Source organism: Acinetobacter sp. CFCC 11171, from assembly GCF_003268405.1.
Lineage (GTDB): Bacteria > Pseudomonadota > Gammaproteobacteria > Pseudomonadales > Moraxellaceae > Acinetobacter > Acinetobacter amyesii.
The window spans coordinates 57,672-280,441 of the sequence record NZ_LQXP01000001.1 but is presented as its reverse complement, the minus strand read 5'-3'; the positions used below and the strand labels follow the sequence as shown (position 1 = coordinate 280,441).

216 protein-coding genes, 1 tRNA gene, 1 other RNA gene and 7 pseudogenes (1 of these 225 only partly in view) are annotated in these 222,770 nt (G+C 39.3%); 127 read left to right on the top strand and 98 right to left on the bottom strand.

The window, feature by feature from the left end; genetic code table 11:
• Positions 1-318: 318 nt before the first annotated feature.
• The gene (locus AVJ20_RS01420; protein ID WP_078188846.1) at positions 319-522 is read right to left on the bottom strand and encodes a hypothetical protein; all 204 of its coding nucleotides are present in this window, start codon (positions 520-522) and stop codon (positions 319-321) included.
• Between the two features lie 440 nt (positions 523-962).
• On the opposite strand from AVJ20_RS01420, the gene AVJ20_RS01415 reads away from it, so the two are divergent.
• The gene (locus tag AVJ20_RS01415) at positions 963-1,229 is read left to right on the top strand and encodes a hypothetical protein (protein WP_111883866.1); all 267 of its coding nucleotides are present in this window, start codon (positions 963-965) and stop codon (positions 1,227-1,229) included.
• 92 nt (positions 1,230-1,321) lie between these two features.
• Here the strand turns inward: AVJ20_RS01415 and gloB are convergent, their stop codons facing one another.
• Together gloB and AVJ20_RS01405 are read right to left on the bottom strand one after the other, a co-directional pair.
• On the bottom strand, positions 1,322-2,053 hold the full coding sequence (gloB, locus tag AVJ20_RS01410) for a hydroxyacylglutathione hydrolase (protein ID WP_111883885.1): 732 nt from the start codon (positions 2,051-2,053) through the stop codon (positions 1,322-1,324).
• Positions 2,054-2,149: 96 nt separating this feature from the next.
• The gene (locus AVJ20_RS01405) at positions 2,150-2,770 is read right to left on the bottom strand and encodes a flavin reductase family protein (RefSeq protein ID WP_111883865.1); all 621 of its coding nucleotides are present in this window, start codon (positions 2,768-2,770) and stop codon (positions 2,150-2,152) included.
• Positions 2,771-2,874: 104 nt separating this feature from the next.
• Here AVJ20_RS01405 and AVJ20_RS01400 point away from each other — a divergent pair, with 104 nt between their 5' ends.
• The gene (locus tag AVJ20_RS01400; protein WP_111883864.1) at positions 2,875-3,696 is read left to right on the top strand and encodes a PhzF family phenazine biosynthesis protein; all 822 of its coding nucleotides are present in this window, start codon (positions 2,875-2,877) and stop codon (positions 3,694-3,696) included.
• 149 nt (positions 3,697-3,845) lie between these two features.
• Complete coding sequence (locus AVJ20_RS01395) at positions 3,846-6,614, top strand: M16 family metallopeptidase (RefSeq protein WP_111883863.1); 2,769 nt, start codon at positions 3,846-3,848, stop codon at positions 6,612-6,614.
• An 80-nt stretch (positions 6,615-6,694) separates the two neighbouring features.
• Here the strand turns inward: AVJ20_RS01395 and AVJ20_RS01390 are convergent, their stop codons facing one another.
• On the bottom strand, positions 6,695-7,759 hold the full coding sequence (locus AVJ20_RS01390) for an amidohydrolase family protein (protein ID WP_111883862.1): 1,065 nt from the start codon (positions 7,757-7,759) through the stop codon (positions 6,695-6,697).
• A 172-nt stretch (positions 7,760-7,931) separates the two neighbouring features.
• The gene (locus AVJ20_RS01385) at positions 7,932-8,333 is read right to left on the bottom strand and encodes a DUF3144 domain-containing protein (RefSeq protein ID WP_078188837.1); all 402 of its coding nucleotides are present in this window, start codon (positions 8,331-8,333) and stop codon (positions 7,932-7,934) included.
• Between the two features lie 108 nt (positions 8,334-8,441).
• Between AVJ20_RS01385 and AVJ20_RS01380 the strand changes: the two genes are divergently transcribed.
• Entirely contained in the window at positions 8,442-9,074 is a 633-nt protein-coding gene (locus AVJ20_RS01380; RefSeq protein WP_111883861.1) for a hypothetical protein, read from the top strand.
• Positions 9,075-9,109: 35 nt separating this feature from the next.
• On the opposite strand, the pseudogene AVJ20_RS01375 reads toward AVJ20_RS01380, so the two are convergent.
• Positions 9,110-10,353 (bottom strand): annotated as a pseudogene (locus AVJ20_RS01375) (MFS transporter).
• 117 nt (positions 10,354-10,470) lie between these two features.
• Between AVJ20_RS01375 and AVJ20_RS01370 the strand changes: the two are divergent.
• Complete coding sequence (locus tag AVJ20_RS01370) at positions 10,471-11,142, top strand: TetR/AcrR family transcriptional regulator (RefSeq protein ID WP_265735964.1); 672 nt, start codon at positions 10,471-10,473, stop codon at positions 11,140-11,142.
• Positions 11,143-11,226: 84 nt separating this feature from the next.
• Here the strand turns inward: AVJ20_RS01370 and AVJ20_RS01365 are convergent, their stop codons facing one another.
• Both AVJ20_RS01365 and AVJ20_RS01360 read right to left on the bottom strand, forming a co-directional pair.
• Entirely contained in the window at positions 11,227-11,652 is a 426-nt protein-coding gene (locus AVJ20_RS01365) for a hypothetical protein (protein WP_111883860.1), read from the bottom strand.
• 225 nt (positions 11,653-11,877) lie between these two features.
• Positions 11,878-13,338, bottom strand: a complete 1,461-nt coding sequence (locus AVJ20_RS01360; RefSeq protein WP_111883883.1) for an inorganic triphosphatase — start codon at positions 13,336-13,338, stop codon at positions 11,878-11,880.
• A gap of 321 nt (positions 13,339-13,659) precedes the next feature.
• On the opposite strand from AVJ20_RS01360, the gene AVJ20_RS01355 reads away from it, so the two are divergent.
• The 8 genes from AVJ20_RS01355 to rapA all read left to right on the top strand — a co-directional run bounded on the left by AVJ20_RS01355 (position 13,660) and on the right by rapA (position 22,218).
• The gene (locus AVJ20_RS01355; RefSeq protein WP_111883859.1) at positions 13,660-14,043 is read left to right on the top strand and encodes a DUF962 domain-containing protein; all 384 of its coding nucleotides are present in this window, start codon (positions 13,660-13,662) and stop codon (positions 14,041-14,043) included.
• A 591-nt stretch (positions 14,044-14,634) separates the two neighbouring features.
• Positions 14,635-15,255 carry a thiamine phosphate synthase gene (thiE, locus tag AVJ20_RS01350; protein WP_078188828.1) on the top strand — a complete coding sequence of 207 codons (621 nt, stop codon included), beginning with the start codon at positions 14,635-14,637 and terminating at the stop codon, positions 15,253-15,255.
• 32 nt (positions 15,256-15,287) lie between these two features.
• Positions 15,288-16,586 carry a glutamate-1-semialdehyde 2,1-aminomutase gene (gene hemL, locus AVJ20_RS01345; protein ID WP_111883858.1) on the top strand — a complete coding sequence of 433 codons (1,299 nt, stop codon included), beginning with the start codon at positions 15,288-15,290 and terminating at the stop codon, positions 16,584-16,586.
• Between the two features lie 103 nt (positions 16,587-16,689).
• Positions 16,690-17,103: a GlcG/HbpS family heme-binding protein gene (locus AVJ20_RS01340; protein WP_111883857.1), complete on the top strand. Its 414-nt coding sequence runs from the start codon at positions 16,690-16,692 to the stop codon at positions 17,101-17,103.
• Positions 17,104-17,324: 221 nt separating this feature from the next.
• The gene (locus tag AVJ20_RS01335; protein ID WP_111883856.1) at positions 17,325-17,618 is read left to right on the top strand and encodes a hypothetical protein; all 294 of its coding nucleotides are present in this window, start codon (positions 17,325-17,327) and stop codon (positions 17,616-17,618) included.
• 138 nt (positions 17,619-17,756) lie between these two features.
• Positions 17,757-18,461 (top strand): phosphopantetheine-binding protein, encoded by a 705-nt coding sequence (locus tag AVJ20_RS01330; protein WP_111883855.1) that lies wholly within the window; start codon positions 17,757-17,759, stop codon positions 18,459-18,461.
• 133 nt (positions 18,462-18,594) lie between these two features.
• Positions 18,595-19,239, top strand: coding sequence for an RluA family pseudouridine synthase (locus tag AVJ20_RS01325; protein WP_111883854.1), 645 nt, complete (start codon positions 18,595-18,597; stop codon positions 19,237-19,239).
• Positions 19,240-19,380: 141 nt separating this feature from the next.
• Complete coding sequence (gene rapA / locus AVJ20_RS01320; protein WP_111883853.1) at positions 19,381-22,218, top strand: RNA polymerase-associated protein RapA; 2,838 nt, start codon at positions 19,381-19,383, stop codon at positions 22,216-22,218.
• A 165-nt stretch (positions 22,219-22,383) separates the two neighbouring features.
• Here the strand turns inward: rapA and AVJ20_RS01315 are convergent, their stop codons facing one another.
• Positions 22,384-22,767 carry a hypothetical protein gene (locus AVJ20_RS01315; protein ID WP_111883852.1) on the bottom strand — a complete coding sequence of 128 codons (384 nt, stop codon included), beginning with the start codon at positions 22,765-22,767 and terminating at the stop codon, positions 22,384-22,386.
• A 514-nt stretch (positions 22,768-23,281) separates the two neighbouring features.
• On the opposite strand from AVJ20_RS01315, the gene AVJ20_RS01310 reads away from it, so the two are divergent.
• Complete coding sequence (locus AVJ20_RS01310; protein ID WP_111883851.1) at positions 23,282-23,545, top strand: PAAR domain-containing protein; 264 nt, start codon at positions 23,282-23,284, stop codon at positions 23,543-23,545.
• A gap of 106 nt (positions 23,546-23,651) precedes the next feature.
• Positions 23,652-24,449: an alpha/beta fold hydrolase gene (locus tag AVJ20_RS01305; RefSeq protein WP_111883850.1), complete on the top strand. Its 798-nt coding sequence runs from the start codon at positions 23,652-23,654 to the stop codon at positions 24,447-24,449.
• 62 nt (positions 24,450-24,511) lie between these two features.
• On the opposite strand, the gene fabR is transcribed toward AVJ20_RS01305, so the two are convergent.
• A complete protein-coding gene (gene fabR, locus AVJ20_RS01300; RefSeq protein ID WP_372491111.1) occupies positions 24,512-25,186 on the bottom strand; it encodes an HTH-type transcriptional repressor FabR in 675 nt (224 codons plus the stop codon).
• 168 nt (positions 25,187-25,354) lie between these two features.
• Here fabR and AVJ20_RS01295 point away from each other — a divergent pair, with 168 nt between their 5' ends.
• Complete coding sequence (locus AVJ20_RS01295; RefSeq protein ID WP_111883849.1) at positions 25,355-26,422, top strand: flavin reductase family protein; 1,068 nt, start codon at positions 25,355-25,357, stop codon at positions 26,420-26,422.
• A 12-nt stretch (positions 26,423-26,434) separates the two neighbouring features.
• The gene (locus AVJ20_RS01290; protein ID WP_078193588.1) at positions 26,435-27,529 is read left to right on the top strand and encodes a fatty acid desaturase family protein; all 1,095 of its coding nucleotides are present in this window, start codon (positions 26,435-26,437) and stop codon (positions 27,527-27,529) included.
• Positions 27,530-27,613: 84 nt separating this feature from the next.
• Here AVJ20_RS01290 and AVJ20_RS01285 read toward each other — a convergent pair whose 3' ends face one another.
• The 3 genes from AVJ20_RS01285 to AVJ20_RS01275 all read right to left on the bottom strand — a co-directional run bounded on the left by AVJ20_RS01285 (position 27,614) and on the right by AVJ20_RS01275 (position 29,795).
• Positions 27,614-27,817 (bottom strand): hypothetical protein, encoded by a 204-nt coding sequence (locus AVJ20_RS01285; RefSeq protein ID WP_078188800.1) that lies wholly within the window; start codon positions 27,815-27,817, stop codon positions 27,614-27,616.
• Positions 27,818-27,993: 176 nt separating this feature from the next.
• The gene (locus AVJ20_RS01280; protein ID WP_111883848.1) at positions 27,994-28,623 is read right to left on the bottom strand and encodes an HAD-IB family hydrolase; all 630 of its coding nucleotides are present in this window, start codon (positions 28,621-28,623) and stop codon (positions 27,994-27,996) included.
• Entirely contained in the window at positions 28,590-29,795 is a 1,206-nt protein-coding gene (locus AVJ20_RS01275) for a DUF1615 domain-containing protein (RefSeq protein WP_078193585.1), read from the bottom strand. Before AVJ20_RS01275 ends, AVJ20_RS01280 begins: the two co-directional genes overlap by 34 nt.
• Before the next feature lie 276 nt (positions 29,796-30,071).
• On the opposite strand from AVJ20_RS01275, the gene AVJ20_RS01270 reads away from it, so the two are divergent.
• Positions 30,072-30,254 carry a hypothetical protein gene (locus AVJ20_RS01270; RefSeq protein ID WP_078193584.1) on the top strand — a complete coding sequence of 61 codons (183 nt, stop codon included), beginning with the start codon at positions 30,072-30,074 and terminating at the stop codon, positions 30,252-30,254.
• A gap of 115 nt (positions 30,255-30,369) precedes the next feature.
• On the top strand, positions 30,370-30,585 hold the full coding sequence (locus AVJ20_RS01265) for an acyl-CoA thioesterase (protein WP_306669978.1): 216 nt from the start codon (positions 30,370-30,372) through the stop codon (positions 30,583-30,585).
• A 91-nt stretch (positions 30,586-30,676) separates the two neighbouring features.
• On the opposite strand, the gene AVJ20_RS18290 is transcribed toward AVJ20_RS01265, so the two are convergent.
• The 16 genes from AVJ20_RS18290 to AVJ20_RS01190 form a co-directional block, all read right to left on the bottom strand.
• On the bottom strand, positions 30,677-30,847 hold the full coding sequence (locus tag AVJ20_RS18290) for a hypothetical protein (RefSeq protein ID WP_162689707.1): 171 nt from the start codon (positions 30,845-30,847) through the stop codon (positions 30,677-30,679).
• A 315-nt stretch (positions 30,848-31,162) separates the two neighbouring features.
• On the bottom strand, positions 31,163-31,537 hold the full coding sequence (locus AVJ20_RS01260) for a hypothetical protein (RefSeq protein WP_111883847.1): 375 nt from the start codon (positions 31,535-31,537) through the stop codon (positions 31,163-31,165).
• A gap of 606 nt (positions 31,538-32,143) precedes the next feature.
• Positions 32,144-32,425: a pyocin activator PrtN family protein gene (locus AVJ20_RS01255; RefSeq protein WP_009586842.1), complete on the bottom strand. Its 282-nt coding sequence runs from the start codon at positions 32,423-32,425 to the stop codon at positions 32,144-32,146.
• The gene (locus tag AVJ20_RS01250) at positions 32,425-32,841 is read right to left on the bottom strand and encodes a hypothetical protein (protein ID WP_111883846.1); all 417 of its coding nucleotides are present in this window, start codon (positions 32,839-32,841) and stop codon (positions 32,425-32,427) included. Before AVJ20_RS01250 ends, AVJ20_RS01255 begins: the two co-directional genes overlap by 1 nt.
• Positions 32,841-33,266, bottom strand: coding sequence for a hypothetical protein (locus AVJ20_RS01245; protein WP_162689709.1), 426 nt, complete (start codon positions 33,264-33,266; stop codon positions 32,841-32,843). Before AVJ20_RS01245 ends, AVJ20_RS01250 begins: the two co-directional genes overlap by 1 nt.
• 54 nt (positions 33,267-33,320) lie before the next feature.
• Positions 33,321-33,638, bottom strand: a complete 318-nt coding sequence (locus tag AVJ20_RS01240) for a hypothetical protein (protein WP_004761418.1) — start codon at positions 33,636-33,638, stop codon at positions 33,321-33,323.
• Positions 33,626-35,131, bottom strand: a complete 1,506-nt coding sequence (locus AVJ20_RS01235) for a UvrD-helicase domain-containing protein (protein WP_111883844.1) — start codon at positions 35,129-35,131, stop codon at positions 33,626-33,628. Before AVJ20_RS01235 ends, AVJ20_RS01240 begins: the two co-directional genes overlap by 13 nt.
• A gap of 52 nt (positions 35,132-35,183) precedes the next feature.
• Complete coding sequence (locus AVJ20_RS18920) at positions 35,184-36,194, bottom strand: RecT family recombinase (protein ID WP_111883843.1); 1,011 nt, start codon at positions 36,192-36,194, stop codon at positions 35,184-35,186.
• An 11-nt stretch (positions 36,195-36,205) separates the two neighbouring features.
• The gene (locus tag AVJ20_RS01225) at positions 36,206-37,195 is read right to left on the bottom strand and encodes a YqaJ viral recombinase family protein (protein WP_111883842.1); all 990 of its coding nucleotides are present in this window, start codon (positions 37,193-37,195) and stop codon (positions 36,206-36,208) included.
• The gene (locus tag AVJ20_RS01220; RefSeq protein ID WP_111883841.1) at positions 37,192-37,710 is read right to left on the bottom strand and encodes a hypothetical protein; all 519 of its coding nucleotides are present in this window, start codon (positions 37,708-37,710) and stop codon (positions 37,192-37,194) included. Before AVJ20_RS01220 ends, AVJ20_RS01225 begins: the two co-directional genes overlap by 4 nt.
• The gene (locus tag AVJ20_RS01215) at positions 37,707-38,093 is read right to left on the bottom strand and encodes a hypothetical protein (protein WP_111883840.1); all 387 of its coding nucleotides are present in this window, start codon (positions 38,091-38,093) and stop codon (positions 37,707-37,709) included. Before AVJ20_RS01215 ends, AVJ20_RS01220 begins: the two co-directional genes overlap by 4 nt.
• A gap of 1 nt (position 38,094) precedes the next feature.
• Complete coding sequence (locus AVJ20_RS01210; RefSeq protein ID WP_111883839.1) at positions 38,095-38,535, bottom strand: hypothetical protein; 441 nt, start codon at positions 38,533-38,535, stop codon at positions 38,095-38,097.
• A 93-nt stretch (positions 38,536-38,628) separates the two neighbouring features.
• Positions 38,629-39,453, bottom strand: coding sequence for a DUF2303 family protein (locus AVJ20_RS01205; RefSeq protein ID WP_111883838.1), 825 nt, complete (start codon positions 39,451-39,453; stop codon positions 38,629-38,631).
• Positions 39,454-39,505: 52 nt separating this feature from the next.
• On the bottom strand, positions 39,506-39,835 hold the full coding sequence (locus tag AVJ20_RS01200) for a hypothetical protein (RefSeq protein WP_010112842.1): 330 nt from the start codon (positions 39,833-39,835) through the stop codon (positions 39,506-39,508).
• A gap of 180 nt (positions 39,836-40,015) precedes the next feature.
• A complete protein-coding gene (locus AVJ20_RS01195) occupies positions 40,016-40,396 on the bottom strand; it encodes a hypothetical protein (RefSeq protein WP_111883837.1) in 381 nt (126 codons plus the stop codon).
• A 12-nt stretch (positions 40,397-40,408) separates the two neighbouring features.
• Positions 40,409-41,074 (bottom strand): LexA family protein, encoded by a 666-nt coding sequence (locus AVJ20_RS01190; RefSeq protein ID WP_111883836.1) that lies wholly within the window; start codon positions 41,072-41,074, stop codon positions 40,409-40,411.
• Positions 41,075-41,184: 110 nt separating this feature from the next.
• Between AVJ20_RS01190 and AVJ20_RS01185 the strand changes: the two genes are divergently transcribed.
• The 20 genes and pseudogenes from AVJ20_RS01185 (at position 41,185) to AVJ20_RS01090 (ending at position 54,302) form a co-directional block, all read left to right on the top strand.
• A complete protein-coding gene (locus tag AVJ20_RS01185) occupies positions 41,185-41,397 on the top strand; it encodes a helix-turn-helix domain-containing protein (protein ID WP_070152210.1) in 213 nt (70 codons plus the stop codon).
• 11 nt (positions 41,398-41,408) lie between these two features.
• Entirely contained in the window at positions 41,409-41,735 is a 327-nt protein-coding gene (locus AVJ20_RS01180; protein WP_049044693.1) for a hypothetical protein, read from the top strand.
• Positions 41,736-41,737: 2 nt separating this feature from the next.
• Positions 41,738-42,019, top strand: coding sequence for a hypothetical protein (locus tag AVJ20_RS01175; RefSeq protein WP_010112836.1), 282 nt, complete (start codon positions 41,738-41,740; stop codon positions 42,017-42,019).
• The gene (locus tag AVJ20_RS01170; protein WP_111883835.1) at positions 42,016-42,402 is read left to right on the top strand and encodes a zinc-finger-containing protein; all 387 of its coding nucleotides are present in this window, start codon (positions 42,016-42,018) and stop codon (positions 42,400-42,402) included. Before AVJ20_RS01175 ends, AVJ20_RS01170 begins: the two co-directional genes overlap by 4 nt.
• The gene (locus AVJ20_RS01165; RefSeq protein ID WP_111883834.1) at positions 42,399-42,914 is read left to right on the top strand and encodes a hypothetical protein; all 516 of its coding nucleotides are present in this window, start codon (positions 42,399-42,401) and stop codon (positions 42,912-42,914) included. The genes AVJ20_RS01170 and AVJ20_RS01165 overlap by 4 nt, the downstream gene beginning before the upstream one ends.
• A complete protein-coding gene (locus AVJ20_RS01160; protein ID WP_010112832.1) occupies positions 42,911-43,168 on the top strand; it encodes a hypothetical protein in 258 nt (85 codons plus the stop codon). Before AVJ20_RS01165 ends, AVJ20_RS01160 begins: the two co-directional genes overlap by 4 nt.
• Positions 43,165-43,443: a hypothetical protein gene (locus AVJ20_RS01155; RefSeq protein ID WP_111883833.1), complete on the top strand. Its 279-nt coding sequence runs from the start codon at positions 43,165-43,167 to the stop codon at positions 43,441-43,443. The genes AVJ20_RS01160 and AVJ20_RS01155 overlap by 4 nt, the downstream gene beginning before the upstream one ends.
• A gap of 73 nt (positions 43,444-43,516) precedes the next feature.
• Positions 43,517-43,822 (top strand): hypothetical protein, encoded by a 306-nt coding sequence (locus AVJ20_RS01150; RefSeq protein ID WP_111883832.1) that lies wholly within the window; start codon positions 43,517-43,519, stop codon positions 43,820-43,822.
• A 53-nt stretch (positions 43,823-43,875) separates the two neighbouring features.
• Positions 43,876-44,592, top strand: coding sequence for a DNA-methyltransferase (locus AVJ20_RS01145; protein ID WP_111883831.1), 717 nt, complete (start codon positions 43,876-43,878; stop codon positions 44,590-44,592).
• On the top strand, positions 44,589-45,077 hold the full coding sequence (locus AVJ20_RS01140; protein ID WP_228157137.1) for an HNH endonuclease: 489 nt from the start codon (positions 44,589-44,591) through the stop codon (positions 45,075-45,077). The genes AVJ20_RS01145 and AVJ20_RS01140 overlap by 4 nt, the downstream gene beginning before the upstream one ends.
• Complete coding sequence (locus AVJ20_RS01135) at positions 45,074-46,042, top strand: helix-turn-helix domain-containing protein (protein WP_111883830.1); 969 nt, start codon at positions 45,074-45,076, stop codon at positions 46,040-46,042. The genes AVJ20_RS01140 and AVJ20_RS01135 overlap by 4 nt, the downstream gene beginning before the upstream one ends.
• A complete protein-coding gene (locus AVJ20_RS01130; RefSeq protein WP_111883829.1) occupies positions 46,035-46,613 on the top strand; it encodes a hypothetical protein in 579 nt (192 codons plus the stop codon). The genes AVJ20_RS01135 and AVJ20_RS01130 overlap by 8 nt, the downstream gene beginning before the upstream one ends.
• Positions 46,610-47,005, top strand: coding sequence for a DUF1064 domain-containing protein (locus AVJ20_RS01125; RefSeq protein WP_111883828.1), 396 nt, complete (start codon positions 46,610-46,612; stop codon positions 47,003-47,005). Before AVJ20_RS01130 ends, AVJ20_RS01125 begins: the two co-directional genes overlap by 4 nt.
• A gap of 23 nt (positions 47,006-47,028) precedes the next feature.
• Complete coding sequence (locus AVJ20_RS01120; protein WP_010112825.1) at positions 47,029-47,487, top strand: hypothetical protein; 459 nt, start codon at positions 47,029-47,031, stop codon at positions 47,485-47,487.
• Between the two features lie 87 nt (positions 47,488-47,574).
• Complete coding sequence (locus AVJ20_RS01115; protein WP_111883827.1) at positions 47,575-48,117, top strand: hypothetical protein; 543 nt, start codon at positions 47,575-47,577, stop codon at positions 48,115-48,117.
• Positions 48,110-48,784, top strand: coding sequence for a hypothetical protein (locus tag AVJ20_RS01110; RefSeq protein WP_111883826.1), 675 nt, complete (start codon positions 48,110-48,112; stop codon positions 48,782-48,784). Before AVJ20_RS01115 ends, AVJ20_RS01110 begins: the two co-directional genes overlap by 8 nt.
• 101 nt (positions 48,785-48,885) lie before the next feature.
• Positions 48,886-50,550: a terminase gene (locus tag AVJ20_RS01105; RefSeq protein WP_111883825.1), complete on the top strand. Its 1,665-nt coding sequence runs from the start codon at positions 48,886-48,888 to the stop codon at positions 50,548-50,550.
• A gap of 9 nt (positions 50,551-50,559) precedes the next feature.
• Positions 50,560-52,863, top strand: a complete 2,304-nt coding sequence (locus AVJ20_RS01100) for a hypothetical protein (RefSeq protein WP_111883824.1) — start codon at positions 50,560-50,562, stop codon at positions 52,861-52,863.
• Between the two features lie 268 nt (positions 52,864-53,131).
• Positions 53,132-53,509, top strand: a pseudogene (locus AVJ20_RS18950) (Gp49 family protein); the annotation flags it as partial.
• Between the two features lie 466 nt (positions 53,510-53,975).
• The gene (locus tag AVJ20_RS01090) at positions 53,976-54,302 is read left to right on the top strand and encodes a hypothetical protein (protein ID WP_111883822.1); all 327 of its coding nucleotides are present in this window, start codon (positions 53,976-53,978) and stop codon (positions 54,300-54,302) included.
• A gap of 8 nt (positions 54,303-54,310) precedes the next feature.
• Here the strand turns inward: AVJ20_RS01090 and AVJ20_RS01085 are convergent, their stop codons facing one another.
• Positions 54,311-54,538 (bottom strand): hypothetical protein, encoded by a 228-nt coding sequence (locus AVJ20_RS01085; protein WP_228157136.1) that lies wholly within the window; start codon positions 54,536-54,538, stop codon positions 54,311-54,313.
• Between the two features lie 105 nt (positions 54,539-54,643).
• Between AVJ20_RS01085 and AVJ20_RS01080 the strand changes: the two genes are divergently transcribed.
• The 23 genes from AVJ20_RS01080 to AVJ20_RS00975 all read left to right on the top strand — a co-directional run bounded on the left by AVJ20_RS01080 (position 54,644) and on the right by AVJ20_RS00975 (position 88,130).
• Complete coding sequence (locus tag AVJ20_RS01080) at positions 54,644-55,705, top strand: hypothetical protein (protein WP_111883821.1); 1,062 nt, start codon at positions 54,644-54,646, stop codon at positions 55,703-55,705.
• Between the two features lie 26 nt (positions 55,706-55,731).
• Positions 55,732-57,021, top strand: coding sequence for a DUF4043 family protein (locus AVJ20_RS01075; RefSeq protein WP_111883820.1), 1,290 nt, complete (start codon positions 55,732-55,734; stop codon positions 57,019-57,021).
• 64 nt (positions 57,022-57,085) lie between these two features.
• Complete coding sequence (locus AVJ20_RS01070) at positions 57,086-57,559, top strand: hypothetical protein (RefSeq protein WP_111883819.1); 474 nt, start codon at positions 57,086-57,088, stop codon at positions 57,557-57,559.
• A gap of 71 nt (positions 57,560-57,630) precedes the next feature.
• Positions 57,631-58,524 carry a RyR domain-containing protein gene (locus tag AVJ20_RS01065; RefSeq protein WP_111883818.1) on the top strand — a complete coding sequence of 298 codons (894 nt, stop codon included), beginning with the start codon at positions 57,631-57,633 and terminating at the stop codon, positions 58,522-58,524.
• Complete coding sequence (locus AVJ20_RS01060; RefSeq protein WP_111883817.1) at positions 58,524-59,198, top strand: DUF6682 family protein; 675 nt, start codon at positions 58,524-58,526, stop codon at positions 59,196-59,198. Before AVJ20_RS01065 ends, AVJ20_RS01060 begins: the two co-directional genes overlap by 1 nt.
• A 93-nt stretch (positions 59,199-59,291) precedes the next feature.
• On the top strand, positions 59,292-59,489 hold the full coding sequence (locus tag AVJ20_RS01055) for a hypothetical protein (RefSeq protein ID WP_061517827.1): 198 nt from the start codon (positions 59,292-59,294) through the stop codon (positions 59,487-59,489).
• On the top strand, positions 59,470-59,877 hold the full coding sequence (locus AVJ20_RS01050) for a hypothetical protein (protein WP_111883816.1): 408 nt from the start codon (positions 59,470-59,472) through the stop codon (positions 59,875-59,877). Before AVJ20_RS01055 ends, AVJ20_RS01050 begins: the two co-directional genes overlap by 20 nt.
• A gap of 2 nt (positions 59,878-59,879) precedes the next feature.
• The gene (locus AVJ20_RS01045; protein ID WP_111883815.1) at positions 59,880-60,218 is read left to right on the top strand and encodes a hypothetical protein; all 339 of its coding nucleotides are present in this window, start codon (positions 59,880-59,882) and stop codon (positions 60,216-60,218) included.
• Positions 60,208-60,879 carry a discoidin domain-containing protein gene (locus tag AVJ20_RS01040; RefSeq protein WP_111883814.1) on the top strand — a complete coding sequence of 224 codons (672 nt, stop codon included), beginning with the start codon at positions 60,208-60,210 and terminating at the stop codon, positions 60,877-60,879. The genes AVJ20_RS01045 and AVJ20_RS01040 overlap by 11 nt, the downstream gene beginning before the upstream one ends.
• Positions 60,872-61,249, top strand: coding sequence for a hypothetical protein (locus AVJ20_RS01035; RefSeq protein WP_111883813.1), 378 nt, complete (start codon positions 60,872-60,874; stop codon positions 61,247-61,249). Before AVJ20_RS01040 ends, AVJ20_RS01035 begins: the two co-directional genes overlap by 8 nt.
• Before the next feature lie 8 nt (positions 61,250-61,257).
• Entirely contained in the window at positions 61,258-64,908 is a 3,651-nt protein-coding gene (locus tag AVJ20_RS01030; protein ID WP_111883812.1) for a hypothetical protein, read from the top strand.
• A 1-nt stretch (position 64,909) separates the two neighbouring features.
• Positions 64,910-66,133: a hypothetical protein gene (locus AVJ20_RS01025; protein ID WP_111883811.1), complete on the top strand. Its 1,224-nt coding sequence runs from the start codon at positions 64,910-64,912 to the stop codon at positions 66,131-66,133.
• A 27-nt stretch (positions 66,134-66,160) separates the two neighbouring features.
• The gene (locus AVJ20_RS01020; protein WP_416240529.1) at positions 66,161-66,739 is read left to right on the top strand and encodes a hypothetical protein; all 579 of its coding nucleotides are present in this window, start codon (positions 66,161-66,163) and stop codon (positions 66,737-66,739) included.
• A 3-nt stretch (positions 66,740-66,742) separates the two neighbouring features.
• Positions 66,743-69,322: a hypothetical protein gene (locus AVJ20_RS01015; RefSeq protein ID WP_111883809.1), complete on the top strand. Its 2,580-nt coding sequence runs from the start codon at positions 66,743-66,745 to the stop codon at positions 69,320-69,322.
• A complete protein-coding gene (locus tag AVJ20_RS01010) occupies positions 69,319-70,659 on the top strand; it encodes a hypothetical protein (protein ID WP_111883808.1) in 1,341 nt (446 codons plus the stop codon). Before AVJ20_RS01015 ends, AVJ20_RS01010 begins: the two co-directional genes overlap by 4 nt.
• A 2-nt stretch (positions 70,660-70,661) precedes the next feature.
• On the top strand, positions 70,662-73,172 hold the full coding sequence (locus AVJ20_RS01005; RefSeq protein ID WP_111883807.1) for a hypothetical protein: 2,511 nt from the start codon (positions 70,662-70,664) through the stop codon (positions 73,170-73,172).
• Positions 73,173-73,241: 69 nt separating this feature from the next.
• A complete protein-coding gene (locus AVJ20_RS01000; protein ID WP_111883806.1) occupies positions 73,242-75,185 on the top strand; it encodes a hypothetical protein in 1,944 nt (647 codons plus the stop codon).
• Between the two features lie 184 nt (positions 75,186-75,369).
• Complete coding sequence (locus tag AVJ20_RS00995) at positions 75,370-76,149, top strand: TIGR04255 family protein (RefSeq protein ID WP_111883805.1); 780 nt, start codon at positions 75,370-75,372, stop codon at positions 76,147-76,149.
• Positions 76,149-76,688, top strand: coding sequence for a hypothetical protein (locus AVJ20_RS00990; RefSeq protein WP_061517813.1), 540 nt, complete (start codon positions 76,149-76,151; stop codon positions 76,686-76,688). Before AVJ20_RS00995 ends, AVJ20_RS00990 begins: the two co-directional genes overlap by 1 nt.
• A gap of 22 nt (positions 76,689-76,710) precedes the next feature.
• The gene (locus tag AVJ20_RS00985) at positions 76,711-77,514 is read left to right on the top strand and encodes a hypothetical protein (protein ID WP_228157135.1); all 804 of its coding nucleotides are present in this window, start codon (positions 76,711-76,713) and stop codon (positions 77,512-77,514) included.
• Between the two features lie 116 nt (positions 77,515-77,630).
• The gene (locus tag AVJ20_RS18840) at positions 77,631-87,065 is read left to right on the top strand and encodes a PLxRFG domain-containing protein (RefSeq protein ID WP_265735963.1); all 9,435 of its coding nucleotides are present in this window, start codon (positions 77,631-77,633) and stop codon (positions 87,063-87,065) included.
• On the top strand, positions 87,037-87,813 hold the full coding sequence (locus AVJ20_RS18835; protein ID WP_162689706.1) for a PLxRFG domain-containing protein: 777 nt from the start codon (positions 87,037-87,039) through the stop codon (positions 87,811-87,813). Before AVJ20_RS18840 ends, AVJ20_RS18835 begins: the two co-directional genes overlap by 29 nt.
• A 107-nt stretch (positions 87,814-87,920) precedes the next feature.
• Entirely contained in the window at positions 87,921-88,130 is a 210-nt protein-coding gene (locus AVJ20_RS00975; RefSeq protein WP_010112791.1) for a hypothetical protein, read from the top strand.
• A gap of 58 nt (positions 88,131-88,188) precedes the next feature.
• On the opposite strand, the gene AVJ20_RS00970 is transcribed toward AVJ20_RS00975, so the two are convergent.
• From AVJ20_RS00970 to AVJ20_RS00960, 3 genes are all read right to left on the bottom strand, one after another.
• Entirely contained in the window at positions 88,189-88,911 is a 723-nt protein-coding gene (locus AVJ20_RS00970) for a phage antirepressor KilAC domain-containing protein (RefSeq protein ID WP_111883803.1), read from the bottom strand.
• Positions 88,908-89,198: a hypothetical protein gene (locus tag AVJ20_RS00965; RefSeq protein WP_111883802.1), complete on the bottom strand. Its 291-nt coding sequence runs from the start codon at positions 89,196-89,198 to the stop codon at positions 88,908-88,910. The genes AVJ20_RS00970 and AVJ20_RS00965 overlap by 4 nt, the downstream gene beginning before the upstream one ends.
• Positions 89,199-89,277: 79 nt before the next feature.
• On the bottom strand, positions 89,278-89,442 hold the full coding sequence (locus AVJ20_RS00960) for a toxin-antitoxin system HicB family antitoxin (protein WP_111883801.1): 165 nt from the start codon (positions 89,440-89,442) through the stop codon (positions 89,278-89,280).
• Positions 89,443-89,555: 113 nt separating this feature from the next.
• Between AVJ20_RS00960 and AVJ20_RS00955 the strand changes: the two genes are divergently transcribed.
• A complete protein-coding gene (locus AVJ20_RS00955; protein WP_004761336.1) occupies positions 89,556-89,870 on the top strand; it encodes an Arc family DNA-binding protein in 315 nt (104 codons plus the stop codon).
• 51 nt (positions 89,871-89,921) lie between these two features.
• On the opposite strand, the gene AVJ20_RS00950 is transcribed toward AVJ20_RS00955, so the two are convergent.
• Entirely contained in the window at positions 89,922-91,019 is a 1,098-nt protein-coding gene (locus AVJ20_RS00950) for a zinc ribbon domain-containing protein (protein WP_111883800.1), read from the bottom strand.
• A gap of 142 nt (positions 91,020-91,161) precedes the next feature.
• On the opposite strand from AVJ20_RS00950, the gene AVJ20_RS00945 reads away from it, so the two are divergent.
• From AVJ20_RS00945 to AVJ20_RS00935, 3 genes are read left to right on the top strand one after another with little or no spacing between them, the layout of a single operon-like run.
• On the top strand, positions 91,162-91,542 hold the full coding sequence (locus tag AVJ20_RS00945) for a hypothetical protein (protein ID WP_004761334.1): 381 nt from the start codon (positions 91,162-91,164) through the stop codon (positions 91,540-91,542).
• Positions 91,539-92,165, top strand: coding sequence for a lysozyme (locus AVJ20_RS00940; protein WP_111883799.1), 627 nt, complete (start codon positions 91,539-91,541; stop codon positions 92,163-92,165). The genes AVJ20_RS00945 and AVJ20_RS00940 overlap by 4 nt, the downstream gene beginning before the upstream one ends.
• Positions 92,166-92,675, top strand: a complete 510-nt coding sequence (locus AVJ20_RS00935; RefSeq protein WP_111883798.1) for a hypothetical protein — start codon at positions 92,166-92,168, stop codon at positions 92,673-92,675.
• Between the two features lie 65 nt (positions 92,676-92,740).
• On the opposite strand, the gene AVJ20_RS00930 is transcribed toward AVJ20_RS00935, so the two are convergent.
• Both AVJ20_RS00930 and AVJ20_RS00925 read right to left on the bottom strand, forming a co-directional pair.
• A complete protein-coding gene (locus AVJ20_RS00930; RefSeq protein ID WP_049044333.1) occupies positions 92,741-93,358 on the bottom strand; it encodes a hypothetical protein in 618 nt (205 codons plus the stop codon).
• A gap of 33 nt (positions 93,359-93,391) precedes the next feature.
• Positions 93,392-95,008 (bottom strand): tyrosine-type recombinase/integrase, encoded by a 1,617-nt coding sequence (locus AVJ20_RS00925; protein ID WP_111883797.1) that lies wholly within the window; start codon positions 95,006-95,008, stop codon positions 93,392-93,394.
• A gap of 147 nt (positions 95,009-95,155) precedes the next feature.
• Between AVJ20_RS00925 and dusB the strand changes: the two genes are divergently transcribed.
• The gene (gene dusB, locus AVJ20_RS00920) at positions 95,156-96,175 is read left to right on the top strand and encodes a tRNA dihydrouridine synthase DusB (protein ID WP_265735966.1); all 1,020 of its coding nucleotides are present in this window, start codon (positions 95,156-95,158) and stop codon (positions 96,173-96,175) included.
• Between the two features lie 219 nt (positions 96,176-96,394).
• Here dusB and AVJ20_RS00915 read toward each other — a convergent pair whose 3' ends face one another.
• Positions 96,395-97,438: an NAD(P)H-dependent flavin oxidoreductase gene (locus AVJ20_RS00915; protein ID WP_111883795.1), complete on the bottom strand. Its 1,044-nt coding sequence runs from the start codon at positions 97,436-97,438 to the stop codon at positions 96,395-96,397.
• A gap of 214 nt (positions 97,439-97,652) precedes the next feature.
• Here AVJ20_RS00915 and AVJ20_RS00910 point away from each other — a divergent pair, with 214 nt between their 5' ends.
• The 3 genes from AVJ20_RS00910 to AVJ20_RS00900 all read left to right on the top strand — a co-directional run bounded on the left by AVJ20_RS00910 (position 97,653) and on the right by AVJ20_RS00900 (position 100,288).
• Entirely contained in the window at positions 97,653-98,912 is a 1,260-nt protein-coding gene (locus AVJ20_RS00910) for a putative DNA modification/repair radical SAM protein (RefSeq protein WP_111883794.1), read from the top strand.
• A 9-nt stretch (positions 98,913-98,921) separates the two neighbouring features.
• Entirely contained in the window at positions 98,922-99,701 is a 780-nt protein-coding gene (locus tag AVJ20_RS00905) for a TIGR03915 family putative DNA repair protein (protein ID WP_111883793.1), read from the top strand.
• 65 nt (positions 99,702-99,766) lie between these two features.
• On the top strand, positions 99,767-100,288 hold the full coding sequence (locus AVJ20_RS00900; RefSeq protein WP_111883879.1) for a hypothetical protein: 522 nt from the start codon (positions 99,767-99,769) through the stop codon (positions 100,286-100,288).
• 37 nt (positions 100,289-100,325) lie between these two features.
• Here the strand turns inward: AVJ20_RS00900 and AVJ20_RS00895 are convergent, their stop codons facing one another.
• The 5 genes from AVJ20_RS00895 to metK form a co-directional block, all read right to left on the bottom strand.
• On the bottom strand, positions 100,326-101,537 hold the full coding sequence (locus tag AVJ20_RS00895; RefSeq protein ID WP_111883792.1) for a YeeE/YedE family protein: 1,212 nt from the start codon (positions 101,535-101,537) through the stop codon (positions 100,326-100,328).
• Positions 101,538-101,672: 135 nt separating this feature from the next.
• Positions 101,673-102,374, bottom strand: a complete 702-nt coding sequence (locus AVJ20_RS00890; protein ID WP_111883791.1) for a VIT1/CCC1 transporter family protein — start codon at positions 102,372-102,374, stop codon at positions 101,673-101,675.
• Between the two features lie 146 nt (positions 102,375-102,520).
• On the bottom strand, positions 102,521-102,865 hold the full coding sequence (locus AVJ20_RS00885) for a hypothetical protein (RefSeq protein ID WP_078193577.1): 345 nt from the start codon (positions 102,863-102,865) through the stop codon (positions 102,521-102,523).
• Positions 102,866-103,016: 151 nt separating this feature from the next.
• The gene (locus tag AVJ20_RS00880) at positions 103,017-103,457 is read right to left on the bottom strand and encodes an SMI1/KNR4 family protein (RefSeq protein WP_111883790.1); all 441 of its coding nucleotides are present in this window, start codon (positions 103,455-103,457) and stop codon (positions 103,017-103,019) included.
• Between the two features lie 169 nt (positions 103,458-103,626).
• On the bottom strand, positions 103,627-104,793 hold the full coding sequence (gene metK, locus AVJ20_RS00875) for a methionine adenosyltransferase (RefSeq protein WP_078188779.1): 1,167 nt from the start codon (positions 104,791-104,793) through the stop codon (positions 103,627-103,629).
• A gap of 443 nt (positions 104,794-105,236) precedes the next feature.
• Between metK and AVJ20_RS00870 the strand changes: the two genes are divergently transcribed.
• The 4 genes from AVJ20_RS00870 to AVJ20_RS00855 all read left to right on the top strand — a co-directional run bounded on the left by AVJ20_RS00870 (position 105,237) and on the right by AVJ20_RS00855 (position 109,145).
• On the top strand, positions 105,237-105,662 hold the full coding sequence (locus AVJ20_RS00870; protein WP_111883789.1) for a pilin: 426 nt from the start codon (positions 105,237-105,239) through the stop codon (positions 105,660-105,662).
• 463 nt (positions 105,663-106,125) lie between these two features.
• Positions 106,126-108,114: a transketolase gene (gene tkt / locus AVJ20_RS00865; RefSeq protein WP_111883788.1), complete on the top strand. Its 1,989-nt coding sequence runs from the start codon at positions 106,126-106,128 to the stop codon at positions 108,112-108,114.
• A 184-nt stretch (positions 108,115-108,298) separates the two neighbouring features.
• Positions 108,299-108,514, top strand: coding sequence for a hypothetical protein (locus AVJ20_RS00860; RefSeq protein ID WP_078188774.1), 216 nt, complete (start codon positions 108,299-108,301; stop codon positions 108,512-108,514).
• 187 nt (positions 108,515-108,701) lie between these two features.
• Positions 108,702-109,145: a GNAT family N-acetyltransferase gene (locus tag AVJ20_RS00855; RefSeq protein ID WP_227591806.1), complete on the top strand. Its 444-nt coding sequence runs from the start codon at positions 108,702-108,704 to the stop codon at positions 109,143-109,145.
• Between the two features lie 52 nt (positions 109,146-109,197).
• Here AVJ20_RS00855 and AVJ20_RS18550 read toward each other — a convergent pair whose 3' ends face one another.
• Positions 109,198-109,713: a nuclear transport factor 2 family protein gene (locus tag AVJ20_RS18550; protein WP_228157134.1), complete on the bottom strand. Its 516-nt coding sequence runs from the start codon at positions 109,711-109,713 to the stop codon at positions 109,198-109,200.
• Positions 109,714-110,006: 293 nt separating this feature from the next.
• Here AVJ20_RS18550 and AVJ20_RS00845 point away from each other — a divergent pair, with 293 nt between their 5' ends.
• A complete protein-coding gene (locus AVJ20_RS00845; RefSeq protein WP_078188771.1) occupies positions 110,007-110,603 on the top strand; it encodes a YceI family protein in 597 nt (198 codons plus the stop codon).
• A gap of 81 nt (positions 110,604-110,684) precedes the next feature.
• Here AVJ20_RS00845 and AVJ20_RS00840 read toward each other — a convergent pair whose 3' ends face one another.
• Complete coding sequence (locus AVJ20_RS00840) at positions 110,685-111,314, bottom strand: LysE family transporter (protein ID WP_111883787.1); 630 nt, start codon at positions 111,312-111,314, stop codon at positions 110,685-110,687.
• A gap of 66 nt (positions 111,315-111,380) precedes the next feature.
• Complete coding sequence (locus AVJ20_RS00835) at positions 111,381-112,088, bottom strand: glutamine amidotransferase (RefSeq protein ID WP_078193571.1); 708 nt, start codon at positions 112,086-112,088, stop codon at positions 111,381-111,383.
• A gap of 417 nt (positions 112,089-112,505) precedes the next feature.
• On the opposite strand from AVJ20_RS00835, the gene AVJ20_RS00830 reads away from it, so the two are divergent.
• A complete protein-coding gene (locus AVJ20_RS00830; RefSeq protein ID WP_078193570.1) occupies positions 112,506-112,781 on the top strand; it encodes a hypothetical protein in 276 nt (91 codons plus the stop codon).
• Between the two features lie 88 nt (positions 112,782-112,869).
• On the opposite strand, the pseudogene AVJ20_RS00825 reads toward AVJ20_RS00830, so the two are convergent.
• From AVJ20_RS00825 to cysS, 3 genes and pseudogenes are all read right to left on the bottom strand, one after another.
• A pseudogene (locus AVJ20_RS00825) lies at positions 112,870-114,966 on the bottom strand (TonB-dependent receptor plug domain-containing protein).
• Between the two features lie 588 nt (positions 114,967-115,554).
• Positions 115,555-115,630, bottom strand: a tRNA-Gly gene (locus AVJ20_RS00820).
• Between the two features lie 62 nt (positions 115,631-115,692).
• Positions 115,693-117,114 (bottom strand): cysteine--tRNA ligase, encoded by a 1,422-nt coding sequence (gene cysS, locus AVJ20_RS00815; protein ID WP_111883786.1) that lies wholly within the window; start codon positions 117,112-117,114, stop codon positions 115,693-115,695.
• A gap of 355 nt (positions 117,115-117,469) precedes the next feature.
• Between cysS and AVJ20_RS00810 the strand changes: the two genes are divergently transcribed.
• From AVJ20_RS00810 to AVJ20_RS00760, 11 genes are all read left to right on the top strand, one after another.
• On the top strand, positions 117,470-118,447 hold the full coding sequence (locus AVJ20_RS00810) for a KpsF/GutQ family sugar-phosphate isomerase (protein WP_111883785.1): 978 nt from the start codon (positions 117,470-117,472) through the stop codon (positions 118,445-118,447).
• A 4-nt stretch (positions 118,448-118,451) separates the two neighbouring features.
• Entirely contained in the window at positions 118,452-118,991 is a 540-nt protein-coding gene (locus AVJ20_RS00805; protein WP_078188762.1) for a KdsC family phosphatase, read from the top strand.
• Between the two features lie 35 nt (positions 118,992-119,026).
• Positions 119,027-119,569: an LPS export ABC transporter periplasmic protein LptC gene (lptC, locus tag AVJ20_RS00800; RefSeq protein ID WP_111883784.1), complete on the top strand. Its 543-nt coding sequence runs from the start codon at positions 119,027-119,029 to the stop codon at positions 119,567-119,569.
• Positions 119,559-120,125, top strand: coding sequence for a lipopolysaccharide transport periplasmic protein LptA (lptA, locus tag AVJ20_RS00795; RefSeq protein ID WP_111883783.1), 567 nt, complete (start codon positions 119,559-119,561; stop codon positions 120,123-120,125). Before lptC ends, lptA begins: the two co-directional genes overlap by 11 nt.
• Complete coding sequence (gene lptB / locus AVJ20_RS00790) at positions 120,125-120,868, top strand: LPS export ABC transporter ATP-binding protein (RefSeq protein WP_078188759.1); 744 nt, start codon at positions 120,125-120,127, stop codon at positions 120,866-120,868. Before lptA ends, lptB begins: the two co-directional genes overlap by 1 nt.
• Positions 120,869-121,034: 166 nt before the next feature.
• Positions 121,035-122,558, top strand: coding sequence for a TolC family protein (locus AVJ20_RS00785; RefSeq protein ID WP_171319168.1), 1,524 nt, complete (start codon positions 121,035-121,037; stop codon positions 122,556-122,558).
• Positions 122,555-124,681, top strand: coding sequence for a type I secretion system permease/ATPase (locus AVJ20_RS00780; RefSeq protein WP_111883781.1), 2,127 nt, complete (start codon positions 122,555-122,557; stop codon positions 124,679-124,681). Before AVJ20_RS00785 ends, AVJ20_RS00780 begins: the two co-directional genes overlap by 4 nt.
• A gap of 3 nt (positions 124,682-124,684) precedes the next feature.
• The gene (locus tag AVJ20_RS00775; RefSeq protein WP_078193562.1) at positions 124,685-125,875 is read left to right on the top strand and encodes an HlyD family type I secretion periplasmic adaptor subunit; all 1,191 of its coding nucleotides are present in this window, start codon (positions 124,685-124,687) and stop codon (positions 125,873-125,875) included.
• Positions 125,876-125,977: 102 nt separating this feature from the next.
• Positions 125,978-126,577 (top strand): IMPACT family protein, encoded by a 600-nt coding sequence (locus AVJ20_RS00770; protein ID WP_111883780.1) that lies wholly within the window; start codon positions 125,978-125,980, stop codon positions 126,575-126,577.
• The gene (locus tag AVJ20_RS00765; RefSeq protein WP_111883779.1) at positions 126,570-127,187 is read left to right on the top strand and encodes an acyltransferase; all 618 of its coding nucleotides are present in this window, start codon (positions 126,570-126,572) and stop codon (positions 127,185-127,187) included. The genes AVJ20_RS00770 and AVJ20_RS00765 overlap by 8 nt, the downstream gene beginning before the upstream one ends.
• 130 nt (positions 127,188-127,317) lie before the next feature.
• Entirely contained in the window at positions 127,318-128,160 is an 843-nt protein-coding gene (locus tag AVJ20_RS00760; RefSeq protein ID WP_078193559.1) for a universal stress protein, read from the top strand.
• Between the two features lie 209 nt (positions 128,161-128,369).
• Here the strand turns inward: AVJ20_RS00760 and AVJ20_RS00755 are convergent, their stop codons facing one another.
• From AVJ20_RS00755 to AVJ20_RS00685, 15 genes and pseudogenes are all read right to left on the bottom strand, one after another.
• Positions 128,370-129,035, bottom strand: a complete 666-nt coding sequence (locus tag AVJ20_RS00755) for an O-methyltransferase (protein ID WP_078193558.1) — start codon at positions 129,033-129,035, stop codon at positions 128,370-128,372.
• A 131-nt stretch (positions 129,036-129,166) separates the two neighbouring features.
• Positions 129,167-129,889 carry a D-Ala-D-Ala carboxypeptidase family metallohydrolase gene (locus AVJ20_RS00750; protein WP_111883778.1) on the bottom strand — a complete coding sequence of 241 codons (723 nt, stop codon included), beginning with the start codon at positions 129,887-129,889 and terminating at the stop codon, positions 129,167-129,169.
• Between the two features lie 138 nt (positions 129,890-130,027).
• Positions 130,028-130,351, bottom strand: coding sequence for a ferredoxin FdxA (gene fdxA / locus AVJ20_RS00745; RefSeq protein WP_111883777.1), 324 nt, complete (start codon positions 130,349-130,351; stop codon positions 130,028-130,030).
• Between the two features lie 386 nt (positions 130,352-130,737).
• Positions 130,738-133,368 carry a DNA mismatch repair protein MutS gene (gene mutS, locus AVJ20_RS00740; protein WP_111883776.1) on the bottom strand — a complete coding sequence of 877 codons (2,631 nt, stop codon included), beginning with the start codon at positions 133,366-133,368 and terminating at the stop codon, positions 130,738-130,740.
• Positions 133,369-133,694: 326 nt separating this feature from the next.
• Positions 133,695-133,820: pseudogene (locus AVJ20_RS18545) on the bottom strand (diguanylate cyclase domain-containing protein); the annotation flags it as partial.
• 91 nt (positions 133,821-133,911) lie between these two features.
• Positions 133,912-134,013: pseudogene (locus AVJ20_RS18915) on the bottom strand (hypothetical protein); the annotation flags it as partial.
• 863 nt (positions 134,014-134,876) lie between these two features.
• Complete coding sequence (locus AVJ20_RS00725) at positions 134,877-136,883, bottom strand: esterase/lipase family protein (RefSeq protein ID WP_111883775.1); 2,007 nt, start codon at positions 136,881-136,883, stop codon at positions 134,877-134,879.
• A 128-nt stretch (positions 136,884-137,011) separates the two neighbouring features.
• Positions 137,012-137,926: an ABUW_2363 family tetratricopeptide repeat lipoprotein gene (locus tag AVJ20_RS00720; RefSeq protein ID WP_078193555.1), complete on the bottom strand. Its 915-nt coding sequence runs from the start codon at positions 137,924-137,926 to the stop codon at positions 137,012-137,014.
• Positions 137,927-138,031: 105 nt separating this feature from the next.
• On the bottom strand, positions 138,032-138,841 hold the full coding sequence (gene cysE / locus AVJ20_RS00715; protein WP_111883774.1) for a serine O-acetyltransferase: 810 nt from the start codon (positions 138,839-138,841) through the stop codon (positions 138,032-138,034).
• Positions 138,834-139,676: an RNA methyltransferase gene (locus AVJ20_RS00710; RefSeq protein ID WP_111883773.1), complete on the bottom strand. Its 843-nt coding sequence runs from the start codon at positions 139,674-139,676 to the stop codon at positions 138,834-138,836. Before AVJ20_RS00710 ends, cysE begins: the two co-directional genes overlap by 8 nt.
• Positions 139,677-139,727: 51 nt before the next feature.
• Entirely contained in the window at positions 139,728-143,300 is a 3,573-nt protein-coding gene (gene dnaE, locus AVJ20_RS00705) for a DNA polymerase III subunit alpha (RefSeq protein ID WP_111883772.1), read from the bottom strand.
• Positions 143,301-143,429: 129 nt separating this feature from the next.
• Positions 143,430-143,894 carry a hypothetical protein gene (locus tag AVJ20_RS00700; RefSeq protein ID WP_228157133.1) on the bottom strand — a complete coding sequence of 155 codons (465 nt, stop codon included), beginning with the start codon at positions 143,892-143,894 and terminating at the stop codon, positions 143,430-143,432.
• A gap of 413 nt (positions 143,895-144,307) precedes the next feature.
• Positions 144,308-145,003 (bottom strand): methionine ABC transporter permease, encoded by a 696-nt coding sequence (locus AVJ20_RS00695; RefSeq protein ID WP_111883770.1) that lies wholly within the window; start codon positions 145,001-145,003, stop codon positions 144,308-144,310.
• Positions 145,000-146,025, bottom strand: a complete 1,026-nt coding sequence (locus AVJ20_RS00690) for a methionine ABC transporter ATP-binding protein (RefSeq protein WP_111883769.1) — start codon at positions 146,023-146,025, stop codon at positions 145,000-145,002. Before AVJ20_RS00690 ends, AVJ20_RS00695 begins: the two co-directional genes overlap by 4 nt.
• Before the next feature lie 74 nt (positions 146,026-146,099).
• Entirely contained in the window at positions 146,100-146,972 is an 873-nt protein-coding gene (locus tag AVJ20_RS00685; protein WP_111883768.1) for a MetQ/NlpA family ABC transporter substrate-binding protein, read from the bottom strand.
• 851 nt (positions 146,973-147,823) lie between these two features.
• Between AVJ20_RS00685 and AVJ20_RS18945 the strand changes: the two genes are divergently transcribed.
• Positions 147,824-147,949, top strand: coding sequence for a pyrimidine/purine nucleoside phosphorylase (locus tag AVJ20_RS18945; protein ID WP_416240528.1), 126 nt, complete (start codon positions 147,824-147,826; stop codon positions 147,947-147,949).
• Positions 147,950-148,189: 240 nt separating this feature from the next.
• On the opposite strand, the gene AVJ20_RS00675 is transcribed toward AVJ20_RS18945, so the two are convergent.
• From AVJ20_RS00675 to AVJ20_RS00630, 10 genes are all read right to left on the bottom strand, one after another.
• Entirely contained in the window at positions 148,190-148,747 is a 558-nt protein-coding gene (locus AVJ20_RS00675) for a GNAT family N-acetyltransferase (RefSeq protein ID WP_111883767.1), read from the bottom strand.
• Between the two features lie 12 nt (positions 148,748-148,759).
• Complete coding sequence (locus AVJ20_RS00670; RefSeq protein ID WP_111883766.1) at positions 148,760-149,602, bottom strand: TIGR02391 family protein; 843 nt, start codon at positions 149,600-149,602, stop codon at positions 148,760-148,762.
• Positions 149,603-149,685: 83 nt separating this feature from the next.
• The gene (gene purD / locus AVJ20_RS00665) at positions 149,686-150,969 is read right to left on the bottom strand and encodes a phosphoribosylamine--glycine ligase (RefSeq protein WP_111883875.1); all 1,284 of its coding nucleotides are present in this window, start codon (positions 150,967-150,969) and stop codon (positions 149,686-149,688) included.
• Between the two features lie 132 nt (positions 150,970-151,101).
• Positions 151,102-152,676, bottom strand: coding sequence for a bifunctional phosphoribosylaminoimidazolecarboxamide formyltransferase/IMP cyclohydrolase (purH, locus tag AVJ20_RS00660; protein ID WP_111883874.1), 1,575 nt, complete (start codon positions 152,674-152,676; stop codon positions 151,102-151,104).
• Between the two features lie 95 nt (positions 152,677-152,771).
• Complete coding sequence (gene fis, locus AVJ20_RS00655; protein ID WP_001086304.1) at positions 152,772-153,041, bottom strand: DNA-binding transcriptional regulator Fis; 270 nt, start codon at positions 153,039-153,041, stop codon at positions 152,772-152,774.
• A gap of 392 nt (positions 153,042-153,433) precedes the next feature.
• On the bottom strand, positions 153,434-154,318 hold the full coding sequence (locus AVJ20_RS00650; RefSeq protein WP_111883765.1) for a DUF3426 domain-containing protein: 885 nt from the start codon (positions 154,316-154,318) through the stop codon (positions 153,434-153,436).
• Positions 154,319-154,336: 18 nt separating this feature from the next.
• Positions 154,337-155,239: a 50S ribosomal protein L11 methyltransferase gene (gene prmA, locus AVJ20_RS00645; protein ID WP_078188734.1), complete on the bottom strand. Its 903-nt coding sequence runs from the start codon at positions 155,237-155,239 to the stop codon at positions 154,337-154,339.
• A gap of 126 nt (positions 155,240-155,365) precedes the next feature.
• The gene (locus tag AVJ20_RS00640) at positions 155,366-156,253 is read right to left on the bottom strand and encodes a bile acid:sodium symporter family protein (RefSeq protein WP_111883764.1); all 888 of its coding nucleotides are present in this window, start codon (positions 156,251-156,253) and stop codon (positions 155,366-155,368) included.
• A gap of 75 nt (positions 156,254-156,328) precedes the next feature.
• The gene (locus tag AVJ20_RS00635; protein WP_111883763.1) at positions 156,329-157,207 is read right to left on the bottom strand and encodes a bile acid:sodium symporter family protein; all 879 of its coding nucleotides are present in this window, start codon (positions 157,205-157,207) and stop codon (positions 156,329-156,331) included.
• Positions 157,208-157,354: 147 nt separating this feature from the next.
• Positions 157,355-157,705 carry a hypothetical protein gene (locus AVJ20_RS00630; protein WP_078188731.1) on the bottom strand — a complete coding sequence of 117 codons (351 nt, stop codon included), beginning with the start codon at positions 157,703-157,705 and terminating at the stop codon, positions 157,355-157,357.
• A 253-nt stretch (positions 157,706-157,958) separates the two neighbouring features.
• On the opposite strand from AVJ20_RS00630, the gene mnmG reads away from it, so the two are divergent.
• The 3 genes from mnmG (at position 157,959) to AVJ20_RS00615 (ending at position 161,830) form a co-directional block, all read left to right on the top strand.
• Positions 157,959-159,839 (top strand): tRNA uridine-5-carboxymethylaminomethyl(34) synthesis enzyme MnmG, encoded by a 1,881-nt coding sequence (gene mnmG / locus AVJ20_RS00625; protein WP_111883762.1) that lies wholly within the window; start codon positions 157,959-157,961, stop codon positions 159,837-159,839.
• A gap of 344 nt (positions 159,840-160,183) precedes the next feature.
• Positions 160,184-161,389 (top strand): 3-(3-hydroxy-phenyl)propionate transporter MhpT, encoded by a 1,206-nt coding sequence (gene mhpT, locus AVJ20_RS00620; protein WP_111883761.1) that lies wholly within the window; start codon positions 160,184-160,186, stop codon positions 161,387-161,389.
• A gap of 114 nt (positions 161,390-161,503) precedes the next feature.
• Positions 161,504-161,830 carry a hypothetical protein gene (locus AVJ20_RS00615; protein ID WP_078193710.1) on the top strand — a complete coding sequence of 109 codons (327 nt, stop codon included), beginning with the start codon at positions 161,504-161,506 and terminating at the stop codon, positions 161,828-161,830.
• A 70-nt stretch (positions 161,831-161,900) separates the two neighbouring features.
• Here AVJ20_RS00615 and glnG read toward each other — a convergent pair whose 3' ends face one another.
• Complete coding sequence (gene glnG / locus AVJ20_RS00610; RefSeq protein ID WP_111883760.1) at positions 161,901-163,376, bottom strand: nitrogen regulation protein NR(I); 1,476 nt, start codon at positions 163,374-163,376, stop codon at positions 161,901-161,903.
• Positions 163,366-164,472: a nitrogen regulation protein NR(II) gene (gene glnL, locus AVJ20_RS00605; protein ID WP_078188727.1), complete on the bottom strand. Its 1,107-nt coding sequence runs from the start codon at positions 164,470-164,472 to the stop codon at positions 163,366-163,368. The genes glnG and glnL overlap by 11 nt, the downstream gene beginning before the upstream one ends.
• A 352-nt stretch (positions 164,473-164,824) precedes the next feature.
• On the opposite strand from glnL, the gene rimO reads away from it, so the two are divergent.
• From rimO to lpxA, 12 genes are all read left to right on the top strand, one after another.
• Entirely contained in the window at positions 164,825-166,168 is a 1,344-nt protein-coding gene (gene rimO / locus AVJ20_RS00600) for a 30S ribosomal protein S12 methylthiotransferase RimO (protein WP_111883759.1), read from the top strand.
• 45 nt (positions 166,169-166,213) lie between these two features.
• A complete protein-coding gene (gene pyrH / locus AVJ20_RS00595) occupies positions 166,214-166,942 on the top strand; it encodes a UMP kinase (protein ID WP_078193535.1) in 729 nt (242 codons plus the stop codon).
• Positions 166,943-167,021: 79 nt separating this feature from the next.
• Positions 167,022-167,576 (top strand): ribosome recycling factor, encoded by a 555-nt coding sequence (gene frr / locus AVJ20_RS00590; protein ID WP_111883758.1) that lies wholly within the window; start codon positions 167,022-167,024, stop codon positions 167,574-167,576.
• 6 nt (positions 167,577-167,582) lie between these two features.
• The gene (gene uppS, locus AVJ20_RS00585) at positions 167,583-168,338 is read left to right on the top strand and encodes a polyprenyl diphosphate synthase (protein WP_111883757.1); all 756 of its coding nucleotides are present in this window, start codon (positions 167,583-167,585) and stop codon (positions 168,336-168,338) included.
• Positions 168,339-169,163 carry a phosphatidate cytidylyltransferase gene (locus tag AVJ20_RS00580; RefSeq protein ID WP_078193533.1) on the top strand — a complete coding sequence of 275 codons (825 nt, stop codon included), beginning with the start codon at positions 168,339-168,341 and terminating at the stop codon, positions 169,161-169,163. It begins immediately after the preceding gene.
• Positions 169,164-170,360, top strand: a complete 1,197-nt coding sequence (gene ispC / locus AVJ20_RS00575; RefSeq protein WP_078193532.1) for a 1-deoxy-D-xylulose-5-phosphate reductoisomerase — start codon at positions 169,164-169,166, stop codon at positions 170,358-170,360.
• A 3-nt stretch (positions 170,361-170,363) separates the two neighbouring features.
• A complete protein-coding gene (gene rseP, locus AVJ20_RS00570; protein WP_111883756.1) occupies positions 170,364-171,719 on the top strand; it encodes an RIP metalloprotease RseP in 1,356 nt (451 codons plus the stop codon).
• The gene (bamA, locus tag AVJ20_RS00565; protein ID WP_416240527.1) at positions 171,700-174,303 is read left to right on the top strand and encodes an outer membrane protein assembly factor BamA; all 2,604 of its coding nucleotides are present in this window, start codon (positions 171,700-171,702) and stop codon (positions 174,301-174,303) included. The genes rseP and bamA overlap by 20 nt, the downstream gene beginning before the upstream one ends.
• 41 nt (positions 174,304-174,344) lie before the next feature.
• On the top strand, positions 174,345-174,845 hold the full coding sequence (locus tag AVJ20_RS00560; RefSeq protein ID WP_111883754.1) for an OmpH family outer membrane protein: 501 nt from the start codon (positions 174,345-174,347) through the stop codon (positions 174,843-174,845).
• Between the two features lie 3 nt (positions 174,846-174,848).
• The gene (lpxD, locus tag AVJ20_RS00555; RefSeq protein ID WP_111883753.1) at positions 174,849-175,919 is read left to right on the top strand and encodes a UDP-3-O-(3-hydroxymyristoyl)glucosamine N-acyltransferase; all 1,071 of its coding nucleotides are present in this window, start codon (positions 174,849-174,851) and stop codon (positions 175,917-175,919) included.
• Between the two features lie 5 nt (positions 175,920-175,924).
• Positions 175,925-176,410, top strand: a complete 486-nt coding sequence (gene fabZ / locus AVJ20_RS00550) for a 3-hydroxyacyl-ACP dehydratase FabZ (protein ID WP_171263789.1) — start codon at positions 175,925-175,927, stop codon at positions 176,408-176,410.
• The gene (gene lpxA, locus AVJ20_RS00545) at positions 176,407-177,195 is read left to right on the top strand and encodes an acyl-ACP--UDP-N-acetylglucosamine O-acyltransferase (RefSeq protein ID WP_111883752.1); all 789 of its coding nucleotides are present in this window, start codon (positions 176,407-176,409) and stop codon (positions 177,193-177,195) included. The genes fabZ and lpxA overlap by 4 nt, the downstream gene beginning before the upstream one ends.
• Positions 177,196-177,255: 60 nt before the next feature.
• Here the strand turns inward: lpxA and AVJ20_RS00540 are convergent.
• Positions 177,256-178,117 (bottom strand): annotated as a pseudogene (locus AVJ20_RS00540) (YbgF trimerization domain-containing protein).
• 291 nt (positions 178,118-178,408) lie between these two features.
• Between AVJ20_RS00540 and ffs the strand changes: the two are divergent.
• An RNA gene (gene ffs, locus AVJ20_RS00535) (signal recognition particle sRNA small type) lies at positions 178,409-178,505 on the top strand.
• A 107-nt stretch (positions 178,506-178,612) separates the two neighbouring features.
• On the opposite strand, the gene AVJ20_RS00530 is transcribed toward ffs, so the two are convergent.
• The 4 genes from AVJ20_RS00530 to AVJ20_RS00515 form a co-directional block, all read right to left on the bottom strand.
• The gene (locus AVJ20_RS00530; RefSeq protein ID WP_111883751.1) at positions 178,613-179,257 is read right to left on the bottom strand and encodes a regulatory protein RecX; all 645 of its coding nucleotides are present in this window, start codon (positions 179,255-179,257) and stop codon (positions 178,613-178,615) included.
• A gap of 80 nt (positions 179,258-179,337) precedes the next feature.
• Positions 179,338-180,381, bottom strand: coding sequence for a recombinase RecA (gene recA / locus AVJ20_RS00525; protein ID WP_078193524.1), 1,044 nt, complete (start codon positions 180,379-180,381; stop codon positions 179,338-179,340).
• 145 nt (positions 180,382-180,526) lie between these two features.
• On the bottom strand, positions 180,527-180,967 hold the full coding sequence (locus tag AVJ20_RS00520) for an RNA-binding S4 domain-containing protein (RefSeq protein WP_078193523.1): 441 nt from the start codon (positions 180,965-180,967) through the stop codon (positions 180,527-180,529).
• Entirely contained in the window at positions 180,960-181,661 is a 702-nt protein-coding gene (locus AVJ20_RS00515; protein WP_111883750.1) for an HAD-IA family hydrolase, read from the bottom strand. Before AVJ20_RS00515 ends, AVJ20_RS00520 begins: the two co-directional genes overlap by 8 nt.
• 13 nt (positions 181,662-181,674) lie before the next feature.
• Between AVJ20_RS00515 and AVJ20_RS00510 the strand changes: the two genes are divergently transcribed.
• Both AVJ20_RS00510 and AVJ20_RS00505 read left to right on the top strand, forming a co-directional pair.
• On the top strand, positions 181,675-182,526 hold the full coding sequence (locus AVJ20_RS00510) for a 3'(2'),5'-bisphosphate nucleotidase CysQ family protein (RefSeq protein ID WP_111883749.1): 852 nt from the start codon (positions 181,675-181,677) through the stop codon (positions 182,524-182,526).
• Between the two features lie 69 nt (positions 182,527-182,595).
• Positions 182,596-183,339: a histidine phosphatase family protein gene (locus AVJ20_RS00505; RefSeq protein ID WP_078188709.1), complete on the top strand. Its 744-nt coding sequence runs from the start codon at positions 182,596-182,598 to the stop codon at positions 183,337-183,339.
• 86 nt (positions 183,340-183,425) lie between these two features.
• Here AVJ20_RS00505 and AVJ20_RS00500 read toward each other — a convergent pair whose 3' ends face one another.
• On the bottom strand, positions 183,426-183,869 hold the full coding sequence (locus AVJ20_RS00500; RefSeq protein WP_111883748.1) for a hypothetical protein: 444 nt from the start codon (positions 183,867-183,869) through the stop codon (positions 183,426-183,428).
• Between the two features lie 444 nt (positions 183,870-184,313).
• On the opposite strand from AVJ20_RS00500, the gene AVJ20_RS00495 reads away from it, so the two are divergent.
• Positions 184,314-186,908 (top strand): M66 family metalloprotease, encoded by a 2,595-nt coding sequence (locus tag AVJ20_RS00495; RefSeq protein WP_171319161.1) that lies wholly within the window; start codon positions 184,314-184,316, stop codon positions 186,906-186,908.
• 104 nt (positions 186,909-187,012) lie between these two features.
• Here AVJ20_RS00495 and rpsT read toward each other — a convergent pair whose 3' ends face one another.
• A complete protein-coding gene (gene rpsT / locus AVJ20_RS00490; RefSeq protein ID WP_078188707.1) occupies positions 187,013-187,279 on the bottom strand; it encodes a 30S ribosomal protein S20 in 267 nt (88 codons plus the stop codon).
• A 215-nt stretch (positions 187,280-187,494) separates the two neighbouring features.
• On the opposite strand from rpsT, the gene AVJ20_RS00485 reads away from it, so the two are divergent.
• The 6 genes from AVJ20_RS00485 (at position 187,495) to AVJ20_RS00460 (ending at position 193,128) form a co-directional block, all read left to right on the top strand.
• On the top strand, positions 187,495-188,160 hold the full coding sequence (locus tag AVJ20_RS00485) for an NAD(P)H-binding protein (protein WP_111883746.1): 666 nt from the start codon (positions 187,495-187,497) through the stop codon (positions 188,158-188,160).
• A 10-nt stretch (positions 188,161-188,170) separates the two neighbouring features.
• Positions 188,171-188,683 (top strand): ribonuclease E activity regulator RraA, encoded by a 513-nt coding sequence (rraA, locus tag AVJ20_RS00480; protein WP_111883745.1) that lies wholly within the window; start codon positions 188,171-188,173, stop codon positions 188,681-188,683.
• Positions 188,684-188,829: 146 nt separating this feature from the next.
• A complete protein-coding gene (locus AVJ20_RS00475; RefSeq protein WP_111883744.1) occupies positions 188,830-189,609 on the top strand; it encodes a glutathione S-transferase N-terminal domain-containing protein in 780 nt (259 codons plus the stop codon).
• A gap of 224 nt (positions 189,610-189,833) precedes the next feature.
• Positions 189,834-190,517, top strand: a complete 684-nt coding sequence (locus tag AVJ20_RS00470) for a response regulator transcription factor (RefSeq protein WP_078188703.1) — start codon at positions 189,834-189,836, stop codon at positions 190,515-190,517.
• Positions 190,517-192,409: an ATP-binding protein gene (locus AVJ20_RS00465; RefSeq protein WP_111883743.1), complete on the top strand. Its 1,893-nt coding sequence runs from the start codon at positions 190,517-190,519 to the stop codon at positions 192,407-192,409. Before AVJ20_RS00470 ends, AVJ20_RS00465 begins: the two co-directional genes overlap by 1 nt.
• Positions 192,410-192,432: 23 nt before the next feature.
• Positions 192,433-193,128 (top strand): hypothetical protein, encoded by a 696-nt coding sequence (locus AVJ20_RS00460; RefSeq protein WP_111883742.1) that lies wholly within the window; start codon positions 192,433-192,435, stop codon positions 193,126-193,128.
• A gap of 50 nt (positions 193,129-193,178) precedes the next feature.
• Here AVJ20_RS00460 and AVJ20_RS00455 read toward each other — a convergent pair whose 3' ends face one another.
• The 4 genes from AVJ20_RS00455 to AVJ20_RS00440 form a co-directional block, all read right to left on the bottom strand.
• Positions 193,179-194,345 (bottom strand): cupin domain-containing protein, encoded by a 1,167-nt coding sequence (locus AVJ20_RS00455; protein ID WP_111883873.1) that lies wholly within the window; start codon positions 194,343-194,345, stop codon positions 193,179-193,181.
• 96 nt (positions 194,346-194,441) lie between these two features.
• Positions 194,442-194,987: a hypothetical protein gene (locus AVJ20_RS00450; RefSeq protein WP_162689708.1), complete on the bottom strand. Its 546-nt coding sequence runs from the start codon at positions 194,985-194,987 to the stop codon at positions 194,442-194,444.
• A 106-nt stretch (positions 194,988-195,093) separates the two neighbouring features.
• Positions 195,094-195,687 (bottom strand): Maf family protein, encoded by a 594-nt coding sequence (locus AVJ20_RS00445; protein ID WP_111883740.1) that lies wholly within the window; start codon positions 195,685-195,687, stop codon positions 195,094-195,096.
• Entirely contained in the window at positions 195,687-196,070 is a 384-nt protein-coding gene (locus tag AVJ20_RS00440; protein ID WP_078188698.1) for a DUF2237 family protein, read from the bottom strand. The genes AVJ20_RS00445 and AVJ20_RS00440 overlap by 1 nt, the downstream gene beginning before the upstream one ends.
• A gap of 140 nt (positions 196,071-196,210) precedes the next feature.
• On the opposite strand from AVJ20_RS00440, the gene AVJ20_RS00435 reads away from it, so the two are divergent.
• From AVJ20_RS00435 to AVJ20_RS00420, 4 genes are all read left to right on the top strand, one after another.
• A complete protein-coding gene (locus AVJ20_RS00435; protein WP_111883739.1) occupies positions 196,211-197,398 on the top strand; it encodes a phosphoglycerate kinase in 1,188 nt (395 codons plus the stop codon).
• 151 nt (positions 197,399-197,549) lie between these two features.
• Positions 197,550-197,825, top strand: coding sequence for a hypothetical protein (locus tag AVJ20_RS00430; protein ID WP_078193510.1), 276 nt, complete (start codon positions 197,550-197,552; stop codon positions 197,823-197,825).
• Positions 197,826-197,947: 122 nt separating this feature from the next.
• The gene (gene fba / locus AVJ20_RS00425; protein WP_078193509.1) at positions 197,948-198,985 is read left to right on the top strand and encodes a class II fructose-bisphosphate aldolase; all 1,038 of its coding nucleotides are present in this window, start codon (positions 197,948-197,950) and stop codon (positions 198,983-198,985) included.
• A gap of 111 nt (positions 198,986-199,096) precedes the next feature.
• Entirely contained in the window at positions 199,097-199,951 is an 855-nt protein-coding gene (locus AVJ20_RS00420) for an EamA family transporter (RefSeq protein WP_111883738.1), read from the top strand.
• 338 nt (positions 199,952-200,289) lie between these two features.
• Here AVJ20_RS00420 and AVJ20_RS00410 read toward each other — a convergent pair whose 3' ends face one another.
• Together AVJ20_RS00410 and nfsB are read right to left on the bottom strand one after the other, a co-directional pair.
• On the bottom strand, positions 200,290-200,523 hold the full coding sequence (locus tag AVJ20_RS00410) for a hypothetical protein (protein WP_078188692.1): 234 nt from the start codon (positions 200,521-200,523) through the stop codon (positions 200,290-200,292).
• 115 nt (positions 200,524-200,638) lie between these two features.
• A complete protein-coding gene (gene nfsB / locus AVJ20_RS00405; protein ID WP_111883737.1) occupies positions 200,639-201,292 on the bottom strand; it encodes an oxygen-insensitive NAD(P)H nitroreductase in 654 nt (217 codons plus the stop codon).
• Positions 201,293-201,544: 252 nt separating this feature from the next.
• Between nfsB and hpaI the strand changes: the two genes are divergently transcribed.
• Positions 201,545-202,339, top strand: coding sequence for a 4-hydroxy-2-oxoheptanedioate aldolase (gene hpaI / locus AVJ20_RS00400; RefSeq protein WP_078193506.1), 795 nt, complete (start codon positions 201,545-201,547; stop codon positions 202,337-202,339).
• A gap of 327 nt (positions 202,340-202,666) precedes the next feature.
• The gene (locus AVJ20_RS00395; protein ID WP_111883736.1) at positions 202,667-202,885 is read left to right on the top strand and encodes a transposase; all 219 of its coding nucleotides are present in this window, start codon (positions 202,667-202,669) and stop codon (positions 202,883-202,885) included.
• Between the two features lie 51 nt (positions 202,886-202,936).
• On the opposite strand, the gene AVJ20_RS00390 is transcribed toward AVJ20_RS00395, so the two are convergent.
• The gene (locus AVJ20_RS00390) at positions 202,937-204,346 is read right to left on the bottom strand and encodes an LLM class flavin-dependent oxidoreductase (RefSeq protein WP_111883735.1); all 1,410 of its coding nucleotides are present in this window, start codon (positions 204,344-204,346) and stop codon (positions 202,937-202,939) included.
• A gap of 304 nt (positions 204,347-204,650) precedes the next feature.
• On the opposite strand from AVJ20_RS00390, the gene AVJ20_RS00385 reads away from it, so the two are divergent.
• A complete protein-coding gene (locus AVJ20_RS00385) occupies positions 204,651-205,898 on the top strand; it encodes an SfnB family sulfur acquisition oxidoreductase (RefSeq protein ID WP_111883734.1) in 1,248 nt (415 codons plus the stop codon).
• A 12-nt stretch (positions 205,899-205,910) separates the two neighbouring features.
• Positions 205,911-207,169, top strand: a pseudogene (locus AVJ20_RS00380) (monooxygenase).
• Between the two features lie 234 nt (positions 207,170-207,403).
• Here AVJ20_RS00380 and AVJ20_RS00375 read toward each other — a convergent pair.
• Positions 207,404-208,123, bottom strand: coding sequence for a UDP-2,3-diacylglucosamine diphosphatase (locus AVJ20_RS00375; RefSeq protein ID WP_111883733.1), 720 nt, complete (start codon positions 208,121-208,123; stop codon positions 207,404-207,406).
• 138 nt (positions 208,124-208,261) lie between these two features.
• Positions 208,262-208,771: a peptidylprolyl isomerase gene (locus tag AVJ20_RS00370; protein WP_111883732.1), complete on the bottom strand. Its 510-nt coding sequence runs from the start codon at positions 208,769-208,771 to the stop codon at positions 208,262-208,264.
• Between the two features lie 168 nt (positions 208,772-208,939).
• Between AVJ20_RS00370 and AVJ20_RS00365 the strand changes: the two genes are divergently transcribed.
• A complete protein-coding gene (locus AVJ20_RS00365; protein WP_078193499.1) occupies positions 208,940-210,667 on the top strand; it encodes a glutamine--tRNA ligase/YqeY domain fusion protein in 1,728 nt (575 codons plus the stop codon).
• A gap of 135 nt (positions 210,668-210,802) precedes the next feature.
• Positions 210,803-211,714, top strand: a complete 912-nt coding sequence (locus AVJ20_RS00360; RefSeq protein WP_111883731.1) for a bestrophin family protein — start codon at positions 210,803-210,805, stop codon at positions 211,712-211,714.
• A gap of 9 nt (positions 211,715-211,723) precedes the next feature.
• On the opposite strand, the gene AVJ20_RS00355 is transcribed toward AVJ20_RS00360, so the two are convergent.
• Positions 211,724-212,647, bottom strand: coding sequence for a LysR family transcriptional regulator (locus AVJ20_RS00355; RefSeq protein ID WP_111883730.1), 924 nt, complete (start codon positions 212,645-212,647; stop codon positions 211,724-211,726).
• A 96-nt stretch (positions 212,648-212,743) separates the two neighbouring features.
• Between AVJ20_RS00355 and AVJ20_RS00350 the strand changes: the two genes are divergently transcribed.
• Together AVJ20_RS00350 and AVJ20_RS00345 are read left to right on the top strand one after the other, a co-directional pair.
• Complete coding sequence (locus AVJ20_RS00350; protein WP_111883729.1) at positions 212,744-213,808, top strand: aldo/keto reductase; 1,065 nt, start codon at positions 212,744-212,746, stop codon at positions 213,806-213,808.
• 80 nt (positions 213,809-213,888) lie between these two features.
• Complete coding sequence (locus AVJ20_RS00345; protein ID WP_111883728.1) at positions 213,889-214,347, top strand: SRPBCC domain-containing protein; 459 nt, start codon at positions 213,889-213,891, stop codon at positions 214,345-214,347.
• A 139-nt stretch (positions 214,348-214,486) separates the two neighbouring features.
• Here the strand turns inward: AVJ20_RS00345 and AVJ20_RS00340 are convergent, their stop codons facing one another.
• A complete protein-coding gene (locus AVJ20_RS00340) occupies positions 214,487-215,023 on the bottom strand; it encodes a lecithin retinol acyltransferase family protein (RefSeq protein ID WP_111883727.1) in 537 nt (178 codons plus the stop codon).
• 135 nt (positions 215,024-215,158) lie between these two features.
• On the opposite strand from AVJ20_RS00340, the gene AVJ20_RS00335 reads away from it, so the two are divergent.
• Positions 215,159-215,935: a phosphodiester glycosidase family protein gene (locus AVJ20_RS00335; RefSeq protein ID WP_228157132.1), complete on the top strand. Its 777-nt coding sequence runs from the start codon at positions 215,159-215,161 to the stop codon at positions 215,933-215,935.
• Between the two features lie 56 nt (positions 215,936-215,991).
• Here AVJ20_RS00335 and AVJ20_RS00330 read toward each other — a convergent pair whose 3' ends face one another.
• The 4 genes from AVJ20_RS00330 to putA form a co-directional block, all read right to left on the bottom strand.
• On the bottom strand, positions 215,992-216,240 hold the full coding sequence (locus AVJ20_RS00330; protein ID WP_111883726.1) for a hypothetical protein: 249 nt from the start codon (positions 216,238-216,240) through the stop codon (positions 215,992-215,994).
• 261 nt (positions 216,241-216,501) lie between these two features.
• Entirely contained in the window at positions 216,502-216,726 is a 225-nt protein-coding gene (locus AVJ20_RS00325; protein ID WP_078188679.1) for a hypothetical protein, read from the bottom strand.
• A gap of 252 nt (positions 216,727-216,978) precedes the next feature.
• Positions 216,979-218,061 carry a tRNA (uridine(54)-C5)-methyltransferase TrmA gene (trmA, locus tag AVJ20_RS00320; RefSeq protein WP_111883725.1) on the bottom strand — a complete coding sequence of 361 codons (1,083 nt, stop codon included), beginning with the start codon at positions 218,059-218,061 and terminating at the stop codon, positions 216,979-216,981.
• Between the two features lie 229 nt (positions 218,062-218,290).
• Positions 218,291-222,022 (bottom strand): trifunctional transcriptional regulator/proline dehydrogenase/L-glutamate gamma-semialdehyde dehydrogenase, encoded by a 3,732-nt coding sequence (putA, locus tag AVJ20_RS00315; RefSeq protein ID WP_111883724.1) that lies wholly within the window; start codon positions 222,020-222,022, stop codon positions 218,291-218,293.
• A 133-nt stretch (positions 222,023-222,155) separates the two neighbouring features.
• Between putA and AVJ20_RS00310 the strand changes: the two genes are divergently transcribed.
• Positions 222,156-222,650, top strand: coding sequence for an Lrp/AsnC ligand binding domain-containing protein (locus AVJ20_RS00310; protein ID WP_111883723.1), 495 nt, complete (start codon positions 222,156-222,158; stop codon positions 222,648-222,650).
• Between the two features lie 62 nt (positions 222,651-222,712).
• On the opposite strand, the gene putP is transcribed toward AVJ20_RS00310, so the two are convergent.
• Positions 222,713-222,770 carry the final stretch of a sodium/proline symporter PutP gene (gene putP, locus AVJ20_RS00305; RefSeq protein WP_111883722.1) on the bottom strand. Its footprint extends 1,445 nt past the window's final position, so only the last 58 of its 1,503 coding nucleotides appear in the window; its start codon lies off the right edge, out of view — the gene reads right to left on this strand; its stop codon occupies positions 222,713-222,715.

Below are 222,770 nucleotides of genomic sequence, written 5' to 3'. Positions count from 1 at the left end.
TCCGTCCCCACCATTAGATTAAGCAAGGTTTTATACCTTGCTTTTTTGTTTTTGAAATTCGAAAAAATCAGTGTCTCAAACGTGGTTTTTTTGAAAACATAATCTAATGAAATAAATCTTAATAAAGATGATGAACCAAGAGATATAGCAAGATGTCTAATCTTGCTTTTTTATTGTCTGAAATTTCTCTCATTAAAATGAGTCAGTAAAACAAAGGTGAAAAAAAGCCCGAATATACGGGCAAGTTTTGAAATGCGGATTCGAATTAATCGAATTAAATCATTTATTTCTAATCGTTCGCATAAATTATAAAGAAGATTATGCCTTTAAATGATCTTCAAACTCTTCACCGAGCTGCATGGCCAAAGCATTACCAGACAAGTCTACAGTCACTAGACCATATTCTTTTTTAAAACTGAATGTAAATCCACGATTATCTGCCAGTGTACGAACAGAATATCCTAACTTTTCTAACCAAAGACGGAAGGCAACTAAATTTTTTGCTTTAACCACTTTTTTCACGAGCGAACTCCTTATCAATCATTAAAATATTAAATAGGGGTGTCAAAATATTTTTTAAAGGGGAAATGAAAAACTTTTATTTAAAATATGAAATTTTGATGGATAAATAAACAGATTATCGGCTTGTAAACGGTATAAACTCATTTAACTTGCTGTTTTATAAAAAGCTAAACTTAATGTAAGTAAATATAACGTATTTAAAAATTAGGTTTTTGGCAGTTGGATTAAAATCTATCCTATGCCTATAGAGAAGCTGTGCGCAAAATAAACGATTGTTTGGCTTAGAATGCACAGCTGTTTGGGCATGCAGTTGTGGATTGCAAATAACAGCTTGTTCAAAGCCTAATTCGCTGGATAGGTGAGCTTGCAATGCTATTTCTCATCAAGATTTATCGAAAAGCTTTTATACTATGTTCTATTGGTATAAGTAGATTGAACGCATGCAGAACATTGAGCACGCTGTAAAAGCAAAAATTGAACAGATGCAACAAGCGGGACAGACGCCTGTTGCGGTGATGCTTGGACATGAAGATTGGTTGGTCTTTTCGGAGCAATCTAAAGTGGCATATACACCATTTGGTAGTGCAAGACGTTATCAGCCTGCATTAGGTGGTTTATTGATGGTACGTATCGATGAAATGCAAGCCGTTCGAGTTGTGACTCAAGCTGAATTGGATGAATTTGCTGCAACCAATCAAATTTTATAAATATAGAATGATAAATCGTCCCGAAATATTCATCACAAATAAAAACAGTATATTTGTGATGAAATCTTAAATTCATTAAACTCTCAATCCAATTAAAAATTGTCTTTAAGTTCTCTTAAGCGCTGAAACGTTTCAACACTTTCTGCGCGTAAAAATGGATTGGTTTCTAATTCTAATTCAATACTGCTTGGTAAAGTACATTGTCCGAGCATGCGCCTTGATTCAACCTCATCAAAACGCTGTTGTATGGCAAGGTTGTCAGGTTCAACATGCCGCGCAAACTGAGCATTTGATAGGGTGTATTCATGAGTACAATACACTTGAGTTTCAGCAGGGAATGCGGCTATACGGTTCAAGGAATCGTACATTTGTTGAAAGGTGCCTTCAAATACACGTCCACAACCCATAGCAAATAATACATCGCCACAGAAAAGTGTATGAATGTCATCGATAAAATATACGATATGACCGAGGGTGTGGCCGGGAGTTGCTATAATTTCAATTTCAAGACCATGAAATTCAAAACGGTCATTATGATCGAGAGGATAATTCACCCATGGAATACGGCTCAATTCTGCACGGGGACCGTAAACGGCAATGTTTTTATCCTGAATAAGTTCTGGTACGCCACCAACGTGATCTTTATGCCAATGCGTTAGCCAAATTTGCGTAAGATTGAGCTGATGTTCCTGACAATAGCGCTCGACCAAGGCAGCTTCAGTAGGATCTACTGCAATGACATCATGACTTTCGGTGTGCTCAAGCAGCCAAATATAATTTTGCAGTGAATTTTTGACATCCAATGTATGTATTTTAAACGCCATATCCATTCATTCAATATTTTAAATTAAGTTAAAGTTAGCATGAAAATGCTCAAAAGGTATGATTATCCATTTTCAACCCTAAATAAACGACAGAGTTCATAGCGCTATTTTAGTCTGGTGTCTATCTACAGATACAGGATTACCAATGGTATAAAAGTGCCCGCCAGCAACATGATGTAGGCTTTTCCATTCATCTTCTACTTCATGATAATACCAATGTCCGTTACGGAAGACGCGGTCGTCTGCATAGGCAGCAATGACTTCGCCAATAAACAGATCGTGCGCTTGTTGATTGTGCGGCTCAGGAATAAGTTTGCACAGTAGCCAAGCAGCACAACCTTCAACCACAGGAATATCTGAGGCATTAAATTGAAATAATTCCACGCCACATTGGCGTAATTTTTCTGGCGCATCACGTTGGCTCATCATGCCAAGTGCATAGACGAGTTTGAGTTGTTTCAGTGTCGGTACTTGTAAGGCGAAATAGCCTGAATTCTCAATAATCTCACGTGTTTTAGTTGATTTATCCAGTACTACTGTCACTTTTGCAGGGTTGAACTCTAAGGCGCATGCCCATGCTGCAGTCATCACACCAGTATGGGTTTGATCTTTAGCAGAGACGAGCACAGTCGGCCCATGATTTAAAAGTCGGTATGATTTTTCTAAAGGAACAGGGTGAATATGCGTTTTCAAAATTGTACCTATATTTAAGTTCATCTATAACTTAGATGTTTTATTAAAAAGTGTTGCTACATAGCATATAACGCATGAAATATTTTCAAAAGCCTTTAATATAAATCACTAAATCAGGAGTTCAATCAATGAAAATGTATCAAGTTGACGCATTTACCCAAGCGTTATTTAAAGGCAACCCAGCGGCGGTTTTGGTGTTGGATGAATGGTTAGATGAACACTTGATGCAACAGATTGCTTTGGAAAATAATCTATCTGAAACTGCATTTGTGAAAAAAATTGACAGCAGCAATTATGCAATTCGTTGGTTTACACCGACCACTGAAGTGGACTTTTGTGGACATGCGACATTGGCCAGTAGTTATGTGCTTTTTGAGTTTTATACGGCTGAAAAAAATATCCAATTTCATGTCAAAAATCTCGGTATTTTTAGTGTAAATAAAGCTGAAGATGGAAAAATTCTGATGAATTTCCCTGTGCGTCGGGCACAGGTCGTGAGTGAATATCCTGAAGAGCTACGTCTAGGGTTGAGTCAACCTTTTAAGCAGGTTTATCAGAATGCGCAGGCGTATATCGTGGAATATGAAACGGCACAACAAGTCTTGGATGAACAACCGAATTTTGAAATTTTAAAACGTCTTGGCAAAATCCGCACCGCCATCACAGCGCCGGGTACGATCACTGATGTTGCAATCACTGCGGCAGCCCAGCAATATGACTGCATTTCACGCTATTTTGCACCGGGTAATGGCATCAATGAAGATCCTGTTACGGGTTCTATACATACCGGAATCGTGCCAATTTGGGCAAAACGTCTAGAAAAACGTCAAATCTTGGCGTATCAAGCATCAAGCCGTGGTGGTGAGTTACATTGTCAAATGCTCGAAAATGACCGTATAGAAATCTCAGGCTATGCGTGTTTATATATGCAGTCGGACATTTATATCTGAACATAAATCAAATACATGCTGTCTCATTCTGCAGCATGTATTTAATAAAAAGTAACTATTAATCCTGAAAAGCTCAGCATAAAATCAAAACCAATCTGATCGACAGCACTACGCTGATCGATGCTAAATATAAAGGACACTTGAATTACATGCGTATTAAACATTTAACGCTTTCACTTTTTTTTGCAGGTTTAAGTACAAGCCTCTTTGCTCAACCTGTATTGGTTAAAACTGAACAAACCATTGAAGAATATAAATTAGATAACGGTTTTCGTGTGGTTTTGGCGCAAAACGATAAAGAAAGCAAAGTGTTTATGAATACGGTGTATTTCACGGGTTCTTTAAATGACCCTGCGGGCAAAGGTGGTTTGGCACATTTGCTCGAACATTTGGCCTTTAAAGGCACTAAAAATGTCAAAGGTGATGAATTTCAGCGTCGTTTAGACCAATTCACGCTGATGACCAATGCCAGTACGGATTATTATTCAACGAAATACACCAATGTGATTCGTCCTGAACAAAGTTCAATCGATCAAGTTTTGCATTTGGAAGCAGAACGGATGGATAAATTGGTACTTCAGGAAAAATTTGTACCGACAGAAATTGATATCGTTAAGCGTGAACGTGAAATTCGTTTAGATCAGCCATTTTCAGTGTTAATCGACCAAGTTTTAAAAGAAGCCTATGGCAATCAATCTTTAGGCCGCTTACCGATTGGTGATTTGAAAGAACTTCAATCGATCAATATAAACGAATTAAACCAGTTCTATCGCCGTTGGTATGCGCCAAATAATGCAGTGATGGTGATTTCTGGTAAGTTTGATAAAGCGGCTGTATTAAAACAAATTGATCAACAATTTAGCCCAATTGCCGCACGTCAAATTCCTGAACAGGCCAAAGTCCCTAAATTAGATGGAACGAAATTAAAGCAACGCGAATTTACTGTTCATAAGGGTAGTGACTTTGGCAAATTTAATATTTATTTAAATGGTGCAGTCGAACCGATTAAAACTGCTTTGGCGGTATCTCCAACTTTGTATACCTTACAGCCAAGTGGACATTTGTATCAAAGCATGGTGGAAACAGGGACAGCAACCGCAGTTCAATCCACCACATGGTTAGATAAAGATTTTAATTTGGTGTTTATGGGGGCGATATATGGCCCAAGTCATGATGCAAACAAAGTGGCAACCAGTCTTGCACAAGGTGTGGAGCAGAACAAAGCCTTTAATGATGTTGAGCTAAACCGTGTTAAAAGCTTGACTCGAAATATGGCTGACAATGTTAAGAATAGCGCTACGGCTCTTGGCGAACGTCTCAGTTCTTATACTGTGGCTTATAACGGGGACTGGTCTCAATATTTCCGAGACTTAGATAAAGTACAAAAGCTGAATGTAAGCAACGTGAATCAGGTGTATAAGGACTTTCTAAAGCCCGAATACCGTGTCACAGGAAATATTCTGCCTACACCTGAAGATCAAAAGAAAGCACAGCAACAGGCTGCGTCAAAACCTGCTGAAACTTTAGATCAGCAAGTGCCTGCAGAAGAGCCGTTGAAAGACGCGAGTGTTTATCGTGCTGAAGTGAAGCAATATGTTGCAGAGTCTAAGCAATATTTAAATCAGAAAGAAAAGCAGATTCAGCGCGCTAAATTTAAAAACGGCATTCAGTATGCATTGTTTCCAACTAAAACCCGTGACGACAAGACCTATGCTACGATTGCATTGGATTTTGGTACAGCGCAAAGCTTAATGAATAAAGGTGAGTTGCTAGATTTGACAGCTTATCTCATGTTCCGTGCATCTAAAGATCAAAGTTTACAGCAAATTGCCGATAAAATTATTGATGTTGGTGGTGGTGCAACGGTCAGTGCAAATGATAATGGCCTCATAATTCAAGTGGTTGCACGTAAAGAAAAGTTTGCTGAATTTTTGCAATATGTCATTGATGTTATTAAAGCGCCAGCATTTGAACAATCACAATTTGATTTAATCAAAGCGCAAAGTTTGTCGAGTTTGGATCGACCTTATACAGAGCCGGATACCGTTGCTGCAATGACTCTGTCGCGTATTGTTGAGATCTATCAGCCGGGGGATATTCGTTATCACTTCGAACCTGAACTTGCGAAAAAACAAATTGAGTCGGCTACACGTGATCAAGTGCAGCAGTTACATCAAAAATTCTTTAAAACACAGCATGCACAAATTGCGGTAACAGGTGATTTTGATACCAAGCAAATAGAAAAAATTCTGAAAAAAGAATTTGCAGATTGGAAAACCAGCGAACCTTATCAACGCTTAGAGTCTACGTTTACGGCATATCCTGCACAGAAAGTGCATGTATTGTCTGAACAGCGTGAGTTTGGTAGTTACCAAGCCATTATGACTCTACCTGTAGGTGTAGAGCATACCGATTCTCCTGCGTTACAAGTATTACGCCACATACTCGGTGATTCACAGTTGTCTTCACGTCTAGCTCAAGAGTTACGTGAAAAGAATGCACTGGTTTATGGTTTTAGTGCAGACATTAATTTTGATGAATGGGTGAATTCAGGTGTACTGAGTATTGATGCAAACTACACTGCGGGTAAATCAGCACAAGTTTCTCAGTCTGTTCATAAAGTGTTGCAAAACTTATTGAAAAATGGCGTGACGGAACAGGAAGTAGAAGCAGCCAAAGCCAGTATTTTGAAAAAGCGTTTAACTGCACTTGAAGATGACCGTCGCATTCATAGCATGTTGATTCCACAGTTAGAAAAAGGTCGTGATTTAAACTATCGTGAAAAGCGTGATCAACGTATTGCTAGTTTGACCAAAGCGGATGTTAATGCTGTCATCAAAAAATATATTCAACCTGAGCGTTTGGTTGAGGTGATGGCTGACCAATATGGTCAAGCTGTAAAATCTACTCAAAAATAAAATTAATAAAAAAATCTCCATCTGGAGGATTTTTTTTGAGCTGCATTGTATGACTTGATTGTAAGATTATCTTAACGAACTTATAGGCGGTAGAACTGACGGGCATTTTGTTGGAAGACTAAAGTCAGTGCATCATGATCATAACTAGCGACCGCATCTGAAAAGGCGTCAATAATATTCACCAAGGATGCACTCACACTATCCATCGGGAAGTTAGAGCCAAACATCACACGGTATTTCCCAAAGCATTGTAGAGCATGCGAAATAAGCGGGAAGGCACAATCGAAAATCTCTTGTTTAGATGCAAGGCGTTGTTCTTTATGAAACTGATGACCCAGCACCGGCATGAATAATCCAGACATTTTGGTATAAACATTTGGGCAACTTGCCAGTTCAGCTAAATCATCTTTCCAACGAAACAAGATATTGTCACGTGAAGTTTGGGTTAAGCCTGTATGTGAGCCGACAGGTCCAAAGGCACCGACAGGTGTCCCAAAATGATCCAGAACGATAGATGTTTCAGGGAAAGCACGTGCTAAAGCGGTTAAATCACGAATTTGGTCTGAATAAACCCATGCATCAAAACTTAAGTTCATTTGAGCAAGAGCCTCAAAACCTTTCATAAATTTTTTATTGGTATAGAGATGCGGTTCATTGGTCCATGCATGAACTTTCGGGTCTTCATGTACAGCTGCCATTTTTCGTATGCCACGAAAATGTGGGGAGGATTGTTTATGCATTTTAAGAATTTTCTTAAAACTACTGTCACATGGGTCTGCAGTGCCGACTATGGCGCCAAGTTTAATTTTTTGAGCGTTAAAGTCTAAGGATTCAATGAACTTGGTTTCACCAACTACCCCTTTACCTTTATGGTCATGCCAGCTCGCTTCTACATGTACGATTTGATCGACCTGATAATGTCCTGCATCTTGCTTATAGTTTTCAGGCAAATACGGTGTCGTCACATGTTTGGTCAAACCAACTGTGTCAATTAACTCTTGCGGCTTAACTAAGCGCATCATTTTGTCGAGCAAGTAGGGATGTTTACCCAATAATTTCACGGCAAGTGAAGCGGCATGTGGGGTATTGTACGGATCCCATTGATGTATATGTGAATCCACGATGGCAAAATCGAGCGTCTGCATTGCTATCCTTGTCCTTAAAACCATGTCCATTTCTTGCGTATTTCATTGTATTTTCGAATACGCGAGGCACTGAAAATAGCATGAATGATGAAAATACAACGTTATGACTAAATATTAAATCAAAGCTTTGTGAAAGAGAAGTTGTATAAAAAAAGCCCCGAAGGGCTTTTGATTAATGCTGATGATCGTGGTCGTGATCATGCTTATTTGCATGGAATTCTTCGTTATGACGGAAGCGAAGATAGTTTTCAAACTGTTCGCAATATTCATCATAATTATCTTCAAGCATCATTTGAAATTGTTGAAGAATATAAGACATCACTTGATCTTTGGCATCACGCATTTCTTTGCCATCTTTGAAGCCATTTGCAGCAACCCAAGTATTAAAACGAGCGGTACCAAATAACATGGCAGCGCTCACTTGACCGCGCATTTCTGCCGGTTTGACTTGAGAACCTTTTTCAACACGACAAAATTCATTGGCTTGTTTAATAAATTCATCCGCACGTTCAAAGAAAGCTGCATTCAACGCTTCTTCTTCGGTTACATCAGTAGCTTCAATCTTTTGAACCATGAATGTGTCCTAGCATAAAAATCTAATGCAGTATTATAGGCAAAGCCTTGCAGAAACTAAACCTTTGACTTAATCTAAAAAAATAGCCTAAGTAAAGTGGAATACCCCATGCAAGATGCAATCGCAGTGCAAAGTCTGAAAAGTGATATTGCATTACTTCGACAAAATGTTTGGCCGCCCTCAACCTTAGCCAATGTAGAGGGGCTGCCCATTTATTATGGTACAGCGTCTGAAGTAGCCGAATATTATGCGCAGTGGACTGGCTTAATTGAACGTGCTCAGGACTTATTTCAGCCCTTTATGGAAGATGAAGTCCTCGATGCAGTCCATTTGCCGAGTCATTTGAATCTGCCGCTTTTTTATTTTCACGTGGATCGTATTCGAATCAACAAAACACGTGCGAAAGAATCTAAAACCTTTCGTGGTATTGCCAGCTTAGTTGAAAAATGTGGGCAATTTGAAGCAGATCAAATTCAAGCGATGCGACTATGGCTAGACGGCGATGATACGGCAGCTTTGGTCGCACACCGTGAATTTATTGACCTCAGAACCTATGTATTTCAACATGGACAAAGTGAATACACCCGTACCCGTTTTTATGTGAATGGCATTGTTCTCAGTGTCGAAAACGACTTTAAATTGGTGGATGCCCGTGATAAACCACGTAAAGCCCGTAGTGATAGCTATAGCGACCCTTTAGCCGATAACAATACGTGGAAAATCTTTGGGAAATATCGTTAATCAAATGTATTGACGATATCACTTAGAGCGTGGACTTAGTTCGCTGTACAAGGAAGCTTCGGGTTATTTAATCCACGTCCTAAAGTGAATATAGCCACTATGGCAAATGCGACAAAGATCATGACTGAATACAATAAGGTATTGGCATTAAAATGATCGACGATATAGCCGCCAAACAGAGAACCAAACGCAATCATGAGTTGGAAAATACCAATAAACAGCGGCATGCCTTTTTCAACAGCTTCAGGGGCATGTACAAACATCCAGATATTCGCCGTAGTAGGAAATGCCCCAAAGGCGAAACCCCATAATGCGGTTAAAAGATATGCACCGAATAAGTGAACTGCAAAGTGTGGGAAGCTAAAAAATACTACGATAAAACTGAAGGCGACAAAAACAAGGGTATAGCGGACATTGATGTTACTGCTATAACCCGCAAATAAATTACCAAAGAAACCTGCGATGCCGTAGATCAATAATAATGAACTGATGGTGGTCGCATCAAAGCCTGCATGATTCTTAAAAAATGGGGCGAGATAGCTATAAGAAGAAAAATGAGCAAAACCAATTAATAAAATAATAATCAGGCCTTTACGTGCTTTATAATGTTGAATCAGTGCAGGTAAATCACTAAATCGAATAGTCGAAGTGGGTGGAAGTTTTGGGAGAAATTTGATTTCTAAAACTAAAATGACGATGCCAATCGCTGCAATGATTTGAAACGCACTACGCCAACCTAATCAGTCACTCAGCCATGTACCTAATGGAACACCTAATACCGTCGCTAAAGTGACGCCCGCCATGACGATTGCAGTGGCTTTGGCTATGGCGAGATGATTGGGTGCAACACGTCCACTCAAAGCTATGGCTGTTGCCCAAAATCCACCGATAGCAATACCCAATAGAAAACGGCTAAACAACAACAGCGCAAAGCTTCTGCGAAGCCAGTTATAAAATTAGAAATGACCATAATCACGGTTAAGCCAATCAGTAAGATACGACGGTCAAGTTGCTTCACAGCAACAGAAAGCAGGGGCGCTGCGATCGCACCCATAATGCCAGGGAGGGTAATCACCCAACCTGCGGTACCTACACTAATATTTAAATCATGAGCAATGGCATTTAACACGCCAATGGGTAAAAACTCACTGGTGACAAGGGCGAAAGCTGTAATGGCAACCGTGAGGATTGCAAACCAATTCCCTTGATTAGGAGAAGACACTTCAGGCTGCTGCGCCAACGGTACATCTGGTTTTAAAGCTGTAGCATGCGTATTCATAGCATTACACCTTAATTATTTAATTTAATAGTGACTGTTATAAAAATAAATTATTTGATTAAATTACGAGCGTCAATTATTTTATTAGTGAACGTTATAAAATATAAATGTTAGCTTATGATGAATGATTCAAAGCAAGAAAATCAGCACGCTAATCCAACCGATACGGTCAAGAAGCGTGGACGACCTAAATGTTTTAATGAACAGCAAGCCTTGGAAAAGGCGATGATGTTGTTTTGGCAATTTGGCTATGAAGGAACGTCCATCAGTGATTTAACTCAAGCTTTGAATATCACAGCACCTAGCTTATATGGCACATTTGGCGATAAAGCCGCGCTCTTTGAAAAATGTATTGAATACTACAGTGAACACGAAGTTCAACCTGCCGAAAAAATTCTACAAGCAGGTCAAACTGCTAAAATTGCGATGGAGCTCTACCTGTACGACAGTATTCAGCATTTGGTGCAAACCAATAAACCTAAAGGTTGTATGGTGGTAGTGGCCACGATGAATTGTTCACAGCAAAATCAAACCATACAAGAACAGCTCAAACAACGACGTGCCTATACCAAAACAAAAATTATGGATCGGCTCGCTATAGGTGTGCACAATGCGGAAATTGAAAGTTTGGCTCATGCAGAGCAATTGACTGATTTTTATATGACCTTATTACAAGGAATGACCATACAAGCGCGTGATGGCATGGGCTTGATACAATTACAGCGCATGGTGAGTAATGCAATGAGATCATGGGAGTTATTAGCACAAGATCCTATCAGTACTGAGTAAAATTAAGCCCCCTATAGCAGCATAGTCTTAACGCAATTTTTTAGTTTTTTTTGAATGACTGATATGCAAATACTATGCTGAAGTTTATTTGCAGGGGTGAATTTTGATGTCGCCTAATTCCATTACACTGATATAACCATCAACCGCAATTAAATTATCGCTTTGACTCGATAGAGTTAGACATTCTCCGGACTTGACGCTAGATAGTAACTGACCTTGTTGCGGATTCAAGTTCATACTGTAAATACTCAGTGTGCCAGCATCGGTTTTGATTTGGTAAGACTCATCACCATAGTCCTCATTATTATTGCGCAGGACTTTAAAGGTTCGTCGTGTCTGATCAAAGTTTTGAGTTGGAGAAAGCGGCTTTTCTACTTGTAAGGATGCCGTGCGCCTTAATTCGGTGCTTTGCACAGGCTTATGTTGTTCACTACAAGCACTTAGTAATGGGAAAAGGATAAAAATAAGTGAAAATAGGGGATGAATTACAGGTATGTGACTATTCAACATAAAACCACCCTGAATCTAATTTTTCAGATAGCTTATTTTAAAAGTTTTTATCCAGAAAACAAAAATAATAGCTTCTCAAAATATTTCAATGTAACTGAGTCAAACTAAGGAAGTGATGAATTAAAAATAGCCGAATTTGAATCTGAATGTTCAACAAATGAATATCTATATAATAATGTGGGACGCAAATAAAAAGGGAGACTCATTGAATCTCCCTTTTTGATTTTACTTAATGAGTTTTCGACTCACAAGGAATTGTTCTGTCGCTTCTAATAGCTTATCAGCATAAACCTCTTGCTTTGCAGTCAACCAACCGAGAACAAACCAATCGCTAGCTTCCAGCTCTGTTTGCTGAATATACTGTGCAGAAGAGGAAAGGACTTGGTATTCCTGAGCTGCGACTTGTGCATCATTGAGCGCTTTACTGTATTTCTGCAAGTTTTTTACATCATAAATAGACGTCAAAATTGGGAAGCTAAATTTAAGCTCTTGTATGCGCTGAGAAAGCACATCTAAGCTTTCAAAATTGTTAATGTCGGCATCATTTAAAGCCTCTTGGAGGGCTTTATATTGGTTTTGCAGGGTTGTTTGAGCATGCCATTTAAAATCGTGTTGCTGCGGTGCAGCATCCACTTTCAAACTAAACATTAAAAGCTCAAGATAATGATGCACATTTTGAGGCGATTTAACTAAATTGCCTAACTTCTCTTTGGCATACAAAATATCTTTGGTTAAATTTTCTGAAGTCGTTGGGTTTTGTAAAAAGCCACCCAAGGTATTTTGCATGTGTTCAAAATGGTGTAATTGTTCAAATTGCTGCTTAAATGCGCCTAATTGCACAGCCCATTTTTCAACGATATCACTGTTCCAATCTTTAAACAGCGAAATGGTTAATTGTAAATGATGGAGTGCTTTCTGAGCTTGTATAATGTGCTCTGCCTGAGCAACGCCTGCAGAAATTGCGGCAATATTAGGCAGAAGATGCTGCATTTCCTGTGCAATTAAAAGTCGTAAGTTTTTTGCGGCAGTATCTTTTTTACTGAGTTGAAATTCTTTAGCCTCAACTGCTGGACTCACAGTTTGATTAAACGCCAGCAAATTCCCGATTTCCGCTTTACTGCGAACATCTAACCATAAATGATACTTTTTAACCCATTCAAAACTAAAGGCAAGGAGTGATTGAATAGAGCCACTTTTAAGCTCAAATTCTACTTCGTGAACCTCTGTTTCTGTGCTGTTGCTGCGGATACAGCCGACATCTAAGCAAACTTCGATCTTGGCATCTTCAAACTCTATGACGCGATAAGTTCTGAGAATATCTGTTTCAAACTGAAGTTGTAACGAATCCTGCTGATCGCCTAAAGTGGTTTTTAAAACTGACTGAACTTCAGCTTCATTGCTATAAACAGCTAAATCTAGGGCAGGAGCTTGTTCTTGCTCGCCCAAATCAAGATTATGTTCAAACCGTTCAATGTGGCTTTTACCTGCAGCTTTCAAAGTTTGAATCCAACGCGTTCCCTCTAGACGTTGACGCAAGGCTGCATGCTGCTGTGCCATTTTTCGATCTGGGGTATCAAAATATTTAGCTTTAAGTTGAATTTGTTCCGATTTTTTTGGATCGAGTGCCTTTAATAATGCAGTTCGACGTGCTTCTGGAATCTGGAACTTTAATTCAACTTCAACCATGGTTTTCTGTCCTGATGTTACAACTTCATGATCTGGCATAAAGCGATCTTTAAATTTTTATAAAAATGAAAAACTAAAATGTGCGTAAATTTTCTATCAGCTAAACGCGTATCGATTGTAGCGAAAAACAGTTGAGAAGTAAGACTTGACTGATTTGAAAGCGCTGATTTTGGCCAAAGAAAAGTTTTAAAAGATGGATATTCCATCAATTGTATAATTTACTATTGCTCGAGTTACATGGGAGCAAAATAAAATTTTACGCCTTTAAAATGGGCGAGTTTTGAGCTATGTTGGTTAAAATAAGTTCAGGATGAGTACAAAATGAATTCACAAGTACAACCCAAGTTTAATCGAGATTTAAAGCCCGAATTTCAGTTACCTATTCGTGACTACTCGCAATTTTATCGATTTTATTTGACTGAACATCGAAATATCATGAGCCGACGTTTACATGCCACAGGCAGCAGTATAGGACTCTATTTCTTTGCAAAAGCAATTTTAAAAAAACAACCGAAATATTTTGCTTATGGTCTGGTTTCAGGCTATGCCTGTGCATGGGTCGGACATTTTTTCTTTGAAAAAAATAAGCCAGCTAGTTTTAAGCAACCTTTGTACAGTTTTATTTCCGATTGGCGCATGCTGTCTGATATTGTGAAGGGAAACTTAAGCTTAAAACACCGCAATTTAGATAAGATTGATAGTTAATTGTTTATTAATCAAACGCTTAATTTTTATGGATATGGGTGTGATTATTTTGAGTAAATGACTTGCAAAATTAGAGTGATTAGTCTAATAATGTTCATATTGTTTATTTATTTCTTATCATAAAACATGAATAGTCGATAAACCCCAGTTTTCCGAGCCTAGAGTGACCTTCTCTAGGCTTTTTTTATGGCCTTAGAAAAGTCTATTGTTTGAAATATATAACAATAAAAACTTTTATAAAATAGGTTAGACTTTTGATGCTCTGAACGCTCCCCAAAACGCTTCTTACCAAGCACCAAAAGTCTAATAGGTTACACATTTTTATTTTTATAAAAGTGTTGTGTTTTTATGCGCTTCGTTTTGAGTTCTTCTGGTGCACTATTAAATAATTTGTATCAGTTTTGTTCTATACCTGAAAATAGGTATTTTTTGCCATTTTCTACAGAAAATTTAATTAAACATTTATATAAGTAGTCCTGTGAAAAGGAATATAACTTTCTCAGCAGCAAAGCATTAAAATTTTATGCCCCAAGCAACATTTCACAGACCTAATCGTTATAATATTCAAAAGTTTTAAGTTGTGATTGAACTATGCGTGGTTTATACCTCATTACCAATGATGATCCTATCGAATTGCTTTTAGCCAAGCTTGAAGGCGCGATGGCAACTTATGAAGTTGCTGTTTTGCAATATCGTCGTAAAAAAGTGGCAAAGGAAGATCAGGCTTATGAAATTGAATACATGAAAAATATGTGTAATCAGTACAAAGTGCCTTTTGTCATTAATGATGATCTCGAAACTGCAGTTCAATATGGTGTGGGTGTCCATTTAGGGCAAGATGACGGTTCAATTGCTGAAGCTGTAGCACGCTTACCTAAAAATGTTTTGATCGGTCGAAGCTGCAATAACTCTTTAGAACTGGCTGAGCAGGCAATTGCAGACGGTGCAAACTATGTGGCTTTTGGTGCCATTTTTGCAACTGAAACTAAGCCTGAAGCAGGCAATATTGGCTTAGAAACGCTAAAACAAGCCAAAGCGAAACTAAATGTACCTATTTGTGCAATTGGTGGTTTAACTGTAGAAAATTCAGCAGAAGTCATTGAAGCAGGTGCTGATCTTTGTGCTGTGATTAGTGATGTATTAGGTCGTTCAATGTCTGCTGTTAGCAGTCGTGTTTATGAATGGTCTGAGCTTTTTGCTGAACAAGCTTAATTTTTTTTAGATTGAATAAGTAGAGAATTTTTATGAGCTTATCTGCTAAGCAAGAACAATTATTTAAACAAGCCAGCAAGCATATTCCTGGCGGCGTAAACTCTCCTGTACGCGCATTTAATGGTGTAGGCGGTACACCGGTATTTATCGAAAAAGCGCAAGGCGCATATCTCTATGACGTAGACGGAAAACGCTATGTCGACTATGTCGGCTCTTGGGGGCCAATGATTTTAGGTCATGCGCAGCCAGATATTATTAAAGCGGTTCAAGAAGCGGCTGTTGATGGTTTGAGTTTTGGTGCGCCAACCGTTCATGAAACCACTTTGGCGGATATTATTTGCGAAATTATGCCGTCTATTGAATTGGTTCGTATGACCAACTCAGGGACTGAAGCGACTATGACCGCCATCCGTCTTGCTCGTGGCTACACCGGCCGTGACAAGATTGTAAAATTTGAAGGCTGCTACCATGGTCACTCAGACTCACTTTTAGTGAAAGCAGGTTCTGGTCTTTTAACTAAAGGTGAAGGCGAAGCAACTTCGGCCGGTGTACCTGCTGATTTTGCCAAACACACTTTAACCCTGCCATATAACGATATTCCCATGCTGAAAGAATGCTTTGCAAAGTTCGGTTCAGAAATTGCTGGTGTAATTGTCGAGCCAGTTGCAGGCAACATGAATTTGGTGAAACCAATTGACGGTTTCTTACAAGCCATTCGCGATGTATGTGATGAACATGGTTCTGTCTTCATCATTGACGAAGTAATGACAGGTTTCCGTGTCGGTCTTGGCGGTGCGCAAGCGCATTACGGTGTAACGCCTGACTTGACCACTTTAGGCAAGATTATTGGTGCTGGCCTGCCTGTGGGTGCATTTGGCGGCAAGCGTGAAGTGATGGAATGCATTGCACCTCTTGGCAAGGTTTATCAAGCAGGTACATTGTCTGGTAACCCATTGGCTATGCGTGCCGGTATTGAGATGTTTAAACATCTGCGTAAGCCGGGCTTCTATGAAACTTTGACTGAAAAATTGGCAAGCTTACTTGCTGGTTTACAAGCTGCTGCAGACGAAGCTGGCATCCCGTTCTTTACGCAGCAAGTGGGCGGTATGTTTGGTATTTACTTTACAGATCAAACTGAAATTACTGGTTTTGATTCAATTTTGAAATGTGATGTAGATGCGTTCCGTACGTTCTTCCACGGTATGCTGAAACGTGGTGTAAACCTTGCACCGTCTGCTTTTGAAGCCGGTTTCTTCTCAAGTGCGCATAGCGATGAAGATATTGCATTTACCATTGAAATGGCAAAAGAAGTTTTTGCCGAAATGAAGTAATTTTCATTTAAATCGGTAATTTCTCCTTTAGAATAAAGCCCGCAGCCTGCTGTGGGCTTTTTTTGTTGTTTTAAGTTCAGTTTTTTAAGAAAAGGATTTTTAAATGAAAACCAAGCATTATTTAACTTTGGCAGATGCAGAATTTTTACTAAATACAGCACATACTTATGCAGTAGAAAATGGTTTTAATGTCAGCATTGCGGTAATGGATGATACAGGCAATTTATTGGCGATGAAACGAATGGATGGTGCATCGCCAATGACAGCAAATCTATGCTTAGAAAAAGCCAAATGTTCAGCCATCAGTAAGCGCCCATCTAAATTGTTTGAAGACTTGATAAAAGGCGGGCAGATGGGTTTCTTAACCATGCAGACGTTTAATGGTATGTTGGAAGGCGGTGAGCCGATTTTGTACGAAGGGCAGTTGGTGGGTGCGATGGGCGTGTCTGGAGTAAAGTCTTTTCAGGATGCAGAAATTGCACAGCAGGCGATTGAGAAGTTTTTGACGCAAGTATAAAACTTCCTTAGAGATTTTAAGTTTAGCTATATTGAAAATTCATAGTTTCATAGCCAATTATGCGTCGAACATGAATAATCACAAAAAAAGCCGTTTCAGTGTGCTGTACACTGAAAGACTTTTACTAAGATATTGATGCTTATAGGGAAATTTTAAGAATTTCGTAAAAGGTTTATTATGTTAATTGTAAAAATAATTAAAAGTTTAGGAATACTAGTAGAATGCAGCTTATAGAAATAGAACCTCATTTTTGGGAACTATATGAGGATTGCGAAAATATATATCTGAATGTTCTTATAAATATGAGTGCAATTTCTTGGGAGAAAACTATCTGCCTAGATGAACAAGCGATTCAGCAGTATCAGACTCAAGGAAAAAGTTTTATTGATGGCTTAGCGAAAAGAATTGAAAGTAGCCAATTTGGAACAGATTATGAAAGATTTTACTCATATCTAGATGCCTCTAAAGAACAGAAAGAGGAAATGCTTCAAGCATTTAAAGAATATAAGGCTTAGCAAAATTAAATCCATTTAATATAATGAAGATTGTACGAAATGTTTATGTTTACATAGGTAAATAGCAAAGAACTTATTACTTTGTGTATCTACGCTAGCATAAGTTTAATTTATGTATAATTAGTTGACTCATCTCCCATGCTGTACCCCATGCCCAAAAAAATCCAATTTGCGCCATCTCAAGCGAAATGGCAGCTGTCATCCGCACAGTCGGTATTGGTGCTGGCCGGTTTGCAAAACCTGCGCATGCAGCAGGGTATACAAGATATGCAGCTGATAGAAAATTTGATCCAGCTGACCAATAAAGCCAAAGCCTTAGAGATTCCCATTGTCGATCTATATGGTGATGATTTACTTCAAGGCATGCAGCAGCTCGGTGAATATGCAACAACACACCCTCAGCTCATCTTTGCAGGGCAAATCACGCCTATGCTGAAACAGATCTTGCCGCATCTATATAGCGTAACAGAGCAAATCTGTATCGTTGATGATGCGATTGCGATGAATAATCAGGAGCAGCATATTCAGTGGGTGGACTCCATGTCAGGCCAAGGTATACATCATATGAGTAGTTATAATTTGATGCGACTTTGGAATCTGTCAGCACCAACTGAATTCGTTTTGTCAGCCAAAGGCATATTATTGGCTATTGCAGAGCAGCTAGATATGGACGCATTGGAAATAGATCCCTTAATCGATTTACGTAGTTATGGGCTCGATTCCATTGCCATGGTCAGCTTAATTGGGTTGTGGCGTGCCAATGGTGCAAACATCCGTTATGAAGACTTTTTAGATGATGCAAGTTTAAAAGCATTGCTAGAAAAATTGCTCAGTACAGACTAAACAAAGCCAATTGGAATTATTTTTGTTCTAAATCGGAAAATACGTCGGGAAATATGCCTTTGTGCATTGTAATTGTTGGCTAAGCTTTTTATTATTGCCGCCTTGTTTTTCGAGATCAGAACTGGATTGAACTTTGAGTAATTTTCTAACCGAACACCTGATACATCGTGACACTGACTTTATGGTGATCCATAAACCAGCAGGTTTACTCACAGTTCCGGGAAAAACAGCAGATTTACAAGACTGTGTTATCAATCGATTATTACAAATTGAGCCGAATACTTTGCTCATCCATCGTTTGGATCGTGATACCTCAGGTATTTTGGTTTTTGCATTAACCCGTCAAGGGCAAAATCGAATTTCACGCCAGTTCCAAGAACGTCAAACTTCAAAAACATATCAGGCATTGGTTGCGGGTACGCTCGAAGGTGAAGGTACTGTTGATATACCCGTCGTGTATGACCCAGACCATCCGCCACTGCATATTGCCGATCCTGCACACAATAAGCCTGCGCTTACGCATTGGAAAGCCACTGAACATTTTGAGATTCAGGGGCAAGCCGTAACACGTGTAGTTTTAACTCCTATTACCGGTCGATCACATCAGCTTCGTGTTCATATGCAATATTTAGGTCATCCTATTGTAGGTGATACTTTATATGCAACACTTGAACAACAACAGCTGATGCCGCGCTTATGCTTACATGCTGAGCGCTTGAGTTTTAACCATCCTGAAACAGAGCAAACAGTGGAATTTCACTGTCCTGTCCCATTTTAGGAAAATCATTTAAATCCCTAAGAATTCTGCTCACTATTTAGTGGGCTTTATGTCAAAATATATTGCTTTATGGTCTAGATTTTTGCTCAAATAACGTTCACAGTTTGAGCATAATATTTTTAGACCGAACTTGAGAAAAAGGTGGAAAAATTGCAGCAGTTTGCTATTGGTCAACGTTGGTTATCAGATACAGAAACGGAACTGGGTTTAGGTGTTCTTATTGATGTTGATGAGCGATCGGTCAGCATTTTATTCCCAAAAAGTGATGAAACTCGTGTCTATGCCCGTCACAATGCACCTTTATCTCGTATTGTTTTCAATGTAAATGACGAAGTCCAAGACCAAGAAGGTCAAATTTGGATTGTCGAATCTCTTGAAGACCGTGGTGGCGTGGTTCGTTATAACGCGGTACGTAAACTTGCCGATGGCACAGAAGAGCGTAAAGCACTGAATGAAACACGTATTGGTGCAAGTATTCAGTTAGCAAAACCATTAGATCGTTTACTTGCAAGCCAAGTGGACTATAAAGAATGGTATGACCTGCGTATCGAAGCACTGCTTCTTCAAGCCAATATGAAGTCTAGCCCTCTACGTGGCTTGGTAGGTTCACGTGTGGGTCTCATTCCACACCAACTGTATATTGCGCATGAAGTGGGTAAACGTTTTGCTCCACGTGTATTACTTGCTGATGAAGTGGGTCTAGGTAAAACCATCGAAGCAGGTCTGATTATTCATCAGCAACTCAAAACGGGTCGTTCAGAACGTATCTTGGTCTTAGTACCTGATTCATTGCAATATCAATGGATGATTGAAATGCGTCGTCGTTTCAATCTTGAGTTCTCATTATTTGATCTGACACGTACAGCATCAATTAAAGAACACGATCCAGATCTAAACCCATTCTTAACAGAACAATGCATCATTGCGAGTGTCGATTTGATGATCGACCATGATGACTTGCGTGAACAAGCCCTTGAAGCTGGTTTTGATTTGCTCGTAGTCGATGAAGCCCATCATTTAATGTGGTCAGAAGAAGAAGGCGGCAATGACCGTTATGACCTTGTTGAAGAACTTGCTGAAAAAACGCCGGGTGTCTTGTTATTAACCGCAACGCCTGAACAATTAGGTGTGGAAAGTCACTTTGCACGTTTACGTCTGCTCGATCCACAACGTTTTAGTTCGCTTGATCGTTTCTTGGATGAAGAAGAGCAGTATCACCAAACAGCTAAAATTGCTGAAGTGTTGATGTCTGATCTGCCACTCGAAGAAGGGCATTTGGCAGCGATTGAAAGCCTATTAGGTCATCGAATTACTGACGAGCCAGAACAACGCTTCCGTGCTATTCATGAGTTACTAGACCGTCATGGTACTGGTCGTATTTTATTCCGTAATACTCGTGAAGCGATTCAAGGCTTCCCGGGGCGTGACTGTCAGCCTGCGCCATTACCTGCACCAGAAAACTGGTCTAAAGATGGCAAGCTACGTGAACAAATGTGGCCTGAAGAAGCGCAGCTTGATGGCTCGTGGATGGAAACAGACCCACGTGTGATGTGGTTGATGGAACGTCTGCGTACAGACCTGAAACACAAAAAAGTGTTATTGATTGCACGTAGTGGTCCAGTGGTTGAGTCTTTAGAAAATGTACTTCGTTTGCATGCGGGTATTCGTACAGCGATGTTCCATGAAGGCATGAGCTTATTAGAGCGTGACCAAGCAGCAGCTTATTTTGCTGAAGAGTCATACGGTGCGCAAATTTTACTATGTTCAGAAATTGGTTCTGAAGGTCGTAACTTCCAGTTTGCATCGGACTTAGTTTTGTTTGACTTGCCTGCAAACCCAGATGTACTTGAACAACGTATTGGTCGTTTAGACCGTATTGGTCAACAAAATCGTATTCAAATTCATGTGCCTTATCTGGTTGGTACTGCTCAAGAGCGTATGTTCCGTTGGTATAACGAAGCATTAAATATTTTCTGTAATATCTCGCCGACTGCGCAAACCTTACAAGAAAACTTTATCGTCAATCTGAAAGATTGTTTGTTGGCAGATAAAGGCCAAGAGTTTGAAGATTTGCTCGAAGCGGTGAGTGTACAACGTGAAGCACTTGAAGCTGAACTTCAAGAAGGTCGTGACCGTTTACTTGAGTACAACTCTTGCCGTCCAATCGTGGCACAAGAAATTGTGACTGCACTTGAAGACTACGACGACAATACTACGTTGCCAATGTTTATGAAGCGCTTCATGGCGTCTACAAACATTGATTTTGATGAACAAAGTAACGGTACAGTGATCATCAAGCCAACAGATCAAATGCAAGTTCAGGGTCTGACTTTGGACGAAGAAGGCATGACGGCGACGTTCTATCGTGACCAAGCACAGATTCGTGAAGATGCTCAGTATTTAACACTTGAGCATCCATTCACTGAAAGTGTGATGGAAATGATTAATACGCAAGGCTTTGGTAGTACCAACGTTGCTGTATTGAAATCGGCCGCTTTACCGCAAGGTTCTGTGTTAATGGAAGTGTGGTTTAAAGTCGATGTTGTTGCACCGAAAGCATTGAATTTGCCGTCAAGTTTGCCACAACAGTTGGTTCGTGTATTACTGAGCGAAAAAGGTCAGGATTTATCGCAAAAAATTGCACCTGAAATTTTACGTCCTTATTTACATCATCTTGATGGTAACAGTTGCCGCCAAGTGGTTAAGGCGCGTCGTGATGTCATTGAACAGCGTTATACGCAAGCGCTTGAAATTGCGCGTGGTGCATTACCGGGCTTTAAACAACAAGCCAAAGAAATCTACGGTAGCAAATGGCAGTATGAAATTGACCGTTTGACTTATTTGAAGCAGTTCAACCCAAGTATTCGTGAAGATGAAATTGTACGTTTACAAAAACTGCAAAAAGAAGGTTTAACACTGCTTGATGGTTTGGCAGTTACACCAGAAGCGATTCAAATTATGGTAGTGGTTAAGCCATAAGCTAAGAATATTAAAAAAGCACCTTAGGGTGCTTTTTTTTATGGCTAAAATTATAACTGTAAAATTAATCACGACAGATTTACGCTAAATCTAAGTTTTGTATTGTTTATTTTTAATCTAAATTGTCGACATCGGCATAAAAAAAGTAACTATTCTTCAGCAATTCTACAGCTTGATCAAAATCTTCATTTTCATCCAACATATAAAATATGCCATCAAGCTTTGTATAGTCAGGATGATTTTTGCTAACTGAATTTGGATCGTACTTCGTTCTGCTTGGCTGCGTGTTACATAATGAACACTAAGTAAATCAAAGTCGATGTCATTACATAGCGGCTGTTTTAAGGCAATGGCACCACAATAATCATGTATTTCAGGTAATAAGCGTAGAACTAAATCAGCCTCTTTGCTTTCCGCCACGATGAGCTCTGGGTCTGCAGTCTTACACAAGGCGAGTATTTCTCTTAACAGCGTTGTGTCATCCAGTATATGGTCTAACACCATGACTTTTTGCGGTTGGGTTAAATTAAAGTCATTTATTAAAATCATAAAACCTCCTGAAAATAGAATGGTTATGCTTTATTTATCTGCGCTATTTATATGAAGTTGTGCTACGTATTGAGTCTAAATATTTACTAAAAATGGTTTTGAATAATGTTTTCAATCTTTGAACGATCTAAAGTTAATCATGGTGTAGAAACACACCTTGTTCTGATTCGAAGTTCAGTTAAATACTGAAATTGTAAAATGGGGCGCTTTGCTTCATGCTCATTGCTAGACCCAATATACATGCTTTGATTAGTAAAATAATCGGCATCGCGACATAAACTGTCGTTATTGATATCGATTGAATCCTGAAAGTGAAATGATTAAATGTATTCGGACATATAGCGATAGCATCATAATCAAATGATTGTTCACGAACTGTCTTAATGTCGTGTTTTGATGCTTTAGTTAAGTAAAGTTTTGGCTTGGTTAAATTTATACGTCGATGCTAGCGAGTTGAGGGCAGTTCCGTTAAAATGCTTCAAATTTCAGCAGTTCGTTAGAAGAAAATAAAAATATGAAATCCTTAATTACCTTAGGTAGTAAAACGTCACACGGTGGTGTGGTTTCAGAATGTGAAACTTCATTTGTGATTAATGGTATTGCAGTACATTTAAATGGCATGAAACATTATTGCCCGAAATGTAATTCGACTGTGGCTGCGATCGCGGCAGATCAAAGTACAACGGTAAAGGGGCGAGGTGTTGTGGTTGCTGGAGATAAAACTACTTGTGGCGCAACATTTTTACCGAATCAATCAATGGTCGGTTCACAAAAATAATCTGCAAACTGACTTTGAGGTCATCTAGATAAACTCATTGAGTCCTGTTTAAATCGTATTGATCTCTTTATGATGTGGCATCATCAGTTGATTGGATGAGTTCTAGATGAAAAGCGCGATCCATTTTACCCATGCCAATGGTATTCCTGCTGCAAGTTATCGAAAGTTTTTATCCTACTTTACACCGCAATTTGATGTGAAGGCGATTCCGCTTATTGGTATGGATGAGCGCTATCCGATCACCAAAGATTGGCGATATTTGGTCGATCAAGTCATAGCAGATATCGAGCACCAATTCCCAAAACAAAAAGTGATTGGGCTTGGGCATTCTTTTGGCTCTTTAGTCACCCTTATGGCGGCTTATAAACGTCCAGATTTGTTTTCACAACTGATTATTATGGATCCACCTTTCGTAATCGGTCCTAAGTCTGCCATTTTTGAAGGTATGCAAAAATTAAAGCTCAAAGCTGTCGATAAAATTACCCCTGCAGCAATTACGCTGAAGCGCAATGATCATTGGTCAAATTTGGATGAAGCCTATACGGCACTACGGAATAATCGTTTATTTAAAAGTTTTGATCCGCAATGTTTTGAGGATTATTTTGCACAAGGTGTTCGCACTGATGAAAAACGCGGTGGCGTGACCCTCAGCATTCCAAAAGCCGTGGAAGCGCAAATTTTCCGTACAGTACCTGCATGGTGGTGGCGTACTCCACGAAAAGCCCCTCAAATGCCTGTACACCTTATCACCGCAGATAACAGCCATTTTTATAAACAAGGTTTGCCTGACGGAATGAAGAAAACCTATGGTATAGATTATAGTGTAGTTGAAGGTGGGCACATGTTTCCACTTGAGCAGCCGAAACAGACAGCGCTACACGTCATGCAGTACTTACAGCATTAGAAAAATAAATTTTGCTCATAAAAAAGGAGACCTGAACGTCTCCTTTTTTTGACCGTTAACTTTTAGCGAATTTGTGCTTCGTCTAAATGGCGAGCGCCTTCCAGGATCATACGAATCATAATCATGGTTTGTTCGGCAACTTCTTTGCGTTGTTCTGTCGGTAGATCAATGACTTTTGCACCCATGTTAAACACCAATTGGGTAATACCACGTGCCACGATGTCAGGATGAGCCAATTTACTTTGATTTAAACGTTCAAGCACGATTAAATCTTCTCTTAATTCTTGTTGGAAATAGTTAAGTTGACGCTCAACTGCATTTTTATAGGAATGCGAACCAGTATAGCCTTCACGAAGTAAAAGGCTTAAGTTGCCTTCATCGGCATCTAGCTGCTGAATAAATACTTCAACTGAACTACGAATAATACTGCTTTGGCGTGATGCCTGAAGGCGTGCTTCATGCAAAATTTGACGTAACACACCACCAGCTCGATCAATCAACTCAATGGCTAATTCATCAATATCTTTGAAGTGACGATAAAAACTATTTGGAGCAATGCCAGCTTCACGTGCAACTTCACGCAAACTCAGTGATGAAATACTTTTTTGTGGACCAATTAAATTAAGCGCTGCCTGAAACAGTTCTTCCTTGGTAATTGTTGCTTTACGACCTACAGTGCGAACTGCAAGTGGAGTTTCAGCTTCAGAATGTAATTCTTCCTGGTACATGTTAACCATATTCGTCTGTGCAGACTGAGTCATAATTTTTAATAGATTAAAAACATTAACATATTATAGCGTCTGCTAATAGCTTTTGTGAAAATGTCGATTAAATGTACAAGCGTATATACAAATATATATACATGTGTATAATAATTAAAAACCTCCCATGAGTTGTATTTGATTATGCATGTACTCGAAAAAGCGAAAAAGCCTTTAAGCGCACTCAAAGACAGTGTTGTAGACGTCAATGCGGTAAATTTCTGGTTGCAGAAATTTAATCCGTTGTGGTCTAGTAATCAGGCTCTCGGCAAAATTGTACAAAAAGAAAATGCAGCAAATGAGATGGTCAGCCTAACTATACAGGTGAACCGTTTGTTTAAAATGGGTGAAGCTGGTCAGCATCATTCTGTTTTTGCTTGCGTAAATGGTATCCGTTACGAACGTACTTATAGTTTGACTCAGTTGGATGATCAACACGTATTACTTAGCGTAAAAAAAGTGAATACGGGTATTGTGAGTACATGGCTGGTAGAACAAGCGCAAGTGGGTGATATCTTAGAATTTGGTCAGCCTTTTGGTGATATGACTTTGGTGTCAAATTCTGCGCCGTTGCTACTATTGGCTGCGGGTAGTGGTATTACGCCAATGTTGAGTTTGTTGAAAGCGATGAGCAAAACCAAGCAAATTGCGGAGCAACCAATTCAGTTAATGTATTGGGTTAAGTATCACGATGATGCCGCATTCAAATTACGCTTCGAAGCTTTGGCAAATCAATATCCAAACTTTAAATTTCAAATTTTCTTTACCCAAGAAGAAGTTGCTGATCCACGATTAAATGCCTCTCACGCTGCTCAATTTGACAACATTGAGTACAGTACTGTGTTTGCATGTGGTCCATCGGGTTTCGTCACTCAGGCCGAAGCGTTATTTGATCATGCACAGTGCTTTATGAGTGAAGCATTTAGCATGAGTCCAATCGCAACGGATGACATTGGCTTTGTGAATGTCACGCTTACACAATCTAATAAAACCGTCAGTATTCCAAAAGGCCAATCAATTCTAGCGAGTCTTGAACAGCAAAATATCAAACCAAATCACGGTTGCCGTATGGGCATTTGTAATAAATGTGCCTGCAACAAAGTTGAAGGTTCGACTAAAAATATGGTCAATGGTAGCCAAAATACAGAACCGGGTAATTTACTCAAAATTTGTGTGAACTCAGCACAGTCAGATCTCGTTATTGATTTATAAGGTAGAAAAAATATGAACATGCCTGTAAAAATTGAATATTTTAAAAATCCTAAAAACCGTGAGTTAACCCAATCGCAATTAGATGAACTTGCGCGTGAGCTTGACGCGATTAAGCAAGAAGTTTTAGATGACTTAGGTGAAAAGGATGCGAAATACATTCGTCGTGTGTATTCGACTATTCGATATTCATCTATGGCTGGTCGTGCATTATTGTTTGCAGGTTGGTTTCCGCCAGCGTGGATTTTAGGCACAGGTCTTTTAGGTTTTGCCAAAATCATGGAAAACATGGAATTAGGTCATAATGTCATGCATGGTCAATATGACTGGATGAATGATCCTAAATTCAATGGTCAGACTTATGAATGGGATATCGTGGGTACTGCAGATAACTGGCGCCAAACTCACAATTTTAAACATCATACCTATACCAACATTAAAGGTATGGATGATGATATTGGTTATGGTCTCGTTCGTTTATTCCCAGAACAGCGTTGGAAGCCGGGCTATCTATTACAACCGATTTATAGCATTCCATTTTGCTTATTGTTCCAATGGGGGGTTGCCATTCAAAACCTTGAATTGGGTAAATACTTTAAAGGTCGCAAAACAAAACAGCAGACCAAAGAAGAATGGAAGCCAATGCAAGCCAAAATCGGCAAGCAATTATTTAAAGACTATGTGTTCTTCCCGCTTATTGCAGGGCCTGCAGCATTACCGGTGCTTACAGGGAACCTAGTGGCGAATGGTCTTCGTAATATTTGGACATTTAGTATTATTTTCTGTGGTCACTTTACCAAAGATGTTGAAGTTTTCCCGAAAAAAGTACTTGAAAATGAAAGTCGTGGACATTGGTACATGCGTCAAATTCGTGGTTCTTCAAATCTTACCGGTTCAGAAGCATTTCATATTTTGACAGGGCATTTAAGCCATCAGATCGAACACCATTTATACCCAGATGTTCCTGCGCGTCGTTATCGTAAAATGGCGCCAAAAGTACAGGCCGTATGTGAAAAATATGGTTTGAACTATAACAACGCAAGCTTAGTGAAACAGTACGGCAGTGTACTAAAACGTATTGTGAAATATGCGTTTCCATTTAAAAAGTAATAAAAGCTGCACTTGAGTGGCTGGATTAAAAAAGCCATGCATTTGCATGGCTTTTTTATATTAACTTTGGGGGAAATATTTACTTCACTTTTTGATATGTAATTTGAGGATCTTAATCAAATTCATATAATTTCCTTTTTTAGCCATACGAATGACCAATTCAATTTCTTCTTTCGTCCACATCTGGCGAGTGGCTGAGAAGGCAAATTGAGCAAGGAGAACAAATGGATTTTCGCCAAATTTAATATGGAGGCCTTTGACATATTTCGGTGGATTGAATTGATTCATATTCTTTTCCCGCTTTTAATATTTGACCGCATTATTTCTAATTAATGAGAAAAATAGCACACTATAAAGTCAAAATAAAAGCAGAATTTTCAAAATTTAGTCATATATTAGAGCGACTTAAATTTAAGATTGTGATTGTTAACTTTGATTAATAAAACAAACTAAATCACTCGACTTTAGTCGAGTTCCGGTAGGCGTTTATCCTTTCCATTCATGAAATGGTGGGTGGCCAATTCAAACATAGCGAGGTCTTCATCGCTATTTCCATAGGCATAAACATGCTCATAGTCTTGAAGGTTAAATTGCTCCAAAACGCGAATTTTCTTTTGCTCACCACTACAGTCTAAGGTTTCATATAAACCAGTCAGTTTTTGGTCATTGGCTGCTGTTTCGGTACAAATCAGTTTGACCCCAAGCTTTTTGGCCACAGGTTTAAGATATAAATCGACGGATGCAGAAACCAATACGACTTCATGACCGCGTTTTTGGTGTTGCTGTAATTGTTCATACAGTGAAGGATTGAGTTCTGCCATCAAATGTTCAGCATATTGCGCTGCTTGATTTAAAACCTGCTCATGATTGGCTTGGCTAAACATTGCGGCATATAGGCGAGGACGCATTGCATGTGCAGGATATAGCTTGAGATAATAGCCTTGAATCCAAGGGAGAATTTTAATCCCTTGGCGCACGATATGCCTTTTAGGCAGAGAATAGAAGATGAACCCTGTAAAACTGTCTTTATTACACAGGGTTCCGTCAAAATCAAATAAGGCTAGAGTTTTAGATTTTTGATGCGGCGCATGCATGTTTGATAACGTCCATCGACTCGTGTGGCAAACCAATTGGTATTGTAATCACGGCTTAATTTCGGCCCAGAAATTACGACTTCAGGCATCATGGCATAAAAAGGCTCTTTACCGGTCTTTTCTTGATACAACTTTTTGACTGCTTTATACGTCAAAGTATCTTCAAAGTCCTGATCTTTCTCTTTTTTAAGATCTGAACGAATTTGACGTGGCGTCGCGATCACATTGTTTTCTGCAAAAACGGCAATCAGCGCGGTTTCAGACTGGCTTTTTGCAGAACGTGGAGAACCATCTTTATTATAAAGTAAGAGGTCACCATCTAAGCCGAGCTCAGCAGGGGTCAAGTCATTCAACATGCTTTGGAATGCCGCATTACGACTCGAATAACGACCCGAGTTATAATCTGCAAAACGATAAATCGGTTTGTCATATTCAGCCGGATACATCATTAAACGGTGGATGCCATAATACAAACCGCCATATTGGCTATACATGTCTGTGCGTAGTGCCGCAATATTTCCACCTTGGCGTTTGTGGTCTTTGGCATAGCCTATATGGACTTGCATCGAACCCAAAGTAGTAATTGGGTTGAGCTTTTCACCAATATCTTGTCCAACCAATTTCGCCGCGCCTGTTAACGCACTCACGTGATAGTGTTTAGACATATAGTCAAAAATTTCACGATATAGCTCGTCTAGCTCACGTTCAGTTTGAACACGGCGCATTTGGCTCAAATAGTTATCTTCTGGACTCGGTTGATTTTTCAACACATCTTGGAAATAGCCAGCGACTGTACCACCGATGCCATCACCCAATTTATCTTTAAACTTTTCTTCAAGACGATCTTGAACTTCTTTAACGGCTTTTTCACCGAGTCCCGGCACATGTGGGTCAGCAACAAAATTGGACTCTTGATCGACCACAGCAACAATCGTACAGACATTTTCTTTCGTGGTCGGAATACCGAGTTGATCACTAATGTCGTAGATATCATTGGCCCATGACAGACGATCATTCACGCGAGGTGGAATGGCTTTTTTAATCTGTTCCGCTTCCATAGTGGGTTCATCTTTGCTCCACCATGAACCATTACCACAGGCAGCCAAGCCAATGGATAAAGCCAGTACAGAAAGGGATTTAAAGCATAATGTGGTCGAAAAAGTTTTGTTCATATTTTCCAATAAACTCAGCCATATGGGGGCGACAAAGCAGGAGCAGTATACTATGCAAAATACATAAGTAATGAATAAATATGTATATGCCTCATAGGGGACTGTCAATCTATTTATGGAGATCTACGCGTGTAAAAACAAGCAGTTCTGTCAGGATGATTGGAAAAAGAATGCTTTTTGAGCTAAATAGATGAATATTCCAATATCATTTTCAACAGATTATAAAAAATGAAGGTATATACTAGCTGAAATCCATAATTTTTTAAGGGGATTGTTATGCCTGCTAAATTTTTCAGTCGTTTCTTAGGTTTGATTGCGTTAGTTATGGTATTGGGGGCAATCGTTATAAACTTTGTTGTGGCTAAACCGATGGTGGAATATTGGATCTTACTCTTACTACCTTGTTTTGCTGTTCCAATTTTAACATCTGTGATGATCACGAAGGATGAAAATCTTTAAGATCATCGTTCAGTAAATTTATATTTCAATCCAATAGATGATGAATACTCAGTCTGTGCAAAAAAGCTCACATCGGGTGGGCTTTTTTGTGAATTAGCCAAAAGTCTTTTATACTATGCAAATGAGAAAGTTAAAACGTCAGCACAAATTAACGGTATCAACCGTGATTTGGTCAACGGAACAAGATGCAGAGTTGATTGAACATGCAGACTTAGCAATGCCTGAGTTAATCCAGCGCTTGGGATTTTGTGAAGAAGATATTTTGCAAAGAAAAGAAATATTAGGTTTAAACCGGCGGGCACGACAAATTCAACGTTTATATTTTAAATAACAGATGTCAAAGTGATTGTATACTGTGACAAACATAAAATGTCTGTGAATTTAATAACCCACAAACTGTGGGCTTTTAAATTTTTGCTCAATTATTTTGTAACAGCTTCAGAAGCAGGTACCGCTTCAGTTGCGTCTTGAGCAACTTCAGTCGTTTGAACTTCAGATGCAGCAGCTTCAACTTTTTGTTCTTCAGCAGCAAACGTAGTTGCAGCCGCCGTAGAGATAAGTGCAGCAAAAAGTGCTTTATTTAAAGTTTTCATGATTCAATCTTCAGTCTATTTTTGGAAAAAACAACTTAATGTATTAATCATGATAAAAGTGTAATTAAAATGGGTTGTTATGTGGCTAGATTGTGAACTTTAACGAAAAATTTATCACAATAAATCAATGGCTTGAAATCCATCACAAAATAATATGTGTCATTCAAATATCGTTTAATATTTTAAAGACTTTAAAAAAAGAAAAACCCGAATAAATCGGGAAGTGTATTTTACGTTGTTATTACAGCGAAACTTACACACTTTTCGCTTAATAACAATTTATCGCACAATTATGACGCCATGATGAAACGAAGGTTATTCAGCAGGGCATTCAATTTTGAGTTTTTCTTTGTAATAGTCCTGTGCAATCTTCAAATCATTCAACATTTTATCTTGAGTATAGTCTTGGGCTGCGAGTTTGAGCATGGCAGGCATGTAGTTAGTTTTATATTCATGAGGGTAGTCATGACATAAGACTTGTGTTTTTTCCTTGATAGATGTGCTTGGGGCATCTAAAACATCAAGGTATTGACTGATTTGCGCATCTGACTGCTCAAATTGTTGAGTCGCTTGTTCCGTTGTTAAATCAGCGTTTTGGCTTTCAGCTACAGCCACCTCGTCATTGGGTTGTTGGCAGGCAGTCAGAAAAGTAGCGAAAAATATAAAAGAGAGAATTTTCAATTTTTTCATAAAGTTCAACTCACTGATGTGAATTTATAGATTTAAGTTTTCAATGATTTTAGCAGTATCCCTCTATAGTAACACCTGTACAGGCAGATCTGCTGAAAGTCTGATGTTGAATCGATAGTGTGTTAGCTAGAAGGTATATTCATAACTTTCAACGACTCTTAAGCAAAAGCGTAGAAATTTTTGTTTGGAATTACTAAACTATCGCATTGCAAATTTGCCGTCCAATTCCGAAGCTTCAAATTCCTCAATTTAAGCGTTGAACGATGTTGATGTTCATTGTCATCATTCAATTGCATAATCATTGCCATAAAACGTTTTTTCGCTCAACAGATTTTGCGAATATACATTTGAATTTAGCATTGTTAAAAGTGGCTTGGAAGATTTCGAATGTGGTTCGCGCATCATTTGCTAAATATAGCTAGAGGTTAAAACATTGAGTCAACATCCTGTCATTCAAGAATTATTCGATCGTCCCATCGAGAGAAAACTGTGGGTGGCACCTATGGCAGGTGGGTTAGACTATTTATAATAATAATTTAAAATCAATATCTTAGTGTTTTTTGCGTGGCGTATGGCGTAGAATTGGCGTAAAAAAAGGAGGTGAAATCAATTCACCTCACTCCAATTTCTTTGAGACTCTTTTTGCAGTGAATCCAACCAAACTGCAACATCCGTTAAGTTTACAAAGTATTCAGATTTATTACCATCTACCTTAAATGCTGGGAAAGGTAGTTTACATTTAGCTGCTCGTTGTTTTGCAGCTGCCATATCTAAATGTGGCATGTAATCTTCAACAATATCTTTTAAGGCAACAACAGGTCTTTTATAACGCAAAATCAACATCATTGATGTGTCGATTTGGTCATTTCGATTGATCGCTACTCCCATTACGAATTCTCCTGTGCTTCGATCATGGCTTTTTCCTGCTCACGATCCGCTAACTGCATATCAATTGTTTTTTCTGCCAGACTGTCAACGTAAGGTGCATACCAAGGCTTATGCCATGGAGCGCCACCGGCGGCCTTTAATGCATCATCAAGTGTTGGAAACCAATGGAAATTATGTAGCTTTGCTCCGTAACCATGTGTGTACCAAAATTTCATGCAGTTACCGATATAACCACGGCAGTCCTGCAGGTAATAACCACCTTCATGTTTCGATTCTTCAGGCACAGCCTGCGCTTTGGCTGCTTCTAACAACTCCGCAGCATGCTCTAGTAGCTCTGGCGTTTTCACTTCACCGCGATCTCTGCAAAATTCAGCACGACCACGTAAACGCTGAATAAAATCCGCTTTAATATCCATCACGCCACCTCAACCTTCAATACATATTTTTGACCATTGCTGGTGAACTCGATCGACTCGTTTTTCGATAAAAGATAATGACCAATAGCTTCCAAATTTTTAAGGCTTAATCCTGTCTTAGCTCTTGCTCTGCGACGGTCACACTCAAGACAGATATTTGATTTCACAGATCGCTCAGAAGTACCACACGATCTGCATGGGGCAACTGGCTTATAGCTTTTTAAACCTTGCTTTTCAGCACGTGTACGCAAAATATGGTTTTGATGGCTGTTAGGTCGCTCAGCACTTTTAAAAGTTGTATCTGCATTGCAATAGTTAAACTCAGCTTTATTTGTGTTCACAGCTGGCTTAATCCGGCCGCCATTCGCTACAAATTTTGCAACTGCTTCCGAGTAGTCAGGTTTGATTTGAGTTCCAAGCATCATAGCCACCATAATTCAAAGTTAATAAATACAAATCCGTTCACTACCAACATAATTTCAAGCCACCAGATAACCCATTCCATGTGATTCACCTTTAACAATATGCAAAATTTCCTTTTCTGCTTTTGCTGTACAAGTCTGTTCAGGTGCACGAAGATGGTTTTCAAATTCAGCCCCAAGCTCATAAGCTGCTTGATTACCTGAAAGGTCTGAGCCAACACGCACATAATGATGTGACTTTTTATATGCTCGTTGTGCTTCTCGACTTTTTGCTCGTGCCACAAAACCACCATCTAACTGCTTCACCTCATACCCCAGTTTTTCTAACCAGATTTTGAAGCCTAAGAAGTTTTTCTGTTTTACTACTGGACGCATAAGGCATTTACCTCAGCTTGAGTGTTATATCCAATCTTTTTAAATAGTGGGTTCAATGCAGAAATATCTAACTGCTTTTTAGCTCGAGTAGCAGCAACATATAAAAGTCGAGCTTCATCTTCGGTTAGGATTTTTTCACCAGGTGCAGCAGCTTCTTTATAAAAGAAATCACCCCCAAGTTTGACCTTGTTAAACTCCAAGCCTTTAGACTTATGAGCTGTGGTTACAATGCAGTCATAATCACTAGAATTACTTTTTAGTAATGAGCTGATTAGAGCTTCTTCACCCACTTTATTGATTAGGCTAACAAGTGCTTTTAAGTCATTTCCTGAAACTTCTTCGGTATATTCAATGACTTCTTCCCAATTGCTAAAGCCTTCAAATACACTTCCATCGTGGACTTTTATTCCAGATTTAACTTTTTTGGCATCTTCAATGTTTTTTAATAAAGAACCTGTATCAACTTCCAAACGTGGTTCACGTCCAATTTTTACCAGCTCAACCATGTTGGAAAGGGCAGCAGCATTGGTACGATAGATAAATGCATCTGCAACCATATCGGTGACTTCACCAACATGGGAATCTATCTGTTCAAAACCACGTAATGGAATTTCTTCATCCAAAACATTGAACAAAATTTTATTCGCAAGATCAGCAATGTTTTCACCAAAACGAAATGATTGACTCAAACGTGTTTCAGCAATATCTAGGGATTGCATCGCATTGACAGCACCACGAAACGCATAGATTTGCTGGTGACGATCACCCACATAAATTACCTGAGCACGTTGCTTACTCAAGACATTTAACATGATTGGATCAGCATCTTGTGCTTCATCAAATAAAATAAAGTCAGCATTAATCACTGGATTGCTCAATGCCCAATATTTTAGGTAATGGTCATGTTCAAGACGGTTTATACCAGTAGGATTTAGAATGTCATTCCAGTAATCATGTGCCTTAGGTAAAAGGATATTTGCCAATTCAGCACGGTATGTATCATCCATCCAATCTGGCAGTGCAGCGTAAACTTGTGATAGTTGAATTTCGCTGTAATTAGAACGGCAGAAATAACCAACGGCATTCATCATAGATGTGGCCATACGTTTTGAGTTAAATAAACGCTTCTGGTCATCCTCACCACGTTGCTTAACCAATGCCACTGGTACTTGATAATTCTCAAGATCATGGCGAGATGCCAATTGGTTTGACATCAAGCGACGATTTTTAAGTTTATTGGTCAGCCAGCGTGGAACAGAGTTATACGCTAGGCTGTGAAAGGTTTTGCATTTAACATTATGGTTAAATTTAGACTGTGCTTCTGTTGCAATCGCCTTGTTAAATGCCAAGTACATGCCATGTTGGTGACTCTTTGCATTACCAATCAGTTTAAGGGTAGAGGTCTTACCAGCACCTGCGTATGCGGTCACTTTACAAGACTGTCCATGTAATGCCATATCAATGGCATGTTGTTGTTCAATAGTTGGATTCATATTGCTATCTCACTATTGGTACCCTCATGTGTGAGGGCACCACATGCCAAAGTTATGCTGTTAATTCAGCAGCTTTACGTTCGTAGATTGAATTAATATTGTCGATTTGAGCATCAGATAGGTTGGAACTGTTTGGCTCGAAACGTTCACCCATGACAATATTGATTGTTTCAACATCAGCAGCATCTTCAAGATCTACAATTAATTGCAGGTAATATTTCTGCCATCCATAGGCATTTTTGATATCTGTTTGTGCCGGTTCACCTAAATTGGTTGGAAATGTTGCAGCGAGTGCTTTTAATTCCTCCAATGTTTGAGTTTCAGTAATTTGAGCTAAAAGGGCTGATGTATTGAATTCAGGTACCATATCAATAACAGTTTCTTGAGACTGTTCACGTTCAGCCATTTGAGCTTTTAAACCCGATGCACCTTGATGTTTTTTAACTGTTGATTGAACAGGGGTAACATCAAGTTCTTCTCGTTCAATGACCTCATCAGGTGTATAAACACCCAGAATCACATCTGGACAATATAGACGTGCCCAGCGTTTCGTTGCTAAATATGCGATTTGTTGGCGTGGATCAGCAGCCCATAGTGGTGAATTGCGGACTGGACCTACTTGTGCCATAGAAATATCAATTACACGTGGTGCGTTCTCACCTCGTAATGTTGCAGATACCCGAACACCAAGAGTAGGGGATTTATCATCCTTACCATTTACTTTCGACCAATCACCGTACCACTCAAAGTGTAAACGTTCTTTTACTGGCGCACGTGAAGTAATAACTGCATTTACAAGCTGTGCTTCATAACCTAAAACGTTATTTACCATGTGGGTTTTTTGAGCGACTGCATAAGGATTCATTTGCCATTGAGCAGCTTGCATGATGATGGCCATGCAATCGCCAACATTACCTTGCAAATGTTTTGGCACAGTCATACGAGAACCTGCCATGATTTCAGCGGTACGCTCAAAACGAGCCATTACCGTTTCATCCATCATTAAATCAAATGCTGAGAAACCAACTTGATTTGTTTTATGGGTTGCTAGTGCTGTATTCATAATAAAATTCCTTAAATTGTTTCTTTAAACTTGTTTGAAATACGGAAAACACGTGTGCTTGATGTTTTGCTATATTTCGCAAATAAATCAGGTTCTTCTTTCTTCAACAGCGTACTGTCGATACGAGTAGAGGATTGTTCTTTGTAGGTGCAGATAGACTTGCCTTGGCTAATCATCATTTCCGCATCCTGCATCGTTGAGACAATCTTTAATTTGATTTCATCTTCACGAGCCTTATCTGCTTTTAGACGACCTTGAACAGTGATAAGTTCTTCAGCGAGTTTGATATGTTCAAAATCAGCTTCGACTTGTTTACCCACAACATGATTTGACCAGCGATGTAAAACATCATCAAAACAAGTAGGATCTGGTGGAACATCAGCAATGACATGGTTGAACCAAAATGCTTTAACCTGTTTAAAGATTGATTCAATTAAATCGTCATCACGTTCAATGCGATACATGCGGAACTTATTACCACCAATAAGAACGGCAAGGTGCCATACTTGGAAGCCTGTAAGTTTCATGTACCAAACGCACTGAGTGAGGTAATAATCTGGAATTTGGTCTGAACCTTCTTCACCGAATAATTTAGAAAGATATTCAGAAGCTGTTTTACATTCCAAACCTTGGTCTGTGGTCAATTTGCCTTCTTTATCGAAATAAACACGACCTGCTATTTCAGGATTTACAACAGCACGGTCAATGTTACCGATAGCCCAAGACTCTCCGATGTTTTCAAGAGATAATTGCTGAGTAACACGTTGAACTTTCATACCTGAGCGACGTGAAAACTCTTTTGCAACAACGTCTTCAAGTAAGTTGCCGAAATGGGCAGACTCATTTTGTGATTCTTTACGTTCACTGCGACCAGTTTTGTCTAACCACAATTGGTATGGTGATTTGTATGGGCTGAAACCAAGGATTGCAGCAACGTCTGAACCACCGATACCTTTTTTACGACCTGCAAGAAATTGGTCACGATTAACTTGAGTATTCATGCTTCAACACTCCCTTTGATGCTTTCATAAACACTTTGGCAAGTAGCCCAATTTAGAGAACCGTAATCCTCATTTTCTTCATCCCAATCACCGTGAAATGGGTTATCAGAAACAGAAGTCATATGAAATCCAATCGCAGGTACATCTGGATCACTATCTAAATAGTCTGCAATTGCTGGCCAATGATTAATGTGGTTTTCAGGCTGAGGAAAATCATTTAAAAATGCACGTATATCTTGTGCTGCCTGTTTGAAATCTTTTTTCTCAATGTACATTCGATCCATTGTCATTAAATGGAGAGTACGATGAACCAATGGAACAGATTCATCACGACACAGAGCCCAAAGTTTTTCACCACTATCTTCAAAAGTAGCAGCCATAAAATGTGGTTTATCCAGATACTTTTGAGCCATGGCATCCCAAATTACTGGTGCTGAACCCCAAGCATTACCAAGTTCAAATAGTTCCTCGACTTTTTCGCCAGGATGAACAGCTAAAACAGTTGTATAACTCATGCTCTAAATCCTCTACGTGAATTCATGATTTCCAAACGAATTGAACCAATTCCCACGTCAATAATTAATTCACGAAAATTTTCATTTGAAGTAATGCCAAATTTGAAAGCCCAACCACCACCAAATCGACCAGAACTTTTGACTTTGAACGGATTCCATCCCCAAAATTCACCGTTATGCTGATCAAATGGTTCATCTTTAGAAACCACATGCCAAGGAAAGCCATGCATTAGGCAAATAACAGTTTTATTTCCAACATCGATTTCAAATTCGTTGAATTTGACAGGTTCACCAAATAAAGCTCGATATACATCAGCTTGAAGGCTTTCAGACGGATTGTTTTTTCCGTTTGTAGCTGTTTTAATTTCAATTAAATCAAGCATATTAACCTCTCAATTTCTGTAATTTCACAGCGATAGAGTCTTCAAGGGCATCATTGATCTTGTCGATTTCATAACGATCAAGATATGCATTGATTTCGCCATCTTCATCACCGACCAATTCAGGTTCTAAGCGATCAATCTGAATGCCTACAGCACGATTAAAGCCGTTACCATCATCGAAACCTGAATAGTCAAAATTAACTTCGATGTAATATTGGTCATTTGCTGTTAATAAGGTTGCATGACAGTCATGTTGACAGTCGTTGTATGGGCCTAAATCAAGCTCATCCACCTTGTAGATGTCTGATGCCACTGTGATCTGCTGCTGTTCTTCAACAGGTAGCTTGGCTGGTTGATACATTTGCACAGACGCAAAAACTGCTGTCATTGCTACTGCACCACCAAAACCCAACAAAATTGATTTGAAATTTAATGAAACCATGTTCATAATCTCCTTATAGCGATTGCTATACCCCTTAAAGAAGCCCCGTCCTCGATCAAAATTTCGGGGCTTTTTATTGCTTAATTTTTAGTTTTAAGCGGAAAAGGTACCAATACGGACAGGGTTTTCTGGGAGCAAGGCAATCACTTTTTCTTTGAATTCTTGAATAATTTCATTACGCAAGAGTTCTTCTTTAACGATTTGCAATGCAAACGATGGCTCACCATCTGAGCTATTTACTACAAGACGCAAGCGAATAGTTTTGTCATCAAGACCGACATAAGCTGGATCAATGATTTCAAAATAACTTGGTAATTTCCCTGCTGTGCTTGAAGCTTCAACTTTGTCAAAGACTGAGCGAGTTTCTTGCATGTTTGATACTGATGAGTCAGTAGTTGAAGATGCGCCAACTTTCATGTTGCGAACTGCATTAATTGCTTCCGCAATATGGATCGTTTCACCAGTTTCACTTGTTGCAGCAAATACACTTGCCCAATCTTCAAGTAATGTTGCAAAACGCTTTTGATTAAGTTTGTTATCTTTAAGCTGATTGAGCTTTTCCCAAACTACAGTTGGTTCAAGCTGTAACACTGCTTTATGGTCACAATGACCTTGAGCCAATCCAACAACTTTGAAGTTTAAAATTGCCGTTGCTGATACATTTTTGTGGTCAACAAATACAGGGGCATAAACTTTTACTTCAGGAACAGAATTTTCAGACTGCGTATTACCTAAAACATAACTTTTGAAATCTTCAAAAGATGGGGTTTTTAAAACACCACGTGCACGGTTACGACCAGCTTGAAATTGTTCTAAATCATGAACATTGAAATTTTCATGAATGGCAACAAGTTGACCACGAGATAAATCATTTACAGGTAACGCAAGTTCAACGATTTCTTTAGCAGAGTTTTCCATTTTCAGTACCTTATGGATGGTTGGTAAAATTGTTGTAATGTGAAGGGGCTGTTTAAGCGTCTTCAGTGAATAATTGGCTTGTATGGTTAGCGAACAACGTGACATCACCACCAGCATTCAAATGCATTGGAGTTTTTGAGGTGGTGTCCTCTGCACGTTTACCTTTTGCTGTTGGTTCAACAAAAGCGAGTGTGTGTGCAATTTCGACCTGGCTTGAATCACCGATACGAGCAATATCAAGTGTGATTTTGATTTGACCTTTTTTGTTGTGCTGAACAGCACCTTGAGAAACCATGCTGATAGCTGCACCGAGTTGGTTAGCAAAGGTTCCTGCACCTAAGTCAGCAACAAATTGCTGTGCGTTGGTTGGTTTGGTAGACATAAAATTCACCAAGTTTGGTTGTTGTTGGTGATATAAATATCGCATTACCGATATTAAGAGTCAATAGGAAAACCGATATTTTTATAGAAATTCCGATTTTTAATTTTTTAATGACAAAAAAACCTGCTCATGGCAGGACTTAGCAAATTACGATTAGTTAGAAATAATTATTCATAAAGATCAATTCGTCCAGAATCGGTCAGTATTAAAGTCTCTCCTAAGTTGAACGCAAGCTTGTATGATTTGATTGTGTTTAATATATGGATTTTTTTCTTTTCTATCATATATAAGAGGACTTTCAGAAATAGACATATAACTCATGTATGTACTCATAAGTGGAGTGTTTGGATCATTATTTGTTCTGTCTGCTATTTCTCGATAACTTAAACTTACAGCTTGTCTGCTAAAAAAATTGGTTCTGAAATGGTCACATTGAGAAACAAGCATTTCAGCATCCACAAAAGATAATTCCTCACCATTCAATATAAAACATCCATTATCACATTTTGATGAGCAACCATTTAGAATCAATAAAGATAATAATCCATAAATTATTTTCATGATTTTTTCCTATCAGGATTTCCTAACTCTTTTAGGACGAGAACCGCCAAGAGGTCTGAATGCATCAATCACCAAGCCGACCAATTCCATACCTTCTTCGAATTCAATGATATTAGGTTGAAAGTTTGGGTTAAGTGCTTGTAAATATTTACGTTCGTCACTTTCAATGATTAGTTTCTTAAATGTTGCATCTGTATTATTTCTAACAACAATAAGGTCTTCAGATAAAAGATCACAAACTTGGAATGATGGATTTACAAGTATGTAATCACCATCTTGGTATGTTGGGAAATTACTAATACCAACTACTTTTAAGTAAAAACAGCCGTCAGGATCATCAGAACTTAACGGAGGAAGCCATTCTGTAATGTCTGATGGATTAATAGATTCTACTGATGTCATTGATCCTGCCTGTACCCAAGATAAAACAGGGATAAGCTTATTTGATGTGATAGAGACAACATTGTTATCAAAATCAGGAGTGATACCTTTTTTTAATTCTTCAGCTGTTACACCAAGTGCATTTGCTAATTCAAGTATAGAACCTGTTGATTTAGCATTACCTGTTTCAAGATCAGATATTACAGATTGCTTCACGCCTGATTTTTGAGCCAATTCCTTTTGAGTCATTTTTTTGGCTTTACGAAGCTTTTTTAAATTTTCACCTAAAGTCGCCATAAAAAAATCCTAAAAACTACTATCGGAATTCTGATACAAAATGCAATCGGTTTGGCTATTGTCTTAATATCGGAAAACCTATATATTTGTTAAAAATATCGGAGGTTCTTATGAATCAGTGGCAAACAATGATCTCTGATTTAAGAGAAAAAGGCTTAACACAAACTCAAATCGCTGCGGAAATTGAATGTTCTCAAAATTATGTAAGTGATTTAGAACGTGGCGTTTGCGGTAAACGCTTGTCTTATGAGCTTGGAAAGAAATTAGAAGCTCTTTGGGAAAAACACCAATCAGCAGACTTAACCGCACAATCTGCGAGTTAAAAGGAAATCTTATGGAAACAAAAATAATGTTTGTATTCAGCAAAAAACTGTTGGCACCCATGTCAACACGTGTACCGCTGGAAGTCCAAGAGATCATTGATACTTTGGCTGAAAGCCAAGGTAGTGATCGTGCGAAATGGTTAAGAGATGCCATAGATAAAAAGATCGAACTGGAGACAGGTCAATCATCATCTGAGCACATAGAAAAATCAAAGAATACAACGTCTACGAGTGTATTTATGAATGTATGCAGAAATTTGAAAAGTTTTTGGCAGGCATTAAAAAAGCCCGACGTTGCAGGTCGAGCTTCTAGTATTCATCAACATTCAGGTAAATGAACATGAGTAATTTAACAGAACATAAGTGCGCTGGCAAATGTCCAGAGTTTAAAGGGGAACAGTGCCATCACTGTTTAGTTCAGCAAATTGAAAAACGTGAATTTGAATTGGGTGTTGCACCAGATAGTGCATATTTCATTGGTGTTGATTTAGCTACTGATGGGGAAGATAAGTCGGTTGAAGTGGCTTATTGCGTAATCTCTAAAAAATACTGTACCTGCCCAAACGGTGTGCAGATTTGCTTACATGAGCATGGCGGTGCAGTGGTGGAGGTGCAGTCATGACAAATCCAATCTGTCCATACTGCAATAAAGAGTCTGAAGGAGTAGATGGCACAGCCATTTACCCTCATAGACCTGACCTGTCACATAAATGGTTCTACCAATGTGTGCCTTGTGATGCCTATGTTGGTTGTCACCCTGGTACTAAAAATTCACTTGGTCGATTGGCAAATGCTGAACTTAGAAAATGGAAGTCTATAGCACATCGAGTGTTTGATCCGTTATGGCGTGATGGACACATGAAGCGCAAGGAAGCCTATAAAGCTTTGGCTGAAGTAATGAATATTCATCCAAATGACTGCCATATTGGGATGTTTGATGTTGATCAGTGCAAAAAAGTTTATTCAATTTGCATGAATGAACAAATCAAGAAGGTGACATCATGATTGATAACACCTCAATTCTCGCCCTAACTGACATTATCCAATTGCCTGAAGCTGAACGCTTACAGGCAATCAAGGATAAGTTTTCAGCAAAATCACATGATGATTTACTTAATTTGCTAAGCAATGTTTTAAATGTTGCAGTGAATTATGCCCAATCATGTGATGAAACATTGTATTTACATCTTGTCACCACTGGCGATATGCACCCATACGCAATAGATAAGCTTATTTCACCTAGTTTTCATGGTGCTTTGAATGGGTTGATCTTGGCGCAAAAGGCTCCTAATCAAGATGTTCTATGCGAATCATGTGCTTATCGCTGCGGTACTTTAGCAAATCATTGTCTTTCTACTCAATCTGACTTGGCTCATGCCTTGGAGTCGGATGCAGTTTTTTATTGTCATAAAGATATTGAAAATTTGCATAGTCCGTCTGCTACAGATCGTAAGTGCATGAAACCATGCAAAGGCTGGGCACAGCATGTGAAGAAACATAAGGGAGTAGCAGCATGAAATCAAATGAAGCTAAAAAACCTATGTATATCTTTACTGAACTAGGCAAAGAAAAACTTTGTAAGCACTGTGATGAATACTGGCCTACAGATTCAGAGTTTTGGTTCATGGTGAAATCAAAGTTAAAGGATGGAACCATTACATTTCGACCAGAATCAGCATGTAAAGGCTGCTATGACCGTGTTTATAGACCACATCATGTAAAAGGTGTGAATAAAGTTCGTTCAAGTCATGAAAAGAAGGTGGCAGCATGAAAAAGGTTGGTTGGCTTGGTTTGGATCAGGAAATAATTAAAGAAATCGAATCTCAGAAAAATATTCCTGATGATTTTGGCATTGAACAAATTCAGGTCCTTATTGAAGCTGATATTAAATTTATCAATACCAAGTGCTATCAGGAATTTTTAGCAGTTGCTGAGTGGGTAAATGCTGGACATGAATTAGCTGAAGATCGTTTACGTAAATTATGGATTGCCGACCAGGTATTAGGTGGTAGCGGTAAAACCATTGGATATGAGGGAGCAGCGTGAAAGAGTTCCACAAAACTTTGCTGTTTATTTTCATGCTCTTTGGGGCTGTTTTAATTCGATTAGGGGGTGTGGCGTGATTATCGGAGTTGCTGTTAAAGCAGGTGAGCTTATGGTTGCTCTACCAAAACCTAATCGCCATGCAGATTGTATCAATATTATTTTGTCACTTGGTTTGGTACCAGATATTCAAAACCAATGGGGTAAATCATTACACCAAGGTTTTTATTGTGAGCAAGGAAAGTTCTATACACGCCCACAAGCAGCTTTACACGCTATCGAATGTGGCCAACAAGAATGGACAGAAAATGACTTAGAGCTAATAGCCTTGGGTGAAAAGAAATTTTCACGTATGGGGCTATGTAGTGAAGATTTGTGGTGAGGTGCACTGTGCAGAAACCATTTCACATATTTTTAGGTGATTGTCTCGAGCGCATGAAAGAAATCGAAAGCAGTACTGTTGATATGATTCTATGCGACTTGCCATATGGGACAACGTGCTGCAGTTGGGATGCCGTTATCCCATTTGAACCACTTTGGGCTGAGTATGAGCGTGTAATAAAGCCAAATGGAGCAATTGTATTATTCAGTGCGCAACCATTTACAGCAGTACTCGCTTGTTCAAATTTAAAATTATTTCGTTATGAGTGGATTTGGGAAAAGCCAAATGCAACAGGATTTTTAAATGCGAAGAAACAGCCTTTAAGGGCTCATGAAAGCATTTTGATTTTTTATAAATCACAACCAACATACAACCCTCAAAAAACATTTGGTCATGAACGTAAAACGGCAAAAAAGAAAGTTATAGGTTCTGAACACTATGGAAAACAACTTAGTGTGAAAGATTATGACTCAACTGAGCGATACCCACGCTCAGTACAAGTATTTAGTTCTGACAAGCAAAAACAAGCGCTTCATCCAACTCAAAAACCTGTTTCACTTTGTGAGTATTTAATTCGCACATATACCAATGAAGGTGAATTAGTGCTGGATAGCACAATGGGAAGTGGAACAACAGGAGTAGCTTGTATTAACACTGGGCGACGATTCATTGGTATTGAAAAAGATACAGGCTATTTTGCAACTGCCAAAATTCGCCTTGATGAAGCTGTGACATTCCATCAACCAGAACTATTCAGTGAGGTGGTATGAGCTACGCAATAACTGACCAGATTCGTAAATTAAAAGTGGGTAATCCCACAGCAAAGGCGGTACTTCTCCGCCTTGCTGATTATGCCAATGACTATGGTGAGTGTTTTCCATCGATTTCATTACTTTCTGATGAAACTGAATTTTCAGTACGTGCGATTAAAACGGCTATAGATTTACTTGAAGAAGTAAAAATTATTCAGGTTGATCGCTCAAATGGTCGCCATAATCGCTACAAAATTACGCCTGAAAGTTTTGATAGTGGAAAAGTTAAACCAGCCAGCAGTATTTTGATTAAGCAGAAAATTTCTAAAATATTACGCACTAAAGTATATGAGCGTGATTTATATCGCTGTGTTACATGCGGTACTCATTTGAACCTTACTTGCGACCATATTGTTCCTGAGTCAAAAGGTGGGGCTACCACAATTGAAAATCTGCAAACCATGTGCAAATCGTGTAATTCAACGAAAGGAGTGAGCATATGAGCAGTTTCAACTTTGTTAAAGCTGTACGTCAAATCTCGATGCCACCAACAACCAAGTTAGTGGCAATCACTTTGGCTACATACGCTGATTATGAAACTGGTGAATGTTATCCATCTATTCAAACACTCATGGACGATACTGGACTATCAAATCGAGCAGTGGGCTTACACATTAAACACATCGAAAATTTGGGAATATTGGTTGTAGATCGTTCAAATGGTCGTCGATCTTATTATCGTTTTGATGTGGAAATTCTTTCAAAAGCAGTGACGCAGGGTCATAGCTCGGATAATGAAAGCAGTGACTCTGATAACAATACCAGTGACTCTGACGACAGTGAACCAGTGACTCTCACGCAACAACCAGTGACTCTGGTGCAAAAAGCAGTGACGCAGGGTCATACTAACTACCAAGAACAACCAATAGAACAACCAATAGAACGTAGTAGTAATACGCACGAGGAAAAAATTTCACAACCGCCAGCTCAATTTGTTCAGTACCACAATTTTGATCTTGCAAAAATCTCAGTGATCGAACTTGGTCAGAAATATTCAACATTGAAATCTGATTTCATCGAATTGTCTAAACCTAGACACCCTGATCTTGATCAACACGATCTTGAAAACCTGTTTGATGAATTTGGAGATTGGTTTGCATCACCGAATGATTACGGTAAGCAATCTTTCAAGACAGCACAGAAGTGGGCTGTAGCGTTCCTGACATGGGTAAACAACAACAAGCATAAACTTATCAACCGAAAGGCGAAAAATAGCGTCACTGAGCAATCAGGACGAAATAAACCTATCCAAACACCATCTGCATACCAAGCTAAACAGGAAAATGTAAATCGTTGGTTGCGTTATGGTCAAAAAGTCCGTGAAGAACAACATCAGGAATCATCAATAATTGATGTAGTACCTGAACCCCCAAAGAACTTTCTGATTGAGGAGGTGGGTCATGCGTGAGTTCACCATTACTGAAGCACGTCGTTTAATTGACAAAATGCGTATTCGTTACGGTAAGAAATTTACAGATTTTTGGGCAGCAGTTGATGAAGCTGATCTTGAACAGGCCATGATCGAGGACTTTTCAGGATTGACAGTTCAGCAGCTGGAAAATGGGTATAACCGTATGCTCCATGAACCATGGCCACCATGTATTCAAGATTTTAAGATTTGGTGTTTACAAGGTTCACATTGGCTCACTGAAAATGAAGCATGGCAACAAGCATTGGCATACGAAAAGTCGAATCAGACAATCTCAATCAGTGTGCATGTGCTCAAAACCCTTAAAGAATTTAAGAAAGGTTTTGATGAATTAAATCCACGTGCTGAATCACAGTCAAAAGCATTCAAGGATATGTACGTCCGTATCGTTTCAAATGCGAAATTGATGGGAGATGTTCAATCATTCACTGATCCAGTTGGGGCATTAAAAGCACCTAAGGAAGATGAGAGAAGAATCACCACCTGTCCACCTGAATTGATGGCTCAGATGAAGGGTATTAATAAAAATTCTAATGCAGGTAGAGCATGACAAATTATTTATCACAATCTCAAATTAAGAGACTGGTCCATCAACGTGACAACAAGCCTAAACAGCCAAAGTATGGGAATCATAAAGTTGTCGTTGATGGTGAAAAAGTTGCTGATTCACAGCATGAATATCGTCGTTTAAATGATTTAAAGGTCTTACAACGTGCAGGTGAGATCAAGGATTTACAGACTCAGGTTCGATACAACCTGATACCGGCACAGAAAATTTGTGGTGAGAAAGTACGTGGCACAGATTACATAGCAGACTTTGTTTATTGGACCAAAGATGATCAGTTTATCTGTGAAGATGCCAAAGGTCATAAAACTGCGGATTACATCATCAAACGTAAATTGATGAAATTAATTCACAATATTGACGTAGTTGAAGTTTAAGAACGATTTAGGGGAGTATGACAATGAAGTCTAACGCTGAAACAATCCTTGAAGCCATTGAGGATTTACATAATCAAGAGCAAATCGTTACTAGAGAAACTTTGTCACAATTGACAGGCTTCAAATTATCTATCGTTGATGATCGTTTAAGTCATCTTGTCGATAGTGGCCAGATTATCCGTGTACAGCGTGGTGTATTCATTCCAGCCCCTAAACATCGTCCATCTCGTATTATGTCCAAGATGGTTTTACCTGATGGTACCGTTAAAATTGAAATTGGTGATGACCAGATTTTGACATTAACGCCACGTGAAGCACGTAACCTTGGCAATCTCATGGTTGCTGAAGCAATGCAATATGCAAATATTGAAATGGGTCATCATATGGCAATACTTCAGAGTGAAGTTTCAGGTCAAGTGCGTAAATTATCGAAGCAAGTAGGGGATCTATTAGATATAGGCAAGCAAGGAGAGCTGTTGTAATTTATCAAAACGGCTTCACCCCCCTCTAAGGTTAGACCTCCCCCACATATATACATGATCATTAAACCAATATGAGGTTTGGTGATCATGGCTGAAAAATCTAAAGAAAATATTAAATCTGTGGTTTTAGAGGAATTAACCAAAATCATAGATCAAAATGAAATTCCACATGGTGTTGAATACGATTTGATTCAACAGTTCAAGGAATCTACTGAGTGTGGGTATTTTGATGAAAGGATACCGCACACAGAAGCTTGTATTTGTTTATATGAGCAATCTTTTAAATATGGTCGTGCAGATATTGTTATTTACCACGTAGATGGCAGTGCCAGTGTAATTGAAGTTAAAGATGGAACTAAAGGTTACACACATACCGTATCTGGTATTGGACAAGCAACTTTATACGCAACTCAACTGGCTATGTCGAAGGGTGCTGTCAATAAAGTCCGTCGTTGCCTAATGTGGTCATCTACAGGTGATATTCAGTTGGATGTATTAATTGAGATTGCTTGCGAGAAAGCAGGTGTCATTGCATTACCTACTGCTTCAATGAAAAAAATCATGGCATGTAGAACAGCACATATCAATGCTGCCAAGCGTATTAAAAACGAGGTAGCAATCAATGACTGAAAAAAGACAAAAAATTGACTATGACCGTATTGAGCGTGGATGGAGAGCAGGGATTCTCAGTCCACGTCAATTAGCAGCTGCGTATGAAGAAGAAACTGGTCAGAAGGTTTCTCATGCTGCAATTATTAAACATTTCACAAAACTTGGAATACCACGGAACTTGGCAGAAAAGATTAAAGCCAAGTCTGATGCAATGGTTACGCAAGCAATGGTTACGGAACAGGTTACACCTGTAACCATTAAACGTGACCAAGAAATTATCGAAGATGCTGCAACTCAATTGACCTATGTTCGATTGAATCAACGTAAGGATATTCAACGTTCACGCAAGATTGCCATGAGTCTTTTTGATGAGCTTGAAATGATGGTTGGTCAAGAGAATGTCAAATTGCTGGAAATGCTGGGTGAGCTTATGTGGTCACCTGATGATAAAGGCAATGACAAAGTAAATGACCTTTACATGAAGATCATCTCAATGCCTGGTCGTGTGAAGTCTATGAAAGATTTAAGCGACACACTCAAAACATTGATTGCTTTAGAACGTCAAGCGTTTGGACTTGATGATGAGAACAATAAACCTGTCGATGCACTGACTGCATTACTTGAACGAGTGAGCACAGGTAATAGCTCTGCATTTAAACCAATTGCCGATGATCCTGAATATTAGTGCATGTACGTGAATGGAACGACTAATCACCCACACCAAAACAATTTCATTCACGTACACGCTTCAAAAATGCACCAATGTTGTGCAAAATGGAGTAAAAATTGATTTATAACACTAACTTACAGCCACTACCGACAAATGCCGAGGAGCTTGAACGCTGCTTGGCAGACCCTGTTTGGCGTATTTTTAGTGGCTGTTTATATAAGATCAAAATTAAAGGTGATGACTTTGTAAATGAGTTAGGGCAAGTAGAAGAAGCTCCAACATTTGAATTACCGTTCCAGCCTAATGATGCACAGAAGAAATTCTTAAATCGGTTGTGGTACCGCAATATTATTTTAAAAGCACGTCAGTTAGGTTTCACCACATTGATTTGTATTTTGTGGCTTGATCATGCCTTGTTTAATGCCAATCAGCATTGCGGTGTTATTGCACAGAACCTTGAAACTGTAGGTGATATTTTTAGCGATAAGATTAAATTTGCGTACGATAACTTACCACCTGAAATATTAGAACGTTTCCCACTCAAAACGAATAATGGAACTGAGATGGAATTCGCCCATAATGGTTCTAAAATTTCAGTGGCCACATCATTCCGTGGCGGTACCATGCACCGTTTACTTATTTCTGAATACGGTAAAATTTGCGCTCAATCACCTGGTAAAGCGAAAGAGGTTCGTACAGGTTCATTACCAGCAGTTCCAACAACAGGTATTTGTGTCATTGAATCTACTGCTGAAGGTCGTGGTGGTGACTTCTTTGATAAGGTTCAGATCGCACAGAAGAACTTTGCATCACGTAAAAAGCTCACGCCAAAAGACTTTAGATTGCATTTTTATGGTTGGTGGGAAGAACCTAAGTACCGTATTGACTCAACTGAAGTCATTATTTCTAAAAAAGATCATAATATTTTTGATCACATTGAAATTGTTGTATCCAGAAACTTAGGTAAGAAGATCAAAATTGATCCTGATCAACGTGCTTGGTATGTATCGACACGTGATAATGATCTATCTGGTGATCAAGCTTTGATGTGGCAAGAGTATCCCTCATTTCCTGATGAAGCATTTCAGGTCAGTACAGAAGGGAACTACTACGCAAAAGATATGCTTGAATTGCGTAAACGTAGTGGTATTGCTCAAATTGAAGTTTTAGATGTACCGACGTGTACGTTTTGGGATATTGGCAACCATGATGGTTGTGCAATTTGGTTCCATCAAATGATGAATCAGCAAGATCGCTTTATTGATTATGAAGAAGATCATTTTCAAGATTTACGTCATTACGTGAAACTGATTAAAGATAAACCTTATATCTATCATACTCATTATTTACCGCACGATGCAGCACATCAAAGGCTTGGCGATTACAACAAGTCAGTATTAGAAATGCTTGAGGAATTATTACCTGGTCATAATTTTGTGGTCATTCCACGTATTACATTACTCACAACTGGTATTCAACAGACTCGTAGGCATTTAAAGAATGCTTGGTTTGATGAAGAACGATGTAAATTGGGTATCGAACGTATTGAAGGCTATAAGAAAAAGTTTAACCAACAAGCCAATATGTTTATTGATCAGCCTGATAAATCCAATGGTTGCTCAGAAGGTGCAGATGCACTTAGACAGTGGGCACAGGCTAAAGATGCAGGGTTGCTTGGTGATTACGTCTATACGGCTAGTCTTACTGGCATGAATCAAGGTACAACACAACAAAATCCACATGGTTATGTCGAAGCACCTCCGACAGATTGGCGTTTATAAGGAAAAGCTATGTTTACTCAAGAAGATACAGCTACAAGTGAGCAGATTAGCGATGATGATACGCTCAGTCTGGAAGAATTGACGGAGATTATGCACGAAATTGAGGAACAACCTCATTGGCGTCACATCGCAGATAAAGAGATGGATTATGCAGATGGCAATCAATTAGATACAGATTTGCTTAACCGTATGCAACAGATCGGTATTCCACCTGCAGTAGAGGACAGAATTAGTCCAGCTTTATTGTCGATTATGGGTTATGAGCTACAGACTCGTACTGATTGGCGTGTAAAAGCCAATGGTGAAACTGGCGGTGATGATGTTGCTGATGCCTTGAACTACAAGTTAAATCAAGCTGAACGCTTATCTAAAGCAGATAAAGCGTGTAGTGATGCTTTTCGTCCTCAAATTTCATGTGGTTTAGGATGGGTTGAGGTAAAGCGTGAGCAAGACCCATTTAAATATCCTTATCGTTGTGTTGTAGTTCATCGTAATGAAATTCATTGGGATATGAAGTCTACAGAGCCAGACTTATCTGATGCACGTTGGTTACGTCGCACACGCTGGGTTCATCCTAAACGATTGATGAGTGCTTTCCCTGAACACAAGGATCTAATCCAAACAGTTGGTCGTTATGGTGGTTCATGGTGGCAGCAACCTGATGTGCTGGATGGTGGAGCAAGTACAGGCTTACAAAATGCTTGGCTTGATGCACGTTCATGGACGATAAGTGAAAACTACTGGTATAACCCGACATCTAAAGAGATAAACGTTACTGAGGTTTGGTACCGTCGTTGGGTGCATGTACCAGTTTTAAAGTTCAGTGATGGTCGTATCGTTGAGTATGATGCCAATAATATGGCTCATGACTTAGCAATTTATCAAGGTGTTGCACGTGTAGAGCAGGCTACCATATCAAAGTTGCGTCGTTCATATTGGCTTGGACCACACCTTTTACATGATAGTCCTTCGCCATATTCACACCATTATTTCCCTTATGTACCTTTTTTTGGGTTCCGTGAAGATAATACTGGCATACCGTATGGCTTTGTTCGTGGCATGAAGTACAGTCAGGATAGTATCAATTCAGGTATTTCTAAACTGCGTTGGGGCATGAGTGTTACACGTGTTGAACGTACCAAAGGTGCAGTGGCTATGACAGACGAACAATTACGTCGTCAAGTTGCACGTCCTGATGCTGATATTGTATTGGATGCAGCACACATGGCTAGACCAGGTGCAAGATTTGATGTTAAACGTGACTATGAATTATCACAGCAACATTTCCAACTGATTAGTGATAATCGTGCTGCTATTGAGCAAGTAAGTAATATTACTTCTGGGTTCCAAGGTAAAAAAGGTAATGCTACTTCTGGAAAACAAGAACAGTTACAGATCGAGCAGTCAAACCAGACCTTAATGAAGATGATGGATAATTTCCGTGAGGGACGTACCCTCATGGGAGAAATGCTACTATCAATGATCGTTGAGGATATGGGCACTCAGCAACAGACTATCATTATTGAAGGTGATGCGGTACGTGAGGATCGTACAGTTGTTATCAATAAACCTGAGGTTGATGAACATGGTTATCCTTATGTTAGTAATGATGTTCAACGTACACGCTTGAAAGTTGTACTGGATGATGTTCCAAGTACCAGCACTTTCCGAGAACAACAACTTAATGCCTTGTCTGAGATTGTTAAATCCTTACCTCAAGAGGTTCAAGTTGCAGTATTGCCTTATGTGATGGCCTTGACTGACATTCCATTCAAGAAAGATATTATTGAATCTATTCGCCAAGCTACACAGGCACCGACACCAGAACAAGTTGAACAACAGATCAAAGAGGCTGTAGATAGAGCACTTGCCGATGCTGGTATTGATATAAAACAACGTGAACTTGCAATCAAAGAGCGTGAATCACAAAGCAAGATCAAAGAAATTGAAGCTAAAGCAGTTCAAGTCGGTGTGCAAGCTGCTTATTCTGCTATGCAGGCAGGTGCTCAAGTTGCCCAAATGCCACAGATTGCAACAATTGCAGATGTTGTTATGCAAGGTGCAGGTTATCAGCGTCCCAACCCGATGGGTGATGATCCTAACTTCCCAACCGCAGAACAGACAGCAGCACGTGATGTACGTTCACCATATTTAGAAGGTGAAGGGGCGCAGTTAGGCAGTGAAGGACTGGCAGAGGTACAACAGAATACCAGTCCAATGAACCCACCAGTACCACAGCAAGGTTCAACAGGTATGCAGGGGATTGAGACTCCACGAACCAGTGATAATATGCCCCCTGTAAGGCAAGAGTAATTTTTATTGTTCACAGATACTAAGGCAGTCGAATCGGCTGTCTTTTTTATTGGAATTTATTATGACTGCTCAAATTACTTTACAACTTGATCCAACCACTGACACTACTGGTAATGCTGAACAGGTTGCACGAATGATTGGCGTTAGTGCGTGGCATATTTCAGGTGATTACTTGGTTGTCGAGAATCCATTACTAGATTATCGAGTGACAAATAATGAAACTTATAGTCATAAAACAGATCGTATTCCGAATGGTGCAGTGGTGATTTTGGTTCAGGAAGAACCCAAGACAGTAGAACAGCAAATTGAGCAAGAAATTCAATCTAAAAACTTAAATGCGCCACGTTTAACGCCTGCTGATATTGATGCCACTATTGTTGACGAATATTACTTTACAGCAGCGCAAGGCGTTGGGAATAATTGTAATGGTTATGATGCTATGGGGTTTCATAGTGTACTTGGTACGCTAACATTTTGCGTATTAGTTCTTAAAAATGGATTTACAGTCACAGGTGAATCAGCGTGTGCAAGTCCTGAAAACTTTGATGCAGAGATTGGCCGTAAAATTGCCTTTGAAAATGCTCGCAACAAAGTATGGATGCTTGAGGGTTATTTGCTGAAAGAAAAATTAAACCATCAAATTAAAATCCAAGAACATTTTGCAAGCAAAGGTCTGGATGCTGGGAAGTTGCAAGACAGTCCTATAGTTTCTGAATTGCCTGAATTAGAAATTAAATATAGTGATGCTGTTAAATCCACCGATCCTATAAATGATAACCAAGCATGTGTCAGTGGTAGTGTTGGTGAATGCATTCATCGAACTAAACTTTTAAATAATCGTGAAAATGCATACTTGCTTACTCAATTATTGAGTTTACCAAATATCAATAATGATTTACGCAAAAAAGCTGAAACTAAAATGACTTCATTATTAGATGAGTTGGTTTAATTATTTATAGAAAGCCAATATTTATGATGTTGGATTTTTGTTTAAAGTCAAAAGCTTAATTAATAAATTTGATATTATTTAACTGTTGGCTAGGCTGATCCCCGAAAGATGCGTTTACCTACCGCATTTGCCAACACCATAGTAGGTTTTGCAGAGGTGCAAAATGTATAAAACAGAAATTATAAGTAAGTTTGGTGGTATTAATAAGTTAAAAGATGCGATTAAAACAAAGTCACTTGATGATGTTTATTGTTGGGAGAATGGCAAGTGGTACACGCAAAGATACTGGATTGATATTGCTAGTAAAAATCTCACAGGTGAAACATTATTAGACTTAATGACGGGAATTCCATTGGATGCCACTCATTTTTCTGGTCCGCTTTTCCTTAAAAAGGATGAAAAAGGAAATGTTTATGAGTGGGTGCCAAAGCCAAAAAAATGGCTATATGTAGGATGGCATCCAAATGCAAGCATTAAACCACTCGATTGAGTGGTTTTTTATTTTTTGATTTGCCAATCCACAGCATGATTTCCATTGTCACAATCATGGCTCACACATTCACCTTTGTGATTCACCTGAATTACACCACAACCTTCACAAATAACATTTGCTAGATAGTTCGGCTTACATTCATTGATAAAACCATCACTCATTCCATATTGCTTGGCGCATTGAGCACAATATTCTGCCATTAATCCTACCCCCTGTAAGGCTAACGACATCATATATAAATCCTAGACACTTGTCTCATGTTGAGCAATCAACAGCTAAACGCTAGATAACTCTAGCCATTCGCCTTTGCGGTCACAGCGATAAGTGATAGGACAGACATGGATATTACAGAGCAACAAAATGAGTTGATTGAAGCTAACGGTGGTAAAGCATCACCTGAACTTGCAGCGCAGCTTTTAGAGCAAGCGTTAAATGGCGATACCGCAAATGCGGAAAATGGTAGTCAGCCAGCAACTACCCAAGTTACAGAAGAAAATACCCCAAAAGTTGAAGGTCAAGACGGTACGCATGAGGAGCATAGCTCCGCAAGAGCTGATACACAACAAGCACAACAGCAACAACAGGTCGATGAAAGCCAGTTAAATGCTGAAAATGCTGTGATCTTAGCTAAAGACGGAAAACACACCATTCCCTATGACAAGTTAGTGGAAGCACGTAACGGTGAAAAGGAATGGAAGCAAAAGTTTGATGAAGCTCAACAACAGTTGGCACAACTTCAAGCTGATGCGCAGGAACGTAAAGATAACGGACAGGTTCCAACTACACAGGACAACCAAGCAAATATCGCACAACAAGCGATTGATCAGGGTGTAGACCCTGCAATCTTTGGGGATTTTAGCGAGAAAGATTTGGCTGCTGGTATTCAGAAACTTGTTAATTCACAGGTTTCAACTTTGGTGCAACAGCAATTACAAACTGCTTTAGCTCCAATTCAGCAACAACAGCAGGTCAGTGTAGAGCAAGCCCATTTTAACGAAATCTTTACAGCACACCCAGATGCAGAATCTATTGTTGAATCGAAAGAATTTAATGATTGGAAGAATGCACAACCAAGTTTTCTGAAAGATGCGTATGAAACAGTTTTGGATAAAGGTTCAGCTGCTCAGGTGGTAGAACTTCTAGGATTGTATAAGTCGAATACCCAATCAGGTCAACAAGCTGCTCAACCTGCCAATGATGCAGTAAAGGCAGTAGCGCAAAAAGCTGTGAGTCAGGCTCAAACACCACCACCGAACAGTCTGAGTGATTTGCCTGCTGGTAGTCCTGCTGGTGTTTCTCGTGATGAGCGTTTGGCAGCAATGTCGCCAGCGCAACTTGCAGAGGAAATGCAAGGATGGACACCCGACCAAGTGGAGCAATTTCTCAATAGACGTGTTTAAACATACGTGATGAGAGTATTTGAAACATGACTACTAAAACTAACGCAAGTTATGGCGATAAGACCAATTTAGTTACCCAAGCGGTAGGTCTGTTCGCTACACACATGAATCGTAACAGCACCTTAAACCTATTGGCTGGGAAAATGCCTAAGGGCGAAGCAGGTGCGGAAGCGACTCTCCGTAAACAAACCACATCCCATATGCCTATTGTTCGTGTTCAGGACTTAGGAAAAGGGCGTGGTGATGAAGTGACATTCCACTTACTAAATCCAGTCGGTGCATATCCAATTATGGGTAGTGCGTATGCTGAAGGTCGTGGTGTGGGGATGTCTTTGAATGAAGATCGCCTACGTGTGAACCAAGCTCGTTTCCCTGTTGATTTGGGTAACGTGATGTCACAGATTCGTAGCCCAGCTGATTTACGCAAACTTGGTCGTCCAGTCGCTCAGAACTTGATGGATCGCTATTGTGATCAGTCATTACTGGTGCATATGGCTGGTGCACGTGGTTCTCATAACAACATTGAATGGGTTATTCCTAAAGATAATCATAAAAACTTCAATGAAATCATGGTGAACCGTGTTAAAGCACCAACTAAAAACCGTCACTATGTTGTTGATGGTTCTGGTGTACAGAGCGTTAAAAGCAATGCAGGTGAGTTTGATATTGCAACAACTGATCTATTTACAATGGATTCAGTTGATTCGATGAAAACTGTTCTGGATCAAATTGCTTTACCACCACCTATTTGTAAGTTTGAAGGTGATGTTGCTGCGGAAGATTCACCATTACGTGTATGGCTTGTATCGCCAGCACAGTACAACAAATTTGCTGCTCAACCAGGTTTCCGTTCTTTCCAATCATCTGCATTTGCACGAGCAAGTCAGGCAAAACAACATCCGCTTTTCTTAGGTGATGTAGGTTTATGGAACGGATTTATTATCCGAAAAATGCCACGTCCAATTCGTTTCTATGCAGGTGACACAATTAAATATTGTGCTTCGCATGACAGTGAAACTGAATCAGATTTAATCGTGCCATCAAGCTTTGGTACCACTTTCGCTGTTGACCGTTCAATTATTTTGGGTGGACAAGCAATTGCGGAAGCAATGGCTGCAAGTGATAAGTCTGGTGTGCCTTTCTTCTGGTCTGAAAAAGACCTTGATCATGGCGATAAATGGGAATTATTGATCGGTGCCATTCGTGGTACATCAAAAATCCGTTTCGCTGTTGATACTGGTGAGCGTACAGAATTCACCGACTATGGTGTAACTGTTGTCGATACCGCTGTGCCAATCATTGGTGCTAATCAGTAATTGTTTTGGGTATGTCCAGTTATGGGCATACCTCATCTTATTATAATCCTTGGAGATTTTTAAAATGGCGACAATCAAGAAGAAGCCTAGTGGTTATGGTCAGTTTGGTGGATTCTCACCATATGGCAATGTTACAGCGTTAGCATTTTTTCTTGCCACGAATGCTTCAGGTGCCGTAATTGATTCAGATACAACTGTTGCAGTAGCAAGTGGTGATGTTATTGATTTAGGTGAACTACCAGAAGGTATGCGCCTTGATGATGCTCAAATCCTGATTAAAACAGGTATGACAGCCACTGTTACAGGTTCACTTGGCTTTAAATATGTTGATGGTGATAGTGCAGAAGTACCACAAGATGCAGCATATTTTATCAATGCTGGTGATCTTGCAACAGCAGGTCGATTACGTGCTAATACAGGTAAATTGGTAACCTTGCCTAAGGCTGCACGATTGATTTTAACCACTGGTGGTGCAGCGAATGCCAAGGCAAGCGACATCAAGGTTATTGTCAGTGGTGAATTGACAGGTCCTCGTTAATGTTTTGATGGTGTAGGTTTTAGACAGACCTACACCATTCTTTTTATTTTTTAACTTATTACGGTGATAAGATGAAAACGATTGCAATAGCGATGATGTGTCATGCAATTAATGCTGCATATTTCCAATCAATGGGTGATGATAGTCAACCTACTTGGGATGACACACCAGAATCACATAAACAAAGTTTGATTGCTGGCGTTGAAATGCATTTGGCAAATCCTGATGCCACACCTGAACAGTCTCACGAGTCTTGGTATAAGGTCAAAGAAGCTGAGGGCTGGAAGTATGGTGAAGTAAAAGATATGGAGAAAAAAGAACATCCATGTTTTTTACCTTATGAAGAATTACCAGATGAACAAAAGGCAAAGGATTATTTATTCCGTACAACGGTGCATTTGGTTAAGCACTTGCCTGATCCTGAAGATTACTTGGCATTGAGTGCGGAAGTTGTGAATTTACGCCAAAAGGTTGAGCATCAAAAGAATGTCGCAATTAATACAGCGACAATAACCCCAACCAATGTTGTTCAAAAATCTGCTGGTGTATCAATTCAGTATATTGGGAATAAATCTATCTATACCGACCACTTATACGAATCAGCTTTAACATTCGAGCAAGGTCAAGTACGGTCAATCCCAAGTGATTTGGCAACCAAGTTTTTAAAGCACCCTGAATTTACTCGTTATGAGGGTGAGCCTGAATCCATTTCTGGTGAATCTACTGAGCAAGGCTTAGATGATGATACATCAAGTATTCTCAATCGCTCTAAAGAAAAACAGCAAGAAGAAATTGATAAAGAAAATAAAGTTCTTGATGAAATTGAAACGATTGGAAAAATGACAAAGGCTGGCTTGGTTCAATATGCTTTAGAAAAGTATGAGCAGAAACTTAGCCCACAAAAAAATCTTGATGAATTAAAAGAATCAGTTACTCAAATGATTCATCAATATGGGGTTGTGTAATGCAGCTAAATGACCTGATCAGCCGTTTTCGTACACTGGCCAACGACAAAGTAGAACCATATTTTATTGATGATGCCAGTGTCATTGATTGGCTCAATGATGCCGTAAGTGAAGCGTGTATCCGTGGTCGTTTATTGCATGAATCCCAAAACAATGATGTTTGTAAGATTAATGTATTAATTGGTTCGTCTCATTATCAGTTGCATGAATCGTTATACGAATTGACTCGAGTGTGGTTCCAGCCGAATGATGGAACAAAAGGGCAATACTTGACTTTAATGTCAGCTGAATTACTCGATCATTATTATGATGGTGAGAATTGGCGAGTGAAACAGGGTAAACCTGAACACATTGTTCAGGATGATACAGGTATTCGCCTTGTTCCAATTCCTGATGTAGATGGTGAATTACAATTAGAAGGCTATCGTGTGCCATTGTTACCAATGGAAAAGGATACCGATGTTCCAGAAATTAACCAAATTCACCATGTTCAATTGATTCAGTGGGTACTACACCAAGCATTTAAGGTACCAGATGCAGAATTCTTTGATCCAAATCGGTCAGCATTAGCAGAGCAAGAATTTACAGATTATTTCGGTATTCGTCCTGATAGTGATTTGCGACGCATTACTCGTGAGGATATACCGCATAACGTTATTCCATTCATGCCATGACTTGCTTGTGACATAAGCACCCCTGTAAGGCTAAAGCTTTTCAGGGGTTTTTTACATAATGATCTTACTTATTTTATTTAATCATGCACAAAGATGGGCAAACGTACAATTGATTTAAAGACCGAAGATACGCTTTACATTGGCGGTGCCAAAGTTCAATTGATCAAAAAATCAGGACAATTGGCTCGAATTTGTGTTGAAGCAGATAATCACATTGAAATTAAACATGAGCGCATGAGTGCTTCCGATTCAGCTACGGAGACTCAAGCACATGGCAAACACACTCTATGACTTTGCACGTCAGCGTTTTTTAGAAGCACAGATTAACTGGATGACTGACACAATTAAAGTCATCTTGGTTGATACAGGTGCGTACACACCGCAAACATCGGTTCACCAATATTTGTCTGATATTCCAACATCGGCACGTATTGCAGGTCCGGTCACGCTCACATCAAAAGCAACCACTGGTGGCGCAGCCGATGCGGCTGATGTGACTTTTACTTCGGTAACAGGTGCATCCATTGAAGCCATCATTATCTATGCCGATACTGGTGTAGAAGCAACATCACCACTAATTGCCTTCATTGATACAGCCACCGGCTTACCGATCACGCCTAATGGCGGTGACATCATTGTGACTTGGGACAACGGAACAAATAAAATTTTCAAGGTGTGAATATGGAAAATAACCCTAAACCACCTACGCAAGCCGTAGGTGTTGAAGGTTTTAAAGCTGATTTATATGCCAATGATATTGAAGAAAAAAGTGAAGAACTTACCAAGATTGAGTGGCATATATTGATTCATTTACCAAAGTTCCAGATGTATGCAGTAGAAGTCGCTGGCATCAAATATGGTCATGTCGGCAATGTTATGGAATGGATTGTTGGTTGGATGCAGGATTGTATTCAATCCAATGGTGAACAGTGGCTCTTTGATGCTTATTCAATTTGGCATGATGAAAAGGGTTATTGGAAGAACGAAGATGTTTATGGGGTAATCTCTAATGAAAGCTAGCAAGTATGTATCTTTTAGATTAGTTTTCTCAAAAAGAATTGATGGTTTAGTTGGATTAATTGCAATTACTGCATTGAAAATACTGGATAATACAGGTGAATCAATACTTCGAGATGGAGTTGCTTCAGCATCTACAGAATTTAGTGCTGATTATAATGCTAGTAATGCATTTGATGGTGATGATTCTACACGATGGGCTTCAGCATCCAGTGACCCTAACATTTGGATTCGTTATGATCTTACAACACCAAAATACGCATGTGAAATATTCATTTCTCTCAACAATAATCCAGTAAATGGACCAAAGGATTTTGTTTTAGAGGGATTAAGTGAAGACAATAATTGGGAAGTAATACATCGCTTTATTGATTTTGCAACAGCTTTAACCATAGTTAGTGGGGTTAAAGAGTTATTGCCAAATAAAGCGCTATTCGGAGTATCAAAACTACAAGATGGTTCTGCTTCTCGTAAAGTTGTAGTTTTAAGTGCTGATACATTTGATAAGGTTGCAGTGGTTGTACCAAATATAAATGGTGCTTGGAGTTATACTCTTGTAGATAAAACAAATGATAAATTTTATTTTGTTGCACAAATTGGGAGTCTTGGATATCGCCCGATTCTTGATGGACCTATAATGGCTGAGAATCTTACTTATGATTAAGACTTATAATACTAGCCAATATAACCATAGAGTATTGTTTGAAAATTACACTATTCCTAGCTTGCCATTAATTGGTTTTTTAGATAGTCACCCTGTAGATTTAGGTGGGAAAGCAGTATTGGGGGGGATTTTCCCACTAGGTGGTGTCTATCTTGAGGGTACTCCTGTGCAAGGTGCTCAGATTCTTATATATTTAAGGGAGTCTGTACTTTACCCGCATCCAGCAATATGTATAAAAAAATTAATTACCGATGAATCTGGATCATGGGAACTTGATTCACTTAATAAAAATCTTAAGTTTGATGTTGTGTGCCAACTAGAAGGATTTAATGATTTAGTGTTATCAAATATTCTACCTGAAGTGGAGTAGGTAAATATATGGACTATGTTCCGCCCAATGGTAAAAAGCTAAAATTTAATTTTTCTGGTGATGTGTATATACCACCCAATGGAAAAAAACTAAAATTTAACTTTACTAAAGATGGTGAAACTCCTCCTGATGATACTCAATATTGTTTTCCTAAATCTTGGGAAAGTCTAGAGCAAGGTAATTATATCCTTAGACATCGATATAGTTATATTAATTCAAAAGGTTTTGATACATTTCGTTATGGAACAGCTAATTTATACAATAAATCTCAAAAAATTAGTGGGTTAAGTTTTAATGGTTCTGTATTTGGTTTACCAAATATTATCAATAAAAATAAAGAAATCAAAACTATAGGTTTTAATGCTTCTATAGTTAATGGTTCATTAAAAATTTATAATTTAAGACAATACTTAAATTTAAATAGTCGTGGAATCAGTGCAGCTTTATATGGTAATGCATATCTACAAGGGGGAGTTAAATATGTAAAGCCTATTGGATTTAATTCAAGTGTACTAACAAATCCAAAAGTGGTTAATACTAAAGCCAATCAATATATAGGGTTAAGCGGAATACCATCACTCGCTGTACCGAGTCCTAATGTTTCACCTCGTATCATTTATGCAAAATCACAAGTAGCTACACTTTGGGGAAATGCTTTAGTACAATTTCCACCACATCCTAAAGGTTTTTTGGCAACAAGTTATGGTGTAGCGTGGGTATCACATAGTCCACGATACTTAGAACCAAACTATATAGATGCTTTCAATTCAGGCTATCCGAAAGTATTTGACCCTACTCAAAAAATTGGGGTGACAGGTGTAAATACCGTAATACCTGGTGGTGTTTTTGGTGATATTGCCATTCGCAATAATCGCAGAGTCTTGAAAATATATGGCATCGAATCACAGTCGTTTGGTGATTGGTCTACGGTTGAAAGCAACCTCAGAAGTATTGTCCAAAAGGGATTTAACCATCAGTCTTTTGGTAATAACCAAGTAAAAAATAAAACTCCTTCTATTGCGCCCATTGGAATTAATAGTTTTATTGGCTTAAATGCAGTAATTGGTTATCGTATTCGCACCATTAAGCCAAGTGGATTTTATCAACCTAAATTTGGTCAACCAACTTTAACAAAAACACCAGAATTAAAACCTAGTGGAAATAATCAAAATATTTTTGGCGCTACATGGATTTCACATAAAACGCGTTCTATTTATGCAGGGTTGGGGCGTGAATCTTTACTGTTTGGTGGGATTAATGTTTGGCACTTTACAAGGTATTTAAAGCCAACAGGCATCCTTAATGATGAATACGGTACGCCACGTGTAGAACATGGGCGCAGAGTGCTACTTACTAAAGGTTTAACTCATTCTGTTTATGGGAATAGCACATGGATTTCTTATGCAGTGCGTTTCATTGCACCTCTAGCGATTGATTATCCTAAAATTCCTAATCATCGTGTTGGTGGAACACAAAATATTCAAACTTTTGGATATGTTGCAACACTATTTGGTAGCCGAATTATCCCTGAAAGCCAGTCGATTTATCCGCAAGGTTTCATCAATCCCTTTGGTTTAACAATTGTAGATTTATGGGAAAAATATATAAAACCAAATGGATTCTTAACAACAGGCCAAGAAGCAGGTCATCGTTTTGGTACGCATAAGTTTTGGAATTTACGTCAATACATTGAAATGTACTATGACGTTGATAGTGGATTAACACCGCCTAAATGGGTGGGTTGGACAGGGATTCAAAATCGAAATAAAACCATTGGCGTAATTGGTAGTGATGTAGCTCGATTTGCAGAGCCATTTATTGAAAATAAAGCCCGACCACTATTGCTGATGGGTTTTGATTGCCAATCTTTTGATAAATCCATGATTGCTGATCGAGTGCGATATGTAAGGGTAGAGGGATTGGATTCACCTTACTTTAGTGGTTGGTCGGTGATTTATAATGCCGCACTTGTTGTTGCTCAAAAAGGCTTTATGACTGATGAATTTGGTGTAGTAAGCATTGTCAATACCCGAAGATATTTCAATCGTATAGGTAATTTTGAAAGCCTTGAGATGGGCAAACCAATGATTGCTGACCGAATCAGGACTTTAAAGTTTGAACAACGCTATACGATTGCACCCCTATATATTCCTATCCATTCAGTGCATTTATACACACGTTATATCGAGGAAGTTGGGCGTTTTGATGATCATCAAGCTTTTGGTAATCCATCTCTAAGTATTCACTGGAATATCATTACTCCACGTTGGACATTAAGAGATGCTTATGGCACACCAATAATTAAAAATCTTACACCAGAATTAGGCACTAGAGGTCGTAATAGCGAAGAATTTGGGCAGGCTAGTATTCGTACGCAATGGCGTGAATTATTACATTTAGGTAATGAAACTGTTGTATGGGGTAGGAGTGAAGTAGCATTTAGGGATCGGCAATTCTCAGTCAGTGGGTTTACTCAATGGGTCATACCTAAGCACACAGTCATTAAGACTGGTGTTCCTCCTTATTATCCACAATATGTTTGGTTAGATAGCTTGATTGCAGATGGAGATACTGAATCATCGAATGGGCATGGTATAAAAATACCAATATATCAGGTTTCAAATCCTATAGTTAAATCTAACGTAATATTTCCAAATGGATTTGTGGCGAGTGGTTATGGTAGTCATCACACACAATCTAATGGGATTTTGGTTAAACCTGGTTTGCAGGAACTGACGATTGGTAACCCCTTTGTAGTGCTAAAAAACAGAAAAATTATTGTACCTACAATGGGTGATTTTCTACAGATTAAAAATACAAAACCAAGAATATCACCATGGACAATTTGGGTAACAGAAGATACTCCAAAACAAGCAATCGCTAATCATCCTGAATCTAAAGGGGAGTTTTATCCAATCAATAGCAAAGGTCCATCACAGTCTGCTGGTGAGGTTTTTGGAAATTTAAATATAACTTTACGACATAGAAAATTATTTGTTGGTTTAGGCAACCAAAGTTATTTTAGTGATGGACACAAAATTCAGTTAAGAAAACGTTATATTAATTTGAAAGACTTCGGGTTTAGAAGTCAGCGTGTTGGATTTCATGTTGTTGGCCCTTTTGATCAAAATATAATTCAATTTGATTCAAATAATATGCAGAACTTTGGTCAGCCATCATTAAATACTCCTTATGGTGGTGCATTTTTTATCAAGCCAAATGGTCTCAATTCGCCTACATTAAATAGACCTACTGTAGATTTTTTTAATCGCACGATCAAAACTGTTGGTAGTAACCACCTGCAAATGGGAACGAGGAAAAGTGGTGATACCGCTTTTATGTGGCAAGGTTTACGTATTGGTGTGTTAGTTAAGGGGAATTATGGTGGTTTTGAAAATGAGGTATTTGGAAATATTTTCATTTCCTTAAAAGTCAGAAATGTTGAAACGCAAGGCTTTGAAAGTTTTGTCATGGAATATGACTACAAACAATTTGATCAACGTATGCGCGTTGTTCGCCAAGAGCTACCTAAACCAAAACTGTTGATTAAGCCTATGGGGGTTGATGCTTTATTACTAGCAGTGCCTAATATCAAGCCAGCAGCACATTACATTCGTCCAGATGGTAATGCTGATCAATTTAGGAAAGGGGCTTTTTAAAATGGCAGCTAAAAAATTATTTCCCATTGCTGGTATGAATAATGTTGTAGCAGATGATGGGCTACAACAAGGTGGTGATTCACCTAAATTATATTTACGTGATGCTGTTAATGTTGATATTACTGATACAGGTCGAGTTAGATTGCGACAAGGTTCAAAGCAGGTTTCGCCTTTGAGGTTTCAGAATATTTGGCAAAGTCCTTTACATCATGATGTTTTTGCAACATTAGAAAGTGAGTTTGTTAAATTAGATCCGCAAACATGGCAACCTGAGGTGCTAGCAAAAATTGGTCATACTCAACTCTGTTATGAAGTCATCAATAATCTTGTCTATATTGCAAGTGAATTGGGTCTATGGGTGTATGATGGGAAAAATGTTCGTTCATTAGCAATTGATACGCCTGCTAAACCAATGTTGAATATGCTAGATAGTGGCGGATCATTGAAAAGTGGAACTTACAGTGTGGCAATTTCATGGTTGCGTGATGAACAAGAATCAGCTTTGTCACAAATTGCATCAGATCAAATCAATCTTACATCGAATAGCAACCTTGATGATCCATCATTTTCAAGTATTCAAATAAATTTACCTTACTGTTTCGATCAGTCCATTACGCATGTCAGAATTTATGTGACAGACCGTAATGGTGGAGAGCTATTGCATCATTCTGATCATCCAATCAATACAAGCTCAATCACAATTAATAGCTTAGATTTGGGTATGACAGCTCGTTTTAATGGTTTATCGCCTATGCCAACAGGTCGATATATGAAATATTGGCAAGGTCGTTTGCTAACTGCAGATAAAAATATACTCAGATTTTCAGAGCCACTGGCATATCATCTTCATGATGAAAAGTTTGGCTTTGTCGTTATGCCACAACGCATTACTTTTATTCTGCCAGTTGATGGCGGTATTTGGGTTGGTCAAGTCACCCATGTTGTTTTTCTTACAGGAACTAATCCAGCAGAAATGACATTTCAGTCTAAGACCTCTCATGCACCAGTACCTGATAGTGCGATTGAAATTGACAATAATGATATTGGTTCTGATATATCTCAGGGTGGCAATACGACTGCATTATGGTTGGCAGAGAATGGTTATATTCTTGGAACATCAAGTGGTCAGATTATCGAACTACAAGCTGGAATATTAAAAGGTATCACTGCAAAGTCTGGTAGGTCTGTAAGGCTAGGGAGAAGGGTTACAACCATTGTAACGTGATGTCATTGTTTACTTACATGGTATCTAATGATGAATACGAAAGAACTGGCGAATGATTTAAAAGCGGAAAACTACCAGATGACAGAGCAAGGCATCTATTTTCCAAAACAAGGAATTTTAGCTCAAGGTGAATATTTTGACCGTATTAATGGCGGTGAGTGGCAAACAACTCACAACCTAGTGGTGAATGAAGGTCTTGCGCATTTGCTTAATGTTGCAATGGGGACAACAGCAAAGCCAGCAGGTTACTATCTTGCGTTGTTCAGTGGTGCAACAGCACCAGCAGCCAATTGGACAGCAGCAAACTTTGCATCTGTTGCAGCTGAAATTGTGAGTATGACTGAAGGTTATACATCTGCAACACGTCCACAATGGACACCGCAAAATACATCAACCAATTCAATTGATAACTTCAACACGGTAGCTAAAGTGACTATTGCAACATCTTCACAACTTACAGTGACAGGTGCTGCGATGTTAACCAATAGTACAAAAGGTGGCACAACTGGTACCTTAATTTCAGCATCAAAATATACAGCAGCACGTGTATTCCAAAATGATGATGAATATGAAATTGGGTATCGCCTGAGTTTTACTGCAGCGTAACAGATGCATAGTCCACGTCCATATGGGCTTTTAGTGGTCAATGGCAAACTCACTGAAAATGATAGTTTGTTCATTGACCACCAGCTTAAAAAATTAAGTAATCAAAAAGCCATCTCAAATTTAGACAGCATTAGGCAGGTAAAAGACTTGCCTGATGGCGGTTACGTCATATTGCAAGATATGGGAGGGATGTTAAAAGCGATTGCTCACAAAGAGCTATCATTAGATGAGTTTGAATCAGATGGTTTGGCAAAAGTCTATGTGCCAATGCTCTATAGTGGTGTCATTACAAAAGCAAGAATAAGAAAAGAAGAAGGCTTAGGTCTTAAACTTACAGAACAAAGCCGTAGACGTTTAATCAATTATTCTAATGAAACATTACCCAATAAAGAATTAAATTTACAACGTTTTATTATTGAGCCTAATGCTCAGATAGTACCTGAATTTATACCGCAAAACAGTTTTAGTGACTTCATTACCACGCAGTATGTGCAACAACGTCCTACATGGTATAGCGGAGCAATGGCTGAAGTCATGCAAATTGTGGGTGGTTATGGACGACAAGACTTTAATAATCTGCCTGATCTACCATTTGAAAAATCACGAATTCAAATACCTGAAAAATATATGGAACGTATAGTCCAAGAAATTGAGGGTATTCGGTTGCCAGCTTACAGTGGTATTCCACCTCTGGATGGGGCATTTCAGTATGATTATAAATTTCATAGCACCAATGGTATTGTTTTTGATACAGCAAATAAACCATGGCTAATAAGAATTAGATCCAATGGCGTTTTTGCTATGCCAATGCCTATTGTTCCAGTGACTGCAACGCGAGCTTTTCGTGAGTATGTTGAAGAAGTGGGTGATGAAGAAATCCTTAATATTTTGAATAGATTTTCTGCTATGCCGAGTGGTGAGACATTTCCAATAGGTAAAGACTTTGAAGCATGGCGTAGAGCAGGTGCGATTATTAAAGTTTGTGATACAGCAGATTTTTACTCACATATATATTATTCACCTGCATGTGGTTGGTCACTTAACCTTAAAGGCTCTGAAGGTTTTAACACTGCTTACACTTATAATAATGAGGGGATAGCAGTTGGTGTCGCATATAAATTACGCTGTGAATTTTCACCTGCTGAAAATCAAGGGTGGTTGAAAGCAGTTAAAATTACAGGTGAAAAAGCCAAATTTATCTCAAATTATTTATCCAAACTCTATGAAATTCTGCCAAAAGGTGATCAGAAAACCTTAGCAATTCTTTATAAATTGCGTCGAGTTAATACCGAGGATATTTTTCAACGTGCTTTAACAAGTTTACATGATCCGCTCGGTGTGACAGGTAATGATGTTCGTTATTGGGACAATCTTGAGCTAGAGCCTATTGCATCACTGCATGGAAATATTTCACAGGTGGCAAAAGGTTTTTTATATCACAATGCAAAACCTAAATTTCAACCACAGATTAAATTTCCTATGGTTGAAATTGGGGGATGCATTTCATTTGATTTTGGTGCATCTGCTGTGCCAAAACAGAAACCTAATTGCGACACCATTATGTATGGCTATTATGTTGGCAATAGTTTAAAGGTGATCAAATATTTTGTTGATTGGCGTGGATATCAAAAACAAATAGAGAGCAACTATGAACCAATGATGACAGTGGGTTCGTGGGAGCAAACAGAAAGCTCTGGTAGTTCGTCACCTCAAGGTTATTTCTATACCACAGATTTTGATTTTAGAGAGGTATTTACGCCGGTTGTAACTACGACAACAATTAAAGGTGAAGATAAAGGTTTTGATAGTAAGCCTTTTTTTAGTTTTGATGCTCCTTTTTGGCGACCTGGTACGTTGTGGCGTAATAGATATTATACGCATTTAACAAAAAGTAATCGTACTGAGAGTGAAGCAATCAACATTGCGATATGCATTCCATATTTAACACGTAATACAGCATTACTCGCTAAGAAAAATAGCATTATTGCTAAGAGTAATTCTGAGTCATTAAGCCTGTATTCCATGCGTGATCCGACTTCCTACCGTTATTGGACATATGATTCTATTTTCGCTTGGGCTGGTGGGTTAGAAAAAATGACAGGGAAACCATATCCTGTGAATGGTAGTCCTGTTTGGGTAGAAATAGAAAATTATAACCCTTCAGAGTATTCAGACTTTGCGGATCAAGGCAGTTGGTTACCTGGTTTACCCTATGACATTACTTGGCTGGTTCATCCTGACACAAATCAATGGAATCATAATGGTGGTGGGGGAGCTCCAAAAGTTAAAGGGTATGCAATATCAAGCACTGAGCCAAGTAATACAACAGGTTCATTGTACGTTGATATAAGTGAAATACCTGTTCAAGTGCATAGTCAAATACCACAAGACTGGTATTTTTATATGTCACCAGATGAGTATAGAAATGTATTTTATAGAGATGCCTGTAAGGTTGTATTTGGAGATAGTGAGTATGCCAACATATCTGAAACTAATGAAAATAACCTTCGTTATAAATGGGGGTACAGTAGTTTAGTCGAACATAAGTCTGCATATCATTTTATTGGAGTAATTAACGAATGACCTTATATCGTGATGATATTCAGGAGACGATTGCGTATTCCAATAATACGATAGGAAAATCTAAAGCAGTCACTGAAGAACTCATTAGAATTAAAGAGGATTCTCTATATCGGCTCTCTGTGTTGTCTGGTGATGTTGTTATAATTACAGATGAATTGGTTGATTCTGCTATTTTCCCTGTTAAAGATGAAATCAATGTGGTTGATCGTTTCACAGGTCGTAAACGCCATGTAGATTTTATCCATGATCAAATTATCGTTTCTGATGGTTTTAAAAACCGCCTACGTGCAAAATCATTGATTCAAGATAATATTAGCTCTACATCAACACAAAAAGATAAACAACGAAATATAAATATTGAGCGATTGTTAATTGCTGAAAATCTCAACACTAAAAAATATAGTCTGTCTAAATTAAATGAAGCCTTAAAAATTAAAGAGAATTTTAAGGCAACCGCTCGTTTTAAAGATTCAATGACTGATGTACTTGATGTTTTAGATACTTCTTTAAAGTCTAAATTACGAGCTTTTACGAATGAGCATATTATTTATCAAGAAAATTATAGACTAAAAAAAATATCACGATCAGTGATTACTGAAACATTGAAGGTACAGGACAGTTGTGTCACTCGATATTCTGATTTTATTGAGGATCATGTTACATACTCAGAACAATATACGCAGCGTATAAAGGCAAAACAACGTGTCATTGATACTATCAACATCAATGAGTTGCTAAAGCAACAACGTAAATCACAAGAAAAAATTAATGAAACATTGATGACATTTGATTTTAATCAAGGGAAAAATATTGCCAAGCAACTAGTCAATGACCTTGTTTTTATTGAAGATGATTATTCAAAAGAAAAGCAATATGGATATGCATGGACAGCAAATGTCGATACATGGGCAATGAGCCGTTACCAAGATTATGGTTTTAGTGAATTGGCTGTAATTAATGGTGTGCTCTATGGTGTTGCTAAAGATGGTGTACATCAATTGGATGCCAAAGAATTAATCGAAGCAAAATTGGTAACAGGACAATTAGATTTAGGTCAAGGACAGTTAGTTCATCCTTTAGGGGCTTACCTTGAATATGAACTATCTGGAAATACCAGAAAGTTGGAAATTGGTGTGAGCACTACTCAAAGTGGTACCAAGCAAACCTATTACTATTTATTGCCTACAGAGAAAGCTGATTATCTGACCAATGGCCGTGTTTTATTTGGTCGGGGTTTACGTGGTCGTCATTTTGCATTTGAAATCAAAATATCAGGTGAGCATGGCTATATCAATGATTTAAATATTGATGTATCTGCTACAAAACGGAGAGTTTAAAAATGACAGTTACAGTTCCTCAGATTGATATTGTGACGAAAGAAGTCACAGAAAAACTCGATTATTTTGAGCGCAAAGTCAATAGTTATGCAGGTGATGTATCAGAAGCTTTAAGTAATCTTACTGAAATTTCTGTTGCAGAAATTACTCCACCATCAAATCTAGCTAAGCCTAGTGAGTCTGGTTTTGAACCATTAGAGGGTTTAAAAGCACCTGAATTAAATATTGAGCGTCCAGTACCTCCTATTATTGATCTTGATATTGAACAACCTAAAGAGATCGTGAGTCCTCAATTTACTGGTTTAAATATAGATATTCCTGATGCTCCAATTTTTTCAGAGGATTTATCTACACCTGATTTTATTGATGCATCATTGATCCCTGAATTTGACACAGCAATTAATCTACCAACAGCACCAACTTTTAATGTGCAAAATTTTGATGCAGGTACCTTACCAGATAAGATTAATTTAAGTGATTTAATCAAGGATTTAGATTTAAGCGATCTGGAATTACCAGCAACTCCAGAAGCACCAATTTTAAATTTACCCACAGCACCAAGTATGGATGTCATTTCGGTTCCATTAAGACCTGAAATTAGTGACGATGTTGAAATGCCTGATGCCCCAACCATTGTCATTCCAGAAATGGATGCAATGGAAAAAATTCAATTGCCTGATTTCAAATATGAAGAAATTCCTGTATTTGAAGGTCAACCACCTGAGTTCAATATAGCAATTCCAGATAACATAGATGCTTTAATATCTGATGCCAGTCAGGTTGTTAAGCAAGATTATTATGCTTTTAATACTGAGAGTGCAATTAAACCATTGGTATTAGAAATCCGTTCATGGCTAGATGGAAGCCATACAGGTCTTGGTTTACCAGCTGCAGTTGAGCAATCATTATTTAATCGGGCTAGAGAACGTACAAGCCGAGAAACTGAACGATCAGTACAAGAAGCTGTAACGGAGTGGGCAAGTCGTGGTTTTTCAATGCCACAAGGGATGTTGGCAAAGCAGGTCAGTGACATTCGTGATCAAGGTAAACTTGCTATTGCGGATTTAAATCGTGATATTTTAATTCAGTCTTTTGATAAACAACTTGAACATATCCGTTTCTTAACTTCCCAAGGTATGGCATTGGAAAAAATGAAGCAAGATATGTGGCTTGCTTATGTTTCTAATACGATGGAATTAGTTAAGTTTCAAATTGACAGTAAAATCAGTGTGCTAAATGCTCAGATTAGTATTTTTAATGCTCAAAATTCTGCATTTGAAAGTTTGATCACAGTCTATAAAACTAAAATTGATGCAACCATTTCACGAATCAGTGCTTACAAAGCAATGCTTGATGCGCAGGCAGTTATTGGACAACTCAACCAACAAAAAGTTGATGTTTTTAAAGCCAAAATTGAAGCAGTTATGACCAATGTTGAGGTATATAAAGCATTGGTTCAAGGTGCGACTGCACGAGCTGGATTGATTGCGACTAAATTTGATGCATATAAATCTGAGGTTCAAGCGTATTCTGAACAGATTGGAGCTGAAAAGCTTAAAGTCGAAGCATATGATTCTCAAATCAAGGCTGAAACTTCCAAAGCATCCATGTATGAATCTCTTGCTCGTATGTATGCAGCAACTGTAGATGGCGTATCTGCTAAAGCCAATGTTAAATCTAAGCAGATTGAACTCAACCTTGAAGCTGCACGTGTAAAAATATCTGAATATCAAGCAAATATTGAAGCGTACAAGGCGGAAATTGATGCAAAAATGGGTGTTGTTCAAAGCAATACATCAGCATTTAATTCACAAGTTGAATTGTTTAAAGCACAAGCCGACGTTGAAACATCCAGAGTAAATACTCAAGCCAGCATTATTGACTCAATATCACGTACTAAAATCTCTTTTGCTGATGCACAAGCCAAATTTGCTGAAATGAGAATGCGTGTTGGCATTGCAAATAGTGAATCATTGGCTCGATTTGCTGACATGAAATCACGTACAGCGATTGCGGTATCAGAAGCACATTCACGTTATGCAGACCTAAGTTTAAGAACGACGATTGCGAATGCAGATGTTTATAACCGTTATATTGAATCTAAGTCACGCGTTTCTATTTCAAATGCTGAGATGCAAGCACGTTATGCTGACATGAACAGCCGAACCAATATTGCATTTGCTGAAACTCAGTCAAGATATAATGACATGCTACTTCGTACCCAGATTGCAAATGCTGAGACAAAAGCAAGATATGCAGATATGAATGTTCGTACCAATATTGCATTTTCTGAAATGCAATTAAAAGAATATGAAGCCAAGATGCAAAATGCGATACAAAAAGCACAACTTGCATTAGAAGCAGCCAAAGCAGTGGGGCAGTTTTCATCTCAATTGGCAGCAGGTGCGATGTCAGCGATGCATGTTTCTGCTGGGATCAGTGCTAGTGCTTCGATTGGGGGGAGCGTATCGGAAAGTTCTAGCACAAGTACGAGTCATAATTACTCGTACTAACCCTGTAAGGCTAACGCCTATAGCTTAGATTGATTAACCATACATGATATTTATATTGGAATAAGTGTCATGTACGGCTTAAAAAAACGTTCAAAGCAAGATGAAAATGGACTAATTCAAGGTGCAGGTACTGGCACTTCTGATGATATTAAAAAAAATGTTCCAGCAGGTAGCTATATTATGCCTGCTGATTCTACTCAGCAGATTGGTACCAATAATTTAAAAAATATGGGGAGTCCCACGCCAGTTAATCTCAGTAACGGTGAGTTCCAACTCTCGCCTGACCAAGTTCATTCGGTTGGTGTGCAAACACTTGATGCCATGAAAAATCAAACACATGTACCTGTTGATCAACCTCAATTGGGTTTCAAGCCTGGTCAAAATAAACCTGAGTTATTTTTTGCAAATGGTGGACTGGTACCAAGTGCCTACCCAAGTGCAGATGATATTCGTCGTGCACAACAAAATAGAATTGGTGGACCACAAATGCGTGATGTATCTGGTATCACTCGTGATGTGAATAGATCTTTACCAAGCACAACAGTAAATACACCATCAACAACCAGCTCACCATCAGCAAGTCCAAGCAATCCAGCACCAACACAAGGTGGCGGTTTTGGCGCAAGGTTTAATTCATTGCGTCAAGGTATTAATCGTGCTGCAAATACTGGACTGGGTAAATTAGGTACAGTGGGTGCATTAGCAAGCACAGGGTTTGCAGTTGCAGATACACCAACGGAGCAGTATCGTGAGCGTTTTGGGTTGGGTGATTATAATCCTGAAGATTCCAACGGAATGCTCTTTGCTAAGGATTTAGGTGTCCGCGCATTGGGTGCTGCATCAGATTTAGGAAATGCAATGACACTGGGACAAGCTGGTCGGTTTTATGCAGACAAACAACGTATTGCAAGTGAAGCAAAGGCAGCTCAACCTGAATTTAATACCAAACAAAATAATCCAAATACTGTTGTAAATAATCCATTTGGTAATAATAAAACACCACCTACCACACAAACACAGCCTGAAGTTCAAACTCCATCAAGATCTGTACAGAACTCTGATCCTTATGCTATTCAACAAAAAGGAAACAGTTTTAGCTATGCTAATCCTAGTGCAGCAGCCCAAGCGCGCGCAGATGGAGTTCGAGAAGGTGAAGGACTAGGATTCAAAGTAAGACCTGTAAATGATCCTAAAGGTGTGGCAAATTTCATGAAAAATACTCAAGAAATGGGACCGACTGAACAACAGATTCAAAATGCAATTGCTCAACGTGAAATGAATTTAGGCTTGGGTATGCGAGGTTATGGTGGTCGCCCACGATTACCTGATGTTCGTACATCTGAACAAGAAGCGCAATTACAAGCTGAAATTGCAAGAGTAAGCGCACCAATCCCAGGTTCAAAAGGATTAACAGCAAGCCAACGAAATCAAATTAATGATCTCCAAATGGGATATTCTAACCGTGCAAATGATGTATACAAAACCGATGCGAACAACGTTGCTGCTTTACAGCGTGAAGCCATGGGGCAAGCTGGACAGAACTATCGTACGGAACTAGGTGAGCAAGGTACTAATAACCGATTTAATGCAAATTTAGGCTTTGATGCACAAAAATTCCAAGCAACCAATGATTTAGCGAATCGAGAATTTAATCTTAATGCCACTGAAAAAGGTTTTGGTATTCGTAACTCAGCACGATTAGAGAAATTGTACGAGCAATATGATGCTGCGAAATCGGATGAAGATCGTAAATCCATTCAAGAAAAAATTAATCGTTATGCAGGTAATAAAGCAGATACTGGTAAAGACCGTTATATGACTGTGGGTGGTGGTCAACAATGGGATGACAAAGCTGGAGGAACACTCACTCAACCGCAACGTTTGTTTGATACTCAGACACGGCAATTTGTTGATACGCCACAAGGGAATCCTCCACAACGAGCGGTAGGTACAATTTCAAAGGTAGGTGATAAGACTGCTGTTTGGGATGGTGAAAATTGGGTTCAGCAGTAAATATAAAGCAATTTTAACGATGGTTTCAGACTATATAGGCAACTTAAGTCAATATATTATTGATATTAAGATGCCTTTATAAAAAAATTAAACGAAAATTACGATGAAGATACAGATATGATTTTAATTGGGTAATTTTATGGGTAATATATACTTTATAAATTGGGTAATCTTGTGAAAAACTATGAGTAAATATGAAAAACTAACAAATCAACCTCTAGTTGTTGTTTTGGCAGAATTCCGTTTCTCAAGCATTCTACAAATGGAAAATTACATCCCTGCATTTCAGAATTTTTTGAGACAAGATTTCCCTCTTTTTTCAACAACAGAACAACAAGAAATGATAATTGAGCAACAAGGTATACGTGTAAATAGCTCAACTGGATGGGTGTTTTTGTCAAGTAATAAAAAACGGGCAATAATTCTTGATAGAAGTCGATTAGTTATTCTCAGTAGTGAGTATGAACGCTTTCCTAATTTTTGGAATGATTGTAAAAAAGCTCTCGATTTCTTAATCCAGGAAGTTAAACCAACGCTCCTATTAAGAGTAGGATTACGTTATTCTGATGCTATTATTGAAAAAAATAAAGAAGAACCTATTGAATCGTATGTTCAATCAGTAGTTTGTGAAGCTGGGAGCATGGATGGCGTAGGAGATCAGGTTCATCGGATTAATGAGACTATTTATAAAACACAAGCAGGTATTATTGCAATTAGAAGTTTATATGGCGTACTCAATTTACCTGTATGGCAAGATTTAGTTGAGTCTCCAATTACTTTTCATAAGGACACAAACTTTAGTAAAAGAATTTTATTAGATTTTGATCATTATTGGCAGCCTGAAGGAGAGACTCAATTATTTGAGTTAGACTTTATTTCAAATAAAATGGAAGAGTTACACTTAATTACTAGGAAAGCTTTCTGGGAAATTACAACTTTTGAAGGTCGGGAGGTTTGGAAATAATGGATATAGCAGCTTTCACTGTATCTACAGTACTGAACATCAGGGCATTAAGTGATCATTCGGGTTCAGTGTTTGTTCAACATGTAGTATCAGAACCTAATCACTATTCAACTGGTAGTATTTCGCCTAATTTTGCTTGGTTGGCTGAACATTCAAGAACTGGCCAAAAATATACAATTCTTAATAAGCAAACAACTATTCTTGAGCAAAATCTTGATTTCATTAAATCAACTTTTTCTTTAACAGAAGAAGAACTTGCTAAAAGTATTGGAGTTACAAGGAAAACTTTACTCAATTGGAAAAAGTACGAATCCGAACCAAATAAGGAAAAAACTCAAAAAATGTTTGAGTTATACATTCTTGCAAAGAATTGGAAGGGTGCACAGTTTCCTACAGACAACATTAAATTAAATAGTCCTGTACTAGATGGTAAGACTATTAAAGATCTGTTACAGGATTCAAATAGTGATAGCGAAAAAATATTATTCGCTGGCAATCGTTTAATGCATCAATCTATTGGTGAAACTGATTTAATTTGAGGTTTGAATTGTGCGACATTGGATGGAAGAAAGTGGTTGGTTGCAAGGTTGTATTGTTAAGCCTGAAGATGTCGCCCATTTATTAGATTTAGCTGGTAAATCAGAGTTATTTGCCGATGATGTTTTATTGATTGTTGCATCAGGTTCGTGTGATGTGGCAAATAGTTCAGATTTAGTGATTGAATTTTCTATTGCACGATATGTAGATAAAGACCCTGGTTTTGGTAATTTTTGCTTTAACAAAAACCCTAGAAAATTGAATTGCACTCTAGAATCTTTACAGGGAAATAAGTATGTCACTTTAATTGCTTTTGAAAAAATTTGTATAATTAAAGACGATATTCCTGAAGGAATTTTACCAAACCTGGAAATTCAATTCACTCAAGAGGAATTAAATTTCTATATTGATTGGTTAGCATCTAGATACAAACGCCCTGCGTTTCCAACAGAGTTTGATCGTCGAATAGACGCTGCTTGGAAAAAAGACAAGCGTAAAAAAGCTGTATCAAAGGTAAGTAACAACTTAATCGGAATATATGCAAAAGTTTATCCTGACAAGGAAATTGCAGATGGTGAAAATTATTTTGTTGATTTATTGGCTTTAGTTGTACCAAATTTAGAAGATGAAGACTTAAAAGCTATTAATTCCATAACCGATAAGTATAAAGAGGCATTAATAGAGGCTAAGATGAATGTGGGAGAGACAAAAACTGTGACAGAGTTTCAGGTTTCTGTTGGTACATTAAAGCAATATAAGAGATTTAATTTAGATGAATTATCATATAAAAATGATGATCCATTACCTCCAGAAATTTCGATGAATTAAGAGAGTTATATTTTACACGTTATATAAACTAGTAACACATTTTTCATTATCCCCTGTAAGGTTCGACCAAATTCTAAATAAAAATCATGATAGACGCATAAAATTAGGAGTGCGTCATGTCAGATCAAAACCAAATCGATTGGGAAAAAGGAACTATTCAAGAACCAAATCAGATAGATTGGGATAATGGTCAAATTTCACAACCTAAAGAAAAGAAAGATAAAGGTTTTCTTGGTCAAGCAAAAGATCATGCAGTTTCCTTTCTTGGCAAGGGTACGCTAGCCGTAGGTGAGGTAGCAGTCGGTCTAAGTGACATGATGTCCGATGGTGCTACAGGTAAAATACTTTCCGAAAAACTTGGTTACGACCCAAAAGCTGCCAAAAATGTAATGACAGGTTGGCAGTCTGAGCAATACCAACAACAATTAAAAGATTCTGCAAATATTGGCAATCGAAAAATTGAGGAAGGTGACGACTTCGCAACAAAGGTTGGTAAAAAATTCGACAATGCTGTTGATATAACAAAAAATGCCATCAACAACCCATCACTTATCACAAATACCGTTGCTGAATCTTTACCTTCAATGCTAGTTGGTGGCCTATTAGGTCGTGCCTCTGGTATAGCCAATCCTGTTGTGGCTGGTTCTGTAGGTGAAGGTGTTGCTATGGCAGGTAGCCAAGCTGAACAAATTCGCCAAGAAACTGTAGATGGACGATTAACCGCAGATCAGTCTCTAGCAAGTGTGGCTACTGGTGCCCTTGGTGGCTTGTTTGGCTATGCTGGTGGTCGTCTTGCTCAGAAAATGGGCTTATCAGATGTTGATACAGCCATGCAAACAGGGCGTTTAACCACGCAACAAGTGGGTGAAGAAATTGCTAAGACACCGATGAGGGCAATTCCAACTGCTGTGATCAAAGGTGCAATTTCAGAAGGCTTCTTAGAAGAATTACCTCAATCCGTTTCAGAGCAAATTTTACAAAACTTGGCATTAGATAAGCCTTGGCATGATGGTGTTGAAAATGCAGCAGTCATGGGTACTTTGGCTGGTATGGCAATGGGCGGTACAGTCAGTGGTGCGGGTAAAACTGGTGATTGGTGGAATAGTCGATCTGACACAGGGCCACAAGATAACCAACAACAATCAGGCTCACCTAATCTACCATCGGCACCTCCACAATTAGGTTCAAACCCAAATAGTGCATTGACCGGTGAATATATCCCACGTGAAAATGTGCCACAGGGGGCTAATCAAGGTCGCACAGCTTTTGTTTATGATCAGCCATCAATGGAGGCTGATAACTTATTAAACAATAATGGTTTTGATCAGGGCAATGCGGCAGCTGGTAATCCAACCAGTCCAGGTACGCCACCGGCACCGAAGGGCAATTATTTTGATGATGGTTATGGCAGTGAAGCAGCCTTTGATGATTTACTGAATGCTGTACCGCCAGCCAGCCAAACGCCTTCACAGCAAATGGGGATCAATCCTAATGATGGCCCTATGTCATCTGCAGCGGCTTTGGCTGTAGATAGTGGAGTGACATCAACAGGATTATTAACTTACTCAGCTGAGCAGGAAGATGGTCAGCAATTAAGTTCTGTACCTACAGATTACCGTACTTTTTTGGGTGAAAGCCAACAGGCTGCGACGCAACCTGAGTTATTGAGTTCTTTACAATCTCAGGGAAATAGCAACAGTGGTGCAGTTAGCAATAATACAAGTACAGCCACAGCATCTGATATTGAGACCGAAAAACTTGATTTAAATACACGTATTCAAGAGGCCCAACAAAAGTTTGATGCAGAAACAAGCGTGGCCCAAAAAGCCCAATTAAGACGTGAACTTAACAGTCTGAATGGTAAGTTAAAACAGGTAGAAACCCAAAAATTAAATGAACAACACAAACAAAAAATAGATGTTGCAGCGAATGAAGCTGCAACTAGTTCTGGTAATAATTTACCAGCACCTACACAAGCACAAATTGAAGCAGGCAATTATAAAAAAGGCCACATTAAGGTTCATGGTTTAGATATTGCTATTGAAAGTCCGCGTGGCTCCACACGTAGTGGTAAAAACCCTGATGGTAGTGACTGGTCGCACACGATGAGTGACCATTATGGTTATATCAAAAAAACCAAAGGGGCAGACCAAGAACAGTTAGATGTGTATGTAGGCAAGAACCCTGAATCAGAACGTGTCTTTATCGTTGATCAATTAAATCAAGATAATGATCAATTTGATGAGCATAAAATTATGCTTGGGTATCAAAGCCTAGAAGAGGCTGAGCAAGCGTATAAATCTAACTTTGATCCAGGATGGAAAGTTGGTCCTATTCGTTCATTATCAAAAGATGAGTTTAAAAGCTGGTTGGATAATGATGATACCGTGCGTCCAGTCAGTGAAAAAGTTCAGCCTAAATCAGATCGTATTGCTGATAAAAAGGAAGTTGTGACTACAGCAACTGGACGTTCATTTGAGGTTCAGCATAAGTTAGTGGAAGCTGCTGATTTAATCACATCAAATAATCCTAATGGACAAATTAATCCTAATTATCCTCAAGAGTTACAACCAAGAGACCGTACTCGCGCTGCGTCACAAATGCAAATTACGGAAATTGCGAATCAGTTAAATCCATTATTGCTTGGTGAAAACCCGAACGCTTCTGATGGAGCACCAATTGTTTCAGTGGAAAACATTGTTGAAAGTGGTAATGGTCGTTCTATGGCGATTACTAAGGCATATATGGAAGGTAAGGCAGAGCATTATCGACAGTGGTTGAAAGAGCAGGGTTATAACACTGATGGTATGACAGCGCCTGTATTGGTACGTGAGCGTATTACACCAATGACTTCTGCAGAACGTATTGCTTATACAGGTGAGGCAAACCAACGTTCCACACTTGAGCTAAGCGATAGTGAACAGGCGAAATCCGATGCTGCAAAATTAGGTTCTATTTTGCATCAGTTTTATGGTGGGGAAATTGACTCTGCACAGAATAGAAACTTTGTTAAATCCTATGTCAATGGAATTGCATCATCGAATGAACGAGGTAGCTTATTAGGTGCAGATGGTGTTTTGACCCAAAAAGGTTTACGTCGTATTCAAGCATCCTTGGTTGCACGTGCCTATGGTGATCAAACTTTGATTTCTGATTTGTTTGAAAGTTCTGACAGTAATATTAAGGCGATTGGTGGTGCCTTAATGGATGTTTCAGGGTTCTGGGCAAATATGCTTGAAATGGTTGATCAGGGTGTCATTTCAAAAGATGTAGATATTACGGCCAACTTATTGGAAGCTGTAAATCTTATTAAAAAGGCACGTAGAGAAGGTCGATCTGTTTTTGATTTAATGAATCAAAGTGATATTTTTTCAGGTGAAATTGATCAAGTTACACAAGACTTTCTAAGAATCTTTTACTCAGGTGATAAACTGACTCGTGCAAGAAGCCGTGAGAAAGTTGCCACTGCACTTAAATACTATATTGATAATGCACTTTCCACTAAATCAGGTGTCAACTTGTTTGGTGAGAATGACCCTACTGGCGCAGAAATTTTAAGGACTACACATGAACAAGTCAGACGACAAGAAACCGAAAAGCAACAAGACATCTTCACTAGCCCGCAACCTAATGAACCAGACACTGGCACAGTTGGCGGTGGACGATCAGGACGAGGAGCTATTGCAGGAAGTGAAACAGCGCAAGAACAATCAGAGCCTACAAAAGCCTTAAAGAAGACAGCTCCAACATCTGAAAAAGAAATGATTCAAGATTTTGGTGAAAAAATTGGTGGTGCTCGTAAAGATACTTCAGTGAAGACTGGCCCCAAAACCTCTGGCACTACTACAAAGGACAATCGTCCAACTTGGGCCAAGCGATTTGAGATTACTGAAATTGCAGCCTCTACCAATTCAAATGAAGTTGGTAAATGGATTATCACGGATACAAGAAAAAAGGATTGGAAGGGGAATGCCAAGCAACTAGGCAAACAATTTTTTGATTCCCAAAAAGATGCTGAACTTGCACTACCAATTCTAGCTGTAGCTCAAAAGCATCGTGTGTGGGCTGCTGGAAAAGATAGCTTTTCTATCTATCGTGAAATTAGTGATCGGAAGCGCGTTAAAGTTGTCGAACAAGAATTTCAAACACGTGAAGATGCTATGAAATATATGGCAATCCATGCGATTGAAATTCTAGAAACCAATACAACTTTTGGGGAAATTGATCTTCCTCGACCTGAAAATACGGTAAGAAAAGGACTAGATCGCCGTAAAGGTGATGCTAAAGATGCTGATTTTATTCGTGTGTTTGGTTTCCGTGGTGTTGAATTTGGGAACTGGAATAATCAGTCAGAACGCCAAGAGCTATTAAATGATGCCTTTGATGGTCTCATGGACTTGGCTGAGATTTTAAATATCCCACCTGCAGCAATTAGCCTAAATGGGGAACTCGCTTTAGCGTTTGGTGCCAGAGGGCAAGGATTAAGTGGTGCAAAGGCGCACTATGAACCCGAACGTGCTGTGATTAACTTGACCAAATTGAATGGCGCAGGTTCATTAGCTCATGAATGGTGGCATGCATTAGATCACTATTTTGGTCGACAAGATGGCAAAGCCCCATCTGAATGGGTAACGAACGCGGATGGCAGTCGATCATTAAAGATTGCAAAACACTTTGAAGATATGAGCGTCACTTCTGGATTCTCTTATAAATCAAATGTTCGTGAAGATGTGCAAGAAGCCTATAAACAATTGGTACAGACAATTTTTAGAAAATCTGAAAACTATATTGAAGATACTGTTAAGGTTGAAAGCTTCGTTAGTTCTGCGAGAAACAACTTAAAAGATCAATTAGATAAGTTACGTGCTGATCTTAATCGTGAGCTTGATCCTAAATATTACAAGCGCTTTAACAAAGCTGCCTCAGCTGAACAGCTGGCTGAGTTTGATACGGTTGCTGAGTTATTGCTTACAGGTACGGCACTTACTACGGAAATACGTCACAACAATAATAAGAATAGTCGAAATATATTTAGTGGTGCACGTTGGTCTAATGATGCCCTAGATAAATTAAGTGTGATTTATAAATCTGTCCGTGGTAGATCAGGGTTTAATGCTGAACAAAAGGGTGTATTAGACCGATTACGTCAATACATGAATACCTATGCCCAACGCCTCAAACTATTGGCAGAAGCTCAAAATGGTACAGAGAAAGCGAAAATGATACCAACGGATTTTGCTATGAACGCAAAAGAGTTAGATCAGGGACGCGGTACAGATTATTGGATTACTACTCCTGAAATGACAGCACGTGCATTCCAAGGGTATGTAGAAGATAAAATTTCTCAAAATAGTGGCTACAGTCCGTTTCTGAATTTTGGCCCTGAGAGTGCTGCGATTTTTACCCCATGGGGTTTTAAGCGACCATTTCCTACTGGTACAGAACGAAAAGCAATCAATGCAAAGTTTTCTGATTTGGTTGATACACTAAAAACAGAAGAAACAGAAACAGGGATTAAACTTTATAGCCGTGACAAATTAAAACCTGATAACGAGCGTAGAGGTACTTCACCGCTAGATACTACCTTTAATGCTTTATCAGTTGTCAGTGCTACTCGACGAGTCCTTTCTGTTCTTCAACATCTCAAACTGTCCGCTACACAAGATTCGTCGATTAGTGGTCGAATTACTGTTGGAAGTGCTGGAATTAAGGGGGGATTTGATGTTCAAGTTATTTCTAGCTTTGATGGACTTCCTACGGAAATACAAAAAGATGCCACATACCAAGATGAAAATGGCAAAACCCAAAACTATGATGTTAGTGCTGTTTGGCATAAGGGTACACTCTATGTAGTTGCTGATCAGGTATATGGAGATAATGAAAAACAGATTACTACATTTGATGCTTATGAGGAAATGTTAGCGCATGAAATCATTGGCCACTTTGGTGTACAACAGATATTTGGCCAAGAATATAAAACCAAGTTGCAACAACTCTATAATGCTTTAGGTGAGCTTGAAGGCATCCGCAAAATCGCCAGTAAAAATGGTGTAAATATGGCACAGTTTGAAAGTGCATATATTGAGCCATATACCCAAGGTGCGAAAGAAGGAATTTATGCTGAATCAGATGTACAACAAGCCTTGGTTGGAGAATTATTTGCTTTTGTTGCACAAAATGCTAAGTCACGTCCTTTTGTACGTCAAAAGCTAAAAGAAGTTATTGGATATATTCGTCAGTGGTTCCGTGATCGTGGCTTTGATAAATTCCTTTCACGTTACAATGATGCCGATTTGATGATGTTTTTGTCAGAAGCTCGTAAGGCTGTAGTTGATCGAAGCTATTTTGGGAAATATAAAAATCAAGAATTTTCATCTAAGAACAATTCTGATAGTCCGCTTTATAGCCGTCGCACTAAAAGTAATTCAGGTTCTACAACTCAACAAGTACGAGACGTGTTGATTGATCGTTTTGGTAAAGAGACCATTGATGAGCTTGAACGACAAGGTAAGCTTGAGATTATTCAAGACTATCAGGTTGAGGGTGTTGAGGGTTTTTATCACAATGGCAAAGCCGTACTTGTTGCATCGAATCTGACTGCTGAAAGCACAGTGCCAACATTCTTACATGAGTTGGGTGGTCATGCTGGTTTTCAAAATATGATGAACCAGAAACAATATAATGAATTGATGAATCAATTTAATAAATTAGTTGAGCAGGGTAATCCTGTTGCTTTAGCTGCAAAGATGCTTGCAGAACGAGAACAAGGCTCTGAACGTCAGCAGCTTGAATATTTACCATATTTATTAACTCTTTCATCCACTATGCAACAACGTAATGTGATTCAACGGAATGCACTACAAAAGTTGATTAACAATATTGTTTCGTATGTAAAAGCATGGGTATTTGATAATTTTGGTATCAATCTTAATTTGAATCCTGGTGATATGCTTGCACTATCAGAACGTATGATTGGGCAAATTAAACATCAATCATCATTGGATTTAATTCGTCAAAAATATCATGGCACAAATAAATGGATGACAGCACCAAACGGTGCAAAGACACATCTTTCAGAACAACAATGGTTACAAGTTCGCACACCAGAATTTAAGAAATGGTTTGGTGATTGGGAAAATGATGCAGCAAATGCTTCACAGGTATTAGATGAAAATGGAGAACCTAAAGTTGTATATCATGGTACAGCATCTGAGTTTAATGAATTTAAACAAGGCCATGGCATATTAGGTGATGGTATTTACTTAACTGATAGTTTTGATACAGCAGATGTATACGCCAATATCCGTGGGGAAAATGGCTTTGTACTTCCATTATTTGTAAACATTCGGAATGCGTTCAAAACTACAGGTAATGTTTCACGTGATGAATTTGTAGAAGCGACAACTTCTGGGAAATATCAGGGAATTGTTCATCAGTTTGAAAATCAAGAATATATTGTTGCGTTAGAGCCTAATCAAGTAAAAATGGCTGAGGGGAATAAAGGCACATTTAATAGTGAAAGTTCAGATATTAGATTTAGCCGATCTTCAAATGATGTTGCTGATCGCCTAAGTGAAAATATTAAAAATTTGTACAGTGGCAACTTTAAACTACCAAGTATGGCTGATGCAATGAAATATGGTTTGATGTTTCTGAGTCGTATGCAGATCACAGATATTTATAAAAAAATTCTACCTCAGTTATCTGTATATAATGACTTGGTGCATCAGATGGATGCTGATAAAAATGATATAGCTGCTCATGCAGATAATATTGTGCGTGAGTGGGCTAAGTTAAATAAAAGAATCGATAAGAATGACCCTAACTCTAAAACAGAAGAAGAAGCATTGGCTGACTTAATGCATGAAGCCACTTTGGCTCAGATCGACCCAGCCAAGCCATACCAGTCAGGTGATGATAAAGTTAAGTATCAGCAATTATATAAAGCTTACAACGCTTTATCTCCTGAAGCTCGAACAATGTATAAAAAAGCACGTGATGCTTATAGTGGGCATTATGCCAAAGTACGTGAGGCGGTCAGGGAGCGTATTTTAAGGTCTGCTTTGAGTAGTGAGAGAAAAGCTGATTTATTGAAAAAAATCGAAGGTTCTTTTGGTCAAATTAAAGGTGTTTATTTTCCATTGGCTCGTTTTGGTCAATATGTCGTTGTGGCACGTAATCAGAATGGTGATGTGGAGAGCATTAGTCGTGCTGAAACTGAAAATGAGGCGAAGGCTTTACGTGAGCAATTGATAGAAAAATATCCTCAATTAAAAGTGGATTCTGTTATCCGTGATCAAGAGTATAACGCCTTACGTGATAAGGTTGGGCGTGGCTTCATGTCAGACCTGTTTGATGAGGTGGGTAATCTTGGCTTAGATGCAAAAAAACAAGCTGAATTTGAAGATACATTGGGGCAGCTATATTTATCTTCCATGCCTGATTTAAGTTGGGCAAAACATGGTATTCACCGTAAAGGAACTGCGGGATTTAGTAATAATGCTAGACGTGCTTTTGCGCAAAATATGTCAAGTGGGGCAAGTTATTTAGCTAAGTTGCGCTATGGTGATCAACTTACAGCACAGCTAGATGAAATGGAAGAATATGCTAAGGCTCAAATCAAAAAGGATCCTAGTTATAGGCAGCCTTTAGCATCCGCAGTCATTGATGAAATGAATAAGCGCCATAAAAATCTAATGAATGCAAAAGGGAATGCTGTATCTTCACTTTTAACCAGTATGGGATTTATCTATTTTCTTGGGTTGTCACCAGCAGCTGCAATGGTGAATATTCTGCAAACCCCACTTGTTGCATATCCTATTCTTGGAGCAAAATTTGGATTTGATAAAGCAGGTATAGCACTTTTAGGAGCGTCTAGCGATTATGCTAAAGGTGTTGGGTTTGAGATGCCTGATTTTACGGACTTGGAGAGTTTCAGAAATAGTCTTAGTGATTCAATTGATCCAGATATAGCAAAAGTATTAAAAGAACATGAAAAGCAGGCTTATGAAAAAGCTGTTTCTGCTGGTGTGATTGATGTAACACAGGCACATGATTTAGCAGGGATTGCTCAGGGTGAAGATAGTGGCGTGATGTGGAAGATGAGACCTATCATGCGCGCAGCATCTCTTATGTTTCATCATGCTGAACGTTTTAACCGTGAAGTGACTTTTATCGCTGCGTATCGATTATCTAAAGAAAGCGGTATGGCAGATCATGATGCATATAAACAAGCAGTAAAGATGACTTACGATGGGCATTTTGATTATTCAGCTTCTAACCGTGCCAGATTTATGCAGGGTAACGTAGCCAAAGTCATTTTTTTGTTCAAGCAATTTGGACAGAATATGATCTATACCATTGCACGTCAGTCTTACATCGCTCTAATTGGTAAAAACCACACTAAAGAGGAAAGAATAGAAGCTGCAAGGGCGATCAGTGCAATACTTGTAACTCACGCTTTGGCAGCAGGTGTTCTTGGACTACCAATGGTAACTACAATACTAGCTATAGCATCTGGTCTTGTTGGAATGGCAGGGGGGGGGAGATGATCCATGGGATGCAGAAGTCGCTTTACGCAATGGTTTAGCTGATATGACGAGTCCGAATTTCTCAAATTTGGTGATGAAAGGATTATCACGTGGTACATCAGCAGATCTGTCTGGTCGAGTTGGTTTAGATAGTATGTTTTTAGCTAGAGCACCCGATGGTTTAGAGGGGCAAAAGCTTTATGAACAGTTAATATTAGGCAATATGGGTGCAACAGTCGGAATGGGGGCGAATATTGCAAAAGGTATACAAGAGCTTGGCCAGGGGAATTATGCTCGTGCTCTTGAAGAAATGTTGCCTACTTTTGCTAAAAATCCTTTTAAGGCATATCGGTATGCTACAGAAGGTGTACAGGATAAAACAGGTGTGGATATTTTGGATGGTCATCCAGTATCAGGTGCAGGAATATTCAGCCAGACAATTGGTTTCTCACCAAGTCAGGTGCGTACAGCATATGAAGGTAAATCAGCGATCTATCAACAACAACAAGCTCTGCAAAAACGTAAATCCAAATTAACAGCAAATTGGGTCCGAGCTAAACGCAATGATGATCAAGAGGGCATGGACTCTGCATGGAAAGATATTCAGGAATTTAATGAGGTTAATCCTAAGTTACGGATTAACCGTATAAATTTAATGCAAAGTTATCATCAAAATGCCAAACGTATTCGTGATGCTGAAAATGGCGTTTATCTTTCTAAGAAGTATCGTGATATTGGTGATTATGGACGATTTGCTGAAACGGATTAGTAAAAACTACAAAGCGACTGACTAGGTCGCTTTGTTCATTTTCTATATTGAATAAAAATTTAAACTAGTGAAAAATTAAACTCACTTTATAAACAGATGAAATAATTATGATTAATTATGATTTAATTTTTGAAGAACTTCAGGCTATGCATCCAAAAGGTGTAAAATTTTTCAAAGATCATACATCCCAAGAGTTTGAAGAGTTGAATGACTTTTTAGAAGATAATAAATTTGAACTAGGTATTGAGATAAAGCCTCATCGGGAAAGTCAAACAGGGCATAGATCAATAGATGCAATTATGGTTAAAAAACTATAATGTTTTTGTCGACAAGTTTGTGAAAGAAGCCACCTTGCGGTGGCTTCTTTATTGGATTTTATTTGAGTTTTTCCTTATTTACTAAACCTGTAATCCTAGTCAAGCCAAATGCTGTCACTCGCATGTGTAAAAATACACGCTCTTGACCATCATTTTGATTTTTGATTACTGGTGATGCTTTATTGGTAAAAACACCATTCAACACATACTGTGCATGTGGTTGTAATTTCTTTTCAGCATCTCGATAACACCATTTTTTTTGAAGTAAAAGATTAATGAGATCCTTTTCTTTTATTCCAATTGTTTTGGCACATTCACGGATACAGTAGGTATGTACTGTTTCAGCAATGGTATCGAGTGCTTGAGCTTTAGGTTCAAGTTTTTCAACTTTTTGGGTTAGTTCAATATTTTGTTTTGCCTGAGTTTCAATTGCTTGTAGTAGGTGATAAGGATTTGAAATATCAAATACTGGTTGAGCAACTTGAGCTTCAAGTTCTTGCCAACGATCTACCAAGCGAGCTGTAAATTCTGGGCAAAGTTGGGCAACCACGATAATAGAATCACGCTTACCTTGTTCACCTGTGAATACATAAACTTGAGTAGTACGAGTACGACCCATTTTATCAGTAGATTGTTCATCCTCAATTTGAGGTTGAATAATAACGCTAGTGTTTACAAGCATTTCAATAGTGCGCTTAACATTGTCATGGCGTTTTTCAACAAGTTCAGCAATTTCCAAACTTGTCATCATTTGAATTTGTACAGGAACAATTGCATTCATGCTGCCAACTCCTCTGTAAAAAACTTTACTAAGTCAGGTGAGCGTTCTTTGAAATTATCAAATTCTTCAACACAAATATCTTGAAAGTTATTTGCTATTGATGAAGCTAAATGTGCCAAAGTTTTGATTGTTGGTGATAGTTCTGACTTTTCAGCAATTACAGTTGTTAATGCTGAAATTTCATCAAAACGATTATTTGCGATACGTACAAATTCAAGCAAACTCCGTAATTGCTGTTCACTGACCTGAACTTGCTTGTCTTGGGTGAATTGGGTTATATTATTCATAGGTATTCATCCTTTGTGATGGCAACTAGACCTTGCGTTTGATTGGTAGTCGGGCAAGGTTTTTTTGTGCCTGTTGATTTCATGCTTTCGCACTCTCATGCTGTTTTAAATAAAATTCAATAGCCTTGTTTACCAAATAATTCATTGAACGTTCTTCTTTTTCAGAATGAGCCTTTAGTAACTCATGTAGATCAACTGATACTCGCACACGAACATCAATAGGCTTTTGGCGATTTTGTTTCATAATTACCCTCTTTAATGCCACAATGTGTGGCGTTTAATAACTATAGCCACATATTGTGGTATTGTAAATACGTAAATGAAAATATTTGCCACTTTTTGTGGCATGAGGTAAAAATGAGTAATCAAGCCGATCACACCATTGTTAGATTGCGAGTTCCACCAGAGTTAAAAAAACAAATTGAAGAATCAGCAGAGCAGAATAATCGTTCTCAAAGTGCTGAAATGGTTGCTCGTTTAGAAAAGAGCTTCGAAAACAATATTCCTTCAGCATTAGTTTCTGAATACATGCAGGCTGTTGAAGAAAAAAATGATATGATTAAAAAACAATTAGAAATCTCTAATCTTCTTGTACTTAAACTAGCTGAAAAGCTACCTGATGACGATCCATCGAAAAGCAAAATGTTAGAATTAATTAATCAATTGAATTAAAAAAGCCGACATTAAGTCGGCTTTTTCGTTGTAATTTATATAAGTATTTGTTTAAAAAAAAGTTGCAGGATCTTTAAATTGCATCCACGATTGGATACAAAAACGGTCAGTACTTGAGCAGGATTGTTCATCAAATTCCTCAAGCGTGATTACTGTGCAGTACTTTCCTGAAGGTATTTTTAGATTTTTTTCATCTTTAGAAACAATATTCTCTACATTGTAATTAACTTTAAGTTGATTCGTAGAAGCTGAGCCATCGCCATTGAAGTTAGGAAAATACTCTCCTATAACGTAGCCATTCAAACTAGATCCTGAATAAGATTCAGACACAGCATACAAACGAATACGCAATGAACCTGAATATGAATCATTTTGCAAATTTGAATCTGCGTATTTAATTCCCCATGTTACTTGGGTTTTTACTGGATTGTTGTCAGATAGTTTGTAGCTTATAGGTCCATAAAACTCCAGCCCTTTGGGTGATGAGCCTGAGTTTTCTCCACAAGTTAATGAAGAAGATGGAGGGGTAATTATTCCATTATCCCAATCAACATCATTTTTTTGTTCTGATATTTGTTGATTTGGTAGTGATTGAATAATTGAAGAACTAACAACCATTAAAACGGTAAATGATATAAATAAAATAACCGTTGCACTAGATAAAGGGGTAAGCCAAGATTTCTTTTGATATTTATCATTTAAATTTTCTTTTACATATTTTGGTTGTTTTCTTGCATAGGCAAAATACCAAATAATGATATACCAAAAGCCTAAACCTCTTGAAATGGTCGTTACTTTTTCAATATCATCCCAAATAAAAGGTGTAGCGAAATTTATAAACAAAATAAAAATAATGGTAAAAATTATCCAGTTTTTAGCAGTATTTGCATCTTCTAGCTTTCCAAGAGCTTGCCAGTTCTTCATCTGCAAATATGAACCGAAAATTGGCGTAAACAATAAGCTCCAATTAGCAGCAGCATTAGGATTCCAGAGTTCAACGCGTTTTTTTATTGGTCGTGGAGAGTCAGTTTTTTCTAGTTGCGGTGGTGCATGTGAAGCTTGAATATTTTGAATCTCTAATTTATTGCCACAATTACTACAAAATCTCGCACTATCTACATTCTGTTGTCCGCATTGATTGCAAAACATATCCCCACCAAAACTTTAATAATTATCTGAAATCACGATAGTTTAATTTTAGAGCAGTATCAACCCCCTGTAAGGTTCGCTAAATAACCGCCTTTAAATAAAACTCTACGAAATAAAGTAGAGTTTTATTTCGGGGCAAGTTATGCAAGAAAACACAATTCCATGGATCATCAAAGTTGTGCCTGCCGTAGTGGGGGCTATTCTTGCCCTGGTATTAAGTGGTGACATTGATAAAAACGGAAAAATTCAAGTTTCTTTGGGTGTTATAGGCAAGTTTTTATTCAGCGTTTCAGTCAGCCTTTATGGCGGTTCAGCATTTATTGAATATTACGAATTATCAAAATATTCTCACATGGCTCAAGGCTTTGTGATGCTTATGTTTGCAGTTTTTGGATTATTAGGGATTGGCATTCTTTATCAGTCCATTGCACTGATGCAGGGTAAGCCTTTATCCGAGGTTATTAGTGAGGTCAAAGCTGCCTTTATTTCAATACTTAGTAATGGTAAAGGTGATAAACAATGAGCGCAGATCAATCACAACAAGTTGCTCAGGTATATTCATGGCTTCGTGCTATGTCTGGTGGCAAATTAAGTCAATCTCAGGTTGTAGCTGGTGATCAGATTATTGAGAAAAATGGCTTAAATGTTTTTGCAAAACTTATTGGCTTTGAAATACCTAAACCTTTAGTAAATGGACAGCTAGATATTTCTGATAACGGTTATGCAATTATTAGAGATGCTGAGGGGTTTCGTTCAACAGCTTATTTAGATACAGGAGGTGTTTGGACTATTGGCTTTGGTACCATTAAATACCCAAATGGCACATCAGTTAAAAAAGGCGATACTTGCACGAGAAATGAAGCTGAACAATGGCTTAAAAACGATTGTGTATGGGTTGATGCTTGTCTTGATAAAAATGTCAAAGTCAATCTTAATCAAAACCAATTTGATGCATTGGCTTCTTTTGTCTACAACATAGGCGAAACAGCATTTGTAAAAAGCACAATGCTTACTCTTATTAATCAAAACAGTTTGACCTCGGCTGCAAGTCAATTTGATCGTTGGGTGTTTGATAATGGAAAGCGTATTCAAGGCTTAGTCAATCGTCGAGCAAAAGAAAAATCATTATTTCTAAAGGTGGTTTAAATGATTGATGCCGTGTTAGGTAAATTTTACAAATACATTATTTTAGGCTTAATGATATTTATCTTTGGCTATGTTTTTTATGCCAATTCTCTTGCTGGAAAATTGGCAAATGCTGAAAAAGTTAAAACTAAAGCAGTAGCTGATGCTATTAAGCCTTATCAAGATGCAATTGATCAGGCTCAAGAGGAAAAAGCCGCCATTATGCAAACATGGTCAGCTAAAATTATAAAGGTAGAACAAAATGCAATTAAACAAATACAAGATGCGAATGCTGCCGCTCGTAGTGCTGACTTGGCTGCTAGTGGGTTGTCAAAGCAACTCAGTGAAGCCAACAAACGTTTGTCCAGTGCTCCCAAGCAAACCATCATTAACTACACCATTGCCAACTCAGAATTACTCGAAAGTTGCACAACAGAATATAGAAGTTTGGCAGAAAAAGCTGATGGACACGTCATTGATGTCAGGCGACTAAATGAAAGTTGGCCAGAACTAAATAAAACCCTCAATTGAGGGTTTTATTTTATTTTTTGATTTGTGGTTGAGGGGGGTAGGTGGGTTTCGAAGGAATCAATTTATCACCTTTTATTACTCGTGTTGGTGGTGGTGGTGGTGGTGGTGGGATTTGTTGGTTTTGAGACATTTTGCTCTCCATTAAATTTCTGAAAAATAAAAAACAAACTAACAATAAAGGTTAAAACAAGTAATATATATGTTGCTACTGCTAAATGTGATAATCTTTTTTGTCTAAAAATATTATTTTCATTGAGAATTGTTGAACAACTTGAGTATTGGTCTATTAAATATATAGAAAATTGTTCATTTACATATTTTTCTACATCATCATTTGAAGGTGTATTCGTAGAATTACTTATAAAATGGTTTCTTAAAGTTTCTCTATAAGTTTCCATCTCTGCATTTGAATTAACCCATTCATCTGATTTTAAACTTGTAATGCAAACAAAGTTAATAATAACAAATATTAAAATTAATGAACTTATTCCCCATAAAATGAAAACTATAGTCATTTGAGAACAATTAAGTTTCATTAATGTATCTTGCATAGTGAAATTTGAAGTTATACATGCTGTGATGAAAACTGAAAATAAAACCATCCGAGCATAAATTTTTTCTTTAAAATCTATATGAAATAAATAATCTGATTTATAAAGATCAATTCTCTTTTCAAGATCCATATTTTCTCCTATTAAGCATAAAATTTGTAATAATCATTTTCTGATAAGATTTGAAATATCGGCATCAAAATATTTAGTAATATCAAACCATTTTTCTATTTCTTTTTCCCATTTGTACACACGTTCATTTTCAATTTTTAATACATCTAACCCTTTGATGCTAAAGTGAGTCGTATCATTTGGAAGCTGTTCCCAATCAATATTTCCATTGTCATTAAACCAATTTTCCCAAGCATTTTGTATGTATGGGACTACAAAAGACTGTTGCACATCATTCCATGCAAATATGTTTTGTATATTGGATTTTTCTTTATACATATCTTTAACACTTTTAGTCGGGCGGAATGATTTCATAAATCTTTCCAACTGTTCTTTGATAAAAGAAAATTCAGTATTTATAACGTCAGGTGTTTGAACTTGAGAATAAGCTTCCTCTGCATCCGCAATATCAGCAGCTGATACATACCTTTGTTTTAAAGCAAATTTAGAATAATTATCGTCATATTGTTGTCGGGCAAATTGAATAGCTGTCTGATAATCTAAACGTTCTCCACGTTTTCTTAGGTTTACATACCGTTTAAGACTATTCCATGATGAATGTAATGTAATTGTTTGAAGTTGCGGTATCGTAAAGCCATCCTCTGCATAGCGTGTTGCAGCTTCATGGCGTAAATCATGGAACCTTAAATCTTCAATTCCATTTAAACGACATGCTCTACGAAAATAATCACTGACTGTCTGTACATTGACAGGTAATAAAAGTTCATCACTATAACCCAGCTCCAGCATTCTTTTTCGAGTAGAAGGTTCAAGTAATTCTTCAATGATGAGGAGGGCATTAGGCTCTAAATGGGCAAACTTATGATTTCCTTTGGACCCATCTGGATTTTTAACGTCTCTGATCTTCCATTGACTATTTTTTTTGTCAAAATCAGCTAAACGCATTTCACATAGTTCACCTTCACGACGACCTGTATAGATCGCAAGCCACATGACCAGGTGCATGGGAATAGCATTGCGAACTCGTTTCCAGCCTTTATAAAAATGATTGGTCAGAATATGAAGTTCTTCTGATGTGATTAAACGATCACGTTCCTTTGATTTAGTAACAATACGAGCTTTTTTTAGACCGATCAGCGAATGTGATAATTCATTTTTTGCATGTGCAACATCTTCACCCCATACAAGTTCAGCATGGTTTAGAACCGATGAAATATGGGATAAATCTTTTAATGCAGTTGCTGGAGCAACTCCATCTATCATTTCAATTGGATTGCCTTTTCGTCTCTCAATAGCAAATGATGAGAAATCTTGACGTGAAAGGGTATAAGCATCTTTATGGGCAATATCATAATTACAGATATTTTTTAGTGCTGCAGTTTTGGTATCAGCAAATTCGTCACTAATTTCATCTAAATATTGAGTGATGAATTGTTCTAAAGTTTTTGACACAACCTTAGCTTCTGGATTTAGAATAGCAGGATTAACCAGAATCTCTGCTTCAAGTCGCTTAATCCATTCTTTGGCTAATGACTCTTTTGCAAAAGTTCTTGTTTTAATAAATGGTGGTAAGCCTTTACGAGTTATTCGTATTTGAGCTCTGTATCGAGTTTTACCATCTGCTGTAGTTCGTTCTGCAATTGTTCCCATATTTACGCCATAAAGTTGGATTTACGCCACAAGGGTGATTATGGCGCAAATAAGGCGTAAAGAATAGTTAAGAATGATTGAAAATGATGTAAAACCTTTAAGAATATGGGAAAGTGAAAATTGAGTAAAAACAACGTAATTGCAGAATTGTTTGATAAATCAAAGCATTCCCCTATTTTTGTTGCCCCGATGGCAGGGGTTACAGATCGCCCATTTCGTACACTTTGCAAATACTTTGGCGCAGGTCATGCTGTCAGTGAAATGATGACGGCAGATAAGACCTTACGCATGAGTAAAAAGAGTCTTTATCGTGCCAATTTTGATGGTGAGATAGCACCTATCTCAGCTCAAATTGCAGGGTCAGATCCAGCTGAACTGGCTGAAGCCGCTCGCTATCAAGTGGCAAATGGTGCGCAAATTGTCGACATTAATATGGGATGTCCGGCGAAGAAAGTTTGTAATAAGTTGGCAGGTTCTGCGCTGCTCAAAGATGAAGATTTGGTGGCCCGCATTTTAGATGCTGTGGTTGATGCAGTTGATGTACCCGTGACTTTAAAAACCCGCTTGGGCTATCTCAATGGTCATGAAAACATTATGCGCGTTGCGAAACGTGCCGAAGAAGCTGGCATTGCTGCATTGGCACTTCATGGTCGTACACGTGAAGATATGTATCTGAATACGGCGCGTTATAGCTTAATTAAAGATGTGAAATCGTTGATCAATATTCCTGTGATTGCCAATGGTGATATTGATACACCTGAAAAAGCCAAATATGTACTGGATTATACTGGTGCTGATGCAGTCATGATTGGTCGTGCAGCTCAAGGTCGCCCATGGATATTCCGTGAAATAGGACATTACCTGACGACAGGTGAGCATATGGCGGCGCCAAGTATTATGGAAGTCCGTGACGTATTGCTTGGACACTTGTCTGAATTATATGGTTTTTATGGCGAATATTCAGGTTGTCGAATTTCACGCAAACATATTGCTTGGTACACCAAGGGTCTACGCTCTAGTAATGAGTTCCGCCAAAATATGTATAAAGTTGAATCTACAGCAGATCAATATAAAGTCGTCGAGAACTATTTTAATCACTTACTTGATCATGGTCAGATCATGAGTGATGTTCAAGTTGATCAGGTCAACTTGCTTGAAACCAAATAATTTAAAGCCAAACGAAATGGATCTGCACAATTTGATGCAAAGTAGGCTGCTTTAAGTTAGTTAGATTGATTTGAAATAGATTTAACTAACTTGATTCAAATGATCTGAAACAATTCTTGAATTGTGCATCGATGATGGCCTAAATTACATATAAAAAGCCCTCAATGTTGAGGGCTTTTTTGTAAGCATTCATGTTTGAATGTCGCGTTGAGCGAGGCCTTAGTTAAAGCGCATTTCTAAAACCAATTGATTGATCAAGTCAGGTGCTTCCAATTCACGTATTTGAGAGACATTGGTTCCCGCCCAAAAAGCACCATATTCATGTACACCATGCTTGCTAGCAGCGGCATGTAATTGTTTGCCTAAATCATAGCTATATGGGTAAGCCGGGACGGTCGGGCGAGTCGGTGTGTCAATATCTGTGTGCCAGTTATTGATAATGCCACGAGCAGGGCGGCCTGAAATACTTGATGTAATCTGCGTGATGGGTGCATCAAATAATGCTTTGCGATAAGCTTCATTTGCATTTGATGTTTTGCATTGCACAAAAGCAGTGCCCAATTGAACAGCATCTGCACCCAACTCCATAATTTGATAGGCCTGATGTCCATTCATAATACCACCAGCCGCAACGACTGGACATTGAATATGGCGTTTCAAGAGCTGAACCAAGTCACGTGTCTTAACGCTACTATCAAAGTTTTCATTGAAAATGCCACGGTGACCACCAGCTTCAATACCTTGAGCAATCACGATATCAATGCCTGCAGCTTCGATCAGTTTAGCTTCTGCTAAGTTGGTTGCAGAAACTAGAGTCAAAATACCCGCTTGTTTCAAGGCTTGGATTTGATGTGGATGTGGAATACCAAAATGGAAGCTTACCGCTTTAGGGCGCGTTTCCAGTAAGAGATTTAGAAAATGGTCATTGTCTTTAAAGCTTGGATAAATACAGTTCAGTGCTTCTGGAGCTTCTGCATTATATTGAGCAAAGCGTGATTTAAATTGCATGATCCATTTGGCAGCAACTTGTTCATCGAGTTCTACTGTGTCATGACAAAAAAAATTGACCTGAAAAGGTTGTTCAGTGAGTTCTTGAGTTTGTAATATTTGTTGACGTGCATTCTCAACACTGCTTGCACCTAAACCCAGTGAACCAAGTCCACCTTGATTTGACACTTCTGCAGCAAGTTCAGGTGTAGAAACACCTGCCATTGGGGCAAGAAATATAGGGTGTTTGATGCCAAGTTTTTCTAATAAAGTCATGTGCATACTCCAATCACTCTAAATACTTTGCCCAAGCGAGTGAAATTAAGCAAATAATATTCGTTATTTCATATCAAAATGGTCTTATGCTTACACGAAAGTTGTACTTGAAATTAAGCGACACCTCGTGTCGTAGTAATGATGTATGACCCGACTTTTGAGGTGGATCCTTTTAAAATAATGCTGTGTTCACTTTAAATTTTATAATTCTCCCATGTCTGAACGTATCCGTGAAAAACTGCAAATTTTAGCCGATGCTGCCAAATATGATGTCTCATGTTCTTCGAGTGGTAGTAAGCGCCAAAATAAAGACAAAGGTTTGGGTAATACTGGAAACGGTATTTGCCATAGCTATACAGAAGATGGCCGCTGCGTTTCGTTATTAAAAATTCTATTTTCCAATGTTTGTATTTTTGACTGCGCATATTGTGTGTCCCGTCGAAGTAACGACGTAAAGCGCGCAGCATTTACGGTACAGGAAGTGGTCGATTTGACTATGAATTTTTATCGTCGGAACTATATTGAGGGGCTATTTTTAAGTTCGGGGATTTTTAAATCGGCGGATTACACCATGGAACGTATGTTGCAGGTGGTAAAAAAACTGCGTTTAGAAGAAAATTTTAATGGTTATATTCATCTGAAGACCATTCCGGGGGCATCTCAGGAAATCATTACCGAAGCAGGTTTATATGTTGACCGTATGAGCATTAATTTGGAAATGCCGACAGAAGATGGTTTAAAAAAATTTGCACCTGAAAAAAGTCATGTCGAAGTCCAAAAAGACTTAGGTATTGTGCGAGATCGTTTGATTCAATTTAAAGATGAACGAAAAATAATACGTACAGTCCCCAAATTTGTACCCGCAGGACAAACGACGCAAATGGTGGTGGGCGCACATCAAGAGTCTGACCGTGATGTCATACTGATGGCAGACCGTCATTACAAAGAGTTTAAGCTCAAGCGTGTGTATTACTCGGGTTATATTCCAATAAATGAAGAGGAGCGTGCGCTGCCAGCTGTGGGTTCTGCGCCACCGTTATTACGAGAAAATCGGTTGTATCAAAGTGACTGGTTAATGCGTTTTTATGGGTTTGAAGCGACAGAGTTGGTCGATGAAGAGCATCCAAATTTAGAATTGGACATTGACCCTAAATTAGCGTGGGCACTGCGTCATCCCGAGCAATTTCCCGTGGATATCAATCGTGCTGAATATCAAATGATCTTACGTGTGCCGGGCATCGGTGTGCGTTCTACTAAAAAAATTGTTCAAGCACGACGTTTTGGTAAAATTCATATCGACCAATTAAAACGTATGGGTATTTCCTACAATAGGGCGCAGCACTTTATACGCTGTGAAGATTCACCCAAATTTATTCGTGAACAACAGCCTCATCAAATAAGACAGCAGATTTTGCAAAGTGGCCAGTCGAAATATACGCAGCAAATTTCTCCACAATTGAACTTCGGTTTTTAGGATACATTCGTGAGTATTTATGTCTTTGATGGCACGATGACAGGATTGTTAAGCTGTGTTTTTCGTGCCTTTCAATTTAAGCAATTTGACATTCAGATTTGTACAGATGGGCAAGTGCAGGCAGGTCTTTTCGCCGAAGTCATTGATGTGGCTAGTCATGATGAACAAGCACAGCGAGTATGGCAAGGATTAAAGCTTAAAGCATCTGAAAGTGCTTTAAAGCAGTTTTATTATGCGTTTTTATCCGAGCAGCAGCAGGCTTTTCAACATTGTTTTAATTTTGCCATTTATGTGTTCCAGCAACAGCGTGATGTGTCTAAAAACTATGGCCATGCTGATGTATTAGGGATGAGCCAGTGGGCGAAGCAAGTGGGGCGTGAAAAGCACCGAATGGAAGCTTTTGTGCGCTTTAAAAAATGTCAGGATGGCTTGTTTATCAGTTTAGTCTCACCTGACTTTAATGTATTGCCTTTGATCGAACGGCATTTCAAATCACGCTATCAAGATCAGCGTTGGCTGATTTACGATGAAAAACGCAATTATGGCATTTATTATGATTTAAAACAGGTGCATCAAGTGGATATGGATGCCACAACCATAGATAGGCAAATACAATCAGGCCATAGTCAATCCTTTAATATCGAACTGGATGATGATGAGGTTTTGTATGATCAGCTTTGGAAAGATTATTTTAGAAGTGTCAATATTGAAGCCCGATGTAATATGAAATTACATGTGCAGTATGTGCCACGTCGTTATTGGCGTTATATGAATGAGAAAGCGATTTAAGTGTGAATCATCTAGTTGTTTTCGGGCATAATGATCGAGCTTTTGATTGTTTAAGTGAGACCTTGATGAAATTATTTCTTGTTACAACCGTTCTGACGGCAATGACGCTCACGGCGTGTTCTGCAAATGAACAAGAAAAGAAAACATTCAATCCGCAAAGTTATCAAGTTGCCGATACAGCGGGATTACAACAACGCTTTGAACAATTAAATCAAACTCTAGCTATAGATTTTAGCCAACTGAAAAAAGTAGAAAGTTTGGCTTTTTCAGACCAATCCGCTTTAGATGTTCATAACTTAAAAACTTTAAATCAGCATTTTGTTGCCAACACCGCTTTAAAAAGCTCAAAAATTGCCTATTGCGAAGTAATGAATCATTATTTTGCCGAAATGTATCATCTCGGACATGTGAACTTGGCCTTGGTGAAAGACGTTAAACTACCAAATGCCGCAAACGAAGATTTGAGTCAGGTATTTGCGAATGCAGACCAATTTTATGATTTTATTATCAACCGCTATACCACATATAAACAGGCACAAGAAACCATGCAATATGGTTGTAATCTAAAAGCCGCACTAGCAGATTAAAAAAAGCCCCTCAATGAGGGGCTTTTTTTTACAGAAATTAGCAGCCTGTTAACTTTTCCGGTTGTGGACGTTCGCCAGGGAAGAAGATTGGACGTAGTTTGACGCCGATACCGTTCCCAATGAAGGCAAATACTAACCATAACCAGCCATGCAAACTCCCTGAAGCAATACCGCTGAAATACGCACCAATGTTACAGCCGTATGCTAAACGTGCGCCGTAACCCAACATCAAACCACCGATCACAGCCGCTAGCAGTGAACGTTTTGGGATATTAAAGTTTGGTGCAAATTTACCAGCTAGGCTTGCTGCGAGTAAGGCACCGAGCATGATGCCGAAATTCATCATCGACGTGATATCAAACCATAATGATTCGGTGAGTGCTTTGGCATTTGCAGGTTGCTGCCAATATGCCCAAGATGCAACATCAATCCCCATAACACTTGCTGATTTTGCGGCCCAAACGGCTAAGGCAGAGGTCACGCCCCAAGGACGGCCTGCAAGTGCGAGTGTGGCAAAGTTTAGTAAAGTCAGGATAATTCCGCCCCAAACCAATGGCCATGGACCACGTAGAAAGCGTTTCCAGCCGTGTTGGTTAGCTTGCGGCTCAACTTCAAGCTGACCATGGCGTTTCTTTTCAAAGTAAACTGTTGCTGCGGCAATGATTGCAAAAAGCACAAAGTTTAATGCCAGTGCAGGAACTACACCAAAGCTTTTGACTAAAGAAATCGGCTCAAAGTGGGGAAGGTCAAACCACCATTGAATATGTGAAGTTGCAATCAATGAACCTGTACAGAAGAAGATCAGCGTTACAATCATGCGTGCACTACCTGCGCCCACGGTGTACAGGGTGCCTGATGCACAACCGCCGCCAAGTTGCATACCAATACCAAAAATAAAGGCACCGATCATCACGGACATTGAAACAGGATTAACGTTACCTTTGACTGGGTTGCCAAATAATTCACCCGCACCTAAAGCAGGGAAGAAGAGCAATACAGCCAAAGCCAACATGATCATTTGTGCACGCAAGCCACGACCACGACGTTCTTTAATAAAGACACGCCAACTCGAGGTGAAACCAAAAGACGCATGATAAAGCGTCATACCCAAAGCACCGCCAATTAAAAATAGCAATGCTTGGTTAACGCCTACAACCAGATAAGCACCAATGGTGCCTAAAATTAATAAAACAAAAGCCACCCAAATCGATACATTGGATCGATTGGCTGGCGCAGCAATAACAGACATGGAGAAAAAAGCTTAAAAAATGTATTTCTATTTTACGGTTTTTATATATTGTAAAAATTAATATTGTTTAGAATTCACACAATCATTGCTGTGAATAATTGATTTTCAATATTTGTAAAACTGATAAAAGAAACATTAAACTGGATTTACATTAAATAAAGAACCAATCCAACTTGAAAATAGCATGGCTGCAATGCCCCAGAGTGCAACACGTAGACTGCCTTTCAACATAGAAGTGCCAGCTGCATAACTGGCTAAAGCACCGAGGAGTGCTAGGGAAATCACGCCAATGGCCATAACAGTTTTTTCAATATGCATGTCAGCACTGATCAAGATCGCAACCATCGGAAATAGTGCACCAATTGAAAATGCTAAAGCCGATGAGAGTGCTGCTTGAACGGGTTTTGCTGCGGTATTGTCATGGATTCCAATTTCATCTCGTGCATGGGCCTCTAGTGCATCATGGGCCGTCAATTGGACTGCGACTTCATGGGCCAGTTGTGGTTCTAAACCACGTTGAATATAAATTTGGGTAAGTTCTTTAAGTTCTAGCTCAGGGTTCTTTTGTAGTTCCTTATGCTCCATGTGAAGATCTGCTTTTTCGACGTCTTCTTGAGATTTCACAGAGATATATTCGCCAGCCGCCATAGAGGTTGCACCAGAGATGAGTCCTGCAATGCATGTAATGAGTAAGGTATGGCTAGAAGCACCACTTGCAGCCATGCCCATAATTAAACTAGTGACGGAGATAATGCCATCATTTGCACCGAGTACAGATGCACGTAGCCAACCCGTACGTTCCATAAAATGTTTTTCGGCATGATGTGAGTAAGACATTATTTTCTCTAAATTTGTTATTTATATGACCTCATAAGATTGACCTGACATCGGTTAAATTTCAAGTTAAAAATAGATTGAAACAGTAAGTTGAATAAAATACAGATGTAAAAAAAGCACCCGAAGGTGCTTTTTTTATAAAATGCTTATTGCTGCGCTTTTTCTTTCACGTCAGCTGCACCTTGTTCAACAGCACCTGCTGTTGCAGCAGTTGCGTCTTTAGCTGCTTCTTTGGCATTGTGTGCAGCAGCTTCAGCATTTTCTGCAGCATTTTCGGCTGCTGTCGCAGTTGCAGTTGCAGCATTATCAACAGCAGTCGCTGTCGCAGTTGCCGCATCTGAAGTTGCATCAGCGATGTCATGGCCTGCTTGATCAGCAGCGTTTTCTAGGTGTTCACCAGTTGTTGCACCTGTTTCTGGCGCTTTGTCTTTATTACAGCCAACAAGTGCAACAGTTGCAGCCAAACCTAAAGCAACAAGTAATTTATTCATTTTGATCTTTCCTTTTTTTGTTATGCCCGTAGCATGGGCTGAATTTATATTAGCTGAAAAAATATTCAAAAATCGATCAAAAATTGTTGATTTAGTGTAATTTTATCCAGCTTATTTTGTAGTTTAAAAGGCTTTATATCTGTTTATAACGTTAAGGGTTTTGACTAAATAATTCTTCAATTGAAGTCACAAGTAGATAGATAAATTCACTGTCATCATGGCGCCATAAATATATTTCTTCCCCCAATTGTGTATCGTCTATCGTATGCAGCAATAAATAATCGCCATCGCCGTTATGCGCAATAGCAATGCTGTTTTCAGGGAAGTCTTCAATTTCACTTATAGTTTGATGTTCTGCAGCTAGATGATTCGTTGTACGTTTTAATCTTTTCACATCGCTGGTGTCTTGGAAGGGAAAAAGCCACCAAGCTTCGATGTCATCACCATCTTTAAATTCATCCGCACTAGAAAAGCTAATGCCGAATTCGCCACCATTTTCAATTTGCATTTTGGCTTTATATTTTTCTGGAAACTTAAATCCTAATTGTTCTTCAGTTGCAGTAATAAATTTTAAGTCTAATGGAAAGGGCATGATGTTGTTCTTAAATTATTTTGGTGTTTTATGAATAAGCTAGGCGTAAATTTTAGTCAATATTTTTTACACTCGTTATTTTTATCCTAGATGTTTTAGTTATGGACATACGGGCCATAAAAAAGCCTGCAATCAATGCAGGCTTTTTTGGGAAATTAATCTATTAAGATTAAAGACCAGCAGATGCTTTAAGCGCTTCCACTTTGTCAGTTTTTTCCCATGTAAATGCGGTATCAGAACCTTCACGACCGAAGTGACCATACGCAGCAGTTTGTTGGTACATCGGTTGGATTAAGTTCAACATACGAGTAATACCGTATGGACGTAAGTCAAAGTGTTCACGTACAAGTGCAATAATCAAATCTTCAGATACTTTTGCAGTATTGAATGTGTTGATCGAGATAGATGTTGGTTCTGCAACACCAATCGCATAAGACACTTGAATTTCACATTTGTCAGCTAGACCAGCAGCCACAATGTTTTTAGCAACATAACGGCCTGCATAAGCAGCAGAACGGTCCACTTTTGATGGATCTTTACCAGAGAACGCACCACCACCGTGACGAGCCATACCACCGTAAGTATCTACAATGATTTTACGGCCTGTTAAACCACAGTCACCTACAGGGCCGCCAATGACGAACATACCTGTTGGGTTGATGTGGAATTTAGTGTCTGCATGGAACATTTCAGCAGGAATCACTTTTTTCACGATCTCTTCAATTACCGCTTCTTTTAATTGAGCTTGGGTAATTTTTGGATCGTGCTGAGTTGAAAGTACAACTGCGTCTAAGCGAACTGGCATACCATTTTCATAAGCAAATGTTACTTGGCTTTTTGCATCAGGACGTAACCAAGCAAGTTTGCCTTGTTTACGTAGTTCAGCTTGTTTTTCCATTAAGCGATGTGCATATGAAATCGGTGCTGGCATAAGCACATCAGTTTCACGGCTTGCATATCCAAACATTAAACCTTGGTCGCCTGCACCTTGATCTTCAGGTTTTTGACGGTCTACACCTTGAGCAATTTCAGGTGATTGTTTACCGATCATGTTGATCACGGCACAAGTTGAACCATCAAAGCCAAGATCTGAATGATGATATCCGATACCATTTACGGTATTACGAACAATCGCTTCAAAGTCAACATTTGCAGTTGTTGTGATTTCACCGGCAAGTACAACCGCACCCGTTTTTACAAGCGTTTCACAAGCAACCCGTGCATATGGGTCTTCTTTTAAGATTGCATCCAAAATAGCATCACTGATTTGGTCAGCCATTTTATCCGGATGGCCTTCGCTTACAGATTCCGAGGTAAATACAGCGTACTCGCGCATAAGTCCTATCACAGTTAAATTTAAAGACGCAATATGTTACATCGAGAAAGCGTTTAGGACTAGCTTAACATGACCAAATTGGATGAAATTAATTCATTTCAATGACTTTTTAATTGATATAGGCATCTAAAAAATTGATATGAGCAATGGATTTCTCAATTTAATTTTTTATGATGAGATAAAACTGAGATATTTTGTTTTGGCACAAGCAACAATGTGATTAGGCGTTAAAATGGCTAAAGTGGCATTTTAAGTGAATCAATTATAAGAAAAATCAAATCAATATCCTGAGATTTATCAATAATGAATGTCATGAACTGCCAGAATATGACTGTAAACGACAATTATTCGTTTAATTTGAAAAATAAAACACAATAAATGCGGGCTTTTGAGACTTGGTACGCAAATTGCCTAGTTGTCATTACGTTGAATGGGGAAACGTAATGAAACAGTCTGGTTTTACACTCATTGAAATCATGATGGTAGTGGCAATTATCGGCATTTTGGCTGCAATTGCTACTGTATCTTACAATGGTTATGTCGCTCGAGCGCAAGTGGCTGAAGTTTTAACAATGATTTCATCCTATAAATTGAAACTAATTGAAAATTATTCAGAGGAACAAAGCTGTGTAGATTTGAATACAGCGCTGAATGAAAGTATCAGTACCAAGTTTATTGCAAGTAGTGAAATTACTGATGTGGCAGGAACGTGTTCAGTGGTTTTTACGTTTAAATCAACAGATGTCAATTTTGCTCTTCGCTCAAAGCAGATTTATTTTAATATTCCAGATGGTTTAAATGGTGCTTGGAATTGTCAATCGGATGATATTTCGCAGCGAAACTTACCTGCTACATGTCGTGGTATATAAATATTGAATGTGAAACCGTGAGTATATTGGATCAGTGCTGATTTCACAGGGATGAGTATGCTCTTAGAGTTTCACAAACATTCATAGGTTTCTTTATTGAATATATTTCATATTTCTAATGGTCATTTATCTGGATCGTCTTTGGCTGCTATTTATATTCACAATTTCCATTCGATGTATTGGACTTTTATCAATTACGAAGCGTTTGCTTTCGCCACTAAACTCTAAATATGCATTGCGCTGTCATTGATTCGCCATATAAAAGCGTCACTGTATACAAAATAAACGACATGCATAGGCTTGAAATTGTGCAATAAGCGCCCAAAATACAGGTGGTGCAGGAATAATTAGCGAAAATTTGCCCCCTGAGGCTTTACCCATTCCGCTTTTTTTAAGACAATATGCGCATCTTTGAATTCTTATTCATCTTACTCTTTTAAACCATTTGTTTGGACTCTGACCTATGACAACCCCGCTTAACGAACGTCGTATTGCAAACGCAATTCGTGTATTGGCAATGGATGCTGTGCAAAAAGCAAATTCAGGACATCCAGGTGCTCCAATGGGGATGGCAGATATTGCTGATGTGGTATGGCGTGAATTCCTCAACCACAACCCTGCAAACCCACAATGGGCAAACCGTGACCGTTTCGTATTGTCAAACGGCCATGGCTCTATGTTGCAATATGCGTTATTGCACTTAACAGGTTATGACCTGTCTATTGAAGATTTAAAATCTTTCCGTCAATTGCATTCTAAAACGCCAGGTCACCCAGAATTGGGCTATGCACCGGGTATCGAAACAACCACAGGTCCATTGGGTCAAGGTATTGCAAACGCTGTAGGTTTTGCACTTGCTGAAAAAACTTTAGCGGCTCAATTCAACAAAGAAGACATCACAGTTGTAGATCACAACACTTACTGTTTCTTAGGTGATGGCTGTTTAATGGAAGGTGTTTCTCACGAAGCATGTTCATTGGCTGGTACTTTGGGTCTAGGTAAATTAGTTGTTTACTACGATGACAACGGCATCTCGATTGACGGTGAAGTAGAAGGCTGGTTCTCTGACGACACAGAACAGCGTTTCTTGGCATACGGTTGGCAAGTACTGAAAGTTGACGGTCATGATGCAGATGCAATCCGTGCGGCAACTGTTGAAGCAAAAGCTGAAACTGCGAAACCAACCTTAATTATCTGTAAAACCATTATTGGTTTAGGTTCACCAAACAAACAAGGTAAAGAAGATTGCCACGGTGCGCCGCTTGGTAATGATGAAATCGCTTTAACTCGTGAAGCTTTGGGCTGGGCAGAAGGTCCATTTGAAATTCCTGCTGATGTTTATGCAGCTTGGGATGCAAAAGCCAAAGGTACTGCTTCTGAATCTGCTTGGAACGACACATTTGCTGCTTATGCTGCTAAATATCCAGTAGAAGCAGCTGAACTAAAACGTCGTCTTTCTGGTGATCTTCCTGCTGACTTCGCAGCAAAAGCGGATGCTTATATTGCTGAAGTAAATGCTAAAGCTGAAACAATCGCTACTCGTAAAGCTAGCCAAAATGCCATTCAAGCATTTGCACCGCAACTTCCAGAAATTCTAGGTGGTTCTGCTGACCTTGCAGGCTCTAACCTGACTTTATGGAAAGGCGCAGAAGGCGTTGAATCTAACCCAGCGGGTAACTACGTTCATTACGGCGTACGTGAATTCGGTATGACTGCGATTGCTAACGGTGTTGCACTTCATGGCGGTTTCGTTCCTTATGTAGCAACATTCCTGATGTTTATGGAATATGCGCGTAATGCAGTACGTATGTCTGCATTGATGAAACAGCGTGTAATTCATGTGTATACCCATGACTCAATTGGTCTAGGTGAAGATGGTCCTACACACCAACCTGTAGAGCAAATTGCATCTTTACGTGGTACACCAAACCTAAATACTTGGCGTCCATGTGACACTGTAGAAGCGTCTATTTCTTGGAAATCTGCGCTACTTCGTTCAGAAGGCCCTACAGCGTTAATCTTCTCTCGTCAAAACTTGCCATTCCAAACTCGTACAGCAGACCAAATTGCTGACGTTGCGAAAGGCGGTTATGTTCTTGCAAAAGAAAAAGGCGAATTGAAAGCAATCATCATTGCGACTGGTTCAGAAGTTTCATTGGCAATGGATGCTTATGCACAGCTTGAAGGTGTACGTGTCGTTTCTATGCCATGTGCTGAAGAATTCGTAAAACAAGACGCTGCTTACCGTGAAGCGGTTCTTCCTGCTGCGGTCCGTGCGCGTGTTGCTGTTGAAGCTGCGCATGTAGACTACTGGTGGAAATTTGTAGGTCTTGATGGCCGTGTAATCGGTATGACGACTTACGGTGAATCTGCTCCAGCAAAAGACTTGTACCAACACTTCGGTATTACTGTTGATGCTGTTGTTGCTGCTGTGAAAGAAATTACCGCTTAATCTATAAAGATTAATAGTAAAAAAGACGCCCCAGAGAAGGGGCGTTTTTTATTGCAGAGATTAAATATATTTTTTTAATTGTGAAATAACGATTTGTAACGAATGAATTAAAGCATTGGTTTAAAATTAATTCATTCATGCAGTATTCAGCCACGGGTGCAATGTTGCCCCAAGTGAGGAAACGATGAGCCTTTACGATCAGATAAATGATGAAATTGTACTGATGGATGCTGGTGAACAGAAATGGATTGGCACAGACTTAGAGCTTGAAGCAATGGTTGCGGTAGAGTTGATGTTGCAAGACTTGCAAGAAGACAAAGTGATTAAGATTCGCCGTAAGAACCATGAAAAGCATACAGGTTTAAAGCAGGTAGATCGGATCTTGGTTGAAAAGCTATAAGCTGAATAGTTAAAAAGTCCGAATCTTCGGGCTTTTTATTTGCCTATCGTATTTATAAAACAGATAAGAAAACGTTCTTTCAAGACTCATCATGTTTAAAAAGAGCGCATAAAATACAGTGTTTTCAACACAAAAAGCTTTATTTCAGTTATAAAAATCCAGTGATCATTTAAAAAAGACATTGAACGTGCAAATACAAATTAAAAATTTAACTGAAATTTCAAAAAGCCAATGGCAGCCGCTCTGGGAGCTGTATTTAGAATTTTATAAAAGTCAGGTGGCGGATGCAGTGACCGAGCGAACATGGCAAAGGTTACATGCTGCTGAGTGCGAACATATGTATGGCTTTGCAGCCGTAATTGAACATCAAGTGGTTGGGATCGTGCATGTCATTGAACATGAGAGCTGCTGGACATTGCAGCCTTATGCCTATTTGCAAGATTTATATACGCTTGAAGAATATCGCGGGCAGGGTATTGGCAAGGCGCTGATCGCGAAAGTGAAAGAATATTGTGATCAGCGGCAGTGTGACCGTGTGTATTGGCTTACGCATCAGGACAATGAAACTGCGCAAAAGCTGTATGATCAAATCGCGAGAAAAACCGGATTTATCCAATACCGCTGTCATTAACTCAATGTAAAAAGCTATTCCAAATCAACAGCAGCTTTTGCGCATCTAAGTATTAAGCTGAAACTTTAAAGTTTTTAGCTGAGTCAGCATCTTGCTGAATGATCCATTCTCCACCTACGCGGAATGATGATGCTGAGGCGTAGGTATCTTCCATAAATTGGAAAAAGCTGATTAAACCGTTTTGAACTTTGGCTTTAATTGAAAAAGGCGAGGTGAAAGTATTTTTTGCATAGACTGAGGTGTAGGTGAATTGACCAAATACAGCTACGGTTTCATCTTCAGCGATCATATCCGTTATTTGAAAGTCGTCGATATTCCAGTAGGTCCCGACGTTGGCAAAGGTATAAATATAAATGTCTCTGCCTGTGCCAGACCCAGCCCACGGCTCAATTTGTTTAAGTTCTGGGTTGCTGAAGTTTAAGGAAACATATGCCGCGTCTTCTGCAACCAGCAGCTGAGTTGCATTTTCGACGAGTTCTTTTGAAGTATTCATAAGAAATGCCAAAACGACATCTTTGGGCGTTTTAGTATTTAAGGCTTTTTCAATAGCCAGCGATTGTTCTGTCATTTTTGGGTACTCAGATTGTTATGATGTCTAAAAATCTTAAGTGGATTTGTTTAGAAAACCTACGACTCTGATAGGTTGATGTTTCCTAAATTTAGGATAAATAACTCATGGATCAATTAAATTATTGATTATTTGAAATATATGGGAAATTTAATAATTGAGAGTGGTTGTAGATGCTGCTACAGATTTTACAAAACTATCGTTCTAAACATGCAACAAAACGTTTTATCTTTAAAGCTGTAATACGGCTAAAAATCTATAGACTTAATGGTATTCGAAAGTGAGATAAAAACATGAACTTTAAAGCATTAACAATCGGTTTGGCGGTAGCATCAGTTACAACAATTTCTATGGCAAAACCTGTTGCCTATCAAATTGATCCTACTCATACAGCAACAGTATTTACGTGGAATCATTTTGGTTTCTCAACACCTTCTGCAAACTTTAGTGACATTCAAGGGACAATTAATGTCGATAATGCAAAACCTGCAAATTCGTCTGTGAATGTGACGATTCCATTATCAAGCTTAAATACCAATGTCAAAGCATTAGATGATCATTTAAAAACAGCAGATTTCTTTGATGCTGAAAAATATCCAAATATCACGTTTAAAAGCACAAAAGTTCAAGCGATCAGCAAAACTAAATACAAAATCACGGGTGATTTAACAGTTAAAAATGTGACTAAACCAGTGGTATTGGATGCTGTATTGAACAAGCAAGCCGTTCACCCAATGACTAAGGCGGAAACGATTGGTTTCAATGCAACGACTTCTTTTGATCGTTCAGCATTTGGTGTCGGTGCATATGTACCAAATGTAGGCGACAAAATTACGGTAAATATTACGACTGAAGCGGCTGTGTCTACAGCAAAGGCAGCAGCGAAATAAGATTTAGCTTCCTCAGTTAAGTTAGGAAAGCACCCATTTGGGTGCTTTTTTATGTCTCGTAGATGAGTATTTGATGAGTGGTCAATCGCGATTGAGCAGCAATAGGCAGCCAAAACTGATGAAAATTCCACCGGTAATGGCGTCAATTTTTTTACTAAATTTTTGATAGTAATGGGTCATTTTAGGTGCTGAGAATAAGACCGCAACCAATGCAAACCAAATCAAACTTTCAATAAAGACTAAAGCCAATAAAGAGCTTTGATCAAAAATGCTGACCTTTGCACTGATCCCAATGGAAAATACACTAGTGAAATAAACTAATGCTTTAGGATTGGCCATATTGGTCAAGAAACCTTGGAATAACAGCGTCAAAGGCGATTTTTTCTGTACAGCTTGCTCGGTTGGTTTCGTTATTGTGCCGAGGTCTTTACTCCATGCAGATTTTAATAACTGAGAGCCTAAATATAAAAGATATAAGCCACCCAAAATCATGAGGCATTGTTGTAACCAAGCCATTTTTTGAAATAGAAAATGTAAGCCACTTATTGCACAAATTGACCAAACTAAAATACTAAGTGATATACCTAATGCGGCAAATAATGCATGTGATCTGGATTGTCGAATAGCACTTTGAGTGACAAAAAAGAAGTCTGGGCCTGGGCTGATGAGAGCAAAAAAGTGGATGAGCGCAATGCTGAGTAAGGGAGTCATTCTAATGGCTTATACGTTTTGAAGTGCAACCGTTATAAGCCATTTAGCTTTAAATTAATAGCTGTTTTAAAGCTCAAGCTGTTGTAAGAATTGTTGCAAAATAAGGGGAGCAACACGTTCTAAATGAGGTGCATGTTGTTGGCTTTCCATGCGTAAATTTGGGATGTTAATTTGTGCTTTATGCAGTTCACATGTATGCCCAATTAGCCATTTTTCCATGGCCTGTGTTTCTGCTTCAATATGAAACTGTAGAGCTAGAATATTGGGCCCATAGCTAAACGCTTGATTTGGATAAATTGCTGAGCTGGCGAGTAACTGTGCATTTACAGGTAAATCAAAGGTATCACCATGCCAATGCAGTACAGGCACTTGATCTAATGGCGCTAATATATTGTGAGTAATATCATCAAGTTCTAAGTTGCTCCAACCGATTTCTTTGCTATGACCTGCATAAACTTTAGCTCCCAATGCATGCGCAATTAGCTGAGCACCTAAGCAAATGCCTAAAGTCGGTAAATTACTCTCTAAACGTACTTTAAGTAAGTCTATTTCTTTTTGTAGGAAAGGGTAGTCATTAGTTTCATAAACTCCGATCGGGCCGCCCAAAATGATGGTAAGCCCTGTATGTTGCATAGCTTTACTGAGGTCATCGATACCAGCTTCGAAGTATCTCACCCGATAACCCAGTTGATAAAATACATCTTCCAATGAACCCAAATCTTCAAATGCAAGGTGTTGAATGACGTAAATGGTTTCGTTTAATGCAGTACTCATAGGGATTTTTCAGGATTAAAATTTCAAAATAGAATGTAGCTTGAATTGTCGGAGATTAAAAAGGAAAACTGTAAATTTTCACAATTGCGAAAAGAGATAAATATAGAAGTTGGCTGAAGCATATTTTTTTTTCTTTGAATGATTAGGTTCGATCGTTGAACTTAGCATTTAAAACCTTTGTATTGTGAATTAGGGGATTCCCGAAAGGCTTTATTGGTAAAATTTATGAGAAAAAGTGCATGAAATTTTGATAAAGCTTTGGTTTAGTATAAAAAAAAGATGAAAAACCAATGGAAAAGCGTTTAGAGATGCGTATGATGAAATCTTCGACAAACAACAGTTCATTTTTCTTTTAATATCATCACATAATTAGATAACTGATTTTAAAAGTAAAAAAATATAAGCCAGGGAACTTGTATGCAGTCAAAACATAATCGAGATGCCAGTCTCTTGCATGCGATACATAAAATTTTATTGAAGGAATGGGACCCGTTAGGGATTCGCCGTATTCCTGCTTTACGTGATGAATATGATGATTATTTGCCCAATATTTTTAAATTAATTCAAGAGGATTCAAGTGAATCAGAAATTTTTGAATATTTATGGTGGGTTGAGCAAAAGGTCTTAGAGAAAAAAGGGCAGAAGGAACATACCCTAAAAATTGCGAAAATGTTGAAGGCAATTGAGCGCTAGTTTGCGGTCGTGTACGCATAAAAAAAACCGATACGTTGCTCGTATCGGTTTTTTATTTTGAATTTCTTAGCAGTCCCTTAGAAACGGTTTAGAATTTCTTTTCTAAGGTAAACATAAAGCTTGGAATGGCTTCATTAATACGAGATTGGTATAGCGCGCCAGAACTTTGTTCTTTTAACACTTCTTTATAATCTGAGCTGAGAATATTACGTGCATTGACCGATGCAGACCAATTTTGATCAAAGCGTTTAGTAAAACTCACATCCATGTTGACACGTTCATTGCTGGTGCGATTGTACGGTTCGTTACTCAGCGCACGTGTATATTCAGGGGTATAATTGAGGTTCACACTTGTTGCAATACGCCACGGTTGATAGTTATAAGATAAACCAGCACTTGCGGTATAAGGTGCAACATCACTTGCCAAACGGTCAGAGCCGTCAGTTTCTTCAATTTTTGCACGTACAGTTGAAAGTTGAGCATTCAACATAAATGAATGGTCATTCTCCTTTTGCTTCAGTGCATAGCGTCCAGAAATTTCCACACCATAGGTGGTTGCACTGTCTTGGTTATAAGGACGTTCGACAAAACGGCAATCGGTATTTCCTGTTTCACAACGACCGCCTGTAGCATTTTCTGACAGGATCGATTTTTCGATATAGTCATTAATTTCTCGATAATAGGCAGTGATATTTACACCGCCAGCAGGGGTGTTATAGCCTAAGGTTGTTTCGTAAGCATTAATAGTTTCAGGTCTTAGGTCAGGATTACCACCACGATCAGGGTTGTTTAGTGTCCCTGCATCGCTTTCTGTAGAAACTGAAACCGTCGGCATTAATTGATTGCTACGTGGGTTTTTAAAAGCCTGACTCAAATTGGTTTGAAGTGACCATTGGTCATTAAAGTCAAAACGGTGTGCTAATACAGGACTTAAATGCTGATCTTGATAATCCACTAAACCTGAACGATCAATCCACTCTTGGCGTACACCTAAAGTTAAGGTTTGGCGCGGCGTATATTTCCAACTTCCTTCAACATAAGCAGCATACAATTGTTCATCTAAGGTCTCTGCAATATTGCTTTCAAGTTCATTGCTTCGTAGGTCGGTACCAAATTTTATTTGGCGTTTTGAATCGAACTTTCGGACACCGTCGTAGCCTAAACCATATTCATTAATTTTTTCATCAATATATGATTGGGAATCTCTATACTCTGTTAATTCTGTTTCATTTTGCTGCTCAATTGATAAGCGAATTTTGTCGGAATTACCTTGGTCTTTACGCTCATATCGTATGTTGAGTCGAATACTGTCATTTTTATCTTTTTGGACTTGGGAGCCACTTGTGCCTTCGCTTTCATTGTTGCGATAAAACATTTCAGCGACCAGTTTTTGTTGATCATCAAGTTGATATTCAACACGTGGGGTGAGCATTTGCGACGTACGATTGGTGATGCGTTTCTGGGTTTTCGTTCCTGTTGCATCTTGTGTACGGGTGAGCGTATCTGAATCATTCCACATTCGGCTCCCAGATAAACTATAGATCCAAGGGTCTGAACGACCATCCATTTGAAAGTTTAAATTGGTGCGTTCTTCTTCACGTGTATTTGATTTGGTTAGGCCATAACCAGCACGTACAGATCCACTTAAGCGCGTGCCATTCAATGGTTCTTTTTAAATAATATTGATGACTGCAGATGAAGCAACAGAGCCTTGAGCGACGCTCGGTTGTTTGGTGATTTCAAGGCGTTCGATCATTTCGGGCGTAATGCTATCAACAACTGACATGCCACCACGAGGACCACCTTGTACAGGTTCACCATTGATTAAGAAAACGGGTGCACCACCACGGAAACGCATGCCGCCAGCACCTGCACCACCACGTGGACCACCGCCAGCACCGGGGAGTTGAAATCCTGCAGCACGACGCAGCGCATCATTGATGGACTGATCGCCAAATTTCAACATTTCATCACGGCTTATAATAGTTTTTGCTACAGCACTGATATCTGGGTCTTTGGGCTTAGTGCTTGCTGTTGGAACTTCAAATGTTAAAGCTTCCATTTGCTGAACTGCTGCAGATTCTTGCGGATTTTGAACAGTATCTGCGGCCCAAATTGATGTTGATATTGTAAGTAATGCGTAACTTAAGCTGGTCAGTTTGAGTGTGGTGTACGCGCCGTGCATTATTTGGTTGTCCAAATGTAATTTTGGCAAAGAATAACGGAAAATTATGGAGAAAAATTGAGGAAAATTGGCGAGATGAGCATTTCATCAGATTATTTTTTAACAGGTAGGTGAAAGGTCGTGTGGCAATAGGGGAAGCCTTATTCGTTGGGGAAAATTAAGGCCTATTAACGTCGCTACAATATAATAAATAACTGAGGTGACGCAGTAACATCAGAAGCGTACTTTGCTTCAAATAATAAAGATACGCGGTAATGTCACGCGCAATTGTTTGAGACAGGACGACTTCTAATCAAAAATGTTTTTGCGATACGTTGAATAATTTGACGGTAGTGAACGAGTTTTGTTGGTGAGGTGCATTGCACCGCAAGATGGTTTCCTTGCGAAGCTTCGCATCTCATTTTGCCGAATGAAAAACAACGTTTCGTAAGAGTACCTCCAGCCGAAGGCTAATCTCTTTATTCAATCCCTAAATGCGAAATTACTTTTATGTGCATAACATGAGTAAATAAATCTAAAAACAAGCCGTTGAAGAAAAATTTAGACATAAAAAAACCCTCATCTTTCGATGAGGGTTTTTTCGTATTCTGGAGCGGGAAAGGAGACTCGAACTCCCGACCCCAACCTTGGCAAGGTTATGCTCTACCAACTGAGCTATTCCCGCAATGAGGTGAATTATAGAGAATTTCACACAACTGTCAACTCTCTATGCTTCTGTTTGCTTAATTAATCAGCACGGCGCCAAATAGTGCCTTGACGAGTATCTTCAAGAACAATCCCTTGATCTAACAAAGATTGACGAATGTCATCTGCTTTGGCAAATTCTTTGGCTTTTTTCGCATCTTTACGTTGTTGAATTAAATCTTCAATTTGCTCTTCAGAGAGACCTAGTGCTTCTTGACCAATATCTGATTTTAAAAATTCATCAACATTGTGCTGAACCAAACCTAAAATATTGGTCAAGTGACGCAATGTCGAATAATACACAGCCGCTTGTTCAGCATTTTCATCTTTTACGGCACGGTTCAATTCTTTGTTGACTTCAAACAATACCGCAATTGCTTCTGCCGTGTTGAAATCATCACGCATAGCGACATTAAAGCGCTCAACTAAAGCATCATCCAAAGTTTCTACGGTTTTTTCACCATAGACTTGCTGATAAGCTTTAAATGAATGATAGAAACGGGAAAGGGTATTTTTCGCTTCTTTTAAAGCAGTGTCAGAGAAGTTTACTGGGCTACGGTAATGTGATGACACAATAAAGAAGCGAATCACTTCAGGGTGGAATTTATCCATCACATCACGAATAGTGAAGAAGTTACCTAAAGACTTCGACATTTTTTCGCCATCGACATTAATAAAGCCGACATGCATCCAGTAATTAACATACGGTTCGCCAGTAGATGCCTCAGATTGCGCAATTTCATTTTCATGATGCGGGAAAGTTAAGTCTGAACCGCCACCATGAATATCAAAATGGTTGCCTAAGCAGCAGGTCGACATCGCTGAACATTCAATATGCCAGCCCGGACGGCCATTACCCCAAGGTGAAGCCCAAAAAGGTTCATTTTCTTTGGCATGTTTCCAAAGCACGAAGTCAAAAGGATGTTTCTTTTCTACTTCTACATCAACGCGTTCAGAAGCACCAGCCTGCATATCGTCAAGTTTACGACCCGAAAGACGACCATATTTGGCAAACTTTTCAACTTCAAAATAAACATCGCCATTTGCAGATGGATATGCTGTACCTTTGTTAACCAAGTTACCAATCATATTCTGCATTTGATCGATATAGTCTGTTGCACGTGGTGCTTCATCAGGTGCTGCACAACCTAAATTGGCAGCATCTTCGTTCATGGCCTTGATAAAGCGATCGGTTAATGCAGTAATGCTTTCGCCATTTTCATTGGCACGGGCAATGATTTTGTCGTCAATATCGGTAATGTTGCGAACGTATTTAACGTTCCAGCCCTGACTGCGCAGGAAACGGATAATGTAGTCGAATGCAACCATAACTCGAGCATGACCAATATGACAGTAGTCATACACGGTCATTCCACAGACATACATGTCGATATGTCCTTCTTTACGAGGTACGAATTCTACTTTTTTACGTTGCTCTGAGTTATATAGAACAAAAGGTTGCATAGGTCTTCAAATTGTTTCTACCAAAAGATGGCTCATCTTAACCTAAGCATTTTTATTCATAAAGTTAAAACCCAAAAAAGCAGATATTTTTTAATGCTTGATGTCTTTGCGTTGCTAAAAATAGCGTAGAAGGTTAATTGGATTCGGTCTGAATCTCATTCGAGTGCTGAATTCAATTTATCTGTCCGGAAGATAAAAATGAAGAAATGCATCTTTTCTGCATAATTCATGAATTCTTATACATTTGGAAACGTGCTATTTGCATAGATATGATAAAATTGTGAAAATTTTTTATTTTGAAAGTGAGAGCGCACCTCTCACGGCTTAAGGTATAACAACTTTGAATCCACCAAATATGCCGAATCAAGTCGATTTTCAGAAAGTCGCATTAGAAACTTTGCGTATTGAAGAGCATGCTTTACAAGTATTAACGACGCAAATAGATGATCGTTTTAGCCAAGCCTGCGAAATCATTTTACAGTGCAAAGGGCGTTTAGTGATTACTGGTATGGGCAAATCGGGGCATATCGGTCGTAAAATGGCCGCTACGTTTGCCTCGACAGGTACGCCATCTTTCTTCATGCATCCAGGTGAAGCTGGACATGGTGATTTGGGCATGTTAGTTAAAGGTGATGTGCTCATTGCAATTTCAAACTCAGGTAAGAGTGATGAAATTATGATGCTGATGCCATTGATCAAACATTTGGGCATTCCTCTTATTACCATGAGTGGTGACAATAAAGGCCCAATGCCACAAAATGCCGATGTCGCATTGACCTTGGGTAATATTCAAGAAGCATGTCCTTTGGGTTTAGCGCCGACCTCCAGTACCACTGCAACATTAGCCTTAGGTGATGCCCTTGCAGTTGCATTATTGGATGCACGTGGTTTTACATCAGATGACTTTGCACGTTCTCATCCTGCGGGAGCATTGGGTAAGCGTTTGTTATTGCATGTAAAACATCTCATGCATACAGGTGAAGACTTACCCAAAGTGTCGCCAGAGACACCTATGAATAAAGTCTTGTACGAAATTTCAAATAAGCGTTTGGGTCTCACCACAATTGTCGATGAAAACGATACCTTATTGGGTATCTTTACTGACGGTGACTTACGTCGTTTGATTGATAAACAGCAAGGCTTTGATGTGAATATGAAAGTCTCAGAAGTGATGATTAAAAATCCTTTGACCATTTCACAAGAAGAACGCGCGGTACATGCTTTAGAACGTATGAACGAAAAGAAAATTACACAATTTGTAGTTGTTGATGATGTCAATAAAGTGATTGGGATTATCAGCATGCATGATTTGATTCAGGCTGGGGTAAATTAAGAAAATGGCATCGTATGTATTGCTAGAACAAGCGCGTCACATAGAAGCACTGGTACTGGATGTAGATGGAATTTTAAGTGATGGATTTGTAACGTTGACCAATAGTGGCGATGAAATCAAATCCTTTGATATTCGAGATGGCTTAGGCATGAAGTTGGTGCAAAAAGCGGGTATCAAAGTCATCATTATTACTGGCCGTAAAAGTAATATTGTTGAAAAACGCATGTCTGACTTAGGTGTCGATTTGGTCTTTCAAGGTCGTGAAGATAAAGGCGTTGCCTTGACTGAAGCCTGCGCACAGTTCGGTATTGATCCTTCAGATTGCCTATATATGGGCGATGACTGGCCCGATCTTTCAGCCTTCGCTATTGCGGGGATGAAAGTGACCGTACCAAATGGACATTTAGAAGTACGTCGCCGTGCAGATCTTGTTACGCAGGCGATGGGTGGACGTGGTGCTGTTCGTGAAATCTGCGATATGCTTTTAGTTTCTAAAGGTGTATACCAGGAACTACTTGAAAAATATGCAAGTGCACCTTATTAATAAATTGATGCAGTCACTGGATTGAATCTCCGCTTATGGATACTAAAGTTTTATACGTGACAGCTGTGGTCATTGCTACAGTAAGCGGTGGTTTTTACTATTTCGGTGGAAAGGGTAATAAGCTTCAGGCGGACTCTTCGAAAAGTATGACTTACTCAGCTGAAAACATTAATCTGACGCAGACTGATGAGCAGGGAAAATTGCATATTCGTGCGCAAGTCGATCGACTTGAGCAGGATTTGCAAAAGCAAACTTCTCATTTGGTGAATCTGAAAGCATCGACCTATCAAAATGGTGCTGTCGATGCCACGTTCTTTGCCAAACAAGCCAATGGTATGGATGATAACCAAAAAATCGTACTGAGTGACAATGTGGTTGCAACAAAATTGATGCGTGAAGGGCAAATGGAGTTTCGTACTGAGGAACTAACTGCTTTTCCAAAAAAGCGTGAAATAGAAACGGACAAGACTGTAACGGTGATTTCACCACAAGCCGAATTTGTCAGCCAAGGTTTAAAAGCAAATTTAAACGACGGTCAATACGAATTTTTTAATATTCGAGGAAAGTATGAACCATAATTTTAATCGAAAAACAGCAAAAACTTTCCTAAAACGTACAGCGCTACTCGGTTCACTGGCGTTATGTTCAGTTGCAGCTTTTGCTTTGCCTTCAGATCGTAATCAACCGATTTCATTGGTTGCCGATCGTGCAACATTTAATGAAAAAACCGGGATTACGACGTATACCGGTAATGTCATCATTGAACAGGGTTCGATGAAGCTTCAGGCAAACTCAATCGTTGCGAACTTAAACAGCAAAAAAGAGATCAGTACGATTACAGCAACGGGTGGGCCAGCACATTTCCAACAAAAAACTGACCCTGCCAAAGGCTATGCAAAAGGCCAAGCTCAGAAAATCGTCTACAATGCTGAAACTGGAATTATCACCATGACGGGTGGTGCTTTGTTACAACAAGATGGTGCAAGTATTCGTGGTAATAGCCTGAAATACAGTATGAATAAAGGTGACATCGTTGCTGAAGGTACACCAAATAAATCTGGATCTTCTTCAGGTCGTGTTCAAATCGTGATTCCACCGTCAAGCACTAAGTCCTTCCCAGGAGCACGTGATTAATGGAGCAAACCTCGCAAGTTCAAACTTTATGTATTAAACATTTAGCCAAAAACTACAGTAAGCGTTGGGTGGTAAAGGATGTATCCTTTAGCATGCAAAGTGGTCAAATTGTGGGTTTACTTGGTCCAAATGGTGCAGGTAAAACCACAAGTTTCTATATGGTCGTTGGTCTAGTGCGTATGGATAAAGGTGAGATTCATTTAGATGATCTTGATTTGTCTGACTTGGCAATGCATGAGCGCGCACGTAAAGGTATTGGTTATCTACCTCAAGAAGCATCTATTTTTAGAAAATTAACCATTTCTGAAAATATCATGTCGATTTTAGAAACCCGTAAAGATCTAAATAAGCAACAACGTCAGCAACGTTTAACGGAATTGCTTGCCGACTTTAAAATCACACACATCAAAGATTCTCTTGGTATGAGTGTGTCGGGTGGTGAGCGTCGTCGTGCGGAAATCGCGCGTGCGTTAGCGGCAGACCCTAAATTTATGTTGCTAGATGAACCTTTTGCAGGGGTCGATCCTATTTCAGTGGGTGATATTAAAGACATTATCCGAACATTGAAAGATCGTGGTATTGGCGTATTAATTACAGATCATAATGTGCGTGAAACCCTTGCGATTTGTGAGCATGCTTATATCGTGAGCGAAGGTTCAGTGATTGCAGAAGGTACTCCAGAAGAAGTCCTTGCAGATGAAACGGTACGTAAAGTTTATCTTGGTGATGATTTTACCGTTTAATTGAATAATATAAGAAATTTCCCGTTGAATGGTGCTAGTTTCCTTCAGCGGGTTTATGTTATTGTCTGAAATGACAAAAACTGAGCGATTAATCTAAAAAATTAACAAGAATTCAGTATACTTTAAACTAAAAATACGACCTGCAAAAATCATGCGATTACGAAAGATGAATGGTCCAGAAGTTGGGCGTCCGCGTAAAAATAAGTGCAATTTCTTTTGTATATTATTTTTACCCTTTTCCATTGGTTCAGTGTATGCAGCAGATACCGGCACTGCACAAAGCACCATTCAAAAGACATTAGATAAGATTTTTTTACCTAATAAGCCGAAACCTTCTGCCGAAAAAATTAACATCACAGAACTCAGTAAATATAATTTAGATACCTCACGTGTCCAAGAAATGCCAGCCGTTGCTTATGGTCGAACGCAACAAGGCAGCTATAATCCAAACACAGTAGCGAAGAATCTAAGTTTTATTGATGCGATACATATCGCCGTCCAAAGACGTCCAGAAATCACGCAAAGTATTGCTACAGTCGCATCGCAAAACGCTAATATTGACCTAGCGAATGCTGCATATTATCCCCAAATTTCAGGTGGATTGAGCACTGCAGATCTGACTAAAGGCGAGCGTGGACGTCAGTTGGTATCTTTAAATGCGACGCAGATGTTATATGACTTTGGTAAAACCAAAAGTGCAGTAGGCATTGAAGAAGCAAAAATGTTACAAGAGCAGGCTAATGTACTTGTAAATTTAGATGAAGTTTCATTTGATGTTGCAAATGCAATTATCAACATTAAACGATATCAAGAAGTGGCTAAAATTGCGCAGCAGCAAATTGCCGGTGTGAGTCGGATTGCTGAGATTGCTAATCTACGTGCAACCGCAGGGATCAGTAGTCAAGCAGACCCTATTCAAGCCAAGTCAAATTTAGAAGCTGCAGAATCAAATTTAATTGTGCAAGAAACTCAACTTCGACAGTACCAACAGCGACTTCGTACCTTGTTAGGTTTTGATGTAAGTCAGATCAATTGGGTGATACCCGATCGGATCTTAACTGCAGCCGCATTGTATGATGATCCTGACTTCAAGATGATTCCAAGCATGATGCAAGCGCAGGCTGGGGTTGAAGTTGCCAAATTGCAAAAGCAACAGTCAAAATTAAGTGCATATCCAACACTTAATGTCAAAGGCAGTCTGAGTCAGGCGGTGAATGGCCGTAATCCAAATAATGACGAAGATGATGGTTTATATAGTTCAATCATGTTGGAAGCCACCAGTAATTTTTACCAAGGTGGGGCAATCGCAGCGCAAACACGTGCCGCTAGCTATGCAGAAGAAGCAGCAAAAGCACAAGTAAATACAGTGTATTTGGATGTGATTGATCAAGTCCGAATGATTCGAGAACAAATCGAAAATAAAAAGCGTCAAATGTCGATATTGGTGCAGCGTCGTGAAACAACGGTAAGAACCAAAGAGCTGTATCAAGAACAATATAAATTAGGAACTCGAACGGTTGTCGATCTACTTAATGCAGAGCAAGCCATACATAGTGCCGCACAAGAAATTGTGACATCGCAATATGATATCTACTCAGCACTTGCACAGTACATTCAAGTGACAGGGCGTTCACGAAATATCTATGAACTTAATAATATATCTATTCAGGGGTTTGAAGTTCAGCCATGAGTAATACAATAAATTATCAACCGTGGCTACAAGCGGTTCTGAATATTGCAAAGCATTATCGAATTGAACCCTCTGAAGAACGTATACGGTTGCAGTTGGATTGGGATCAACACAAAAATGCCGATGAACTGGTCGCAGTTATGGCACGCCAAATTGGATTAAGTGTTCGTAAAAACAAATACGACATAAATCTGCTCAATCCATGGCGCTTACCTGTATTGGTTGAGTTTATCGGTGGTGAAGTGGGTGTGGTAGAACGCATCGACGTAGACGGTAATGCCAGTGTTCAACTAAGCGGTGATGAAGGCCTATCTCAAGTCTTCTCTATTGAACGATTGAGCCATGGCGTTCGCAATATATATATTTTGCGTCCAGAGTCATCTGTACCCGATGCACGTGTTGATGAATACATCAAGCCGTTTGAAAAAAATTGGTTCTGGTCGATCGTTTTAAAAGACTGGAAACGCTACATCGACATTATGTTTGCTTCATTAATGGCAAATATTTTGGCCCTTGCCACCATTTTGTTCTCGATGAACGTGTACGACCGTGTCATTCCATCTCAATCTGTGCCAACCTTATGGGTACTTGCAGGTGGGGTGTTAATTGCGGCGATATTTGAGTTTGCACTACGTGTTTCACGGATTTATTTGTCGGATATTATTGGTAAACGTGCCGATTTAAAAATATCTGATCGTGTGTTTGGTCATGCATTAAGAATTAAAAATAGCGAACGCTCAAAATCAACGGGTACTTTTATTTCACAGATTCGTGAATTAGAAGGCGTGCGTGAGATGGTCACCTCGACGACTGTTACTGCGATTGCCGACTTACCGTTTTTCTTCTTGTTTCTGTTCATCTTCTGGTTAATTGGCGGCAATCTATTTTGGGTTATGCTGTTGGTGGTTCCTTTGATGATTATTCCAGGGATTTTGGCGCAAAAACCATTGGCTAAACTTGCACAAATGGGTATGCGCGAGTCTTCGATTCGTAATGCCTTATTGGTTGAATCTGTGCAAGGCATGGAAGATATCAAATTACTTCGTGCTGAATCACGCTTCCAAAACCAATGGAACCACATGAATGAAGTGTCTGCTGATGTCAGTATGCGTCAACGTAAAATCGTGGGCTTAATGTCGGCATGGACACAAAAAATTCAGGGTCTAACATTTGCAATCGTTGTACTCGTCGGCTGTTTTGCTGTGATGAAAGGTGAAATGACCACAGGTGCTTTGGTGGCTTGTTCGATTTTGTCCTCACGAATGTTGGCACCAATTTCTGCACTGGCTGGGGTATTAGGTCGTTTACAACAGGCTAAAGTGGCGAAAGCAGGTCTTGATGAACTCATGAAGAAACCTGTCGATCAACCGGATTATTCTCACCTTATTCATCGACCATCAATTAATGGTCATTATGAACTCAATGGTGTGTCATTTAAGTATGGTGAAGATGACCCACGTCCAAGTCTTTTAATTCCAAAACTGGAAATTAAGGCTGGAGAAAAAATCGCAATTTTGGGCCGTAACGGTGCTGGTAAGTCGACGCTACTCCAATTGTTATCGGGTATGCAAACGCCAGTACAAGGCAAAGTTAAATTAGATGGGATTGAGCTGTCTTTAATTGACCCCGCAGATGTACGCCGTGATATGGGGCTATTGAACCAAAATGCACAGTTATTTTATGGTACGATTCGTGAAAACTTGACCTTGGGTGCTCCGTTGGCTACGGATGAACAATTGATTGAAGTACTGAAAATTACGGGTGCAATTCACTTTGTTCAAGAGAAAAAAGAAGGGCTAGACCATATCATTTTAGAAGGTGGTGTAGGCTTCTCTGGCGGTCAACGCCAAGCTTTGTTGCTTGCACGCTTATTGATTCGTCAACCCAATATTCTATTGCTTGATGAACCTACAGCAGCGATTGATGACGTATCTGAGAAACAATTGATCGATCATTTAAAAGGTTATTTACAAAACCGAACTATGGTGGTAGCAACACATCGCCGTGCGGTACTTGAGTTGGTTGACCGCATTATTGTGGTGAATGAAGGTAAAATTGTCATGGATGGGCCTCGTGATCAAATTCTGAATCAGAATGCTCAGAAAAAAGTAGCTGGGGCTTAAATCATGAGTGAAAATAAACAAGAAATACAACGCTCGACCAAAGTCAGCTTTAAAGAGCCACCATTACCGAAATCGAGTTTAATCATTTGGATTATTACGATTGGTCTGGCAATCCTTTTAGTTTGGGCTTGGTTGTTTAAATTAGAAGAAGTCTCTACAGGAACAGGTAAAGTGATTCCATCTTCGAAAGAACAAATTGTTCAGTCGCTTGAGGGAGGTATTTTAACCAAGTTGAATGTGAAGGAAGGTCAAATTGTTGAACAAGGTCAAGTCCTTGCGCAACTCGATCCAACACGCTTCGCATCAAATGTTGGTGAAACCGAGTCTTTACTTGTGGCATCACGTGCGACAGCAGCACGTTTACGTGCAGAAGTGAATGGTACACCATTAACCTTTCCTGAAGATGTTCAAAAGATTCCAGCTTTAGTGAAGGAAGAAACAGCTTTATATCATTCACGTCGTGCAAACTTGGAAGAATCTGTTGCCGGCTTAAAACAGGCATTGGTGTTAGTTCAACAAGAATTGGCCATGACTGAGCCGCTCGTTGCTAAAGGGGCAGCAAGTGAAGTTGAAGTACTTCGTTTAAAGCGTTCAGCGAATGACTTACAAAATCAGTTAAATGATGTCCGTAACCAATATTTGGTAAAATCACGGGAAGAATTGTCGAAAGCCAATACTGATATTGAATCACAGCAACAAGTGGTGAAAGGCAAATCAGATACACTCAGCCGTACCGTGTTTAAATCTCCAGTTCGTGGTGTGGTCAAAGAGATTGATGTGATGACATTGGGCGGTGTGATTCCGCAAAATGGTAAATTGATGACCATTGTACCTTTGGATGAACAGCTTTTGGTAGAAGCACGTATTTCACCGCGAGATATTGCTTTTATTCGTCCGGGTCAAGAAGCCTTAGTGAAAATTACGGCATATGACTATTCGATCTATGGTGGTCTAAAAGGTAAAGTGACCGTCATTTCACCAGATACTTTACGTGATGAAGTGAAACAAGATCAGTTCTATTATCGTGTTTATATCCGTACAGATAGTGATAAATTAAGCAATAAAGAAGGTAAAAGTTTTAGTATCACTCCGGGTATGGTGGCGACAGTTGATATCCGTACCGGCTCGAAAACTGTACTTGAGTACTTAATCAAGCCATTCAATAAAGCAAAAGAAGCACTTCGCGAACGTTAATAACGCAGTGCCAATCAAGCCTCCAGCATTGGAGGCTTTTTTGTGGATGTAAGTCTTTCAAAAAACGCTATAATATCCTTTGATACAGGATCTAAAGACGTTATGCCATTTACACTCGCCGCACAGTTTGAATATGAAGAAGACATTAAAAAAAGTCGTTTTCAAGCCATCGCAGTTCCTGTGGAAAATGAACAAGCCGTTAAAGAATTTCTCGAAGCCCATAAAGATATCTCAACAACACATCAGTGTTGGGCATGGAAAATTGGACATATCGTACGTTTTAATGATGATGGTGAGCCTTCAGGCACAGCAGGTCGGCCCATTCTAGCAACCATAGAAGGGAATGACCTAACCAACGTGTTGGTCTTGGTTAATCGTTGGTATGGCGGAATTAAGCTCGGGACAGGGGGATTGGTACGTGCCTATGGTGGCTGTGCAGGTCAATGCCTTTTACAAGCTGAAAAAATTGAACTTATTGAGAAGAAAAAAGTGCAATTTAGTTGTCAGTTTAATGAATGGGCAATTTTCCAATATGAACTCAATCAGCAGCAAATTGAATTTCAGGAAGACTATACAGCGCAGGGCGTAAATGTACTTGCAGCATTGCAAATTCATCAAATCCAACCGCTACAGTTAAAGATTCAAGATGTAACTCGCGGACGTGAACAACTGTATATCGTAGAGGCTGCTGAAGATGAATGAACAAGATCCATTATTGAAATATCGAGAGCAACATAAGCATCGTCTGAATTATATGCCTTGGTTATATTGGTCACTCAAACCAAAAAATCGTGGTTGGGCTGAAGCTTGGCAACAGGAATATCAAGACTATCTCAAATCGATGGAAACCGTTGAAATTGGTGAAAACTGTTTTATATCGCCATTGGCTCATATTTTTGCCGAACCGGGACGTAAGATTGTTATTGGAGATAACAGCTTTATTGCGGCGGATTGCACTTTGCATGGCCCAATAGAAATAGGCAATGAAGTGGCGATCAATCATCACTGTATTTTAGATGGTGGGCGAGTGGGCATCAAAATTCATGATCAAGTTCGTATGGCGGCATATTGCCATCTATATGCTTTCGATCATGGAATGGATGTCAATCAACCGATCTATCAACAAGCTGTACGTTCACAAGGGATTGAGATAGAGCATGATGTTTGGTTAGGTGCGCATGTTGGAATCAAGGATGGTATTCACATTGCTGAGCAGGCTGTAGTCGGCATGAACAGTATGGTGACGAAAAATGTTGAAGCGCGTGCAATCATTGCGGGAAATCCTGCAAAATTCATTCGATATCGTGAATAAATAATCGCCAAATACGTCATAAATATTTTTTATGCTTACACAAATGCATGCACAGTGAAACAGAGTTGTGATAAGTTAAAAATAACAAACAACATTTTATAGCCAAGCAATAATAAAACGAGGGCTAATCATGAAACGAGTTATCGCCTGTATCGACTCTTCTCCATGCATTAATGCACTAGCTGATGCTGCTGCTTGGGTTGCTAAACAAACTCACCGTGAGTTGGTTTTACTGCAAATACTTGATTACTATCCGGCAAGTTATCACTTAGGTGAAATCAGTGGCGTGATTGGATTTGAAAGTAATGCCATGCTCTTAAAAGAACTCGCGGAGTTAGAACAAAAACAAAGTGATTTAGCGTTAGATTATAGTAATAACTTGCTCAAACACATTTCTGAAATGATCCAAGATAAGCATGGGATTCAAACCACCCATATTCAGGAAAAGGGTGACTTCTTAGAGCAAAGTTTTAATATTTTGCAAGATGACGATATTGTTTTAATTGGTCGGGTAGGTGAACGTTCAGCAGAGCGCAATAAGCCGCTCGGTAGTAATGTTGAAAACTTTATTCGTGGTGCAAGTTGTACAGTTATGACCGTAGGACCAACGTTTAAACCACCGACTCGCTTTATTTTTGCCTATGAATATTCGCCTAAATGCGTTGAGTTAATGAAGCGTGTGGCACAAAGTGATCTACTCAAACTCTTACAATGTCATTTGGTTTATGTTGGAGATCACCCACAAATCTTGGATGATCCAAAAAATTATTTAACCAATGCCGGTCTCGATGTGGTGACAGAATACCGTTATGGCGATGTTTCGGAAAATATTCTGGACTATCAACAAGAGCATGGTATTCAGTTAATCGTACTTGGCGCTTTTAGCCACAGTAAAATCCATCAGTTCTTCTTGGGCAGTATCACCACCAGTATTTTCAGAAATTCCAGTGTTCCATTGTTGGTTGTAAAATAAGTTGAGCAAACGAACAGTTGATTTAATAGACGGACAATTACGAGTAAATAAATAATAAGTTGTTGATTTAAAAATAATCAGAGTTATCCTCAAAAATTGTGGATAACTCTGTGTGTAGTATTTGTAAGTAATTGTTTTTAAAATAAAATATTATATTGATTGTTTTTTATACCTTTATTCGAGGTGTTTAAAAAACACCTCGATTGAGATTATTTAACGATTGCAATTGCAAAACCGTCATGACCTTTGCAACCAACAGTTTGAAGTGCTGTGCAAGATAAAATTTTCGGATGATTTTGCATGGCTTTGAACATATCACGGATACCTTCAATGCTTGGTTTGTGGTTTTCAGCATTTAGAATCTCACCTGCACGAATTACATTGTCTAAAACTATCACTGTACCTGAATGAGATAAATTTAAACTTAATTCTAAATATTCAGGGTAGCTCTGTTTGTCTGCATCGACAAAAATAAAGTCAAAAGGTTCGGTATCTTCAGGAAGGGCACGTAAAATATCTGCCGCACGACCACATTTCAGTTCTATCGTTTGTGCAAGCTTTGCATTATCAATATTTTCTTGACCGAGGGCAGCATGTGTATCACGACCTTCAATGGTCAGAATGTAACCATCTTCAGGTAATGCACGTGCTAACCACATGGTGCTATAGGCTGCAAAAGTTCCAAGTTCTAAAACGCGTTTACACTTGTTCATTTGGATTAACATTTGAAGCAGCATGCCTTGATTAGCCGCTACAGCAAGATGATCAGGAAAGCCACGTTCATCCGTATGTTGAAGTGTTTGGGTCAATATTGGATCTTCAGGAATTAAATGTGAATCGATGTAAGCATCAATGTCTGTCCACATTTGTTGCATGTTGTCGCACCTCGTGATTGATGCAAGCATTTTAAACCTTTCCACCAACATCGCAATTTATTGTTCTATATTTGAATATTTTATGTACAAAAAAGACCTCCGAAGAGGTCTTGATATGACGATGTAATGTTTTAGTAATTACACATTGATGAGCGACTTGAGTGATCAGGCCCCCAAGTACGGTAGCCTTGAGTATCAATATGAATTTGTCCGCTGGCATATAAACCTAATCCCATATTGAGACTCTGCCCGTGTTGTGACCAAAATTGGCATAAACGGAACTTGGTATTTTCAATATAACTGTAGTCTTCGGGCTGCGGGTACGCAGGTCCAATACGGAAATCAATCGCCGAGTTATATAGGTGACGAGATGAACTTGCACCACCGGCACATTGGTTCAAAGGCAAATCACGATAAACCGAAGTCACTTCAAAGTCCGTTAAGATATTTGCAGCAACTAAATATTTAAAGACACGTAAGGTCGCAATTTGGTTTTGCCATAATTCACGGTTAGGCACCATATATTCTGACCGACCACATTTTTGCCAATCACGTGCAGTACGCATCAGCTCAAATGAAGGGATGATATTGCCTACACCATTTTTCTCTAAAAAGACTTCATAGTCTCGAACGCGACGTAAATTATCAACAGACGCGACCCATGAGTTGTATGCATAAGGCACCACCTTAGGCGGGGCTTGTCTGAGGGTCGTCACTTTTTCTTGAGGTATGTAAATACGTTTACCGTCGGGAGTTGTAATAGTGTGACCTTGTTTTTGTGGTGTAGTTGTACAACCAATGAAAACAAGAGGGAATATTGCAACGGACAATAATCCCTTGAGTAAATGCTTCATTATAGAAATCAATTATTTATAAACTCGTTCTATTTTAATCCAATTTGATTGAGAAAATTTGAATAATTTGCAATGAAATGTGTGCTTTAAGTATAAAAAAAGATCAGCATGTGCTGATCTTTTCATGAAAGCGTAAAATTACTTTTCAAGAAATTGTAATTTATCAGCTTTACCGTTCCACTCTTCACGGTCGGCAGGTTGATCACCAATTTGAGTGATGTTCGGCCATTTTTGAGAAAGTTCAGTATTAAGTTCGATAAATACTTCTTGACCTTCAGGTAACTCATCTTCAGAGAAAATCGCGTTAGCTGGACACTCAGGTTCACATAGCGCACAGTCGATACATTCATCTGGATTAATAACAAGGAAGTTTGGACCTTCATAGAAACAGTCAACAGGGCAAACTTCTACGCAGTCTTGATATTTACATTTAATACAGTTTTCAGTGACAACAAAGGTCATGGCGACAGCTACCTAAAAAATATGGTTCTAATAAACTAATGGTGTATTTTAGGCAAAAAATAGGGTAACTAACAATTCCTTTTATTGATAATTATTATATGCAGTGCTGTTAAAATCACTAAAAACTGAACAATTTATGTAAATTTCACAATGAATGAGAATCATACTCAAAAACTGATTAAATTACATCTGTTTATCGAACAATATTTTTAATGTGTATTTTAAGCATGAAACATTTTACAACATTAATATTTTATCAATTTATTGCTGAATAGCTGCATATGCAGATAGCAAACACTCACTAAGTTACGCGCTTGAATGGTGTCAATGCAAAGAACACCTTCATAGGTGTTCTTTGCATATCTCATCTATCGCTTCTGTTCAATTTAGATCTTAAGTAAATCCTTTAAGGCGTAAAGCTGTTGTAATGCTTCGCGTGGACTTAAGTTATCTACATCTAAATCTGCTAAGGCATCAAGTACGGGCGATGTTTTTTCAACTTCCACCACGCGTTCAATGACTTCGGGCTCTGTGAGTGCCGAGAATAGATCGGTTTGTACAGCCGTATTTAGTTGCTGTTTTTGCTGAGTTTCTAAAATACGAAGTCGATTTTGCGCTTCTTTGATCACTGCTGCGGGAATACCCGCAAGCTTTGCCACCTGTAGACCATGACTTTGACTCGCCGGGCCTTGTTGGACTTTATGCAGTAAGATCAGGTTGCCATTTAGCTCACGAGCAGTTACATGATAGTTATCGATATTAGCGTCTTTGCCTAACTCGGTGAGTTCAAAATAATGCGTTGCAAATAGGCATAAACATTTAATACGACGCGTGAGATCGAGTACACATGCCCACGCCAAAGATAAGCCGTCATAGGTACTCGTACCACGCCCAACTTCATCCATCAGTACCAGTGATTGATTGGTTGCATGATGAAGAATCTGAGAGGTTTCAGTCATTTCCACCATGAAGGTTGATTTGCCTGTAGATAAGTCGTCGGCAGATCCAATACGGGTAAATATCCGGTCGATCGGCCCTAATACGGCAGATTGGGCAGGGACAAAGCTACCACAGTAGGCTAATAAGCTGATTAAGGCAGTTTGGCGCATAAAGGTCGATTTACCGCCCATATTTGGCCCTGTGATAATCGCCATGCGGTGATTAAAGTCCAAACTGGTATCATTTGGAGTAAATGCTGATTTGCTCAGAGATTCCACAACTGGGTGACGTCCGGCTTTGATTTTGATACCAACTTCAGGGCTATATTCAGGACGTGACCAATTGCGTAATCGCGCTTGATGGGCAAAATTGGCCAATAAATCAATTTGCGCTATAGCGGCGCTCATCATTTGTAAGTTGCCAATATCAGCACGTAACTCATCAAGTAATAGCTCAAAGAGCATTTTTTCGCGCGCTAATGCACGTGACTCACTCGAAAGCACCTTATCTTCAAATGATTTCAGCTCAGGGGTAATGTAGCGTTCCGCATTTTTAAGGGTTTGGCGGCGAATATAATGATCAGGTGCTTGCTCAGCTTGAGCGCGTGTTAGTTCAATATAGTAGCCACTGACACGGTTATAGCCAATTTTTAAGGTTGAAATTCCGGTTTGTTCACGCTCTTTGATTTCGAGATCGATGAGGAATTGTCCTGCATGGTCACGAATTTTACGCAGTTCATCCAGTTCAGTGTCGAAACTCTCAGCAATCACATTACCATCACGTAAAAGCACTGGCGGGTTTTCTACGATGGCAGACATAAGACGCTCATGTAAGCCGTGAAAATCACCCATTTCATCATTTAACTGAGCGATCAGCTTAGATTGGTGTGACTGAATGATCGGTTCAAGTGCATGTCGAAGATAGGGAATTTGTGCACAAGTTTGACGTAACTGAACTAGGTCTCGTGGACGAGCACTACCGAGAGCTACACGAGATAGCACACGTTCAATATCACCAATTTCTTTGAGAACTAAGCGGATCGGAGACTCATGATAGCCTTGCAGCATCGCTTGTGATGCATCTAAACGTGCATCCAATAAAGCGGTATCTCGTAAAGGCTGCATTAAGGTACGACTTAATAGACGGCCACCCATCGCAGTTTGGCAATCATTGATTAGTTGGAACAGGGAAGTACCATGTTCAAATAAAGGATCAATCAGTTCTAAGTTACGACGAGTGACGGGATCGAGCGCCACAAAATCACTACTTTGTTCGAGTTGAATGCTGCGGATATGTGGTAAAGCAGTTTTTTGAGTCACTTTTGCATAGTGAATCAAAGCCGCTGCGGCAGCTTTCGCCAAAGGTAAATGGTCAATACCAAAACCTGAAAGTGTGGCAACTGCAAATTGGTCACACAGCGTTTTTTGTGCGTTATTTAAATTGAAGTCGACGTTTGGACGTTTAGTGACAGGGCAGTCTAATTGACGTTTAATTTGTTCGACAATATTCGGATCAATAAGATCTTCATCAATCAAAATTTCGCTTGGCATTAAACGTGAAAGTTCGATTGCTAATTGTTCCAGCTGATAGTCCATTTGCTGAACTTTGAAAATACCTGCACTGAGGTCTAGTAAAGCAATCCCGATCTGATTTTGTTGTAAGCAGATCGCGACTAAATTTGAACTTTGATGAGAGGCAATTAGTGCATCATCCGTTAATGTCCCCGGGGTAATGATACGAACAATGCCGCGCTCAACTGGACCTTTACCTGTTACCTCACCAATTTGCTCGCAGATCACCACCGTTTCACCTTTTTTTACAAGGCGGGCTAAATAGCCTTCAGCTGCATGGTACGGGACACCCGCCATAGGAATAGGCTCACCATTGGCTTTACCACGATGTGTTAGTGTAATTCCTAAAAGTTTTGCTGCCTTATGCGCATCTTCAAAAAAGAGCTCGTAAAAATCACCCATCCGATAAAACATCAGTGAATGCGGATTTTGCATTTTGACTGACATGTACTGTTGCATCATCGGGGTCAGGGTTGAAAGGTCAACTTTGGAATTATCAGCTTGCATGAAAAGAAATACCTTAAAATAAAAATTTGTGCGCTGCTAAACGAAAAACACTGTTTTGATGAAAATTGGATTTAGAAAAAGTCCTTATATTTATATTGTCTCTTCGTTCAAAACCACAGGTGTACGTTAACAAATCGTGTTGCTGATTCTAGCAAAAAAAGTGACAGGAAAATGCCAGAAAAGGTTTGTCTGCATGTAAAAAAAGCAGACTTGAGTATTCTTTAAAACACTAAAATATCTCAGTATAAATTCAAAAAGCTTAGACTGACTCAAATACTAGGCTATGCTTCAGCCTGAGCTAATCGATATTGGTTGCGATCTCTACCTTATGCAAGGTAAAGTGCACGATCGGCAGCTAATATAAGTTTTTGAATTTGATCAGATTCAGATGGAATGATCGTTGCCGTGCCGATGCTAATCGTTACAAATTTTGAAATATGGCTGGCCGGATGTGGAAGTTCGAGTGATTAAGTTCTGCATAATAAATCGGCTGCCAAAGGTTCAATTTTCAGCTTCAGTTAACACCCTAAAGAGGAGTAAAAACTATTCGCTGCCATTGTGTGCAGCTAACTCACCATTTCGATTGGTGATTTGAGACAAAACCTCAGTAATTTGTGTGAGGCAGATGTCACCCGCCTGATGACCTAAATGATCATTTTAATTTTCAAAAAATCGATATCGATCACCATGATGCTTAAAGGCTGTTGATGGCGTAGGGCATAATGCCTTAGCTGTTCTAAAGCTCCTTATAACGGACGACGGTTTGCTAGCCCAGTCAGTGGGTCATGTTCTACCAACCAGCAACCATGGCAATATAAAAACGCATACCAACAAAGGTATAGATGATGACCACGGCATACTTCATGGATGCATGCAATAGCGCATCATTGTGATCATTACAAATCATAGTAAAGATGATCGCAACAGCGCACATCGAGCCTAGACAAGTATAAACATTAAAATAAGGGTTTAATGCGGAAAAAAGATAAATCCCATGCAATCAGAATGATAAACACTATCCAAATATACAGAGGAATCTACAAAACTGCGTTATGGGATCACTTGATTAATCCCCGTACATGACAGGGCATACAGGAGAAAAATAATGATTCCGCGAAAACAAAATTTTTTCGCCACTTCATCACGGTAGAGCGGTTGATAAATGGATTATAAACTTGACGTAAAATATACTTTATTCAATATAGTTATGATTTAACCCCCAATTTCATCCAGATGAAGTGACTTTAAGCCTTATAATTTCATAATTCGATATGCTCATAAAAAATTAGGAAATGGGCACAATATTTTGTCTTTATTTTACAATAATTTATCTCCAATATAAGGTTTATGTAAAGTTTAACGAGTGCCTTTGAGTTTTAAAATAATTAAAAAAAAGCTTATATAGTAATTACCTGAATAATGGCATATTCAAGTAAATGCAGAAATAAAAAAAACCGATCCTGAGATCGGTTTTAAAATATGTAGATCGATTTAAATGCTGTATTGCCTTATGGTTTATAGAGGCCAAGTTCAATCAAATGCAAACGTAATATACGGCGTAGTTCGAGTACAGCTTCAGGGGTTTCTTGAATCGAATGACCCCCTTTAATGATTTTTTCTGAAACAGCACCCTCTAGATGAGCACTAGTGTATGGTACGATATCATCCGTCATAATATTTTTATCTTGACTGTTGGTGTTATTTCCCATAATTGAATGAAAATTCAAACCCTTACGCGGCTGAATATCTTCAGTGAGCGCGATAAATTTTGATTGATGACTTAAGTCACTTGGTCCATTTTGGATCAAGCCATGGTCAATTTCACGAAATAAATCTTTCAGGTCTTCTTCTTGAGTTAACACATCACCCATAGCCGATAAAAAAGCTCCTGGGAGTTTAATAATTTTTCGAGCGGCTTTGGTAAACCAGCGATCTGCATATTCTGTACCACGATGAGGTGCAGCCAAAAAAATTGCACGGCTGAAATTAGGAATATCATCAATCACCATACGTTGCTTCACTACTGGAATATTTCGGTACTGATTTAATTGACGTGAATTCATCATTTTCAAAGCTGCTTGCGTGGTATCGGCTTGGCTGACCAGTAGTCGTGCAATAATGCCGCCCATACTATGACCGACTAGAACAGCATCTTTTTTAGCTGCGGCATTGGCGTCTACTTTGCTAAAGGTCTGAGTCAAAATGGAATAAATTTGGAAGCGGCTTTCAATAATCGGCATATTAGTTGAATAGAAGACTTGCCACACTTGATAATGTTCACGTAGCACTGAATCGCCCATAATATCGTTAGTCAGACGAATCCATGCTTCAGGGCTGCTAGCAAGGCCATGTACCAAGACGATAACTTTCTTGTCAGGATTATATGGTTCAAGCATGTAGAGATGCGGCATCGTCAGCTTTTCATCTCGGTCAATCAGTGATAAATAAGCTGCCTTACCCAAGTTATTTTGTGCTAACCAAAGACCATATGGAGCAGAAAAATTGGCAGCAAGCGCATAGTTTTTATTGGCAATATTGACCTGTTCATACTTATACGGGTCGTAAGCTTTAATTTGAAACTCATGTTGATTCAAAATTTGATCAACTGTAGTTGTAGCGCTTAGTGGTTCAGCCGTTAATGTTGCAGCTAAATAGCGCGCTTGATGGATATTAGGATTTGAACCAGACGGATATTTAAAATCAATCGGGTTGATAATATATTTTGCTTTGCCTGTTTCAATCGTATGTTCTTCGGGTAAAACTACAAGAAATTCGGAGCCAAAACCATCTCGGCGGGTAATTGAACGTAAACCTGAGAAGTTAAGGTTATAGGTTGACATCAATTGTTCAATTTTACGATTTTTGAGTTCTGGGTAGTGGCTGAAGTCTATGTGATAGGTGGTTTGTCCGACTTTAATCTGTTGGGTGACTTCTTGCGGCTTATAACGTAGTGCATAGCTGCTAACCAATTTGGCAATCCCTTGATTATAGAAATCACGGATTTGAACTTGACGGTTATCAAAAATACGATCAGCAGGCGCACGTTTGGTTTTAAACATGTACGCATAGCTATAGCGAATACTTTTATCGAGAAGTATCAATTGTTGATCTAAGCACTTATTATAAGTGTCTTGTTCAATTTTTTGTTTTTCTTCAGATTTGTGACTACTGAGCACACCTAACTTGCAGGCTGAAGAAGATTCATATTCTATAGCTTTAGCTAAATATAATTCACTTGCTGTAGAAAGTAATTGTTCATCTTGAATCTGAGAAATTTGTTGTAACTCATCAACACAGGCTTTCGGGTCTTCTGTGCAGGCTTTGGCTTCCCGACCTGTCATCGACAAGACATTTAAACTGGCTTCGCTAAGTTTATTTCGAGAAATAATACTTTCACGTTCATTGGCAATCGAAACATTGAGTTTTTGATTTTTGACACTGACGACCTGACATCCACTCAGTACGCTTGTACTTATGATTCCAAGGAGCAGTATTTTTTTAATATTTTGCTGCATAAAGAGGCCGCGCATAAGGTTAAGTATCTTCAAATCATACGATAATTGTCAGGATTTTCAATTCACCTTAAATGAAAAAAGACCGTTAAAACGGTCTTTTTTCAAAAGAATTTTCTAAATCGTCTGATTTAAGACGCAGCTTTTGGTGGATTTAAAACTTGCCAAACATTCCAGCGACCTTGCTTTTCAATTTCTTGAATTAAACGATCAGCAACTTCTGCTTCTTGTGGATATTTAACTTTATAGTTCTTTAAAACCTGAATGGCGTTCTTTTTTTGTTCCATGGCAATATAGTTATTTGCTGCAGAAAGATACGCTTCTTGAACACCGGCTTTCATTGCTTTGTCTAAGTATGGAATCGCTTCACGTTGACCACCACCTTCAGATAAACCAAAACCGAACCAGAAGTTTGCTTCTGCATCATCTTGGTTGATTTTTAAAATACGTTGTGCGTAAGTTAATGATTTAGTTGTGTACACAGAACCCAAATCAAGGTTACGTGCCATCACACTGGCTTTAAATGCACGAACTAAAATATCAAAAGAAGCGTTGTCTTTAGACGCAAGCGTATCTAATTTTTGCGTAACTTCCTTGAGTTTAAGCTCAAACCCTTTGCGTTCTTGGCGTTGAACAAAACGTGGTGGATAGTGACGTGCTTTACCTTCAACAAGCTGTAAGAAATCATCAATTTCAGTAATGTCGATTTCATTGTCACCTGCTAAAGCAGCAAATTTCATCGAACGTTCTTTGCTGTCAACAGTGGGGATAATCAGGCGGTTTTCTTCAAGAGTTAATTGCTTAGATGGGTCGGTTGGGCTAGTTACCACCATCTTAGTCACAGGCTGTGCTGCAGCTTTTTGTAAATTTAATTCAAAAGGAGGTGGTGCATCGTAGTTAAATGGGTTGAGTGCGTAGAAAGGTGGAGTCAGTTCAGGCTCTACAAAAATCATGGCATCTTTAGGTGCATTATTCTTAGTTGGGGCGCTTCCACAAGCGGCAAGGGTTAAAGCAATACAAGCAACTGCCAAGGGCTTAAGCGTCATATGATTCATCCATTAAATTTATTTTATAAAAAAAGCATGTTGGTCAGTCTAAAAAAACTCTGAACAACATGCAAGTTAAAGGCAACTTATTCTGATTGCTTTTGGTTAAGCTTTAGATTGTGAACTTTGCGCTTCGCATTCGCGGCGCACATCTTCAATGATTTTAAGTTCTTCCTGACTAAAAGGTTGTTCATTAAGCTGTTGCTTTTTGAACGTTGGGTCAAGGAGAGATAAACGCTGACACAAATTATTCATACGTTTTTCATTGTGCTGAATACGATCTAACAATACACGCATACCTTCTAACATTGGGTCAGTTTGGTCTTGTGTTGCAGCATACGGTTGGAAACCAATACTTTCTGCATAATCGCGACGACGGGTTTCCGCTTCATCTTTTGGTTTATCTTTGGTGATGAAGCGTGCTGGATTGCCCACAGCAGTAGTATTTGCAGGAACTTCTTTAGTCACGACGGCATTTGAACCGACTTTGGCATTTTTACCCACCGTAAATGGGCCCAAGATCTTTGCACCAGCGCCAACCACTACACCATCTTCCAAAGTTGGGTGACGTTTGCCTTTGTTCCAAGTCGTGCCACCTAAGGTCACACCATGGTAGAGGGTGACATCATCACCAATTTCAGCTGTTTCACCAATCACCACACCCATACCGTGGTCAATAAAGAAACGACGACCGATTTTCGCACCCGGATGAATCTCAATGCCTGTGGCAAAGCGGCTAAAAGAAGACAATAGACGAGCTGAGCCTTTACACTCTTTTTTCCAAAGTTCATGTGCCATACGATGCATGATTAAGGCATGAATTCCTGGATAAGTCGTTAAGACTTCGAGTGTATTTCGTGCAGCAGGATCGCGCGCGAATACAGCCTGTATATCTTCTTTGAGCTGCTTAAGCATTAGATTGATCCTCATTGTCTGTAGATTTTTTCCATGTTCCGTTATTTAATGCCTGTACTCGGCTAAAGATGCCACGTAATAAGTGGTATTCCATACGATCTAATTGTATACGTCCAAATAGGCGGCGCAAGCGTAAAGGTAATAATCTTGGATTTTTTGGATCCATAAATTCAATCTCTGCCAGCATTTTTTCAATATGCGGGTAGAACTGTTCCATCATTTCATGGGTCACCAAAGGTTCATCCCATTCCATATCGATGTCATCGGTAACATGCATATTGGCATCAGGATTTGCAGTTAACTCAGTATGTGCAAGGGCGACCATGCGCATTTCATAGCAAATGACTTGAATCGCTTGGGCAACGTTTAAGACGCCATATTCAGTATTCACTGGAATAGTGACATGGTAGTTGGCCATTGCTAATTCTTCATTGGTCAAACCACGGTCTTCACGGCCAAATACCACGGCAATTTCTTGTTGTTGTTCACAGACTGCTTTGAGAGACATTTCGGCAGCAGGGCGAGCATCAAGTAATGGCCATGGGATGGTACGACTACGCGCACTAGTACCAAAGACAATATGACAATCTTTAATGGCATCTTCTAGTGATTCAACGATTTCAATTTGATCAATTAAATCGACAGCACCGGCAGCTAAGGCATTAATGTCCGGATGCGGGTAAGTCTTCGGTGCAACTAAGACTAACTTTGAAAGTCCCATGGTTTTCATGGCACGTAATGCACTACCAATATTTGCGGGTAATGTTGTGTTCACCATGACAATACGCACATGGGAGAGATGTGCTGAAACCGCAGCATTGTCAGTTTGATTCATGATATTTCCAATATGTTTATTTAAAAAAGCAGTTCAAACAGCGTTTAAACTTTAAGAAAATTGATTGGCTTCTGCTTGGTATAAATCCATGGCATCATCCATGCTCATCCCATCTGGCGGTGGCGGAACCTGCGCAGGAATAGAGGCTTGTTCATAACTTACCGCTTTGGCAGCTTTGGATTTGACATGATATTCGATATGCAAAGATTCTTTGCCGAAGTAGTCACGCAGCTTAGACAGTAATTCATCTAGTGGGGCAACTTTCCAGTTTAAGCCCAAATGAATGTCGGCCGTCGCATATGGATAGTCAATATATAACTGCACAGGTATATGCGTACACATATCGACATTGCAAAAAGGCAGTAAAATATTTTGGATGTCGCGTGATAGCGTTTTACTAAAATGTTCAGGTGTTAATTTAATTTGAATGGCATTGGCACGTTTTTGACGGATTTCATTCAAACTGAAGGCTTTAGTTAAGCGACCCATTGGCCGATCAAAACCTTCACGTTCGTAAATTTCACCTTCAATGACCACCACTTTTTCGTTTTGAATCACATCTTTGAAGCGGTTAAAACGTTCGTGATTCGCAGACACTTCTATACGTGCAGTACCATCATCGAGCGTCACCATCATGCGGTTCGGGAAGTTGGCAATATCGACGACTAGGCCTGCAAATACTGTAGTGACACCACGTCGTGTAGGCGTAAGCTCATTAATGCGCTGTGAAATAAAGGCTTTTAGCTCTGATCGATACACATCGATCGGATGACCTGTTAGATAAAGCCCAAGAGTATCTTTTTCACCTTTAAGACGAACTTCATCTGACCACGGTTTAACAGGTTTAGAAGGTTTACGCTGAACTTCTTCAACTTCACCAAATAAATCCATCATCCCAGTTTCGCGGTTTGTACGGGCTTGGTCAGCCGCTTGTACAGCTTCTGGCAATTGCGCCATCAAGTCAGCGCGTTCTAATCCTAAACAATCCAATGCGCCACCACGAATCAATGCTTCAAGCGTGCGCTTATTGATTTTTTTTAGGTCAATACGATGGCAGAAGTCAAACAGATCTTTATATGGGCCATCTTGGATACGTGAGTCAATCACAGACTGCATGGCAGCTTCACCGACACCCTTGATCGCACCTAAACCATAGACGATGGTTTTTGGATCGCTGGCATGGAAATTATATAAAGACATATTGACCGAAGGTGGCAAGACTTCAAGACCATTAATACGACAGTCATCGATCAAGAACACCACGTTATCGGTATTCTGCATTTCCGAGGTCATCACTGCTGACATAAATTCAGCTGGGAAATGTGCTTTTAACCAAGCGGTTTGATATGCAACAAGAGCGTAGGCTGCGGCATGGGATTTGTTAAAACCATAGCCTGCGAATTTTTCCATATAATCGAAGATATGGTTGGCCGTATCTGCATCAATACCTTTGGTTGCAGCACCTTCAGTAAAGATCTGACGGTGCTTAATCATTTCTTCGACTTTCTTTTTACCCATGGCACGACGAAGTAAATCCGCGCCACCCAAGCTATAGCCAGCACAGAACTGCGCTGCCTGCATTACCTGTTCCTGATACACCATAATGCCGTATGTCGGTTCAAGGACACTTTCTAGTAATGGATGTAAGTATTCAAACTCGCCACCATGCATACGGTAAATAAAGTCAGGAATCAGATCCATCGGGCCTGGACGGTATAAAGACACGAAAGCAATAATTTCTTCGAACTTACTTGGACGTGCCTCTTTCAGCATTTTTTTCATGCCGACGGATTCAAACTGGAAGACTGCTGTGGTGTTTGCTTCTGCGAACACAGCATAGGCAGGTTTGTCATCCAAAGGAATTAAGGAAATATCGACAGGTGTAGTGATATCTGGACGGGCATTAATGTGCTTAATGGCATCTTCGATTACCGTTAAGTTACGTAAGCCCAAGAAGTCGAATTTAACTAGACCTGCAGCTTCCACATCGTCTTTATCGAATTGGGCTACACGGTTAGTTCCATCTGCATCACACAGTACAGCGGAATAGTCGGTTAACTTGGTTGGTGCAATGACCACACCACCGGCGTGTTTACCTGTATTACGGGTAATGCCTTCAAGTTTGAGTGCCATTTCCCAAATTTCGGCTGCATCGTCGTTATCAGGATTTGATGGGTTGGTGACAATATCTTTTAGCTGTGGTTCGGCCTCAATGGATTCTTCCAAACTTAAACCTAAAGGCTTGGTCGGAATCATTTTAGAAATACGGTCAGCCAAACCATAAGATTTACCCAAGACACGGGCTACGTCACGAATTGCACCTTTTGCCGCCATGGTACCGAAAGTTGCAATTTGAGAGACCGCATCTCGACCATAAGTGCGTGCAACATAGTCAATAACACGGTCACGACCTGCAATACAGAAATCGACGTCAAAGTCGGGCATTGATACACGTTCAGGGTTTAAGAAACGCTCGAACAGTAGGTCATAACGTAGTGGGTCAAGGTCAGTAATTTTTAAACTATAGGCAACTAAGGAACCTGCACCCGAACCACGGCCTGGACCAACAGGGACGCCATTACCTTTAGACCATTGAATAAAGTCCATGACAATTAGGAAATAACCTGGGAATTGCATGGTCAGGATGATCCCGACTTCATAAGCCAAACGTTCATCATAAGGCTTACGAATTTCTGGCCAGTCGTCACCACGTTGTTCGACAGGGTACAAATGCGCTAAACGTTCTTCTAAACCTTCTTTTGATAAATGTTCAAAATAGGTGTCAATTGTATGACCTTCAGGAATTGGATAATCGGGAAGGTCATGGAAGCCTAAACGTAGTGACACATTACAGCGTCGCGCAATGTGATAGGTATTTTCTATAGCCGTTGGAATGTCTGCAAACAGCTCCGTCATTTCCTCGGCAGTTTTAAAATACTGTTCAGGACTGTAATTTTTAGGGCGACGATTGTCACCGAGGACATAGCCATCGGCAATACAAACGCGTGCTTCATGTGCCTCGAAATCTTCTTTATGTATAAAATGCACATCGTTATGAGCAACTACACCAATGTTAAATTTCTTCGCAAGTTTTACTGCTTCGTGAATAAAGTCTTCTTCACCCGAGCGCTCAGTTCGTGTAATCGCTAGATAAACACGATTGCCAAATTTTTCGACCCATTCAGCTAACAGGGGTTCAGCTTTTTGCGGGTTAGAAGAGCAAAGCATTTTGCCGACATCACTTTGCATACCCAGTAAAACAATCAAATCTTGGTGTTGATTTAAAATCCAATCTTTTTTTACGCAAGGAATATCAAGCTGTTGACCTGAAATATAACCTTCAGAAACCAACTCTGTTAGACTGCGCCAACCTTTATTGGTCATCGCTAGAAGAGTAGCTTTGTGTTCAGCATCATTCAAACGAATGGTTGAACCAAATATGGGTTTAATGCCTTTATCTAAGCACTTTTTATAGAATTTTACAGCAGCATGTAGATTTGAAAGGTCAGTAATGGCCAGAGCGGGCATTTCATCTGCAGCTGCAGCTTTTACAAGATCAGGTATACGTACAATAGATTCAGTAATGGAAAATTCTGTAAAAATACCAAGATGTACAAAGTGCATAGATGAGTCCCTGCGAAAACAGCTGCTGATTTTAGCATGCTCTGAGATCAAACTTGCGTTTATTGCATGGCTTTATGCAGATTTATAAATTCACTGTTTAATCAATAAACGCTGTATGACAAGCACCATTTAGCAAGCAATACCTTGATTCACTGAAAAGGCAGTTAATTTGCCATTTTTAAAGTTGAAGGCTAGGTTACCAATATAGGGTAAATCATAGTTTTGCGGCTCTTTCAGCAAGGATTTTGCATGAGTCGGTGAGAGTAAAATCACATATGCAACTTCATTGGGATTGGCCAATTTTGCACTTTTGGTAAAGTCTTTTACAAATTGTTGATAGTCATATTGGCTTATCAGATGTTTTGACCCAATTTGAATTTTAACGCGTATTTGAGTGGATTTATCCCATTCCATCCAAACAACCCCTTTGGTTTGTCCAAGTTGGGCGAAGCTGTTTTTATTTTTATAGAATGAATCATTTTTAACTTGAGGATTGTCCTCAGCATAAATTTCAAATTTTAGAAATTTACCTTTTGATGTGACATGAAATTCAGTATTACCAGTACATTCTGAATATTCATATTTTGGCTTCACTGGATTTTTTCTGATTAATGCATTTGCTTTTGATGCAGGCAAGGGTGAGGCTAAGTCAACATCATTTACCTTAATACTAGTGAGATAGTCATAATTAGCAATGGATGCAGATGCTGCTGAAGTGATGAATATCCCCGTTGTGAAAAAAAATTAAGCGGAAAATTTGTGCTGGCAGTGTTGTTTGCATGGGGAATATAAAATTCTATTCTTTTGATATTTTGTACTCATTCAAGTTTTTGGAAACGTAATATTGGAGGTCATATTTTAAATTTTATGGTGTTGCTAATTTGCCGTCAAAATAATTTAAAACTAAAAAAAATTTTGGTTTAATTGCGGCATTAAAAACTAAATTTTAGAATCTAAGAAACTAAAAAGCCCTCCGAAGAGAGCTTAAATATATGAATTATGCAGGCTTAGCGCAGTTTCGATAACCAGTCCCCCAGACTTTGTACGATTTGTACCAAGATCAATAAGACAATGACGGTGATGATGACCACGCTACTATCAAAACGTTGATAACCATAAGAAATGGCAAGATCACCGATACCGCCTGCACCTACTGCACCCGCCATGGCTGTTGCACCAATTAAGCTAATGGTTGCAGTCGTTAAGTTTAAAATTAAAGAGCTACGAGACTCTGGTAGGACAAATTTAGTAATGATTTGCAGCGGAGATGCACCCATCGCTTGAGCAGACTCAATGATGCCGTCATTCACTTCAAGCAACGAAGTTTCAATCAGACGACCAATGTAAGGACCAACATAGATTGTGAGAGGAACAATTGCAGCCCAAGTACCAATTGAAGTACCCACAATGACTTTGGTCAAAGGGATGACCGCAATCAAGAGGATAATAAATGGCAATGAACGCAGCGCATTCACAATCGGGTTCAAACCATGGTAGATGACACGGTTAGGCAAAATGCCTTGTGGACGTGAGACATATAAAATCACGGCCTGGATAAAACCCCAAATACAGCCAAAGAGCATGGCAAAGAACACCATGTGAAAAGTTTCTTGTAGGGCAGTGACGAACTGATCCATGGACAAAGAACTTTTCCAAAAGGGTGCTGTAATTTGAGTCAGCCATTGAACAATTAAATCTCTCATTGCTGAACTCCTGCTTGAGTGACTTCAACGCCATGTTGTTCTAAGAACGCCACCGCTTGTTGAATCAATGCTGCATCACCTAATAGCTGAACGAACATTTGTCCAATCACCGCACCATTAATTTCAGTCATATTGGCAAACAAAATATTCAGGCTAATATCAAACTGTTTAATTACCGCTTGAATGACGGTTTCCTGTGCCGAACTGCCGAGAAATTTTAAACAATAAATGCTGTTATGATTTTGATTTTCTAAATTATTTAAAATATTAACAGGGAGCTGTTGCTGCAATACAGTTTGAATAAAATTTTTGGTTGTATTGTGTTTTGGCTGACTAAAAATCTCTAAGGTTGAGCCATGTTCGATGACTTTCCCTTGTTCCATTACCGCAACATAATCACAAACAGATTCAATCACATCCATTTCATGGGTGACCATGACAATAGTAATGCCTTGTTCTTGATTGATTTTCTTTAATAACGCCAATACCGACTTAGTGGTTTGCGGATCGAGAGCAGATGTTGCTTCATCACACAGTAAAATTTTAGGATGATTGGCAAGCGCACGGGCAATCCCGACACGTTGTTTTTGGCCACCAGAGAGCTCATCTGGATAGGCATTTTTCTTATGTTTTAGGTCAATAAATTCGAGCAACTCTTCTAAACGTTTTTGGCGTTCAGCTTTAGACGCACCTAAAAGTTTAAGCGGCATTTCAATATTTTCTGCAACTGTTTTGGTTTGCAGTAAATTGAAGTGCTGGAAGATCATGCCAATATTGGTTCTTTCTTGACGTAGCTCTGCCGAATTTAAAGCAGTAAAGTCTTTATCATGAATAATAATTTGCCCTTCACTAGGACGTTCTAGCAAATTAATTAAACGGATTAAGGTACTTTTGCCTGCACCACTGTAGCCAATTAGACCGAAAATACAGCCATCTGGAATGTCCAGATTAATCTGATCCAGTGCTGTAACGGTTTGGCCTTTTAGCTCAAAATGCTTGGAGATATTTTTAAATTGGATCATAGCGTCAAAAAAGGTTCAGAAATGAAAAAACAGGCAAAGTAAACTTTGCCTGTTTATTTGAAGAAATTATATTACTATTTTGCTTCAGTGAGGTAGCTAGTTGGTTTGTTTACATCAATTTTAGTACCACCAAAATGTTCATCGATGTAAGTTTTAACTGCTGGAGTGTGATAAAGCGCACCTACTTTTTGTAGTACTGGGTCATTTTGACGGTCAGCAGCAACAGCAAGAATGTTCACGTTCATTTTTGTACTTTGGTCGATTGGCTCATAGTAAACTGCATCTTTCAGTACGTTTAAACCACCTTCCATCGCAAGGGTATTACCCAAAACAATCGCATCAACTTCGTCTTTAACACGAACCGCAGTCGCCATTTGAATTGGTTTGATTACGATTTTCTTCGCATTTTCAGTTATGTCAGCAGGTGTGCCTTTTACATCGTCAAAATCAGCTTTAAGTTTGATTAAGCCAGCAGATTGAAGTAGCAACAATGCACGTGATTCGTTTGCGCCATCATTTGGAATCGCAATTGTTGCACCTGTTTTGAACTCTTCAAGTTTTTTGACTTTGCTTGAATAGATACCCATTGGCTCTAAATAAGTAGTCGAAAGCGGTGCGATTTTATCTTTATTATTGTCATTAAACGCAACCATATAGGCATATGACTGGAATGCATTAACATCAATTTCTTTGTTCGCTACAGCAGTGTTCATAGACACATAGTCAGTAAAGTTTTTCACTTCAAGTTTAATGCCAGCTTCTTTGGTTTCAGGAAGCGTAGCAATATAGCGCCAAATATCAGCATCTGAACCAGTCGAAGCCATGGTAACAGTTTGCACTTCTGCAGTGTCTTTTTGTTGTGCGGCGTCAGTTGCAGGAGCTTCTTGTTTACCACAGCCTGAAAGGCCCACAGATAAACCGAGAACTAATCCTAGGAGCTTTTTCATATATTCACCCGAGTAAATTTATAAAATTAATAAATTCACAAATCATATTATGGAGAGATTTACTTAAGTCTTTTATCAGACAGGCTGATAGATACTTAATAATTTAGAATGCTACACAGACTTATACAATTAGATCTGAGTCTATTTCTAAATGGGAAAAGATAGCAATTGCAAGCTGCTGTAAACAAAAGATTTAATAAAGCAAATCTCTATATTTCGCTAAGCATCATATCAATTTTTTATTATTCAATATAGTGATTTAAAAAGTTATGCTTAGCACCAAAAATGTATATGGAATATGTTTAATTAAATAATTTAATAAGTAAAAACAATATATTATTTATAATTAAACTATTTAAGTACATCATTTATATAAGTTTAGGTCTATATAACAAATTTTAAAATGTATTGCTGAAAAAATGATAAAAATGAAATAAGTCCTGTCATACACAAAATTTGTAACATTCATATGTGAAAATAACGAAGTGCTCCAATCTAATCTGCATTGAAATCTTTATTGATACATTTACAGTTCAACTCTGATTCATGGTTTTTCAAAATCTTAGATCTAAATCTGAGGAAGATTGAATCCGCTACATTGTTTAATATAAGCTGCTTTATAATTGATCATAATAAATTGCTATGTGCGGCACGCTATGTTAAATCAGTTTGATTTCGTCTCAGTTGTAAAAAGCCTACGGTTCATTATCGCGGTAGATCGGTGAGCCACGTTTTAAAAATGGAAGATGGTATCCAAAAAATCTATAGATGTATTTTTGATATCAGAGCAACCCATGACGTTTAAGGTGCATGTGAAAGAACGTGTTGAAATCACATCGGGGTAGTGTGTTGTGCAAATTGGGGAGCAGGTCGAGTTTGTTCAATATACTTCTGGCGAAAGCTTTATTGTTCCACAAGATTCAATTTTTAAAGTGCAATATACCGATGTTGTCGATTATGTATGCCATTTTGATTAAGCATGCTTAGACAGGTTTGCAGTTGCTTGAGCTTATACCTCAAGATGTTTGAATTGCTAGTGATCGATATTGATATTTTTTCTTAACCCCGCACTTAGCGGGGTTTTTTATATGATTTAATGGATAATTTAGTTTTCGTATACGAATTCCTGCGGTAACAAAAATTAAAGTTTTTAACATCATCCATAGCCAATATTTGCCAGAGTTAGAGTTTTGAATTTGCTGTGAATAATTATTTAATTAGCAAAAGGGGATGTGCAAATAATCACTACGCTGTATTTCATACAGCACATGACAGTTTAATGGGTGTTCTGCTGGTACAAGCGGATGATTAAACTCGCGTACTTTTACCATGCCAATGCGCTGCATCACACGTTCCGAAGGCGTATTTAAAATCGCTGTAAATGAAATGACTTTATCTAATCTTAGGTTTCTAAAAGCATATTTGAGTACAGCTTTTGCTCCTTCGGTGGCATAGCCTTGATGCCAGTATTGCGGCAGTAAGCGCCAACCAATTTCTGGTGCATCGGCCATTTCAAACTCAGGGGGATGTACATGTAAGCCGATAAAACCAATAAATTCGCCTGTGGCTTTCAACTCAACGGCATATAAACCCCAACCGCGTGTTTCGATTGCATCACGTAGGCGCTGCATAAATGCAGTCGCTTCGGAAGCATCAAGTTTGTTAGGGAAATAGCGCATGACGTCGTCATCTGCACACATTTGGATAAATGGGGCAGTGTCGGAGTCTTTCCATTGGCGGAGAATGAGGCGAGGGGTTTGGAGTTGATTAGTCATAGTGACAATAGATTATCGTTTGATTGACTCATTTTCTAGTTGATACAGCTCGTTGATTAGTAAAAACTCTCTTTGGAGCTGAGAGAAGGATTTTTTTACTTCACTATGAGCGCGTTGATTGCGATAAGCTTTAAACATATTTACAAATAGTCTGCCTATGGCATTAGAGGCTTCTTCATTTTCTGCCTCCCATTTGAAGGGGGATAACTTATTTTTCTTTACGTCTGAACAAAATGCATCTTCCATTAGTGAGCTAGAGAATTTTTGCGAATTTATTTTTTCTCGAATAATATCTTCTAATCGAGTATACGCAGTCATTATTGATGCATCAGCATCTAAGTTAAACTTAAAAGCTAAATCTATAATTCTCTCGTCAATTAAATTTAATGGCAATTCGCTAGGATAATAGTCATTTATTTTTAAAGGTTCATTAAGCATAAAATCTAAATTGCTAATGTAATCATAAATTGTGTTAGTCTGGCTATAAGAACTATTTAAGAAAGACTCTACGTTACTATCACTTAACGAATTTTGCCTAATGATTTCAAATTCTTTAGTTGATATAAGCAGCTCTTTGATTTCAATTTTATGCCTTTGCAATAGTTTTAAAGCTTTAACAAAACCTTTATAACCTTCTGAGATATAATCTGATCTAAAGCCATATCTAATGAGATAAACAGTTCGATAACCTTTAATAAAAAAACAATGATTATGATCATTAGTTAAAACAAGTGCTCGTTCAACTTGTTCTTCAAATTGTAGAACTAAGGCAATTGCTTCAATGCAATCTTGCGTATAAGGTGTCCCTAAATATTGTATTTCTTCAGATGGTTGATTAAATAAATTAAAGCGCATTTTTAGAAAGTATTTGTTTGATATTTAATTGAATATATCAAAAAACCCCGCACTCAGCGGGGTTTTTCTTAATCTAAAATAGATTAAGCATTTTCACGAGCAATCGCACGGTAACCAATATCTTTACGGTATTGAACGCCGTCAAACGTTACTTTTTGGCACAGCTCTAAAGCTTTCGCTTGCGCTTCGCCAATGGTGTTGCCTAGCGCAGTCACGCAAAGTACACGACCGCCAGCAGTTACAATGTCACCATTTTCAAGTGCTTTAGTACCAGCATGGAACACTTTCGCATCCGCCATTTCAGTGTCTAAACCAGAAATCACATCGCCATTGCTAGACGTTTCAGGGTAGCCCTTAGACGCAAGTACGATACCTACAGTCTTACGCTCATCCCATTCAGCTTCTTTTGGTAAGTTACCTGCAATGCCAGCTTCAACCAAATCAACTAAAGATGATTTTAAACGCATCATAATGGGTTGAGTTTCAGGGTCACCAAAACGACAGTTGAACTCGATCACTTTAGGTTGACCTTGTTCGTCAATCATTAAGCCTGCGTATAAGAAACCTGTATAAACATGACCGTCTTTTTTCATACCTTCAACGGTAGGACGCATCACTTCATTCATGGTTTTTTCAAATACGTCAGAAGTCACAACAGGCGCAGGAGAGTAAGCACCCATACCGCCAGTGTTTGGACCTTGGTCGCCTTCAAATATGCGTTTGTGATCTTGTGAAGTTGCCATCGGTAATATGTTGTCGCCATCAATCATACAAATGAAAGACGCTTCTTCACCAGCAAGGAATTCTTCGATCACAACACGTGAGCCTGCATCACCAAATTTGTTGCCTGCAAGCATGTCATCAATTGCATCGAATGCTTCTTGATTGGTCATGGCAACGATCACGCCTTTACCAGCAGCAAGGCCGTCAGCTTTGATCACGATCGGCGCACCATTTTTTTCAACAAATGCTTTCGCTGCATCTACTTCTGTAAATACATCATAGAAAGCAGTTGGAATGTTGTGGCGTTTTAAGAAGTGCTTAGCAAATGCTTTAGAGCCTTCAAGCTGCGCTGCAAATTGAGTCGGACCCCAAATTTTAACACCAGCTTCGCGGCAAGCATCGACTACACCATTGACTAGTGGTGCTTCTGGACCAACCACGATTAAATCAACTACATTGCTTTTTGCAAAGTCGATAATCGCAGCGTTGTCTAAAATATTTAAGGCAACATTCTCGCATTTATTTTCAGTTGCAGAACCCGCATTGCCCGGTGCTACAAATACTTTTGCAACTTTGTCATCTTGTGCGATTTTCCATGCCAATGCATGTTCACGACCGCCATTACCCAAAACTAAAATATTCATCGGTTCATACTCCATGAATCGAAAATGACATAAAGTCCTCAACCTGAAAGCAGGAGAGGACTTTATGCAAGATTAGAAATCTAGTGTATTAAGCAAAAAAATGTGCTTAATTGTCATGATCAAGTTGCCAACTTAGTGACGGAAGTGACGCATGCCAGTGAAGACCATTGCAATACCAGCTTCATCAGCAGCAGCAATTGTTTCTTCATCACGCATAGAACCACCCGGTTGGATAATGCATTTGATACCTGCTTTCGCAGCGTTATCAATACCATCACGGAATGGGAAGAATGCATCAGATGCCATTACAGCACCTTCAACAACTAAACCAGCATGTTCAGCTTTGATTGCAGCAATACGAGCAGAGTTCACACGGCTCATTTGACCTGCGCCCACACCAATCGTTTGACGGTTTTTAGCATAAACAATTGCGTTTGATTTAACGTATTTCGCAACTTTCCAAGCAAAGATCATGTCATCGATTTCTTGTTCAGTTGGTGCACGTTTAGTCACAACTTTAAGGTCATCTTTTGTGATCATGCCTAAGTCTTGGTCTTGAACCAATAGACCGCCATTTACACGTTTGTAGTCAAGCTGTGCTTTACGCTCAGTGATCGCAGGAAGCTCGCCGCATACAAGTACACGTACGTTTTTCTTCGCGCCAGTCACTTCAAGCACGCCTTCAGCAACGCTAGGAGCAATGATCACTTCAACGAATTGACGGTCAACAATTGCTTGAGCAGTTGCAACATCTAATTCGCGGTTAAATGCAATGATGCCGCCGAATGCAGATTCAGGGTCAGTTGCATAAGCAAGGTCATAAGCCGCTTGGATGCCGTCTAAAGATACTGCTACGCCACATGGGTTTGCGTGTTTTACGATGACACATGCAGGCTTAGCAAATGATTTTACACATTCAAGTGCTGCGTCAGTGTCTGCGATGTTGTTATAAGATAATTCTTTACCTTGAAGTTGTTTCGCAGTAGAAACAGATGCTTCAGTTGCTGTGTCTTCTACATAGAAAGCAGCAGATTGATGCGGGTTTTCACCGTAACGTAAGTCTTGAACTTTGTTCAATTGAGTATTGAAAGTACGCGCAAATTTATCTGCTTGACCTTCTTCCTTACCTACGCGAGCGCCTAAGTAAGATGCAATCATGCCGTCATACTGTGCAGTATGTTCAAATGCTTTAACCGCAAGGTCAAAACGAGTTGCATGTGATAATGCGCCTTCAGCTTTTAACTCTTCAACAACAGTTCCATAGTCAGATGCATTTACTACGATACCTACAGATGCATGGTTTTTCGCAGCAGCACGAACCATAGTCGGACCACCGATGTCGATATTTTCAATCGCATCAGCAAGTGAGCAGTTCGGTTTTGCAACAGTTGCAGCAAACGGATAAAGGTTAACAACTACCAGATCGATTGCATCGATGTTGTGTTCAGCCATCACAGCTTCGTCTAGACCGCGACGAGCTAAGATACCACCATGAATTTTCGGATGTAGCGTTTTTACACGGCCGTCCATCATCTCTGGGAAACCTGTGTGCTCTGAAACTTCAACTACGGCAACATTATTGTCTTTCAACAATTTGTATGTTCCGCCAGTAGATAAAATTTCTACCCCTAGAGCAACAAGTTCTTGTGCAAATTCAACAATTCCAGTCTTGTCAGACACAGAGATTAAAGCGCGTTTAATAGTCATGATCTTCGTCACAGTTTTCAAGGAACAGATTAAAACAAAATTAGCAAAATGCAGGTTAAAAAAAATGCCTGCGGAAGCCGCAAGCATTTTATCATTTATTCACTCATTAAACCGTGAGCTTTCAACTTTTTACGTAAAGTACCACGGTTTAAGCCGAGAATCTCAGCAGCACGGGTTTGATTACCACGTGTATATTCAAGAACTACAGATAGAAGAGGCTTCTCCATTTCCGCCAGCACCATATCGTATACCTGAGATGGTTGCTCGCCTTGCAATTGTGCAAAGTAATGGCGAACTGCGCGATCTACGTGAATACGAAGAGCGACATCAGATTGTGCAGTAAAAATAGGAGATTTGCTATTCATGCGAATTAATCCGAAAAATCAAATATCACTTGGGTAAAGTGATTTGTTAAAAGTGGTCTATAAACTTGAATGAACTCCGTTTTAGTTCCTAATGCGGAGTTCTAAAACTTGTACATTACTTGTAGCTTGACACAACTCGCAAAATTGTTCGAAAAATAAGCGTAACAATAGATTAATAATTGTTACAGCCTAAAAAACAAACAAAAAATCTACTCAATACGCAATAAATATTAAAGCGCACGGTTGGGATTGTATTTGTTGTGAAAAATTAGCGAGGAGTTTGCAGCACAAAGCTTTCGTGGCGCGTATCATACCATTGTCTAGGAAAAAGTGAGCAAGAAAACTGCATTTTTTTTATGTTTTTTTTACTTTTTTAATAGTTTTTTCCAATATTAGGGGCGAATCAACTCAATTGAATAATTATCGAAGCTTTTGCGTGCAATTGGTAGGCTAAATTGGAATTTAAAAGGACTACTTTTTGGGATCCGTTGGATGCCATACAGACTTTTGTCCAAATACTCTTCAGGTAAAAGCGTATAGTTTGCTATTTCAGTACCATTTTCTTTTAGTGAAATTTTCATATTGGGTAAGGCAAGGCTACGGTCATGAAAATTGATCATTTCACCTGTAAAACGTGTTTCATTATTTCCAATGCTACGAATTTTGACTTTTTTGGTACTAATTAAACTGTAATGTTCCTCTAGGCGTGAACAATTGAATACATCACAGACCGCAGTAAATGCAGCACCCATCACTGGACTGTTTTTTAAATATTGTGGATTGAACCAGAAAAACTGGAATATAAGTGCACCAAATAAGAAGGCATTAATACAGAACCACATAAAATAGTTAAGTGGTGTACGCTTTTTATCTTTTTCAGCTTGTTCTGCCCAATTTACTGCAGGAAGGTTGCCGATAGGCTCGGTACTGAAATAATTTAAGTTATTTAAATAAGTTTTTAGATCGATATTAGAGTTTTCGACTTTTTGATCAAATAGTTTTAATAAATGGTGGGTTGGTGTTTCTTCAACAGTCACTGGCGTAAGCGTATTATTAAATTCGCTGACATTAATAATAGTATTGGTATTTTTTTGCGGAGCATTTTCTGGCTCAGGGGTAGAAAAAGACAACGCTTTATCTACCACCAAATGAGACAGTGCATTAAAAGATGTAGAGCACTTTGGGCAACAAACCATGCCCTGAGCGACAGTAAGCTGCGGAACAGTTACTTTATATGTTGTAAAACAAGTAGGGCAGTTAGTTAATTTGTCGCTCATAAGTACACATTTTAAATTTTAATACTGTTGGCGTTTACCCGAAATTCGGCACCATGTTTCGTCACGTTTTTCTACGTCTAATATATCAAAAAATTCAGAATAAACACTAGAAACATCAGAAACTTGCTCTTCAATTACACCTGCAAGTGCGAACTCGCCCTCAGATTTAATTAAAGTTGAGAATTCTGCAGCCAAGGCCATTAGAGGGCCTGCAAGAATATTAGCAACAAACACATCGGCTTTTTGTCCAGCGAGTTCTTGGTTGAACTCTTCAGGTAGGCCTACATACAAATTTTCCAGTACACCATTCAATTCGGCATTTTGTTGTGTTGCTAAAACGGCTTGTGGGTCAATATCAGTGGCATAAACTTTTTTTGCACCCAAAAGTAAAGCGGCAACACCTAAAATACCAGAACCACAACCGTAGTCGATGACGATTTTATCCTTAAGATCAACTTTACCTAACCATTGTAGGCATAAGAATGTTGATGCATGGTTGCCAGTACCAAATGCCAGACCTGGGTCTAGTTTGATGTTTACGGCGTCTGCTTCTGGCGCTTCCATCCATTCTGGTACGATCCAGTATTTTTCACCAATTTGGATAGGCTCGTAAGCATCCATCCATGTGCGTTCCCATTCTTGGTCTTCAATGAATTCGCTACGCATTGGTGCTTCAGGAAGTTGAGCTTTAATAAATGTTTCTAATGCAGCTACATCAATTTCTTCATCATCTTCTTGTGCATATATACCAGTTACGATCACTTTATTCCAAAGTGGTGTTTCACCTGGAAGTGGTTCAAGTAAATCCTGATTTTCTGCATCATCTAGCGTGACACTGACTGCACCTAAAGAACTGAGCAGCGTTTCAGTGTAATCAACTTGAGCTTTTTCAACAGTAATATGAATTTGTAACCACTTCACGGACATAACCTAAATGAGTTTTATAAAAAGCTATTGTAACGGAACTCGGCAACTTGCAGCTAGCGATTATCAAAATTGACCAAAAATAAAAGGATGCACGTGGCATCCTTTTAACTTTTCAGTGCCTTAACTTTTAATTGTTTCAGTTGTAGTTGTCGAGAGCGGTGCAAAACGTGTAATTAGGAAGCCAAATACAGCGGCAAAGATGTACATAAAGATTGAATACACTGCCGCAGGCATTGCAACTGCAGAGCTGGCCATCACCGTTAAGGCGATGGTCATGGCTAACGTACTGTTATGAATGCCGATTTCAAATGCACAAGCACGTGCCTGAGCACTATTGATGCCGAATAGTCTCGGAACAAAATAACCGATACATAGGCTGAAGATGCAGAATAGAACCGTTGCTAAGCCAACTTGAGTTAGATAAGCCGCAATATTATGTCGTTCAGAGTAAATAGCACCAATAATTATTAAGATGAGAAAGACCACAGCAAAGATGCGGAGTGGTTTATGCAGTTTCTCAGTCAGTTTAGGCGCATAGTGACGAAGCAGCATGCCTATACAGACGGGGATGATAATGATGCCGAAAACTTGGAGGATTTTTCCGAATTGCAGGCTAATCTGTTGGCCTTCTTGCATGAAGTGCATGATCGAAAAATTCACGATCAATGGAAGGGTTAATGCTGCAATGACAGAGTTGATGGCGGTCAGGGTAATATTTAAAGCCAAGTCACCTTTAAATAGATAGCTAAATAAGTTCGCTGTACTACCACCAGGTGAGGCTGCGAGTAGCATCAATCCGACTGCAAGCAGTGGTGGCAAGGCCAGCAGTTTACATAATAAAAAGGCAACGCCGACAAGTAACACGAGTTGGCAGAATAAAGCGATTAACACGGCTTTAGGATGTTTGGTGACACGTGCGAAATCTTTGGGGGTAAGTTCTAGCCCAAGCCCGATCATAATAAAGGCCAGTGCTAATGGCAAAAGAACCGTAATAATTCCAGAATCCATCGTACTTATTCTCCTTGAGCATATTTAATGGTGTTTCACCAAAGTCCTTATGGTGATTGCGTTAGAAAAAATAGTTTAGGTTTTCACTTGTTGAATCAAGTGACTGCCACGGCGCGTCAAAATAAAACCAAATAAGGTCGCCAATAAATACATAAAAATAGAATAAACACCGGCAGGTATCGCCACTGTGGTGTTTTCAAGCACACTCAGTGCGATGGTTAGCGCGATACTGGTGTTATGAATACCAATCTCAAAGGTACACGCACGAGCCTGCTTTTCAGGCACATCCGAGAGGAATGGAATTAAGTAACCCAAAAATAGTCCACTGAAACAGAGTAAACAGGTTGCAATGCCGACGCTGGCAAAATACGTAATAATGTTGGATTGTTCACGCAAAACTGCGAGTGTAAAGATAAGAATTAATAAGAAAATAGACAACATTCGCATCGGCTTGTTGACGTGATATGCAATGGTCGGAAAGGAGTTTCGAATAAACATACCGAAACATACCGGTATCAAAATAATCAGAAATACATGGGTGATCTTATCGATAGGCATACCAATACTGGTACTTTCACCAACAAAATGCAAAATGGATAGATTGACGATAAAAGGCAATGTAAAGCACGATACAACTGAGTTAATGGCCGTTAAGCTAATGTTTAAAGCAATATCACCTTTATATAGGTAGCTAAAAAGGTTTGCTGTGGGGCCACCGGGTGAAGCCGCAAGCAACATGAGCCCAACCGCGAGTAAAGGGGGTAACTCAAGCAACTTACACAGGAAAAACGCAATGCTGGTCAGTAGAATAAGCTGAGTAAATAAAGCGATGAAAATAACTTTTGGATAGCGTCCAACGCGTAAAAAGTCTTTGACTGAAAGTTCAAGTCCCAAACCCATCATCATGATGGCTAAAGCAATGGGCAGAAAAAATGCAAATAATCCCGAATCCATGGAATTTCCTGATATTTTTATCCTTATAGTGTTTTTGAGTTTATCTCAGTTTGATAAATAAGCAATAAATAAAAGCGAGTAAAAACTGATGTTTTACCCGCTTTATTTTTGATCTGTTAATTGGTCGATATTTTCATTGACAACTGTTTATTTAGGACGAGGGGGAGTGAACCCTAAAGCACATTTTCCTTTAATTTCTTGTCCATTAATCGTTGCAGTAGTGGCTTTTGCATCTGCACTACATGTGCTTAATAATTCGGCTTCTTCGCCATGAAGATTTGCATTTTTGGACGAGCTAAAAAATTGTGGTTCGCAAGTACCATTCCAGATAATACCACGATAGGCAAATGATACTTGAGCGCCTTGGCTTTTACCTTTACAGACTTGTTGATATCGCTGTGCATCATACACTTTCTCAACTTTATCATTGGCTGAGGCAGCAAGTGGTGATAAACATAAACCGCATAAAACCGTGGATAGCAAAATATTCTTATTCATGCTTATAGTCCTTATGATTCTCATGGGATCTATAACAGAATAAAAAATCATCAGAATAAAACAACAATCTTCGAGTAACATTTGCTTGAGAAATGTATATTTTTATGTGGAATATGCAAAGTATGTATGTTCATAAAGAAATATATAGGCATAAAGCAGTAGCCAATAACAATAAAATCGAGTTAATCAGTCAACTTATCGGTGAATTTTTGCTATAATCTTCCGTCATCCTTTTTTAATCTCCTTTACCACTATGCATTATCCTAAAGTTTACGATGTCATTGTTATCGGCGGCGGTCACGCGGGTACTGAGGCAGCTCTTGCTGCGGCACGTATGGGTCGACAGACTTTACTCTTAACTCATAATATTGAGACTTTAGGGCAGATGAGCTGTAACCCAGCCATTGGTGGTATTGGTAAATCACATTTAGTCCGCGAAATTGATGCGCTTGGCGGTGCAATGGCATTGGCTGCTGACAAAGGTGGTATTCAATTCCGTATTTTAAACTCACGTAAAGGTGCGGCTGTTCGTGCGACTCGCGCACAGGCTGACCGTATTCGTTATAAAGCTGCGATTCGTGAAACCCTCGAAAATCAAGCGAACTTGGATATTTTCCAACAAGCAGCTGATGACCTTATTGTTGAAGGCGATACCGTTAAAGGTGTAGTCACCCAAATGGGTATTCGCTTTGATGCGAAAACTGTTGTATTGACTACAGGTACATTCTTGGGTGGAGTGATCCACGTAGGTCTAAATAATGCTTCAGGCGGTCGTGCGGGCGATCCTCCTTCAATTTCATTGGCTGCGCGCCTTCGTGAATTGAACTTACCTGTAGGTCGTTTAAAAACAGGTACACCGCCACGTATCGATGCGCGATCAGTTGATTTCTCTGTAATGACGCCACAGCCGGGTGATTTCCCATCTCCGACTATGTCATTCATGGGTGATGTGTCGATGCATCCTGAGCAAATCAATTGCTATATCACACATACCAACGAGAAAACTCACGATATCATTCGTGGCGGCTTAGACCGTTCACCAATGTATACTGGTGTGATTGAAGGTGTGGGTCCACGTTACTGCCCATCGATTGAAGATAAAATTCATAAATTTGCCGATAAAGATTCGCATCAAGTGTTCTTGGAACCTGAAGGTCTAGATACACATGAGCTTTATCCAAACGGTATTTCAACTTCTTTACCATTCGATGTTCAGTTTGAATTGGTTCGCTCGATTCGTGGTATGGAAAATGCGCACATTTTGCGTCCGGGTTATGCGATTGAGTATGATTATTTCAACCCACAATCATTGAAATTCTCTTTAGAAACCAAATCGATTAATAACCTGTATTTTGCGGGTCAAATTAACGGTACAACAGGTTATGAAGAAGCAGGTGCGCAAGGTTTGCTTGCAGGCTTAAACGCAGCACGTCGTGCATGGGATCAAGAGCAATGGACACCAAAACGTGATGAAGCGTACATGGGTGTATTGGTTGATGACTTGATTACTCTTGGTACTAAAGAACCGTACCGTATGTTCACTTCGCGTGCGGAATACCGTTTGATGTTGCGTGAAGACAATGCGGATCAGCGTTTAACAGCCATTGGCCGTGAAATGGGTCTGGTCGATGATGCGCGTTGGGATTCGTTCTGCCAAAAAATGGAAGCTGTAGAAACGGAGAAAGGTCGTTTACAACACCTTTGGGCAGCGCCAAACAATCCACTAGGCAAAAAATTCGTTGAAATGACTGGCGATGACCTGTCAAAAGAAACCAATGCAATTGATTTGCTCAAACGTCCAAATATCAATTTCTCTCAAATTGCTGAATTGACGGGTTCTGAAGTTTCAGCATTTGTGGGTGAGCAAATTGAAATTGCTGTGAAATATGCAGGTTATATTAACCGTCAGCAAGAAGATGTTGCGCAAATGAAGCGTTTGGAAGATACGCGTATTCCAGCTGATTTTGATTATGATGTCGTTTCTGGTCTTTCACGTGAAATCACCATGAAGCTGAAAAATGTATTGCCTGAAACATTGGCACAAGCAAGTCGTATTCCGGGTGTTACACCTGCGGCTGTTCAATTGGTAATGATTACGATTCGTAAGAATAACCAAGCGAAAAAATCTGCATAAGATTTTGAGTTAAACAAAAAACCCGCTCAGTTGCGGGTTTTTTTATTGCTTAAAAAATATTGGCTATTGGTATTTGATCGGATTAAATGAATATTTTGATCATCATTAGTTTTAGCTATGGTTTGATTATTAAAATCTTTCATAAACTTAAGTGATTGATAATGAATTATAAATACAAAAAATAAGATCTAAAAACTATTGATATACAAAGTTTTAGGTCTTAATGGTGGGCTTTTGGTCGTGTGAATTCCGACCTTTGTAGTGGTATTTATTCTACCCAATAAAGCCGAAACTTCAGGGCATGGCGTACAAGTGAGTTTACGCTACATGAATGGAGTTCGATTATGGCAAATCAACAATCGGGAAAAATGCAAAAATTTCTAACGGTATTTTTGTGTTTCTGGGTAGCATTTTTTGAAGGTTTTGACCTGCAAGCGCCCGGTATCGCAGCAAAAGGAATCGCAGCGACATTTTCCTTAGATCAAGTGCAAATGGGTTATGTGTTTAGCTTAGGTGTGTTTGGTATGTTATTTGGCGCGTTCTTTGGGGGGCGTGTCGCTGACTATTTGGGACAGAAGAAAGTCCTGATGCTGTCGATTTTTATCTTCGGTGTATTTATGTCTATCACGGCAGTTGCACCAAGTATTGAAATTTTATATATCGCACGATTCTTTACAGGTTTAGGTTTGGGTGCTGCGATGCCAACGATGATCTCGGTGGTGGGTGATGAAGCGACGGATGCTAACCGTGGGCGCTTAAATAGTTTGATGTACTGTGGCTTACCCGTAGGTGCAATCTTTGTTGCTGGCTTGGGTATTGTTTTTAAAGATATCTCATGGCATACACTATTTTTAATTGGTGGTTTAACGCCTTTAATCTTGATTCCATTCATGGCGATTATCTTAAAAGATAAGCGTACAGAAAAAGTTCAGGCAGAAACCAAAGAAGCTGTTCCAGCGATGGGGCAAATCCTGTTTGCTGAACAGCGTTATAAATATACATTGCCGCTTTGGTTGAGTTTCTTCTTTACCTTAATGGTAAACTATATTCTGATCAGTTGGTTGCCTAACTTGCTTATGGGGCAAGGGCTGGAAAAGCAACAAGCTTTCATGATCATGTTGATGTTCCAAGTGGGCGCAGTGATTGGTACGCTGGGTTTAGGCTACTTGCTTGATCGCCTAAAATTATGGCAAATGGCAGTGATTATCTATTCAGGTTTGTTTGTAGCATTGTTTGTACTGTTCACAACAAATTCCATTCCTGTACTTATCGCAGCAGGCATCATGGGCGGGATTTTCTCTACAGGTGGTCAATCGATTTTGTATGGGATCTCTCCAATTTTCTATACACCAGCTGGGAAAGTAACAGGTGTGGGGAGTGCGATTTCATGGGGTCGTTTGGGTGCAATGACAGGTCCATTACTCACAGGTAAGATTTTGGTGCTAGGTCTAGGAACGACAGGTATTTTAATTGCAAGTGCGCCGGGTATTGCTTTGTCAGCTATCGCAGTGGCTGCATTGTCAGCCTATAAGTCATCCCTTAAGAAATAATCGAAATCAGTCATATTTAAAGGAGCTACGGCTCCTTTTTTATTGAATAAATATCTTTAGCTGAAACTAAGTTTTGTTAGAATAAATCTAATATTTATGAATAAATTTACTTCTATGTCTTATCAATTGATCGAACTTGATATTTCTCCTTCAGACAACATTCAGTGTCCACATTGCCAGCAGCAAGTGATTGATTGGTCAGAAGAGCAGTATGTGCAGCCTTGTGAGCATGTGTTGTTTATTGCAATGGATATTGGTTTTGAGTTTATTACCGATGAATTTGAGCAAACCATGCAGCATACAGTCGATGACTTGCATGCCAATGATGATCAATATCATATGTTTACTGAAATTACCGCCTCGAGCTTCCCTGAGTTTCTGATTTATAAGTCTGATTTAGGGGTGGAAGGTTATTCACGTTATGTCGGCTTTACGGCATAAAATATTGCTAAAAAATCTCAAAATAAAAAAGCCAGTCAAGTGACTGGCTTTTTTAATGAAAATCAGAAAATTAACTTTCTAATTCTTCTTCGACATCATCTTCGGCACTGTCCATACCGAGTTCTTTAAGTTTACGTGTGAGGGTGTTACGGCCCCAACCTAAAAGTTCTGCTGCATGGCGCTTACGCCCACGTGTTTGCTGTAGTGCAGCATTGATGAGGGTGCGTTCAAACATTGGTGTGGCAATGTCGAGAATTTTCATCTCACCATTTTTAAGTTTTTGTACGGCCCATTGACCAAGTAACTCATCCCAGTGATGCACACCGATGCGATCAATCCCTTGAGCAGCAGGATTGCCATCTGTGCCTTGAATTGGAATCTGTTTTAATTCAGAAGGTAAATCTTCTGGATAAACTTCACGGCCTGTGATCATGACTGTTAGCCAGCGACAGGTATTTTCGAGCTGACGCACATTACCTTGCCACGGCAGTTTTTGCATGTATTCTTGCGTTTCAGGACGCAGAATCTTCGGACTTACCCCAAGTTCTTTACCTGCACTTGCAAGGAAGTGCTGTGCAAGCATCGGAATATCTTCACTACGATGTGCAAGTTTTGGAATATGAATACGAATCACGTTTAGACGGTGGTACAAGTCTTCACGGAAGCGACCTTCATGTACTAATTTTTCTAAGTCTTGGTGTGTCGCTGCAACGATACGGACATCCACCTTGACTGGGATGTGACCACCGACTCGGTAGAATTCGCCATCCGCTAAAACACGCAGTAAACGTGTTTGGGTTTCAAATGGCATGTCACCAATTTCATCAAGGAAAAGAGTCCCGCCATTGGCTTGTTCGAAACGCCCTTGACGCTGTGTGTTGGCACCGGTGAACGCTCCTTTTTCATGACCAAATAATTCAGTTTCGATCAAATCTTTTGGAATTGCTGCCATGTTGAGGGCAATAAATGGCTTATTGCCACGTGGTGAGTGTTTGTGCAACGCATGCGCAACCAATTCTTTACCCGTGCCTGATTCACCATTAATTAATACGGTAATGTGTGATTGAGAAAGACGGCCAATGGCACGGAAGACTTCCTGCATAGCAGGTGATTCACCAATAATCTCTGTAGATTGAATCGGTTGAGCGGTTTTTGCAGATTCTTGTTGTTGTAATTTGGCAATATGTAAAATTGCACGGTTTACAAGAGCTAAGGCTTCATCAATATCAAAAGGTTTTGGTAGATATTCAAATGCACCTGTTTGATAGCTCGACACAGCAGATTCTAAATCTGAATGTGCGGTCATGATAATTACAGGTAAGTCAGGGTAGTTGCCTTTGACTTTGCCTAAAAAGGTCAGTCCATCAATACCCGGCATACGGATGTCCGTCAAAATAACATCTGGCGCATCGACACTTAACTGATCTAAAGCGGATTGTGCTTCTTCAAAACTGGTAACATCAAAACCTTCTTCTTTGAATGTTTTTTCCAGCACCCAACGCATGGCGCGATCATCATCGATGACCCAAATCTTATTACGCGACATGATCTGACTCCCAAGGTAAATATAGGCTAAATACTGTTTTTCCAGGAACTGATTGGCATTCAATCATTCCGTTATGTTGATGCATAATATTTTGTGCAATGCTAAGGCCGAGACCTGTGCCTTTCGCTCGTCCTGTCACTAAAGGGTAAAATACGGATTCTAATATTTCTTGTGGTACACCCGGTCCATTGTCCTCGATGTCAATGCGTACCGCAGAACGTTTTAATACACCGTTGATGGTGACTAAACGTTGAATACGTGTGCGCAAAGTGAGTTCTGGTTGATGCTCAACAAAGAACTCTTTATTTTCCGTCATCGCCTGAACGGCATTTACACTGATATTCAGCATGACCTGAATCAATTGATCACGATCTGCTAAAACATCCGGTAACGAAAGGTCGTAATCACGGGTGATCTTAATTTTCTTTTTGGTTTGGTTGACGATCAGTGAACGGACACGTTCAAGTGGTTCGTGCACATTGACTGGTTCGTAACTTGGCAATTGTCTAGAGCCAAGCATGGTGTCAGCTAGATTTCGTAATCGATCCACCTCACTGATAATAATGTCGGTGAATTCGCTGTACTTCGGATCATTTAAGCTACGCGCTAAAAGTTGTGTCGCCCCACGGATACCACCGAGTGGATTTTTAATTTCATGGGCAACACCACGAATCAGTTGTCGTGCGACTTGATGCTGTTGAATCAGGTTTTCTTCTTTAGAGATTTTCAACATCCGGTCGATTTGATTGAGTTCAATCAATAGCAACGGGTGGTAGGGTTTGCCAGAGTTGAGCTGTGACACGGTGTAATCAACATGAATGTCTTTAAAGTTGACATTAATCGTTGCTTCTCGGCGCGTATAGTGCTGGCCAGAAGTTAATGTATTCATTAATGCATCATGCGTATTGAATTCATCATCGGGCATATGGAGTAAATTTAATACAGGCTGACCTGATGCACGAAGTAAGCTGATGTCAAAAAGCGCTTCACAAGATGAATTTAAATAAAAAATATTCAGGTTGCTATCGACCAATAAAATGGCAGTGGTTAAATTATCCACTAAAAGCCGGTAATCAATCGTCATAGTCTGATCCATTAGCGAGAGGTTCCTGTCTTAAAATGGCGCAATGGCATCTTCATAAAGCAAATCGTTCAATCTAATAAGGTTCGAATTGATGCAAGTTATGCAAGATATAAGCCAACTATTTGAGAAATACGCTAAGTTTTGATGCTTATTTGAATAAATGCGCTTATTTAAGACTTTAAATAAAGTGTATAGCCGATTAAAAACAGGCTGTAAATCAAAAATGCATTAAAATGGTGCAAATGAAATTATATGGATGAATTTATAGCATTATTTTGGTGCGTGATATAAAGAGTGGCCTTTTCACCTGTTTTTATGTTTTGAAAAGACATACAATACGCGGATTATAGTGGAGCGCAGATTCATGAAATCCCCCAAAGTCGGTTTTGTTTCTTTAGGTTGTCCTAAGGCATTGGTAGATTCCGAACGAATTTTAACTCAGTTAAAGACTGAAGGTTATGATGTAGCATCAGATTATGATGGTGCCGATTTAGTAGTTGTAAATACCTGTGGTTTTATTGAATCTGCAGTACAAGAGTCGCTAGATGCCATTGGCGAAGCGATGAGTTCAAACGGTCGCGTAATTGTGACTGGTTGTTTAGGTAAAGACGAAGACAAAATTCGCCAAATGCACCCAAATGTCTTAAAAGTGACAGGTGCTGCGGCATATCAAGAAGTGATGGAAGCTGTGCACGAATACGTGCCTGAGCCACCGAAACACAATCCGTTTATTGATCTAGTACCTGAACAAGGTATTCGATTAACACCAAAACATTATGCTTATTTGAAGATTTCAGAAGGTTGTAACCATCGTTGCACATTCTGCATTATTCCGAGCATGCGTGGTGATTTGGTTTCTCGTCCAGTAGGTTCAGTATTGACTGAAGCTCAAGCGCTGAAAAAAGCAGGCGTAAAAGAAGTCCTTGTGATTTCTCAAGATACATCGGCTTATGGCGTAGACACCAAATACAAATTGGACTTCTGGAACGGTCAGCCCGTTAAAACCAAATTCTATGACATGTGTGAAGCATTGGGTCAATTGGGTATCTGGGTGCGTCTGCACTATGTATATCCATATCCACATGTGGATGCTGTGATTGACTTAATGGCACAAGGCAAAATCCTGCCGTATTTGGATATTCCATTCCAACATGCAAGTCCTAAGATTTTAAAACTCATGAAACGTCCTGCGCACAGTGAAAATACACTGGAGCGTTTAAAAGTTTGGCGTGAGAAATGTCCTGATCTTGTGATTCGTTCTACATTTGTTGTGGGCTTCCCGGGTGAAACTGAAGAAGACTTCCAAATGTTGCTTGATTGGTTAAAAGAAGCGCAGCTTGATCGTGTGGGGTGTTTTACTTACTCACCAGTTGAAGGCGCGACTGCAAATGATTTGCCAGATCATGTGCCTGAAGAAATCAAACAAGAGCGTTATGAACGTTTCATGCAAGTTCAGCAAGAAATCTCTGCTGCGAAATTGCAAAGCCGTATCGGTCAGAAAATGACAGTATTGGTGGATGATCTTGAAGAAGAGTTCCCAGTTGCTGTTGCGCGTTCTTATGCAGATGCACCTGAAATTGACGGTAATGTATTTGTTGAAGATATCGATAAGTCAGTGATTAAAGCAGGTGATTTACTTGAAGTAGAAATCACAGATGCAGATGAATATGACTTATTTGCAAAACTGATCTCGGTTAAGTCTGCTTAAACGATTCATTAAAAATAATTGAAATTAAATAATTCGGAGTTGATGATGCTTGATTCTAAAAAACCACGTTTTGGTCGCATCCTGCTTAAGCTTTCAGGTGAAGCTTTAGCGGGCAATAAAGAGATGGGTATCGATGCACAAGTGCTCGATCAAATGTCACTCGCAATTGCGCACCTTGTTGGTTTGGGTGTTCAAGTGGGTATCGTTGTCGGTGGTGGTAACCTTTACCGTGGTAGCCAATTACAAAAAGATGGTTTGGTTGGGCGTGTAACAGGTGACCAAATGGGTATGTTGGCGACTGTGATGAACGGTTTGGCGCTTCGTGATGCTTTGGTGCGTCGTAATATCAAAACTCGTCTAATGTCAGCTTTGCCAATTGGTGCTGTAGTTGAATCATATTCTAGCCGCGATGCAATTCGTCATTTAACTCGTGGCGAAGTATGTGTATTTGTCGCAGGTACGGGTAACCCATTCTTTACGACAGATACAGCAGCATGCTTACGCGGTATCGAGATTGAAGCCAATCTTATCCTTAAAGCGACGAAGGTTGATGGCGTATACAACAAAGATCCAAGCAAATATGAAGATGCAGTGAAATACGATGCATTAACATTTGACCAAGTTTTAGATGAAAAACTGGGTGTGATGGATTTAACTGCGATCTGCTTATGCCGTGACCACAACGTTCCACTTCAAGTATTTGATATGAACAAATCAGGTTCATTACTTTCAGTGGTAATGGGTGAAAAAGAGGGTACTCACGTTACTAACTAATGTACGTGGGCCCTAAAGCTCTTTATACTACAAGCTATTTTAGAATTTACATCTTTTCGAATTAAGTTAGGAAGATCACATGATTAACGATCTTAAAAAAGACGCAGAAGACCGTATGAATAAATCTCTAGATTCTCTAGAGCATGGTTTTGCCAAAGTTCGTACAGGCCGCGCGCACCCATCAATTTTAAATGGTGTTATGGTTCCTTACTATGGCTCTGATGTGCCATTAAACCAAGTGGCGAACGTGGGTGTAGAAGACTCTCGTACTTTACTTGTTCAGCCTTTTGAACGTTCAATGGTTGCTGCAATTGATAAAGCAATCCGTGAATCTGACTTGGGCTTAAACCCGATTACTGCTGATGCGATCCGTGTTCCTATGGCTGCATTAACAGAAGAAACACGTAAAGACATGCAGAAAATTGCACGTAACGAAGCTGAAAATGCAAAAGTTGCGATCCGTAACATCCGTCGTGATGTTTTGGGTGATATCAAAGCATTGTTGAAAGAAAAAGAAATTTCTGAAGATGATGAGCGTCGTGCGGGTGATGACATTCAAAAAATCACAGACAAATTCGTTGCTGAAGTTGAAAAACGTCTGGCTGCAAAAGAAGCTGAATTGATGAAGGTCTAAGTTTTAATGACCTCATCTGAAGAAACTTCCCGTCTTCCAAAACATGTTGCCATCATTATGGATGGCAACAATCGTTTTGCCAAAAAGAATCAAATGCAAAAAGGTGAAGGGCATCGTTCTGGAAAGGACATCCTAGATCCCATCGTTGAACATTGTCGTAAAAGAAATATCCAAGCACTGACCGTTTTTGCTTTTTCGAGTGAAAATTGGAATCGTCCTCAGTTTGAGGTTGATCTGTTGATGGCTCTTCTCGAAGAAACCATTCATGAGCAGTTGCCGCGTATGGAAAAATTTAACATTTCCCTACGTTTTATTGGTGATCGTTCTCGTTTATCTCCTAACTTACGTGACTTAATGTTGCAAGCCGAACAAAGGACTGCTAATTTCGACAGCATGACTTTAACTATTGCAATTAGTTACGGTGGTATGTGGGATATGGCACAGGCTGCAAAACAAATCGCAGCAGATGTTTTAACTAACAAAATAAATCTTGAAGCAGTGGATGCTGAAGTCTTTGGTCAATATGTCAGTTTAAGTGATCTACCTCCGGTAGATTTGTTAATTCGTACAGGTGGTGATTTCCGTCTCTCGAACTTCTTGCTTTGGCAAGCTGCTTATGCAGAACTTTATTTTACCCAGACATTATGGCCTGAATTTACCATTGAAGAATTTGATGACGCACTAGCAGTATTTGGTGGTCGTGAACGTCGTTTTGGTAAGACCTCAGAGCAGATTCAACAAGAGCAGTTTGAGAATAAATAAATGTTAGAGCGGATAATAACCGCATTGGTACTGGTTTCAGTTGTACTGAGTTGCATGTTTGCAACCGAGTCTAAATACCCAATGCTTGTGCTGATGATTATTGCATCAGCTGTCGCGGGTTATGAGTGGTTCAAACTCATGCCGCGGAATACACAAAATGTGATTAAACCTTTCGCTTGGGGCTATGGTCTAGTCACTGCTATTCTTTCAGCACTAGCATTGCATTTTACAGATGTTGCATTACTGCTTTGGGCGGCTTCGATCTTTACTTGGATCTTAAGTGTCTATTGGGTGAAGTCTTATCCTGATTACGATAACTGGTATAACCCGAGTCTGAGTGGTATTGGTTTAGTCTTAGTTCCTGCTGCGGTAACTGCTATTTTTTCTGTGTGGATGAACTCACCTTGGTGGCTCATGTATCTGTTCCTTTTGGTATGGGGTGCAGACAGTGGTGCATACTTCGTGGGACGTAAATTTGGTAAGAAAAAACTTGCACCAGATGTGAGCCCAAATAAATCGATCGAAGGTTTATATGGCGGTCTATTCACTGCAATGCTAATTGTTATTGTTGTTGAAATTATTTATCTTGATTTAAGCATTGCTGAACATATTTTATTTTTAATACTTTCAGTAATAACAGTATTTAGTTCAGTACTTGGTGATTTATTTGAATCGATGATCAAGCGTCGTGCAGGGATCAAAGATTCTGGTCGTATTCTTCCCGGACATGGTGGTGTGCTGGATCGTATTGACTCGTTGCTTGCTGCAGCACCTATCTTTGCGGCAGGTATGTATGTTTTAAAATTAATTGGCGTAGATTTATAGATGTCACAATCTGTTTGTATATTGGGTGTAACAGGATCCATTGGTCAAAGTACTTTAAAGATTCTGCAACAGCACCCCGAAGAGTATTCAGTTTTTGCAGTCACTGCACATAGCCGAATTGTAGAACTTGTCGAAATATGCAAACAATATCGACCGAAAATCGCAGTTGTTCCATACAATAAAGTGGATGAACTGCGCCAATTACTCGTAGCTGAAAAATTAACTGATATTGAAATCTTGCATGATGAAGCAGGATTGATTGCAGTAGCAGAACATCCACAGGTTGATGTGGTCATGGCAGCTATTGTGGGTGCGGCAGGGTTGCTACCTACATTGGCTGCTGCGAAAGCAGGTAAACGCGTGTTGCTTGCAAATAAAGAAGCGCTGGTGATGTCGGGTGACATCATGATTCAGACCGCACGTGAAAATAATGCTTTGTTGCTGCCGGTCGATTCTGAACACAATGCAATCTTCCAATGCTTACCTGAAACTTATCTACAAGGTGAGCGTCATGGTCAGCCAAAATTGGGTGTCAAACAGATTTTACTCACCGCATCTGGTGGTCCATTTTTACATCATAGTTTAGAACAATTGCAAAGTGTAACGCCGGCCCAAGCCTGTAAGCATCCAAATTGGTCGATGGGGCAAAAAATTTCAGTTGATTCTGCAACGCTAATGAATAAAGGCTTGGAATTAATCGAAGCCTGTCATCTTTTTGCAGTTGAAGAACAATTTGTAACAGTTGTTGTCCATCCACAGAGTATCATTCATTCAATGGTTCAATATGTAGATGGTTCGACTTTGGCACAAATGGGAAATCCTGATATGTGTACGCCTATCGCTCATGCATTAGCGTGGCCAAAGCGTATTCAAACACATGTGCCTCCATTAGATTTATTTGTTCATTCACAGTTAAACTTTGAACAGCCTGATATACAACGATTCCCAGCACTAAAATTAGCACGTCAAGCCATGAAGGCTGGGGGCTTAGCTCCTACGATTTTAAATGCAGCCAATGAAATCGCCGTGGCAGCATTTTTGCATGAGAAAATTGGCTTTACTCAAATCCCTCAAATTGTGGAACATGTGTTGGGGCAAGTTGAAAACTCAGCTGCAAATAATATTGATGTTATTTTGCATGCAGATAAATCGGCACGTATGGTTGCTGAAAAAGCAGTATTGAATTCAGGAAGTTAAGACATGAATGCCTTGTTTATGATTATTGCAGCAATATTGCTACTTGGACCGTTGATAGCGATTCATGAATTTGGGCACTATTTCGTTGCACGTAAACTGGGCGTAAAGGTTTTGGTTTATTCGATTGGTTTTGGCCCAACACTGCTCAAGTGGACGTCAAAGAAGTCGGGTATTCAATATCAACTGTCTGCATTACCACTGGGTGGTTATGTCAAAATGTTGGATGAACGCGAAGGTGATGTCGCAGCAGAAGACTTACCAAAAGCATTTAACCGACAACACCCTTGGAAACGTATTGCAATTGTTGCGGCAGGGCCACTCATTAACTTGGCTTTTGCAGTAGTGTTGTTTTGGATTTTATTTTTACCAGCTCAGGAACAGCTCAATACGCGCGTAGGTAAAATTTTACCGAATACGCCAGCAGCGGCTGCGCAAATGCAGTCTGGTGATAAAATTACTGCCGTAGATGGCACTCAAGTATCCACTTGGGAGCGCTTGAATTATGCCTTGGTTGATCGTGTAGGTGAAACTGGCGATATTCAAATTCAAGCTGAACGAGCAGGGCAAATTCAAAACTTCAGTTTACCGATTCAAAGTTTCTTACGTGATCAAACTCAGTCACCACTCGATGTTCTAGGTTTTACACCGTATCGTCCTGAAATTCCTGCAGTAGTTTCAAAACTCAGTGAAGATGGCGCAGCGATTCGCCAAGGGATGCAAGTGGGTGATCGAATTGTTTCGATCGATGGCGTAAAAATGAAAGACTGGTTTGATGTTGTACAAGTTGTACAAGCTTCTCCAGAAAAGTTACTTAAAATTGATGTTTTACGACAAAATAAAATTGTGCATTTAAGCGTGATGCCGCAAGGTAAGCGTGACCAAATGGGTAAAGTCACAGGGCTTTTAGGTGTACAAAGTGATCCGGGTAAAGTCAATATTCCAGCCGAATACAAACAAACCATTCAATACACGCCTGTAGAGGCGATGGGCAAAGCGGTAGAAAAAACAGGTCAGATATCTAGTATGATCCTGAATTCTATTGTAAAAATGGTGCGTGGTTTGGTTGGTTTAGATAATTTATCTGGTCCGATTACTATTGCGAAAGTGGCTGGACAAAGTGCTGAGATGGGGTGGCAAACCTTCATTTCATTTATGGCACTGATGAGTGTAAGTTTGGGTATTTTAAATTTACTACCGATTCCTATGCTCGATGGCGGTCATTTAATTTACTATTTTATTGAATTAATTCGTGGTAAACCTGTTTCTGAACAAATACAATTGGTTGGATTAAAAATTGGTATGGTATTGCTGGGTAGCATGATGCTACTGGCTCTATTCAATGACATTATGCGTTTATAAGAACGTTATACGAAATAAATTAACAGCGGAAAAGACTGGCATGCAGCACAAACATTTATTTATGCCATTGGCACTGGTTAGTGCTATGGCCGTAGCACAACAAGTATATGCAGCAGATGATTTTGTAGTACAAGATATTCGTGTTGATGGCTTAGTGCGTTTAACTCCTGACAATGTAGCCGGAATGATCCCATTCTCCGCTGGTGATCGTGTCAATGATCAAATCATTTCAAACTCAATTCGTAGCATGTTTGCGTCGGGTTTGTTTGATGATGTGAAGTCTTCACAAGTCGGTAGTACCCTTGTATATACAGTGGTTGAACGCCCTGTAATTTCTAAAGTTGAGCTAAAAGGCAATAAACTTATTCCTAAAGAAGCCTTGGAAGAAGGCTTAAAGAAAATGGGTCTGTCCGAAGGTGAAGTTTTAAAGAAATCATCTTTGCAAACGGTTGAAACTGAATTAGAACAACAGTACATGCAGCAAGGTCGCTACGATGCTGATGTCAAAGTGATTACAACCGCTCAACCGAATAACCGTGTAAATGTCTTAATCGAGTTTGAAGAAGGTCAATCTGCCAAAGTATTTGATATTAATATCATTGGTAATACGGTCTTTAAAGAAAGCGAAATTAAACAAATTTTTGCATTAAAAGAAAGTGGTTGGAACTCGATCATTTCTCGTAATGACCGCTATGCACGTGAAAAGATGGCTGCGAGTTTAGAAGCGTTACGTGCGATGTATCTCAACAAAGGTTACATCAACTTCAACATTACCAATTCAAGTCTAAATTTGAGTGAAGATAAAAAACACGTCTTTATCGAAGTTTCGGTGGATGAAGGTGAACAATTTAAGTTTGGTGAAACCCATTTCTTAGGTGATACGCTTTATACGCAAACAGATTTAAATGCTTTAAAACTTTATAAAGATGGCGATTTATATTCACAAGAAAAAGTGAATGGTGTGAAACAACTTTTACTTCGTAAATACGGTAACGCAGGTTACTACTTTGCAGAAGTGAACATTGTTCCTGAAATCAATAAAGACACCAAATTGGTTGATTTAAATTACTATGTGAATCCGGGTCAGCAAGTCACTGTTCGCCGTATTAATTTCACAGGTAACTCGAAAACAGCTGATGAAGTTCTACGTCGTGAAATGCGTCAAATGGAAGGCGCATTAGCAAGTAACGAAAAAATTGATTTATCTAAAGTGCGTTTAGAACGTACTGGTTTCTTTAAAACCGTTGATGTTAAGCCTGCACGTATTCCGGGTACCCCAGATCAAATTGATTTAAATGTAAATGTTGAAGAGCAGCATTCGGGAACAAGTACTTTAGCTGTTGGTTTCTCACAAAGTGGCGGTGTAACTTTCCAAGCAGGTTTGAGTCAAACCAACTTCTTGGGTACAGGTAATGCAGTTTCTATCGATTTGTCTCGTTCAGAGACTCAAGATTATTACAACCTCAGTGTAACTGACCCATACTTCACTATTGATGGTGTACGCCGTGGTTATAACTTGTACTACCGTAAAACCAAGTTAGATAACGACTATAACGTTAATAACTACGTCACTGATAGTTTTGGTGGTGGTATCAACTTTGGTTATCCGATCGATGAAAACCAAAGTATCAGTATGGGTCTGAATATTGATAATACCGAAGTGACAACAGGTCCATATGTTTCTACCTATGTGCGTGATTATTTACTAGCAAATGGTGGGAAAGCAACGGATACGACATCTTTCTGTCCTACTGATGCATCTGGTAATTCGCAATTAACTGTGCCTGTATACAAAACTGATGAGAATGGCGATTTTGTACTAGATGATAAGGGTAATAAAATTGTTACTCACAACACTTGTGCAGTACCTGAAGAATCGTACGACAGTGCGTTTAAAGGTGAGTTCTTAACTTATAATCTTAACTTGGGTTGGTCATACAATACCTTGAATCGCCCGGTATTCCCTACATCGGGTATGTCACACCGCGTCAATGCCGAAATTGCATTACCAGGTAGTGATGTTGAATATCAAAAAATCACTTACGATGCACAAGCTTATTTCCCACTAGGTAAAGACTTTGTGTTACGTGGTTACGGTAAGTTAGGCTATGGTAATGATTTACCGTTCTACAAAAATTTCTATGCAGGTGGTTTTGGTTCGGTACGTGGCTATGATAACAGTACTTTAGGGCCGAAATATCCTGGTGTGTATTATGATGCGCAAAATCAGGTTGACTACGATCCAGAAGAAGTCGGTGGTAATGCTTTAATTCAATTTGGTACTGAATTGGCTTTACCTGTGCCATTTAAAGGCGATTGGGCGCGTCAAGTTCGTCCAGTATTGTTTGCTGAAGGTGCACAAGTATTTGACACCCAATGTGACGTTCCTAAATCTAGTGAAGACCGTCAATACTGTAAAGATAACTACGGCTTTGATATGAATAACATGCGTTATAGCGTTGGTGCAGGTTTTACTTGGATCACGATGATTGGTCCAATTTCACTGAGTTATGCATTCCCACTGAATGACAAAGCTGGCGATGAAACAAAAGAAATTCAATTCGAGATTGGTCGTACGTTCTAAGTACGACCCTTCTGGGAATAACAAAATAACAGGTTGATAAGATGAATAAATTATTTGCTGGTTTGGCGGTATTGGGTATGTCATGTTCTGCTGTGGTACATGCAGCAGGTTACGGTGTGGTTGATTTAGAAAAGGTGGTGGATCAAAGCACTTATCTAAAACAACAAAATGCTCAAATTCAACAGCAATTGAAACCACAAACCACTAAAATTGAATTACTGGCTAAAGAGCTGGAAGCAATGCAACAAAAAGCTCAGCAAGGTGGTGATAAGTTGACTGCTGCGCAAAAGCAGCAAATGGGTCAACAGTATCAAGCTAAACTTAAAGAGCTGACTGATTTACAGCAAAAAGTTCAAGCTTCGGTTCAAGCTAATATCCAGTCCTTAAATCGCACGATGGATACTCGAATCAAGCAAGTTGCAGAACAATTGCGCACAGAAAATAAGTTAGATGTTGTTTTGAATAAAAATTCAGCACTTGCGTATGACCCTAAGTTTGATTTAACTGATAAAATGATTCAAAAGGTTAATGCAATTAAATAATCAATGAATTCTCAAAAATTCAGTTTAGAAAAGCTTGCTCAACTTGTTCAAGGTCAATGTATTGGTCAGCTAGACTTGCAATTCAGCGGAATGGCAAGTTTGGAGAGTGCTCAACCACATCAGCTTGCATTTTTAAACGCAGATAAATATCTGAATGAAGCTCAACAGTCTAAGGCTGGTGCGCTGATTGTGACTGCAGACATGCAGTCACAAATCCCTTCACAGCAAAACTTCATTGTTGTACCCAATCCGTATCTGGCTTTCGCTATTCTAACGCATGTTTTTGAAAAAAAATCTGTAGAAACAGGAATTGAAAGTACTGCCCAAATTCATCCTTCAGCAATCATTTCTGATACTGCTTATATTGGGCATTATGTGGTAATCGGTGCGAATAGTGTGGTGGGTGATGGAACTCGCATTGAATCACAAGTGAAGATTGATCATGGTGTTGAAATTGGTAAAGATTGTTTTATCGATTCGCATGTGACAATTACTGGTGAAGCCAAGTTAGGTGATCGCGTACGTATCCATGCAAATACGGTGATCGGTGGTGAAGGGTTTGGTTTTGCACCTTATCAAGGGAAATGGCATCGTATTGCTCAATTAGGTTCTGTACGTATCGGGAATGATGTGCGTATTGGTTCAAATTGTAGTATCGACCGTGGTGCTTTAGATGACACAATTTTGGAAGATGGTGTCATTATTGATAACCTTGTGCAAATCGCGCATAACGTCAAAGTTGGTGCAAATACAGCAATGGCTGCGAAATGTGGTATTGCCGGTAGTACAACTATTGGCAAAAATTGTGTGCTAGCAGGGGCTGTTGGTATCGTAGGTCACATTAATATTGCAGATAATGTGACAATTACCGGTATGTCAATGGTCACAAAAAGTATTTCCGTTGCTGGGAGTTATTCTTCAGGTACGCCAATGCTTGAAAGTGGTTCTTGGAAAAAGGCAGCAATCCGCTTTAAACAATTAGCAGATGTGCCATTGACCCAATTGGTCAAACGACTTGATCATATGCAGTCTCAAATTGAGTCCCTTGAATCAACATTTAAATTGCGTAAATAATTATGATGACAGAGTCGAATACCCCAGCTTTCACTAAACCTGAATTACCAATGACTATTCAGACTATTCGTGAATATTTGCCACATCGTTATCCGTTTTTATTGGTTGATCGTGTTGTCGAAGTGACTGACAACGGGATTGTAGGCTATAAAAATGTAACGATTAATGAAGAATTTTTACAAGGCCATTTTCCTGAATACCCAATTATGCCGGGTGTGCTGATTGTTGAAGCATTGGCGCAAGTATCGGGTATTTTAGGTTTCATCATGAATAATGAGAAACCTTCAGCGGGTTCGCTGTTCTTATTTGCTGGTGCAGAGAAGGTTCGATTTAAAAAACAAGTCGTTGCAGGCGATCAACTTGTATTAAAATCGGAATTAGTGATGCAAAAGCGTGGCATTTACAAATATAATTGTGTTGCCACTGTAGATGGCGTAGTCGCAGCAACCGCGGAAATTATGGTTTCGCATCAGAAAACAGAGACAGCATGAGCAATAACGAATTAATTCATCCTACCGCCATTATTGACTCATCAGCAGTAATTGCTCCGGATGTGCAAATTGGACCATATTGTATTATTGGTCCTAAAGTCACAATTGGAGCGGGCACTAAACTGCATTCACATGTTGTGGTGGGTGGTTATACCCGTATTGGTCAACATAACGAAATTTTTCAATTTGCCAGTGTTGGTGAAGTCTGCCAAGACTTGAAATATGCTGGTGAAGAAACCTGGTTAGAAATCGGTGATTATAATTCGATTCGTGAACACTGTAGTTTACACCGTGGTACTGTTCAAGATCAGGGTCTAACTAAAGTTGGTAGTCACAATTTATTGATGGTGAATACACATATTGCACATGACTGTGTGGTAGGTGATCATAATATTTTTGCTAATAACGTCGGCGTTGCAGGTCATGTCCACATTGGTGATTACGTCATCGTAGGTGGTAACTCTGGTATTCATCAATTCTGTAAAATCGATTCATACAGTATGATTGGTGGTGCATCGCTTATTTTGAAAGATGTACCTGCTTATGTCATGGTATCTGGTAATCCAGCCCATGCTTTTGCCATGAACATTGAAGGCATGCGTCGTAAAGGTTGGTCTAAAAATGTGATTCAAGGTTTACGTGAATCTTTTAAATTGATCTATAAAGATGGTTTAACGACGAATGAAGCGATTGAGCGTATTCGTACTGAAATTTTGCCTGAAGTGGCAGAAGCGCAATTGTTGATTGACTCACTTGAGCAGTCTAAGCGCGGTATCGTACGCTAAATGCTGCGAATAAAAAAAGACACCTTATAAGGTGTCTTTTTTTTGCATTAAAAAATAGTTCTATTTTTTAACAAAGCCTGCTTCTTCAGATTTTGGATACTTTTGGATAAGCTTGCTTTTGAGCCGCGTTGCTAAACTGCTATTTCGATCGACGTCTTTTGCAATGCTATACAGTTGATATAACGCTCTAGGCGCACGGGTCGACTCAGGGTATTGATCTACTACGATACTATAGTTCTTTTTCGCTTCCGCGTAGTTGGTCGGTTCAACAGCAAGGTTGAACTCAGCTAACCAAAAATATGCATTGCTAATATAAACACTGTTAGGATTATTCTTAATAAAGTTTTTCATCGGTGCAATGGCTTTTTTGGCACCACCTTGTTTGTATGCATCTAAAGCAACGGTATACGCTGCTTTCTCGAGCTCAAGTGAGTCACCACCTGCATTTACAGGTTGGTTTGCAGATGAGCTTAATGTTGCTTGGGTCGTAGGTTGTTTAATAGGTGTAGGCGCTGTATTAGCTGTTACTGGGTGCAGTACCTTGTTGGTTATCCTCCGCAGCCTCGGTGTCTTCACTTGGATCTACTTTTTGTTGGAGTAGTTCTAAACGTTGATCTAAATCTGCATAGCGGTTTGTAAGTTCACTTTTTAATTGTTCGATAATATTGTCTTGCTCTTCCATTTTACCGCGTAAGCTACGCAATTCATTTTCGAGCTGTTGGTTCTTCTGCATAAGCTGCCAATTCAAATTGGTTGGAATAGGGGTAGAGCCAGCACCTGTTTGAATGGCCGTATTATTTGCTGTATACACAGTGCCATTATTAGCGCCACTCAAACCACGAGATTCAATTGGAATATTGGCAAATAATGCACCTGAGCAAGTCAATGTAAGGGCGCACAATACATGCTGTTTAAACATCATAAAAATTCCATGTAGTTACAAGCATGTCCGTATAGAATAGTTTTATTACAGACAGCTTTAGATAAAACGATAAGCACATTAAAAACGCCAAAGATCTGAATTGCAATAAGCTTTTACAATCTTGCTGTGTATTAAAGTAAAAATATAGTGATGAAGTTTCACGTTTTCTACATCATCGACCATCATATTGATTTATAAATAATCAAACAGTGTTTTCTACTCAGGAATTCTTGGTTTTAGGCTTGCATGTTTATTAAAAATCTCTATACTCTGTTCTTGCAATGGTAGCCCTGCTGGTTACTTCGCAATTGTACTCTATAAACCCCGCCAGGACCGGAAGGTAGCAACGGTAGTAGAAATATGATGTGCCGAAGTCTTGCTGGTAGGGTTGCCACCAGTTTCAATAATAATAAATTAAACGTCCTCTCATTTTTTCAATCCTATATTCTTCTTTATTTTAGTTTTATTAATTTTTCATTTAGATTTATATCTTTTTTATTCGTCATCAAATTCTTTACGTGCAATCACTTTAAAAATCGTATCGAGATCAAAGCCTCGATATTGCAAAAAACGTATTTGTTTGGCTTTTTGTTTTGGATCACGTTCAACAGCTTTGCCAAATTTTTTTATTTTGAGCTGGTAAGCTTCAGCGACCCAATCTGTTTCTTTTAATTCATCCAGAATTAATTCACTGTCTACTTTTTTATTTTTTAACGCGAGCTTTATGCGATTAGGGCCTTTACCTTTACGTTTTTGACTCGATAGCACCATCTCTGCTACACGCTGATCGCTTTGATAGTTCTCACGCGCGAGTTCCTCCACCAAGTGTATGACTTCTTCTCGGCTATCCGCATACAGTGCTAATTTTTCGATTAAATCCGCTTTTGAGTATTCTTTACGTGTGAGTACTGCAAAAGCGTAGGAGCGTAGACGAGAGCCGCGCAGTCCTGGTTTTTTTTCAGCATGAACATCTTTACCATTGGTGTCAAAATGCAACGCAGTGTGATCGATCACCGAAGTATTATCATGTGAAATGTCAGTTTGTGCAGCATGATTTACGCAGGTAGTTTCTTCAGCTTCTGCAAACTGTTGTTTCAGTGCTTCATAATCAAGCAAGAGTGGAAAATGGTCTTTAGTCATGGGGGCATTTTAATACAAATTTTGAGTGCAAAACAAAACGCCCCGTAGGGCGTTTCGTCTGCTATTAAAGTATGCTGTAATTAAGCATCTAAAAAGTCTGGTTCTTCTTCGTCTTTGTCTTCTACAGGTGCTGTACCCGTAGTCAGAAGTTGTTCACGAATCAGTTTTTCGATAGTTTGCACAAGTTCAGGGTGTTCTTCTAAGTGGCGAATGGTATTGTTTTTACCTTGCCCAATCTTGTCACCTTGGTATGAATACCAAGCACCTGCTTTTTGAACAATTTCTTGTTGTACTGCGAGGTCAACAAGCTCACCTAAATGGTTCACGCCTTTACCATAAAGAATTTGGAAAATCGCTTCACGGAATGGAGGAGCCATTTTGTTTTTCACAACTTTCACTTTGGTTTCTGAACCAATGATTTCGTCGCCTTCTTTCACTTGACCAATACGGCGGATATCTAAACGTACAGATGCATAGAATTTAAGTGCATTACCACCAGTTGTGGTTTCTGGGCTACCAAACATTACACCAATCTTCATACGGATTTGGTTAATGAAGATCACCATACAGTTCGAACGTTTCGCATTACCGGTAATTTTACGCAGTGCTTGGCTCATCAGGCGAGCTTGTAAGCCCATGTGTGAGTCACCCATTTCGCCTTCAATTTCGGCGCGAGGGGTCAGTGCAGCTACAGAGTCGACAACGATCAGGTCAATGGCACCTGAACGTACCAGCATGTCTGCAATTTCAAGTGCTTGTTCACCATTGTCTGGCTGTGAAACAAGTAAGTTATCAATATCTACGCCAAGTTTACGTGCGTATTGAGGGTCTAATGCATGTTCAGCATCGATGAATGCACAAGTACCGCCAGCTTTCTGACATTGTGCAATAGCTTGTAATGTCATAGTCGTTTTACCAGAAGATTCAGGACCGTAGATTTCTACGATACGACCTTTAGGCAAACCACCAATACCTAGTGCGATATCTAATGTTAAAGAACCTGTAGAGACAGCTTCAACTGCCTGTACAGTATTATCACCAAGACGCATAACGGTGTTTTTACCAAACTGCTTTTCAATTTGGCTTAAGGCCGCATTTAACGCCTTGCTTTTATTATCATCCATCTTACAACCTCAATACGATGTCACGAAACAATATACTCAAGTGGATGTATTCAGTTTAGATCTGTTCCACGAGGGTATAGTGACAGAAATCATCCTTTTGTTCTATGAAAATCACAACAGGTGCGACATGTTGTGACGCTTTAACTTAATCATCATTATAAGACCATTGCTGGTCAAACTGTTGATCATTTTCTCTTTTAAATTTACCAATATCTCGACGATCTTTTTTACTTGGTCGATGATCTGGCCGAGCTAGATTATGCAACTTTCTTTGTGATGCGAGCAATTCCCGTTTTGCAATACTGACCTCAGTTTCATCATAAAGCAGCTGAGCGGTTGGGGCAGGCCCACGAACATCCGACAGTGCTTTCACCACCACAGTTTTTTTCTCAAGGCCTTGTGCAATGGTTAATTCCATGCCTACACGAACTTCACGAGAAACTTTAACGCGTTCGCCATTATGATGAACTTTACCGCCTTCAATCGCATTTTTGGCAATAGAGCGTGTTTTAAAAAAACGTGCAGCCCACAACCATTTATCTATACGCATACTAACCGCATCTTCGGCTAGATTTGATTTACGCATATTTTTTCTGTTCCTCGGCTTGCTCAGTCGTTTGAGCTTCTAAAATAGGGATTAAATCTGTTAATGCGGACAGCATTGGATAATTACAAGTCTCGCGAGGCGCTTTGGCAGATGAAGGCTGCTGAATCGAATAGAGCTGTTCAATCCCAAAAAGTTTTGCACCATTGAGCACTTTTTCTGTGTCATCAATGAAATAACAGTTTTTTGCATCGAAGGGGTGTTTGCTTGCTAATATTTGCCAAAACTCAATAAACTCTTTGGCATGACCGAGCGTTTCTGAACTGACGATAACATCAAAATAATCACGAAGACCTGTTTCTTCAAGTTTGAATTGTAAGCCTGCAAAGTCGGCATTGGTTGCAAGCCAAATAGGATAGCCATTTTCTTTTAGATACGTGAGCAGCTCAATGCAGCCTTCGCGTTTGGCTACTTTGGCTTTTTGTTCTATCTGCATTTCCAGAACATCAACGCCAACTTGTGACGTCCAAAAGCGAGAGGAGTACCATTTTAGGGTATGATTATGCTGTTGATAAAAACTAAATAGCGTTTGCTTGCTTTGTTCGAGTGAGCACTGATGCTGTTCAGCATAGCGAATTGGCAGCAGCTCATTCCAGATAAAATCATCATAAGCAAGATCGAGTAAAGTACCGTCCATATCGAAAATGATCGTCGGCTTTTCTGAGTAATTTGGCATATAAAGGTATTCTATGTTTAAAACAACAACAGCACCGCAAGACCCACTGATTTTGCAGTTGGTTCCCATTGTGACACAAGCTTGCGAAATTTTGCGAGAAGAATATCAGCGTTATTGCTCAGGTGCGGATTTTGATGTGGAACGTAAAAGTGATGATTCACCTGTAACGCAAGCTGACTATCGTGCAAATAGCTATATTACTCAAGCATTATCCAAAGTTTCTAACTTGCCTGTATTGTCAGAAGAAGGTGACAAGTCTGAACGTATGCAATGGCAAAAATTTTGGCTACTTGATCCTTTAGATGGTACCAAAGAGTTTTTACATAAAAGACCTGAATTTACCATTAATCTGAGTCTGGTTGAGGGTACTAATACTACCTTTGCCATATTGGCGATCCCCGGGGAATACAGCGTATATATTTGTCCCTTTGAGGGACTGCCGCTGAAATATGATAGCCAGTCAACCACATGGTATGAATATGTTCAAACCTCTGTAGAGAATGTCGTACACGTTGGCTTGAGTCAAAGTGCTAAAAATAAGCCGATTTATAAGCACTATCTAGACGCTTTAGAAAAACTTAGTCCTTATCAGGCATACCATGCTGGTAGTGCATATAAGTTTTGTATGATGTTAGAAGATCGAGTGGATATTTACCCGCGTTTTCATCCTACCTGTGAATGGGATACTAGTGCTGGACAATGTTTAATCGAGCGTATTGGTGGTGGATTGATTGATTTTAAAGGTCGCGCATTTCTATATAACCAACGCACGACTTTATTAAATGGTGGATTTATTGCATTTAAAAATGCCGAAATGAAAGAATTGGCCTTAAATGCTTTGGCAAACATGCCTGACAAAACTTGAGCTAAATCGGGTTCATGCTATAGTGTCTGCACACTCCGTTAAATCTCCTGCATTTAAGAACTGTCGATTATGGCCCTAGATTTGCTCCCACCGAGTATGCTGAAAGCAATAGACTTATTGCCGGATGAAAAGACGCCTGTAACTTTGTTTACACGTCATTCCATTCGTGAAGTTGTACAAGGACAGGGGTTGGCTGGTTATGACTTGCAACTGACCCATCAAGGACGTGATTTAGCCGAAGCGTGGGGCAGCTATTTGGTTGAAAATACCGATCGTGTTATTCAGCACTGTATTTCGAGTCCAATTCAGCGCTGTGTGGATACGGCAGCATTGATGATTCAAGGTGCAGATAATGTCACGATTGAGCCAAATACCCACCATATAGAAATCATTGAACAAGGATTATTGGTCGAGCCGGGAAGTTTTGTGCTCGATATTAAAAAAGCAGGACCATACTTTCAAAAGCAAGGTGCTTTAGGCTTTATCAATAGTTTCGTAAATAATGCTTTGCCGGGGATGAAACAGCCTATTCATGGGGTGGTAGATGTATTGGAGTTGATTTACAACACTCATCCAACCAATGATTATGGCCTGAGTCTAGCGGTGAGTCATGACACAATTTTGGCTGCGATTCTTGCCATTATTTCAGGTAAAAATATCGTGACACGCGAAGACTGGCCGAAAATGATGGAAGGTTTATTTGTTTGGTTTGAAGGAGATGTATTCCTTGAATCTAAACTGAAATGGATTTGGCGTGGTGAACTAAATGAATTAAATATTCGTGAATTTCAGCAGGCTGAGCAGCAACTCTAAGTATTTTGCGCATATAAAATATTTAAAAAAGGCATCCATGTACGGGATGCTTTTTTATCTGCTTCAATATTTCACTAAATAAAAGATTAAATATTGGCTTTAATTCGCGCAGGGTATTGATTTAAATCAATACTTGAACCGTCGTCACTATAAGGCCAGCGGCTAGTATTGACAGGGAGATGCTGTTGGTGGATTCGACTGTATTTGTCTGCAGCAATCAATGTCGCAATGTCATGATCTTTAATACTATACGCTTGCACGAGTTTAACGGGATATTGTGTGCGTTCAAAAAATTCAGCTTCTGTTTCCCCTTGATGCAGCGCAAAGATGCGTTCTACAGCAGGTAAATACACGCCATATGCTAACCATGAGTCCACGCCTTGAGAGGCTTGAATCTCAGCGGTCGATTTCATATTTGAAATGACTTTACCTAAAATGTCTTTTTCACCTTTCGATGTAAAATATTCAATATATTGATGTTCTGCTTCTGCAAATTTTTCTAATGATGGCAAAAATTGGTTAATCGACATTTTTATCCCTCTTTTCATTTGTACAGCAATGGCTGCCTAGGATGAAAATTAAAATACCATAAAAAATATATGGGATTAAACCATTTCTAAAAATTTTTATTTACAAAGTTTCTAAAAATATCCTGACAATTTTTGTCGGGAATATACGATTGTATTTAAAGGCCTACACCTTAATTTTAGTTGAAAAGTGAAGTACCTGTCACACCAATCGTGATTCCGCCAATACTAAATATTTAGATTTTATTTGAATTGTTAATAAGTGACAAATCACGGCAATTGAATGATTAATAAAAAGAAAATAGCATTAAATTTATTGTAACTTATTGATTTATATATTTTATGTAAGTCTCTTAATTGGGTTTTTTTGTGGCTAATTGGGGAATAGTAGTGAAAAGTGTGATAGGTTTTTCATATAACAAATTATCAATTTGTATTGTGTCATTAATGTTAGTTGCTTGTGGTGGCAGAGGCGGTGGTGATAGTTCAAGTGGTTCTGCATCAACTGCAAATTATCCAGAACCGACCCAAGACATAGTCGATGATACCAGTATTGGCTTTTATGACTACGATGCAAATGATGCTGTTCGTGAAATACGAAATGATTTAGTCGGCAACTTTTCAGCGCAAGTTCAATTTGGTCAAAGTCATGTCGTCGATCCGAATGCGAACGAATCCAAGAAAATGCCACGGTTAACCAGTGAAAAAGAAGCGCTGCTTATCGTGACGCCAACACTTGATATGCAAAACATCAAGCAACTCAAAGTAGAAATCTATCAAAACAACCGCTTAATTCGTACCGCGACATTGGATGATCCGACGCAAATGCCTGTTTCAGACCAGAGTGGGCAAAGAGGTCGTCCAGATGTTTGGTACAGTAAACGCGCGTGGACCACGAAACTCAATTGGGATGAAGTTAAACCCGGTCTAAGATTAAAATTTATTGACGCAAATAAAGTCAGCGGTGAATTGGCTGAAGATAAAATCGATTTTGCTGCACCAGGTGAATTGGTGTTGAATAATATCCGTATAGGAATGTTGACAGATACACCCAAATCTTCAGGTCATTACATGCTTTTAGAGCCTGAAAAAGCAGGGACAGATTACTTTCAGACTATTCCAGCTGCAGAAATGACGGTTGCACAATATGATGATATTCAGTTAACACGTGCAATGGTATCTTCAGGTGTTATTTATGACAGTAAAAGTGCCGGAGATGGTGGTGTTTATGCAGGAGACATGCGTGAGGATGTCGGTAAATCAACCTTTAGTGTTGGTATAAACCTTGCTAACTGGGGTATTACCAGTGCATCTATGGCCAACCAAAGTCAGCCACAATTAACCCAAACAGTAGTTGTCCATCATACGAAGGGGAACTATGTCAATGGTGTGCATACTCATGGACTGAGTGGTGGTAATGGCATGCTCACGCTTTATGATTCTGTAGGGAATGAATTTAGCCATGAAATTGGCCATCACTATGGTTTAGGACATTACCCTGGTCAGGTAGGTGACAATCTATTTTGGGCTGCACATCATGCGGACAGCGGATGGGGTTATATTGCCAATCGCAATATGATGCGCGGAAATCTATCATGGACGGCGACATGGAAGTGGGATGGAGCGAATGGTATCCCAAATTTTAAAAATCTGTTTCCGTACGGAAAAGATGCCATGTCCGGCGGGTATCCTGATAGTAATGTATCACGCTACACACACTATACGGGTTACAGCACATTCCTGAAAATTCAACCACACTTTGACCGTTATGTCTGGGATGAAACTTCGCCTACCGGCTACAAAAAGTGGAACAAAACCACTCGTGAAATGGAAGTCGCTCAACCGAAGATGCCAAATTCTACGGCTCCGGTTTGGTATAACGCAGATCAAAATTATCCACGACCACGGGTCTTTGGTCAGCCCGTAATTACCATTTTAGGGGGCTATGATCCAGTCAATCAAGTTGGTTTGTTGTATCCTGCTGCACGTTCAAACTGGGGTAATGTGTATGACTTAAATGCTGCCAATACCGCTTTGGATCAAGCGGCATGTTGGTTGAATGTGCAATACACGAATAAAGTCAACAATATTGCTTTAGCACCTGCACGATTAGGCAGTAATGCCAATAAATTGCATGTCAATTTAGCTTTGGCAGATCAACCACAGAAAGTTGATTTGTATTGTAAAAAAGCAGGTGAAGAAGCCAAGTTATTAGCAAATATTGATATTCCAGTCTACAGTACAGCGATCAAGCCGGCCGTCAAAATTGGACGTCAGCATGGTTATAGTGCATTGCGTGCTATCGAACTTCCTCAATTAGAAAGTGCTTTGGAAGCGCAAGCTGTAAATGCTGTTGTTGCACTTAATCCAACTGAAAAAATGCTGTACGAGTCCTATAAAAATGACAAGTCATTGATGAATAGTGTGGCGCGTCAGCAATTAACCCGTTATGAGTCGCAACAAAACACAGCATACCGACTAAATCGTTGGATGAATGTGTATGCACAAGACCTAACCAATCAAGTACCTGAGGCGCAAAGCGCGCTCGAAGCATTTATGAAAAAGCTTTCAGTCACTCAAGAAGGTTTGTTCGAGCAGGCGACATTGATCAAAAATGGTAACAATTGTTTGAAATCTGAAACCTTAACTGATGGAACATTAAATTTATACATCAGTGGCCCAAGCGGTTGTACGGCGGACGAATCGGAACAGTGGGTATATGATGCCATTGGCCGTATACACAGTAAGTCAAATCCAGATCAATGCATAACAGGCAACGGTGGTTCAGCTAAAGTGACGCTAGAACGTTGCGTGTTAAATCAAACCAACCAAATTTGGACCATGGACCCTGCGACTACAACGATTCGTCAAAGTGGTCAATGCATGGATTTAAATACGGGACGTTTGCAAAATAACCGTGCGGATTTAATTCGATATAGCTGTACCAACGGTGGCAATCAACGTTGGACAAATTTGACAGCAAGCAAAAACTTATTATGGACATATTTATCAGCGACGAATATGAAACTGATTAATAAATAATCTGTAAATAGAAAATAAGGTCCAATAAGGACCTTATTTTTTTGCTTTTAAAAATCAATAGGCACAAAAAAAGCCCTAAAAAGGGCTTTTTTCATCGCAACAAATTAGTTAGCTAAAGCTTTAACTTGTGCATTTAAACGGCTCTTATGACGAGCAGCTTTGTTTTTATGGATGATGCCTTTATCAGCCATACGGTCGATTACAGGAACAGCTTTTTTGTAAGCTTCTGTAGCGACAGCATAATCACCAGCAGCAATAGCAGCTACTGTGCGTTTAAGATAAGTACGAACCATAGAACGTAAGCTTGCGTTGTGTTGACGTGCTTTAACGTTTTGACGAGCACGTTTTTTTGCTTGAGCAGAGTTTGCCACTCGTGCACTCCTTGAAATAGATTGGTCTGGGCGGGCTGAAATTACATCTGAAAACCAACATCAGAAGAACTATCACCAGCCCGTAAACAAGTGCCATATTGTGATTAAACTAAGCGCTTAAGTCAAGTCTTGACATGCTTTGACAACATTTTAGATGCAGAAAAATTTTAAAGAAAACGTTAGATTAGTCTAAAGTGATTGAGATTGTATGAAAAATGACTAAAAGTATAGAGAATGCAATTGTCATTGGGGCAACAGGATTGGTCGGGCGGGAACTGGTTCGTCAGCTCAGTCAAAATACAGGATGTAAGAATATTACGGCTGTTGTACGTCAACGTGACCATGAACTGAATGGACTGGCAAAAGTTCAACAAATGGTGATCAGTGACTTTCTTTCTCTGACTCAGGATGATGTGAGAGATTATAGTCATGCCTTTAGTTGTTTAGGCTCGACCATTAAAAAAGCAGGGTCTAAAGATCATTTTTATCAAATTGATTTTAGCATCAATGCGCATTTTGCTGAATTATTAGAATATACAGAAACCCATTTGATCATTGTCAGTGCTATGGGCGCTGACGCTAATTCCGCATTTTTTTATAATCGAGTCAAAGGGGAATTAGAATATTATTTAAAAACCTTAAAGTTAAATCAACTTTCGATATTAAAGCCTTCGCTGTTACTTGGTGAGCGTAATGAATCTCGACGTTTAGAAGATGCGACACAGAAACTTTATATGCGCTTTTCGCATTTTGTACCTGATCGTTTCAAATTTAAGCCAGTGACAGCACAGCAAGTGGCTCATACTATGGTCGAGGCGGCACAAACTCAGACTGAAAAGTTCGAGATTTATGATAATTTACGCATACTAACAATTAAATGAGGGAAATACCGTGTCTACAGTTCCATTCGTCACTTGTGATTTACTTGATGATCATCCAGACAAAGAATTACAAGTGGTGATCCCGTCTTTGGATGGTAAATTCTTTCAAAGTTATGGTGCACGAAAAAGTTTTGGCGGTCAGGTGGTGACGGTTAAATGTTTTGAAGATAACTCTCGTGTTAAAGAATTATTGGCAACCGATGGTACGGGTAAAGTATTGGTTGTGGATGGTGGCGCTTCGATGCGCTGTGCCTTGATGGGCGATATGATTGCTGAATCTGCAGTCAAGAATCATTGGAATGGTGTCATTATTTACGGCTGCGTGCGTGATGTCGATGCAATAGCCGAACTTGATTTAGGTGTGCATGCTTTGGCCGCAATTCCACAAAAAAGTAACCGCAAAGGCGTGGGTGAAACAGATATTCCATTAAGTTTTGGTGGTGTAAACATTCAGTCTGGTGATTTTATCTATGCTGATAATAACGGCATCGTTGTTTCAAAAGAGCAATTGGTTGCTTTATAAGCGTACTTGAATTTTTAGTCGTGGAATGAAAGCGTAATTCTTGCTCATACACGACGATATAAATGTGAAAAAGAAAATACAAACATCAGCTGAGGACTCTCGGCTGTTGTATAAAAATATGAAATAAAAAAAGAAAGGAAAAAAGTATGTTGTTGCATCAATTAAAAGTGGCGCAAGCGTTGCTCTCAGGCGTAGCAGAGGGCGGACGTGGTACAAATGGGACGCCTTATCCGAAACAACCTGAAAAAGCCCTTAAACTGTACGAATTTGAAGGTTCTCCGTATTGCCGTCGTGTGCGTGAAGTTTTGACCACACTTAATTTGGATTATGAGGTTTATCCATGTCCCAAAGGGGCTAAAAAGTACCGTTTAGAGGTACAGAAATTGGGTGGAAAACAACAATTTCCTTTCTTGGTGGATGACAATACAGGGGATCGTTTGTACGAATCTCAGCAAATTATTCATCATCTATTTAAACATTATGGCAAAACAGGTCAGACTCCTAAGAAGTATGCCAATTATCCTAAAATTCCGTATGTTGCCTTTGTTGGAACATTAATTAATGGGGCTCAAGGGGTGTGGGTGCAGCGTAAAGTTATCCATCGTGATGCACCAAGTCAACTCTTAGAACTATGGGGTTTTGAAGCGAGTCCATATACACGCATCGTACGTAGCGCATTGTCTGAAATGGAATTGGCATATACCTTTCATAATGTGGCTAAGGAGCGTTGGCAAGATCAAGGATTAGCGATAATGCGCTTAAAACCTGGTAAATATGTACCTCTAAAAGGTGGTAAGCGTGAACAAGTGTTAAAAATCATGGGGAACAATATTCAAGTACCATACTTGAAAGATCCTAATACTGGTGTAGAACTTTTTGAATCTGAAAAAATTGTGCAATATCTGAAAAAGCAATATTTGAGCTAATCTCACTTAAGTTTAAGCTAAGTACAGTGTATAGTCAGACTGATGGCTATACACATATTGTAATGTTAAGTGGATTTAAAATTAGAAGAAAAATGCATCATAACTGCATAAATTGAATTAGAATAAATTGTTAAAAATAAGAAATTTACTTAATTACAGGGATATCCTAAAAGGATTAAACTCGTTAATGTAAAAGACATTTCATTTTTCGGGGGAAGTAAATCATGTCACCACAAGAAGTCATACTACCCGTACCTGTGCTCGTCGTTGAAGATGAGGAAATTATTCAATTACGTTTACGTCAAATTTTGACGGAGCTGGGTTATAAGCGTGAAGAGCTTATCTTCACCAAAAATGTTAAAGAATCTATTCAAGCCGTAGAGACACAACCGATATCCTTAGCCTTAGTTGACTTAGGTTTGCCTGATGGTAGTGGTATCGAAATTATTGAAAAAATACGTTCCCTCGAAAGTAATACTATGATCTTGGTTGTCTCTGCATGGAGTACACAAGAAAGCTTATTTGCTGCGATTAAAGCAGGCGCAACAGGCTATGTATTAAAAGAACGTGATGATGCTGAAGTGCTTTTATCTATTCGGAGTATTTTACGTGGTGGGGCGCCGATTGACCCATTTATTGCACGAGAAATCCTAAAACAAATATCCGAAGCTGAAGCACCAAGTCCAGAACAAACAGTCGCCGATGAAGCAGACTTAAATCTGCTGACCAGTCGTGAAAAAGAAATTTTATGTTTGGTTGCTCAAGGTTTGAGTAATCGTGAGATTGCTGAACAGCTTTTTGTATCACGCTATACCGTAGAAAGCCATATTAAACATATTTACCGAAAATTAGCCGTAACGAAACGAACCAAAGCCGTGAGTACAGCAAGATCTATGGGTATTTTATAATGCGTAAAGGAGGATATTTTTTATTATTTATCCTCTGTTTAGTATGGGGGAGCTTGAGTCATGCAGAGCAAGTTTTCCCTGTAAATGATCAATGTAATGTAACTGTGAATAGCATTTCACGGGTGAAAACACCATCCAATCAAGAATTACCCAGAACGGGATGGAAAACCACACAATTACCTGATCGTTGGAAAGAAGATAAAGACTGGGAAGGTTATCAAGGTGGTGCTTGGTATAAACTAGACTGGTCTTGGTACTGTAAAAATAATGCCCGTTTGGCAGAACCCATCGTACTATATATTGATTATATCATTAATACGGGTTCAGTCTTTCTGAATGGCGACTTGCTGTGGACCAATAAAAATCTTCAAGAACCGATTTCTAAAAGTTGGAATGTTGCGCGCTATTGGATTTTACCGATAAGTGGAATCAAACATGATCATAATGAAACTTTGATCTATGTGTATGGTTACTCAAGTTTAAATGCTGGCTTGGGCCCAGTAGTATTTAATAATGTAATGGCAACGGTAGAGCAAGCCGAAAAAACAACATTTACACGTCGGACCATATTACAGTTAAATATTTTTCTTTCTGGGGTCTTGGGTCTAATTTGCTTTATCATTTGGTTGATGCGTCCTCGTGATACCAGTTTTGGCTGGTTTGCGCTTTCAACAGTGCTGTGGATTTTATTTCTCAGTAATGCCCTGACTACTGAAACCTTTCCATACCCAGATTCGGTTTTTTCTGCCAAAGCTAATCTGATATTTGCAATGCTGTACTTTCAGTGTTTTAGCATCTATATCTTGCGCTTTCTTGGACGTAAATTTCCGCGCATTGAACTGTCATTTACCATGCTGACAGCTGCACTGATTGGTGTGGTGTGTATTTGGCCGTTTGAGCGAAATGCGGATGTTTCAAACATTATATTCTTGCTGTATTGCGCATTCTTTTTTATCACCTACCTCTATCTCTGTAGGATTAGTTTCAAAGAAAGAAGAAGAGACTATATTTTACTCGCATCCTGTATGACGGCGATTATTGTGATTGTCATTGCAGACATCACGGTCTTGATCCTCTTTCCAAAAGAAGGTTTTACACCGTTATCACCTTTTACCTCACCGATTATTACCTTATTTATAGTGGTGATCTTGGGGGCGAGGCTCAATCGTAATATACAAAAAATTGAAAAATATAATGATGATTTGGCATTTGAAGTTCAGAAAGTCAGTGATGAACTATGTAGTAGCTTGAATGATAAACATCAGCTTGAACTGAGTAATGTACGCCTGCAGGAACGGATTAAATTATCGCATGATCTGCATGATGGTCTGGGCGCATCCATTGTGCGCTCGATGATCTTGGTTGATCAGTGTGAAAGTAATATTCCAAACAGACAGTTCTTGTCGATGTTGAAATTATTGCGCGATGATTTAAGGCAAATTATTGATAGTGGATCATCTTTAGACAGTAAAGTGCCAGATTCACCTTTGCTCTGGGTCGCACCTGTTCGACATCGCTTTAGTCAGTTGATGGATGAAGTGGAAATGAATGCCAAATGGTGTATTCCTTCGCAGTGGGCGATCAAACCAACGGCAATTCAGTGTCTGACTTTAATACGAGTGATTGAAGAAAGCCTGACCAATATTGTGAAACATAGCCAAGCAAATCATGTCAATGTCACGCTGTCACAGTTCGAAAATGGCGCATTGTTATTAACTATTGAAGATGATGGCGTCGGTTTTGATGTTGAGAGTGTTTCAAATCATGGCATGAGTATCGGTATGAGAAGTATGAAAATGCGTGTGGAGCGTATAGGCGGAAATTTCAAAATTCATTCTCAGCAAGGCTGTACCATTATTCAAACAGAAATTAATTTAAAATCAGCTGCATAAAATAATATGTTGAAATAATAAAAATGATGATCAATTCGATATTAAGTCATCTAAAGCGCATTGCATTCTTCTGCTGTGTCACTTTTATAGCAGCTTGTGGTTCGCAGGATCATGCGCCTAAACCAGGTGAGTATGGGCAGATTTTGTTCCAGCATGCGGTGTTAAGTACCGAAGAAATTCAACAATTACTCAGTGAAAGTCAAAGCGATATAAATACATTAAACACTAAAAATTTTGCAGTGGATTACACGGCGACATCCAATCAAAACCCATATCGTGCAGTCTTGTTGGTCAGAGGTAGGGCAATGACCAGTGGTGAGGTATCTGTAAAATTTCAAATTGATAACTACAATGCCGCTATTCAACAAACCTCAAGCAATCTTATGCAAATGGGTGCAGGTATTGATCAGGTTGAACGATTAGAAACATTGGATGCAGGACAAGAATTTACTTTTGTTATGGACGGTGCCCCTTTTTCAGTCAATGCTGCCAACGACCCAAATAGCATGACCAGTCAACTGAGTTTGTTAGAGTCGAGGAATGTGGAGTTTCAAAGTATTGAACTACAAATTTGGCAAGGCAAAGGTAGTCAATACGGCGTAATGCGTTATCTTTGGTTTATTGGATTTGTGTTGTTGATAGTATGGGTTTATCACGTCATCGTGGAAAAAAAAGCCGATCAAGTCGAAGATTTTTTAAATCGTAGAAAGCGAAAATAATGCTATTCAGCAGTATAAAAAGGGAGCATGACGCTCCCTTTTTATTGAGTTTATTCAGCTTCCGTTGGGACGAGCATCAGCACAGATTCATTTAATAGCATGGCAATATCCTCTAAGATATCAGCATCATATAAAGATTCGTCTAGCGCTAGACTTTGGCCATCGGCAATGGTTTTTAAATGCACTGCAAATTCGTCTGAGATACAGATTCCTTCGCCATTTGCCCAAAACAAAATATCACCGTCTTGCTCTGTATATAGTAAGCGTGAAGCCGGTTCTAACATGAGCTGATAGCCTTGATCTAGAGCTTCCTCTAAATCACCAGTGCCGATTTCTTCGGCTTCAGGAATATTGTCAGGATATTTAGGTTCTGACATTAAGCTCATGATTGCATCTTCAAGTACGGTTGAATTTTGCAATTGTTCAAATAACTTTTCTTTTAAATACTCAAGTTCATTTTCAGTCACTTGGCCGATCGCACTGATTTGATCACGTAAAATATCAGTTAATGGATTTTTAAGTAGGGGGTTGTCTGTGAATTTGTCTGTCACTCGATCCATCATTTCAGTGACATTTGGCATGCGGAAGCCAAATGAATAGGTCAGACATTCATCTTCAGCTACGCCATAGTGTGATAGGCCTGGTGGCACATAAAGTAAGTCGCCGGGAGCAAGCACTTCATCAAAATGTACGTCCATTTCTGGTAGTAAGCGAAGTGGTTGACCTTCTACAAATGCAGTATCTGCATCACACATCTGACCCAATTGCCAACGGCGATGACCATAGCCTTGTACGAGGAAGACATCGTAAAAATCAAAATGTTGTCCGACAGAGCCGCCTTTTTGTGCATACGACACCATGATGTCATCACGACGCCATTGCGGAATAAATGAAAACTGCTTCCAAAGCTCGGCTAGGTCAAAAGAATAATGATCGACAGCTTGAACCAATAAAGTCCACAGTTTCGGCATTTTTTGAAAATCGGCTTTAAGTAGTGGGGAAGATTTCACTGTCCATTGGTTAGGATCACGATCTTTTTGTTTGATGAGACGTGCAGTGACGTTATCTTCTAAAGCCAATTCAAGAACATCTTTCGGTTCAAGTATTTGGGTAATTTCAGGGAGTGCATTACGAACCAATAATGGTTTTTTTTGCCAATATTCGGCAAGGAATTGTTCAGCGCTGATGCTGCCGAGGATGTCAAGAGAATGAGCCATAGCTAAATACATACAATTTCAATGGATATATTGTCCCTTGAGATTCCTGTTTTTAGCAAGGCTCTATTTCATTAAATTATTGTGATTAGCTTGAGACTATTTTAAAGGATTGTCTTTGAGATATTGCATGACTAATTTTTCAACTTCCAAATCATAGCTATTGGCAGCAGCCGTAGTCGCTGAAAATTTCATGAATTGCTCAAAATGTGCATTGGTATCAATTTTAGTATTTTCTTTATCAGACATTAATTTGAAATGATTCGGCATGACTTTTGCCATCATTTCAACATTTTCGGTTTGTAGTTTTAGAAGTTTTTTCACTTCAACTGTTTGTGGTTGAATGCTTTCAAATTTTTGTTTGCCTAGAGCAACCAGTTTATTGATTTGTTGTTCTGGCGTGTTACTACCACCGGTTTTGGTTTTAGTGCCCAGTTGTTGAATGATTTGCTCCTGCATCGCAGCGCCTTGTTGTTCTAATTCAGCATAGATAAATTTATATTGAACCCACTCATTGACTAAGTTTTTGTTGTATTGCTGAGAGTTGGTCACAGTTTGATTCACTGTATTGGTATGACCGTTTGTCGAACAAAATAGAAGGCTAATGCTAATGAGGCTAGATGAAATTAAATTAAACGTTTTCATGTTTTCAGTTCTTGGTTGTAATAAATAAGTAAGTGACTTTTTAATCATTAGCCCATAAAGAGCTAATGATGTGTTTATTATGCTGTAACAGATAAAGATTTTAAAATTATGGGACTAAGATCTTAAGCTCACGCAAAATATTGCAGAGTTTAATCATCGGCATACCCATGAGTGTAGTTTGGTCTTGCCCGATCATTTCTTCAAATAAGCTAATCCCTAAACTTTCACATTTAAAACTGCCAGCGCAGTGTAACGGTTGTTCAACCTGAACATAACGTTCAATTTCAGGCAAGCTAAGTTTGCGAAACTTCACTTTATAGTGCTCGACAAGGGTTTGTTCAAAACCTGTCGATTTTTGTTGGACACTGAGTGCCGTACTGAAATAAACGATTTTGTCAGAATTGGCTTGAAGCTGCTTAATGGCTTTTTCATCGCAAAGCGGTTTACCGATAAAAATATCTGGTGCGCCTTCGCGCCATGCGACTTGGTCAGAACCAATCACAATCGCGTCTGGGTATTGGTTTGCAATTGCTGAAGCTTTTTCAAATGCCAGTCGCTTTGCTAACTCATCAGCGTGGTTCTCACCACGAGGTGTTTCGTCTATATCTGGTACGATTGAGAGGTAATCAATCCGTAAACGGTCCATTAGGTCTTTACGGGTTTGGCTGCTAGAAGCCAAAATGATTTTGGGAGTACTCATTACACTGCATATTCCATAAGTACATCAAGCGGTACATAAGACAGCGCCGCTTGGTGACACGCTTGTATTTTAATAGGTGGGGCAAATCCTTCTTGATACGCTTCCACCCAGCGAGTCACACAGATACACCAGAAGTCACCAGGTTGTAATCCTGGAAAACCAACTTCGGGTAAAGGTGTGATTAGGTCATTGCCAACTTTTTGGGAAAAGTTTAAAAATTCAGATGTCATTTGTGCACACATCGTATGCTGACCAAGGTCTGTTGTTGCTGTATGGCAAAAGCCATTTCTAAAATATCCGGTAATCGGATCAAAACAACAGCTTGCCAAGGGTTCGCCTAAAACATTTAAACGATTAATATTTGGGTCTGGATGAATCGACATAAGCGCTGAATCTTTATAAGGCTTTTCGCTATCATAACAAAACTTTGGCTCGACATAGCTTTTCTGCAAAAGAAGCTAACGTTTTTCTGCATAATCATTTAAAATCGTCGCGTTTTGATATCAATAAAAGAGAGTAATGCATGAACTTTCAGCGTATGACTGACCTAGATTTGGCGGGTAAACGTGTTCTGATCCGTGAAGATCTTAACGTACCAGTTAAAAATGGCGTGATTACAAGCGATGCACGTTTACGTGCGGCGTTGCCAACAATTAAAGCAGCTTTAGAAAAAGGTGCTGCTGTAATGGTGTATTCACACTTAGGTCGTCCTGTTGAAGGTGAGCCTAAAGCAGAACAGTCTCTAGCACCTGTAGCCGCTTATTTAACAGAAGCTTTGGGTCAAGATGTTCAATTGATCACTGACTATTTGGATGGTGTTGACGTTATGCCAGGTCAAGTGGTTTTACTTGAAAACTGCCGTTTCAATGTAGGTGAAAAGAAAAACAATCCTGAATTATCTGCTAAATATGCAGCACTTTGTGATGTCTACGTTATGGATGCATTTGGTACGGCTCACCGTGCAGAAGCATCGACTGAAGGCGTAGCACGTTGTGCAAAAGTGGCTGCTGCAGGTCCTTTACTTGCTGCTGAGCTTGACGCGCTAGGTCGTGCACTTAAAACTCCTGCAAAACCAATGGTTGCGATTGTTGCAGGCTCAAAAGTTTCTACTAAATTAGATGTATTAACTTCACTATCTGACATCTGTGATCAATTGATCGTGGGTGGTGGTATTGCCAATACATTCTTAGCTGCTGCAGGCTTCAATGTTGGTAAATCACTTTGTGAAAATGACTTGATCGATACAGCAAAAGCCATTGCTGCAAAAGTATCTGTACCACTTCCAACAGATGTTGTTGTTGCTGATGCTGCTGAAATTGATTTTGCAGACTTCCTCGGTTCATTAGCTGCTGCTAAAGCTGTCGTGAAAAAAGTTGAAGATGTAACAGACAACGACATGATTTTGGATGTGGGCCCTGAAACTGCAAAAGCATTTGCTGAGATTTTGAAAACTTCAAAAACTATTCTATGGAATGGTCCAGTAGGTGTGTTTGAAGTTGATCAATTCGGCGAAGGCACCAAAGCATTGTCTTTAGCGATTGCAGAATCTGAAGGCTTCTCGATCGCGGGTGGTGGTGACACGCTTGCTGCAATTGATAAATATGAAGTTGCAGACAATATTGGTTACATCTCGACTGGTGGTGGTGCTTTCCTTGAATTCGTTGAAGGTAAAACTCTTCCTGCTGTAGCAGCGCTTCTTGACCGTGCTTAATTTAGTATTATTAATAAGATAGTACAGTATTAAAAAAGGTTGGCTTCGGTCAGCCTTTTTTTATCGCCCATTCATTTTGCCGTCATCAAAGTGCAATATTTCTGCAATAAAATTTATCGCAACACCTAATTCGCAGTAGTAGGAAACAACGATGAACTTAAAACTTGCACTTGCTGTACTTTTAATCGCACCATTAACTTTGACAGCTTGTGCTAAAAAAGAGTCTGCACCAACGGAATCAGAAGCATCTGCTGTTGCCGTAGACAATGCTCAAACAACGCCAGAACAACAAAAAGCCATTGATGAACTTGATAAGCCAGTATTGGATGAAAAGAACCAAGATGTTCCTGCTGAAATTGCAAATGCACCTGCAGACGAAGCAACAGCTGACGCTGAAACAGCCGCTTCAGCAGCAGCAGCTCACTAAGATTGTTGTCTTTATTTAAAAAGTCCCTGCAAATGCAGGGATTTTTTTTTAAATAGTGTTATTTGTTGCTGAATTGAAATGATTGAGCATGTAGAATATGCGGCATTACCTGGGAGGATATTATGGCTCTTATTTCATTGCGCCAGCTCTTGGATCACGCCGGCGAACATGCTTACGGCGTACCAGCATTCAACGTAAACAACTTAGAACAAATGCGTGCAATTATGCTTGCAGCAGATGCAACAAATTCACCTGTAATTGTACAAGCATCTGCGGGTGCACGTAAGTATGCAGGCGCTCCGTTCTTGCGTCATTTGATTTTGGCAGCAATAGAAGAATGGCCACATATTCCTGTGGTTATGCACCAAGACCATGGTACTAGCCCTGATGTATGTCAACGTTCTATTCAACTTGGCTTCTCATCAGTGATGATGGACGGTTCTTTAGGTGAAGACGGTAAAACGCCAACTTCATACGAATACAACGTAGACGTGACTCGTCGTACTGTTCAAATGGCACATGCGTGTGGCGTTTCAGTAGAAGGCGAAATCGGTTGTTTAGGTAGCCTTGAAACTGGTATGGCTGGTGAAGAAGATGGTGTAGGCGCTGAAGGCGTACTTGATCATTCTCAGCTTTTAACTTCAGTTGAAGAAGCGCGTTCATTTGTAGCTGATACCAATGTTGACGCACTTGCAATTGCAGTGGGTACTTCACACGGTGCGTACAAATTTACTCGCCCACCTACAGGTGACATCTTAGCGATTGACCGTATTAAAGAAATTCACGCTGCGTTACCAAATACGCATCTTGTAATGCACGGTTCAAGCTCTGTGCCACAAGAATGGTTAGCTGTAATTAATGAATTCGGTGGTAACATCGGCGAAACTTATGGTGTTCCAGTAGACCAACTTGTAGACGCAATCAAACACGGTGTTCGTAAAATTAACATCGATACTGACTTACGTCTTGCATCTACAGGTGCTATGCGCCGTATGATGGCTGAAAAACCAGCTGAATTTGACCCACGTAAATTCTTCTCTGCAACTGTTGATGCAATGAAACAAATTTGTATCGATCGTTATGAAGCATTTGGTACAGCGGGTAATGCTGACAAGATTCGTCCAATTTCTTTAGAGAAAATGGTGAGTCACTATAAATAATTTGTCTTGAGATAGATTATTTTTGAAGAAAAGCCCACAATTAAGTGGGCTTTTCTTTGATTTGAACTTAGAAAAATTGCTTTAAATACAACTCAAGAATAAGAGCGTGTCATGGAATTGATCTTTGCTGCCGCGATTTGCAGTGTTCTCGTTTCAGTAATTCTAAAACTCTGTCGTGATCGGGGTTTTAACGCTGCACAAATGATCACATGGAATTATGCATCTGCGAGTATTTTATGTTTTCTATGGTTTAAGCCGGATCTAGCTCATATTTCGATTAATAAAACGCCGTGGGTTTTAATTGCGGCTTTGGGTGTATTACTGCCGACGATTTTTTATTGCTTAGCACGCTCACTGCAAACAGCGGGTATTTTAAAAACCGAATTGGCTCAGCGCTTATCTGTTGTGCTATCTCTTAGCGCAGCCTATTTTATTTTCAGTGAATATTTTAATGCCATTAAGCTCATTGGTATCGCACTTGGTGTACTTGCGGTATTGCTGATTTTATTTTCACAGCGCAAGGGAAGCATTGATGGAAAGCAGGGTATTTTATTTTTATTAAGCGTTTGGGCAGGCTATGCACTGATTGATGTGCTATTAAAATTTGCTTCAGGTTTGGGCATGCAGTTTGCGGTGACTTTAAATTTGGTGTTTATTTGTGCATTTTTACTTTCGAGCATTTATAACATCGTACAGCACGGCAGTTTGGGACAGACCAAAAATATCCTCGCTGGATTGGGCTTAGGTCTCTTAAACTTTGCCAATATCGCACTGTATGTGAAAGCACACATGTTGCTTAAAGACACACCTGCAATCGTATTTGCTGGCATGAATATTCTGGTCGTAGTTTTAGGCGTGGTTGCGGGCCTCATCATCTTTAAAGAAAAAATGAGAGTCGCAACCGTCTTTGGTTTGATTGCAGGGATCATGAGTGTGGTTTGCTTAGCATATGCCATGTATGTCTAAGATAATTTTTAGCAAAAACGATCGGGTGTTGTAGTAAATCATCCCATTCAGCCACGCCCATGACTAGTCCTTGATCTCGACAGGTTGGACACTCAGGGCAGTGATGATCAGTATATTGATAAGTATGTAGATACATTTGATGGCAATGACCGCATTCAAACTTCATCGGCATTTGTAGTAAATATGACATGTCCCACCTCTGCTTGATTTGTTGTTTTTATTCAATTTATTCAGCAAAGTTCAGACCAATTTATAAATATTATATTTTCACATTGTTGCTAAGTATATCTTTATAAAAAAAGCCCTCGAGTTGAGGGCTTTTAGTTTTAGATGCTTAGTTAACGTGTGAGTTGTTGAAATCGTTGTAAGGTATTTTCAAAATAACATTTACCCACTGCAACGGGGTGTTTTAGGAAATCTTGAGTTTCAATCGTGCCTTGTAACTGACCCGGTTGTTTACAATTTGGGCAGTTTGGATAGCTATGAAGCATATCGCCCGCATATTTTTGTAAATAAACCGTATTGCACGCTTCGCAATGAAATTTCATGGGTAATTTTATAGCTGTAGGCATAGGGAGAGACCTGAGTATATTTTGAGCAGAATATACTCGATAATTGTTTAAATAATAAGTCCCGAAATGACAAAAAAGAGGCAAAATTGCCCCTTTCGTCGGTTTTATGGAAAGCTTAGAGGTGTGTAAAAATTTCTTCAGCATTCAGACGTGATTTAGGTAATTTCGCATTGAAATCATTTTCGCTACGATAGCCTAAAGTCATCAGTACAGAAGGAATCAAGTTTTGTTCAACTAAGCCCAATTCTTCAGTGATGATCGCTTCGTCAAATCCACCAATCGGTGTTGCATCGACACCTTCAATGCCTGCTGCCAAAAGCATTTGACCTAAAGCAATAAATGTTTGGTTTTCAGCCCAACGTTGAATATCACCTTTTTCATTACGATAATAATCGACATAACCTGTACGGCTGTCTTTTTGACCTTGTTTGGCTTTGTCATCTTTAAAGCGACCACTACGATCATCCTGATTTAAAAGATTATCTAAATGCTCTGCAGTGATGTCTGCTTTAGTACAGAATAAAATAGTATGTGATGAATCTAAAACTTTTGGGGCATTGTAGGCATATTTTCCTACTAAGGCTTTGGCAATGCGTTGTTTGGCTGCATCATGATCTGCAATAAAAAAATGCCAAGGCTGAATATTAATGGAAGATGGTGTTAAACGGAGTATTTGTAATAAACGCTCAAATTGTTCCTGTGGAATTTTTTTAGCAGGATTATATGCTTTCGTGGTATAGCGTTGTTTTGATACGTTTAACAGATCCATCGAATATCTCCAGATATAGTTTGCTGTAGTTTAGCGGATAAATGGCCAAATGGTCTAAGGAGAAAATTTTCCAAAGATAGATCTTAGTCGTATATGCTGTACTCATTGGCTAAAAATTAACAGATTTAAGCTGTATGAAGTGCGAATTAGAGTTATATAAAATCATAAGATAGATAAATGCTATTGGTAGTTTTTGCCAAAAGGCGTTTAATCAATTGTAGTTAATCATAGTTTAAGCATGAGACAGCAGCGATGGATTACACCAATCATTTCAAGAAAAAATTAAAAACCGAACAGCAGATTGGTTTGTGGGTCGGTTTAGCCGATGCTTATGGTACTGAAATAGCTGCAAATGCAGGTTATGACTGGTTGCTCATTGATGGCGAGCATGCGCCAAGTGACTTGCGGACGACATTGTCGCAACTGCAAAGTATTGCAGCATATCCTTCGCAGGCTGTGGTTCGACCTCCAATTGGTAGTGTGCAACTGATTAAACAATTGTTGGATATCGGTGCGCAAACCTTGCTCATCCCTATGGTCGAAACTGTTGAACAAGCTCAACTTATGGTTAAGGCAGTACGTTATCCACCCGAGGGTATTAGAGGCGTTGGTGCAGCATTAGCACGTGCAACACGTTGGAACAGTATTCCTGACTATTATGCAAATGCACATGAAAATATCTGTTTACTGATTCAGATTGAGTCAATTGAAGGGATTAAAAACTTAGATGAAATACTGAAAATTGATGGCATCGATGGGGTGTTTATTGGTGCCGTGGATTTGTCGGCGACGATGGGTTATCAAGGGAATCCGAATCATCCTGAAGTACAAAAAACCGTGATTGATGCGATTCAGCGCATACGTAAGGCGGGTAAAGCTGCAGGTATTTTGTCGACACAACATGATGTGACTCAGAAATATATCGAGTTAGGCACAGAATTTGTTGCCGTGGGTGTCGATACCAGTGTGCTCATGAATTCGTTACGTGAACTTTTATCGAAATACAAAAATGATACCCCAGTAACGAAAACAGAAGGTGGTTACTAAGCGATACAGCCTTCGTTATATTATTCACTGTATGGGTAATTAATTTACTCGATGGTTAAAATTTTAATTCAATAATTTTAGCAAAAGTAGTGGCTTAGAGTATATGTAAACTCTACTTTTGCTAATCAAAGCACAATATTGTATACTTCTGCTTAACTCGAAGCGGGTAATGTTCCTGCTTATCTTTTTTATTTAGCTGATTGTGATTTATCTGTATTCAAGCTTCTGACTTGAATCTTATCTTTGTAACTACAGAATTATTATTCCAAACCCGATTGATTAATCTCTTTGTTCTGTCACAAAAAGCTCACATGTTGAGTAAATCTTTTGAATATTTTAAATACTTGGCAAACTGCCAAAGCTGTAAATGGCGATGAAATTAATGTGAAATTGGTGCCTTTGAAACGTCAACAAAATACCAATGCTGGTTTAATTTGGGTTGATGTTGGGCAAATGATTGAATTAGAAACAGGTGAGACATTTAACCTGAATCTAGATGGTAAAAGCTTCTATACTGGCCCAAACCAGCTATATCGCTTAGCCTGAAAGCAAAAAACAGCAGATTATCTGCTGTTTTTTTTGCCTAAAAAAAGCGGCTTAAGCCATTTCAAGGTGTTGATGCTTGTTCGCAACTTGAGCGTGATTTTTATATCGGTATTGCGCCGCACGGTGGTTGTCGGGCAATTTCGCGCCTTGGCCGAAGAGTTTTTCACGCAAGGTTCCGTCAGCATATTCTGTTTGATATACACCACGACGTTGTAATTCTGGTACCACGTATTCCACAATATCTTCAAAACTCTTATGCGCCAATATGTAGGCTAAGTTAAAGCCATCAATACCAGTGTACTCAATCCACTCCTGTAAACGGTCTGCCACGGTTGCTGGAGAGCCGACAATAACAGGTCCGTTACCGCCGACACTGGTCCATTTTGCAATTTCCTCAATCGTCCAAATTTTATCAGGATCTGCCTCTACATAAGATTGCAGCATAGATTGAATGGCATCGGTTTGAATGTATTCCACTTGATCTGTTGGTTTAAACTGAGAAAAGTCGACACCTGACCAGCCAGAAGCCAGGGTCAAGCCGCCGTCATAGCTACCATATTGCTGATATTCACGGAACTTAGCTTGGGCTTTTTCATCGGTTTCATCAACCACTATGGCCAGCATGGTATAGATCAGGACAGAATGGGGATCTTTGCCTTCTTTTACTAAATTATGCCGAATACCTTCGGCCAGTTTTTTTACTGCAATTTGAGTTGGTGCAGAGATGAAAACACATTCCGCATTTTGACTAGCAAACTGTTGTCCGCGTGCTGAAGCGCCAGCTTGATATAAAACCGGTGTACGCTGGGGTGAAGGTTCGCAAATATGAATGCCAGGAACTGTAAAGTATTTTCCTTCATGTTGAATTGGATGCACTTTACGGTGATCGGCAAAAATCCCCTTTTGCTTATCGCGTAGCACAGCATCATCTTCCCAAGAACCTTCCCAGAGTTTATAGAGAACTTCTAAATATTCATCTGCGATATCATAGCGGTTATCATGGCTGACTTGAGTTTTCAGACCTAGATTTTTAGAGCCACTTTCTAGATAGGAAGTCACAATGTTCCAACCTGCACGGCCTTTCGTCAGGTGATCTAAAGTACTCATACGCCTTGCGAAAGGATAGGGGTGCTCAAATGAAATTGAAGTCGTGACACCAAAGCCTAAATGTTTGGTGACGGCTGCCATTGCGGGAACAATTTGCAAAGGATCATTCACTGGCACTTGCACTGCGCCAGTCAGCGCATGTTCAGCAGAACCATAATAGACATCATAGATACCCAAAACATCTGCTATAAAGACACCATCAAATTTTCCGCGTTCTAAAATTTTAGCTAAGTCGGTCCAATATTCTAGGTCTTTGTATTCTGTAGAACGGTCTAATGGATGACGCCATAGACCGGGTGACTGATGTGCAATACAGTTCATTTCAAAGGCATTGAAGCGAATATTTTTAGACATGATTTTTTACTGAGTTATTTAATCTCTTGCATAAGAGGGTATATAAAAATACAGCTGCATTTATTAATAAAAAGTCAAAAACAAATCTGAATAAATGCTAATCATAATTTTTGAATAGTTCATATATTCATGTGGATAAGCAGATATTTTTTTTGTTTGGTACGGCTTATAAAGATTTTGTTTGACAATTAAAAATGTAAATTCTATGTCATGAAAACTGATTTGTTTTGATGATAATTCTATAAATAATCAAAATAAAAAGTGCTAGCTTATTTGAATAATATCTAAACTGAGCATTTTAAGAATGACTTCAAAAATTGAAATTAAACTAAAAGAGGCGCAAAACATTCCGCGCGATTTCTATCAATCTAACGGTTTAGCGCATATTATTCGATCTGATCAAGAAGCTATCGAGGTTGCTGAACAATTAGCTGTGGAATTTACAAAAGAATCAGCTAAACGCGATCATGAACGCCGCTTACCTTTACAGGAAGTACAGCAATATTCAGCATCAGGCTTGTGGGGCATTACTGTACCGCGTCAATTTGGTGGTGCAGGAGTGAGTTATAAAACCCTTGCAGAAGTGGTCAAAATTATTTCTAGTGCAGACTCATCCCTAGGACAAATTGCCCAAAACCATTGGGCCTTTGTCGAGCATATTCGTTTGGATGCAAATCCATCACAGCAAGAGTTTTTCTTTGATCAAGTCTTACAAGGTAAACGCTTTGGCAATGCATTTTCAGAAAAAGGTTCCAAAACAGTTGCAGATTTAACAACAGCCATTGAGTTTAAAGATGATCATGCGCTCATTAATGGTCAAAAATTCTTTGCAACAGGCGCTTTGCTTGCACATTGGATACCTGTGGTTGCAGTGAATGATGGAAAGCCTTATGCAGCCTTAGTACCCCAGCATACGCCGGGTTTAACAATTATTAATGACTGGAGTGGTTTTGGACAAAGAACGACAGTCAGCGGTTCTGTACTGTTGGACAATGTCAAAGTGGATTTAAATCACATTGTACCCATTCATCAAGCTTTTGAACGTCCAACGGCTGCGGGCGCTATTTCTCAATTCATTCAATCTGCTGTCGATGCTGGTATTGCGCGCGGTGCGATTAATGAAACGATTCAATATGTGCGTCAGCATGCACGTCCTTGGATTGATTCGGGCTTAGAAAAGGCGGTGCAAGATCCGTATACGATTGCCAACATCGGCGAGTTGAAAATTAAACTCCGAGCTGCAGAGGCAGTGTTGGCTTTGGCGGGTGAAGCGATAGACCGAGCCGTAGAGAACCCAACAGAAGAAACGGTGTCAGAGGCAACACTACTAACAGCAGAATCTAAGGTCCTGACGACTGAAATTGCGTTACTTGCGGCGAATAAACTATTTGAACTCTCAGGCACACGATCAACGTTGTCTGAGCTGAATTTAGACCGTCATTGGCGTAATGCGCGCACGCATACTTTGCACGATCCCGTACGTTGGAAGCTGAATATTGTAGGCAACTACTATTTAAATGATGTACCACCGCCGCGCCATGCTTGGAGTTAAGAGGAGAAGATTATGACGATTCAAAATAATAAACAGCCCTTATCTTTAGGTGCTGACTATGATCAAGTGGCCGCTAAGTTCCGTCCGATTTTTCAGAGAATTGCAGAAGGCGCTTTGGCGCGGGAACAAAATAGGAAACTGCCGTATGATGCAATTTCATGGTTAAAACAAGCTGGATTTGGTGCGGTCCGTGTACCCGTGGCTTTTGGCGGTGACGGGGTTTCACAAAAACAGTTGTTTCAGTTGTTAATTGAATTGGCTAAGGCCGATTCTAATGTTGTACAGGCATTAAGAGGTCATTTTGCTTTTGTAGAAGACCGTTTAAATGCGCAAAAAACACAAGATCAAACGGTTTGGTTTAAACGCTTTCTGCAAGGCGATTTGGTCGGTAATGCTTGGACAGAAATCGGAAAAGTTGAAATTGGAGATGTTGTTACCCGAGTTACTGAAAATGCGCAAGGTCAGCTAAGGGTCAATGGTCAAAAATACTATTCTACCGGAACAATCTTTGCAGATTGGATCGATCTATTCGCTTTAGATGAAACAACGAATCAACATGTTATAGCCGCAGTTTCAACACATGACGATGGCATACAAGTATACGATGACTGGGATGGCTTTGGCCAAAAACCACAGGCAGCGGCACACTGAATATTCAAGATGTTAGTATTGATCGTGATCATATTTTGCCATTCGATCAGCGCTTTAAATATCAAACGGCGTTCTATCAGGTCGTGCATTTGGCAACGCTGGCAGGTATAGCACAAAATGCTGTGGACGTTTTCAGTAATGAAGTCCGTGAACGCACACGTATTTACAGCCATGGTAATGCTGATTTAGTTCGAGATGATGCACAAATTTTACAAGTGATTGGTAAGGCGTCGGCACAGTCTTATGCAGCTGAAGCAATTACACTTCGTGCAGCAGAAGCTTTGGATGTCGCATATTTAAGTCATTTTCAGTCTGATACCCAGTTGGATCAGCAAGCGAATGACCGTGCGGAGCTTGAATCCTCTAAAGGGCAAGTGGTCATATCAGAGTTGGTACTAAATTTAAGTAGTGAGTTGTTTAACGCCTTGGGCGCTTCAGCAAGCTCGACAACTAAACAGTTAGACCGCTTTTGGCGTAATGCTCGTGTAGTGTCATCGCATAATCCACTTATTTATAAACAGAAAGTCATTGGTGATTGGGAGATTAATCAAACGCCGCTACCATATGTATGGCAAATTGGTAATAGTCCAGCAGTTAAGCAACCTGTCATTGCTGCTTAATTAATATCTGAAGATGTTCACTGTGGATGAAAGTAGTCCATAGTGAATTCCTTGTGAAATTGTTTTTAAGTTTAAACTTTGTTTTTTTAAGATTTTAAATGACGTTAATCTGCTATATGTAGGATGCAGTTCAATTAATAATCTGTTGAGATAGTCTGGTAAAAGGCTATGTCTTAATATATGAATGTGTTGTTTTAACCAAATATGACGGCAGGATTAACTAAAGTCTAAGGGTTAGTAAGACCATTTTTTTAATTTTAAATCACTCATAGATGGGTTTTCACCAACCTCGAATATTTGAGCTTGTTCTGTGCGCCAGTCCCCTAAAACGATACGTAGTTTGCCATGTACATCATGTATTTGGGGCCGGTGGGTATGTCCATGAATCAGTAGATCGGCATGCTCTAAAGCTTTTTCTACAGCTTCGGCATTTACATCCATGATTTCATAAGATTTAACTTGCTTGGTTTCTGTACTTTTTTTGCGGAAGCCATTGGCGATTTTTTGTCGAATGCTAAGCGGTAAGCTCTTTAAGAAACCTAAAAGCAAAGGATTACGAATCACTTTACGAAACTTTTGGTAAGACACATCATCGGTGCAAAGTAAATCGCCATGTTCGAGGCGAATTTTATAGTTGCTAATGTGGAGATAATCAACGTCTTGTAATAATTGACCGTGAAATTTATCTAAAAACTTTTGACCCAATGCAAAGTCACGATTACCTACTTGGAAATAAATTTGATTTCCCAAAGCAGTAAAATCTTTTAGCGCTGCAATGATTTCATCTAACCATGGAGCAGTAAAGTCATCACCAATCCAAGCATTAAACCAATCACCTAAAATATACAGCTGGGTATTTTGAGTTTTGTATTGTTCTAACAAAGCTAAAAACCCCCGAACGAGTCGAGGGTGTTCAGGTGACAAATGTAAATCAGCGATAAACAGATAGGTCACGAATCTTTTCCTTATTCTAAAAATCCCTCCCAGCCTCCCTTTAGAAATGGGAGGAGTTCCGACATTTATTTCATATTGAAACTCCCTCCGTTATTAAAGGGACTTGCGCAGCAATGCTACTCAGGGAGAATTTAAAAATTACTCAGAAATGATTTTAGCTGATTCAATTACAACGTTCTCTAGAGGAACGTCTGCGTGGTAGCCACGGTTACCAGTGCGAACGCTTTTGATTGCGTCAACAACGTCAAGACCTTCAACTACTTTACCAAATACTGCATAGCCCCAACCTTGCGCTGTTTTACCAATGTGGTTAAGGAAGGAGTTGTTTTTCACGTTAATGAAGAATTGAGCTGAAGCAGAATGAGGTGCTTGAGTACGTGCCATAGCGATCGTACCAACATCATTGCTTAAACCGTTGTCAGCTTCGTTTTCAATAGAATCACGAGTTGTTTTTTCTTTGAAGTTTTCATCCATGCCGCCGCCTTGGATCATGAAACCATCAATAACACGGTGGAAAATCACGCCGTCATAGAAACCATCGCGAACATACTGTAAGAAGTTTTCAGCAGTTTTAGGTGCTTTTTCAGTGTTAAGCTCAAGAACAATACGACCTTTATTGGTGTTTAATTCGACTTGAGGAAAACTCATTGTGTAATCTCCTGTACATGGACATGAAAGCCATGGGTTTTTTGGTTGTGAGAAGCATAAGCAAACTGTAAACTACAAGGCAAGTAAAAACGTTACTTTCTTTGTTAAAAATCAAGAAAAGCGTTTTAATTATCCTAATTTTATCTTTATAGAAGTGATTTTATTACCATGAAGCCAAACGATGTTGTTTCATCCCTGCCTAACAATCCGACAACCAAGAACAATGCCCCTGTCGAAGCTGCGCAGCAGGAACAACAGCCAGGCTTAGATTTTGTACGTCAAGTTATTACCGATGATTTATCTGCAGGTCGTACCGAACAAGTTGTAACACGTTTCCCACCAGAGCCAAATGGCTACCTACATATTGGTCATGTAAAAGCTATTTGTCTAAACTTTGGTATTGCTCAAGAATTCGCAGGTCTATGTAACCTCCGTTTTGACGATACAAATCCGGATGCCGAAGAGCAAGAGTATGTAGACGGTATTGCCAATGACGTCAAATGGCTAGGTTTTGAGTGGAATGGCGAGCCACGTTATGCATCGAGCTATTTTGATCAGCTTTACACTTGGGCAGTGCAATTGATTGAACAAGGTGATGCTTATGTGGATTTGCAGAGCCCTGAAGAAATCAAACTAAACCGCGGTAATTTTGTGGAGCCGGGTAAAAATTCGCCGCAACGTGATGCTAGCGTAGAAGAAAACTTAGCGCGTTTTGAACAAATGCGTAATGGTGAGTTGGGAGAAGGTCAGGCAGTACTACGTGCCAAAATTGATATGACTTCACCTAACATCCATATGCGTGATCCTATTTTGTATCGTATTTTGCATTCTGAACATCACCAAACTGGTGATAAATGGAAAATGTACCCAATGTACGATTATGCGCATCCATTATCAGATGCCATTGAAGGGGTTACGCATTCACTGTGTACACTAGAGTTTGTTGATCACCGTCCATTTTACGACTGGGTTGTCGAGAAAGTTAAATCACCATCTGTACCACATCAGTATGAATCAAGCCGCCTAAATGTAGATTACACCATTACCTCTAAACGTAAATTACGTAAATTGGTTGAAGGTGGTTTTGTGAATGGTTGGGATGACCCACGTATGCCTACCGTTGTGGGTATGCGTCGTCGTGGCTTTACTCCAGAAGGTCTACGTGACTTCTGTAAACGTGTAGGTGTAACGAAAGTTGATGGCAGTATCGTAGATGTTGCAATGCTTGAATACTGCATCCGCCAGTCTCTAGAAAATACTGCTTCGCGTGGTATGGCAGTGTTGAATCCACTCAAAGTGACTTTAACTAACTTGCCTGAAGCAATGGATTTGGTGCATGCACGTCATCCAAATGTAGACATGGGTGACCGTATCATTCCGTTGACTCAAGACATTTACATTGATCGTAAAGACTTTGAAGAAGTTGCGCCTAAAGGCTTTAAACGTTTGATTCCGGGCGGTGAAGTGCGTTTACGTCATGCGTATGTGATTAAGTGTGATGAAGTGATTAAAGACGAGAACGGTGAAGTGGTTGAATTGAAATGTTCAATCGACCCTGAAACTTTAGGTAAAAACCCTGAAGGCCGTAAAGTGAAAGGTGTTGTACATTGGGTTTCTGCAAGCAAGGGTATTGCTGCGGAAGTTCGTATCTACGACCGTTTATTCACTGAATCAGACCCTGAAGTGGGTGATGACTTCCTTGCAAACTTAAATCCAGAATCACTTAAAGTGGTTCAAGCGGTCATTGAGCCTGCATTGGCAGAAGCAAAACCTGAAGATCGTTTCCAATTTGAACGTGAAGGTTACTTTGTTGCAGATCAGTTTGATCATACAGCTGAAAAACCAGTGTTTAACCGCATCTTAGATTTGAAAGACAGTTTTAAACCGGGTAAATAAAATCTTAGTTTTTAAAGGGATTCATCTTTGAATCCCCAATAGGTTAAGATCAAGTAGGTTAAGATTAAGCTCAACTTCGGTTGGGCTTTTTTCATGCTTGAGATGGTTCATTAAGGCAGTACAGAGGGGAAATAAGTGATCATTCGAAATAAAAATAATAGCTTTAAACTTTTATTTGCATGGCATGGCACGATACTCCCAAAAGTCATGCCTGCGTTGGCTGTCGTCGTGAGTTTGTCGGCGATTTTGGTGTATCTAAGCGCTGCACACTACCTGAATACGCCTGAAGTTCCAGCCATCGGATTTACCATCTTTGGGGTGATTCTGTCGATTTTTTTGAGCTTTCGAAATACTGCCTGTTATGACCGTTGGTGGGAAGGGCGCAAGCTTTGGGGCTCATTGATTGCCAATACACGCCACATGATTCGTGATAGCCATGTCCTTGAAGATGAGCAAAGAACCGTGTTGATGTACCGCATCATGCTGTTTTGCAATTTGTTACGTGATCGCTTACGCCATGAATCACAAGATATTGCACATTTTAAAGACGGCGTAGCTTTGACGGATCAGCAATGGCAGCAATGTCGAGACAATATCAATGCACCACAGTATTTACTTGAAATTATTCAAAAAGATTTAGTCAAAACCTATAAACAAGGTCAGATTACAGACATTATTTACAGCACGCTCACACGTCATACTGTAGCGATGGGTGATATCCATGCAGGCTGTGACCGTATCATGACCACGCCATTACCATTTTCCTATTCGGTGCTTTTACATCGCGCAGTGTATTCATTTTGTCTGATTTTGCCATTTAGCCTAGAGGCCAGTTTAGGGATATGGACACCTGTCATTGTGGCTTTGATTGCATATTTATTTTTAGGTTTGGATGCGTTAAGTGCAGAACTGGAAGAGCCTTTTGGCTTGCAGGAAAATGATTTACCGCTGGACTCGATTGTACGAAACATTGAGCGTGAAATGTATAGCAGCTTAGAAGTTGAACTTCCGCCGCTGATTAAGACTTTTAACAGTATTTTAAGATAAATTTTTGGCCTAATTTTCAGATAAATTCGGCGATACGTACCAAGCATATTGATGCTGAAAATAATCGTCCAAGTGTCGCATAAAAGCCTGTACTTTAGGCGGAACAAAATGTCGATGCGGAATTACCACATAGATTGCAGTACTTTGAACAGGGATCTTGGGTAGAACTTGGATGAGCTGGCCAGATTGTAAATCTTCATCCACATGCCAGATGGAGTGGTTTGAGATGCCTAAACCTGCAAGTGCTGCTTGGCGTACGCCTTCACCTGAGTTGATATGAACTTGCCCTGAAACAGGTATTTTTATGTTGTGTTGATCTTGGACGAATGTCCAAAGCTGCGAAACACCCTTAGGGTATTTCTGTAAAATGCATTGGTGTATAGAGAGCTCTTCTAGGGAGTGAGGTTCGCCATGTTGTTTGATATAGCTAGGCGAGGCACACAAAATACGACGATTTAAGCTGAGCGGTTTAGCAATCAGTGATGAGTTTTCTAACTGTCCAATACGTATCGCAACGTCGATACCTGCGGAGACCAAATCTAAATTTTGATCGGTCTGTTCAATATCCAAAGTCAATGTTGGATGCAACTTGGCAAAGGCTGCAAATACTGGCCCTAAAATACGATTTCCAAAAACTTCTGAACATGTGATTTTTAATACGCCGCTGAGTTGTTGTGTTTCAGGTTGAAATTGGCCTAGCAGAGAATTAAATTGTTCGAATAAGGGAAAACCTTGCTGCAATAAAACAGCACCTTCCTGTGTTAAATGTAGCTGCCGTGTAGTGCGATGAAATAAGCGCAGCCCTAAACTTTGTTCAAGTCTGTGTAGACGGCTACTAGCGACAGAAACAGAGAGATTGGCTTCTTTAGCGGCTTGACTGATTGAACCCAGTGTCGCCATTCGTGTGAATAAGTCGAAATCTTCAGTTAGCATTATTAATATAATCAAGAAAGTCTTTCTCGATATTCAGGGTTTTTCTGATAAACATCTGTACCTATTCTGTGTATAAATAAAACACAGGAAATCACCATGAACTATCACAATCTAGGGCAATCTGGCTTACAAGTATCAGAGTTTGGCTTTGGTGCAGGTACATTTGGCGGGCAAGGCCCTATTTTCTCTGCATGGGGGCAAGCGAGCTTAAATGATGCTCAGCGCATGATTGATCTCTGTATTGAGCAAGGCGTGAATTATTTCGATACCGCAGATGCTTATTCAAATGGTGCCTCTGAGCAGATGCTCGGTGCATTACTTCAATCAAAACGCCAAGAGGTGATTATTTCCAGCAAAGTGGGTATCCGATTGAATGATGGAATCAATCAAGGTGGATATTCTAGAAGCTATTTAATTCAAGCCGTGGAGGCGAGTTTAAAGCGGTTAGGCACAGATTATATCGATGTGCTGCAGCTGCATCAGTTTGATAGCACGACGCCACTTGAGCAGCTGATGCGCAGTTTAGATGACTTGGTACGTAGTGGAAAAGTTCGCTATATCGGTGCATCGAATTTTTTAGGCTGGCAGCTTATGAAAGCACAGTCGATTGCCCAACAGCATGGCTATGAAAAGCTAAGTGTACATCAAGTCTATTATTCTTTGATTGGACGTGACTATGAATGGGAGTTGATGCCTGCGCAGCATGATCAACAGATTGGTGCAGTGGTGTGGAGTCCACTGGGCTGGGGGAGATTAACAGGAAAATTTGATCGTGAGCATGCGATTCCAAAGCAAAGTCGACTACATGAGACAGCACAATTCGCACCACCAGTTCAACACGAAAAGTTATTTGCAGTGTTAGATGTTATGCAAGAAATAGCCATGGAAACAGGGCACTCTATCCCGCAGATTGCATTGAATTGGCTGAAAACCAGACCGACTGTGTCTAGTATTTTGATAGGCGCACGTAATGAACAGCAACTGTTGGAGAACCTTGCGGCGAAAGAATGGTCATTAAGCGTAGAGCAGTTAGCCCGATTAGACGTAGTCAGTGCAGTGTATCCACCTTATCCATACTATCCCTATTGGAATGGGCAATTTATAGAGAAGAATCCCACGCTTGTGACATCAGCATTTATTTCTGAACATACAGCAGAATAGGGCAATAACAATTCAGTGGTAGGCAATGATCAGTTCTCTGTGCTATCACTGAATAAAATTAAAATACTGTAGGAATGCTGATGAGCGTCGTGATTGAAACCCAGATGTTAATTCGTAAGTCCATCAATATCGTATTTAATGCTTTTGTTGATCCTTTAATAACACAGCATTTTTGGTTTAGTGCATCGAGTGGCTATCTAGAAGAAGGTAAAACCGTGCAATGGACTTGGCAAAAATATAATGCAGTCGCCAATGTAGACGTGCTGAATATTAAAGAAAGCCAATTAATTCAAATACAGTGGGGAGAACCAAAAACTCAAGTCGATTTTATTTTTGAGCAGATTAGCCCGATGGAAACCTACGTTCGTATCAAAAATTCAAAGATTCCTCTGCAAGGTCAGGCATTAATTGATTTTATTATTGATAGTACAGGGGGTTTTACAACGGTTTTGGATGCAGCCAAAATTTATTTAGAACATGGCCTGCAAAGCAATTTGGTTGAAGATAAATTTCCACCTTTTAGCAATGCGAACTTTTAGCAATGTGAAGAGTGACCAAAATTAAGCATGACATCTGATACGCCGTAAGGAAAAGCTTGTGTATTAGCGCAGGATTTCTAAGCAATGTGCTGATGTATTGAAATTTGATAAAGCCACGGTTCAATGCTGCTGCAGTGAATTAACGATTTTTATGTTCTTCACGCTTTAAATAGGTATAAACCGGCATTTGCATTTTGGCTTTTTCGCGCAGTTTCTTTTTGATATAGAACACCAGTGCAAAGCAAGTGGTGGTCACGGTCAGCATCATACTGCTCATAAAACTCATCAGAGAACTGACATAGCCAATCGTGGTGAGTCGGTTCATCATACGGAACACTTGAGGACTACTTTCAACGCCGGTAATAGCCCATGTGCATAAGTGTTCACAGTTATTAATAATCAGATGATAGTTGTTTTCATGCATGCGAGAGCGCATACGACGCACCACTTTACGACCTTTAAATTTTGGATTGCTATATGACTGAACGATAATTTTTTTGCCGTGGCTGAAATTTTCGATTGAGGTCATTTCAATCGGATGTTTTTTGAAAAGGTGTGCAAAACCAGAGTAGTGAATGACTCTACCGCGGCCGGCATATATGCCATGATGGCTATAACCGAAGTGTTTAACAATCAGATGTGTTCCAAGAGGAAAACCATCTTTCTGCACATGCATGAATTTACCAGTCCTACTTTAAATCCGAATTATTTTTAAAGATTAGTCTACTTTTAATCTGTGAATTAATCGACTATTTTAGCGATGATTTAGCTAAAATTTGTTCGATTTTTAACGTGCACTATGGATAGGGTCATGCTTGGTCTTCATTTAACATCAATGTTTAAAAAAATGCGCTTTATGATGCTGCTCGGTCTGATTTTCTCACCGACTATTTCCTATGCCAATATTCAAGCGAAACGTGTCAGTCAGCCCATTGCAGTGGATGTGGTTGAAATTTCGGATTTGAGTAAACTAGAGCTCTATTTATATGATGCAGAGCAGCAGCCATATCGAGACCTACAGCGTTTAAAGCAGTCATTAGCGCGTAAGTGTAATACGATGAACTTCGCAATGAATGCAGGGATGTATCATGCAGATTTAGCGCCTGTTGGTCTTTACGTTGAAAATGGGCTGCAGAAAAAAGCCTTGAATCGTGCAACACGAGGCTTTGGTAATTTTTTAATTCAGCCGAATGGTGTTCTGGCATGGAATGACAAGCAAGCGGTGATATTAACTACACAAAAATATGCTTCCACAGATTTTAAGGCACGTTATGCAACGCAGTCAGGTCCAATGCTGGTGGTAGATGGAAAAATCAATCCAAACTTTATCCCACAGTCAGATTCATTGAAAATCCGCAATGGCGTGGGGATCAAGAACGGCAAGTTGTATTTTGTGATCAGTCGTGAAGGCGTGTCGTTTTATGCATTTGCACAATATTTTAAGCAGCAATTATCGGTTAACAATGCCTTGTATTTAGATGGATCTGTGTCTAGTGCAGATATTCAAGCATTGAATAGACATGATTCAAGTTTGAAACCTTTAGGGCCAATTGTAGCGTATACAACAGCATCTCAATGCAAACAATAAAAGCCCGAATAATCGGGTTTCATCTGTACAGTGTTTAGATTGATAGAAACTACTGTTTATTTGCCGACTAAACCTAAAAAGGTACTTTGGGTTTGGCACATTTGAATGGCTTGTTCTTTAGATTGTTTTTTAATACTTTCTTCAAACTGTTTTTTCTGTTCTTTGATTTGCTCTTCGTTTAAGCCCATTTGTTTCGATAAGGCTTCGAGTTTGTCCCAAGATTCTTCGCATTCTTTGGGAATTTGGCTACAAGCACTTAGACTAAGTATGCAGCAGGCGATTAGGCAAATTGTTAATTTATTCATGTTCATTCCTTTAGTTTTTATATCAATGCTGTTTAGAGGTCATCTGCCTCTAATTTAGTGCAATATTAGGTTTTATTGTCGTGTGTTTAAAAATTAGACATCACTGAGTTGCCTTGGAGCATAGCATAAAAGCTGTAAATAGCGATGTGGCCAATCCACAAAACCTGATCTGTAAATAAGCGGCATATTTTTGATTAGACCAAAAAAAACAAGGCACTCTGTAAAACAGAATGCCTTGTTTGAACATTGAATGTTCAGACTCTACTGTAGAGGTAGATGCTGGATTTCATTTAATTCCTTACGGCTATAACCGCGCGAAGCGAGTACTTTTTTGATACCGAGGATAACATCTTCATCCGTTGCCTTTGTAAGAGCAGCAATAAGCTGTTCATTGGTTTTACAAGAGCAATCATTTTCAACACAGGCAATTTGATTCTTATGCCCGTTTTGCTGTTCTTTAGCGAACAACTTATGCCAAAAACTCATAGAGCCTTCATTTGCGACCTAACATAGGACGAAATATAACCAATCCAATAAATAAAGCAAGACTACTAAAGTGATATTTTAGCCAGTTGAATGATCATTTTTTCGATTGGACTTTTAGAATCTTTGCCTAATTGATATAAAAAGGCATCCATTGCACTGCATGTGGCGAGAAAATAAAGCTTTTTTAGCATATAAAAAAGGAGCTTTTAGAAAGCTCCTTTTATAACAACAACATGACTTGAAATAATTTGTTTAAATCTTCTCAAGAAACACACCAGACTCTACATGGTGTGTATAAGGGAATTGATCAAACAAGGCAAATTTACTGATTTTATGCGTTTGTGAAAGCAGTTTAAGATTGTCATGTAAAGTATCTGGGTTGCATGAAATATAGATAATGCGTTCAAAACGTTGCAACAGTTTTAGTGTTTCATCATCGATACCTGCACGCGGTGGATCGACAAATACCGTATCGAAGTTATAGCTTGAAATTTCAATCTCAGCTTCTTCAAGGCGGCGGAATGTACGTTCAGCATTGTAGGCTTGGGTAAACTCTTCAGCTGAAAGACGAGCCACTTGGATATTATCAATACCATTTTGCTCAATATTCCACTGCGCGGCATAAACTGAAGACTTGGCTAATTCGGTTGCCAAAACACGATTAAAGCGTGTTGAAAGAGGCAGCGTGAAATTACCATTACCACAGTAGAGCTCAAGTAAGTCTTTGTCTGAGTGATCCGCAACCTGACACGCCCATTCCAGCATTTTTTGACATACGCCGGCATTTGGCTGTGTGAAGCTACTTTCAATTTGTTTATACTGATATTTACGGTCAAATACTTGGAGTTCTTCAACCACATAGTCATCAGTTAAAATCACGCGCTGACCACGACTACGACCATAAATCTTGATATTGAGCTTTTCAGACAGCGCTTTGGCAGCAACTTCCCATTCAGCATTGAGCGGGCAGCGGTAAACCAATGAAACCAGCATTTCACCTTTCAGCGTTGCTAAGAAATGAACTTCAAATAATCGGCTAGATAAGATCTCTTGTGCCTTGAGTTCATTTAATAATACGGGCATTAAATCATTAATGCTTTTATCTGCAATCGGGAAATCTATAATTTCGACAACTTGTTTTTCATTGTCTGCATTGCGTTCAAACATTGCATAGAACATATCATTTTCAGTATGCCAAATTCGGAATTCCGCTCGCATACGAAAGTTTTGTTCAGCAGAAGGAAAAACTTCTAAAGAGGGAGGGTTGTATTCTGAAAATTGAGCCGTAATGCGGGCAACTTTGGCATCAAGTTGTTGCTGATAAGTTGAAGTCATATGCAGTAAAAAATCGCAAACATATTAAAAAAAGTCATGTTAGCAAAATTCACCTTATAAGACTAAATTAATTCCACTTTTGGCTGTATTTATCTGTCGAGAAAATGAGTCTGAATGCGCTAAACAGAATATTTATCTAGGGGTAGTTAAAAAAACGCTCAATCTTTATGGAACATTCATAAAGATTGAGCTAAGTGAGGAACTGATTAGTTGGAGTTCATTCGAATGTTTAATTCATCGTCATTAAGCTGGCATTACCACCGGCTGCCGCAGTATTGACACTGATTGCCCGCTCAATCACGAAACGTTCTACAGGGATGTCATATTGGCCTGAAGCTAAATGCGTAATGCCAATAATTGCACCTTCACGAGATGCAATGACTTGTTGAATTTTTAATAACTCAGCTTTTTCACCATGATGTAAAACTGCATCAAAATTGCCATGATAAAGATCCGTGATCACTTTAAATTGGTCCACGAGGATTTTTGGCATGCTATTTAAGTGTTTCAACACAAAAGTATTGTCTGCAAGTACGACGGGCTGACTACCCACCGATAAAATCGCAGCAATTTGATTCAGTTGATCTGCATCATTATTAGCTAATGAAAGCACACCCTTACGTGCCAAAATGGCATATTGGTTGTTTTCACCGGTTGGTCCTTGCAGTTCAAAACTTTGTCCAGCGGCTATGGCCTGCGGTGTTTGAATAGCAATGCCTGAAAAATGTTGCTTCGCCCAAGTGTTAAAAGCTTCGTATGCAGGGAAGTGTGCAGCTTGTGTTTCTGCCTGAGCAGCATAAGGTGTAGCCAATTTTTTCTCAGAAATTTGATGCATTAAACGGTAAAGATATAAAGGACCGCCAGCTTTTGGACCTGTACCCGATAAGCCTTCGCCGCCAAAGGGTTGTACACCAACCACAGCACCTACAATATTACGGTTAATGTACAGGTTGCCGACTTCTGCATGACCGATGACTTTTTGAATCGTGTCATCAATACGTGTATGCAAGCCCATGGTTAAACCATAACCTTTGGCATTAATTTGTGTTAATAGGTTTTCAATCTCACCATATTTGTAGGTAATTAAATGCAATACTGGCCCAAAAACTTCGCGTTCTAAATCATTTAAATTTGGCAGTTCAATCAAAGTTGGTGCAACGAAAGTTCCCGTACTTAAGGCATTGCTATCAGCATTAAACATGATTTGATGTACTGGATAGCCTTTGCTACGCATCTTCTCAATATGTTTTTCAATATTTTGCTGTGCTTCAAGGTCGATCACTGGGCCAATGTCAGTTGCTAAAAGTGCAGGATTTCCGACACGAAGTTGCTTCATCGCACCTTGTAACATGGTACGGACAACGTCCACATTATCTTCTTGTATACAGAGAATACGTAGGGCAGAACAGCGTTGACCTGCACTGTCATAGGCAGAGTTAACGACATCTAATACCACTTGTTCTGTCAATGCAGATGAGTCAACAATCATGGCATTCTGACCGCCAGTTTCAGCAATCAAAACCACACTTTCGCCAAATTGGTTTAAGCGCTGTGCCACGGTTTTTTGCAAGATACGTGCGACTTCAGTGGAGCCTGTAAACATGATGCCTTGGACACGTGAGTCCGCACTGAGTTTGGCACCAATGGTTTCGCCACGTCCAGGAAGGAGTTGCAATACATCGAAGGGAACACCTGCTTCCCATAAAATATGTACAGCTTGAGCAGCAATCAGTGGCGTTTGTTCAGCAGGCTTGGCAATCACGGTATTACCTGCAACCAAGGCTGCAGCAATTTGACCTGTGAAAATAGCAAGCGGGAAGTTCCATGGACTAATGCACAGCACAGTACCTAGGGGTTCAATTTGCGTATTTTCTGCTAGATCAATCATTTGAGCTGCATAATAACGTAGGAAATCTACAGCTTCACGGACTTCAGCAATAGCATTGGCATAAGTTTTACCACTTTCACGTGATAACAACACCATAAGAGATTGCAATTGTGCTTCCATCAAATCTGCCGCACGGTTTAAGCATGCCGCACGCTGATCTTTGTCTAAAGTTTTCCATGAAGCTTGGGCATTTACCGCATTATTGAGAGCGATTTCCGCTTGCTCTAGACTAGCTTCACTGACACTGCCGACCACATCACTACGGTTTGCAGGGTTTGTAATGTTGATACTTGCAGTATGAATTTCTTCTAAATTAGCGCCCATTGCACTAGCATGCCACTGGGTATGTGCATGCTGTACTGCCGTGGTATTGAGCTGAGATAAGTCGCGATCATTGGCTAAATCGAGTCCTTTTGAGTTGCGACGTTCTGTGCCATACAAATCTTGCGGAAATGGGATAGAAGGATGCTTAGCTCCAGTGATACCTTCTTTTTCAGCCGTCGCTAATATCGTCTGTCTTGGATTTTCAATTAAATCTTCAATTTTTAAATTTTTATCTGCAATACGGTTGACGAAAGAGGTATTCGCACCATTTTCCAGTAAACGTCGAACCAAATAGGCCAATAAGGTTTCATGGTTACCCACTGGTGCATAAATACGACAAGGCACACCCAGTTTGTTATCAGACTTCGAACCCACCACTTGTTCATAGAGGGGTTCACCCATGCCGTGAAGGCACTGAAATTCATACTGGCCTGGATAGTAAAGCTCTGGCTGTGCTAATTGGTAGATCGTAGCAACGGTTTGCGCATTGTGTGTTGCAAACTGAGGATAAATTTGCTCAGGTGCTGCTAAAAGTTTTTTAGCACATGCAATATAAGACAGGTCGGTATGAACTTTGCGCGTAAATACAGGATAGTCACTCATACCTTCAATTTGCGCTTTCTTAATTTCGCTGTCCCAGTATGCACCTTTTACTAAGCGGATCATTAAACGTTTTTGGCTACGCTTAGCGAGGTCAATAATATGGTCGACCACATAGAAACAGCGTTTTTGGTAGGCTTGAATCACAAATCCAATACCTTTCCAATCTGCTAATTTAGGCTCAAAACATAGGCGCTCAAGTAGTTCCAAAGAAATTTCAAGGCGGTCAGCTTCTTCAGCATCAATGTTTAGACCAATATTGTAATGCTTGGCTAATACAGCAAGTTCAAGCACTTTGCCATAAAGTTCGTTATGTACACGGTCGATCTGTGACCGTTGGTAGCGTGGGTGTAGGGCAGATAATTTGATTGAAATACCTGCACCGTTATAAACATCCTTACCTTCAGAGGCTTGACCAATCGCGTGGATCGCATCGGTATAGTCTTGATAATAACGTTCTGCATCAGGTTCAGTTAATGCTGCTTCACCCAACATGTCATATGAATAGCGGAAGCCTTTGTCTTCTAAAATTTCTGCATGTTTAAGTGCTTCATTGATGGTTTCGCCTGTAACAAACTGTTCGCCCATCATACGCATAGCCACGTCGACAGCTTTACGGATAATGCCACGACCACTGCGTGCTAAAATACCCGTCAATAGACTAGACAGACTTTTTTGTTGAGGGGTTTCCATCAGTTTGCCCGTCAGCATTAATCCCCAAGCAGCAGCATTAACGAACATGAGGCTACTTTGGCCAACATGATCTTTCCAGTTACCTTGGTTGATTTTATCTTTGATCAGTAAATCACGTGTTGCTTTGTCTGGAATACGGAGTAGCGCTTCAGCTAAACACATGAGCGCGATGCCTTCCTGAGAAGACAATGAAAACTCTTGTAGCAAGCCTTGTACAATGCCTGCTTTACCTGTACCGCTTTTACGTTCACGTAATGAATGGGCTAAGTCAAAAGCCAATTGTTGAATTTGATCGCTGATCGGGGAAGGGATTTCACTGTGTGCTAATAAGTTTTCAATGCACTCAGTTTCAGCACGACGCCATGCTGTATTAATCGATTGTTCAAAGCTATTCTTGTCTTTAAATTCAGTGATGTAGTCATCGCTTCCCGTGACTTCAAATACTTTTCCATTCATATTTCAATTTTCCGTGTCAAAGTTCTATGACGAGCAAATAAATCTTGAGCTTGATCCTTTATTTAATTTATCATTACAGAATATTTAGCGAATAACTCACTATAGTTTTAATAATATTTAGAGAAAAATTCAGATGACTAGCCCATATTTGAGCTTAGACCGTATAGATATTCGTATTTTAGAGCTGCTGCAACAAGATGGAAAATTATCCAATATTAAGCTTGCAGAAATGGTGAATTTATCACCGACTGCGGCGTTGGCACGTGTGCAAAAATTATCGAAAGAAGGCTTTATTTTAGGCTATGAAGCACGTTTAAATCCGGTCTTACTCAACAATGGATTTGTGGTTTTTGTGGAGATTTTACTAGATAAAACTACGCCCAATGTATTGGAAGATTTTTCGGATGCAGTACGTCAAATTCCAGAAATCGTAGAATGTCACATGATCAGCGGTGGTTTTGATTTTGTGGTGAAAATACGCTGTGCAAATATGGAAGAGTTTAGAAAAATTTCAGGGCAGGTGCTTTGGCAATTACCTGGTATCAAGGAAACGCGTAGTTATCCTGTGATGGAGGTGATCAAAGAAAGTATGCAAATTAAACTGAAACCTGCGGCTAGGCCGAAGTAGCTAATCATCAATAATCGAGTATAAAAAAAGGGGCATTTAGCCCCTTTTTAGTGTCAAAAATCTTAGATTTCAGACATTTCTTTTTGATATTGCGCTTCGGCTTTTTCAAAGCGTTCAACC

What these genes read in the sequence shown, in the direction of transcription:
- AVJ20_RS00350 (WP_111883729.1), top strand. Translation starts at nt 212,744, where the DNA reads ATGAACTATCACAATCTAGGGCAATCTGGCTTACAAGTATCAGAGTTT.
- rseP (WP_111883756.1), top strand. Translation starts at nt 170,364, where the DNA reads ATGAATGCCTTGTTTATGATTATTGCAGCAATATTGCTACTTGGACCG.
- lptC (WP_111883784.1), top strand. Translation starts at nt 119,027, where the DNA reads ATGGATACTAAAGTTTTATACGTGACAGCTGTGGTCATTGCTACAGTA.
- AVJ20_RS00940 (WP_111883799.1), top strand. Translation starts at nt 91,539, where the DNA reads ATGAGCGCAGATCAATCACAACAAGTTGCTCAGGTATATTCATGGCTT.
- AVJ20_RS01260 (WP_111883847.1), bottom strand. Translation starts at nt 31,537, where the DNA reads ATGAAAAAATTGAAAATTCTCTCTTTTATATTTTTCGCTACTTTTCTG.
- AVJ20_RS18550 (WP_228157134.1), bottom strand. Translation starts at nt 109,713, where the DNA reads ATGACAGAACAATCGCTGGCTATTGAAAAAGCCTTAAATACTAAAACG.
- fabZ (WP_171263789.1), top strand. Translation starts at nt 175,925, where the DNA reads ATGACAGAGTCGAATACCCCAGCTTTCACTAAACCTGAATTACCAATG.
- AVJ20_RS00670 (WP_111883766.1), bottom strand. Translation starts at nt 149,602, where the DNA reads ATGCGCTTTAATTTATTTAATCAACCATCTGAAGAAATACAATATTTA.
- AVJ20_RS01005 (WP_111883807.1), top strand. Translation starts at nt 70,662, where the DNA reads ATGACAGTTACAGTTCCTCAGATTGATATTGTGACGAAAGAAGTCACA.
- AVJ20_RS00495 (WP_171319161.1), top strand. Translation starts at nt 184,314, where the DNA reads ATGTTAGTTGCTTGTGGTGGCAGAGGCGGTGGTGATAGTTCAAGTGGT.
- AVJ20_RS00720 (WP_078193555.1), bottom strand. Translation starts at nt 137,926, where the DNA reads ATGACGCTTAAGCCCTTGGCAGTTGCTTGTATTGCTTTAACCCTTGCC.
- AVJ20_RS00450 (WP_162689708.1), bottom strand. Translation starts at nt 194,987, where the DNA reads ATGAAAACGTTTAATTTAATTTCATCTAGCCTCATTAGCATTAGCCTT.
- AVJ20_RS01085 (WP_228157136.1), bottom strand. Translation starts at nt 54,538, where the DNA reads ATGATGTCGTTAGCCTTACAGGGGGTAGGATTAATGGCAGAATATTGT.
- AVJ20_RS01045 (WP_111883815.1), top strand. Translation starts at nt 59,880, where the DNA reads ATGGAAAATAACCCTAAACCACCTACGCAAGCCGTAGGTGTTGAAGGT.
- AVJ20_RS00560 (WP_111883754.1), top strand. Translation starts at nt 174,345, where the DNA reads ATGAATAAATTATTTGCTGGTTTGGCGGTATTGGGTATGTCATGTTCT.
- AVJ20_RS00770 (WP_111883780.1), top strand. Translation starts at nt 125,978, where the DNA reads ATGCCATTTACACTCGCCGCACAGTTTGAATATGAAGAAGACATTAAA.
- bamA (WP_416240527.1), top strand. Translation starts at nt 171,700, where the DNA reads ATGACATTATGCGTTTATAAGAACGTTATACGAAATAAATTAACAGCG.
- AVJ20_RS00945 (WP_004761334.1), top strand. Translation starts at nt 91,162, where the DNA reads ATGCAAGAAAACACAATTCCATGGATCATCAAAGTTGTGCCTGCCGTA.
- hemL (WP_111883858.1), top strand. Translation starts at nt 15,288, where the DNA reads ATGAGCTTATCTGCTAAGCAAGAACAATTATTTAAACAAGCCAGCAAG.
- AVJ20_RS01370 (WP_265735964.1), top strand. Translation starts at nt 10,471, where the DNA reads ATGATGAATGATTCAAAGCAAGAAAATCAGCACGCTAATCCAACCGAT.
- lptA (WP_111883783.1), top strand. Translation starts at nt 119,559, where the DNA reads ATGAACCATAATTTTAATCGAAAAACAGCAAAAACTTTCCTAAAACGT.
- AVJ20_RS01265 (WP_306669978.1), top strand. Translation starts at nt 30,370, where the DNA reads ATGCAAATGAGAAAGTTAAAACGTCAGCACAAATTAACGGTATCAACC.
- metK (WP_078188779.1), bottom strand. Translation starts at nt 104,793, where the DNA reads ATGCGCGAGTACGCTGTATTTACCTCGGAATCTGTAAGCGAAGGCCAT.
- rimO (WP_111883759.1), top strand. Translation starts at nt 164,825, where the DNA reads ATGAAATCCCCCAAAGTCGGTTTTGTTTCTTTAGGTTGTCCTAAGGCA.
- AVJ20_RS00505 (WP_078188709.1), top strand. Translation starts at nt 182,596, where the DNA reads ATGGCCCTAGATTTGCTCCCACCGAGTATGCTGAAAGCAATAGACTTA.
- AVJ20_RS00435 (WP_111883739.1), top strand. Translation starts at nt 196,211, where the DNA reads ATGAACTTTCAGCGTATGACTGACCTAGATTTGGCGGGTAAACGTGTT.
- AVJ20_RS00455 (WP_111883873.1), bottom strand. Translation starts at nt 194,345, where the DNA reads ATGGCTCATTCTCTTGACATCCTCGGCAGCATCAGCGCTGAACAATTC.
- AVJ20_RS00830 (WP_078193570.1), top strand. Translation starts at nt 112,506, where the DNA reads ATGCAGTCAAAACATAATCGAGATGCCAGTCTCTTGCATGCGATACAT.
- AVJ20_RS01270 (WP_078193584.1), top strand. Translation starts at nt 30,072, where the DNA reads ATGCCTGCTAAATTTTTCAGTCGTTTCTTAGGTTTGATTGCGTTAGTT.
- recA (WP_078193524.1), bottom strand. Translation starts at nt 180,381, where the DNA reads ATGGATGATAATAAAAGCAAGGCGTTAAATGCGGCCTTAAGCCAAATT.
- AVJ20_RS01055 (WP_061517827.1), top strand. Translation starts at nt 59,292, where the DNA reads ATGGGCAAACGTACAATTGATTTAAAGACCGAAGATACGCTTTACATT.
- AVJ20_RS00420 (WP_111883738.1), top strand. Translation starts at nt 199,097, where the DNA reads ATGGAATTGATCTTTGCTGCCGCGATTTGCAGTGTTCTCGTTTCAGTA.
- AVJ20_RS00330 (WP_111883726.1), bottom strand. Translation starts at nt 216,240, where the DNA reads ATGAATAAATTAACAATTTGCCTAATCGCCTGCTGCATACTTAGTCTA.
- AVJ20_RS01380 (WP_111883861.1), top strand. Translation starts at nt 8,442, where the DNA reads ATGCAAGATGCAATCGCAGTGCAAAGTCTGAAAAGTGATATTGCATTA.
- AVJ20_RS01415 (WP_111883866.1), top strand. Translation starts at nt 963, where the DNA reads ATGCAGAACATTGAGCACGCTGTAAAAGCAAAAATTGAACAGATGCAA.
- AVJ20_RS01175 (WP_010112836.1), top strand. Translation starts at nt 41,738, where the DNA reads ATGAGTAATTTAACAGAACATAAGTGCGCTGGCAAATGTCCAGAGTTT.
- AVJ20_RS00470 (WP_078188703.1), top strand. Translation starts at nt 189,834, where the DNA reads ATGTCACCACAAGAAGTCATACTACCCGTACCTGTGCTCGTCGTTGAA.
- AVJ20_RS01400 (WP_111883864.1), top strand. Translation starts at nt 2,875, where the DNA reads ATGAAAATGTATCAAGTTGACGCATTTACCCAAGCGTTATTTAAAGGC.
- thiE (WP_078188828.1), top strand. Translation starts at nt 14,635, where the DNA reads ATGCGTGGTTTATACCTCATTACCAATGATGATCCTATCGAATTGCTT.
- mnmG (WP_111883762.1), top strand. Translation starts at nt 157,959, where the DNA reads ATGCATTATCCTAAAGTTTACGATGTCATTGTTATCGGCGGCGGTCAC.
- AVJ20_RS00650 (WP_111883765.1), bottom strand. Translation starts at nt 154,318, where the DNA reads ATGAGCGACAAATTAACTAACTGCCCTACTTGTTTTACAACATATAAA.
- AVJ20_RS00635 (WP_111883763.1), bottom strand. Translation starts at nt 157,207, where the DNA reads ATGGATTCGGGATTATTTGCATTTTTTCTGCCCATTGCTTTAGCCATC.
- lptB (WP_078188759.1), top strand. Translation starts at nt 120,125, where the DNA reads ATGGAGCAAACCTCGCAAGTTCAAACTTTATGTATTAAACATTTAGCC.
- AVJ20_RS01210 (WP_111883839.1), bottom strand. Translation starts at nt 38,535, where the DNA reads ATGGTTTCATTAAATTTCAAATCAATTTTGTTGGGTTTTGGTGGTGCA.
- AVJ20_RS01275 (WP_078193585.1), bottom strand. Translation starts at nt 29,795, where the DNA reads ATGAACAAAACTTTTTCGACCACATTATGCTTTAAATCCCTTTCTGTA.
- AVJ20_RS00845 (WP_078188771.1), top strand. Translation starts at nt 110,007, where the DNA reads ATGAACTTTAAAGCATTAACAATCGGTTTGGCGGTAGCATCAGTTACA.
- AVJ20_RS01010 (WP_111883808.1), top strand. Translation starts at nt 69,319, where the DNA reads ATGACCTTATATCGTGATGATATTCAGGAGACGATTGCGTATTCCAAT.
- AVJ20_RS01215 (WP_111883840.1), bottom strand. Translation starts at nt 38,093, where the DNA reads ATGCTTGATTTAATTGAAATTAAAACAGCTACAAACGGAAAAAACAAT.
- fdxA (WP_111883777.1), bottom strand. Translation starts at nt 130,351, where the DNA reads ATGACCTTTGTTGTCACTGAAAACTGTATTAAATGTAAATATCAAGAC.
- AVJ20_RS00640 (WP_111883764.1), bottom strand. Translation starts at nt 156,253, where the DNA reads ATGGATTCTGGAATTATTACGGTTCTTTTGCCATTAGCACTGGCCTTT.
- AVJ20_RS00335 (WP_228157132.1), top strand. Translation starts at nt 215,159, where the DNA reads ATGCTTGGTCTTCATTTAACATCAATGTTTAAAAAAATGCGCTTTATG.
- AVJ20_RS00510 (WP_111883749.1), top strand. Translation starts at nt 181,675, where the DNA reads ATGTTTAAAACAACAACAGCACCGCAAGACCCACTGATTTTGCAGTTG.
- AVJ20_RS00880 (WP_111883790.1), bottom strand. Translation starts at nt 103,457, where the DNA reads ATGCCCTTTCCATTAGACTTAAAATTTATTACTGCAACTGAAGAACAA.
- AVJ20_RS00695 (WP_111883770.1), bottom strand. Translation starts at nt 145,003, where the DNA reads ATGAGAGATTTAATTGTTCAATGGCTGACTCAAATTACAGCACCCTTT.
- gloB (WP_111883885.1), bottom strand. Translation starts at nt 2,053, where the DNA reads ATGGCGTTTAAAATACATACATTGGATGTCAAAAATTCACTGCAAAAT.
- trmA (WP_111883725.1), bottom strand. Translation starts at nt 218,061, where the DNA reads ATGACTTCAACTTATCAGCAACAACTTGATGCCAAAGTTGCCCGCATT.
- AVJ20_RS01015 (WP_111883809.1), top strand. Translation starts at nt 66,743, where the DNA reads ATGCATAGTCCACGTCCATATGGGCTTTTAGTGGTCAATGGCAAACTC.
- AVJ20_RS01080 (WP_111883821.1), top strand. Translation starts at nt 54,644, where the DNA reads ATGGATATTACAGAGCAACAAAATGAGTTGATTGAAGCTAACGGTGGT.
- AVJ20_RS18290 (WP_162689707.1), bottom strand. Translation starts at nt 30,847, where the DNA reads ATGAAAACTTTAAATAAAGCACTTTTTGCTGCACTTATCTCTACGGCG.
- fabR (WP_372491111.1), bottom strand. Translation starts at nt 25,186, where the DNA reads ATGGTTAACATGTACCAGGAAGAATTACATTCTGAAGCTGAAACTCCA.
- AVJ20_RS01255 (WP_009586842.1), bottom strand. Translation starts at nt 32,425, where the DNA reads ATGGGAGTAGCGATCAATCGAAATGACCAAATCGACACATCAATGATG.
- AVJ20_RS01365 (WP_111883860.1), bottom strand. Translation starts at nt 11,652, where the DNA reads ATGTTGAATAGTCACATACCTGTAATTCATCCCCTATTTTCACTTATT.
- AVJ20_RS01390 (WP_111883862.1), bottom strand. Translation starts at nt 7,759, where the DNA reads ATGCAGACGCTCGATTTTGCCATCGTGGATTCACATATACATCAATGG.
- ispC (WP_078193532.1), top strand. Translation starts at nt 169,164, where the DNA reads ATGTCACAATCTGTTTGTATATTGGGTGTAACAGGATCCATTGGTCAA.
- AVJ20_RS01310 (WP_111883851.1), top strand. Translation starts at nt 23,282, where the DNA reads ATGAAATCCTTAATTACCTTAGGTAGTAAAACGTCACACGGTGGTGTG.
- AVJ20_RS00630 (WP_078188731.1), bottom strand. Translation starts at nt 157,705, where the DNA reads ATGAATAAGAATATTTTGCTATCCACGGTTTTATGCGGTTTATGTTTA.
- AVJ20_RS00430 (WP_078193510.1), top strand. Translation starts at nt 197,550, where the DNA reads ATGAACTTAAAACTTGCACTTGCTGTACTTTTAATCGCACCATTAACT.
- AVJ20_RS01135 (WP_111883830.1), top strand. Translation starts at nt 45,074, where the DNA reads ATGAGCAGTTTCAACTTTGTTAAAGCTGTACGTCAAATCTCGATGCCA.
- AVJ20_RS01070 (WP_111883819.1), top strand. Translation starts at nt 57,086, where the DNA reads ATGGCGACAATCAAGAAGAAGCCTAGTGGTTATGGTCAGTTTGGTGGA.
- AVJ20_RS01285 (WP_078188800.1), bottom strand. Translation starts at nt 27,817, where the DNA reads ATGAATCAATTCAATCCACCGAAATATGTCAAAGGCCTCCATATTAAA.
- AVJ20_RS01200 (WP_010112842.1), bottom strand. Translation starts at nt 39,835, where the DNA reads ATGTCTACCAAACCAACCAACGCACAGCAATTTGTTGCTGACTTAGGT.
- glnG (WP_111883760.1), bottom strand. Translation starts at nt 163,376, where the DNA reads ATGTCGCGTAATAAGATTTGGGTCATCGATGATGATCGCGCCATGCGT.
- AVJ20_RS01205 (WP_111883838.1), bottom strand. Translation starts at nt 39,453, where the DNA reads ATGGAAAACTCTGCTAAAGAAATCGTTGAACTTGCGTTACCTGTAAAT.
- AVJ20_RS00900 (WP_111883879.1), top strand. Translation starts at nt 99,767, where the DNA reads ATGAAATTATTTCTTGTTACAACCGTTCTGACGGCAATGACGCTCACG.
- AVJ20_RS01025 (WP_111883811.1), top strand. Translation starts at nt 64,910, where the DNA reads ATGGCAGCTAAAAAATTATTTCCCATTGCTGGTATGAATAATGTTGTA.
- AVJ20_RS01195 (WP_111883837.1), bottom strand. Translation starts at nt 40,396, where the DNA reads ATGAAAATAATTTATGGATTATTATCTTTATTGATTCTAAATGGTTGC.
- AVJ20_RS01145 (WP_111883831.1), top strand. Translation starts at nt 43,876, where the DNA reads ATGAAAGAAATCGAAAGCAGTACTGTTGATATGATTCTATGCGACTTG.
- AVJ20_RS01385 (WP_078188837.1), bottom strand. Translation starts at nt 8,333, where the DNA reads ATGGTTCAAAAGATTGAAGCTACTGATGTAACCGAAGAAGAAGCGTTG.
- AVJ20_RS01000 (WP_111883806.1), top strand. Translation starts at nt 73,242, where the DNA reads ATGTACGGCTTAAAAAAACGTTCAAAGCAAGATGAAAATGGACTAATT.
- AVJ20_RS00960 (WP_111883801.1), bottom strand. Translation starts at nt 89,442, where the DNA reads ATGAAACAAAATCGCCAAAAGCCTATTGATGTTCGTGTGCGAGTATCA.
- purD (WP_111883875.1), bottom strand. Translation starts at nt 150,969, where the DNA reads ATGAATATTTTAGTTTTGGGTAATGGCGGTCGTGAACATGCATTGGCA.
- AVJ20_RS00390 (WP_111883735.1), bottom strand. Translation starts at nt 204,346, where the DNA reads ATGTCTAAAAATATTCGCTTCAATGCCTTTGAAATGAACTGTATTGCA.
- AVJ20_RS00950 (WP_111883800.1), bottom strand. Translation starts at nt 91,019, where the DNA reads ATGTTTTGCAATCAATGCGGACAACAGAATGTAGATAGTGCGAGATTT.
- AVJ20_RS00780 (WP_111883781.1), top strand. Translation starts at nt 122,555, where the DNA reads ATGAGTAATACAATAAATTATCAACCGTGGCTACAAGCGGTTCTGAAT.
- AVJ20_RS01190 (WP_111883836.1), bottom strand. Translation starts at nt 41,074, where the DNA reads ATGGCGACTTTAGGTGAAAATTTAAAAAAGCTTCGTAAAGCCAAAAAA.
- mutS (WP_111883776.1), bottom strand. Translation starts at nt 133,368, where the DNA reads ATGCAAGCTGATAATTCCAAAGTTGACCTTTCAACCCTGACCCCGATG.
- nfsB (WP_111883737.1), bottom strand. Translation starts at nt 201,292, where the DNA reads ATGGATCTGTTAAACGTATCAAAACAACGCTATACCACGAAAGCATAT.
- AVJ20_RS01395 (WP_111883863.1), top strand. Translation starts at nt 3,846, where the DNA reads ATGCGTATTAAACATTTAACGCTTTCACTTTTTTTTGCAGGTTTAAGT.
- AVJ20_RS00835 (WP_078193571.1), bottom strand. Translation starts at nt 112,088, where the DNA reads ATGAGTACTGCATTAAACGAAACCATTTACGTCATTCAACACCTTGCA.
- AVJ20_RS01065 (WP_111883818.1), top strand. Translation starts at nt 57,631, where the DNA reads ATGAAAACGATTGCAATAGCGATGATGTGTCATGCAATTAATGCTGCA.
- AVJ20_RS00925 (WP_111883797.1), bottom strand. Translation starts at nt 95,008, where the DNA reads ATGGGAACAATTGCAGAACGAACTACAGCAGATGGTAAAACTCGATAC.
- AVJ20_RS00970 (WP_111883803.1), bottom strand. Translation starts at nt 88,911, where the DNA reads ATGAATGCAATTGTTCCTGTACAAATTCAAATGATGACAAGTTTGGAA.
- AVJ20_RS00965 (WP_111883802.1), bottom strand. Translation starts at nt 89,198, where the DNA reads ATGAATAATATAACCCAATTCACCCAAGACAAGCAAGTTCAGGTCAGT.
- AVJ20_RS01360 (WP_111883883.1), bottom strand. Translation starts at nt 13,338, where the DNA reads ATGGTTGAAGTTGAATTAAAGTTCCAGATTCCAGAAGCACGTCGAACT.
- AVJ20_RS00365 (WP_078193499.1), top strand. Translation starts at nt 208,940, where the DNA reads ATGAAGCCAAACGATGTTGTTTCATCCCTGCCTAACAATCCGACAACC.
- AVJ20_RS00990 (WP_061517813.1), top strand. Translation starts at nt 76,149, where the DNA reads ATGGATATAGCAGCTTTCACTGTATCTACAGTACTGAACATCAGGGCA.
- fba (WP_078193509.1), top strand. Translation starts at nt 197,948, where the DNA reads ATGGCTCTTATTTCATTGCGCCAGCTCTTGGATCACGCCGGCGAACAT.
- AVJ20_RS00500 (WP_111883748.1), bottom strand. Translation starts at nt 183,869, where the DNA reads ATGTCGATTAACCAATTTTTGCCATCATTAGAAAAATTTGCAGAAGCA.
- AVJ20_RS00520 (WP_078193523.1), bottom strand. Translation starts at nt 180,967, where the DNA reads ATGCGTAAATCAAATCTAGCCGAAGATGCGGTTAGTATGCGTATAGAT.
- AVJ20_RS01140 (WP_228157137.1), top strand. Translation starts at nt 44,589, where the DNA reads ATGAGCTACGCAATAACTGACCAGATTCGTAAATTAAAAGTGGGTAAT.
- AVJ20_RS00775 (WP_078193562.1), top strand. Translation starts at nt 124,685, where the DNA reads ATGAGTGAAAATAAACAAGAAATACAACGCTCGACCAAAGTCAGCTTT.
- AVJ20_RS00755 (WP_078193558.1), bottom strand. Translation starts at nt 129,035, where the DNA reads ATGCAACAAATGTGGACAGACATTGATGCTTACATCGATTCACATTTA.
- AVJ20_RS01090 (WP_111883822.1), top strand. Translation starts at nt 53,976, where the DNA reads ATGTATAAAACAGAAATTATAAGTAAGTTTGGTGGTATTAATAAGTTA.
- AVJ20_RS01315 (WP_111883852.1), bottom strand. Translation starts at nt 22,767, where the DNA reads ATGATTTTAATAAATGACTTTAATTTAACCCAACCGCAAAAAGTCATG.
- AVJ20_RS00750 (WP_111883778.1), bottom strand. Translation starts at nt 129,889, where the DNA reads ATGAAGCATTTACTCAAGGGATTATTGTCCGTTGCAATATTCCCTCTT.
- AVJ20_RS00725 (WP_111883775.1), bottom strand. Translation starts at nt 136,883, where the DNA reads ATGCAGCAAAATATTAAAAAAATACTGCTCCTTGGAATCATAAGTACA.
- fis (WP_001086304.1), bottom strand. Translation starts at nt 153,041, where the DNA reads ATGAATAGCAAATCTCCTATTTTTACTGCACAATCTGATGTCGCTCTT.
- AVJ20_RS00410 (WP_078188692.1), bottom strand. Translation starts at nt 200,523, where the DNA reads ATGCCTACAGCTATAAAATTACCCATGAAATTTCATTGCGAAGCGTGC.
- AVJ20_RS00460 (WP_111883742.1), top strand. Translation starts at nt 192,433, where the DNA reads ATGATGATCAATTCGATATTAAGTCATCTAAAGCGCATTGCATTCTTC.
- AVJ20_RS00930 (WP_049044333.1), bottom strand. Translation starts at nt 93,358, where the DNA reads ATGGATCTTGAAAAGAGAATTGATCTTTATAAATCAGATTATTTATTT.
- AVJ20_RS01100 (WP_111883824.1), top strand. Translation starts at nt 50,560, where the DNA reads ATGTTTACTCAAGAAGATACAGCTACAAGTGAGCAGATTAGCGATGAT.
- AVJ20_RS00785 (WP_171319168.1), top strand. Translation starts at nt 121,035, where the DNA reads ATGAATGGTCCAGAAGTTGGGCGTCCGCGTAAAAATAAGTGCAATTTC.
- AVJ20_RS18920 (WP_111883843.1), bottom strand. Translation starts at nt 36,194, where the DNA reads ATGAATACAGCACTAGCAACCCATAAAACAAATCAAGTTGGTTTCTCA.
- hpaI (WP_078193506.1), top strand. Translation starts at nt 201,545, where the DNA reads ATGGATTACACCAATCATTTCAAGAAAAAATTAAAAACCGAACAGCAG.
- AVJ20_RS01040 (WP_111883814.1), top strand. Translation starts at nt 60,208, where the DNA reads ATGAAAGCTAGCAAGTATGTATCTTTTAGATTAGTTTTCTCAAAAAGA.
- AVJ20_RS01180 (WP_049044693.1), top strand. Translation starts at nt 41,409, where the DNA reads ATGGAAACAAAAATAATGTTTGTATTCAGCAAAAAACTGTTGGCACCC.
- AVJ20_RS01050 (WP_111883816.1), top strand. Translation starts at nt 59,470, where the DNA reads ATGGCAAACACACTCTATGACTTTGCACGTCAGCGTTTTTTAGAAGCA.
- putA (WP_111883724.1), bottom strand. Translation starts at nt 222,022, where the DNA reads ATGAATGGAAAAGTATTTGAAGTCACGGGAAGCGATGACTACATCACT.
- AVJ20_RS00690 (WP_111883769.1), bottom strand. Translation starts at nt 146,025, where the DNA reads ATGATCCAATTTAAAAATATCTCCAAGCATTTTGAGCTAAAAGGCCAA.
- AVJ20_RS01340 (WP_111883857.1), top strand. Translation starts at nt 16,690, where the DNA reads ATGAAAACCAAGCATTATTTAACTTTGGCAGATGCAGAATTTTTACTA.
- uppS (WP_111883757.1), top strand. Translation starts at nt 167,583, where the DNA reads ATGACCTCATCTGAAGAAACTTCCCGTCTTCCAAAACATGTTGCCATC.
- lpxA (WP_111883752.1), top strand. Translation starts at nt 176,407, where the DNA reads ATGAGCAATAACGAATTAATTCATCCTACCGCCATTATTGACTCATCA.
- AVJ20_RS00615 (WP_078193710.1), top strand. Translation starts at nt 161,504, where the DNA reads ATGTCTTATCAATTGATCGAACTTGATATTTCTCCTTCAGACAACATT.
- AVJ20_RS00485 (WP_111883746.1), top strand. Translation starts at nt 187,495, where the DNA reads ATGACTAAAAGTATAGAGAATGCAATTGTCATTGGGGCAACAGGATTG.
- AVJ20_RS18840 (WP_265735963.1), top strand. Translation starts at nt 77,631, where the DNA reads ATGTCAGATCAAAACCAAATCGATTGGGAAAAAGGAACTATTCAAGAA.
- AVJ20_RS00895 (WP_111883792.1), bottom strand. Translation starts at nt 101,537, where the DNA reads ATGTCTGTTATTGCTGCGCCAGCCAATCGATCCAATGTATCGATTTGG.
- dnaE (WP_111883772.1), bottom strand. Translation starts at nt 143,300, where the DNA reads ATGCACTTTGTACATCTTGGTATTTTTACAGAATTTTCCATTACTGAA.
- AVJ20_RS01280 (WP_111883848.1), bottom strand. Translation starts at nt 28,623, where the DNA reads ATGCATGCGCCGCATCAAAAATCTAAAACTCTAGCCTTATTTGATTTT.
- pyrH (WP_078193535.1), top strand. Translation starts at nt 166,214, where the DNA reads ATGCTTGATTCTAAAAAACCACGTTTTGGTCGCATCCTGCTTAAGCTT.
- AVJ20_RS01355 (WP_111883859.1), top strand. Translation starts at nt 13,660, where the DNA reads ATGAATTCACAAGTACAACCCAAGTTTAATCGAGATTTAAAGCCCGAA.
- mhpT (WP_111883761.1), top strand. Translation starts at nt 160,184, where the DNA reads ATGGCAAATCAACAATCGGGAAAAATGCAAAAATTTCTAACGGTATTT.
- AVJ20_RS00445 (WP_111883740.1), bottom strand. Translation starts at nt 195,687, where the DNA reads ATGAGTACTCCCAAAATCATTTTGGCTTCTAGCAGCCAAACCCGTAAA.
- AVJ20_RS01130 (WP_111883829.1), top strand. Translation starts at nt 46,035, where the DNA reads ATGCGTGAGTTCACCATTACTGAAGCACGTCGTTTAATTGACAAAATG.
- AVJ20_RS01220 (WP_111883841.1), bottom strand. Translation starts at nt 37,710, where the DNA reads ATGAGTTATACAACTGTTTTAGCTGTTCATCCTGGCGAAAAAGTCGAG.
- AVJ20_RS00955 (WP_004761336.1), top strand. Translation starts at nt 89,556, where the DNA reads ATGAGTAATCAAGCCGATCACACCATTGTTAGATTGCGAGTTCCACCA.
- AVJ20_RS01075 (WP_111883820.1), top strand. Translation starts at nt 55,732, where the DNA reads ATGACTACTAAAACTAACGCAAGTTATGGCGATAAGACCAATTTAGTT.
- AVJ20_RS01245 (WP_162689709.1), bottom strand. Translation starts at nt 33,266, where the DNA reads ATGATGCTTGGAACTCAAATCAAACCTGACTACTCGGAAGCAGTTGCA.
- AVJ20_RS00985 (WP_228157135.1), top strand. Translation starts at nt 76,711, where the DNA reads ATGGAAGAAAGTGGTTGGTTGCAAGGTTGTATTGTTAAGCCTGAAGAT.
- AVJ20_RS01225 (WP_111883842.1), bottom strand. Translation starts at nt 37,195, where the DNA reads ATGAATACTCAAGTTAATCGTGACCAATTTCTTGCAGGTCGTAAAAAA.
- cysE (WP_111883774.1), bottom strand. Translation starts at nt 138,841, where the DNA reads ATGCTTAAGCAGCTCAAAGAAGATATACAGGCTGTATTCGCGCGCGAT.
- AVJ20_RS01020 (WP_416240529.1), top strand. Translation starts at nt 66,161, where the DNA reads ATGATGAATACGAAAGAACTGGCGAATGATTTAAAAGCGGAAAACTAC.
- AVJ20_RS01335 (WP_111883856.1), top strand. Translation starts at nt 17,325, where the DNA reads ATGCAGCTTATAGAAATAGAACCTCATTTTTGGGAACTATATGAGGAT.
- glnL (WP_078188727.1), bottom strand. Translation starts at nt 164,472, where the DNA reads ATGGATCAGACTATGACGATTGATTACCGGCTTTTAGTGGATAATTTA.
- AVJ20_RS00810 (WP_111883785.1), top strand. Translation starts at nt 117,470, where the DNA reads ATGCCGAATCAAGTCGATTTTCAGAAAGTCGCATTAGAAACTTTGCGT.
- AVJ20_RS00840 (WP_111883787.1), bottom strand. Translation starts at nt 111,314, where the DNA reads ATGACTCCCTTACTCAGCATTGCGCTCATCCACTTTTTTGCTCTCATC.
- AVJ20_RS00995 (WP_111883805.1), top strand. Translation starts at nt 75,370, where the DNA reads ATGAGTAAATATGAAAAACTAACAAATCAACCTCTAGTTGTTGTTTTG.
- AVJ20_RS01235 (WP_111883844.1), bottom strand. Translation starts at nt 35,131, where the DNA reads ATGAATCCAACTATTGAACAACAACATGCCATTGATATGGCATTACAT.
- AVJ20_RS00355 (WP_111883730.1), bottom strand. Translation starts at nt 212,647, where the DNA reads ATGCTAACTGAAGATTTCGACTTATTCACACGAATGGCGACACTGGGT.
- AVJ20_RS00345 (WP_111883728.1), top strand. Translation starts at nt 213,889, where the DNA reads ATGAGCGTCGTGATTGAAACCCAGATGTTAATTCGTAAGTCCATCAAT.
- AVJ20_RS00370 (WP_111883732.1), bottom strand. Translation starts at nt 208,771, where the DNA reads ATGAGTTTTCCTCAAGTCGAATTAAACACCAATAAAGGTCGTATTGTT.
- lpxD (WP_111883753.1), top strand. Translation starts at nt 174,849, where the DNA reads ATGAATTCTCAAAAATTCAGTTTAGAAAAGCTTGCTCAACTTGTTCAA.
- AVJ20_RS00860 (WP_078188774.1), top strand. Translation starts at nt 108,299, where the DNA reads ATGAGCCTTTACGATCAGATAAATGATGAAATTGTACTGATGGATGCT.
- AVJ20_RS01405 (WP_111883865.1), bottom strand. Translation starts at nt 2,770, where the DNA reads ATGAACTTAAATATAGGTACAATTTTGAAAACGCATATTCACCCTGTT.
- AVJ20_RS00975 (WP_010112791.1), top strand. Translation starts at nt 87,921, where the DNA reads ATGATTAATTATGATTTAATTTTTGAAGAACTTCAGGCTATGCATCCA.
- AVJ20_RS01240 (WP_004761418.1), bottom strand. Translation starts at nt 33,638, where the DNA reads ATGCGTCCAGTAGTAAAACAGAAAAACTTCTTAGGCTTCAAAATCTGG.
- AVJ20_RS00340 (WP_111883727.1), bottom strand. Translation starts at nt 215,023, where the DNA reads ATGCATGTGCAGAAAGATGGTTTTCCTCTTGGAACACATCTGATTGTT.
- AVJ20_RS01155 (WP_111883833.1), top strand. Translation starts at nt 43,165, where the DNA reads ATGAAAAAGGTTGGTTGGCTTGGTTTGGATCAGGAAATAATTAAAGAA.
- AVJ20_RS01250 (WP_111883846.1), bottom strand. Translation starts at nt 32,841, where the DNA reads ATGGATATTAAAGCGGATTTTATTCAGCGTTTACGTGGTCGTGCTGAA.
- AVJ20_RS00870 (WP_111883789.1), top strand. Translation starts at nt 105,237, where the DNA reads ATGAAACAGTCTGGTTTTACACTCATTGAAATCATGATGGTAGTGGCA.
- AVJ20_RS00580 (WP_078193533.1), top strand. Translation starts at nt 168,339, where the DNA reads ATGTTAGAGCGGATAATAACCGCATTGGTACTGGTTTCAGTTGTACTG.
- AVJ20_RS00440 (WP_078188698.1), bottom strand. Translation starts at nt 196,070, where the DNA reads ATGTCGATTCATCCAGACCCAAATATTAATCGTTTAAATGTTTTAGGC.
- AVJ20_RS01035 (WP_111883813.1), top strand. Translation starts at nt 60,872, where the DNA reads ATGATTAAGACTTATAATACTAGCCAATATAACCATAGAGTATTGTTT.
- AVJ20_RS00890 (WP_111883791.1), bottom strand. Translation starts at nt 102,374, where the DNA reads ATGTCTTACTCACATCATGCCGAAAAACATTTTATGGAACGTACGGGT.
- AVJ20_RS01110 (WP_111883826.1), top strand. Translation starts at nt 48,110, where the DNA reads ATGACTGAAAAAAGACAAAAAATTGACTATGACCGTATTGAGCGTGGA.
- AVJ20_RS00475 (WP_111883744.1), top strand. Translation starts at nt 188,830, where the DNA reads ATGTTGTTGCATCAATTAAAAGTGGCGCAAGCGTTGCTCTCAGGCGTA.
- AVJ20_RS00910 (WP_111883794.1), top strand. Translation starts at nt 97,653, where the DNA reads ATGTCTGAACGTATCCGTGAAAAACTGCAAATTTTAGCCGATGCTGCC.
- AVJ20_RS00530 (WP_111883751.1), bottom strand. Translation starts at nt 179,257, where the DNA reads ATGACTAAAGACCATTTTCCACTCTTGCTTGATTATGAAGCACTGAAA.
- AVJ20_RS01165 (WP_111883834.1), top strand. Translation starts at nt 42,399, where the DNA reads ATGATTGATAACACCTCAATTCTCGCCCTAACTGACATTATCCAATTG.
- AVJ20_RS00310 (WP_111883723.1), top strand. Translation starts at nt 222,156, where the DNA reads ATGACTAGCCCATATTTGAGCTTAGACCGTATAGATATTCGTATTTTA.
- AVJ20_RS00515 (WP_111883750.1), bottom strand. Translation starts at nt 181,661, where the DNA reads ATGCCAAATTACTCAGAAAAGCCGACGATCATTTTCGATATGGACGGT.
- AVJ20_RS00465 (WP_111883743.1), top strand. Translation starts at nt 190,517, where the DNA reads ATGCGTAAAGGAGGATATTTTTTATTATTTATCCTCTGTTTAGTATGG.
- AVJ20_RS00675 (WP_111883767.1), bottom strand. Translation starts at nt 148,747, where the DNA reads ATGACTAATCAACTCCAAACCCCTCGCCTCATTCTCCGCCAATGGAAA.
- purH (WP_111883874.1), bottom strand. Translation starts at nt 152,676, where the DNA reads ATGACTATTAAACGCGCTTTAATCTCTGTGTCTGACAAGACTGGAATT.
- AVJ20_RS01185 (WP_070152210.1), top strand. Translation starts at nt 41,185, where the DNA reads ATGAATCAGTGGCAAACAATGATCTCTGATTTAAGAGAAAAAGGCTTA.
- AVJ20_RS00325 (WP_078188679.1), bottom strand. Translation starts at nt 216,726, where the DNA reads ATGAGTTTTTGGCATAAGTTGTTCGCTAAAGAACAGCAAAACGGGCAT.
- AVJ20_RS01060 (WP_111883817.1), top strand. Translation starts at nt 58,524, where the DNA reads ATGCAGCTAAATGACCTGATCAGCCGTTTTCGTACACTGGCCAACGAC.
- AVJ20_RS00710 (WP_111883773.1), bottom strand. Translation starts at nt 139,676, where the DNA reads ATGAATCAAACTGACAATGCTGCGGTTTCAGCACATCTCTCCCATGTG.
- cysS (WP_111883786.1), bottom strand. Translation starts at nt 117,114, where the DNA reads ATGCAACCTTTTGTTCTATATAACTCAGAGCAACGTAAAAAAGTAGAA.
- AVJ20_RS01115 (WP_111883827.1), top strand. Translation starts at nt 47,575, where the DNA reads ATGGCTGAAAAATCTAAAGAAAATATTAAATCTGTGGTTTTAGAGGAA.
- AVJ20_RS01125 (WP_111883828.1), top strand. Translation starts at nt 46,610, where the DNA reads ATGACAAATTATTTATCACAATCTCAAATTAAGAGACTGGTCCATCAA.
- AVJ20_RS00805 (WP_078188762.1), top strand. Translation starts at nt 118,452, where the DNA reads ATGGCATCGTATGTATTGCTAGAACAAGCGCGTCACATAGAAGCACTG.
- AVJ20_RS00915 (WP_111883795.1), bottom strand. Translation starts at nt 97,438, where the DNA reads ATGACTTTATTAGAAAAACTTGGCATCAAACACCCTATATTTCTTGCC.
- AVJ20_RS00765 (WP_111883779.1), top strand. Translation starts at nt 126,570, where the DNA reads ATGAATGAACAAGATCCATTATTGAAATATCGAGAGCAACATAAGCAT.
- AVJ20_RS00685 (WP_111883768.1), bottom strand. Translation starts at nt 146,972, where the DNA reads ATGAAAAAGCTCCTAGGATTAGTTCTCGGTTTATCTGTGGGCCTTTCA.
- frr (WP_111883758.1), top strand. Translation starts at nt 167,022, where the DNA reads ATGATTAACGATCTTAAAAAAGACGCAGAAGACCGTATGAATAAATCT.
- AVJ20_RS01290 (WP_078193588.1), top strand. Translation starts at nt 26,435, where the DNA reads ATGAACATGCCTGTAAAAATTGAATATTTTAAAAATCCTAAAAACCGT.
- AVJ20_RS01160 (WP_010112832.1), top strand. Translation starts at nt 42,911, where the DNA reads ATGAAATCAAATGAAGCTAAAAAACCTATGTATATCTTTACTGAACTA.
- AVJ20_RS00385 (WP_111883734.1), top strand. Translation starts at nt 204,651, where the DNA reads ATGACTTCAAAAATTGAAATTAAACTAAAAGAGGCGCAAAACATTCCG.
- AVJ20_RS01170 (WP_111883835.1), top strand. Translation starts at nt 42,016, where the DNA reads ATGACAAATCCAATCTGTCCATACTGCAATAAAGAGTCTGAAGGAGTA.
- AVJ20_RS00885 (WP_078193577.1), bottom strand. Translation starts at nt 102,865, where the DNA reads ATGAATAAATTACTTGTTGCTTTAGGTTTGGCTGCAACTGTTGCACTT.
- AVJ20_RS01030 (WP_111883812.1), top strand. Translation starts at nt 61,258, where the DNA reads ATGGACTATGTTCCGCCCAATGGTAAAAAGCTAAAATTTAATTTTTCT.
- tkt (WP_111883788.1), top strand. Translation starts at nt 106,126, where the DNA reads ATGACAACCCCGCTTAACGAACGTCGTATTGCAAACGCAATTCGTGTA.
- AVJ20_RS01295 (WP_111883849.1), top strand. Translation starts at nt 25,355, where the DNA reads ATGCATGTACTCGAAAAAGCGAAAAAGCCTTTAAGCGCACTCAAAGAC.
- AVJ20_RS01330 (WP_111883855.1), top strand. Translation starts at nt 17,757, where the DNA reads ATGCTGTACCCCATGCCCAAAAAAATCCAATTTGCGCCATCTCAAGCG.
- AVJ20_RS01120 (WP_010112825.1), top strand. Translation starts at nt 47,029, where the DNA reads ATGAAGTCTAACGCTGAAACAATCCTTGAAGCCATTGAGGATTTACAT.
- AVJ20_RS01305 (WP_111883850.1), top strand. Translation starts at nt 23,652, where the DNA reads ATGAAAAGCGCGATCCATTTTACCCATGCCAATGGTATTCCTGCTGCA.
- AVJ20_RS00935 (WP_111883798.1), top strand. Translation starts at nt 92,166, where the DNA reads ATGATTGATGCCGTGTTAGGTAAATTTTACAAATACATTATTTTAGGC.
- AVJ20_RS00760 (WP_078193559.1), top strand. Translation starts at nt 127,318, where the DNA reads ATGAAACGAGTTATCGCCTGTATCGACTCTTCTCCATGCATTAATGCA.